Raw genomic sequence first — 230,686 nt, forward strand, 5'->3', positions numbered from 1 at the left:
TTCCGTTATCCGTGAGGTTAGGAATTAAATTGGCCGACGTTAATGAAAGATCTGTAACAATTGGATTGCCTGTAACTAAATAACCAATCGCACATGCAACCAGTACAAAAAATGGCAGGAACACACCCAGGATTACACAGAGAGTTGAAACCCATCCTAGTGTTTTGACACCCCGCATGTTTACAAAAGTACACCCCCAATAAATAATCAAAATTACAGCGAGTATGTACATCTTATTTTCTGCAAGCGCAGGATCTATTGCATAGGCAAAGATTGCACCGATTATCATTAGAATCGATGTCATACCAAATACCATTTGAATCCATTGCATCCAAACAGCAACGAAGCCCATTCGCTCACCAAAGGCTTCTCTAACCCAAATAAAAATCCCCCCATCTTCAGGCCAGGCCGTTGCCAATTCAGCTGATACCAAAGCTGTTGGAATCATGAAACAAATAGCTGCAGCTAATGTAAAAAAGATTGTCATCATACCGGGCTGGGCTGTCATAGGCAGTGTTCGAACACTCATGACAACTGCTGCGGTGATCATGACAAAGCTAAAAACACCAATTTTGGCAGGTGCGGATTTGTTGCTTGTCATAGTAGACCTCAAAATCGATCAGTTTAGATACTCGAGATGAAAATCGATTTTTTAACACCTCAAACTCAAAAATCGATTTTATCGTATAGATCGATTTTGTGATTTACAACCAATAAAAAATCGATTTTATAGATCAAAAACGATAATTATGTTTGCATGACTATGATTGAGTCCCCCTTAAGTAGCGAGAAGCAGAGCATAAGACCCTGATTTAAAATAAAAATCTCAGAAATAGATTAGGAAGGGGAAGTAACAGTGAAGAATTTATGCTGAGACGGAGTAATCAAAAGGTACTACCATCAAAGAAAAATTTGTGCTCAATTCGGCACACATAATTAATAAGATTTTGCTTGGAAGTGGCTGACCAGAAGGCCACAAAATCCCCCAACTAAAGCAAGAAACAATGAAAATGCGGGTGATAAAATATACAAGGCAACATAGTGGGCTCTAGACAGCACCATTACATTAATTGCATAGGAGATATAAAGCGAAGAGATAACGAGGATAAACCAGGCAAAAGCGAGTATCCAAGCTGAGAAAGTGGGTATTCGTGTTAGCGGTTTTGCATTTTCCTGCTCGTATATATTTATAATATACTCTGTAGTAAGCAATGGAGTGTATAGCCAAGCGGTCAAACCCATACCGACAACAACCGAATACTGAGTCCAGTCAAACAGGAACATGCTTGTTACAACAGCTATGCTTAGAATCACTTTTCGCATCATCTAAATCCATTACTTTCATGAATAAATACACTTTCAAGTACTTCAGAAAAGTCTGAATTAAGATAATACATTGATGATATTGATTTTTTCTTATATGCAGATCATAAAATTATACATCCATGATATGTTAAACTATCAGTTAGATTGACAGTAATTCAAATTGTGTAAACACAACGTGGATACCATTAATTCAGGTTGAAAGTGATTCAATTATCACCGTCACCACGCTAGTGGTAGCAAGAAAGAGAACGAAAATGGCTGAGCCAAAAAATAATAAGTTTGCAACTTTGAGCGACAAGGTAATGCACCAGATCCGCCATGATATATTATCCGGTGAACTTGAAGCCGGACAAAAGCTAGTCTTAAGCGAACTCAAGGGCAAATACCAGGTTGGTGGCTCACCTCTGCGCGAGGCCATGGTTCAGCTTAGTTGGCAAAAGTATGTCGTCATGAAACCGCAAAAAGGGTTTTGGGTTGCTGATGTTTCCTTGAATGAGCTGCGCGACATCTTAAAAGTACGTCAAGCCATTAGCAATATGGCTTTAAAAGACGCAATAGAGAATGGTACTGAGGAGTGGGAGCTCGCGATCCTGACGGCATACCACAAACTCAGCCGTATTGATCTTGATGATCCCAACTTTGATTTAGACGACTGGGAAATTCGTCACAAACAGTTTCATTTATCACTTGTAGCCAGCCAAGGCTCATCATTTGTGAGTGACTTATTGGAATATGTTTATGATCAGCAGGAACGTTACCGTCATTTCTTTCTAAATCATGAATTTGCTCCAGAGCAGCAGTACCATGATAACGGTGAGCACGAAGCGATCATGAAAGCCGTCTTAGCCCGAGATACTGAACTTGCTTGCAAGTTAGTTAACCAGCACACTGAGCGCCTCTACCAAATTACAGAAACCTTGCTCGAAAATGAGTAACTCTCATTCGCCCCTATGTTACTGAATCTAAAAAAGGTTCAGTAACAAGGTTACCCTCAAACCAATAAACACTGCCATGGCCTTGGCCTCGGGAGTAATCAGCCTTAAAAGTGCTAGTCCAAGTAAGGGCGGCAAGACATAACTATCGCAGCCTTACCACTACAGCGGCTCTGAGCCCTCTGATTGTAAAGCACCGCAGAAAAATGCGACACTTATCACGCTTGTTAGTGAGCGCTACAAAAATCCAGTAAAGGGTTGTTTTCTCTTCTACCGCCATTGTTTGCCTCTCCATATAGTAATGAATATACCCAAGTGACTGGGTGCTAGAATTCAAACGATTGGAGAAAATGATGAGAGTGGTCGCAATTACAGCTTGCCCAACCGGTATCGCCCATACCTATATGGCCGCCGACAAACTGATGGATACTGCCAAAAAACTTGGTATTACTATCAAGGTCGAAACACAAGGAGCCATGGGGATCGAAAACCGCCTCAGTGAGCAAGATATCGAGCGTGCTGATGTCGTTATTCTCGCTGCCGATATCAATATCGAACATAGCGCCCGCTTCAAAAACCACCGTTGTCTAGAAGTCACTATCCAAGATGCCCTTCAGCGTCCTCGCCGGGTATTTTCCCAATGTCAGCAGCTGTTAGCGCATTAATTACAAGGCAGTAGTATCCATGACCCACCAATTTGCTTTCCGTTGTGTTCTCCCTAACGGTATCCATGCCCGCCCGGCCACTCATCTGGAAAAAGCCTGCGGACAATTCAATTGCACCATCACTTTGGTTAACCACCGCAACAGCAACCAGGGCAATGCCAAAAGCGTTCTGTCATTGGTTGGTACCGATACGCTAGTCGATGATGCCTGTACGCTGATCTTCGATGGCCCGGACAGCGAACAAGCCTGTCTCACGCTTGAAACCTTCATCACCAAGGAGTTCCCTCATTGCGATGAAGCGCTAAGTCCTGTTGCAACCATCGAGGATATTCCTCTGCCCCAGTCACTGATGCGCCACCAGCCAAACCTGGTACACGGCAAGAAACTTGCCGCAGGCCTCGGACAGGGTAAGTTAGTCATGTTTGCCGATACCGACCTTAACAAGTTTGCGACAGATATTCGCGAGCAAGAGGCCGAGCGATTCAAGACCGCCCACCAGCAGGTTGCCGACCAGCTATCCGCCATGGCAGCTACGGCGAGCCATCACGAGAAAGACATTATCACGGCGCATCTGGCAATAGTGAACGACAGTAGCTTCATTGACAGCATTACCAGCCTGCTCAGCAGCCATTCTACTGCCAATGCCATACTGGCAACTGTCGACAAACTCAGTACTCAGCTACAACAGTCTGCCAGTGCTTATTTACGTGAACGGGTTCTGGATATCAGAGATGTCGCAACCCAGCTGCTAACTTGCGCTTACCCTGAAATTCAATGTCAGCGAGAATGTAAACTGACAGAGCCGAGTATCTTACTGGCAAGTGATCTGACACCGAGCCAATTTATCGGTTTGGATAAAAACCACCTACAGGGGCTGGTGCTAACCCATGCGGGCAGTACGTCGCACACTGTAATTTTGGCGCGGGCCTTTGGTATTCCAACACTGTCAGGCATTGAAGTCAGTCAGTGCAGTTCAGCACTCAATACCCAGGCTTATATCGATGGTCAGCTCGGTATCCTTGCCACAGAATGCAGCGAAACTGTCCAGCGCTACTTCCAACGCGCCCTGACTCTGCGTCAACAAGAGCAACAACAGCAAGCGGCTTTTGCCCACCAACCCGCTATCACAGCCGATAGTCACCGAGTTGAAATTGCCGCCAACATTGCCTGCTCAATCGAAGCACCAGCGGCATTTGCCAATGGTGCAGAGGGCATTGGCTTGTTCCGCACCGAAATGCTGTTCATGGACCGCCAGTCGGCGCCGGGAGAAGACGAGCAATTCGAGCACTACTGCGAAGTACTCAAGGCGGCAGACGGCAAGCCAGTGATCATCCGTACCATGGATATTGGCGGTGACAAGCCTATCGATTACCTCAACCTTCCAGAAGAAAACAACCCGTTTCTCGGTTACCGTGCCGTGCGCATCTACCCGAAATTCGAGCAACTGTTCCGCACCCAACTGCGTGCGATCCTACGTGCGTCGGTATACGGCAGCACCAAAATCATGATCCCGATGATCCAGAGCATAGAGGAGATCCGCTGGGTTAAACAGCAGCTTGCCGAGGTCAAAGCCGAACTCGATAGCTGCAACATTGCTAATTCAGGACAGGTACAACTGGGGATCATGGTAGAGGTGCCTGCTGTGGCCTTTATCATCGACCAGTTCTGCCAGGAAGTGGACTTCTTTAGTATCGGCTCCAATGACATGACCCAGTACCTGTTGGCTGTAGACCGGGATAATGGACAAGTCTCGCACCTATACAACAGCCTAGCCCCTGCTTTTTTGCGTATGCTAGGACACGTGGTCAAAACGGCACACGAGCACAACCGTTGGGTCGGTTTATGCGGTGAGCTAGGTGCAGATGCCCAAGTACTGCCTCTGCTCGTTGGTGCCGGGCTTGATGAAATCAGTATGAGCGCCCCAAAAATCACGGCAACAAAAGCAGCATTAAATCACCTAACGTTGGAGCACTGCCAGCAACTGTTCGAACAAGCATGCCAATGCCCGACCATCGAGGATGTCACTACCCTACTGGAGAATGCCTCTGCTACTGGACCGAAGAAGCCGTTGCTGGGCATCGATTGTGTGTTCAAGCACGCTGATTTCGCCAACAAAGAAGAGGCGATACAGGCACTGGTCGGCAACTTGGCCGTGCAAGGGCGAACCGACAATGCCTATGCCCTGGAAGACGATATCTGGGCTCGCGAAGCAGTATTCTCGACCGGGCTTGGACACGGGTTTGCTATCCCACACACCAAGTCAGAAAACATCCGCCATTCAAGTATCAGCATTGCCCAGCTGAAAACGCCTATTAATTGGCAGTCCGACTCGGGTGATGTGGACTTCATCATCATGCTGACACTCAATAAAGAGCAGGGTGATCAGCATATGCGGATCTTCTCAGGACTAGCCCGCAAGCTGATCCACCAGGATTTTCGCGACAAGTTGAGAAACTGCGATGACGAAGCTGCGATGATCCAACTGCTAGAACAAGAACTCGCTCTTTAACTGAGTTTTCCATAATAACAAGCACTAAACCCAAGCTTCCCCCCTGACTTGTTCGGACGGTCAGGGGGTGTTAACTTTTTAAAACATCGCTGCCTCTGAACCGGGGGTTTTTCTCAACACTTCTAAGTACCGAGTGACATAAGGTAATGCCATTGTCTATCCTCCCTATTGCTTAAGATTTGATTTATTGCTCTTTAATTGTTTTAGTTCACTGAGCTTTCCGAGGCTTCCCACATCATCTAGCTTGTCAATGTATAAAATACCGTTTAGATGATCGGTTTCATGTTGAATGATCTGTGCTTTAGAACCCCGTGCGGTACCTTCTACCTTGGTGCCGTCAAGAGTGAAGTAGCTATAATGTATCTCTTTATATCTAGGCACCGACCTACTGTAAAAATGAGGGACGGAAAAGCAGCCTTCAGGCATCAAGACTATCTCATCGCTTGCAGGTTCATAGGTGGCGTTGATAGCCACTTCCCACTCTTCAGGAAAGATAACATCTCCGTTTATTCGTTCTGGAACCCGATAAACAAATACTGACTTACCTATACCAATTTGTGGTGCGGCAAGACCAACAGCATTCTGTCCAGAGTTCGCAGACTGTATTAGTTTATTAGCAATAGAGCTGGTTTCATCGCTCACAGGATCAACAAGTTCTGCATTAGTTCTGAGGGCTTCTCCAACAAAAACGTTATCATTGATGGAGAGGTCACCTGATGTAGTACCGCTTGAGCTACAGCCGATAAGTGAGCCTGAACCTAATAAAATAGAAAAAGATAGTAATAAGAATTTACGCATCATTTAATCACTCTTTCAAGGAATAACGAGAGGCAGTTACCCTCTTTCGTTATATAATATTCACCATTTTGATATATAAAAAATGCACTACAGGCAGCAATAATCAAAGAAGAAATTATTGAAATAGTCAAACGAAGAATTGTTTCTTTCATAGGCGCCCATTAGCTTGACATGACTTCAATCAACTATGTACTTTCTTTTATAACTTGAACACTTATATAAAAACAAAACAATTGGAACATAAGGAAACAATAGTACAGACAATATAATATTTTCCGTTTCCAATAAAACGACACAAATAACAAAATATGAAAGTATAAAAAAGAGCACAAACAAATTATATATTATTTTATATTCACTTGATAAATTAGCAAAAAAACGAACCATAATAACCCTCAATATGACAACTCAGTCCTTGCATACAATAAATAAAAATAAAAACAACGCATAAACCTCATATGAGATAAATAATACTGCCAGCTATACCTCCTTTATAAATAGCATTACCTATACCTGAAGCTTCAAAAAAAAGTCCTTCATCATTAATATTTTCAAAAAGCAACATAGTATTCGTATGATTGCACACGGGTATCACTTGTGTAATTACTTCTTGAACCCTTCGCAAATCAAAACTAAATTTCAAAACCGATATATTATTGTTTTTTATTGAATCAAGATGATTAAACGTGCCAAGATCGAAACACATAACCCCTAACTGAATAGAGGTGCAAGTTGGGTAATAAAAGTCATATGAATATAGTAGGTTTACATTATTTGAAAAATCATTATCGTTGAAAATAAAAACTAGGCTCGAACCTTTACTCTCCAGTAAGTTTTTTAAAACATTTACAAAAACCAAGACCCTAGGCTCCTGTAAATATTCAGATCTCAATGTTATATAAAAAACGATATCGGAGAAGCTTTTTCCTGTCGTCTTAGATTCAACAAAATATGTCAGCCTATCTAGCATATAAATGATAAGATTTAATTTATCATTATAATCTAGTTGTACATCCCTTACCAATAGATCGTTCTTTGGCTTTAATCCAACCTCATATCCAGAAATTACACGTGAAACATTTATTACAGGCTCAAGAGTAACTATAAATTTATGGTATACATTAAGCTCTAACATACCCCTCCCTAAATTTTTAACATCTAGTAGTCATTTACTTAGAGTGTGCCATGATAAAGAAATACTTTAAGTTAAGTACACCAACTTATAGTTAATTTTTATTAACAATCAATAAAACACACATTAAACAAAACATAATATATTTTTATAATTTAAAAATTATATATTATGAAGATGATAATTATAACAATCTGAATTACCACCTTCATAAATACAGTATAGGAAGTTAATAAACACGAACGAGCGCTCATGTTAAAAACACATAAACTCTACTTGACTTGTTGTCCACTGTAACTAATTCTCGACTCTCTTACTATTTTATTATCAACAATCAGTGAAGGAATTTCAGCAACTAATAAGTAGGAATCATCACTAGGGTATATTTTTAACTTTTTCACTGTAAATCGAGAAGATATACTTTTATCACTACGTCTTGAAGCTATAGAAAATGTTATATAATTTGAAAAAAACTTGAGATAATAGCCAGTATAATTAATGTGCATCAATATATCATCAAGTTGTGTAAGGCTATAACTTCCTATAAATTCACCTTTTATGAATTTAAAACTAAATTCTTCATTAAATGAATCTGCTATACTCGAGTTCTGCTTAATCTCACCTTTGAAATTGTAACTAGAGTTATCGAAAAGGCTGTTTAGTATTCCAAACATAACAAATGATATTAGTGACAATAAAAACCCATTATAGATTAGCTTTAATTTATGTAATAAATGCATATGTTCTAATTCTTAAACAGAATGTATATTAAAAAAAAACAAAGATAAAGTAATTGTAGAAAGAACCCATGACATGGAAAGAATAATATAGTCGAAGTTTATATTCACACTATTAATTTTAAGAAGATTGCGGATCAAGCTATCCTGTTCATCATTAGAGTTATTCATTGAATCATTCTCTAGTTCGGCAGATCCAATTCTTTGTTCTACATCTTGGTTTTGATTAAATAGCGGTACAACTTCTAGCTTCTCATCATCAGTTAAGTTTATTTGATAACCAAATCTCGGAACAGTAATAATAGCATCCTCCAAACCTACACTATTGAGCCTCTCTCTTATTTTATTGATGGCAACATTTAATGATGTATTTGTTACAACCCGGCCTCCCCAACAAGTATCAAGTAGATATCGCCTGGAAACTGGTTTACCACCAGACATGACCAACTCTTTTATGATCGAGACTTCTGAGCTTGAAAATACCGCTTCAATACCATTCTTACTATTTGTTATAGACCTCCTTTCTTCGATTAAATAAACTTCATTATTTAAAAAAATCTTCTTACCTGAAAAATCAATTAAATCACACATCACACATAGCGCCTTTAAGTATATAAGTTATTAAAAACATTTTTTATGATAATTTTAATAAAGCGCCTAGCCTAAACACATACGAATGTACATCAAAAAAAACAGGGTAGAAAGGGCATCCACACAATATAATTATTAATTAATATTAATTAACATTAACCATTCAATAATGCAGCAACATTCCTTGCGCAGCCAAAAACCCAGCAAAAAAAACATTTAAATCAATTACTTATAACAAGATCACCATCAATATCGTTAGTGCAAACAAATGAATTATTAATACTATTTAACTGTTTTGTATTCCTCTCAGCAATTATATTAGTTTGTACACAGGCCAGTTAACAACGTTGCAATGATTTTATCAGGTAAGCACATGAACAAGTTTAATATCGATGCATTAAATGCTGCACTGCACGATGACTATAATTTCACTACACATGAGTTAAACCTTATCGAGTATGAGGGTTTCCTATACTGGTCTGGGACTATTGGTAACCAGTTTAAAACACGATGTACCTTTTTGAGCATTAAAGAGAAACACTTGTATTTATTTTTAAACGACCTTAAATACAAACTAAAGGAAAATGAGCTTGATAAAATCACACCAGAACAGATTAAGTACCAGAGCAGAAAGGAAATAGTATATTAATTATATCCTTACCTAATAACCTTTAGATACATCTAGATTTCAAATATATACACCAATAAAAAATCCTCCTAAGCGTAAACTTAGAAGGAATAAATTTATTCTCTTATAGAGTAACTAATCAGAATGAAAACCTAACTCCAAGCTGGTAATAGAGCTCATCAAAGTCTAAGCTCTGATTTATCTTTGAGTTATCGAAAAAAGTCTTTACCAAATCCATCGATTGATACCCAATATTAGCCTCAACGCTTACTCCATCATAAACTTCATAGGCTGAGTCAAGTCGATAATCTACAATAACTTCATCATAGTTCATCACACGTATAGCCGGTCCAATTGTTAGTTTATCTAACACATCCCACTTCATTCCTAACTCAGCAGCAAGTGCACTATTGTTAATAGTTAACCCCAAATTCGCTGAACCTAAAACACCAAGGGCACCATCAGGTATAATATCGTCTGTCAAATCATACGTTAATCGATAATCTACCCCACCAAGTAACGCATAGATGGAAAGTTCAGGATAGATATTGTAGTAATAACCAAGGCCAATCATTGACTCTGATAAGTCAAAGCTATTTTTAGATACCATTTCATGCCTTATCTCGGCAAAAAAGTTATCGTAAAAATTCCACGATCCACTTAGATAATATCCAGAGAAAGAATCTTCTGGTAAAAAGTTATCATTATTACTAACCGATGAATATTGAAAACCTCCTGAAATATAATCATACCCACTCTCTGCATAAACATTGGTTGATAAAGCTGCCACTAAAACACAGGGTAAAATAAACTTTAATTGCGCCATTGCACTAATTCCTTTTTAAACATGAAAGCATCCAGTTTTAAAATGTCATATCATGAATATAAAATAAAAACTGGAGCTATTCATATAACTCTGGATCTAGATATAAATCAAGTCAGCCTCGATTAAAAACAATTAGCAGACATTCAATTAATCCTTAATAACAAATAACATTGACAATATAAGATAAATTAATGTTTTTAATTTCATTTTAATTATCTTTATTCCAGAAACGGTGGATATAATGAAGTCGTATATTACACAGCAACATGTCTAACATGTTTTATTTCTTTTATATTACACAAGAAAAGGTAAGAGTAAGTATGTTTAACAATAAGAATAGTAAAGCAGCTACACATAGCCCAAAAGCAGGAATCGCGACTTCACTAATTTTAGCCGCATTGATTACTAGCGGAACAGCTATTGCCGCTACTGGTGATAAAGTAAATAAAGTCATCAATTTGTCAGCAACAATCCCTTCAGCTACATTTAGCGTCAACCCTGTATTTGGAGTATGGCCTAGCGACATCGAACTTCAGTATGATGAAGATACAAATAAATTCGTCCCATACACTATGCGTATAGAAGCGAAGAGTATGGTTGGCCTTACAGCACAGCTGCAACAAGCAGCCCAACTGACCAAAGGTGGCACCACAGTACCGTTAACAGTAAAGCTGGGAAACAAAGCACTAACCAGTGCACCACAAGGCATCGTTGAAAACGACACAGCAGATCAAGCTCAGACACATCTACTCGACCTATCAATAGAACAGACAACAGCGGGAGCTACATACGAAATTGCCGGTTTATACACAGGCGTAGTTAATATGGTTTTTGAAGATAAATTTTAATCTTAAACAAACTCTCGCTTTTCAAATATGGAGTGCAGAAGCACTCCATATCTTATAGTCTGGAAAAAACCATGGTATACCCAAACTACTTCTCGCGGCTATTACTAGCATTCAGTATTTTTTTTAGCGTACCTTCCATTGCTAATGTCATGCAAGTATCGGTACCCAACAAAGTAACGACTCTAGATTCAAATAGCAAAGATTCATCATCGCTAATTCAGGTATCCAATCCCGATAAGGAGAATCCAAGGTTCGTAAAAGTCGGCGTTTATTATATTTCCCCTGAAAGTATAGGAACCGGAAATGAAAAACTCATAGAGATAAAGGGAAAGCTAAAGAAAGACGACTTAATTGTCCTTCCAGATAAGATAGCCATCCCACCAGGGGGGCGAACTAATGTAAGAGCAATATATACCGGTAAGGCGCTTGATGCGGATAGGAATTATAAGATCCGCTTTTACCCAGTAACAGAAGTCGAATATACCGGAGCTGAAAACAAGGACGAAAAGAAAGCTGCATTGTTCTTTTCTATTTCCTCGACCACATTTGCCACCGTCGTCAAATCGAACCCAACCTACCAACTCGACATCGATGGAAGCAAGGTGACCAACAGCGGTGACAGTATAACCCTGCTGCAGAGCTGCAACATCTGCAGGGGAAATGACTGCAAGGTGTTTACGGAATTCCGCCTGCCACCCAAGCGCCAACTTGATTTTAGTTCAATGATCAACGGGGAAAGCAAATTATCATGGCAATGTGATTTAGTCGAACCACGTGTTGGTAAGAAAGTAATCACGAGTCAGTAAGCTAATAAAGCCTATGACACAAATAATAAGAAAAATAGTAATTGCCTTGGCCACGCTATATTACTACCAGGGTGCAGCCGCACAGACGAACACCTCCGCTCAGCCGAGTGGCTTCAGCTTCATGACCCCAGCAGGTTTCGAAGACCTGCTCGGCCACGAAGCTACACCGACCGAACTGCTGTACCTGGATAAAACTATTGACGAGGGTGAAATTGTTTTATCCGGGTATGGTGCAAAGCTCTACCGCTCTGGCGGGCAGGAGCTAGAGCTGGACAAGCCATACCGCTGCGCTTCAAGCGCTCTCATCCGCGACATCATCGACGACGAAGGCCTCTGCGGGGCGATGAGCTTCACGCTGCGCGAAAAGTACGAAGACAAGGTGCAGCTGGTATACCTGCAGCCGGACGACAGCTCCGTTCCGGCCCTGAACCAGCATTTTGGTATTGAAGCCGATAGCGGCACAGGCTCTCAGGAACGGGAGCACATAGGTCGCAGTACGGTGAATACGGTCAGCGGAAGCATTCGCTACAACGCCAACTTCACGGAAGGTGACAATTCCAACGGCTCCCTATCACTGTTCGGGCAGGTTTCTTATGCTGAATACCTCATTGAAGCCGAACCAATCTTCGACCGTTACAACGGGGACAATTCGCTCAACGTCGGTAAGTTACTGGGCTCAAGAACCTATGCCGGTATAAAACATGAGCTAGGATTCAAGTCCTCTGGTCAGAACAATCTGTATAACTCGAGCATCGGGGTCATCCCCAGCCGCAACATGGTAGGCGGCTGGTACTCGTCAACCAGCGAAACATTCAAGAACAAACAACAAGGGACGGGCTCACCCCTGCAAGTGTTCATGCCATTTAGCGGCATGATCGAGGTATACCGCGGCAACCGCCTGCTCTACGTCACAAGGGCAGAGGCCGGGATGGCACAAATCCCTGTCTCTGATTTTCCGATCGGCGTCTATGACGTGTCAATTGTACGCCGGTCTCTAAGTGGCGAGGAACTAGAGGCCATTACAGATACGGTCAGCAACTCGCTAACCGACAATGGTTTTACACTAGCACTGGGGATGATGGACTCGAAACACCATCAACTTGATGTACTGGATGGAGAATACGATGATCTGGCAGCAGGTTTCGCCTACCAGTCCAAAATCAGTGACTTCACTACCGGTTCGTTCTCGATACTGAACATAGGTACAGCCCAATATTTCCAGTCGACGATGAATTACCAGCCGGCTTTTCCTCTGGGCGTCAAACTAGCAACCGAACTCGATATCCAGTCAAAAGACTGGGGGATAAACTTACAGGCAAACTACACCGGCACACTGCTGGACAAGATGGTAAACAGCAACTTCAGCTACCGCTTCAGCGATCTGCTCGGCACTGATAGCCATTCGTATTTCTTGAACGTATCTCTGATGCCGAACTACCGCTATTCCAAGCTGTTCATGCTCAGTGCCCATACGTCAAAGGTGAGTGCGCCGCAATACAGTAGTGACTACAGTGAGTTGAATATCGAGAACCAGAATGCCGTCAGCGTATTCGGCGTACCAGCGAACTTGAGTACCTCACTGGGGACCTCATCGACCGATGACCTGCTAGCCACGCTGTCAATCAATTTTACCCTCGGTGCCCGACGGGACTACTCACTGAGCACCAACTTCACCTATACCGGGCAGCGCGAGTCTTCCTATGGCGAAGTCATCATGTCAAGGCAGCTGCCGGAGGAAAGCAAGCTGAGCCAGTTGACCTTTTCTGCAGGAGGGGGCGAGGAATTCGCAAGGCTCGGTGCCGATGCTGCATTTAGATTTAATAGTGCCAATGCCTATTTGGGTGGCTTTGTCTACCGAGATTCCCAACAGGGTAACTACAACAACAATCAATATGGAAGGATCAGTGGCAACATGTACTTTTCAGGAACCCAATATGCCTTCGACCGGAACGGGGCCAGTTCTGGAGTTATCGTCAATATGGATACCCAGCCAGGAAGCAATATCGAGGTGCGTGCGGACGTCAGCGGGGGGAACTCCGTCAAGCTTAGGGACAGCAACACTTTGGTGACCGTACCCAGTTTCACAGAAAGCAGTATGTACATCAATTCATCAAATGCCGTCATCGATGACTATAGTCATGAATTCGTGCTTTACAAAGGCAATTTTGCGTTTCTGTCCATCGACCCGAGGCAGACGTTCGAGGCCGCTGGCTACATCGACTTCAGAGACTTAGGCAGCGACAGCGTTACATTGAAGAACCACGAGTCCAAGATCACCGTCAGCAACCACGAATCTACCGTCGATGTACTCGGTACCATCAATGAAGAATATTTCCAGCTGACGGTATCACGCCAGTACCCGGTGATCGAACTACTCGACGGTCAGGGCCGCGCAATCTGTACCGTCAACCTCGACGACAGCCTGATGACCAGTAACAGCCAAGAATTCGTGTATTTGGGCAAAGTCGGGTGCCAAGGAGGGTAAATTAACAATGAAGAAGTTCAAAATACGTCAATTAATTATTAGTTTAGTCGTGGCTAGTGTCCTCTCTGGAGGGGCAACACTTGTGCATGCAGCCAATTATACTGTACCTGTTGGGTTGTTATACTATAACCCCGACTCCTCGGGTAGCTACTTGTTTCCAACAAGCGGGGCCGATATGCCCTATTGTGCGGAGAACATGACTTTGGGTAGGAGATACCGCGTCACAGGTAATATTTCAGGGCGAGCAGACTACTGGTATGATTCCACTGTCAAAGACTCGGCCATTGTTACCCTACACGAGGAAAGTAGTAATCGTACTGTCCAAGTAAAAATTACGCCTTTAGGCACTCAGAAAATATCATCTAGCACTTGGGGGAGAGCCTTCGTTGAAGGCGACTACTGTAGCAGCTCAACTGTAGAGACAAACGTTTACGTAGAGAGAAGCATACAGAGTACAAGTTCTGCAAGATTGGCCGATCATAAGGGGTACGGTCTTACTTTCTACCTAACTCTTGCCTTCGAGTTACTCGATCCAGAATTCGCAACGCCTGGGATATACTCAGCCCAAGGAGGTTACCAATTCCAAAGCAACGAAATCGAGATGAAAACAGATGTAAATGGATCCTATGGCTCGCCTCTTATTCCCAACCTTCGCCTCGTTATTGGCCATATATTTAAGATTGATATGCCTTATACCTCGGTGTCACTGACGCAATCTTATGAGAATGACGATATTTTCACTGGAAAGGTCCGCTTCCGAGCACAGAGCAACGAACGCTATAGCATCAAAATGACATGTAGCAGTTCAAACTCAGCTACCTCTGGAGGGAACTGCAACTTTGCCAGTACCCAGATGGAACTGGCAACTCAGGCACGGTTCCCCGAGCAAGGAAGGACTTTTGACCTGCGACATAATATCCCTAACTATATCGATGGTGCAGAATTTACCAACAGCACTTATGAATACCCAGGGTATATAGACTTCACATTAACAGGGGTCAGGCAATACGGTGAAACGGGCAAGACCTATTTTGATACTGTCAACCTCGCCTTCGAGCCTGATTTTTAAGGCTCCCCCACAGCAAAGAAAAAAGCTCCCCCTGACTTACCCATAGGTTCATAGCGCGACGAGAATGGCAGCTAATTGCAAAAGCAGCAGTGAAAGCAATGTTCTCCCGCGCTTTTCGCTAGCGCCACCACCCTCGCTACAGAATAAAACAGCTCACAAAAAAACAACAAAAAAACAGCATTTCATGGTAATTGAATAATTTAACCTCATAATAAGAGGAGATTTTTCGTTCAATCCGCTGACACCTAACAAAAGGTAGCAACTATGACGTGGCAAGTATCCGAACTGATCCCGCTCCTGAGTGAACACGACGGCTGGGCTGTAGAAGCCAGCGAGCAAACGCTCATTGTGCGCAACGAAGACAACATCGAAGCTTTTCTGGCCGTTTCCGGCGAGCAAATCCTGGTAGAAGTCCTGCTTTTCAGTGCCGATCAGGTGATTGACCCGGTCAGCCTCAACAACGACATCTTGCGGACCCACAAGATGTTCCCGCTATCAACTATCGGCATCAATGAAATTGCCGGCAACGACTACTACGTAGCCTTTGGTTCGCTGTCTTCCCAGTCCAAGGCTGAAAGTATTGTGATTGAGGTCGCCACCTTGTTCCGTAATGTCGAAGCGTTCATCGAGCTGTACCAAGATCACCTCAAGGAGGTTGCGTAATGAGTGTCTGGAAAAAACTGTTCACCGCCATCAAAGGCGGTGTCAACGAAACCGCCGAAGCGGTCGCCGACAACCAAGCACTGCGCATTCTCGATCAGGAGATCAGGGAAGCCAAGCAAGAGCTGCGCCGCTCCGACGAAGCCTTGGTGGGGATTGTCGCCAAGCGCAAGCTATCCCAGCAGAAAGTCGATGGTTTCCAGCTGGGCATCGAAGAGTACGAGGGCCATGCCCGCACTGCGATGGAAAAAGGCCAGCAGGATCTCGCCCTTGAATGCGCGCAGAAAGTTGCCGAGCTTCGCAACGACCAGCAGGCCGAGCAAGCCTACCTCGATCAGTTTGTCGCCTCGGAGCAGAAAATGCGCACCAACATCAGCCAGGCCAAGGACAAGTTGCGTCAGCTAGAGCAGCAGGTGGATGTGGTCAAGGCCAACGAAGCGGTGCAAAAAGCCCAGTCGGCAGTGTCGGCCACCAATGTCGGGGCCAACGCCAAGATGCACACCGCGGTTGAGTCTCTCGAGCGCATCAAGCAGCGCCAGGCCGAAAAGTCCGCCCAGCTTGAAGCCGCCGCCGAAATGGCCGAGGAGCAGTCCGGCAGCAGCCTGGACAAGAAATTGGCCGAAGCCGGGATCACCTCGGGCAAGCAGTCGTCAGCCGAAGATGAGCTCAAGCGTATTCTGGGTAAGTAGTCGCCGTTTGTTCTAGGAGGCAGTATGTCATTATGGATTTTATTCCGCCGCTGGGCGGCTCACCAGTTCCATGCACTAAGTGGCAGAAACCTCCTCCTACTGGTGATCGGCTATACCATTATCAGTTATGTCCTGCTGTCAGCGGTTGGGGAGTCTGCACTAGTCCAGAGCCCAACCGACTTCCTGTACTACTTGGTCGTCAGCGCTTCCACCGTAGGCTACGGCGATATGTCACCGGCAACCGTGGCCGGAAAGTGGGTCGTGATGCTGTTCGTGATCCCCGGCGGGCTTGGGCTGTTTGCCTTAGCCGTCGGCAGGGTCGCCAGCGCCTTTATTGATTATTGGAAACAAGGACTGTTAGGCCGGAGGAGAGTCTCGGTGGAAAACCACATTTTAGTGCTGGGGTGGAACGAGCAGCGTACCCTGCACCTGATCAAAATGCTGCAATACGAAGAGAAAGGCCACCGCGCCATTGTGCTGTGTGTTCGGCCTGATATTGAAAACCCGCTGCCTGGCGAGATTGAATTCGTCCGTACGCCCAGCTTCACCGACAGCCACGCCATGGCAAAAGCCGGGATCGAAACCGCCAGCTGCATTGTGATCGACAACAGCGAAGACGACGTGACCCTGTCCGCCGCCTTGTTCTGCGCCAACCAAAACCCCAACGCCCATATCCTGGCCTACTTCAATGACGAATCGTTGAGTGATCTGCTCAAGATGCATTGCCCCAACGTAGAGTGCATCCCTTCAGTGGCCGTCGAAATGCTGGCCAAAGCGGCTATCGACCCGGGATCCAGCGAGTTGCACCACGAACTGCTCAGTACCCACAAGGGCATGACCCAATATGCGGTCCAGTACCCTGCCAATGCTGCCCCTAGCACCATTTCCCCGCTGTTTAGCGGCTTCAAACAACAGTATGAGGCTATCCTTATCGCTATCGATACCGGCAAGGGCGTTGAGCTTAATCCACCACTGGATCGGGAAGTCCCCCCCGGCGCCAAATTGTTTTATATTGCCGACGAGCGTGTCGAGCAAATCAATTGGTCTAAATGCACCTAACATCGCAGGAATGTTTATGTTCGACTGGTTCAAGAAAAAGCAACCCCAAACGCCCCCGCCCAGCAGCCCTGAAATTCTGGGCTTGCGGCTAGGTGGAGCCTTTGAACTTGATGATTTGAAACTGCGGCTGATAGAGCCGGATCTGATCATTGAGGGCGCTTCCCGTACCCAGCTGATCAAAGCGGTCGGCGAAGTTCGCCTCGACGAGCAAACCCGGCTACTGCGCTATTACACCGATGACGATGGATTCATCCAGGTACTCACCCACGGCACCTCCGAGGCGGATGTCAGCGAAGTCAAACTGTATTACTTCTACGAGTCACGCCCGATCGATACCCAGAGCCAGTGGCAGCACTTGCTGGATCATGAAATCGTCAAACCCAGCTGGGAATTGGAAGGCTTTCAGTTCACCAAGGTGTGGGACAACACCCGTCCTGTCGCCATGACAGAAAAAACCTGGCTCGAAAACGGCTCGGTTAGTGAAACTGATCAGTTCGTGATGATATACGAGCGAGATACCGGCAATGGGCAGTTCGAGTCCCTGCTCGTGGCCGGCGAAGAAAAAATTTATCGTAACCAAGCCGAGCGCTGCATGGCTATTAGCACCGGGTTTGATTTATCGCCGACAGATTTCAAGCTAATAGGCTAAAATTCAACAAATTACATAAGAAATAGGATTAACATGGAAGTACTGACCAACTCACTCGCCGGCCTCGGCGCGTTTCTGCTCTACTTTGCCTTATCACTGGCATTTCTGCTGTTGTTCAAGTTTGTCTACGTCCGCTTCACCCCGCACGATGAGTGGAAGCTGGTCAAGGAAGAGCAAAATATCGCAGCTGCTATTGGCCTGTCGGGTTCTATCATCGGCTACTGCCTTGCCATTGCTGGCGCTGCAAGTAACTCAGTCAACCTGATCGACTTTGCCATTTGGGGCGTGGTGGCCTTGTTTGCCCAGTTAATCGCCTTTGCAATTTTGCGTTTTGGCTTTATGCCGAAGATTGTCGAGCGTATCGAGGCTGGCGAGATCCCCGCCGGTATTGTCATGGCGGCAACCTCTGTATCCGTTGGCCTGCTCAACGCCGCCTGCATGACATACTAAGGGGGACACCATGAAACGCAGTAAGCATGTCGTCCTTGCCAGTATGAAGAAAAACTGGCGGCCGGTATCGATGGCACCGATGACTGCCGTCTTGGCAACGGCTGTACTTTCAGGTTGTAGCGACAGCGCTGAAGATGCCGTTATTTATGAGTCACTGAACGACTGTATCGGTGACAACCCGAACTACGCCGAAGAGTGCCAGGCTGCCTACCAATTTGCCTTACAGGAGGCCTCCCGCACCGCGCCAAAGTATAACTCGCGCTACGATTGCGAGGCCGAATTCGGCACCAACGCCTGTATTCAGCCACAGGGCAACAACTGGTTTATGCCAGCCATGGCCGGATTTATGTTTGCCAGGATGATAGACAGAGATCGCGGTGGTTATTATTCGCAGCCTATGTTCCGCTCCTATTACCCAGGGAGTATTTTCTATGACCGCTGGACCACGGCCGACGGCTATGACTATGGCCGCAGCGGCTACAAGAAAACCAAAGTACGGGTCAGCAAAGATCACATGAAACCCAAACCCACCGTCAGCAGGACGATTTCCCGCGGGGGCTTCGGCTCAACCGTCTCTGCCAAATCGGGCTGGAGTAGCAGCCGATCCTCGGGAGGCAGCAAGGGATGGGGAGGCTAAAACGACCAGTCCCTTTTCAGCAGCAATAATTAAACTCAAACTGATCGACAGGCATGCCTGCTGCGTAACTAACAATGACAAGTTCATATCTCGTCAATTTGTTCCTTTCATAACAACCTGCACATCCTTGATGCAGGTTTTTTTTCGATTACGCTGACTCCACTTATCGGTTACGGCGAGAGAGAATCACCGCCATTAGCCTGTTGTTCACTCTCCCCCTGCTCAGCGGCTTTTTCGAAAGCGGCCTGCAATTGCCCTTCAACAGTATTAGGGAAGAAAGGATCGTGGTAAATCGGATTGTCGAGGAATGCCTCATCCGTCAATGCCTCCAAGAAGGCCACCAGCGCTTCTTTCTCTTCCTGGCTCAGGTTCATCCGGATGGGCGTACCGCCAACTCGGCCATTGCTGGTAAGATCAGGACTCAAGATCCGGTGGCGCTGGATACCGCTATTGTAGAACTCCACCACATCCATCAAGGTTTCAAGCCGCCCATCGTGCATATAGGGTGCACCGACCCCAATATTGCGCAGTGACGGTGACTTGAAGAAGCCATTACCTGCCCCCTGATCGCTGCTGGTATCGGCATCCAAGCCGTTGACATGGGCCTGATCCATCGAATGCGCACTGGTTTGGTGACAAGCGATACAACCAAGTGAATCTCGTTCTGATCCCGGGAAACCTGAAAATAGCTTCAGGCCTAGCATCTCCTGCTCGCTGAAAACCGCAGCGAAATCTGGCTCGTCCCATTCGCCGATAGTGAAAGCTTGATCGTATTTTGATTCATAAGAGACCATGGTACGAATAAACTGTGCCAATGCCCTAGAGATCCTGTCACTGGTGATCGCCTCATCGCCAAAGGCTTGGGTGAACAAATCCGCATAGAAACTCGTTTCGGCCATTTTTACTTCCAGATCAAACAGGTTCATCCCCATTTCGACCGCGTCCTGGATTGGCATCAGCACTTGGTCTTCGAGGGTATCGGCGCGCTCATCCCAAAAGAACTTTCCGTTGCTGTAGTAGGTCGCGTTGGTCAGGCTCATGGAATGACGGCCGGTTTTACCGCCATCGAACCCATCACTGAAGGTCTTCGGATCGGTAAAGCCATGCTTTTGAATATGACAAGATGCACAGGAAACCGTGTTATTGGCCGATAAACGGACATCATAGAAAATCACCCGCCCTAAATTAGCACCGTCATTCGTAACCTTGTTATCAAACGGGGTATTGTTCTGCGAATCCACATTGCCAAATGGCGACGTAATGCGGGTATAGTGCTTAGGTTGCGCCGATAAATATGCTTCATAGTCATGGCTCACCGACAAATCTGGCAGCGGCAATCCATCAATGTCCAACTTCGCCTCGGGGGGAGGCGGTGATGGCTCACTGTCCTGACCATCATCATCACCACCAGACGGCGGAGTTTCAGGGGACTCTTGCGCCGGATCATCATCCGAGGGCGGGGTCTCCGCAGGCTGCTGAACTGTTTCTGCCCCATCAGCCCCAACCGAACCCAAATCCAACGAACCAGCACCGTCGGAGTCCTCTCGACATGCGGAAACTGTCGCAATCAATGCGACAGCCAATAAATAACGGGAGGTATTCATACACTACTCCAAACCTAGCCAAACCAACGTTATTTTTATATGGGCAGTTTATTTTTTATTGTTTACTGCCTGTTATTTGCGGAAAAGGCAATGCCATTCCCAGCTCTTAATTAAAAGCCTAACCGGCTAATTTCTTCTTGTTTCTGACAAGTGAGAAAAATCCAATAGCAGCAGCAAGTTAGGTGTTATTTTTGTTAAGGCAACATCAAATAACGACCATAAACATTTTCAATTTCAGCAAATTTATACAAATTCCACCCGCGCATTTCACTTATAAAATGCGTGTTATCAGCCTGATAGATAAAGCCCGAATAATACAGAAATAGCGTTGAAATATATTTTCGGGATTCGGTATTTTTTAGCGCACCAAGGAAATATACCCCAAAGGCAGGAGACTATCTTTAGACACCCGTCGACATTCCACAAAGCAGGACAAAAAAGGCGAACCCAATAACAATCAAGGAGTGAACATGAAACTATTACCGCCACCCCCGCGTTCGCTGAACCAAACTGACCGAGCCCCAGCTCTATCTCCCCTGCTTCTGATAGGTTGTATACTCACTAATAGACAACCCATTCAAACCATAAATTTTTAAGTATTTAATTAACAATAACTTATATGCCATCACCGTGATCGATCTCATAAAATAAATCAAGTTGTATAGACAACTATACATGCAAAGTTGTTTAATAACCTCGCTCTCGGAAAAGAGCACCATTATTACAACAACGGTAGAAGGAACATCTCATGAAACAGCTTGGAGCCAAGCTTCAAGATCTCGGGAAAGCACTGATGATGCCGATCTCTGTGATCGCCGCCGCCGGTATTTTTCTGGGACTCGCTGCAGCAATGCAAAACCCAGCCATCATGGGCCAGAGCTTTGTCCAGATAGAAGCCCTACAACTCTTCATTGGCTTTATCCGTAAAGTTGCAGGTTCTTTATTTGCCAATCTGCCTCTGTTTTTCGCTGTCGCCGCCGCCATTGGCCTGGCCAAGGAAGAAAAACCGACGGCAGCATTTGCCGCTGTCATTGGTTTTATTGCCATGCATGTGGGTGTGAACTACAGCCTACTCGCGCAAGGGTTAACACCTGCCACAACCTCGGTTGATTACCTTATGTCGCAGGGCATGAGCCAAACAGAAGCTATGATGTATTCGGCAGAATTTGGCAACACGCTGGGTATTTTTTCCTATCACATGAGCGTACTCGGTGGTGTGATAGCCGGCCTAATCACCGTTGCCCTGCACAACCGCTATTACACTATTGTGCTGCCAACTGCGATTAACTTCTTCGGTGGCCGACGCTTCGTCCCAATTATCACTGTTATCGTGCTACCGCTAGTCGGTGTCGGCCTATCACTCATCTGGCCTACTATTGGTGCTGCTATTGTAAAAGTGGGGGAGTTTATCGGTCACTCTGGCGGTTTCGGTACTTTCCTTTATGCCTTTGCAGAGCGACTACTTATCCCTACTGGTTTGCACCACATTCTCAATGAAACCGTTCGATTTACGCCTATAGGTGGGATCACAACAGTCGATGGCGAAAGTATTGTCGGCGCGTTGACCATCTTTAATGCAGCCCTTGCAAATCCTGGCCTGATTGCCGATGAAGTCGTACGTGAAGCAACCCGCTTCCTGGCCCAAGGCAAGATCCCGGTCATGATGTTCGGCCTACCGGGTGCAGCTCTGGCGATGTACCACTGTGCCAAGCCTGAACATAAAAACCGCGTAAAGGCATTGGTCATCGCAGGTGCACTGGCCTCGTTCACCACAGGTATCACCGAGCCATTGGAATTCAGCTTTATTTTTGTATCGCCAATTCTGTTTATCTTCCATGCCGTGATGACAGGTCTGTCATTTGCAATGGCACACATGTTCGGTGTGATGATCGGTAACGTACAGGGTGGTGTGATTGACTTGCTGGTATTCGGCATCCTTGGTGGCAGCCAAACTGCTTGGTGGTACGCCGTCATTATCGGTGCAGCCTACTTCCCGCTTTACTACTTCGTGTTCCGCTTCGTCATTACCCGTATGAATGTAAAAACACCGGGCCGCGAGGACGAGCCTCAAAACGATGAAGCAGCGGCCATGCCTGCTTCAGAGAAAACCGCAAAGATCATCGAAGGCCTTGGCGGCAGCAGCAACATCCAAATTGTCGACTGCTGTTTCACCCGACTTCGCGTCAAGGTGGCTGATATGAATGCCATTCACAAAGACGCTCTGATTGCCTCAGGAGCCAGTGGTATCAAGCAAGCCAGTGATGTCGATATCCAGGTTATTTACGGCCCGCAGGTCGAAAAGATTGCCAATGACGTTAAGCGTGCCCTTACCGCTTAACCCTTTAAAAGAATTTAAGTTTACTGAGTAAAAGAGACACATTATGACTAAAGCATTCAATATCGTACTGGTTGGTGGTGGTTCGACATGGACACCGGGTCTACTTAAAGCACTGTGCAAACGTAAAGAGAGCTTCCCACTAAAACGCCTAGTGATGTTTGATGTGAATGCCCAGCGCCAAGAAGTGATTGGTGAATACGCCAAGCTACTGTTCCAAGAGGAATACCCTGAGCTTGAGTTTGAATACACCACAGACAAAGACGTCGCTTACAAAGACATGGATTTCGTACTGTGTCAGATGCGTACCGGCGGCTACGAAATGCGTGAAAAAGACGAGAAAATTCCTCTGTCTATGGGTGTCATCGGCCAGGAAACCTGTGGTCCAGGTGGCTTTGCCTACGGCATGCGCTCTATCGGCGACATGATCGAAATGGTGGAGGATGTCCGCGAGCGTGCACCACAAGCCTGGATCCTGAACTATACCAACCCGGCAGCTATCGTGGCCGATGCGCTGAAAAAGCGCTTCCCGCACGATGACAAAATCCTGAACATCTGTGATCAACCAGTTAACCTGCTGCGTTCATACGGCCGCCTGCTGGATGTAAACCCAGATGACTTCGATCCGGTTTACTTTGGCCTGAACCACTTCGGTTGGTTTACCCACCTGTATAACCAAGAGGGCGAGGATCTGGCACCAAAACTAAAAGCCTTTATTTCAGAAAATGGCTTCAAGCCGGTGGATGCCGAGCAGCGCGATCAGTCATGGCTAGATACTTACTCGGCGGTAGCAGACATGCTGCGTGACTTCCCGGACTATCTGCCGAACACTTACCTGCAGTACTACCTGTACCCAGAGTATAAACTGTCGAAGCTAGATGCTGACTACACCCGCGCCAACGAGGTTATGGACGGCCGTGAGAAACGCGTATTCGACGAGTGCCGTGAAGCGGTGAAGGCGGGCACCACCCAGAATGCAACAGTAGTGCACAACGACGCCCATGGTGACATGATTGTTGAGGTTGCTGAATCTATCGCTTTCAACCAGCGCCGTAAGTTTGTTGTCATCCTGGAAAACAACGGCCTGGTAGCAAACCTTGATAACGATGTGATGGTTGAGGTAACCGCAGAGCTGGGGATCAACGGCCCACGCCCATACGGTGTCGGCAAGATCCCAACCTTCTACAAAGGCATGATCGAACAGCAGTTTGCGTATGAGCGACTAACAGTTGAGGCATGGTTTGAAGGCTCTTACACCAAGGCGCTACAGGCCCTGACTCTAAACCGTACCGTTGTCGATGCCAAGAAAGCCCGTAAGGTGCTAGATGCGCTTATCGAAGCCAACAAAGATTACTGGCCTGAACTGAAATAAGTCCCCCAGCCATCCAGTAATAACTAGATGCGCTCCACCAAAAAGCTCTGGCAGTGCCAGAGCTTTTTTATATCGAGAGAACGACTTTGAGCCGTAATATCGCTTAACTTAGGTCGATACCAATTTAGCGGTCTGCATCTAAGGTAAAGGTATAGTGCTCTTGGTTGTAGTAGATGTCCGATACTTCAAACGGCGTCTTGTCATCAAGAAAAGCGATCGAGCGAGCAAACAGCACCGGCTCGTCACGGCGCAGCCCCAGCAACTCGCGAACGTCCTGCATGGGTAGCTCGGCACGGATTTCTTTCTTACTGCCGCCAACTGCGTAGCCCCTTTCGGCCAAGTAACCGTATTTGGATTTATTGAGGTCGGCCTCTGTCAAATCAGAGAAAGGGGCTGCCAGCATATAAGTACGCTCAAATACAAATGGTGTATTCCCCACCAGACGCAAACGCTTCATGTACCACACTTCCTCACCAGCTTTAATCCCTAATATCTCGGCGATCTCAGGCTCCACCGCTTGCTTGGATAAATGCAACAGCTGGTTGGTGATCGGGCTGTTGAGAAAGTCTGCAACTTCGCTGGAAGTCAGATGCTTATCGAGCGGCAAGGCAATCTTGAGCTGCTTTTCATGCTCGCAAACAAAGGTCCCTTTACCTCGTATACGTTCAACTACTCCCTGCCTAACCAGGTAGTCAACCGCTTTACGTGCCGTCATACGCGAGACACCGAACTGCTCACACATACTGGGCTCTGACGGGATTGATTCACCCGGCTTGAGAATGCCCTTATCAATCTGATCAGTGAGAATTTGTTCGATTTGCAGGTAAATGGGCACTGACGAGTGCTTGTCTATCATGACTTTCTCCTTAAACGACGCTCAATCTTACCCCGACATAGTTGTATAGACAACACTAGCCATGCTCAAAAACAAAAAGTAGGCCTAACCTTGCTGATGCTTAGCCAAGCCAATATTTACTTAAATGGAATCAGCATTTTAAATTCATTGCCCAGTTTTTCGAAATCTGAAGCAACTAATTATTTCGATAAAATTAGAAATAACTAATTGACACCAACCTGCTGTGAATCTATATTTCGATACATATCGAAATATAGTACCAAGTGAGGCAGTAACCATGAGTCCTGAATTCGTTACCATGTTCAAAGAAGCCGCTGGGATGTTCCTCTTCCTCGCCGCAGAGCTAACCGTTCTCTTTCTCGTCATTAGCTACCTAGTGGGTGTCCTGCAGGAGTTCCTGACACCCGAGAAGATCCAGTCGATCTTGAGCTCGCGCAACGGCAAGGGGTATGTCATTGCTGCGCTACTGGGTTCCATCACGCCGTTCTGCTCGTGCTCGACGATTCCTTTCCTAAAAGGTCTGCTGCGTGCCCGTGCCGGTTTTGGCCCGATGATGGTGTTCTTGTTCGCCAGCCCACTGCTTAACCCAGTGATCATCGGCCTGTTTGTGGTGACCTTCGGGATCCAGGTGGCAGTGTTCTACTTCGCTGTGGCTTTGGCGGTATCGGTCATTGCAGGTTATGTATTGGAAAAACTGGGCTTCGAACGCTATGTCCGTGAAGAGGCATACCAAGTTGCCGACAGCGGCTCTAGCTGTGGTACTTCTTGTGGTGATTCTTCACCAAAAACAGCACCAAAAGCTGTATCGACTTGTGGCGCCAAACCCGAGCCAGCAGCAGCTTCATGCTGTACCGCGGAACCTAAGCCAGAACCTGTTGCCAGCTCATGCTGCGGCAGCAAAGCAGAAGTGGATGTGGAAATCAGCAGCTGTGGTGAAGCCGTACTGACAGTGAAAGAAGAGAGCCGCTGGGTACGCATCTGGCGCTCAACCTGGAAAGACTTCAAGCAAGTACTTCCTTACCTGATGCTGGGCATTTTAATTGGATCTTTCATCTACGGCTTTATTCCGACCGACCTGATTGCCAAGTATGCGGGCGAAGGTATGTGGTATGCGATCCCAGTCGCGGCAGTGATTGGTATCCCGCTCTACATCCGAGCCGAAGCGGTGATCCCATTGAGCGCAGCCCTGGTGAAAAAAGGCATGGCAATGGGCTCGGTAATGGCCTTGATCATCGGCAGTGCAGGGGCGAGTCTGACGGAAGTTATTCTGCTCAAGTCTATCTTCAAGAACCAGATGATCGCCGCCTTCCTAACCGTGATCCTCGGTATGGCCATCGGCGCAGGTTACATGTACACCTACCTGTTTGGCTAAGTAACTGCACAACCAGCCCTGACCATTCAACCAACCAAGCCGGTCTCGAAAGAGGCCGGTTTATTATTAACCTTCACCATAGGTGCCCCCCAATCTGAGCACCTAATGCACAAAGGTTTAGCAAGCAATATTCTGCTAAAACTGCCACTTCTCATCGCAAAACGAAAATTAAAACGCCGTTTCTCGTTCAAATTTTTCGTTTTTTCTCGGCCTCAAACAGCGATTAAAGTCACAAAAAAATGGGCTTTTTCTCAACGCTTGTAGGCACACATCTCATCACTCAATCATTCAAATTTGAACGATATTGATCATATATGAATTTTACTTAAACTAATTTTAAACAAAGGAGTGATAGATGTTTACCAATTACAACAGCAACCCACTGGACGCAAAGCACTACGATACAGCTCGGCTAAGAGACGAGTTTCTGAACGACAAGCTGTTTGAAGAAGACAAAATAACTTTACTTTACAGCCATATAGATCGAGTTGTTGCCTTAGGGGTGTGCCCATCAACAACGTCTCTCGCATTAGATAGTTTCATCGACAACAACGTTTTTGGTACCCAGCATTTCCTCGAGCGCAGAGAAATCGGCATGGTTAACCTTGGCAATTCAAGCATTGAAGTGACAACGGCCAGTAACACCTACACGCTGGGTTATCTCGACGCGCTGTATCTGGGCATGGGTGAGAGTAATGTTTCATTTCGCTCGCTGGACGAAGGGCAACCAGCCACCCTTTATTGCCTAAGTGCCCCAGCGCACTGCCAGTACCCCTCAAGAAAAATTAACCATGAAGAGGCTCGGGTTGTTGAGCTTGGCTCAAGTGAAAATGCCAACCAGCGCGTCATCAACCAATATCTTCATCCTGATGTACTGCCTACCTGCCAACTGTGTATGGGAGTCACACACCTTTGTCCCGGCTCGGTCTGGAACACCATGCCAGCACACACCCATGAGCGGAGGATGGAAGCCTATCTCTACTTCAACATCAAGCCAGAGCAGGTGGTTTTCCACTTTATGGGCGAGCCACAGGAAACACGCCACATCATTGTTCGGGACAAGCAACTCGTTCTCTCACCTAGCTGGTCAATACACTCCGGCTGCGGAACCAGCAACTACAGCTTCGTGTGGGGAATGCTAGGTGAAAACCAAACCTTTGATGACATGGACTTCATTGAAATGTCAGCAATTCGATAACTGCCGTAGATGAATACATACCCTATTTAACAAGGACTCTCACCATGAAAAAAACGCTAAAACTGACAGCTATTACCGCAATGGTCAGCGCCACTCTGGGCCTATCAACCTTTGCCAATGCAGCTATCGAAATTAAAGCAGCATTTAACCAATCCGATAGCCACCCACAGTACGAAGCACTGCAAGCCTTCGGCCAAAAACTCAACGAACAAACCGAAGGCCGCTACAAGCTATCAATCTATCCCAATGAATTGTTGGGCGATCAGCGCGCCGCGCTGGAGCTGGTTCAAAATGGTGCGATCCAAATGGCTGTGGTTGCTAACCCACTTATCGAGAACTACGACGCAACTTACCGCGTTATCGGCATGCCTTATGTGTATTCGGGCCCCGAGCACCAAGAAAAGGTCTTTACCTCCGGTGCACTGGACGAGCTGTTTGCTTCCACCAACCGCTTTGGGTTTGAAGTCTTGACGGCCTACACCGCCGGCGCACGAAGCATGTACACCAAAAGCGCACCGGTTAACACAGTTGCCGACATGCAAGGGAACAAGATCCGTGTCATGCAATCTGAGACAATGATTAAAATGCTTTCCTGCATGGGCGGAACCGGGGTGCCGATGAGCCAAGGCGAAGTCTATACCGCCATTCAGCAAGGGGTGCTTGACGGCGCAGAAAACAACGAAATCACCTATGCCGATCTCAAGCAGTACGAAGTGGCTCCCTACTTCTCAACTACCCGCCACTTGATGGTGCCGGATTTGGTCGTGATCAGCAGTTACTTCGTCAATACCATGTCGAAAGAAGACCAAAAGACTCTCCGTCGTCTGGCCAAAGAAAGCACGCCTGAGCAGTTCAAACTGTGGAATGACCGTATCAGCTCGGCGATGGAAACCGCCAAGGCCCATGGCGCATCATTCAATGAAGTAGACATTACGCCATTCCAGGAAAGCTGCCAGCCTCTTCAGCAGGCGCTAGCCGATTCACCGGCTCAGAAAGCCCTATTCCAAAAAATTGCAGCATTGCGGTAAGTTAATTTTGGGAGCCAGGTTGCCTGGCTCCTTATCGGATCAAAGCTATGCAAAACAACAAACTTATATATTTATTATCAGGAATGACATTTCTCAAAAAGTGGGTCGACAAACTCCTTTCGCTGTTTCTGATCACCATTGTTGGCACCATGACCGTCTTGGTCACCTACCAGGTCGCCTCCAGATATCTGTTCAACAGTCCCAGTGCGGTCAGTGAAGTCCTATCACGATACCTTTTTATCTGGTTGATTCTATTTGGTAGTGCTTATGTGTTCGGCTTAAGGGAGCACATGGCCATCAGCTTTATCAAAGATAAATTCAGTAAAAAGTTCCGCCTGCTCATAGAAATGTTCATCGAGCTGGTCACTGTCAGCTTCGCCTACACCATTATGATCATTGGCGGTTATAACAGTGCAGTCCGGCAGATGTGGCAGCTCGATTCAGCCCTGCAAATTCCCATGGGCGTGATTTACTCTGCCATCCCCATCGCCGGCGGTTTAATGTTTTTTTACTTTATCTACAACGAATTAAATCTCATCAACCAACTGAGAGCCTTAAATCGTCAATCTTCGCACAGTGAGGTCTGATATGGATATTGCACTCACCGCCTCTTTAGTCATGTTTTTCGGCGCCATTTTCCTGCTGATCCTAGGCGCCCCCATCGCCATCAGTGTCGGGGCAGCCTCATTTGCCGCAATGACAGTCATCCTGCCCTTCCCCGGGGCCATGACAACCTCAGCCCAGCGTATGTTTGTTGGCCTGGACTCATTTGCCCTGCTGGCTATCCCATTCTTCATCCTTGCCGGCAACATCATGAACAATGGTGGCATCGCTATCAGGCTCATCAACTTTTCCAAGATTATCAGTGGCTTTTTCCCAGGCTCGCTGGCACAGACCAACGTAGTATCCAACATGCTATTTGGCTCTATCAGTGGCTCGGGGGTGGCTTCTGCCGCTGCCGTTGGGGGCATTATGTCTCCCATCCAAAAGCGGGAAGGTTATGATCCGGCATTCAGCACGGCGGTAAACATTGCTTCAGCACCAACGGGGATGCTGATCCCACCAAGTAATACCCTGATTGTCTATGCCACTGTCGCCGGAAGCGTTTCAGTATCAGCCCTGTTTGTCGGCGGTTACCTACCCGGTATTCTCTGGGGGTTGAGCGTAATGCTCATTGCCGGTTTCATGGCCAAAAAAAGAGGCTATGTCGGCAAGCACTCGATGACACTGAAGCAGTGCATCAGCGTTACCCTGCAAGCCATCCCCAGCTTGACCCTGGTATTGGTTGTTATCGGCGGGATCCTCGGGGGTATCTTTACCGCCACCGAAGCCTCGGCCATTGCGGTGGTTTATGCCCTGTTCCTGACCTTGTGCTATCGCTCGCTAAAATTATCAGCGCTACCGACAATTTTTTTAAACACGGCAAAAATGTCTGCCATTGTCATATTCATGCTGGCAACGTCTTCGATTATGTCGTGGGTGATGGCATTTACCCAAATCCCGGGCATGATCGCCGACTCGCTCCTGGCACTGACCGATAATCCATTCTTGATCCTGCTGATTATCAACCTCGTTCTGCTATTTGTCGGTACCTTTATGGACCCAACCCCGGCAGTATTGATCTTTACCCCGATTTTCCTGCCGATTTGTACGTCGCTAGGCATGGATCCGGTCCAGTTCGGTATCCTGCTGGTGTTTAACCTCTCCTTGGGGACGATAACACCGCCGGTCGGGCCAATTCTATTTACCGGCTGCAAGGTCAGTGGGATAAGCATCGATAGTGTTATCCGCACGCTACTGCCATTCTTCTTTATGATTTTCGCTGTATTGATGCTAGTTACCTATGTCCCGGCTATATCAATGACCATTCCTCAGTGGATGGGGCTAATTCGCTAATTTTTACTCTCTTTCTTTTAAGGCTATACACATGCTGTCATACTGGCGTCATCTGTATGACAGCATTACATCAACATGACAAACGATAAAAAAACAGAATACAGAGCGCCAGCGCTTGAAAAAGGATTGGATATACTCGAACTGCTTGCTGCGACCCCTACCCCATTAACCAAAAAACAAATCGCCGAGAAGCTCGACCGGAGTGTCAGTGAAATTTTCCGCATGCTATCAGTACTGGTAGAGCGAAAATACATCGAATATGACAACGAACAATCGGCCTATTCATTAAGCCTGAGAATGTTCGTACTGTCGAACCAGCATCCCCCAATAGCCCAAATGCTCAAGCGGGCAATACCGTTGATGGAAGAGCTGAGCCTCAAAGTCAACCAGTCTTGTCACCTGAGCCAATACAAGCACGGCGAACTGGTCGTCATTGGCGCGCAGGAAAGTCCCTATAAAATGGGCTTCGGCTTGCGTCTGGGAGCTAGCCTCGATATTTGCTCCTCCGGGTCTGGAATTGTTTTGCTGACCTTCTCCAGCGAAGAAAAACGCCGAGAAATCCTTGAAAAAACAAACGCAACCGAAAATGAAATTGCCCATGCTCTGGGGCAAGTAGACAAGACCCAAAAAGATGGCTTCTACGTTGGACCGAGTCCACAGATCTCAGGCGTCACCAATATCAGCTTCCCTATCTTTGGCGCTTTGGGTGAGCTAATGGCGGTCATTACCATTCCTTTTATGACATTAAACTCCAAAACAGTTCACCACCATATTGAAGATATTGAAGAGACGAAACATGAACTAGGCAACGTTGCCAGCCAGCTAAGCCTTGAAAAAGCTATGTAACGGTCAAGCTAGTCTCGGACCACAATTCGTTAGCAGTCAAAAATTGACAGCCATGTCGCCAATGGAAATACCTGTTGTCAAAATGGCAACTCGTTAGCCAGCCGGATCATCACTACACTTCTCGCGACACAACTAAGAGGTATTTATGATCCGGTTTCTTCTGTGCAGCTTTGCACTCGTTCTGCTCTATCCAACGGCGATTGACTTGTATCTGGTTGGCCTGCCCCAAATTGCCAGTGACCTAGGTGCAACAGAATCGCAGCTCCATATCGCCTTCTCGGTGTATCTCGCGGGCATGGCGACCACCATGTTCTTTGCAGGTAAGCTGTCTGATTCCATCGGCCGCAAGCCAGTTGCCATGACCGGCGCAACCATCTTTATTTTTGCCTCGCTGCTGGGCGGTCAGGCTGACAGCAGCTCCACCTTCTTGATCGCCCGCTTTGCCCAGGGGATCGGCGCGGGCTCGTGCTACGTGGTCGCCTTTGCTATTTTGCGGGATACCCTCGATGACCAGCGCCGGGCCAAGGTGCTATCGATGCTCAACGGCATCACCTGCATTGTGCCTGTCATCGCCCCAGTAGTAGGCCACCTGATCATGCTCAAATTCCCATGGCCGAGCCTGTTCACCACCATGGCGGTCATGGGCGTGGTGGTCTGTATCTTGTCGACCTTTGTACTCAAAGAGAGCAATGCCAACCGCCGTAGCAACGAGAGTGCAGCGGAAACAGGCTCGTCTCACCCCAGCGAGACCACTTTGGCCAAGCGAGCAGCCGAGCCTTTCCTCGGGCGCTTTTTCATCAGCCGAGTCATCATCACCTCTATCGGTGTGACGACTATCCTGACCTATGTGAACGTCTCGCCAATGCTGGTCATGGAGGTGATGGGCTTTGATCGCGGTGGGTATTCGACCATTATGGCCCTTACCGCGCTGGTCAGTATGATCACCTCTTTTTCGGCCCCTTTCCTGCTGAGTATTTTCAGACAACGAAGTCTGATGCTGCTCTCACAAGGACTATTTGCAACAGCGGCAACCGTGCTTGTAGCTTCTGGAGTCAGTACTTTAGATCAGATAGCAAACTTAATCGGCTTTGGCCTCATCTGCGCCGGTTTCTCTATCGGCTTCGGCGTCACCATGAGCCAGGCACTCAGCCCGTTTTCGCTACGGGCGGGTATGGCGAGCTCTATTCTTGGCATCGCCCAGGTTTGTGCATCGGCCTTTTATATTTGGTTGATGGGTCTGCTGGGTGTCTCGGCACTCAATATGCTGATCATCATCTTGGCTTTAGGTGGTGTTATTTCAGCCGCTCTAATATTATTGGTAGCACTGCCCTCGATGCCAACCTCTTGTAAAGCCAATGAAGAAATCACTAGCACGTCTTGATCTCAACTTGCTCTTCACCCTGCAGCTACTGCTGCAGGAGCAAAGCGTGACCAAGGCGGCCAAGAAACTGAATGTTACCCCGCCAACGGTCAGCAAATCCCTCAACAAACTGAGGGAGTGGTTTGACGATCCGCTGTTCGTCAAAACCCCGCAGGGCCTCAAGCCCACGCCGCTGGCACTGAGCATGGCACAGGATCTCTCCGACTGGCTGCAAATCGGCAGCCAGCTATTGGCCAAGCGCGGTGATGAAACGCCCAAGGGCGTGCACTTCAATCTGGCCATGGAGTCACCGCTGCTGCTGATCATGTTCAATGAGCTATCGCAGCGCATCTATCAACGCTATCCGGATGCAAAAGTGAAAGTCAGTAACTGGGATTACGACTCAATAGAGTCCATCACCCGTGGTGAGGCGGACATCGGCTTTACCGGCAGGGAGAGCCATCCCCGCTCGAAAGAGTCGTTGGATTTACTGCCCTATTACATCGATTTCGAGGTGCTGTTTTCCGATCTGCCGCAGATCTACCTGCGAAAAGATCACCCGGCGCTGCAAGAAGAATGGAACATGGAGGCCTTCCTCAAGTACCCGCATATCAATATTGTGTGGGAGAAAAGCGAAAGCTGGGCGCTGGATGAAGTATTGGCCGAGCAAGGACTCACCCGCCATGTCGCCCTGACCATGGCAGGCTTCGAGCAATCGCTGTTCATGGCCGCCCAGCCGGGACACCAGATGATCACCACCGCCCCGCAATACTGCCAACGTTATTGCCAGCAGATGCACCCTGACTTGGTCTCGCTGCCGATCCCTTTAGACAAGCAACAGCTGGACACCTTGCTGATCCCGTTTACGATGATTTGGCACAAGCGCAACGGCCAAAACCCCAAAATCGCCTGGCTGAAAGAGACCATCAAAACGCTTTACAGCCCTAAAGAAAACTAGCGGAGACTGGTAGACAGGTAATTTTGTTGACACTATCAACAAACAGCGGTAGCGTAAGTATATTACAACGCCTAAAGGAAGTGCTCCATGTCTGAACCAATGACAACTATCAGCAATATACGCAGTGAATTACGCTATCTCATCAGGGAGTTGGGGCTGCTCGACAAAAACTGCCTGAACTCAAACCTTTCCCTGTCGCAAGCCCACATATTGACCTATGTGCATCGTAACGGCTGTACTTCTTTTCACGAGCTGGCGACCCAACTGAATGTTCAAAAGGCGTCATTAAGCCGGACATTAACCACGTTGTTCGACAAGGGCTTCCTCTCTGTCGAGCATGATCCGGCTGACAAACGCCAGAAAATCTATCAGCTTCTGCCGGATGGAGAAACAGCACTACAGCATGCCAACCAATCGGCTGATTCGGCGTTCGCCGCATTCCTTGATGGGCTTGGCGGTGACCAGCTCGATAACATAGAAAGTGGCCTGCGGACACTTCGCTTGAATGCGTTCAAGAGCAATTTCCAGCCCAATAGCTTCCGGGTCCAAGTGGAAAGGCTAAACCCCAATTACCAACACGAAGTCGATACCCTGATCAAACACGTCTTCAATGGCGAGCAAGGTATTCCCGAAGATCTGATCCCCCTTGATCCTCACTTACCCTGTGTATGGTGGGTTGCCCGCTGCGGAGAGTACGTCATAGGTGCGGTGGCCTGCTGGGAAATCGATGGGGAGTGGCACTGGGGACGCTATTTTATCGACGCCAACTTCCGCGGCTATGGCATTGGCAAGAAACTGGCTGTCGAGTCGCTCAAAGATCTCTTCACCAATATTACCGACTACATTGTCAGCGATGCCAGGGACGCCACCGTGGCCATACTCAATCAGCTCGGGGCCAAAATGACAGGTGAAGCGATCGATTTTTACGGCTCGCCAGTGACACCGATGCGCTTGGACAAACAGGACTTTGAAGCTATTTGCAGCGAATAGTCCAGCCGGTGCGATAGCCTCCATTCGAGAGAAATCTCGTTAGTCATAGCAAGCCGCTGCCAGTGGAAATAGCTACCGTCAAAATGGCAATTTCCGCGATCTGGATATGGGACGGCGGTTAACCTTGCCTGATAGACTAGGCGATACATACTCAACCCGATGTTTATCCACTCTATCTGGGCGACCAATTCAAGACATGTCTGCAATCGAAGTTAAACGGATCATCGACAACACGTTAGCCATCGTTAACGACGTCGAGGCCGAGCTGTACCAAAACGCCCGGCACTCGTCCAAACTGGGCGAGATTGCCGATTTCAAACAATGGCTAAATTTCGGACATAAACAGGGGGCGTTCCGTTACGCCTGTACTATCGATGGCGACTACAACGCTCGCCAATTGTGTTTTGAGGTATTCGACCATATTGGCTTCTCACCAGAGACAATCGCCGAATATTGCCTCGAAATGATCAGCATGGTTGGCAATGATGGCTACTTCGCCATCAGGTTTAACCCCGACGATGCCACCGAATACGGGCCCGATGATTATTTCGAAGATCAAGACGGCTTCGTCGATTGCAACAAAGACAAGGACGGAGAGCTTATCGTCCCGTATCGGAAGGTGCTCCTTACTGTATGGCGGGAATACCCTGCCCATGTTAGGGTCGAATATCACGTCTTTTTCCATGCACTCAGGCAGTATTTACAAGCACAAAGCTGTGATGGTTCGGTACGGGCAATAGCGCAAAAATTTGGCCTAACCGACGAAAGCGACGCTTATTGTGATCGGTTGGCCATCATCCCTAGTTTTCTCAACGAGTTGACCACCGAGTTGCTGTGGGCTCGACTTGATAGCTGGCACACCATTTCAACCCGGGCGGCAGCGCTTTCCAAGTCGATCAACGGCCGATTTTATTAGATTGTGGTCAGGTAAAATTACTTTACACATCCCCACTTAGCATAAGAGGCGAACGGTGCTAATCTAGCGCCGATTGTGGCGTCATCAGTAGGTTATTTGAATATACAATGAGAAAAGTAGTATTGGCAGGTCTTATCAGCCTGTTGCTCGTCGGCTGTACGACGCCAAGCGAAGAGCTTCTGCCGCAAGCCGGCCAAGTCCGCGTTTTTACCACCAGCTTGCCGAGCCTTGATAGCTGCAGCTGGGTGGGTGAAGTAACCGGCAACGAAGGGCACTGGTACTCCTATCTGTTTTACAGCAACGACCTCCTCATCCAGGGTGCGGTCAACGAGCTGAAAAACAATGCCTACCAGATGGGGGCCGATACCGTGGTCACCATGAGCCCGCACAATTTCACCACCTCGGTCTCACTGCTCGGCACCGCTTACGATTGCCGGCCATAAATAGAAAAAGAGCCTGCTTCTGCAGGCTCTTTTACATCGGGAGTTAACGGTTGGGCAATTGCGCCAGAAACTGCTGGAAGCCATCACTTCTTACATGCCCCAACACCTTTCGCATATCCACTATCAAGCTGTCATCAGACCAATCGACCCGAATATCTACCGGCGCCTGGGTCATACTCTCCACCCTGAGCGATGCCGAGTAGGTGCCCCGCTTATCGCCGCCGGCTTCCAGCGCGGCTTCCAGAGCTAAAATCAGCGCTTCGGGCAGGCTGCTCTCGTAGCCCTCGCAGTAACAAGGGGCCGCACTGCCCGCGAGCACTTGCTCGGCATTGGCACAGGTAGCCAGGACAAAGCTCTCGGCAAAGCGCTGGAGTACCCGCTCGCTCTCCAGCATATTGCCGGCCACGGCGATATGCGGGAATACCACAGCACCAATATAGGGAATATTCTCCCCTCCATTGATAGCATCGGCATTACCATTACGGTCCATCACCAGACACTGGCGCTGCTCAAACCCTGCATCTTCACTTTTCAGCCGCTCGATAACCTCGCGGCAGTTGAGCCCCTCACCCAAGAACTGTTTGGCTTTCTCGGCATACCAAGGGTTGGTAAACAAGCCCTGAGTGGCACAGCCCCCTAGCCCTCGCCAGCTATGGTTAACATACCCCCCGACAGACACGCCGCCGGTTGCCGTGATAGACGCCGCTGTCCCGGTCTCGGGGTTGAAGTGAATAAGTGAAATCGTCATAGGTTCTCAGTCTGTGAAGCCAATTAATAACCAACTAACTGGCCGATGAATAGCGCGACCCAGCACAGTGCGTAAACAAGCACCATGAACGGCAGGATCGCTTTCAACCACTGCTCGTAGGAGACGCGGCCCAGGGCCAGCATTGCCAGCGTACCGCCAGAGGTTGGCACAATAAGGTTGGTCAGGCCGTCACCGACCTGGAACGCGGTGATCATCAACTGGCGGCTCATGCCCACCAAGTCAGCCACCGGTACAAGGATCGGCATGGTCACCATCGCCTGGCCGGAGCCCGACGGAACAAACAGGTTAATCACCCCCTGAACCACACTGGCAACAATGGCCGATACCGCAATCGGCATATCCTGGATCAGCGAGCTCAATGCATTAACAATGGTGTCGATGATCTGGGCTTGGTCCAGAATCACCTGAATAGAGGCCGCCACACCGATAACCAGTGCCCCTGCCGTCACGCCGGACGCCCCTTCCATCATCTGCTTGACGATACCGTTGGCGCCCAAGCCGTTCACCATGCCGATCGCAATTGCCATCAGCAGGAACAGGCCCGCAATTTCGTTGATATACCAACCGTTAGCGAACACGCCGTACAGCATGATGCCAAGGCCAGCCAGGAAAACGCCCAGCGTCGCTTTGTCCTTGCCGCCCAGTTGGTACTCGGAAAGATCTTTCTTCAGCCCTTCAACACCTTCCGGCTCTTTAAAGTCCATTTTTGTCACTTTGGCGCAAATGAAGTACGCCAAGGCAGCTAGGGATGTCAAAACCATCAAGGTACGCAGCCATGCCCCTGAGAACGTAGGCAACTCAGCAATGCCCTGAGCCACACCTACGGTATAAGGGTTGATTGGCGACAGCGCAAAGCCGATACCGATACCACCGACCGCCATGACCGTACCGACCAGAGACGAATAGCCGACCGCCGCCGAAATCAACACGGCAACAGGAACAAGGGCGATATTGTTTTCAAAGCCAACGGCAACGCCGAAGAAGCCGTAGATAAAGGTGCCGACCGTGATAATAACGTTACGGTTTTTCACCCCGACCTTGTTCACTGCCACACCGATGGCATTTTCCAGCGCGCCGGTTTTTTGCAAGATATGGAATAGGCCGCCGGCGATAAACACGATAAACAGGTAAGGCGCTGCGCTGATCAGGCCCTTGGGAATAGCCACGAAGATATCAAAGAAGTGGACCGCCGGGGTGTCGGTCAGATAGGCAAAGGATTCTGGTACCACGGTAGTCCGGCCATCGGCCACCACTCGCGCAAACTCACCCGCTGGCACAATGAATGTCAGCACATAAGTCGCTACCAAAATCATAAAGATCAGCACCATAGGATCGGGCATATTTCTATACCAAGGCTTACTCGCCTCTGAAGCCATCTTATCCGTCATATCCATATTTTTTCTCCGTCGTACCTAATAATTAGCCTGCCACCCATGCCAGCAGTGAGAAAACACCGCTGCCACCCAGGCAGGCCTTGTCCTAAAATCCGCAGCCGTTCCTAGCTACGGGTGCTATCGCCTTTGAGCAATAGACAAAATTGCTGAAGCACATCGAGCGCTGACAGCAGATCAACCTGAGTAATGGCCTCATCCGGATGATGGCTCACGCCATTCTTACAGCGCATGAACAGCATGGCAATATCCGTCAGGTGAGTCACCGCCAGGCCGTCGTGCCCGGCACCACTGAATAGCTGCATGGGCTCAATGCCTGCCGCTGACGTGGCCTGTGCCAGCATCGATGACAAACTCTCCGAGCAGGTCACCGCCGCCTGCTGGTAAATCAGCTGGTGCTCGTAGCCCAGATCATAGTCGGCCATGATCTGGGCAATCTTTGCCAGCAGCGTGCTGCGGGCAGCCAACCGTGAGGCATCATTGGGTGAGCGCAGCTCGATGGTGATATCCGTCTGCTGCGGGATCACATTGACCCCGTTGGGGAAGTTCTCAATCTTGCCGACCACGCCGACCAAGTCGTCCTGCCCTTTGCAGAGCTGATCGAAATAATGGATGACCTGTGCCGCCCCCACCAGGGCGTCCTGGCGCATGTTCATCGGCACCGTGCCGGCATGACCCGCCTTGCCCTTGATACTCAGGGTATGGCGTTCGATGCCGGTGATGGCACTCACTACGCCAACGGGTAAATCGGCTTGTTCCAGCTGTGGGCCCTGCTCGATATGCAACTCGACAAAACCCAATACCTCTTCTGGCTGGTAGGCATCATGGCTGATCAGCTCGGGGCGGCAGCCAAATTGCTCCAGGGCCTGGCGCATGGTCGTACCCTGCGCATCCGCGGCATCGAGCATCGCCGGTTCGAATGTACCGGAAATCGCCTTCGACCCCAGCAAGGTCGACTGGAAGCGGGTGCCCTCTTCATCGCTGAACGCGATGACATCGATATGGTAGGGAAAAGCTATTTGGTTCTGGTTGAAGTAATGAACCAGAGCCAGAGGGGCGATAACACCGAGGATGCCGTCGTATTTGCCGCCGTTGGGCACCGTGTCCTGGTGCGAGCCAAAAATCAGCGTCTTGGCATCCGGCGCAGCGCTCGGATAGCGGCCAATCAGGTTCGCCGCGTTGTCCATTCGTACTTGCATGCCGGCAGCCAGCATCCATTGGCGCAGTTTATCGTTCGCCTGACGGTGCTCGTCAGAGGCACACAATCGGGTAACCCCCTCACGATCCGGATCGGCAGTTTGCGAACAACGTGCTATTTCTTCCAACCATTCCCAAGTCAGGCTGGCAGACTCCTTTAGTCCCGTCATGTCAAAATCGTTCTTTTTTCAATCAAACTTGCAGCTAATTTATCATGATAAATATCAAAATAAAGCTATTTATCATGATAAATTGTTATATTTGTCCGAAAATAATCCACTATAGGCATACTTTTTGATTGGCAAAACGATAAGAAAAAATGATGACAAGAGAAAAATTATTGGTAAGAATCAACCGCTAACAGCAAGTCGATTAAATAAACACACAGCACTTCGAGGTAATTGTGGCAGGCAGCACGAAAGGTAGACGCACTCAACAACTTGCTGAGTCAATCAAGGCATGGATTGTCGAACAAAGCTTAGCGCCTGGCGACCGCCTTCCCAATGAGCAGCAGATCATGGAGCTTTTCGATGCCTCGAAAAGTACCGTCCGTGAAAGCATGCGAATTCTCGAAGCGCAGGGGATCCTGGCCACCAAGACCGGGCCGAAAGGGGGCGCATTCGTTGCCGAAATGGGCGAGAGCAAAGCGCAATCTTTGCTGAGCAATTACCTGTTCTTCAAAGATATTTCCATTTCCGACATTTACCAGATCCGCCAATCGCTGGAGCCAGATGTTGCCGCCTCGCTGGCAGGAAAGCTGTCGGAACAGCAGCTACAACGTCTTGAAGCGCAAATCGAGAAATACGCCACCCCACCCGCCGATATCTACCAAGAGCAGGCGCACCATATCGCTTCGATTGAGTTCCACAGCCTGCTGGCCAGTTACTCAAACAATGAGCTGCTGAAATTCATCGTCCGTTTCACCGCCCAGATGCTGACCGATCTCACCATCTACAAGAAACTCTACGCCCCAGAAAACCACCAGTTGTGGTTAACCGGGGTGCAGAGCCAGAAACAGCTTGTTGCCGCGCTGCGTAACGGCGATGCCGAGCAGGCCAAGCAGGTAATGTCGCAGCATATGCAAACTGCCCACGAACTGATGAAAGTGCAAGAAGTCGAAGTAGCCAAGCAATTTTTGCAGGAATAACCGGACGTCCTGCTTCTCGGCGAGCACGCGCCGAACTCAGAACCCCAACGCTGAGCCAATCAGCCGCAGCGCCAAAAAGGTCAGCATGATCCGAAGAGCCAGCTGGAACTTCTCGTTGGACACCCGCTGAAGCAGGGCCTGGCCGGTCATGGTGCCGAAAAAGCCGGTAAAGATCATCAGCACAATAACACCGGCCCAATCAGCAAAGGCAAAGCCTAGCCCGCCGAAAACCACAGCCTTGATCAAATGCTGGGCCGACATCAGGGCGGCCATGGTGCCAACCAGTTTCTGCTTGTCGGCAATAATGTGGCGCATGGAGGCAATCACGAACGGCCCCGTCGCCCCGACAAACATGGTCAGAAAAGACGTCAGCGCTCCCAGTACCGTCAGACTTTTCTTGCCCTTGAGCGCGGCGGTGATCGGCACCCAGCAGCTAAGCAAGATAAAACCACCCAATATAAGCTGGAGATAGGCAGGCTCTAGCGACACCGCGATATTGCCGCCGATCACCGCCCCTATCACAGTGCCAACAACAAACCACCACACCAGATAGCGATCGACATCCTTTCGCATCAGCAGCAGTCGGCCGCCATTGCTGCCAAGCTGCACCACCGCATGAACCGGAATAATGGCCGCCGCAGGCATAAAGCTAGCCATCACCGCTATCAAGAGCGCGCCCCCACCCGCCCCCATCAAAGCCGTGACCGCCGATGTGACAAAGCTCAGCGAGACCAAGATAGTAAATTGCAGGTCGGTTAATGCGGCGGGTTTAAACCATTCGTACACCAGATCCATCTGCTCTACATCGCTCCTGGGAATATAGGGATCATTTTACGGCGTTGCCTGATGCAAAAGACAACCGGGCCATCACAAAACGCAAAAACACTAAAACACAAGGTCCATACCCAAAGAAGGCGCTACCAAGAGGCCACTTTATTTGACCTAAATCGCCTTCTTGATAAGTAACTAACTTTCAAGTCACTCAAGCATAGTTTTACAGGCATCCATGTGCAAAAATGTGGGCTTTAATGGGTTATGTGACTGAGTTGGTAAGAAATGTGAGCTAAGTCAGGCGTTTAACATAACATCCATGATCTGCACTTGATTGTGGTTGGAGAGACATGGGGCATTACTACGAAAAATATCAAAATGAACAAAATAGAATGAAAACATTTGTAGTACGTTATGAATGTTATAAATTCACTAGTTCATCACATGAAGTATCTTCTAATTATATTTTTTGTGTTTTCAAAATGATCTTCAATGGAAATATTAATATAGGATTGAATAATGAATTACAATAATGCTGCTTTGGTAGCTACAGATACTATTGAATCACCGATAAAGAAGATATACGTTTATGATATAGACGTAGCAAGTGATAAAGTAGTTAGAGTTCAAGATAAAGTAGAAGGCCTCGGTGGTCTTAATCAATTCTTAATTCATATATCCCAAGAAACTATTAATAGTACTAATTCGAAGACATTTCACTTCAACAGTGGTTCTAAGACTAAAAATTTATTGAATAGTTTTATGGCTTCAACACACACACAAAGTGATGAAACTATAAGTACAGAACTAGCTAATAAGTTACTATCAGCAGAGAAAGCTACCACAAAGAAAGTAAAACAATTACATACTGGTTTAAAAAAAGGGACAATGGTTATATGCCATTTTCAATCAAATAACCGAGATTGTTTAATAATATCTAAACTTGATTTTGAGTCGTTTCTAGAACGAGATACATATACAAAAAAATTAGGACTTCCTGAAAAGAATGGAATATTGAAATCATGTGTTATCAATATCGAAAACAATAGCATGTCTGACAATGTTTATCTTTTGGATTCAAATAAGTCTATTTCACACTTTTGGTATGATCTATTTTTAGAAACAAAACCATTAAAAGATGATTTACTTAACACTAAAACTGCTTTTAGAGAAATTTCAAGAACATTTGTAGGCCTATCTCGCACGTCAAAAGTAGACTATCAGCAGCTGAAGAATAATTTGATTAGCTATTTTTCAACCAACTCTAACTTCACTACTTCTGATCTCTTAGATTCTTTAATTGGAGAATATAAGCCTGTATCGGATAAGGTTGATCTTGAGGAAATCAAATCAAAAATACAATCACTTGTGGTTGATGGTAAATTTGATGGCAGTTTTGTTATAGATGATAAAGAAATTAAAGATAAGTTTAAACAAACAATAAAAGCTGATGGCGGCATTATTATTAGTACTAATAAAGGTTTTAACGATCGAATTTTCAGAAAAGTTATAGATGGTGAGAACTATATAATAATTAAGACAAACACTGGCTTAGATGAAGTTCGTGAGTATCCAACTGGTGAGTAACTAGCATGTGTGTAAGTGAAGATTTTGATTTTTACTCTCTAGAGATTCAATTAAACTCTGATGATGCTTTGAGAAATGAGCAACTCAATAGCGCTAAAAGTTTCTTTGCATCTATCATTAGTAAGGGGTTTAATGCTCAGATCACATTTACGCTTAATGATGATATTGAATACAATGGAATTGATATCTCACAATTGCTAGATTCAATCGATAGTATTGGTGATATAAACAGTGACGACTTAGCCATAGTTAAAATATCACATGAGAAAGATTGCTCAAAAACATTATATATTTTTAATTCTAGTGTATTTGTTTCTTTCCTCAATCGATTTTCTATAGAAGATCAAATAAAGCTAATTAATGATAAGTTATTTGATAACTATCAATCTATTAATGTAGATAATAATTACTTTCATATAGGCGCATTTCAACAGTCCTTGTACTATAAGGAAAGCTTATTTTCAGAAATCAATGATATTTATTTAAAGATTTACAGCTCAAAGCTTTCCCCTCTTTATGTATCATATATTTTGGATAATATAACTACTGGCTGTGAGTTTAATCACTATCTTAAAAAATTATTAGTCATTATGTGCCTTTCTTTAATAAGTAATGATTTTGATTTTCAAAAGAATCTCTTTATTTTTGATTCTGACAGAGAGATATCTATTGATGATATAGAAATACAAGATAGCTTTACCTCTAGTGTATATCACGTTTTCTTATGGATATTTAGTGATGATAGATACATAACTAGGAAATCAGTATTTAATAGTGTTATTTCCTTGCAATCGAATATTTTTTATGCTTTTAATGAACGCTTAATTGGAACATTATCTTCAAATTTGAAGATTTTATACAAGAATAATTTCGAAAATTATCTTGAAGCTAGAAATGGAGTTTTGGATTTCATTTTCGAGCTTTCTGTAAAAATGAACGATATGATAAATCAGAAATTATCCTCATCTAAAAATGTTTTTTTCGTGTTGATTTCATATTTTTTCACAACGTTTGTCTTTACTGGTATAGATAAAGGTAAAATAAATAACATGTTTAATGTTGATGTGACAGCTTTGTCTCTAATTTTTATTATTTCCTCTATGATTTTTATTGTCTTCAATCAGTTAGATATTGAAAAAAACATTAATTTTCATCTATCACAAAGAGACGAGTTTAAAAAAAGGTATGAGTCAATTTTTTCTGAAAAGGAACTAGATGATATGTTTAACTCTGATTCTTTAAATCAAGTAGTCGCAAACTCCAGATCTAGAAAGTACTTGTATGTTTATCAAGTTATTCTTTTTGCAATGTTTTCAACAGTAGTATATTTATACAGCCTTAAATAATCGTTCAGGTTCTGTGCCTAACTACCCCGTCTAGTAATACGGGGTGAAAGTTTAAGTGGGTAAGTACAGTATGTTTGCCTACCCACTCTCAACATTAATATTTTTAGTATGGTAAGTTTTCCTCTAGCCAGTTGTTGACATCAGTATGGCCATAGCCACAATAAGGCTTTTTCATAGTAATTACGTATAGACTGTCATTTTTATCAATGTGGCTTTTAAGAATGTTGTAGATTGTTGTTGGGCTATCTACTGTTTTTATTGCATAACTTGACTCAGATAACATAGCCCAAGGGTATTCTTTTATAGCAGACAGTAGCTTTGAATGGTTCTGACCTGGTGAATTCAAATCATATGTAACTAACAAGACAGACATACACATTTCCTTTTTGTAAATAACGCTAGTAACATACTGTTATGTAATAAAAAAATATACAAGTAAGATCACGTTTTTGATTTTTAGAATTATTCGAAAATGACTAGATTACTTAAGCGTCATTTTGATTTATAAGACTGTGGCAATTGATGTAATAGCCTTGCTGTTCGTATAATTGCCGCTTTTAACTCCCTATCACTGTCGGCACTGATTTGTAAAAGCGCATTACCTGTAACAATCCTGTCTGGGGTTAAAGTCCATCCGTTCGGCGTTACCAGCTCCCCTTGTTTGATTTGCCATCCTCTCCAATTGTCATTAATCGCTGCAAGATCTCTACATGAATAGAGCTTCATTAGCCTTCTACACTCCGGTGGTATCTTCTGACCAGAGTCCCACCGTGTGACAGTTCTCACAGATTTGAAACATAGTTCAGCTACCCTTTTTTTACTCAGTCCACAGACAAATTTTCGAAAAATGTAGTTTTCAGTCAACTTACTAGCCATAGCGCTTATTTATTCAATCCATTGTTACGCAACTGATAGAATAATAAATTCTCTAAGATATTGATGTTTCGAGTTAATTAACAAGAATGATACTTTCTACATTTAACATAACGCACCCATAAAGCGTACTAATAAAGCCTTTTCTTCACTCAGTTATAGTTATGAAAATATGGAAAAAAAGCAGCCGAATGAGCGTTATTGAAAATTGCTCAAACGACTCTTAATGAGATAAAACTAAAATATCAATCTTATCAATTGACCTTAATCGCAGATAGTAAGCCTAATCTTCCATTTTTCCTAATTTCGTCTTCTATATCGCTTGGAAGTTTTGCTTCATATAAAGAATAAGCACAGGATAAGCTTTCCGAATCTAAGCCTATTGCTTCAGATAAATCTGCAGTTCTTAGATCTGTACGACAAAATACAGCAAATGATAAATCTGCACCTGTAAAATTAGCTCCTTGTAAATCGGCATCAGAAAAATTAGCACCGATTAAGTTGCTACCTGAAAAGTTGGCATTAAATAAATTTGAATTTTGAAAGTTTGCATTTGAAAGGTCTGATATTCCAGAAAAGTTACCTTTATATAAATAAGAATTATCTAACTCGCTCCGGTAGTGTTTCAGTAAGTTCTTTAATTCTATTTCTGATTCGACATTTAATTCTGTAACCCTTAACAGTGATTTAATGTTAGCGATAGGGTTATAAAAGTCTGGTTTAACTAAAATATGTGAGCCTTGCAAGGCAGTGATTTTGTTCTTTCCTAGTTGTTTCAAATCATCCATTTGTAGCAGAGTATAAACTTGTGAAACTTTCGCATCATATGATCCTTTATTAACTTCATATACAGCTGATGTTAATGAGAACAAAGCAATATATATCGAGAATATCCAGAATACTATAGAGGATGGCTCAGGTTGACCTGTATTCTTTTCTGGCCTGACCTTATTCCAAATATACCTACATCCACTAAAGTCCCACAATAACTGTCGAACTTTTCTAATGTCCATATCGTTACTCCCATATTAGATAAATTTTTACCTCCCCTAAAATACTGTAAGTTTAAACCTTACATCTTAACGTGCTAATTATTTTTAGCTTTTATGTGACAAGGGTGTGATATATATGTTTTTATTCGGCTGTAGATCTGATTCATCTATTATTGTCGTTAAAGTTCACCCGCGATGATGTTAGGTGGGCAAGGAACGGATTATCAGTATCTGATCCCTGTCACTGCACAAACAGTAAGTGGAACAGCTGTTTATATTGAGCCTGAAAGTTAAAGCCGTTTAAAGCCCTCTCCTAGAGGGCTTTACCCCGCTAACGTGCATGCAACATTGCCACCCTCTCCAGTCGTCATTAATCGCGGCAAGATCTCTTTATCTGATAAGCGGCTTTTTCCTTCTTCATTGCTACATTTAATGTGCTGTGTACTGAAAATAGGAAAGTTTTAATGAAGACCCTTCTATCTGTCATCCTGATATCTCTTTGTTTGTCCCGATTTGCTTATGGCGCAGATCAGCCCGAAGATGCGAGCGCGGTTGTTCAAGATGCTAAGGAAGAATGCGCTCGTTTTGAGAATGGCGAATTCCACGCGACTGAGCAGGCCATTTCATTGCATGACTTTACCGGTGATGGCCAACCAGAGGAAATCGTGGACGCGGCGCAGTTCTCCTGCTCAACCTCGGCTTCCATGTGGGGTGGCTCTGGTGGCACATTCCTATGGGTCGTTGTTGATGGAAAATCATACGAATTTCTTGCCAATAAATGGAAAATTGTCGATTTTGATGGGCAATCAGTCCTCTTACTTGCGGTTCATTCTTCTGAATGCAGCGATGACATTGGCCCCTGTTATCGGGCGCTGGTTTGGAGCGATGGTTTCAGGACAACACGCTGAGTTGGTGGTTTTGCAGTACGGGCATCAATCACGGAAAGCTGATAAATAACAAGGTATTATGTATTTTTATCAGCCTATCAATACAAGGAAAGGGATTTGAGTCAGTACTTTGATAACGTGGCTAGCGATTGGGATACATGCCCTGCTAAGGTCGAGCGCGCTGAAATAACAGCAGCAAAAATCAAAGAGATTCATTTTGAATCAAAACATAGCATTGTTGATTTTGGCAGTGGCACGGGTTTATTGGGCTTTCAGCTCAAGGATACGTTTTCTCATGTTCACCTCGCCGATGCATCGGAGAAAATGCTTCAAGTTGCTCAAGCCAAAATAGCTGCAGCGAATATCAATAACATTGAAACCCATCAAATTGACAGGCTGTCTGAATTAACATCAAAACATTCAGCGATAGCGACATTGATGACACTTCATCACATCCCTGATGTAAATGAATTCTTTACTGACGCTTATGGTGCGCTTGAAGATAATGGCATGTTGATCATTGCCGATTTATACGAAGAGGATGGTTCGTTTCATAAGCATAACCCGAGCTTTGATGGCCACAATGGCTTTAATGTTTCAGCGTTATCAGCTATTGCGGAGAACGCAGGTTTTATCGTTCAGCATATAGAGCAGTATTATGAAATTTGGCAGGAAAACTTCGAGGGTGTTGAAATATCGTATCCACTGTTTCTGTTCGTCGTGAAGAAGTCAAAGCAAACAACGGCACAATGAGGCCATTAAGGCCCTCTTTAGTCCAGAGGGCTGTTTATCTACTATCAAATCATTCCAAGGTGTTGGTTATGCTTTGGTTGCCGAGAACAGGGCGACACAGCCAATCACTTCCACCTTCACATTCGAAAAGTACTGATGCAGGGCCTCTTCTAAAGCGCCGAGTTCGTCGTGATCATTACAGAAAATGCCTTTCTTGTTGTAGAGCGACATCAGTTTCTGGGCGAAGGCATTTTTCTCCGTCCCCTGGCCCAGAATCGTACTGCCAAACACCACGCCTCCGGAGCTCATCACCTCTCTAATGTGCGAGAACACGATGCTTTTTTCAGACATGCTTCCCGGCAGGCAGTGCAGCAGGTAGTTAATGCTTACCGAATCGAACGCCTCGCAACCCAGTCCAAACGGCTCGAGCACATTGCGGCAGTAGATCTCCGGCTTTAGATGCTCGATAGCTTTGGCCGTTGACTCCAAGCTGTTTTCATTAAGGTCTACCAAAGCGATTCGTTGGCCCCCGGCCGGCAAGTTTTGCTTGAGGTAATACCCCGTCCCCACCCCGACATCAAGGTGGTTAGCTGTAACTAAATCGGCAAACTGCTTGCTGATTAGACGTGTCGGGCATTTCCATAGGTAGTGATTGGAAAAACCTAATACCCATAGATCATAAATTGAGAGGACTTTCTTCGAGTAGACGGCTTGGCCTGCGACAACATCTTTATTCATCTATTTATCAATACTTTGAATCAAACGAATATGCAAAATATAGCAAACTGCTGTCACAGCAAAACATACCAGTTAAAAAGGTAGAAAATTAAACCACGCAAATTATACCGAACACACTCAAGCGAAGCCGCTGGCTACCAAGCCAAGATTACGTTACGTCATGCTCGCAGCTACCTTTTTTGGCGACCCACATTTGATGTTTGTGGCAATGGGAAAACAAGATCGCAGAGCAGTTTGGGCACAGGTACTTGAACGCATGCCGATGCGTTATCTTCTCTAGCCAGGTTCTGTGTATCTGGTTCAAGAATACATATTGAGAGCAGCTTGGACAGTTAGTATGCATAAAAATCCTCCTATCATTCTATGCCTACAAAGCGTAACCATAACAAACTAAATGCATAGATGCTATTTTTCAGTGATTTCGCTCCCAAATATTACAACAGCAAACAATAGCCACAGGGAATGCTTTTACCTTCACTGTCTAGGAGAGCCGCCTTGTCCGCCTCGTTGTGGTGATGACTGCAGCTTTCGCGCCCGGTACAGGCAGGTTTCCTCCTCTACCCCCTCCCGCCTTGCTAGGTTATGATTTCCTTTTTGAAAGGGACGTTTAATGAAGCACTTACATTTGGTGATTTTTGCACTGTTTCTGTACTTGGGCCTGTTCTGGCCTGATATGGACAAGCAACTGATGTCCCTGCTGCATCACCGCTCTATGATCACCCATAGCCCACTGTTGCCAGTGTTGGTGCTGGTATTGCTGCGCTCAAAGTATGCCAAACCGATTGCCGCCGGGCTGAGTGCGGGGATCAGCATCCACTTGGCGGCGGATGCCCTGTCACCAATGGGCGGGTTTTCGCAAATCTACCTGCCTGCGCCGTTCAAGGCATCGATTGGGGCAACGGAATCATTACTGTGGCTAGGTTTGAATGCGGTGGCGGGGTATTTTCTGGCCTTGAGGCTGCTCAGAGCCCATAGCAAAACCATTCCCTTTATATACCTGCTGGCGGCAGGAGGGTATGCGCTTTACATCAAAGACGATATGCGGCCATGGCTGGCCTGTCTGGCGATTTTCCTTATCCCTTTTTTGTTCGACAAGGCCAAGAGCAAACTGAGGCGAATTGCTTAATCGCGGTGAAGTGCTTAAAGCCTCACGATGAGGCCATGACTTTGATACCGAAAATGGTAAACAACCCACCGGTTATATAATCCATCACACCCGAAATACGGGCATAGACACTTTTCGCAGATTGATGTGAGAAGGCCGTCGCGAGCAGTGAGTGCCAACACAGGGTGATTGAAGACATGGTGAGCATGATGGCTAAGATCATCGTCGTTGTCATTGCTCCGGACACACTGCCAGGCATGCTCTGTGGCATAGCCACACTGAATAAACTGACCACGAAAAAGCCGGTTTTCGGATTGAGGATGCTGGTGATAAACGCCGTGATAAAAACCTTTTTGTTCGATGGCGATATAATCTGTTGGCCTCGAGGTAACTGGCCAAGCCTTTTTGTTTTGCGGGTTTGGTAAATCTGGCGAAGCCCCAGATACAATAAGTAGCTACCGCCCACCACTTTCATCACGCTAAACAGCTGAGGAAACGTCGTCAGCAAGATAACCAGTCCAGAGCCACCTAAAAACGCCCACAGCAATATAGCGGTACTGACCCCAAAGGCAGAGAACATGGCGAGAGTGCGGTTGTATTGCAGTGCGGTATTAATCGTTAGGAGTACATTGGCTCCTGGCGTCGCCACAGCGAGTATCCAAATCAATGCCACATGAGCAAGCACCAATAACACTTCCATTACCAACCATCCCTATCAAGTAAGGCAACCGCCGAATATTCTGTCAGTATCCATGGAATTTTCACAAAGACAAGATATTGATCTACAAAGCAGTATCTCGGTCATAAGCCATCATGACGACTGCCAAATTTCCCCCCTCGATTCTCAGCATGCAAAAACACAACGGCTTGCTGTAACAGGCACCGAACAACTTGTCGCCGCAAGATATTGACCAAGTACTTATCGAGAAATTTCTGTAACGGCTATTTAGCATCCATCTTGTTAACTTAGTGGTATATTGAATCTCATCAATCGGGCTAGTACAGGACAGAGATTTTGCCGGCATCACTCTTTAACCCCAAACCCTATAAATTCGGGCTCACCCTCTCTGGCGGTGGCGCTAAATGCATGGCGCAAATCGGTATGTTGCAGTACCTCGACGAGCAAGGCGTAAAACCGGATGTGATTTCCGGGGCTAGCGGCGGCGCACTTGTCGGGGCGTTGTATGCGGCTGGCCATAGCCCGGAGAATATCCTGTCATTCTTTATCGAAAGCCAGATGTTCAAAGCCAGCAGTTTCTCTTTCAACAAGCTGGGCTTGATCAACGCCGAAAAGCTCAACCGCCATTTCCACGGCTGGATCAAACGGGATAACTTCGATGCGCTCGACATTCCACTCTATGTCGCGGCAACCGATCTCAATAACGCGCAACAAGTGGTGTTCCATGAGGGAGAGCTGATTCAGGCGCTACTGGCCTCGGCGGCTTATCCTGGCATGTTCACGCCGGTAAAAATCGGCGACAAACTGTTTGCCGACGGCGGTATCACCAATAACTACCCGACCGATCTGATCCACGGTTTATGTCGCGCTCATCTCGGGATGTATTTGAGCCCGTTGGAGCATAAAGCCAGCCATGAGTTTACCGATGCCTTTGATGTCATCGACCGGGTATTTGAAATCTACAGCTCGGCGCACCTTCTGAAAAGCATCAAGTTACCCGATATCAACCTTGCTCCGGAAGGGATTGATAAATGGGGGGCATTCAACGTCAACAATGGCAGCCTGACCACACTCTATAACTTGGGCTACGAAACCACACGGGATTACTTCTCGGGCGAAGGGGCCGAATGGCTGGCAGAGCTCAAGAAGTCTTTATCCAAAAAATCATTATTAGACAGCTTTACTCGGTAAAAACCTCTCTATTCACCCCCTCAATAGTGGGCCGATTGTATATTATGGCCCACAGCCCTGCCTATAAATAAAGGCCGCTAAAAAGCGCCTGCAACTCAATAACTTTCACCCGCACCGTAATTCAATTACAGGCTGTATTTTCCTTGCTGAACCTAAGATAAACAGGATATGAAATCCGTTGAAAACGGTGAAATTCAGCCAAAACGCAAACCGATCTAACTCAAACTTTTAAGCTATGCAATTAGCAAAATAAAACCTTAGTCACATTAAGCGAAATTTATTAAATTTCCATCAGTTTGACCAAGCTCTAATTTTAGCTATTGATTTGTCACTCAGATAAAAAATGAAAATTAATTACCTGCCCATTTTGAGAACCAACAAATAAAAACCCGCTTGACACCAAAATTTATTAGATCGCCATCACATTTTCTGCCCATTTGATTCTTTAAATGGGTTGTATTGATAATAACCCCAACAACGAACAACAGGGTTAAAGACATGCTATACGAGTTAATTGATCACGAATTAGTGGATGTCATCAACGACGGTACATACCAATGGCAAGAAGCTGTAAGGAAAACAACTCACTACCTTGAGCAACGTGGCTACGTGTCGAATCAGTATGCCGATGCCATTATCCAATCGACACAAGAGAATGGTCCTTACTACGTATTATGCCCTGGCCTCGCAATGCCTCACGCACGACCTGAAACAGGGGTATTGAAAACTGGGCTTGGTATCCATGTCTTCCCGTCCCCTGTTGATTTTGGCTCTGATCTCGGTCCGGCCAATGTCCTTATTACTTTAGCAGCAAAAGACTCTGATACCCACATAGAAGTGATTCAAGCCTTGAGCGAGATGTTTGTGGATGAAGAGAACATTGAGAAGCTAGCCCAAGCATCTTCCAAAGAACAAGTGCTAGACATAATAAAAGCATACTAAGAGGGAACATAACGTGAAACCAAACATGCGAGCTAATGTGCAAGCCTTTGGCGGTCATTTGACTGCCATGGTATTGCCGAATATCGGGGCCTTTATTGCCTGGGGCTTTATAACCGCACTCTTCATCCCTACCGGTTGGGTACCAAACGAAGCCTTTGGTGAGCTAGTTGGCCCAATGATCACTTACCTACTGCCACTGCTGATCGGTTACACCGGCGGCCAGATTGTCGGCGACAAGCGCGGAGCCGTTGCCGGTGCTATCGGTACCATGGGTGTTATCGTCGGCGCGGATATCCCAATGTTTGTCGGCGCGATGATCATGGGCCCACTGAGTGCCTGGGTGGTGGTGCAAATGGATAAGCGTATCCAGCACCGCATTCCATCAGGCTTCGAGATGGTGGTGAACAACTTCTCGCTGGGTATCGTCGGCATGATCCTGTGCCTGTTCGCCTACGAGATTGTTGGCCCGGCCGTCACAGCCGCGAACCTGTTCGTCAAGTCAGGCATCGAGGCGCTGGTTGCAACCGGCTTCCTGCCGCTGCTGGCGATTATCAACGAACCTGCCAAGGTACTGTTCCTGAACAACGCTATCGACCAAGGGATCTACTACCCACTTGGCCTGCAGGCAGCAGCAGAAACTGGCAAGTCCATCTTCTTCATGGTGGCCTCTAACCCGGGTCCGGGTCTCGGTATGCTGCTGGCTTACGCAAAATTCGGCCAGGGTCTGAGCAAGCGCTCTGCACCAAGTGCCATCATCATCCACTTCTTCGGCGGTATCCACGAGCTTTACTTCCCGTACGTGCTGATGAAACCAATCATGATTGTGGCAATGATTGCCGGTGCAGCAACCGGTATCGCCACCTTCAACCTGCTAGACGCTGGTCTGGTAGCGGGCCCGAGCCCAGGTTCAATCTTCTCTTACTTGGCACTGACACCGAAAGGCAGCTTCATCGCGACGATTGCCGGTGTGGTATCAGCAACAGTCGTATCCTTCCTTGTCGCCAGTGCGATTCTGAAGATGAGCAAGTCAGAAGACAAAGAGAACGAGTTCGAACAGTCGGTCTCTGACATGAAAGACATGAAAGCCGAAGGCGCGGTGAAACCTGCCGCGGCAGCAACCGAAGCGCCAGCAAAACCAATCCAGTTTGTCGCCTTCGCTTGTGATGCAGGTATGGGCTCCAGTGCGATGGGTGCCTCAACCTTCAAGCGCAAGCTGACCAAGGCGGGGATTGATATTGAAGTGAAGAACTTCGCCATCGAGAAAGTCCCAAGTGATGCCGACATTGTGGTCACCCACGAGAGCCTCGAAAACCGAGCGGTTAACGCGACAGGGCTACCGGTCATCACTATCAAAAACTTCCTTAACGACCCTGCTCTTGACGAGCTGATGGTAACAATCGAACAACAAGCTTAAAGCCTAACTGAGCATTATAGGGCGGTTCGCCGCCCTATTTAGGAGAAATCATGGTACAAACAACAGCAGCGGTCATCTGTGGCGAAAAAGATGTTCAACTGAGAACGTTCGAACTGCCGGCCATTTCAGCCGATGAGCTTCTGGTTAAAAACATCTCGAACAGCATCTGTCTTTCGACTTACAAAGCGGCTCTGCTAGGTAGCAAGCACAAACGTGTACCGGAAAACATCGAAGACGTGCCGGTTATGACCGGCCACGAATACGCCGGTGTAATTATTGAGGTGGGTGACAACCTCAAGGACAAATTCACCGCCGGTGATTACTTTGTCCTCCAGCCGGCGATGGGCCTACCATCAGGCTATTCTGCCGGTTACAGCTACGAGACATTCGGCGGCAACGCCACCTACTCGATCATACCAAAAATCGCCATCGACCTAGGCTGTGTACTGCCATACAAGGGCGAGTACTTTGCCGATGCATCGCTGGCCGAGCCGATGTCTTGCATCATCGGCGCTTACCACGCCAGCTACCACACCACGCCGTATGTTTACGAACACCAAATGGGCATCAAAGAAGGCGGCTCGCTGGCCCTGCTGGCCTGTGCCGGCCCGATGGGTATCGGGGCCATTGATTACGCCATCAATGGCCCGGTAAAACCAAAAATCATCGTCGTGACCGACATAGACCAAGCCCGCCTGGATCGCGCAGAAAGCCTGATCCCGGTTACCACGGCCCAAGACAAAGGTATTGCGCTGCACTATGTGAATACCGCGAAAGTGGACTCTCCGGTTGAGTATCTGAAATCGCTCAACGATGGCCAGGGCTACGATGATGTCATGGTCTATGCGGCGGTAGCACAGGTGCTGGAGCAAGCCGACGAACTATTGGGCAACGATGGCTGCCTGAACTTCTTTGCCGGCCCGACCGACAAGAACTTCAAGGTACCGTTCAACTTCTACAACGTGCATTACGAATCAACCCATATTGTGGGCACCTCGGGCGGCTCTACAGGCGATATGATCGAGTCACTGGATCTCTCTTCCGATTATTTGATCAACCCATCGTTTATGATCACCCATGTGGGTGGATTGCAGGCAGCGCCGCATACGATTTTAAATCAATTGGAAATCCCGGGCGGCAAAAAGCTTATTTACCCGCACATTGATCTTCCGCTAACCGCTATTGATGACTTTATGTCGCTTGCTGATCAAGACCCGTTCTTCGCTGAACTAGACGCTATTTTGAAAGCCAACAACTATGTGTGGAACGTAGATGCAGAAAAAGCGTTGCTAGAGTTTTATGACGTGAGCTTGGCGGTTTAGTTACAACGAAATTATGTGGTAGCCTTTGCGCTGCCACATAATGAAGAGGTCACAAACGTTGTCACGTGAACATGAATTACTGAAGAAACTGGAGGAGTGCGATAATGCCACTTCGTTTCTTCAGGTTTCTAACAAAATAATAAACCTCAAGTTAAAAGCATTACTCCCTAAGGTATTCGTCCAGGACGAATTGGTCATGGAGTATGCTGTGGAACCCTTGCTGAGGGAAGATGGCCCGCTGGTTACAACTGATGTCGTCTCTAAGCTGATGTTTGCAATGGGTAAAATCTCACTGGAAACCTATGCGGATATTGGCTTATACAACCAGACATTGGACTATGCCGTGGCCCTGACCGACAAAGTTTCCTATGGTGATGATGTGGTTTACGACTTCATTAAAAGCCAATCGGTACTCTCGTCACAGCAAGATGGCTTTTATCTTGAGTCCATCAACAAATTAAAGTTTTCCTCTTTCGAAGCTTTTTCACAAATGAGATACGAAGCACTGATCAAAACCGTGCTCAACCTGTCCTGTGAACTGTTATTAGAAAACATCGAAAGAGAGATCAAACAATGAGGCCTCACGATGAAAGTGAATTTGAACATCAGTGGATTCGATACCGAAGCGGTATTTCCCGATAAAGATATCAAGACCATTCATAAACCCCTGGTGGAGAAATTTACTCGCCTCTACCAAGAAACCCAGCAGCGCATCGTGATATTTCTCAGCGCGCCTCCAGGTAGCGGAAAATCCACCCTCGCGGCATTTTGGGAATATTTATCCGAACAAGACGACCAGCTGGAGCCTTTGCAAGTACTGCCTTTTGATGGCTTCCACTACCCGAATGACATTCTCGACAACAACACCATTGAGCGCAATGGCGAAACCATTCCCCTGCGCAGTATCAAAGGCTGCTACGAAACCTTCAATTTAACCGAACTCATCGACAAGCTTAAACAGCTCAAAGTGAAAGATCCCAAGTGGCCTTATTACGACAGAAACCTGCACGATCCGGTCGATGATGCCATTGACGTCACGCGTAACATTGTGGTGGTTGAGGGTAACTGGCTGTTGCTTGACGAGCCGGTGTGGCAGGGACTGTACAATCTGGCAGACTTCACGGTCTTTATCGATACCCAACCCGAGTTTCTGCAAGCGCGCTTGGTCAACCGGAAAATCCGGGGCGGCAGTTCGCCGGAGGAGGCCTTGGCTTTTTACCAAAAATCGGATGCCGTGAATGTCGAGAAAGTCCTTAACCACTCCATCAAGGCTGATTTGAATTTGTTTATGAACCGAGACGGTTCATTTGAAATCCAATAAGCTGTCCACCATTGTAGGAGCAGAACAAGGAGATCACTATGGAGATCGTGATTGATAGCCACACCCACACCATAGCCAGTGGACATGCATACAGCACCATTATCGAAAACGCTCAGGCTGCCAAGAACAAGCAGCTGAAGCTGCTTTGCACCACCGACCATGCGCCTGAAATGCCTGGGGCCCCTCACTACTGGCACTTCAACAACCAGCGGATTTTGCCCCGCTTCTTACATGAGGTGGGGATCCTGCGCGGGGTAGAGGCCAATACGCTCAATGTGAAGGGCGAGATCGACCTGCCCGCATCAACAGACCAGCACCTGGACTGGGTTATCGCCAGCTTCCATGAGCCGGTCTTCAAACCGGCGACTGAGGCCGAGCATACTGCCGCCCTCGTCAATGTCATCAAGAGCGGCCGGGTGGATGTGCTAGGCCACCTGGGCAACCCCAACTACCCGTTCGATATCGAGCAGGTACTCAGTTGTGCCAAGGCGCATAACGTGGCCATCGAGGTCAACAACACCTCACTGACCGGCAAAAGCCGCAAAGGCAGCGACGTGCGCTGCAGCAATATCGTCGAGATCGGCAAAGAGATCGGGGTGTATTTCACCACCGGCTCCGATGCCCACTTCTGCGAAGAAATTGCCCGGCTCGATCTCGCCATTGCATTGCTGGAAAAGCACGGTGTCAGTGAAGAGCAAATCCTAACGACATCGACTAGCCGCTTTCTCAACTTCCTGCTGCTGCGCGGCAAACCAGAGATCACCGAATTCGCCGGTTTGTATTAATTAGGATCGACATATTGGGACGTTGAAATGCCGACGCAATGTCGGCATTTATATTTATGCAAACAGCATGTTGACCATTACTTTGCGTCAACTCGTCAGTGCACACTCCTTGTCAAACCTGATCGCCTCGGCAAAGTCCCTATCATGGCTCACTAGAATAAACGCCCCCCGATACTGGCTTAGCGCCTGCGCCAGTTGTTGCTTGGCGTCGATATCCAAATGATTGTCGGGCTCATCAAGCAGTAGCACAGGCTGCTCGGAAAGATGGCTGACCATCAAAATCGCCAGCTTCATCTTTTCCCCGCCACTTAAATACATCACCCGGCGGTAGACACTGTCACGGCGAAAACCTATGCCGGCCAGCAAGGTTCTGGCATCGCTTTCGCTCATGCCATCGCAATAGTCCATCAGACACTCCAGCATGGTGCTGTCGTCGCTGAGCAGGCTGAAGTGCTGATCGAGATACTCTGTTGTTGCATTGACAGTCATTGTTCTCGATGGCATTTCAGCTTGATGGTGAATCGCCTTGAGCAGGGTGGATTTGCCACTGCCATTGCCCCCCGTCAGATAGCAACGCTCTGATTGCACCAGCACCAAGTTTACGGGTTCAGGGGTGCCATAGGGCAACAGATAGCCTTCAACTCTAAGTACGGTTGTCTTTTTTGCCTGGCCGAACTCTGCCAAATACAAATAGCGTGGCTTTATGGCTTCCTGCTGCTGTTGCAACGCAGAAAGCTTTTGCTGGCTGCGTTTAAGCTGGTTCTGATGGTTCGTTGCGGCGGCAGATTGGCTCTGCTCCGCCTTGTCTTTCATCGCATCAAGCAAGATTTTGGGCTGGCTGCCGGTTTTCCTCAGCCGGTTCCCTTGCGCCTGGCGCTGCTGGGCTTTTTCCTTGCTCGCTTGCTGCTGACGCTCGATTTTCTTTTGCTCTGACTTAAGCTGGGTGATCTGCCTATCGAGTGCATTTTCCTTGAGGGTATGCTGGCTAAAGAAGGCATCGTAGTTTCCCTGGTAATACTGCAATCCCAAGCTGGTTAGGTGGTAAATACCCTCAACATGACGGAGCAATTCCCTATCATGGCTGACCACCAGGGCTTTTCCGGAAAACTGCTGGAGTTGGCCGATGAGCCACTGGCGGCCTCGGGCATCAAGGTGGTTGGAGGGCTCATCGAGCAGCAAGATATCAACCTGTGATTGAAACAGCTGGTGCAGCTGCAACAGTGCCAGTTGCCCGCCGCTCAAGTCACGGCACAGGGCCTCTGGCGAAGCCGGTAACCCAAGTTCCGCCAACAACTGCTGGGTTCGCGTCGTAACCTCCCAGTCATCGGCAATGATGTCAAAATAATGGGCATCGCATTGGCCTTGCTCTACCGCTTTGATAGCGGCCAGCTTATTACTAACCCCAATAAATTCACCAACCGTCTGCGTACTTGTCAGTAATTTTGAAGGTTGCTGGGAATAGAGGCCGATCTGCCCCTGGCAAGAAACGCCCCCTGTTGTCGGCGTTAATTTTCCAAGCAGCAATGATAATAACACCGACTTGCCCACGCCGTTGCGGCCGACCAAGCCGGTCAGCTTGTCATTCAAGCTGATGTTGAGGTGTTGAAATAGCCACTCCCCAGTGTCTAACTGAAAAGCTAATTGATGGGCGATTAATGCAGGCATAAATACCTCCCTATTTATCAATCACACTAAATTTCTAATGTGATTGTTATTAAACAAGGGGTTACGTCTTTCTACGCCAATAGAATGACCAGGCAGTTACTTTGATCCCACTGTGCGCTCGGACAAACATTCAGATGTCAGCAAAAAGCCTTAGCAACAAGCGCAAATAGATATTTTAGATAGAGAAGATATGACGAAGTAACGCCCACTAACCCCGAGAGTCCAAGATAATAAAAACTGGCTGTCAGGAAGTTAGTTGTTCATGTCGGCGTTAGCTCCTAGAGAAATGATGGGGGAATTTTATCCAAGACACTCAGTACTAAGCAAGCAAAAGAAGCCTGTTTAGAAGTGTGGGAGCTAAGACTTTGAAGTAGCTTCCATTCGCTCTCTTAGCTCTATAACAAGTGGATTCTCTGTATATTGAAAAATCCTTTCGGGAACCGCAAATACAAGTCGTTTCCCTATAGTGCCGCTTTCCTTTAGCTCAACAATGATTCTTTCCGGTTTTCCTTTCTCGCCGTAAACGTGCTTAATTTCATTGAAATCAACAAGCTGGCTCGAATCGCCTTTCTTAAAGAGCAAATAGTCACCGTAATCTATCACTTCATAAGACACATCACTCAGTTTTCTCTTATACAGAATAAAAGCCACAACACTCATAAATATAGGTATGAGTAACGCGAAGAGGTTTTCTTTATAAACACCAGAGACAAGAACAAAAATCAAAAAACCAACGATAAATACCAAAGACACCAATAACAGTGCCTCTTTTTGAACTAACGTTGAGCCCGTTAACTTTCTCATTGCGATATTCCCCTTCCATTTGGGCATATAAATCCATTTACAGCCTGTCTACTTTAAACCACTTTAGTGCCTAGTTCATATCCCCAAAACGTCATCTTGCCTTCGCTTGCTTACGCGCTTTTTTCTTCACCTATAAATCAGCCAACCAAGCCACTAGTAATATCTTTTAATCTTTGGCACTCTGTAATGCTGCGCTCATTTTACCGCAGTGGCTGCGTCAGCAGTTTCAATAAATTAAATAGGTAAAATATGAAGTTTCCACAAACACTTCCAAGCACTCATCAGCAGCTTCTAGAAAAAATCATTGCGGCTTTCTCGCAGGATCCTCGCATTCTCGGTATTGGTGCCAGCGGCTCGTTTGCTGCTGATTCCATGGACAAGTACAGCGATCTCGATTTGGTTATCGCGGTTGAACCCTCTGAATTCGACGACATCATGAAAGAGCGTTTCGAGATCATTGACCGTGTTGAGGGCAAACTCGCCGCCTTTACCGGAGAACACGTCGGTGAACCACGTCTGGTTATCGCCCTGTTCGAACCAAATACTGTGCACGTCGACCTCAAGTTCGTTGCCCTGCCGGATGCCGCTACCCGTGTTGATGAGACAAAAGTCGTGTGGGAGCGGGAAAGTTACCTATCGGATGTCTACCAACACTCCCAGCACCATTTCCCACAACCGGATCCACAATGGATTGAAGACAGGTTCTGGATCTGGACCCACTACGCGGCAACCAAAATTGCCCGAGGCGAATATTTTGAAACGCTTGAGTTTATTTCCTTTATCCGCCAGGTTGTGCTGTCACCTCTGGCATTGAAACAAGGCGGTTTCACCCCATTCGGCGTGCGCAAGGTCGAAAAGTACCTGCCGGAATTTGCCAAACAACTTGAAGAAACGGTAGCGAAACCTGAACCGGCCTCTTTGACCAAAGCGGTGAAAAAATGCGTAGGGCTTTATCTTGAGCTGCGCGAGAAAGAAACGGTGAACACCAACGCCGAAGCCCAAACGGTTGCGGAGGCCTACCTCAACAAAGAGTGTGGCGAGTAATAACCTCAAGTTAATCCTATAAATGAAATAGAGCCTCAAGTGAGGCTCTATTGGGTATCTTTGCACATTAAACTCACCGCCAAGGTCTGGGCCAGATAGACCGAGCAACTGAGTGAGCGGAAGCCCAAATTATCCCCTTCCTGCACCTCGAAGCAGACATCCATCTTGTTGCCCTGCTCCATCATTTGGTTATCGGTGATGGCAATAATCGGCACCTTCTTTTGGTAAGCAAGGTCGATAACGTCGGTGGTTTCCGGCGCATATGGGCTGAAAGTGAAGGTAACCAATACGTCTCTCTCACCCATCAGGCGGGTCAGCGGCGATAGCATCCCACCGTTATCATCAATCAATACAACATTGTTATTGGATTTCATCAAGGCATACCAAAGGTAGAAAGCCACGGGATACGCCCGCCGCATACCCTGGATGTAAATCGTCTCGGCCCCTTCAAGCAAGCTAACCGCCCTGTCCAGCTTCTGTGGCGACACCGTGATTTGCAGCTGCTCCATGGCCTCAATATTTGCCGCGCCGAAATCATGGAAAATCGCCGCGGCGGAATCCGGGCCAAACTCCGCTTCATTCTTCGCCTTGCGTACCCGCTCTTTGTAATCACGCGGGCGGTTGAAGTAGTGATCCCGAAAAACGGCTTGCATCGAGCTGAACCCAGAAAAGCCCATGGCATTGGAGAAACGGCTAAGGGTGGACAACGGCACACCGGCCTGCTCGGCGATGGTAACCATGGTTTCGACAGCCACCAGCATTGGCTGGGCCATGGCAAAGTCGGCCACCTGCTGTAGACGCGGACTCAAGTCGTCATAGCGCCTGACAATGTGATCTTTGAGGGTATCTAAATCGGTAGGAACAAGCTCGGCTACTTCCATATCTTGATGCTCTCCTGCGCTGAACCAAAAAAGCCCTGCAATCAGCAGGGCAAAGTTTTTATTACGACAGCAGTTTGAAATTACGAATCGCTTCTTCCTTCACCAAAGGCATTGCCTTCTTCATGAAATAAATCCGGTCAAACTTCTCTGGCTCTTCATTCATGAAGTCGCGAAGTCCATGCCCCAGCGCCTGGCGCAAGCAGGTACCGATGTTGAATTTCGATACGCGGGTACGCTTGAGCACTTCCATATCCTCATCGCGGATCCCGCTGGTGCCATGGATAACCAAGGGAATATCCACCATGCTGGCAATCTTGTCCAAGCGGCCAAAATCAATGGTGCAGGTTGGCTCGGTCAAGCGGTGTACATTACCCACCGATACAGCAACACAGTCGGCACCACTTTCCTTGGCGAAGCGGGCGGCTTCTTCTGCTTCGGTATAGATTGATTTGATGTGGTCGCGGCCTTCATCATAAGGCACCGAGCCAATCTCGCCTTCGACCGAAGCGCCCAGCGCGTGGGCAACGTCGGCCACGGCGCGGGTACGGGCGATATTCTCTTCGAGCGGCAGCTGGGAGCCATCGAACATCACCGAGCTAAAGCCGGCTTTCAGCGCGCGGAACACGATCTCTTCCTCATAGGTATGATCGAGGTGCAGACACACCGGCACCGAGCTGTTTTTCGCCAGCGCCAGGAACATCGCCGCTGCGGTTTCTACCCCGTAGAAGTCCGCCACATCCTTGTTGCAGGCCAGGATCACCGGCTTGTTCACTGCCTCAGCCGCTTCGACAACCGCACGGGCATCTTCGTAACCGAATACGTTGAAGCAAGGAACTGCATAGTCGGAAGCCGCGGCTTCAGGCAAAAGATCTTTTAAATTGACGAGCATAGTGGAAAGCCTCCGTGTTATTTGAACTTGGCGATCATGTCCTTGATGCCAGGGATCGTTTCGACTTGGTATTCGTGGTGCGGATCAAAATGCTGGATCAATGACTTCTCGGTTTTACCGACGATGATGGTGAAGTAGTACATCTCGTAACCCGGCGCTGCCACACTTGGATGGTAGCCTTTGTCGATGGCGATCACCGAGCCGGTACGGACGTGGTAAACCGGGCCGAAGTCATCTTCATGCTCGTAGAGGAACTGGGCACCGAAGCCGAAGTCTGGGTTGAAGCGGAACTGGTACACTTCTTCGTACAATGTCTCTTTGCTGCCATCAGGCTTAACTCGATCTTCATCGTGCTTGTGAGGAGGGAAGCCAGACCAACCACCGGCACCAACAGTAAACAGCTCACTGACCAATAGGCGTCCACGGTTGTCGGCATTCGACTGGCCCAGTACGTGTTTGATCTTACGGTGGGTTTTAGTGTCATCCGAGCCGTACTGAACGATATCGACATTCTCTTCGCGGATGCAGAAAGGTTCCAGTGATTGTTCGAACTTACCCCCGGCGATCATCACATCAGCCGTATCGCTGACACAGTCAATGGTTGCGCTGTAGCCAAGCGGCACATAGACCGCTTCAGGGTTGCCATCCCATACCGATTTACGCTTACCGATATTGTCGTACACTTCGGTCTTCTCGCCATTGGTCACAGTGATCGAACAGGTGCCGCCAGCAAGGACGATAACGGACTCGTAACCTTCAACAACATGCTGGTGCTGCTCACCCTGCGCCAAACGGACTTGGTTGAAATAACACAGCGGTGTGACTTCATCGTTCACATCGATGATAGGTTGGTTTTTATTATCAAACGGTGGGATATGCTTACCCATGACTCTCTCCTCACTGCCTGATTAACCTTGGGATGTAATCAGCACAGCCATGTAATAATTGGTTCTGTATAAAGGGAATAAAAAAGCCGGGTCTCGATGGTGTGTGCAGATAGAGGACTGAAAGTAACTACGCTGCACTGACCCGGCTGACCGAAATACCTTTAATCACTTCGTCCGGAGGTGACTGTTAAAGGCTTTGTTCTCTGGTCTCAATAAAGTCGAATAATTGTTCCTTGGTCGGCATCGCTTCGGTACAGCTGTTGCCGCTGACATTGATCGCCGCCGCTGCCGAACCGTGCTTGACGCCGTCTTCCAGCTCGCCGCCGTTAACCAGGGTCCAGATCAGGCCGCCAGCGAATGAGTCACCCGAGCCGAACGGCTTCTGTACCTCAACGCGGAAGATCCCCTGCTGGAACTTGTGGCCGTCGCGGCAGTACACTTTCGAACCGAACTCGCCCGCTTTAATCACTACCACTTGGGTATTGGCGCGCAGGAAGCGCTCGGCGGTGGCATCGTCGTCCTTGTTGCCCGGTGCCAGCACGGTTTCCATCATGTCGAATTCTTCTCGGTTGCCGATCACGATATCGGAAAGGCCCGCGGCAATGCCGTAGTAGATAGACGCATCGACATCGGTACGCCATGAATATGGACGGTAGTCGACATCCAGTACCACTAGCGTATTGCTGCGGCGCGCATGCTCCATCGCAATAAGCGTGGCTTCGCGGCTTGGGCTTTCAGACAGCGCCGTACCGGTGACCACCAACACTTTCGAGCTGGCAATGTAGGCTGGGTCGATCTGCTCTGGCTTGATGGTCAAGTCAGAGGCCTTGTTGCGGTAAATCAGAACCGTACAGTCACTTGGCTTCATCTCGGTAAACGCGACGGAAGTGCGCGAGCCCGAGTTGTCGGTCATCATGCCGTCAAGGTTGATGCCCTGGCCTGACATGTACTGCTTCACGTAGCCGCCGAATGCATCATCAGCGACGCAACCAATAAACCCGACCTTGCCGCCAAGCTTGCTCACAGCCACTGCGATATTGGCTGCCGAGCCGCCGACGAATTTGTTGAAGCCTGAAATATCAGCCATGTCCGTGTTTGATTCACGGGCGTAAAGGTCTACGCCCGCACGTCCCAACACGATGGCATCCAGCTTGCGGTCTTGCTGAAGTGCAATCTTTGTCATGGTCCGTTCCTATTACTCGTAATCAACCCAAGCTGCGTTCTGGTCTGCCGACTCGACGCACTTCTCACACAGGCGCACGCCTTCGATACCGGCATCGATACCCGGGAACCAAATACCCGCAAGGGTGGCTTGGTCGTCGCGGTCTGCCGCGTCGAATGCCAGTGCAAAGCGGTGGTACAGGTTTGCCCAAGACTCGAAGTAACCTTCAGCGTGACCACCGCCAACGCGGTTGGCTGCCACACCTTCGGCATCTTGGTACAGGTAGCCCATACCACGGTCTAGGATGCGAGGTGGCTCGCCCTGGATTTCGTAACGAAGCTGGTTTGGCTGCTCGTCCCACCACTCGATAGACGCTTTAGAGCCGACGATGCGGATCTTCTGCTGGTGCATAGAGCCTGAGTTCACGGCTGATGCCCAAAGCGTACCGACTGCACCGCCTTTGAACTCCAACATCACGTGGGCATTGTCTTCTAGCGGCGCGCGCGACTTGATGAAGCTCTGGCGCATGCAAGACAGGCGGTCGACTTCCAGGCCGGTCATCACTTCGCACAGGTAGAAAGCGTGGGTACCGATATCGCCTAGTACGTAAGTTGGGCCAGAAACCTCTGGGCTTACACGCCACTTCAGGCCCGGATCGTTCAGCTCGTACTCTTCGTTGTGGAATCCGTGTGCGAACTGCATGTTGATAACGCGAATCTCACCCAGGTCGCCACGCTTGACCATTTCACGCGCCTGCTGAACCATTGGGAAACCGCTGTAGCCGTACATCACGCCGATAACACGGTTGTTTTTCGCTGCGATCTCCTTCAGTTCTTCGGCTTCTTCAGTCGTGAAGGTGATTGGTTTTTCACACACCACGTGTAGGTTCGCTTCCAGCGCCGCCTTACAGATTTCGTAGTGGGTCGAGTTCGGAGTAGCGATAGAAACAGCCTGGATACCGTCTTCGCGCTGGGCTTCTTGCTCGAACATCTCTTTGTAGTTGGCGTAGCAACGGTCGCCGTCAAGGCCTAGGTTCTCACCGAAATCACGGCAGCGTGCAGGGTCGAGATCGAAAGCACCCGCTACCAGCTTGAACAAGCCATCGCGCTGCGCGGCATTACGGTGCGAGTAACCGATCTGGCTACCACGGCCGCCGCCTACCATTGCCCAGCGGATTGGTTGGTCAAAATGACGTTCTTCATTAAACATGGTTCACTCCTTGGCAGGCATCACGACTTCATACTGTGATACCTGCGGGTAAATTATTGGAAATATTAAGATTTAAATGTTCGGAATTCGTTTTAGCTTAGGAGCCGCGAGCTTACACATCGCGTCCCTATACACCACGTCTCTGGGTTGCTCGGCCTTCTTCCCAATCCGCGACTTTCTTCGCGGTGTGCTCGTTGCGAGTCACTTCAGGTAGCCCAACTTCCCACCAGCAGTCACACTTAGACCATGCTGCCGGTGATACCGGATCGATATCCACCACAATCACGTAGGTGCGGTCAGCTTCTTTAGCGCGGGCAAAGGCGGCATCGAACTCGTCGATAGAAGTCAGCTTCTCGGAAATCGCCCCTTGTGCTTCGGCGTGCTTGGCGAAATCAACACGGGCCAGCTCGCCATCTGGGCGGCGGCAGTCTGCCAGCAGGTTGTTGAACGACTCGTTACCGGTGTTGTTCTGCAGTTTGTTGATGACCGCGAAACCGCCGTTGTCACACACCACCACAATCATCTTGTGGCCAGTCAGTACCGATGAGTAGATGTCTGAGTTCTGGATCAGGTATGAACCGTCACCCACCAGCACCACGACATCGTTGTCTGGGTTGGCGATTTTCGCGCCCCAGCCACCGGCAATCTCGTAGCCCATGCACGAGTAACCGAAGTCGATATCGAATTTGCCGATCTGGTAGTTCTGCCAGTTCATTGACAGCTCAGCCGGCAGGCCGCCTGCTGCGGTCAGTACGGTGTCGCCTTTTTCCATCGACGTGTTCAGCTTGCCGATCACTTCTGCGTAAGACGACATGCCCGGTAGCAAGTCACCCTCTTGTGGGTGAGTACGGCGGTGCACCAGCTCTTTCCACTCATCGGCTTCCGCTTTGGCTTTTGCCGACCATTCATCGCCTGAACGCCAGTCGCCAAGTAGTGCAGACAACTTGGTCATGGATGTTTTGGCATCGCCCAGTACTGGGTAAGACATGTGCTTGATGGCGTCGAATTTCGCCACGTTGATGCTGATCAGTTTCATCTCTGGGTTCTTGAAGACAGTCCAAGAGCCGGTGGTGAAGTCCTGCAGGCGGGTACCGATAGCCAATACCACGTCAGCTTCATTGGCCATGTGGTTGGCAGAGTCTGAACCGGTTACCCCGATTGGGCCGGCATTCAGCGGGTTGTCCTGCAGCATGGTGGCGCGACCGGCAATGGTCTCGACCACAGGGATATTGTGCTTGCCGGCAAAGTCCGCCAGCTCGTCAGTCGCCAGCGAGTAGTGAACACCGCCACCCGAGATGATGAGCGGCTTCTTCGCTTGCATCAGAATCTCTTTCGCTTCTTCCAGCACGATCATTTCTGGCTCTGGACGGCGAATGCGGTGTACCTTCTCGGCAAAGAACACTTCAGGGAAGTCGTAAGCCACACCCTGGATATCCTGCGGCAAGCCTAGGAATACCGGGCCACAAGTGGCAGGGTCTAGCATGGTATCAAGCGCTTGTGGCAACGTGTGCATTAGCTGAGATGGCGACAGAACGCGGTCCCAGTAGCGGGTTAGCGGCTTGAAGGCATCGTTAGATGTCACAGACGGATCTTCGAAGTTCTCCGGCTGCTGCAAAACTGGATCTGGCAGGCGGCTAACATAGGCGTCACCTGAGATAAGTAGAAGAGGTAGACGGTTAGTGTGCGCGATACCGGCAGCCGTTACCATGTTGGTCGCACCTGGGCCGATAGAGCTGGTTGCAATACCGATTCGGCGACGTTGGTTAGCTTTCGCGTACGCAATGGCCGCTGTTGCCATCGACTGTTCGTTCTGACCGCGCCAGGTTGGGATTTTATCTTCAATATTCTTTAGCTGCTGGCCAAAGCACGTCACGTTACCGTGACCGAAAATCGCAAAGGCGGCACCAAAAAGTTGTTCTTTCTTTCCATCAATTTCAATCATTTGTGCTGCAAGGTACTTAGCAAGCGCTTCAGCAACAGTCAGGCGTACAGTTTTCATTGTCTTCCTCGATATTCAGTACCCGATGGGGCATCCCTACCCCGGCCACACCTCCCAGTTGGTTCGGCCGGGGATTCATTAGGGGGCTAGCACCCCCAGGGGTTCTTTGTTACAGGCCGTACTTGTTCGCGTAGCCAGTGATATTCTCGTAGGCTGTTTTCGCGTAAGTCAGTGGGTGTGCTTTGGCAGGGTCCTGCTCGGCTTCAACCAGTAGCCAGCCTTTGTAGTCACGCTCTTTCAGTGCAGCGAAAACGTCGTCGTAATCAACGTCGCCAGTACCAGGAACGGTGAATACACCATCAAGAACTGCGTTAAGGAATGATTTGTCTGCATCACGAGCGGCCTTCATTACGTCTAGGCGTAGGTCTTTAAAATGCATGTGGCCGATGCGGTGGCCCCAGCGCTTGATCATAGTGACAGGGTTACCGCCACCGTAGGTGATATGGCCAGTGTCCAGTGTTAGGTGAACCGCGTCGCCAGTCAGTTCCATCATTAGGTTGATGTCATCTTCTGTTTCACAGATGGTGCCCACGTGATGGTGGAAAGACAGCTTGATGTCATGCTCGTTTAGTAGGTACTCAGCAACAATAGTGAGTTTTTCACAGTAAGCTTTCCACTCGTCCATCGTCAGGATAACGCGCTGAGATAGTGGGGTATTGATGTCACCGTGAACTGTGTTGCTCACTTCACCGAATACCATCGCTTTACAGCCTGCCGCTTTCAGCAGTTTGATGTGATCCTGCATGGCTGCAATTTCTTCTTCCGCCGTCAGCGTCATCAAGTTACCGCTGTACCAGCCAGATGCCAGAACCAGACCGTGTTTCTCTAGAAGAGGGATAAGTACTTCTGGCTCGCGAGGGTATTTGGTACCTAGCTCAGTACCGGTAAAACCTGCTTCAGCCATTTCGCTCAAACATGTCTCCAATGGGATCTCGCCACCCAGTTCTGGCATATCATCGTTAGTCCAAGTCAGTGGGCTGATTCCGTATTTCACATTGCTCATGTTTGTTCTCCAACAATAACTTAAATAAAAAATTTAACGTGATGAGATGATTCGCGAACGCTCTGGATTATGCTTTTTTCACATCCGGACAAAGGACCTCGTGCCCTTCACCGTTCGCTTAACTTGGAAATCACTATAACCAAAAAACACAAAATGAAAAATATTTTTCGATCACTGAAAAGCATTTCACTTTTTTGAAAAAAACAGAAAAAAACCAGTCCCCATGCGGCTTCAAGCCGTTTCTTGAGCAAGATCACACATTGCAAATATCAATTAAAATCAACAATTTATACAAAACACCAAGTGTGAAAAATATTTTTCTTTATTTGATCCAGATATCATTTACGAATAAAAGGCTCTCTTGGGTGTAGCCGGGAGGTGACTATCTCCATATGATAAAACCATCACCTTATGAAAAAATATTTTCAAAGCACCATATAACTACTACAGATAAAAGGGTGAAATAAAACAGCCGATACTCATACCCTACAGTAATCAGCGTATCGGACCGCTACCCAACTCATGCTTATTCGATGGTTGAGCGAGAGAAGGGGGAATAAATCAAGGAGCAACACATGTCACCCACAACCGCGGCCGAGGCCCGAAAACATAATTTTGCTTACATTATTCGAATCTGTTGTATCGCAGCCCTAGGGGGAATTTTATTAGGTTATGATACCGCTGTTATTTCAGGCGCTATTGGTCCTATCAGAGAGCACTTTGGCTTAACCCCGGCACAAACCGGTTGGGCAGTATCAAGTGTTGTTCTAGGTAGTATTATCGGTGCCGTCAGCGCCGGTTGGTCCGCTTTAAAATACGGACGTCGTAACACCCTCTTCATCGCCGCCATCCTCTTTATGATCTCCGCCATTGGTTCTGCACTGGCAACCACCTTCTCGTTCTACGTCATACTTCGCATCGTTGGTGGTGTCGCAGTAGGCTTGGCCTGTGTGGTGTCACCTATGTACATGTCCGAGGTGGCACCGAAAGACTTCCGTGGCCGCGCCGTGAGTATGTTCCAGCAGTCTGCTGTTGTGGGTCAGACCGGTGTTTTCTATGTTAACTACCTGATTGCAAAAGGAATGAGTGAAGCATGGCTGGTTGATATGGGCTGGCGCTGGATGCTGGGTTCCGAGGTGATCCCTGCTGCGCTGTTTGCCGGCCTTCTGTTCCTGATCCCTGAGTCGCCACGTTGGTTGGTACTTAAAGGCAAGCTCGATCAAGCCAAGGAAACCCTGTCCCGCATCTCCAACCCGAAGCATGCTGACCAGCTGATCGGCGAGATCCAGGCGTCACTGGCTGATTCCAATCAGCCGGGCAAAAAACAAGTTAGCCTGCGCTCGCCACTGCTGTTCGCTATCTTGGTGATCGGTACCTTTGTCGCTGCCGCCCAGCAGCTAACCGGTATCAACGTCATCATGTACTACACACCGGAAATCCTAAGGCCGATTACCGGTAGTACTGAGAATGCCCTGTTCCAGACCACCTTCGTCGGTATTGTCTTCATCCTGGGTAACGCCTTGGGGATGTACCTGATTGACAAAGTCGGCCGCCTGCCACTGATGAAATACGGTACGTTTGGCTGTGCAGTAGGTATGACGGTAGTTGGCTACGTGCTTTACACCGGTACTGAAGGTTACGCGGCATTGTTTGCTCTGTGTCTGTACGTTGTATCGTACGCAACCTCTTGGGGCTGTGCGTGCTGGACCATGATCTCTGAAATCTTCCCGAACAGTATCCGCTCCCGAGCGATGGCTATCGCGGTAGGTGCCCAGTGGTTCACCGGCTTCCTGGTAACCCAGTCGTTCCCAATGCTGAACGAAAATGCCTTCCTAAAAGAACACTTCAACGGCGCCTTCAGCTTCTGGCTATTCGCAGTGCTGTCGATAATCTGTATGTTCGTCGTGGTCAAATATGTACCTGAGACCAAAGGCGTCAGCCTGGAGAAAATGGAAGAAGCAATGGCGAAGAAACTTGGCAAGAAAGTCACTGCGACTACTGGAGCCGAGGCCAACGCCAACGCCTAGTCCACTCGCTCCACCCGATTCCAATTGCTCCACATTTGGATGACAAACAGGCTTACCGAGAGGTAAGCCTGTTTTTTTATTGCGGGAGCTTCAGTTTGCAGGGGGGAGCTTTTCGCAAGGATTTAGCTTTGCAGCATCAGCTGGATATCCGGCGCTTTGTTGAGACACGCTTTGACCAGATCCGACTGCTGAGGCACAAGCCCTTCCCTTTTGTAATACATATAGAGCGGCAAAACCAAGTTCACTTCTTCGACCGGCACACAAACACAGTTATCCTGGGCAATAAATTTGATGCACTTGGGAGCAATGGAGATCCCCAGCCCCGAAGAGACAGAGGTCACTAGGTGGCGCATGTTATCCGGGTGGCAGTTTATATTGGGCGAGAAGCCATGTTCCTGACACAACAGCAAGATATGCTCATACATCTCAGTCCACTCATTGGGCCTAAACAGGATAAACCGCTCGTTACGAAGCTCACTCAGAGTCAACGTCTTGCGCTCGGCCAGCAGGTGGTTGAGCGGCAAAATCGCCATTAGCCGGTCGGAGTAGATCTTCTCTACCATAAACTGCTTACCGTCCAGTTTTGGCTGGCGGCGGGAAAAGGCGATATCAATCTTGTGCTCGGTTAATGCCTGATACTGCTCATCAGCAGTCATTTCAAACAGGTTAGTCTGAATGTTGGGGTTTGAGGCCATAAAGTTGCTCAGCAAGTGCGGCAGGAAAAATGAGCAAGCCGTCGCCAAATAGCCGATATTGATCTGGCACTCCCCTTGTTCGGTGGTCTGTCCCACCAGCGATTTTACCCTCTGGTCATTGGCAATAATATTCAGCGCTTCAGGTAGCAGTGCTTCACCTGCCTTCGTGAGCTCAACCTGATGGGTCGTTCGTTGGAACAGCTTCACACCCAGTTCATTTTCCAGCTCGGACACATGGCGCGACACCGTTGGCTGCACCGTATGCAACTCCCGTGCAGCAGCGGAAAAATTCTTTAATTTCGCAACGGTTATGAAAGTTCTGAGTGTTTTTATATCCATCCAACTGCTCATTCATCATTTGTATTATTGTTATACATTAATATCATTTCCCCAGATTGATAAGGGTCTCTATAGTGAAACGTGTATCAGGTCTCATTACCCGCATGGTTACTAGCACCAGAACAACTTCAAAAGGGATGAGACATCTCAACGTTGCCTTATATCACCTTTGCCCTATCACAATAGGAACCTACAAATATGGATATCGATATTCTTGTCGTACTCGTGTACTTCGTCTTTTTGATGAGCCTCGGCTGGGTCTTCCGCTCCGCAGCCGCCAATACCAGTGAATACTTCCGCGGAGGCGGCCGGATGCTGTGGTGGATGGTCGGCTCCAGTGCGTTCATGATGGCTCTGAGCGCCATGACCTTTACCGGCCTGATGGGTAAAGCGCTAACTAGCGGCATGTCTGTGGGTGTGGTCTTTATTGCCAACGCCCTCGGCTATTTCTGTAACTACCTCTTCTTTGCCGCCAAAGCGCGCCAAATGCGTGTGATCAGCCCACTGCAAGGTGTAAGACTGCGCCTGGGTAAAGTGAACGAGCAGGTTTTCACCTGGGCCAACGTGCCACTCAGCGTCCTGCAGGCGGCTATCTGGCTAAACGGTCTAGCCGTATTTACCAGTGCCGTTGTCGGGGTACCGCTTGAGCAAACCATCATCGGTGCCGGTCTGGTTGTGCTGTTCATGTCACTGGTCGGCGGCAGCTGGGCGGTTATCGCATCAGACTTTATGCAGATGATCATCATTACCGTGATGACATTCGTGGCTGCCATGGTAGCGATTTGGAAATCAGGTGGTGTTGGCAACCTGCTTGAAGTAGGCCTGCCAACCCAGCAGCTGATCGGTGACGGCTACAGCTACACCCACCTGTTCGTTGGCTGGTTTATCTGTATCTTCATCAAGCAGTTCTTCAGCACCAACAACATGGTTGACTCTTACCGCTTCATTGCCTCGAAAGATACCAAGAACGCCCGTAAGGCAGCCCTTCTTGCCTGCTCGCTGATGATCTTAGGCCCAATGATCTGGTTCCTGCCAGCCTGGTTTGTTGCCGGCAACTACCCGGATGTGGCGACTTGGGGCTTGGAAGGTCTGGGCGACAAGGTAGCCGATGCGACTTACTACATCTTTGTCAGCCGTGAAATGCCAGTCGGTATGGTTGGCCTAATGCTGGCGGCCATGTTCGCAGCTACCATGTCTTCAATGGACTCTGCCCTGAACCGTAACGCCGGTATCATCCTGAAAAGTGTTTACGAGCCTTACTTCTGTAAAGACTTCTCTGAAAAGCACCTGATGATGGCCAGTAAGATCCTAACTGCGGTATTTGGAGTTGTGATCATCGTAACCGGTCTATTCCTGACCTCGCTAAAAGAGTTCGGCCTGTTTGACCTGATGATGCTGGTCGGTACATTGGTTGGCTTCCCGGTGCTTATTCCTTCCATCATGTGTTTCTTTATCCGCAAGACACCGGACTGGTCAGGCTGGGGCACAATCCTTGTCGGTATGGGCGTGTCAGCCATCATCGCCTTCGGTATCACACCACAAGCCATTGAAGCGGTTCTGGGCCTAGATGCACCAATAAGCGCCCGTGAGTTTGCCGAAATGAAGTCTGTCACCCTAGGAGTGATCGGCCACATGTCTATTACCCTGCCATTCTTTGTCCTATCGCGCTTCTTCTACAAGGAGCCATCACCAGAGCGTGCAGCGGAAATCAACAAGTTCTTCAACAACATCGATACTGAAGTGGTGGTTGAAGATACAGAAGCGAGCATCCGCATGGATAACAAACAGCACGACATGCTGGGCAAGATGCTGCTAACGGCAGCGGTATTCCTCGCCTCACTGGCCCTTGTGCCTAACCCATTGTGGGGCCGCGCACTGTTCCTATTGGTTGCCTCGATTGTCGGCTTTATCGGCTTCCTGCTACTGCGCTCCAAGCGCAAGCTAGATGAAGCAACCAATGCCAAGCTGGCAACCAACTAAACGGTTTATCAAATTCTTTTGAACAACCAGTTATTTGAACAACTTGAGATAGGAGCACCTTGCTCCTATCTCTTTTCGGGAGACAAACATGTCAGTACAACAACGTTTTGGGGGCGAACTCAGCGAAGAAGAATTCAAAAAATTCACGCTCTACACCACCCAAAGCAACAACTTCGAGGATGACAATACCCGTGCCCAAATCCTCGGCTTCCAAAACGAAGGGGTACGCATTGCCCCGGGCGCTATCGTCCGCATCGGCGACAACCAAATTGCCAAGAACAGTTATATCGGCCTGTATAGCTACATCAACGGCGACGTCTCCATCGGCGAGAACGTGTTGATTGGCCCGCATGTCTCTATCGTGGCATCCAATCACTTATTCGACCCCGCTTCCGGCCACTTCAGCGACCGCAGTTGCCTAGAAAAAGGCAAAGTTATTATCGAAGACGGCGTTTGGCTGACATCCGGTGTGGTGATCACGCCCGGTGTCACCGTTGGCAAATCAGCCTTGGTCTGTGCCAACGCGGTCGTTACCCGCAACGTCGCCCCGCATGCGATTGTGGCAGGCTCGCCTGCCAAGCAGATCGGGGAAATCAACCCGCAAAGCGGCGAATACATCTGGTACAACAAGGAGGTATAATATGCTGTCTCTACGCCGAACCCATGACTTCCAAAAATTTGTGACGCCGGAGCAAAATAAATCTGCGCGTATTAACCCACCGAGTTTCAACTGGCCGCAGTCAGACTACCAAGCCACCTACAGCATCGAACTGGAGCATGTCGAAAAGCAACTGCAATGGCGCTGGGAGAATGCCAACTCACCGTTCCGCCTGCCATTCCTATTATCTTCAGGCCAATACCGCTGGCGGGTACAGGACACCGACAATAACACCTCGCAGTGGATGACGTTTTCCATTGACAGCCAGAGCGAAAAATACCTGCCGCCAAGTGCCATGGAGCTGTTCGAGTTGTGCAGCAAACACCAGCAGTTTTTGATGTATTTTGACCAGGATATCCCGAGCGTTCGTGATTTTTCAGCGCAGTCTTATCAGAAATTCCAAAACACGGCGAAGCTGGTTGATATTGATGCCATCAGATACCCGACGCATTACCGCCGCGGCCAGGAAGAAGGCAAGCGCACAGCCATTGCCAACGTGCGCAAATGGATTGATCGCGATTTGATGGCCCTGACCCTGCTCTACAAAATTTGGGGCGAGCAAGACAGTGGCGAACTCGCGGTACAACTGTTGTTACGACTGGCGGAATGGAGCCCGGAAGGCCCGGCTTCACTATTGCGCCCTTGCACCTGGGGCGACGAGGTCGGCCTCTCTCTGGCCCGCAATTTGTATCTTGCTTATCACTGGCTGGCACCGCTGCTGACCGACAGCGAAAAAGACTTTATCAAACCGATGCTGGTTCGCATTGCCTATCAAATGGAACAGCGGTTAGAGCAAGATCAGTTCAAGCAGTTCCCAGGCCATTCGCACACTTCCCGCTTGCCTGCTTACCTGGGTGTCGCGGCACTGGCACTCCATAAAGAATATGATGAGCAGGTGTGCGAGCGCTGGCTCAACTACGCCCTGATGATCTACCAGAGTGTATTGCCATTTTATGGAGGCGAAGATGGCAGTTGGGCGGAAGGGCCATTCTACTCATCGTCTTACAGCAAGTGGCACCACCCTTTCTTCCTTTCGGTTGAACGGCTAAGCGGGTTCTCTTTCTATGACCACCCGTTTTACAAAAGCTACTGCCAGTTTGCGATGGACTTTGTGGCACCCGAACAAGATATCCACCCGTTCGGTGACGGCTTCTGGTGCAAGCGCGATGGTCGCGAGTGGCCGGGCTTTTTTGCCCAGAACCCGCTGCGGATCTACGCCGAGCGTTTCGGTGACGAGCACGCCCGTGAAACCTGCAAGCAACTAGAAGCCAAAATCGAGGTATTCCACCTGCATTTGCTGGATGTCGTCCCTACGGTTAAGCAATTGGCCTATGCTGAGAATAATACGCCCCATGTAAAGGGCATAGATGAAAAAGGCATAGATAATGCTGACTTGGATAACAAAGAAACGCTATATAGCCAATACTATGCCTTTGCCGGGCTTGGCAAAATGCAGGCGAATGAACTGGCGCTTTACTACCGGGCGAGCCAATTTGGCAACAGCTCACACCGTCATGCCGACCAGGGAAATTTTGCCTTGTTTGATGACGGAGAAAGCATCCTGACCCCAAGCGGCAGCTACGGCTATCGGTTTGGCAGCGGCCACCACAGCCAGTGGACCCGCACCACCCAGGCCCATAACTTGCCACTCTTTGCAGGTAAGGGAGGTGATAAAGGCCAAATCCTTGATAACGAGGCTGCGACTGCCAAAGTACTGCGCCAAGAGCAAGGCATGGGCTGGAGCCTGGTTCAACTCGAGCTGGCGCTTGCCTATGAGGACACCCGCCGTTACAGCCGTACCCTGATTATGGTAGACGGCAAGGGAGTGCTGATCTGCGATCAGATCTCGCTGTACGAGGCGAAGCCAGTCCAGTGGCGGTTGCATTCCCCGCTTGATGTATTTGCTGATGGCCAGCACGTTAACCTCGCAGGACAAGGCTGTAATTATCAGGTTAGCTTGCCAAGCCATGACCAAATCAGCCCACAGCTATCTTTTGGCTATGACAATGACACCTCACACGATGAAGAGGTGATCTCCGATGCCAGTAAGCACATGTACCACCTAGAGTGGACGTTGCCAGAGCAACAAGAGCACCTGATTGTCTCTTGCTGTGAGAAGCAGCCTATCGCCCATCAGCTCGGTAGCAACCAAACGCTGACAATATTCACCAGCGAAGACACCATTATCATCGACTTCAATAACGACAGTGTGGATATCCAACAAGCTGAGGAGAAAGTCGCGGTTGGCTAAGGTTTAGTTTACACAAAGAGAAAACCCCACCAGATTTTCATCCGGTGGGGTTACTTTTATTCAATTACCTAAAAATGATAGTTAACTGTACTTCACTTCGAGATTAGTCTGGATTCTATCCAACTCATCACCGTTTAGAAGATACATCTTGTTGTAGATAAAGTAAGAAACCAAACATAGTAGTGCTGGTGCCAAATAGATGAACTGTAAACCCATCGTTGTTGCTTCGGACTGAATTTGATTCGGCACATAACCGATAAGTGTTAGTGAAATCCCCACCAGGAACCCCGTTAAAGCACCCGAGCATTTACTTACCAGTGTATTGACAGAATACAGCACGCTTTCAGAACGAACGCCATGCTTATCATCACCATAGTCAACAGTATCCGCAACCATAACTAATACAATCAGCCAATATAATGCAGAAGACAAACCATTAAATATGCCAGCCAAGGCAACAAGTGCGGTAGATGTTGGAGCGAAGTTGGCGGTAACGTAAAGGGTAATAGCGGCCATTAAAGGCATCAGTAGTGAGCAGTTAAATAAACGCTTACGCCCAAACTTATTGACTAACGGTTTAAATACCACCAATGATGCTACACCAAATATTCCTCCCCATAGCATTGAAATGGAAAACAACTTTGAGTCACCCAATACATATTGGAAAAAATAAAGGTTGAGGCCATTCATCAAATTCACTGCAACGTTATAGAACAGTGCCATCACAATCAATGCAAGGAATTGGTCATTTTTGAATATGGCGGTACGGGCACTCTTCAAATCAAACCTGCTTGCCGCCTCGGGATCTTCCTCAAAATTCTGCTTCGTCCAGATACAGGTGATCACCGCACTGGCCACAGCCAGGATAGCGGCAATAACGCCGAACATCATATAGCCTAACCCCTGATCGCCGCCACCTAGATGATTAACCGCATAAACACCAGCACCACCGGCCAGGTAACTCGCCCCAGTGGCGAATAATCGAGGGTAAGGCATCAATCCCTCTCGCTCTGACTTATCCAACGTGATAGTAGGTACTAACGACCAAAATGGCGCATCCAACATAGTGTAGGTCATCCCCCACGCAATATAAGTAACAGCTATGAATACTAGTTGAGTCGTACCTTCAAGCGTATGGGCCGAAAACAGTGCGATGATACATACAGCATTTAGGATATTCCCAATCAGGATCCATGGCTTGTATCGGCCCCATCGCGTTTTGGTTTTCGCCACAATGTACCCCATCATAGGGTCATTGACGGTATCCCATATTCTCGCAATCAAAAACACCGTTCCGATAAAAGCCGCGGAGACACCTACGACATCGGTATAATAAAAGAACAGAAAGACATTAATAACATTTAAGCCGAAGTCTTTACCAAAACCGCCCAGACCAAAACTTATCTTTGTACTTAAATTAACTTTATTACTTATAGCATTAATCATAGCGTTACCTATTATAGTTAGATACTAGATGTTGCTTTCGTTAGATATTGGATTTTTCAATCTTTAAATAACCTGATTTGGGAACAGGTATTTCTTTTATCCCTGTTAATTCTACCTCTGGTAAGTCACAAACTTTTTTACCAAGGCAGTTGAATACAGATATATTTGCCAAAACATTTATTGAAGTTTTAATGCAAATACGCTCAACCATTGCACCATTAACTACGGTGATTGACTCTTCCTTGTTTGTGAAGATGTCACATATCATCGCAGCATGAAGTGTGATTACTTTTTCTATACCCAACTGTGATTCAATAATTGGGTAGTGCATTTCTGGATAGCAGGATCTCAACTCTCCTTGTAATAAAACCTGTTTATGTTCCTTCCAGAAGGACAGCCAATGCCGGCACATCTGCAAATGTTCATCAGGTAATGTCCCTAAATTGGGGGATATTTGCGGGACTGAAAATAAAGTATTAATAAACTGCAAACTGGCACTCTCGACTGTATCTGTCTCGGACCAGATAAACATGTCGGAGTGAACAGCTGTATCGCCAGAAAACAGTCTCAAATCCATGATCCCCGCCCTGTTAGTAATAGAATCATGGGGGCAATCATGGACACGAAAGATATTACCGTATTTACGGATCATAGAACCGATATAACGCTGGCGGAACTCAATCAAAATATCCGAATTGATGGCCTGCAGCGACTTCCGGACTGCCATCATCAACCTATCTACAGCCTCGGGCAATGACTCGGTATCGCGATCCTTATCTGGTTCAAGCGCAGTACCGGTTGCAAAGCTCATATCGAACTCATCTATAAAGTCCAATTTCAGCCCATCAAGATTATATTCCTGAACCAGTCGGGTATAAGTCCCAACCAGAAACTCACGTACTTTCGGGTACCTGGGGTCTAGCGTACCGGTCTGGTTCTTCTCACTGTAAAACAATAAGTTAGACTCAAAGTCTTGCCAAACTCGGCAGCCTCGGCCAACAAAAGGTACACTGAGCCAAAGCATGTACTTCATCCCCATTGCCTGCACACGCTTGACATGGGCCGCCATATCAGGGAACCGGTTAGCAGAAACTTCCCAGTCACCGCAATACTTATAGCCGCGGTTACTATCATCGGTCTGCCAGCCATCATCAAGAATAATGGTTTTGCACCCCATCTCAGCGGCTATCTTACACTGCTGCTCAATGCCATCCTGCGAGAGTTGCTGATGAAAGGCATACCAGGTGGAGTAGACCGGTTCCATTGCCGGGGCAGGTACAGGCATTTGGCTACTATCCATTAACGTTTCGTGCCATCGGCTCAGACCTGAAATAGCCTGATGGTAATTCACATCCGCTACATCGAGACGCAGTGTTGCGCGGTATTCCGTCATCGGCTCCGTTGGTGTGGAAAACAAGTGCATGATGATCTTGGCGGCTGTTTCCTCCTCGTATGCACCCGCATGAACACGCACAATGTTTTTGATGTCTGAAAAGGCAAACGCGACTTTGTTCTGGCCTTGCACGTTATAAAAGCAACCAACCGGTGAAACATGACTGATGTGACTGGAAAAGTTGGTCCAGATCTCTGGGATCCCTTTGTTTCTAATCGACTTAGGATGACCATGTAAACAAGGCGTCCACAATGAGTGCATGTCATTCAAATCACATGACACATCAAGCCTGCATGGTGGGAATACAGTTGGCAGCTCCGCTTTTATCAAAAGATCGATAAAAAGAACATCTCCCTCGTTTCGAGTACTGAGCCCATAAAGCAGTGAACCAGGAAGCTCTTCCCCCTCCAGACAAATATTGAACTGACCGACCGATAGCAATTTTTTCATACTCACCCCATCTTGAAAGTGTGCAACCTAAACTTAAGAACAGCTGTTCGCTGGTCAAAATACTAGCACTAACAGCTGTTAGTGATTTGTGATAGGTATAGAAATTTTGAATTTTAATGCGTAGCGTGATTCTGTATTATGGTGACACGGGTTTCTAATTCACTGAAGTTACGATGAAAAATCAGAGGGCGATGAATAGCTCACAAATTGCAAAACTGGCAGGTGTGTCTCGAAGTACCGTATCTAAGGTGATCAATAACTACCCTGATATTCCCGAGGACACTAAAAAGAAAGTGTTGGCTGTTATCAAAAAGCATGACTACAAACCCAACAAGTTCGCCTCTGTCCTTAAGGGGATTCCACAGAAAGTTGTCGCCTTGTATATCCATGCAACGAAAAATGACATGGATGCAGGCAACCTCGACAACCTTGATTCATCGTATGTGATGGGGATCATTTCCCACTTTATCTTTGCCGCCAAACTGCACGATCATTCTTTGATGGTCGAACTTATCCATGAAAACGAAGATCAAACGCAGATCGAGCGCCAAATCAAAGAAAATTTCGACTCCAAAGCAATATGCGCTGCGGTATTTCTTGGGTTAACAGACAATAGCCACTTTATCGATAACTTGGTGAACGCAGGATACAACATAGCCTCTATCGATAGGAAAATCGCCACAGAAGGCGCAGGCGTCAATATTACCACCAATGATGAAGAGAGTGCTTATCTTGCCACTAAGCACTTAATTTCCAATGGTTATACCCAAATCACCTTGATCGCAGGCGATCCTGACAAGCAGTCAGCAAGAAGCCGTGAACATGGATACTTACGTGCCATTGAAGAGCATGGCCTCAGCGCTCATAAACTTGACTGCGGTTACTCAGAGAAACTCGGTGCGCAAGCAGCCGATCAATTACTTGCAGCACAAAAGCAACCGGATGCCATACTTTGCGCCTCAGATATCATTGCTTACGGCCTCATCGGCCGAATGCGAGAAAAGAATGAAGACTACCTGATGTCGTTGGGTATTGCCGGCTTTGATAACATTGCATTTAATTCATACCAAAGGCCAAGCCTGACGTCTGTTGCTGTCGATTACAAAGAAATGGCGGAGACCACTATCGAAGCCCTACTCAGGGATGAAAGTCATTCCGAATTTATCATTTCAACCAAATTATTCGCCCGCGACTCCAGCCAGCCTAAGCCGAGTAAGGAGGTGTGACGGTAAAACAGACGCTATTCCTAACCGCGCTTACCCTGCTTTGCGGCTGCGAAATGAGAAACCAGTTTGAACTGGACGCCGAAGCCGACCCGCAAAAGCTCATTGCCATCACCCACTTTGGCACCACAGCGACAAACCATCAGGGGGAAAACGGTTTTCGGGTTTACCTGCGCAACGCTTCGCCGAGGGAAATCCAATCGATGACTTTTCATGTCAGAGCCTTTAATCAGCAAAGGGCTTTAGTCGGAGGTAATAAACAAAGTGGTGAGCAAGGCGGTTTAAAAGCCCTGCGCTTTAACCAACCTTTGAAGCCGGGAGGTGGGGCACACCCTTTGTGGGACAACGTGTGGACACAAGGAGTTTCTAGTTCAACAAGTATCGTGTGCGCCACCATCGAATCGGCAGAGATTGCCTACAAAGACGGTACGATGGCGATTATTCCCAAACAGGCACTGGATACCATGACCTACAACCCCAAATGCCTAAGCTTGGATGGCGCTGAGTTCGACTACGGCGCAAATTAGTTAGCAAGGCGTTGATACTTTGCTTTTCTGAGATATTGCTTTCAGATAGATGGTTACTTATAGCAAGAGTTATTATCACAACGAAACCTGCGGACAAACAGCTTAGAGATCGCCTGCCGATGCTTGGCAAAGAACAGATAAGCCCTGTCGGCAACGGGCTTAACCCACCACCAACGCAGAAATGCTACTCGCCACTTTTTTCCCACCAAACGCCAGGCATGATAAGTGACATCGAGGCCGTATAACGGCTTGCCATCAAGCTCGCCATGAAGGATTTTCATCGCCATTTCTCTTGCACATAATGGGCACGAACCATCATAAAATACGATTAACATAGTTATCTCTTAAGTTTAGGTATAAGACTATACGCGCGAGTATGACGAACCGATCTCTGCGCGTGAATCGGCTCCCACTACAAACAGCAAACGATTGCCACGCGGCATGTTGATACCTAGAATGCATGAGCCTTTCTCTCAACATTCCGCTAAGTCACAATGAAAACCAGAATATCGATCATTACTTCCGCCCTGCTACTGGCAGGCTGTTCAACCGTTGCCGAACCCCAAGCCGAATCTCAGTATAATGCCAGCCTGATCATTACCAATGGCCAGGTGTTAACCATCAACGATGAAAAAGATGTGATAGAAAATGGTGTTATCGTCATCGAAAACGACACCATCGTCGCTGTCGGTGATGCAAGCTTACTGAGCCGATATCAGGCTCCCAAGGTTATCGATGCCGAAAACGGCATTGTCATGCCGGGGATGATCAACACCCATAACCACCTGCCGATGATCGCGTTCCGCGGCTTGGGTGAAGAAGGGATCGAAAACCGTCTGTTTGCCTATTTCTTCCCACTGGAAAAAGAGAAGCTAAGCCGCGATTTGATTTATCAGGCGACCAAGCTGGGGGCGGTCGATCTGGCCCAGAGCGGTGTAACTACCTATGCCGACATGTACTACCACGTCGATGACATGGCCCGTGCCACCAAAGAAGTCGGCCTCCGTGCGGTACTCGGTGAAACTGTGATTAAATTCCCGGTGGTCGATGCCCCCGAACCATATGGCGGTATTGAGTACGCCACCCAGTTTATCGAGCAATACCAGAACGATCCGCTGATCACCCCGGCTTTCGCGCCGCATGCGGTTTATACCGTTTCTAAAGAGAAGCTGCAGGAGATCAACCGCCTGTCAGCCAAGCTTGATGCACCTGTGCTGATCCACGTTGCCGAATTCGGCAATGAGGCCGAGCGTATCGAAGGTAATGACCAACAACTCAGTCCGGTGGCATGGCTGAAGGAAATCGGCGTACTGGATAACCGCATGGTGCTGGCCCACGGGATCCATCTCGACCAGAATGACATCGACCTGATCAAACAGGCGGGTGCCAGCGTGGCACACAACCCGATGGCCAATGCCAAAGGTGCAACCGGTATTGCCCCGGCATGGGAAATGTACCGCCAGGGATTGCGCTTGGGACTAGGCACCGACGGGCCGATGAGCTCGAACCAGGTCGATCTGTGGCGGACCTTAAGCTACACCGCCAACATGCAGCGTCTCAAGCATAACGACCGCACCATTATGATCCCCGAGCAAGTGATTGAGCTATCCACCATAGGTGGCGCAAGGGCACTTCACATGGAAGATCAAATCGGCTCGCTGGAAGTGGGTAAAAAAGCAGATATCATCATTGTCGAAACCCAATCGCCGAACATGATGCCGAACTACAACCCATACGCGACCTTGGTGTACCAGGCCAACCCAGGCAATGTCAGCACCACCATCGTCAATGGCGACATCGTGATGGAACAGCGGGAAATCAAGAACATCGATATGGCCGAAATGCAGCAGGCAGTGCGAGCGATTGAAGCCGATATTGCTGAGTTTGCCAAAGAACTATCGAAAAAGGCGATCAAGTCAAAAAGCTTGATGCAGTAACACACCTAATTTGTGTGCAATTAGATAACAGAAGGCGGCATGATGTCGCCTTTTTATCATTTATTAGAACTGTTCTTACTCTTCAGCAAACACTTCCTTGGCGATATTCATGCCATTGATAGCGGCAGGAAACCCGGCGTAGACCGACATCTGCAAGATAATCTCGGTGATCTCTGTCTTTGTACAGCCAATATTGAGCGCGCCTTGGATATGGCCCTTGAGCTGTGGCTGGCAGTTCCCCATCGCCGTTAAGGCGGCAATCGTTGCAAGCTCCCGGGTCTTGAAGTCCAGCCCTTCCCGCTGCAAGACATCGCCAAAAGGGTATTCGATGGTGTAGCGGGCGAGATCTGGGCAAACCTCACTAAAGTTTTCAGTCATTGCTTCTACAGCGTTGGGATCAAGCTCATTGAGTTTATCCACGCCACGTAAATATCTATTATCCATATTGTTATATCGAGCTAATGTTATGTTTTGACAACTAAATCAATAAAGCCGCCAAGCTTACATTAGCCCCCCAGCCAACTCAATTTCACTGCTAATGATGTAACAGACAAAAACAGATAACCAAACTGGATGCTTGTAGTCTGCACCGACAATGAATGCCCTGCGTGCTGCAACCTGCATGATGCCAAGAGTTACCGGCAGGATGAAGCCATGCGTTAGTTACCCAGCAGAATATTAACCTCAAAAACTCGCCACTAATTGAAATAAAACGCCACTAATAGACAAAAACCCCTCGCAAACTTAGAGAAAAATATCAAAATTTGTGAGCTAGCACGAATCAATGATGGCGGATCTGTCAAAAGTGGTATCTACATCTCTACCTGCTCTGATCCTGATATGCCATGATGTTTTCAAGTTAAATAGCTTTATGAGCTTGAAAGGAGAAACGTATGGGATTTGTCATTTTTTCACTCGGCACTCTGATCTCAGGAGCGGTTTGCTTCATTCACTACAACTTCGGCGACGAGAACTAATCTAATTTGCGCCATATATAGTTCTGATGGTAGATATCATCCCATCAACCTCAACGAATACAGAAACGCCCCAGCAATCACATTGCCGGGGCGCTTTACTTTGAGCCCATTGACTCAATCGTCCTCCCTAGACAAACATGCTCGCCAGCAAGAAACCAAACGGTACCGCGGCCACAATACCCAGCATACCCGGCAGGAAGAACGGGTGATTGACGATGTAGCAACCGTTCCACTTGCGGCTCAAGAAGGACCCCGTGTCATCGGTGGCAATTGCGAACGCCGTCGTTGGATAGATGTTGGTCATATACAGCGCACTGACTGCAACAAAACTTGCCAAAATAGTGGCAGGGTCGACATTGAGCGATGCTGCAATCGGGATCAGCAGAGCACTGGTTGCCCCTTGGCTAAATAGCAGCGCCGACGTCCCGAAAAAGACCACTGCCAGCAAGGCCGGATACTGCTCAAGCACCCCACCAGCCACTGACTCAATTGCAGGAATATGCACGCCAATAATCGTTGCGCTAAGCCATACGATACCCAGAATAACCACCAAGCTTTCGGCGCCATCGGCAAAGATCGGCGCTTTCTTGATTGAAGTCAGTGGTACCTTACACACCATGGCCGTCACAAAGCTCACCAGCAGCATCACGATAACAATGATATCGCGCGAGCCTAAGTCATGACCCAACAGAGGCTTAAATAGAAGCAAAGCCACAATGAATACAACCCCCGCCAGGAACAGCCATACCGACCGCTTCGCCTCTTCCGACGGAGCCTGCTGCTTTTGCTGCTCTGGGGTAAAGTTAACCAAGCCTTTTTCAACTCGCTCTTGGAAAATCGGATCATCCTTGAGCTCGCAGCCCTGTCGACTGGCAATAAACGACGCCACGATGACACCGAACAAGGCTGCCGGCATAATCACACTCAGTGCGGTACCAAAACTCACCCCCATCTGCTCCACCACCACATACATCGCAGCCGTCGCCGCCGAAATCGGCGAGGCAGTGATCGCTATCTGCGAGGCAACCACCGCCGAGCTCAATGGCTGGCTAGGACGCACTCCGTTTTCCTTGGCAACCTGCTGGATAACGTTCAGTACTGACATCGCGGTATAGCCGGTTCCGGCCAAGGTAGTCAGAATAAACGTGGTGGCAGGCGCCAAAATATTGATATGCCGCGGGTGGTTACGCAGCATACGTTCGGCGACATTGACCATGTAGCTCATCCCGCCAGCCTGCTGCATCACAGACAAGGCGAGGATCACCGACATAATGATCAAAATCACCGACACCGGAATATCCCCTGGCGGCAAGCCCAAACCGAAAACAGCAATCGCCATTCCCAAGCCTCCCGCCAAACCAACCCCGATCCCGCCGAGACGGGCGGCAAGGATAATCGCACCTAATAGTAAACACGCATGGATAATAATCATTGGATACCTCCGCTCCCGTTATTGCTTCAGGAGTTCCTTTATTTCGGCACTGCTGGCCGATTCAAATTGAGCCAGTAGCGCCAGCCACTGGCGGCATTTTCCCTCGCCGACTTGGGGCGCGACACAGGCCGTGAACTTTTTCTCGATATCTTGGGTGGAAAGGGGCTTTTCCGGATTGCCCTTGGCAAGATCATTGGCGATGGCGATGGTTTCTCCTGAGGTCAGCGTCACCCGGATCTTGACCGGTGCGGTGCCGATAAAGCCCAGTTTTTCCAGCTCGGGATCGACCCGCATCTGGATCCTTGCCATTAGCGCCTGAATGCGTTCATCCTGCACTTTCCTATCAGCAAATTCCGCCACGCCTACTGCGCCGTAAACCAAACGGGCAGCCAAGGCATACTGCATCGAGAATTTGGCTTCAATGGCATTTTGCGGCTTGGAACAAACCAGCTCTCTTGGGCCGAGCAAGCTGGCCCCCACCTGGATAAACTCAATGTCTCCTGGAGTGAGTTGGCGCTCATGCAGCAGCTCATCCCAGCAGTCGATGGCAGGATGGCTACCGCTGCAGCATGGGTATTGCTTGAATACCAAGCCGTTTTCCTGCAGATCCCAATACTCACCCAGTGTGACCTTTGCATCAGCAAGGTCCGTACGCAGCGCAAAGCACTGGCCGAAACCATCTGCCGCCTCGATGACATTAGGCTGTCCAGTCACTCCGATTTGCGCCAGCTCAGCCGCGTTGACGCCGTTGAAGGCAGCGAGTCCGGCGTGCATGGCCTTGGTTTGGCTGCCGAAATTACCTCGAACGCCCGATGCCGACGAGGCCGCAATAGCCAAGGCATGAGTCAGGGCGTGTTCGTCCAGTTCCATCAGCAAACCCGATGCCACCGCGGCACCGAACACGCCTATTGTCGGTGTGGTATGCCAGCCCTGCTCAGACAGCGTCGGCATTAGCCAGCGGGCGATCTGGTGCTGGGCTTCGAACCCCGCAATATAAGCCAGCAAAATCGCGTCGCCGCTCAGCTGGCGCTCCTGGGCCATGGCAAATGCCGCGGGGGCGACCGTCACGGTCGGATGGCCAATCGTCGCCCAGCTGACATCATCAAAGTCCAAGGCATGCGAGGCCGCACCGTTGGCATAGCTGGCATAGGCGGCCGAGCTTGTCTGGCCGGTGCCAAAAATATTGCACCGACCCGACGGGACTCTAGACCCAACCAACTTCTGGATATTTTGCGCGACAGGCATCTCACTGCCCGCGATAGTAACCGCGACGTAGTCCGTCAGGGCGGTGCGTGCAACCTCGACTACCGGCCTGGGAATATCCTGCCATTTGAGGTTGACGCACCAGTGGGCGATCTGAGCCAATAACGGCCTATTCATCATGCCATTTCCTCTAGAGAGGTGTTCACTTCCGCTTTCACCTCACGCAGGTAACGCTTCACGGCGGCGGCACTGGCTTTCGGATCGGTCATCACCATAGGATCCAGCAGGTAGTCGGCCTGCTCTGGGGTAAGCAGTCCATCACCCAACACCACATCACGAACGGTACGGTTTTCCTCAAACGCTTTTACTGCGACTTTGCTGCCCACCTTGTAACCAAACAGGGTGGCAATCACTGTCGCCAGAGCCGTACTTTTCTCGGCATATTCACGGCATACCGCTTCATTGGGTATCAAGTCTTTAAGGCATTTTTCAACAAACAGCGGGATGGCATTGGTCAGCAAAGTGCATGACTCGAACAAGGACTTGATAATCACCGGCTCCCAGACATTGAGATCAAGCTCGCCGCCTTCAACGGCCATGGTAATCGCGACATCGTTGCCAATAACCTGGTAGGCGATTTGGTTGATCAGCTCAGGCATCACCGGATTGATCTTGCCCGGCATAATACTTGAACCAGGCTGAACCGCCGGGATCAACAGTTCATTGAAGCCGGCGCGAGGACCACTGCCCTGGATGCGGAAATCTGTCGCCATCTTTGATAAAAACGCAGCCAACTTCTTCAGCTGAGCCGCAACTTCTAGATAGGCATCACCATTTTGCAACCCGTCGAAGAAATTTTCCTCAGCCACGAAAGGCTCATTGGTGATGGCCTGCAGCTCGATATACACCTGCTCAAGATAACCTTCGTGGGTCGACAGGCCGGTACCGACAGCGGTTGCACCGAGTGGTAAATCCAAGTTTTGGTGGTTGGCGGCAATCAGCGCCTGATGCAACCGGCGAACTTGGTGGAGATAGCCACTGAACTGCTGGCCTAGGGTGATAGGCACCGCATCCTGCAGGCAAGTACGGGCTAATTTAACCACATGGTCAAACGCCTGGGTCTTCTCTTCCAGCATGGCTTCAAGCGCCGCCACTTCGGCAATTAGCGCGTGCAGATTCATACGGCAGGTCATCTTCATTGCCGCTGGGATAACGTCGTTGGTCGACTGGCCCATGTTGACGTGGGTGTTAGGGTGAACCACCTCATACCCCTTGCTACCGGTCAGGATTTCATTGGCCCGGTTGGCGATGACTTCATTGGCATTCATGTTGGTTGAGGTGCCGCCGCCGCCCTGAAACACATCAATCGGGAATTGATCATCGAATTGTTTATCCATCACTTCCTGAGCAGCCTGGATGATGGCATCGGCAATGGTTTTGTCCAATGCACCAATCTGGCAATTTGCCTTTGCCGCAGCCTGTTTGAGCGCCGCCACCGACCAAATGTAATGAGGGACCTCTGCTGCCGTACGGCCAGAGACCGCAAAGTTCTCGACCGCCCTTTGGGTCTGGATGCCATAGTAGGCCTCATTAGGTAACATCATTTCACCTAATACATCGACTTCTTTTCTCATTGCTCAATTCCACTGATTTGTTTAACTGGGGCAATTGTATTTCAGATGATGCACTGAAAATTTGAAGTCGGTCGGTACTTGATTAGCAGTCGGGAATATAATTAATACTATTAGTTAAGCTTATAATACGAGCAAGTTATGGATAATATTGCTTTTGATCTGCGCCAGTTACGTACCTTCATTTCCGTGGTTGAATCAGGCTCGTTCAGCCAAGCGGCCAAGCAACTCAACCTAACCCAGTCAGCGGTTTCCCAGCTTGTCCAAAGCCTCGAGCACGCCCTTGACAGCAAACTGCTCGACCGCAGCAAGCGGCCAATCCAGCTGACTATTTCCGGCCGAGAACTCTATGAGCAAGGCAGCAAGCTCCTCATCGAGTCGCGCAAGCTGCAAGACTGGATGCACTCGATAGAAAAAGGGAAATTGCCGCGGCTGCGGCTGGGCATGGTGGATTCAGTGACCCAACTGGCCGGTATTGAGATCCTCAAGTACCTGCAGCCCAAGGTGGCCCATGTCCATCAGGTGACCGGCACGGCGCCAGAGCTGCTGGCTTCGCTACAGGCGGGCAAGAGCGATATCATCATTACTATGGCGAACCAGGATGTCCCGCAGAGCTTGGCTATGGTGCCTTTGCTGAACGAGCAGTATGTCATCGTCACTCCCAAAGACTGGCAACAGCAAGACATCAAAAGCCTGGCTGGCTGCCAACCTTATATCGGCTATGAAAACTGGACGCCGACCGGTACCCAGACCAATAACTGGCTTAAATGGCGCAATATCAATGTCACCAGCCAGTACTCACTGGATCGAGCTGATAATGTCCTGGGCATGGTCGCCGAAGGGCTGGGCTGGTCACTGACAACCCCCACCTTCCTCGCCCGCCAGCTCAACTTGTTGGATCATGTCGACTGCCACCCTCTTCCGCCACCAAGCATGACCCGCCAACTGGTAGTGATTTCCCGCAAAGGCGAATCTGACAGTCTACTGCAGCAGTTTGTCACCGATGTGCGCGATATTATCCTCAACCAGAAAGTCTTTGAGGTGCAAAGCCGGTGGAAATGGATGTCTGTCGGACTAAACCAAAGCCCAAATCAATGATGCAGATTGGGGTATACGTCAAACTTTCTGACAAAAGGCATGCCATAAGATCTTAGTTTTCAGTGCTTTATTTTGATTCTGGCGACCAATGGTAGCAGTATCATGTGCAATTAGTATATATGAAGCTCTGGAGTATCAAGATGACCGACAAGCTCAGAACATTATTCCGCAAACAAACACGTAAATCCCACCTCGCCGTGGCCGCCGTATTACTGGCGACAACATCGCTATCGGTGCCTGCTGCCCCTTCGGGAAAGGATATGTCCATTTGGTTTGATGTCGGGGGGCCTGTCGGTGGCCCATACGCGACGGTGGTGCAGAATGGTGCGGTTCAAGCAGCTGAAGATCTCGGCGTCGACTTGCGAGTTGTCTATTCCGACTGGCAGCCGCAGAAGATGGTCGAAAACTTCAAGCAGGCCCTTGCAGCCAAGCCAACCGGTATCGTTGTGATGGGGCACCCTGGTGACAGCGCCTACCAGCCTTTGATCGACGAAGCCTATAGCAAAGGCATCAAGGTCACCGCAGTTGATACCGCCCTGCCGCAAACCATGGCAGGCAAACAGGCTGAAGGCTTTGGCTATGTCGGTGTCAGCAATGCCGAGCGCGGTGTACAGCTCGCCAATCAAGCGCTTCGCAAAGGGCATTTCAAGGCCGGTGACCGCGCCATGGTATGGGGAATTAAAGATATTGCCGAGCGCAGCGATTCTACCCGAGGGCTGATCTCCACCCTCGAAAAGGCCGGGCTTAACGTTGACTTCATCCAGATTTCACCGGAAGTCGATAAAGATCCATCCCTTGGCACCAGCGCGCTATCGGCCTATCTGGCCCGCACCCCAGACGTGAAATTAATCATGGTCGACCACGGCGCACTAACCTCGCAGATGGGCAACTTCCTACGTAACGCGGGGGTACGTCCCAACGAGCTGTTTGTCGCTGGCTTCAGCCTCTCGCCAGCTACTGCCGATGCCATCAAAACCGGCTATGTCCAACTGGCAGCAGATAGCCAACCCTACCTAATGGGTTACTTATCCGTGGTACAGGTGGTACTGAGCAAGCGCTATGGTTTCTCCGGCCTAGATATCAATACCGGCGCGGGCTTCGTCACTGCCGATAACATCGACTTCATTGCTCCACTAGCGGCCAAAGGCATCCGTTAATGGCTGACAATGTGCTTGAAATCTCGGGGCTGAACAAGTGGTTCGGCCCCGTCCACGCGTTAAAACATATTCACTTTTCCCTCAAGCGCGGTGAAGTCTGTGCCCTGCTCGGCGATAATGGCGCGGGTAAATCAACCCTGATCAAATTAATCAGCGGAGCCGAGACCATTGAACAGGAGGCGTTGCAACAAGGGCGAATCAAGGTTGACGGCCAAGCCGTTGACTTAAAACGCTACAACGTGAAAATGGCCCGCCAGCTGGGCATCGAAACAGTCTATCAATCCGGGTCTTTGGGCGAGCAGCAAAGTGTGTGGCGCAACCTGTTTCTGGGACGTCATCTTCGCAACAGGTTTGGCTTTATCGATCAGAAAAAAGAGCGCCGGCAGGCTGAGGCTCTGCTGAGAAAGCTCGACTTCCGCGGAGTGGGCGCCAACATCGACACACCGGTAAACCTGCTGTCAGGCGGCGAGCGCCAGGGACTGGCAATTGGCCGGGCAATGCTGTTCGATGCCAGCGTGGTGATCTTGGATGAACCAACGACGGCACTGTCAGTCGGCGAAGTCGACAAGGTACTGTGCTTTATTGAAACATTGCGTGAACAAAACCGGGCCTGCCTGCTGATCACCCACAATATGAACGATGCCTTCCGGGTCGCCGACCGTTTTGTGGTGATGGATCGGGGACAAATCGTCGCCGAGTACCACAAGGCCGAAATGACCCAGGAAGCCTTGCACCGGGCATTGCTCGATGCGATTGGGAGGGGCGCATGATGACGTTTCTCTCCCGCCACCGCATCCCGGCACTGACGGCCTTGATCCTGGTATCGCTGTGGTCAATCTTTGCCTACCTCAGTCCGCAGACGTTCTTCAACCTGCGTATCTACACCTCTTTCATGTCGACCATCCCATTCACGGCGATGCTGGCGTTTGCACTGACCCTACTGATCATTGCCCGAGAGATCGACATGAGCTTCCCGTCGGTGGTAGCCCTCGGCGGCTATGTGTTTGCCGCCCTGTTCAAGGCTACCCAGTCGCCGCTTATCGCCTTAGCTGGTGCCCTGATAGCCGGTATTGCCTGCGGGGTACTTAACGGATGTCTCGTCGTGGTATTTCGGATCCCATCGATCATCGCCACCATCGGTACCCAGTTCTTCCTCGGCGGGCTGACGACCGTCCTCGCCGACGGTATCGCAATGAGTATTCCCGAGGTGCGACAAACCCTGCTTCACAGCCTTCTGGTCGGCCGTATTGCCGAGGTTATTCCGGTCCAGGTGCTATGGGCGGGTGCCTTGCTGTTGGTGCTATGGCTGTTGCTGGCTTGGCACGTGTTCGGCGACAACATCAACTTCATCGGCGATAACCCGAGGGCGGCAAGAGTGATGGGCGTGCCCGTTGAGCGCACCCGGATGCTGCTGTTCATGCAGATGGGCGCTATTTCGGCGCTAGTCGGGACATTTGTCAGTTTGGAGATGAGCAGTTGGTGGCCGAACCAAGGGCAGGGTTACATGCTGCTGGTCTTCGCCTCGGTATTCATTGGCGGTACCTCCGTGCTCGGCGGCCGCGGCACCCTGCTCGGCACGCTATTTGGCGCCTGCATCATTGGTATTCTCGAAGCCGGAATCATCAGCGCGGGATTGGCCGGCTTTTGGACCCGTCTGATCTACGGCGTGATCATCCTGCTTTCTTTGGTGGTACACAGCATCCTCCTCAAGCAAAACTCGGGGACTTGGCGCAGGCTAGTGACCAAAACATAGCGGCACGGATCCACCCTGCGGTATTGCGGCCCTCAAGGTAAATGGCTTTCAAAGTAAACGGTTTTCAAACCAAAGGATTCGATATGGCACAAATAACAATTATTGGGGCGGGCAGCGTCATGTTCACCCGCCAGATTTGCTCCGCATTGCTGTCCTACCCATCACTGGCAGGCTCCACCCTGATGCTGATGGATATCCAGCCCGACGTACTTTCCCGTAGCGGACAAGTTGTGGCAAAAATGGTCGAGCAGGCCAATTATCCCGTCACGGTGAAAATGTCCACCGACCAACGGGAGGCCTTGCAAGGCGCTGACTTTGTGATCAACGCCATTCAGGTTGGAGGCCTGGAGCCATGGCGACTTGATATGGATATCCCAGCAAAATACGGCGTTATCCAAGAAGTTGGCGACACCATGGGGCCGGGAGGGATTTTCAGGGCACTGCGCCATATACCACCGATGCTGGCGATACTGCGTGATATGGAGCAGATCTGCCCCGATGCCCTGTTTATCAACTACGCCAACCCGCTGGCCCCGCTCACCTGGGCCGCCAAGGACTTCAGCCCGGTCAGCTCTGTCGGGCTGTGCTACGGCGTACGCTATACCGCCGCACAGCTGGCCGGCTATCTCGGACAGGGACCGTGGGTTGATCACCCCTCAACCCCAGAGAAGTGGCAACGGCTAATGTACCATGAGGTGCCCGAACATATCGATTACGAGTTTGCCGGCATCAACCACATGACCTGGATAACTAAAATGCAGGCAGAGGGTAAGGATCTTCTGGCAAACCTTGGTGATATCACTAAAGACCCGAAGGTCTACCGGGCTGACGGCGTGCGCTGCGAAATGCTCAAATTCTTCGGCTACTGGTGTACTGAAAATCACTGGCATTGCAGCGATTATGTGCCCTATTTCAGGAAAAACGAAGCGATGATCAACCACTTCCTTCCTGAGCGCTGGAACCTGCTGGCACTGGAGGAACAGGTGCATAGTGCAGGCAAAGCCGAAATCGATGCCCAGCTTGCGGGCAAAGCGAAGTTTGTCATCGCACCCAACATGCTCAATGCGCCCAAGCTGATCAATGCGATGCTCAGCGGTGAGCGTACCCGCATCAACGGCAATGTCGCCAACCACCAGCCTGATGGTCTGCTGATCGACAACCTGCCACAGAACTGTGTGGTCGAAGTCCCTATTTGGGTCGATCAAAAAGGTCTCCAACCTCAGCACATGGGCCGCCTGCCGACCCAGTGCGCCAGCCTGATCAAGACCAACACCGCGGTGCAGGAGCTGATTGTCGAAGCCGCCCTCAGCCATAACCTCGAAGCGGCCCGCTACGCGTTGGCATTGGATCCGGTCACGGCTTCCATCTGCACCCTGTCGCAAATAGATGGGATGTTCAGTGAATTAGTTGACGCCCAGCAACCTTGGTTGAAGAGTTACAAGCACTAAACCCTAACCCAAAAAAAACGGCAGGCTTCGCACATAGCGGAGCCTGCCGTTTCACTTTCACATCTCTCCAAGCCCAGCAGGCATGGTTTCAACTTTATCTTTTTTGCAGGATAAACACCTGGTAGCCGAACTGCTCGAACCCCTGGTGATAGATATCCAATTCGGTCTGGATATCCTTGATCGCCTGCGACTCGGCCAAGGTCTCTTTCAGCTCGTTGACCCGTAACTGGAGTGGCACAAAATACGCCTGCCACGCCTCATCACTCAAGGCGAAGCTCCCCAGCACGTGATAACCTGCCGCCTGCGCCTGTTTGAGGCGCTCTTCAACGGTGGTCATGTCCGGGTATTCTTTGTTCCAAAACGCCTGCCTTTGTGCACTTGGGTTGTCGCAATGCCAAACCAGATCGCTCAGCACCAATACGCCTTTCTCTTTCAGCAACGGGCGCCACTGCTTGAAAGCTTTGTTCACTCCCATGATATAGGCACAGCCCTCGGCCCAGATCACATCGAAGCTACTATTGCTAAATGGCAGGTCGGTCATGCTGGCACACTGGGTAATAACTTTATCTTCAACACCAGCCTCAACAGCGCGCTCTCGCAGCCTGCTAAGAGCGTCTTCATGGTTGTCGACCGCAGTGATCACCGCATCGGACTGGTTCGCAAGCACTGTCGTTGCAATGCCCTGACCACACCCGATCTCCAAGATTGTCTGCGGCACTGATGGCAGCAGATTGAAGGCCTTGATCGTTTCGGCCTCCAAGCCCGGTCCCCAGCGATCTAGGCTTTCAAATATCGTGTTGAAGTCCGCCATATATTGTTCGTGTGTATTCATGTCTTTTGATAACCACTTCAGTCTCAGGGCCTGTTTCTCATCAAACCCCTGCTTTATCAACCAATCCAAATGCGCATCCGGGGCAGTCTGCTCCAACGACTGGTGCCACGTCGTCATGTCCGACTCGCCCAGCATCGCGGCGAGCAAATTCCGTGATTGCTGTTTGTGGGCGATCTCTTCATCAAGCTGCTGCATGCGGCTGAGCAGCAATTGGCGGTCGACCTTGGCTTCCAGGCAAGCCTGGCACTCCTTGAGGGTCAACCCGCCAGCCTGCAGCTGCTGCAACAAGCGCAAGCGCTGCAGATCCCGCTCGCTATAGCTGCGGTAACCGTTGTCGAGCCGCTTACCGGCAATCAAGCCTAGCTTCTCGTAGTACAGCAATGTTGAGCGCGACAGGCCCACTTGCTCTGCTAATTCTGAAATCCGATACATGGCCAAGCCCTATGCAATGAAGTCGCTACCTTAAACTATGAAGCTATAGACAGGTCAACAGTCAAACAATCAGCGTTGTTTCTTCAGCATCTCTAATAGCCAAAGCCAAACCCGTTTGCCGAGCTTTCCCGCTCCATCTCTATCACAAAAGCATCATGGCCATACTGGTACTGCTGCCTAAATTCATTGCCATGTGGCAACCCGTCGCAGATACCGAAATAGTTTTGGCCTGACTTGCCCAGTTGCCACGCCTTGTCGACGTCACAGTATTCAGCGCGGCCCATTTCATAACCGACGCTGTATTTTTGTTGCGCTGCCAATAAGTCGCCGTTTGCCAACGAAGAGAGATCCCTCACCCGGTGGCCCTTGAGCGCATCTTGCTCACCCAGCGACTGCCAGTCGTTGGCCGCGACATAGCTATCGACGTAATTGGTACTGCATGCACTCAGAGCCAGCACCATGAAAGGGCCAGCCAGTGCTCGTATCAGATTTTTGTTATGCATTAATGTTTATCCAAACAAGAAATGTCAGCAATGGATAATTATGGCACAGGCCAATAGTGTTTTTATATCAATCAATAAGACGTATTCGAGCAGTACTCTTAGTAACGTTTGTGCCAATGCAGGAAGGGGAAGCAGGAAAGAACAACAATAAACTGCCGGTGGGCTACCGGCAGTGAATGAACAATGTTACTACGCAAAAATCAGCAACGGGGCAATCATCGACAATGACAGGGCCATGGCGAAAATCAGTGCAAACGTCATTTTAAAATTCATTATTATGTACTTCCTTATGAGGCGGGTGATAGCGCACCAAAAACAAAACTTTCAAATACATGTTATAGCAATGCGCCCCATAAAGATACATTTCAAATGATACTTAATGCTATCTTGCAGGCCAAATCTCAGTCGTGCCTAGCTCCGAGCCTTGTCATAACTTAAGATAGTGGTACCTCATTACAACGGACCCCAGAATGAAAATTGATTTGACCAAGATGGTGACTGAAAGCCGCAACAGTGCCAGTGCCGAGATTGATACACTATCAACCATCGATATGCTAAGCGTCATCAATCAGGAAGATCAGAAAGTCGCGCTAGCCGTCGAAGCGGTACTGCCTGATATCGCCCGGGCGGTCGATGCCATTGCCGATGCCTTTATGCAAGGCGGCAGGCTCATCTACAGTGGCGCAGGCACATCTGGGCGCCTCGGTATTCTGGATGCCAGTGAGTGCCCACCCACTTTTGGCAGCAAGCCAGAACAAGTGGTAGGGCTTATTGCCGGTGGCCATAAAGCCATTCTCAAAGCGGTCGAAAATGCCGAGGACAACCGTGAAATGGGGGCTGGCGATCTGCAAGCACTGGATTTCAGCAGCAAAGATGTATTAGTCGGTATTGCCGCCAGTGGCCGGACACCCTATGTACTCGGCGCGATGGACTATGCCAAGTCCGTTGGCGCAACCGTGGCGTGTATCAGCTGCAACCCGCAGAGCCCGATGAGCCAAGCTGCCGATATCGCTATCACCCCGGTTGTTGGGCCTGAAATCGTCACCGGATCATCACGCCTGAAAGCAGGCACAGCACAGAAACTGATCCTCAACATGCTAACCACCGGCGCGATGATCAAAACCGGTAAGGTCTATGGCAACTTGATGGTGGATGTCGAAGCCACCAACGCCAAGCTGGTCGAGCGGCAGAAGAATATTGTCATGGCCGCCACAGAGTGTAGCCGCGAGCAGGCCATTGAAGCACTGGAAGCCTGCAACGGCCACTGCAAAACAGCGATCGTCATGCTGCTAGCCGGTGTTGATGCCAAACAAGCCACTTCGCTACTGGATGAAAGCCAAGGTTTCACCCGCAAGGCAATTTCTAGCCAGTAAAGCAGATTGAAAGCTCAGCTGAAGCAAGACCGCTGCAAAGTGGAAGGGCAGAAATAAAAATGCCCAGCCGAGGCTGAGCGAAATTTGCGAGTGTCCAAATCTAGACACAATTAGCGAGTCAAATTCTAGCAAGTAGATACAGGTAAATAGTGTATCTGTATCCATCATAGCCATAGCATCCTTAACCAAAACTGGCACAACTACATTAATATTAGCTCAACTCTCACTTTTGAGACTGATCTTGCTTCATCACGCAAACAATCTATTTACAGCCCCGATAGAAGATTGCCCCAGGCCATGCAAAACATATAGATACGCCAGTTACCGGCCTCTAGAAACACTGTATGACTTTGTACCGACCCATTGAGCTCCTGCCGCCCCATGGCTACAATCTCCAAAACCAATAAAACAGTGTATTTTATGAGAAAACTTATCCCGGCTATTGTGCTGCTATGCCCAATCTACAGCTATGCTTCAGGCCAAGCCATTAACCACGAAATTGGGGTGCGCTTCGGCGGGGGCACGATAACAAGCAATCACTATAGTAACAGCGATGCCGGCTTGACCTTCGAGCTCGGTTATAACTACCACTTCAACCCGTATTTCTCGCTCGACACCGGCTACTTTGCCAACAGCGGCGGACTGAGCTACATAGGCTCGCTTGGCCTAAGCCAGTCCATCTCCAGCTACAGCGGCGGGTTGTTGGGGCTCAAAGCGGAATACCCGCTGACGCGCTATTCCAATATCTATGCCCGAGGAGGCATCAACTACGCCGCCATCGACATTGATACCCGCAAGAGCAAGGACAACTGGCATACCCGCACCGAGCGTGGATTTTCGCCCTATATTGCCCTAGGCACCGAGCTGGCACTTGGCAAAAATTTCGGCATCAGTGCTGAGTACCAGCGCATCGAACTGCCCAACAGTTTTAGCAGCAATCACTATTTGATGGGGGTTAATTTTAAGTTTTAACAACGACATATCGCTTGCAGTTAAGGGTTTGCCATTTAGTTCGTTCGAATTTTTTGAACAAAAGGCTCAACCTAGCCTGATGTTGTTCTAAAGCAATGCTGCCTATTCTGTACCCAACAGCACAGGACAGTTATCCGGCAAGAAGGATTTGCCGACCTATTCGAGGACAACATAATGAACACATTAATTAGCAAAACACTTTCGTCGCAAGCCAGCTTTGCCCCTCTTGCCCTGCGCGTACCGGCAGGGATCATTTTCATGGCCCACGGCGCGCAGAAGCTATTTGGCTGGTTTGGCGGTTACGGTCTTGAGGGAACTGGTCAATGGATGGCCTCCATCGGCCTCGAACCGGGCTTTGTAATGGCACTGATGGCCGGTGGCGCAGAATTCTTCGGTGGCTTATTTATTCTGCTTGGCCTACTCACTCGCCCAAGTGCCTTGGTACTGGCGGTGACGATGCTGGTTGCCATTGTTACCGTGCATTTGGACAACGGCCTATTCATGTCTAACGGCGGCTACGAATTTGGCTTGGCCCTGTTAGCGATGTCGGTCTCGCTGCTGATTTCGGGCGCCGGTCGCCTCAGCGTTGATCGCTTACTGATGAAAAAAACACATCCCCATCACAAGGCTGAGCCTGCCCGCCAAAGTCTTTAGTTCACAATTGCGGTCAAGGGGTCTGAGCATACAGATCCACTAGGGGGACTGTGATGACAGCGATAATGGAGGGGGCAGAGAGCGTGCTGCAATCATGGTGGTTCTGCGCATGATTGAGAATATATACGCACTTCTTACCCTTATTGGCGACAACAAGGGCAGTCGTTTGGTTTAACCTTGATTCTTTTTCATCCGGTTTTTGACTAAGTACATATGGTAAAACACAAGGGCTATACCAAGGGGTATAGTCCTGTAATTCTGTATTGCGGATATCACTGCTGTAGGGCTCGGCATAAAACACGATGAACTGCTCATAGTCCACGTCGACTTTAACCGTATAAGCTGCCTGCTCGTTGGAATTGCTATCAATATCAAAGGTCTTGCTGGAGCTATATTTCAAGGCCTGACTATTAAGCAGCTCGTCATTTAGTTGTTCTAGTGTTTTACTCCATGCGTAAATTCCATCACTCTTGTCATAGCGAATAACCGCCTTGTCAAGATCACACCGTTTCCTGCTGACGGATTCAACGGGTAAGTTATATAACTTATCACCATAGTCCGAAGCAAAACTGTTAAATTGAGCGGGATTGTAATAAACCTCGCCTTCATAATTTGCCATGGCATCAAACACACTCCAAAGATGATATGAGTCATAACCTAACGCCATAAAACCTTGAGTTATTTTAATTTTGCTCGGCGTTACGGATACTATTTCAGCCAATTGACTACGCCAGTACTCCCCCCCTATTCTCTGTAAATCGTTTTCATTGATACCCGCTCTAGCCGATGCGTATATTGGTAACCACAGAGCCAATATAAAAATAACCAGCTTTGTTTTATCCATAGTTAGGCACCTTTTCAGAAGTAATTCATACCATTTTTACTTCATATCGATATTCTAAAAATATAAAGGCTTCACAAAAGAAGCCTTTAATCATTCAGATATTATGGTGCACATCTATCCTACGAAAAAATAGTTGACATAGGAGATTGCAGAACACCCAGAACCTGAGGGTTGCCCAAAGCAATCTTCGTGGTAATGGTGAAATTACCTTGATCGTTGAATTTCACCTCGGTTGTTGTCCCCCCTTGGCCTGATACGCTAAAGAATGGCCAAATACCCGCTTTTGCCGCCGCTTCAATTTCTGTACGCTCAGAGGTGTCATAACTGGCGTTGGACGTCATAGTAATCGTTACGCCGTCTGCCACAATGAGCGAAGAGGTAAGCCGCTGGAGGAAGCCATCAGAACCGAAGGCTTTATCCCACGTGGTCGAACTTTGGTTGTTCCAAACCGTATTATCTTTGGTGGTGTAGGCCTTTGCCAGCGCGGCACTTTCATACCATGCTTTGAACTCTGCCAATATTGGATCGTTCGGATCATTAACAGCCAATGGCCCGGCTGTAAATGTCGTCACCTTCTGAAAGTCTGCATCAATCTTTACACCGGCAGAAGTGGTTTTGGTCGTAAGCTTGTCATACTTACCGCCGCCACCAAATGAAAAAATATCAAAAAATACGGAGGTATTGCCACCCGCCCAAGTATGCTTAACATCGCTGCTTGTTGTTTGGGAGTCGAGGGTAAAACTCTTCTGTGCCCCACCGGCTAAAGCCGACTTTAGTTGATCAGCCGTTTTATTCCAGGCATATTTCCCACCAGCCGAGGCAAACTTTTTAACCGCGATATCGACCGGATTGATGTAAATATTGGTCAGGCCGGTTACGCAACCTGCTTTCCCCGGAGCATTTCTCATCGCCCATGAGTTAAACAGATCTGAAACACCTTGAGCAGTCCATTCTGCGGGATCATGACTCTCAAAATAGCTATTCCATTTGCCATAATAATCCCCCATACAGTTCTGGAAACTCGAGTTAGAGGCTGGAACAAGTGCCTCGAGGATCAAGTTATAAGCTGATGAAAAGTTATTAGTTTGGTTAGGATTATAATAGTTGTTAATTGATTTTGGCGGTACGGCATTAAACACATTCCACATATCCTGGGATGTGCTCATCATTGAATTAGGACCTTGATATAACTGAAACTGGTTCGGGTCTAATCCTAACCCGGTTACCATGGCGTTATACCACTGCGCCGTTAGTGTATCCATTGCGGAGTTAACAGATGAACCTACACTTTTATCTAACGTCTCTGTTTCCTGTGACATAATATATCCCTCGTAAAAAGTGTTATGACTTCAAATTAAAACTCAAGCAATTTTAAATTTCTAAACGACTTAATTATCAATTAAAATCACCGTTATCGAACATGTAGCTCTGAAAGTTTAATATTGCATTTGTTTACACTGATAGAAAAAAATCATTTTTGTACATAGGATCACACTAGATCGTTTTCTATCCTGCAACTTACTTAGAAAAATATAACTCGAGATAAGTTTTTATCTATTACACACTATTACAAGGTATATCGAGGTGATTGTACTGAGTATTCTATTAGCTTTTCTCATGAAGGCTGACCTCAATCATCCAGCCTTTCACGATTTTGCGCCATCTCTCCAGGCGCTAGATATGACCGGTTTCTTTCAGGCGGTTCAAAAGCTCCGTCACTTGCCGAATCCCCTCCTCCGTGCGACATAAGTAAGCCGGACTCACCAAACCCAGTGCAATATTTTCCGTCTGTAGCCAATCATCCGCTTTTGCCCGGTCACCAAAGTATTCTAGGGCATCATCGTAGAGCGCTTCAGGAATGTGCTGTTTATCCATTTTCCATCTCCTAACCAACCACAAACTCATTATCAATAACCTAGCCTGATTTCATAACAGCGACAGTTAGCGATATCACAATTGACCGACAAAAGTGAAAGCCATACTCTATACCCAAGCCACTTGGGTACATAGCCCATCAAGATAACGACAAAAAACAACAAGCCCAACCAACCGCTGGCTGCTTGCGTTTGCAACAAGGAAACCTGCATGAGCAACACCGTTGATCTAAGCCTGCTCATTGAGCGCATCTCTGCCGCAGATACCGACGAACAGCGTCAAATATTCAATGAACCCGAGATCCAACAACTAGAAGCCGGCGCCTTTGCCACCTTGTTCGAGGCACTGCCCCTTGATCAACGTATGGAGCTCTGGCGCCAGTTACCCCTCAATGATCACGTCGATGTGCTCACCGCCATGCGTGCTGACACGCGTGAGTGGGTGATCCAGTCACTCAGTGATACCGAGCTGGATTTGGTACTCGGCCAGCTCGATAACCTCTCCCTGATTGAATGGGCCGACTCGCTGCCGGAAGAGATCATCGAACGGGCCATCGGAAAACTCAGCAAAGAAGACATCGAGCTATTTGACCGGGCCAACCAGTACGATGACGATCAAATCGGCCGCTACGCCAACCCCAAGGTGCTTTCGCTGCCGCAGGGGATCTCTGCCAAAAGGGCCAAGGTATTACTGGAGCGTTACGGTTACCAGTATCCGGCTTCAATTTATGTGGTCACCCGCGATACCAAGTTTGTCGGTACCATTAACTACCAGCAGCTGAACGAAGCCGAGCCACTGACCAAATTGAGCAATCTGGCCAATACCGACTGCCTGGTACTGGAAGATGACGCCTCGCTCACCGAAGCGGTAGAGGCTGTCGAACACAGCCAGCAATTCAGCCTACCGATTGTTGACGAGAACTTCTCACTGATAGGCGAGATTGATACCCACCTTGCCATGGAGCTGATGCGCGAGAACTACGAGAGCACCTTGATGGCCAATGCCGGTATGAGTGAAGAGGACGATCTGTTCGCCCCGATAACAAAAAGTGCCAAGAAGCGTGCGGTGTGGCTCGGCATCAACCTCCTCACCGCCGTACTGGCGTCGATCACTATTAGCCTGTTTGAAGATGTGATTGCCCAGGTCGTGGCCCTTGCGATCCTGATGCCAATTGTCGCCTCGATGGGCGGCATTGCCGGCAGTCAGACCCTGACCCTGATGATCCGCGGTATGGCGCTTAATCAGGTCACCGCCGGTAACCGCCGCTCGCTGCTACACAATGAGTTGGGCATAGGTTTTCTCAACGGCGTGCTGTGGGCAGTATTGATCGGATTGATGGCGGGGCTGTGGTTCCAGTCACCGATGATCGGCGCGATTATCGCGGTCGGCATCGTGGTCAATATCATCACCGCCGCCCTGTTCGGGGTATTGATCCCTGTCGTGCTCGACAAGCTCAAGCTTGACCCCGCGCTGGCCGGCTCGGTGATCCTCACCACGGTTACCGACGTGGTCGGCTTCTTCGCCTTCCTCGGCACCGCCAAGCTGCTGCTGCTGTAAAAAAGGCTACCAGCCCATACCTTATGAAGAGGAAAGGGCTCAACGAAGCTGTTTGAGTATCACGCCGAGGAAAACGGCTCACCGGAAGTCGAAAAGACAAGCTCGCAACTCATGGATTGAGCCTGCTCAAACAGCTTTATAAGTTGCTGGGTATCAAACAATGGCTTTGTGGAGAATCGTATTATGACTTCCTTTATGTAATACCATTGCACAACGCCCTGCTGGAATAAAACCTGCTTTTACGCCAAAAGGGTTTTCTGGCACTTCTCCGATATGGCTGCCGCAGATATCAAATCGAAATTCTTCTTCTAGCACTTGGCTTGGGTCTCCATAAGGAATACCAAAGGTTTGGCTAGTTTTTATTGGCGAAAGCCCTGTCGATTTTCGCCATTCAATGAACTTAGCTGCCGTTTCAAAAACTCTTTGGGGGTTTCCTCGATGCTCAATAAAAGCGATAGTTGTGACCGTTATGTTCTTTTCAAATGCTAAACGAAATGACGCTCGTTTAAGCCTTGCAAGCAGCACATATTGCGTAGCACTAATCCCCATAAATGCAGAGAACACTCGCTGAAAATGATATTTGGAACAAATAGCAATCTGGCTCAGTTGCTCTAAGGTCAAGGTGGGGATCTATATACTGACAGACAGTTTGAATTTGCTGTTCTCGGCGCTTGTTAGCTCTTGTCATCGAGTAAATTTGTCTCAATTCAGAAGGTGTGAACATAGTATGGTTGGGTTGAATGATTTACATGACCAAAGTTGCGCACTTTCTACCGTACAAATGAGCAGTTAATAGGTTGATACGGTGTTGTTCGGTGTAAATATACCAATGTTGATAGCAGTACGTTTGAGGTTAGGGGGGATGAAAATAGGAAGGCTCGGAGTCAACACATTCTGTCCAGAGGTGTCCTGACGGGCCGTGTAACACAGAAATGCCCCAAGACTTGTTTAGAGCATATGAAACCATCATGAGATTTATTTGGTCAACAAGCTGTTGGCCAAATACAGGAACACATATTCGTATAACAAGCTGCCGTACAATCTTGCAAAAATGAGCTGACAAGTCTCTGCCCCGTTTTGTGTTAACGAGTAACTTATCTGTACGTGAGTGTATAACGAATGTATTGTAATAAAACTAATCGAACGAGATATATTGACAGTGGCGAAGCATGACTGCAATCGACCAAATCCACAATAAAATCAAACGCTCACGCCGTTATGTATTTGAGCGTAAGGACTTTGATAAATACGCAAGCTATGGCCAGGTAGGTCGTGTTTTGAAAAAGCTAGTGGAGAAAGGTGTACTGATGAAAATCGGATATGGCCTATACACCAAGTCAACGATCAATAGTCTAACTAACAAGCCGATGCCTACGAACCCTGGCGGTACTGATGCAATCATGCGTGAGGTGCTAAAAATGCGCGGTGTAGACTTTGAGCTGGACGCTATGTCACAGAAAAGTCTCAATGGACAGTCCACTCAAATACCAGCCAATATCCAACTCAAGTGGGACCCTAAGCACTTCAATCGTTGCATCAAAGTTGGCAACAAAGTGATGAGGAATCAACGGAAAGCTTAAACACGTTTTTGCCCCATTATTAGCTAGCGCTCCTACTCATTTACATTATGTTAACATTAGTTTACCTTACTAAAATTTATCTGAATGCACATGCGGTCGACCACAATGAAATCTTTGACGAAAGTATGGAGCCATTCAGTGCTTACTCTTATCGTTCTTAGGGTAATAACTGGCTCCGATGCAAAGTTTACGAAAAGCCTGATAAATCAGGTGTTTCATACCCTAATCAGTAAACATTTCCTCAATTAGACGCACTTCGGCTAAGGGACCTCGGCCATACAGCGAGGCATCAAATTGCCCTTTGCTAAACATACGCATTACCTCAAATCCTTTGATCGTGGCAAACGTTGTTTTCAGGGGTTCAAACCCTCGAACCGGATTGATAAGTCGCTTCAACTTACCATGTTCGGATTCTATCCGGTTGTTTAGGTATTTGACCTGTCGCTGCATGGTGCTATCAGCACACACCTTCTTTTTCTTTAATGCCGCCAGTGCCGGTGTATACAATCTATCTTTATCCGTGTTGATCGTCTTCGGATGGTGATGAGGTTTGATACTGCGTAAGGCCTTACCCAGAAAGCATTTCGCTGCCTTTTGATTTCGAGTACGAGAGAGATAAAAATTGACAGTATGACCTGCTTTGGTGATGGCGCGATATAAGTACATCTAGCGACCACCTACTCGGATATAGGTCACATCAACCTACCAGCTGCTACTCCAGCCTGGCTTCCAACACCAGCGTAGCCGCCGTTCTACCTCTGATGCATAACGCTGTACCCATCGATATAAAGTAGTGTGACTGACGGTAACTCCTCGCTCTAATAACATTTCAGCCAGCTCTCGGTAGCTGATGCCGTATTTACAGTACCATCGTGCCGCCCAAAGAATGATATCACGAGTGAAGTGGCGACCTTTGAAATCTGACATGCTATGGCTCCGTTAGGTATTTAAGGCTAGCGTGCCTGAATATTCAAACTTTGCAACGGAGCCCCAATGGCGGCAGTGCACAATTTCTCTGTGAAGTCTACTATAAATGGAACCCTGTTGAGCATCTGCTTGTTTCACCGAGTGTGCAATATATTGTCAATCCGGCGCACAACGATGATGTCAGTAGGCTCTGACTAGAGGCCTTAAAAGTGCGTATTACGTTCTAATAAGGGAGGGGTTACTTAGAACCAACTAATGTTTGCATTGTTTAAGTGTATAAACGATGGGCCTTTTATTGGTTTGTTTTATGATGAGGACCAAAAGTATGAAATTGAAAATGCTATCAAAGTTCGTAACTGCAGCTACGTTGTACCTTTGCGTTTCGAGTCTTGTAACTGCAGCGGATTATGATGTGGTGATCCTGAATGGCCGAGTGATGGACCCGGAAACCAAATTAGATGCAGTAAGGAATGTTGGTATTAAAGATGGCATTATCACAGCTATTACCGAACACAGCATAAAAGGTACCAAAACCATTGATGCTACAGGTCAAATTGTGGCGCCTGGGTTTATCGATTTGCATGCTCACGGTCAGAACATAGGTGACTACCGCATGCAAGCCATGCAGGGCGTAACCACCATGCTGGAATTGGAATCTGGTGTTCTGCCAATTAGTGATTGGTATTCAGACCAAGGTGCCAAAGGATTACCGCTTAACTATGGTGCAGCAGCGGGTTGGACCTATGCCCGAATCGCGACTTTCAGTGATACTAAGCCAGAAGCGACAGCTGACTATTTCCAAAATGCACAATCCCGCGATGATTGGAAAATGGACATCGCTTCACCAGAGCAACTCGATGAAATCATAAAGTTCATTGAGCAGGGCCTGGATGAGGGGGGCCTAGGCATTGGTATCAATGCGGGCTATGCGCCTGGACACGGTCAAAAGGAGTTCTATGCCTTGGCAGAACTCGCTGCAGAGCGCAATGTCGCTACATACACTCACGTTAGATATGCCAGCAACGAAGAACCACAAAGCTCATTTGAAGCGGTTAAGGAGTTGATTGGAAACGCGGCTATAACCGGCGCCCACATGCACCTGTGCCATATCAATAGCACTTCTCTAAAAGATATTTATACCATTTTGCCTATGGTTGAGACGGCGAAAGACCAAGGCATTAATGTCACCGTCGGTGCTTATCCTTACGGTGCTGCCAGTACAGTGGTAGGGGCTGCGATGTTCCAGGGTGAAGGTTGGCGCGAGCGCATGGGCTCAACCGCTGAAAACTTCCAGTTAGGTGTCGAGCGCATGACGGAAGAGCAACTTGCCGATTATCAAAAGAACAGTCCGGGAACATTTATTGTTTGGCACTTCCTGGATGAGCAAAACCCAGAAGACTTAGCAAGACTGGACGCTTCAATTTTGAGCCCAGACGTGATGATTGAATCTGACGAAATGTTCTGGATGCACATGGACGAGCAAGGCCACGTCCACAACTATGATGGCGATGAGTGGCCACTGCCAGAAGGTATGTTCTCACACCCTCGTTCAAACGGTACCTTTGCCAAGATACTGCGAAGCTATGTTAGAGAGCGAAAGTTAATGAGCATGCAGGATGCCCTGCGAAAGATGACCTTGATGCCCGCTCAAACTCTGGAAAAGTTTGTACCGCAGATGAAGAAAAAAGGCCGAATTCAGGAAGGCATGGATGCTGACATCGTGGTGTTCAACCCAGATACCATTAGTGATGTGGGCACATACGAAAAACCCAACCAACCAGCGGTGGGTGTTCAGGCTTTGTTAGTCAATGGACAATTGGTCGTCTCCGAAGGTGAACTGATTAAGTCCGCTGCTCCAGGCCTGCCGATTCGTCGTGCAATCAAGAAAAACTAACTCATATCAGCATGACCGACCAAGTATATCTGGCGAGTTTAATGCCAGCTTGGTTGAGTAACATCTGCTACTACAGTTGTTAAACCGATACGGAGAGCACAATGGGTAAGTCAAAAGTAAGTTTACGAACAGCAATAGGAATCGGATTGGTACTATTAATGATTGGTTATACCAATGGTGCCGTAGCAAAAGGCTATGACTTGGTTATCAAAAACGGCCGAGTTATGGATCCCGAAACCGGGTACGATAAGGTCGCAAGCGTTGGTATTAAAGATGGCCGTATAGCCATCATCACTAACAACAACATCGACGGCAACGACGTTATCGATGCGGCTGGGCACGTGGTTGCACCTGGGTTTATTGATACCCACTTCCACTGGCAAGCACCGTTGGGGTACAAAATTGGTCTGAGGGATGGCTTGACCAGCAGTATGGACCTTGAGGAGGGTTGCGCAGGAACGACTCTCGGCGCCTGGTATCAAGAGCGAATCGGTAAGACAGCAGTCAACTTCGGATGTGCATCTAGCCACGAGCTAGCTCGTGCAATTGTTTTGGATGGCCTCCAGGAAAAGGATGTGAGCCAGGGGCCAATGAGCGCATTCGAAACCCGCAAGGGGACGGGCTGGAGTTCGGCCAAACCGTCCCTTGAGCAGGGCAACGAAATCCTGCGGATTATCGACAAAGGCTTGCAGGATGGGGGAGTAGGGATTGGTAGCACCTTGGGGTACATGCGCGAAGGTGTTACAACGCGTGAACTTTACGAAGTACAAAAGGTTGGAGCTCGTTATGGACGTCACACCGCAGTGCACACCCGCTTTACACCCGACAGCGCCACCTTTGAAAACTTAGGCACTCAAGAAGTGATTGCCAATGCTCTTTCACTCGGTGCTCCGGCGATGATTTGCCACTTTAACAATCCTGGTTGGGAGCTAGGACACGAGCTTCTTTTTGGATTGCAACAACGGGGTTTTAACATATGGGGAGAAATCTACCCTTACGCTGCTGGCTCAACAACGCTCAATGCAGTCTTCCTGAAGCCTGAAAATTGGGTAGAAAAACTGGGACACCGCTATGAAGATACCATGGCTGATGCTGCGACTGGTAAGTTCTATACCCTTGAAACCTATGAAGCTGGCTTGAAGGAGAACCCCACACAGGAAATCATCCTGTACAAGATGCCTCCCGAAGACGCGGTCAGTTGGCTCAAACTCAAGGGGGTCACGATGGCTAGTGACGGCATGAATGCCGAACCTTCTTTCGGCCCTTGGGAAACACCTTTGGAAGAATTGGGCAATATGCATCCGCGGGGAGCTGGAGCTCGGGCCAGCAGTGTACGTCTTGCTCGTGAAAATGATATTCCTCTAATGCAGATCATGTCGATTCTCAGTTACAACGCAGCCAAACACCTCGGTGATACAGGCCTCAAGGCGATGCAGGAGCGTGGCCGTATCCAGAAAGGAATGATTGCAGACATTGTCGTTTTTCACCCAGAGAAATTTACTGACAACGCCACATACCAGAACGGCTCGCTTCCTTCAACAGGTATGAAGTCGGTTATTGTAAACGGCACAGTGGTACTTAAAAATGACAAAGTTGTAAATGGTGTTTTCCCAGGTCAACCCATCCGTTTTGAGCCAGAAGACAAGTCTCGCTTTGAGCCGCTTTCATTAGAAGCTTGGAAAGGGGCTTTTATGACAGGTACGCCTCATCTGGAAGCTGGTGAGTTCTCAAAGCCTGAAGAAAAGTAGTAGGTCTACGTACAGAGCAAATGCCAAACAGGTAGTAAGTATCCATATTTCTAACCAACTGTAGCGCCAACTTCGCGGCTTGCTTGTAATACAAGGGTCACCAAGTTGGTGCATTTTTGTGCTTGCATAGAAAGCTTGTTTCTTTTGGTTAGCGTGGGGCATGAATACCGAGTCACAAAACAGAGAGATATCGATGATGTTTATTAGTACTGACCTGTCCCCAAAATCTAATCTGACAACGGCATCACAAAACCCTCGGGTAACTGCTAGATCAGGTCCGATTTAATAAACATTAGAAAAAAAGCCGTTTACTTGTTTTTCCCCAAACCAACTAATCCGACGCAGGTGCGTGTGAGCACAACCGCCAACTCACTAATTAGATGGTACGCCCCATCCCTTCCCTACAATTGGGTTAGGTGACCACTGGGAGAGACCATCATGCAAAGCACTGTGATCATAGGCATTGGTATTGGTAAAAATCTTTTTCATCTCGTCGGCAGAGATAAGGTTGGCAGGGAGATTTTCCGTCATAAGTTTAACCGAACCAAGCTTATTCAGTTTCTTTCGTGTCACGAACCAGTGGTTGTTGCAATGGAGTCTTGTGGTGGCTGCCACTGGTTAGCAAGGAAGTGCGCGAGTTACGGGCATACACCAAAGCTCATTCCTCCTCAGTATGTTAAGCCGTATGTAAAATCACATAAAAATGATTTTATTGATGCAGATGCGATTGGAGAAGCAGCATCACGACCTCATATGAGATTTGTCACGGCCAAGTCAGAAGAAGCACAAGTGCTAACTGTTATTCGGCGTGTCAGAGCGGCTTATATAAAAGATCGCACAGCATGCATGAACCGTATTGGTTCGATGTTGCTTGAATTTGGGATCAGCTTGCCCACAGGGCATCATCAAATGAAAAATGTTTTCCAACGCATTATGGATCATGATGAACTCCTTCCTCCTTTGCTTCTTCTCGAAGTAAAGCAGCACTTTGACCATTACGAGTTGCTCAACTCAAGAATCAAAGAACAAGAAGATAAGCTACAAAGGATTATGCGACAGCAAGAAACAGCCAAGCTTCTGCAGACCATACCAGGTGTTGGTCCAATAACAGCCTGCTGTTGTTTGTCCGCTGTTGCTAACCCTCAAGATTTTAAAAATGGACGCAACTTTGCTGCTTGGATAGGCCTTGTTCCCTATCAATATTCCACGGGCGGTAAATCAAGGCTGCTTGGCATATCAAAGCGCGGGAACAAAGAACTCAGAGAGATGTTTGTTCATGCCGCTAGAGCTGTGATGTGGCGTGATGAATCAGCCGAAAAGTACTTCGGCATTTGGCTCATAGAGCTCAAACGAAGAAAGCCATTTAATGTCGCTGTTGTTGCTTTGGCTAATAAAATTGCACGTATAGCGTGGTCAGTGATGGCTGAACAAAAGCCATTTGAAATTAGAAACTAATACAGAGTTTGCAATGATAATCATTGATGACAAAACGGTTAGACCACCAGATTGAAGACCTGATGGACAGAACAGCAATAGCATGCTTTCTCACTTTTGAGGACAATCTGGCGCGGATCTCATCGTAGAGCTGGGACTAATGAAAGTCTCTAACAGACTCTGAATACATTAGCGCAAACCAACTCCGTTATCGGGTTTATCACTTGCAAAACGGGGCGTACCATACATTTTGTCCAATTGCGTACTGACGGGGTAGATCATCGTAACGCAGATCTGATCTGCACCAACCATACTGGACACATCACTAAGCGACTTTCTAATACTAAAAGTTATCCGCATTTCTCTAATTTAAGTGATTACTCTAAGAAGGTTTTGTCCAAAAATGTGTCACATGGTAAAGCTTATTCGCATAGGTCACACCATTAAGACTTCGATTCATTGGTATAAAAAAGGGACCTAACAAACGTAGATCCCTTTCTCTCATTGGCCTAGGCAAGTCGCCCAGCTTTTACTTTACACTATTCTGCGCCGTCGCGTAGAAGTCACGCGCCCTCGCCCAGACGCCGTTTGGATCTTCACCTTTACACAAGGTCAAAAGGTGCGGCAGCAGCTGGCCGGCGAAATCTTCGCTGCTTTCTTTCGGCAGTACTGTAGGCAGGTGATCGACCGCCTGCACATATAGCCCGCTGACATCCGATTCGATAATAGGCTTGGCCAACTTGGTGCTTTGGTTGTAGATGCGAATTGGGTTATCCGGGTTGTTTGGATCGCAGCTGACATCACTGACCATGCTCAGGCGTGGGCTCTCACCCAGGCTTTCCTTGGTAATGAACGGCGGTGTGCCTTCAGCCAGATAAGCACAGTTAACCAAGATGTCGTAATCATTGATTGCGGTGAACGGGCCGCCTGCTTTGGTTTCTTCGATATCCCAGCCGTCGGCCTCGATACTCAGCTCGGCAAACAAGTCCAGCGCGCCACGGCCACAGCGGCCAAACTGACCGATAACCAGCACCTTAGGCTTCTCTGACAGTGTTGCGACCTGCTCGCTCAGTACTGCTAGGTAATGGTCGCGATCCGGGTAGCTGCCCACCGCGCCGAACACGTCTTTACAGTGTAAATGGTGGATATAACCCGACAGGCCAATCGCTGCGCCAACATAACCTGCCCAGTAGCCGAAGGCACAGACACGCTTGCCCATTTCGTCTTGCAGGAACTCCAGGTCGAGGATTTGGCCGCCACCGGCATTGAAGCGCGACAGGATCTGCACCGCTTCATCCTGCCCCTTGAAGGCATGGGCAAAGTAAATATGCTGGTGCTTGAGCGGGAAGTCGTCTTCAGCCAGCTCTTTCAAACCCAAGATATAAGCGTGCTCCGGAGCGTCAGTCCAGCTATGGCCTGCCGCCAGCTCACAGCCCACATCGACATAGGCCTGATCAGGAAAAATGCGGGTGTCGCTGCGCTCGACGATCACTTGGGCACCCTCATCAATCAGGGCTTTGGCTCCGGCTGGTGTCAATGCGGTTCGGTGCTCACCCACTTTTACTTCATCTCTTAGCCAAAATAGTGTGTTCATTATCAATCCTTTTCAAACGGTAGCTTGTTAAGTCATCTCTACTTATGCAGTAGCGACTTAAGCGGTAACAGGGCTGGCTGCGGCCTGACGGCGCACCATCAAGACAATCAGTGCAACTTGCAATACGGCGGCCAATACAATGGTGTACGGGCTACGGGTGATTTCGGCAACCATGAAGCCGATACTGGCCGTCACGCCAGTCAAAATTGCATACGGGAACTGGGTACGGACGTGGGAAACGTGATCACATCCGGTCGACATCGAGCTGAGGATCGTGGTATCGGAAATCGGTGATGAATGATCCCCCAGCATGCCGCCACTCAGCGCAGCACCGATACAAATCAGCGGGTCAGCACCCAGCGCACTGGCGATCGGAACCGCAATTGGGATCAGGATGGCAAAAGTGCCCCACGACGAACCTGTTGCCACCGAAATAAAGCTGCCGATAATGAAGATCAGCGCGGGCAGCATAAACACCGGCAGGCGGTCATTCATCACCTGGCTGATATAATCCCCAGTCCCCAGAGACTTACAGATATCACCCAAGGTCCATGCCAATAGCAAGATAACCAAAATTAGCATGATCCGCTGCATGCCCGACACAAAAGTGTTGAAGGCTGTCGAGGCGGTCATAGTTTTGGTGTAGGCGTAATAGGCAATTGCCGTCACCGAGGCAATCAGATAGCTGGTACCGAGCGATGCACGGATTACCGGGCCATTAATAGTGCCATGCAGATGGTAATTGTAGGTGAACAAAGCGATCAGCGTGCCGAACAAGACTGCCAGCGGCAACACAATCAGTGAGATACGGCCTGACTTCGCCTGCTGGTTATCAACTGACTGCACACTCACCTCAGCCTGCTGGCGCGCTTGCTGCTCGGCTTCGGCCATTGGCCCCCAGTCTTTTTTCAGCACGGCGTAGACAGGCACACTGAACAGTGCCAGCAAAGCGTAAAGCTGGTAAGGGATCACCTGCAGGAAAGTCGCAAATCCATCGACCGACTGGCCCATGTTATCGAACGCGTTCTCAATCAGGCCCTGCGAGTACACCCCCCAGCTGATAATCGGGATCAGCACACAAATCGGTGATGAGGTGGAATCGATGATAAAAGCCAGTTTCTCCTTGCTCAGCTTGAGCTTGTTGTAGATTGGCGAGAACATCGGGCCGAGGATCAATGAATTGCCCGAGTCGGTAAAAAACACCCCGATCCCGGTTGCCCAGGTCGCAAGCTGGGCTTTCAATGGTGATGACACATAACGGGTGGCCATGGTCGAAAACGCCGCCATGCCACCGCTTTGCTCGACCAGATAGATAAAACCAGAAATGATAGTAATAACAATAATGATCTGTGCGTTGCTGCCCGATGCAAGCTGGGTGAACGGCCCATCCGACAAGAACATCAACGCAGTATCGACCGGATGGCCCTTGGTTAAGATCAGCATACCGCTGATCACTGCAACCCCCAGAGCCAAAACAACATGCCGAGTGGTAAAGGCGAGTATCAGCGCCAGCACCGCGGGTACGATGGACAACAATCCGTAATCAGCCATTCGTAGTCTTCTCCTGAAAAAACAACATCAAGGTATTCGAGTATTCAAAGAGGAGGGGCGTATAGGAACGCGAGCGACAAAGGCTGTACGAAATCGGTAGGTGAACTTACCTGTTCGAAAACAAAAATTGCTGTAGCTCTCCATCCGGGCAGGGCCCAGGATGACAGTGCTGCTCCTATTAAGAACAACCCCAGCAGCTTGGCTGACGACCAGAACCACTTCGGCATTGACTCCTTTCGTTTAGCGTCACCGGCTGTCGACCTTCACTAAACTACTGTTAGGCAATGCGCCTCTACGTTGCAGGCAGTGAATAACCACCCGCTTCATATTGAATAAAACACAAAAACAGATAATCCAAACCCTATTGACGCCACAGCGTGATAGAGATCACACAAAATATCCTTTCAAACAATAATTTAACATCAACAAACACTGTAAATACAACAATGCGTAGATAAAATCACCACAAGGGTTAATTATCAAGCAGAGCAGATAGTTGCAGACAGTCGCCCAGTGAAAGTAGGGTTATTAGTATTTAACTTGAGTTGGGTGACGATGCCGTAAGAGGTGCAATCAAATAAAACAAAATTGCATATTTACCCAACCATCAGAATCTGGAAGTGCTTAGGGAAGTATTGACGTTCAGAAATAACAGATACAAAAAATGCCGGCCTAGGCCAGCATTTTCTTAAAATAAGTTCGATGACTTATAGAGTAACTACGTTTGCAGCTTGTGGACCTTTTTGGCCCTGCTCTACGTCAAAAGATACTTTCTGACCTTCAGAAAGTGTCTTGAAACCTTCAGAAGCGATTGCGCGGAAGTGTACGAATACATCAGCACCACCGTTGTCCTGAGTGATGAAACCGAAACCTTTTTCTTCGTTAAACCACTTAACGATACCAGTAGACTTAGACATATGTTGTCCCTTATTTAAATTCATTTAGACCGCCAACTAAGGCGATATGTAGTAATTGAATTATTAATGTTACGAAAAATATAAGGGAAACAGTTAGATAAAATACAAAGATGTATAAATATCAGATGGTTTAACTTGTACTTGATGTTGCATTAAATAACTCTTCTCAAAATGAGCACGCGCATCATAACAGCAGAGCGGAAAATATGCAGTGAATTTTTGACAAAACTTAATATAAATTTCAGAGATATTAACAATCCGTTCAGCAACTCAAGCACACCACCATAGTATCTCCCCCCTCATCAATGGCTAAAACGAGAAAAAAACCGGCTATCGTCGCGCTCATGAGGTTGGACAGAGTGACGTCAAAAATACCTCGGGCGCAGCATACCCGAGGTGGTTGGAAAGTTAGTGGTTAATCCAGTGTTTTACAGCAAGTTCAGCAACTTGCATTTCGATATCGAAAGGGACCGGTTGGGGAATATTCTGCAGCGAGTCCCGGTTAAGGGCGATACGCTCTAAACTGAGCGACTGCAATGCCAGGCCGAGATCCATAATTTCTATCGGGTTTCCGTCACCCGCCGATAGGTTAACAAGGTTGGCATCCGACAGGACGAACAGCTGCTTTTCTTCAAGTTGGTAAGCCGTTACATGAGGACGGATCTTATCCTGGCTTTGGCTCACCGCAGCCAAATCCGCAAGGTTGATTTCACGCTGGAAATGCCCCGCATTGGCGATAATCGTATTGTCGCGCATCAATTCGAAGTGCTCCTTGCGCAGCACGTTGTCACGGCCAGTAATGGTGACGACCATGTCGGCATCCGGCAAAGCCTCTTTCAAGGTTGAGGTGTAGAAGCCTTCCATATGCGCTTCAAGCAATGTCAGTGGGTTGGACTCAACGACGGTAACATGGGCCCCCATACCTCGCAGGCGCTGCGCCGTACCGGAGCCGCAATAACCATAACCAATCACCACGACCTTCTTGCCGTGCAGCATGACGTTGGTGGCGCGCATGATGCCATCGACAACGGATGAACCAACACCGAAACGGTTTTCGATAATACGTTTGGCTTGGGTATCATTGATGATCAAGGTGCTGAACTTGTCAGCATGGAAGTCTTCACGCAAGCGGTTAGCCCCGGTGGTGGTTTCCTCCGTGGCCCCTAGCAGTGAAGTTTGAAAACCGCTAAATTCTGGCTCGGTAAAAATGAGCTCGTGCAAATCAGCACCGTTGTCGGCAATGATGTCCGGTTGGTGAGATAACACTTTGCGGCAGTAGTTAATATGATCATCAAAGCTTTCGTCACGGCGGGAATAGACACTTACCCCATAGTCTTCGACCAATGCGGAAGCGGTTTCATCTTGGGTTGACCCCGGCGATCCGGTGATCACCACTTTGGCCCCCCCTTTGGTCAAGGCCTCCAGCCACACACCGGTTTTGGCCTCAACGTGCAAGCAAATACCGATTGTCAAACCGGTAAACGGCTTTTCTTTTTCAAAGCGCTCGATAATGCTGCGCATGATTGGCATGTGGTTACGAGCCCATGCGACACGCCTGCGGCCAAGTGGCGCAAGAGATAGATCGGCTACGTCGTGTTCAGGGTAGGTATTCTGTTCCATAGGAGCCTCTGTTGTGAGAACGTTTTGTGGCCCACAAATCTTCCCTCAAATGCCCTGCAAACTTAATCAACTTATCAAGAACTGATAGTTTCCCCTGAGTGCAAAATAACGTGACCCATCACACATCAACCATAAAAATGATAAAAATCCTCCTATCCAGACTATTTATTCGGTATACAAAATCTATAAGTTTCCACATTGGAAACATTAGCAAAACTGAAACGATCAAAAACAGATGCCCTCCCTTCGACACTACGCCACAAGGAGCTAAAGGGTGAAAACCATGAACCTGAATCTATTGGCCACCTTCTACACCGTGGTCATGAACAACTCGTTTTCAATCGCTGCCGACAAGCTGTGCTTGTCAAAATCCGTGATTAGCAAGCATGTGAAACAGCTCGAGCAAGAATTGCGCTGCTCGCTGATCCAACGTACTACCCGGCAGATCAACCTGACAGAAGAAGGGCAATTCCTTTACGAGCGCTGCGCTGAGATCTTCGACAGCGTTGATAAGTGCTATGACTTCATCGACGAGCGCAAAGATATCGTCAGGGGAAAACTGCGGGTAAAAATGCCAGCGGTGCTGGAGTTCGATGATTTCATCACCGACACCTTTGCCCAGCTGCTATCAACCTATCCAGAGCTAGAACTCGACCTGATTTTCGACAACCAGATTGGCGATCTGATCCATGAACAGGTCGATCTGGTGCTTAAGATTGGCGCACTGGAAGACAGCTCGTACAAGTGCAAAAAAATCAAAAATATCGGGACCTATGTTGTCGCCTCACCCACGTACTTGGACAGATATGGCATCCCCGTAAAACCATCAGATTTGATTGGCCACAAATGTATGAACTATACCCACTGCCTCACCAAAGATAAGTGGATGTTCATTGATAATGGCAAAGAAACCAAAATTGAAATCTCACCATTTCTGCAGCTTGAGAGTGAGTCATTACTCACTCGCTATGCTTTAAAGGGCATGGGGGTAACAACCACCCTAGATTTTATTACTGAGTCATATATTCAATCCGGTGAGCTTGTCAGTCTGCTGGATAACTATACCTGGAAAACCGAACTGTATGCCGTGTATCCCAACAATGCCGTCATACCTTTGAAAACTCGCAAATTGATCGATTTACTCGCAAGCACATAAAAGGCCTAAGGATGAAAACAGCGTTTATCTCCGCGCTGCCCAAACACATTTAGAAACACTTCCCCATGGCATTTTTCAGCACCTATTCAATCTGCAAGGCTATGATGGACGCGAAATATCCACAGAGAATGTAATGCTATGAGTGTGTTCGACCTGATCGCCGAAAACCAGATCCAAGACTACAACCGCCGCAAGGCCAATGGTGAAGTGAAGGAATCACGCACAATCCAACCGGAAGAGAGAACCAGCTTCGAGTCCCACCTGTTCAAGTCAATTGTTGGCTGTTATGAAAAAGCGGCTGAAAAACCAGAAGGTGAACGCCTGGCACTCGAAGAGCGTGCCGAAAGCCTGAGGATGCAGCTGTTGATCGGGTTGGAGCAAAAAGGGATGCGCATTACTGCCCAATCCATGGCTAAAGAGCTAATGACAAAACGTCAGGCTATTTTGGGCGGCGCTTAAAAACCTAAATATGTCTTTTTGTAACAACAGGTTACGTCATATTAATCCCTACTGAGGCATTGATCTCAAATATACAAAACTTCATTGCAACGTCACAAGATCAATTGATAAACCTGATGCATATCAAGTTTTTCTCAGCATTGTTCTGGTTAATTTATAACCAGACAGAGCGGTCAGGAGAACGATGTTATGAAAGTACCAATTCGATGCCCCGAATGTGATAACACCTCAGGATTAAACCGAGTTAGACGCAAATGGCATGAAAAATCACTGGTTACCGCAGGGCAGGAAAAACTGCAGTGCCCGAAATGTCTTTCATTTTTCATGCGCGGGCTTGGCCAACAAGAACTACTTTATATCGGCACCCATGATGCGGTGAAGAAGAAAGAGCCTGTGTTTGAGGTCTAACTTCTCTCTTATAAACTTGGCAAGCTCAACCCATATCATAAGCGCCGATCACGTCGGCGCTTTTTCATTTCAGGCTAACTCTCAATTTCCTGCTGCAGCTTTTCGAGCTCTTCGAGTATCCGCAGAAACTTCTCGCCAAACGGAGTGACATGGTACTCCACACGCGGTGGTAGCTCGTTAAACACCACTTTGTCCAAGATACCGAACTCGACATTCTTCCTCAGGCACTCATTGAGAACCTTGGTCGACAGTCCTTCTACCGCGCGAACCATTTCTCCCGGCCGATTGATGCCATTTGCCAGTAACTGATACACCGTCAGTGACCACTTGCACCCGTAAATCGTCTCTACCATCCGCGCTGCACGCTCGGGGGCGGATTTTCGCGAAAAAAAGTTTTCCTGTGTTTTCATAAAGATGTACCAAAAAGTACCTACCCTACCGAATTGTACTGACTATTCAGCAGGTTAGTTGTGAACCTAAGATTAGCTTATCGCACACAGGCAGGAGAAAACAAATGACCTTTTCCCACACAGGCGCAGCACTTATTATCGGCGGCACCAGCGGTATGGGCCTTGAAACCGCCAAACAGCTCAGCAAACAAAGTATTGATGTGATCATTGTCGGCAACAATCGCGACAAACTCGACCAGGCGGTCAGTGCACTCAATGACCAGGGCGGTAAAGCGACCGGCCTGCAGGCCAACCTCTATCAGCCACAGGATGTCGACAAACTGATCGATAATATCAACAGCCATGGTGCCATCAGTTACCTGGTCAACGCTGCCGGATACTTCAACCCTAAAGCATTCATTGACCATTCCATGGCCGATTATGATACTTATATGGAGCTCAACAAGGCGACTTTCCGGATCAGCCAAGCCGTAGCAAAAGGCATGATTGAGCAAGGTGGTGGCAGCATCGTAAACATCGGCTCGATGTGGGCTAAACAGGCAATCAAAGCGACACCATCATCGGCTTACTCGATGGCAAAAGCCGGGCTTCATGCCCTGACCCAACATATGGCAATGGAACTGGCCGAGCACAGTATTCGCGTCAATGCCGTCTCGCCAGCAGTAGTGAAAACGCCGATTTACGGCGCGTTTATCGAACCGGAGCAGATTGATGATGCCTTAACTGGGTTCAACGACTTCCACCCTATCGGTAGGATCGGCACCCCGGAAGACATTGCCAACAGCATCTGTTTCTTGCTATCGGATGAGGCCAGTTGGGTAACCGGCGCTATCTGGGATGTAGATGGCGGCGTGATGGCAGGCCGAAACTGACCTATTAACAAAACCTATTAATAAAAAAGGGGAGGGAGGCAACATGCTCAACATGGATTTTCAGCAACGCTTGGTGATCGAGACCGAGCAAGTAGAGTGGCAGCCCAGCCCTGCACCGGGTGTATGGCGCAAGCCACTGGAGCGCGAAGCCAAAGAGTCGGGACATACCACCAGTGTCGTCCGCTATGGCGAGGGCTCATCATTTAGCTCCCATTTCCACCCCATGGGTGAGGAAATTTTCGTCCTGGATGGAATATTCTCTGACGAAACCGGCAATTTTGGCCCCGGCACCTATATCCGCAACCCGCCGGGCAGTCAGCATGCCCCGTTCAGCAAGGAAGGCTGTACCATCTTCGTCAAACTCAACCAGTTCATGCCTAACGATAGCCAGCAGATCCGTATCAATACCCACCAAACTCCCTGGCAACCGGGGATCGGTGGATTACAGGTCATGCCGCTGCATGAATTCGGTCATCAGCACACCGCTTTGGTGAAATGGCCCGCTGGTGAGCGATTCCAGCCCCACCGCCACTGGGGCGGAGAGGAGATTCTGGTTTTGTCTGGGGAGTTTCAGGATGAGTTCGGACAGTATCCCGCAGGCACCTGGCTGCGAAGCCCGCACCTGAGCGAGCATTTTCCCTTTGTCGAGCAAGAGACCGTCATTTTAGTGAAGACCGGGCACTTGCCGATTTAGCTAAGTAAGGGGGGGCCAACCCGTCGCCCCAATCCGCTCCAACTCGCCATGTATTTATCGAGACGGCGGCCTGAACGATCATCCGTTTTGCAGTGAATAGTAGTCGACTTCTTGCTCGGAATAACTGTATGCAAACCCCAGCTTCTTGAGCACATTGACCGATCCAGTATTCTCTGGCTCAACACCAGCAATGAAACTGGCAGCGTGTTCATGCGCGGACAAATAGGTCACCAAACCCTGCATTGCTTCTGTGGCAAACCCTTTGCCCCACCGGGCTTCGTCAAGCACGTAACCCAAGCGGTAGCAGTCTTCCGGCTCGGGAAAGACAAATAGATACCCCACCGCTTGCTGCTGCAAGGTTAGCCTCAGCACACTACCGGTTCGTGCCATGCCTTCGAGCCAGTGATCGACGTCCTCTGCAGTGTGGAAATTCTGACAGGACGGTGGTAGGTGGCGGCTGACCGGCTCGGTAAACATAGTCATGATTTCGTCCTGGATCCCCCGCATGGTGCGGTCTAGGGTCTTGGCCGACAACCTTTCGGTTGAGAAATTCATCTCGATTTTCATTGCCTTGTTTCCTTTTATTTGCTCACACCATCTTAATCAAAAACACAATTAATAGAGATAAATATTTCTCCATGTTCATCCTGCCACTGAATCGCTATGGTCAAACTTGTTTGCTACTTCACACCAAACTTTCAACTCAACACATATGCTTAGAGGCAACAGCCTCGAACATGAAGGAGAACCTCATGGACGTGCTAATTTTGGCCGGCCTAATTCTGCTTAATGGCGTTTTTGCCATGTCGGAAATTGCCCTGGTCACTGCACGAAAAAGTCGTCTGCAAAAACTGGCAGACAATGGCGACAAGGGTGCGACCACCGCCATCAAGCTCGGCGAGGAGCCGACCCGCTTTCTTTCCACCGTACAGATTGGCATTACCGCCATCGGCATCCTCAACGGGGTGTTCGGTGAAGCAGCCCTCGCAGGGCCACTGGCCGACAACCTCCAGCAACTTGGCCTCGCCGCCAAGACCAGCTCCGTAGCCGCCACCACCATCGTGGTTGTCGGTATCACCTACCTATCCATCGTCATTGGTGAACTGGTACCCAAGCGCCTGGCCCAGCTAAGCCCGGAGAGCATTGCCCGCATGATGGCCCGCCCTCTGACCGTGCTTGCCAGCCTATCCAGACCTTTTGTCTTCTTGCTGGCCACTTCCACCGAGCTGACCCTGCGACTGTTGGGCAAACACGGCAAAGAAAATCAAGGTGACGTTCTCACCGAGGAAGATATAAAAGCCGTACTGGCAGAGGGGTCACAGACGGGGGTTATCGAGAAACAAGAACATGCCATGGTCAAAAATGTCTTTCACTTTGATGATCGCAAGGTGACATCACTGATGACCCCTCGCAATGAGATCGTGGCGCTGGATCTCGATAAGCCAAGCGAAAGTAACCTCAACTTTCTGGTCGCCTCCAGTCACCAGCAATTTCCGGTGATCAGAGGCAATATGGATAATCCCAAGGGCATCATTACCACTAAACAGCTGTTGCAATACCACATCGCACGGCCACGCTGCCCGATAGAGCACTACCTGCTGCCACCGGTATTTATTCCGGAAAACTGGACCGGGATCCAACTGCTTGAGCACTTCCGCCACTCGGGAGATGTCATGGCGTTCGTCGTCGATGAATACGGCGATATCCAGGGTATCGTGACCCCGAAAGATATCCTCGAGGCTTTGGCCGGCGAGTTCAAAACCCGCGCCCCCGAAGATATCTGGTCGGTGGAAAATGAAGATGGCAGTTGGTCGATGGACGGACTGATCCCTATCTTGGTGCTCAAAGACTTGCTCGAGCTCGAAACCCTGCCCGATGAAGATCAAAACGGCTACCACACCCTAAGCGGCATGCTGATGTGGTACTTGAGCGGGCTACCTTCGGTGGGAGACAGCATCGAATGGGAAGGGTGGCAGTTCGAGGTGACCCAAGTCGAAGGCAACCGGGCGGATAAAGTCTCAGTGACCAGAAAAATGCCTGTCGAGGTCGAGGCAGCGGATGACAAGACCATCGATGAAGAAGACCAAACCAATAGACAGGCATAGTGAGCAAAATTTTACACAACCCTGTCTTTAGCAACCAAAGCCGAAGGTATATTCCGCTGCCCTCGCAAAGCACTGAGCACTGAGCACTGAGCACTGAGCATTACGTTCAGGCATACAGGCGGGGCCAGCGACAGGTGGGGAGAATTTCCCACTACCCTATTTAGCTTAACAGTACTGCTGTTATTGAGATTATTGATGAAAACGCATTCCATGTTTTTGGCACTGAGCCTTGGCTTACTCGGTGCTTCCAACCTAGCCCAAGCCGACGACAAAGTCACCCTGGGCAGAACCATCTTGCTGGGCAAAAGCGACCATGGCGCACAGATCCCCTTGCTGGTATGTCGCCGGGTTGACGCGATCCGCGTCAAAGCCGAACGAGATATGCGGCTAGAACGTGTCGTAGTGACCTTCAACAATGACGACACCAAAACCATCCATTTTCACCGCAAGCTAGACAAGCATGACCAAACGGACTGGCGCAAGTTTGCCTATACCCGCTGTGTGAAAAACCTGGAAGTATTCGGCAAGGCCGAGGGCTCATCGGCGGGGGTGAGGGTATACGGACGGCAATAACCATCGCCCCTCCGGCACCATGACAAACAAGGGCAGTCGCTGAGACTGCCCTTGTTTTATCTCTTTCAGCCATTACTCTGCCCGGTAAGCCAACTGAGACATGTCACTGTCCGTTTGCCACGACTCGCTGTCTTGCCACCAATAGGCAGTCTGAACTGGCAGAGACATATCCAAGCTCTGACCGACCAGCGGCGTCACTAATTCCACCCCGTGGCTGTGCGCTTCGGCAATCAGATCATTGACTGGCTCATCCCATTTGTGGAGAAACAGCTCATAGGTCGACCAGTGGACCGGGAACAGCTTGTCGCCGCCCACATCTAGGTGCGCCTGAAGCGTATGGGCAGCCTGCATATGCCCCCAACCTTCAACCGGGTAGCCTTTGCCATCTTTTACGTTGGCAGCCACTTCGATAAAGGTCAGGTCAAATGGTCCCAACCGCTCACCAATTTGCTTGAAGTGTTCTCCATAGGCCGAGTCGCCACTGTAAAACACACTGCCCGCTTCAGCCTGAATCGCCCAGGATGACCAGAGGGTGGTATTGCTGTCAAACAGACCACGGCCTGAATTATGGTTGGCCGGTGCCGAGGTAATCCGGACAGTGCCGATAGCGACACTTTCCCACCAGTCAAACTCTTCGATATTGCCCGGTTTCACGCCCCATTTTTCCAGGTGGCGCCCCACCCCTAGCGGGACAAAGAAGGTAACGTTTTTATCGGCATAAAAACGGGCGGTTTTTTCTTCCAAGTGATCATAGTGGTCATGGGATATCAGAATCACATCCGGCAGGGGCAAGTCTTCGCGGCTGACCGGTGCGTCGACATTGCGTGAAAACATTTTGGCAAATGCCGAAGGGGACGCATGGTCAAACACCGGGTCAATCAGGATGCGCACACCATCCGCCTCCAGAAACAAAGACGAATGCCCCAGCCAAGTCACCCGCAGCGCACTGCTCGGGTTCTCCAGCAACGGGGTATCCATCGCTTGGAACTTAAGACGGTGCTGGGGCCGGTACTGCTCGCGCTGCATGAAAAATTTCCACAGCAGCGACAACATGCCCTCCTCGCTTTCAACCCTCGGCAGCTGGGTGATGACTTTGCCATCTTTGAATTGCGGCGAACGGGCGATACGTGCTTGACGAATTTCTTGGCTGCGCACATAACTGCCGTCTGTGCTGGTACTTCCGCCACTGTATGCCGCCAGGCCAAGGGCCCCCAAGATGGCAACCAAAGATGCTTTCAATGTCGTTTTCATTCGTCGCTAGTCTCAAAAGTAAACGATGGTGTATACTTTAATCATATTGATTACAGCCAAAAAGTAAACACCACCGTTTACATCTTAATTCAACACCATCATATAATTGAGTAATTTTTATGGGTAAAGTCGCTGAAATTAAACAGGAAAATATTGTCTGTGCCGCACTGGAAATTTTTTCAGAAAAAGGGCTGGAGCTAGCCAGTATGGAAGCGATCTCGAAAAAAGCCGAAGTGTCCAAACGAACGCTTTACAAGTATTACCCAACCAAAGAAAGCTTGTTCGAGGTGATCGTTGAGCGGCTAGTATCCAATGTGAAAGTGATCAGCTCTATTCCCTTCCAGCCAGATCAAAGCATCACAGATCAGCTGACCCACATTGCCCAAAAAGAAGTGGAGTTACTATGCAGCCCGAGTTTCATGGCCGTTGCCCGGGTTGTCATGGCGGAATGTATCCGTTCCAAGGAGCTGGCAAGTTTAATGGTAGAGAAGTTCCAGCCACTCGATGCTTGCCATGGCCTCACCCGCTGGATCCTCGACGGGATTGATGCCGGCAAACTCAATGTGGCCCACCCAGAAATTGCCTCCGAGCAATTTGTCTCATGCCTGAAAGCAACCATCTTCTGGCCGCAGATTATGGCCCACCAGCCGGCGCCGGATCCGACAATACTGCAGGCCACCATCGAATCGGCGGTCCAGCAATTTACTGCCGCTTACGAGATCAAATCTGACTAGTCCTTAACACATAGAAGCAAAAGAGCTTCTACACTTGTTGTGATATCAACCACAAGGAATTTGCCATGTACCGAGTTTTTGCCTGCCTACTGACCCTGATGGTTAGTCTGGGAGCCACCGCTGATGTAAAGATATCTGGCGACGGTTTTGAAATCAGCAAAGATTGCCTGAAGCTGGAGTCTGAAAATGTAAAGATCACCTCGGAAGAGTGTGAACAATGGAAAAAGGATCAAGAAAACCGCAGCGTTCATGGTGATGACAACCCGGGCAAAGGTAATAAAAAAGACAAGAAGCCCAAAAAAGAGACCTACTGAGCCAATATACCACCAGGGCGGATACCGCTATCCGCCTCCAACTTTGTCGCTGATGAGTCGTTATCCGCGACCACACCATAGATGATCGCTTGCGCTGTTATCGGCGTTAATGACAAGGCAACAGCACTGTTGCCCTCATTCAGGAGTATGGCTATGACTCAGGAAGCGTTACTTTCTTTGATGAAACGGGGAGTGTTGACACCCACAATTATCAATACCGCAGACTCTACGTGCTATTTGATTGGCGGGGAAGACAACAAAGGCAACTTCTACCACCTCAAAGATACTCATCACCACTCCATTACAGGGCAGTCGCTACACGAAGCTGAAGAGAAACTCAGTCAATTGGGGATCCACCAGGCGGTGTTTGAGATGGTGACACCATATGATGAAATGATAGGCAGCAGCGATAATACTGGCGGAAAAGTCCGTTTCAACATTACTTTCTAACTGCCCACAATGGTTTGAGCGGTTAGGCAGACTGGCGGATCATCAATTCTGTGCCGAGCTCAATCTTATGTTCGGTTTCAAGCTCTTCGATCAAGCTGACCAGCATGGTAGCCGCCTGCGAGCCTAGCTGGAAAATCGGCGTATCAACAGTCGTTAACCCCACAGGCAACATGTCACTGTTGGGGATGTTATCGAATCCTGCCACGGCAATGTCGTCCGGTATCGATAGGCCTTTTTCTAACAAGGCTTTCATAGCACCGATAGCCATCAAATCGGATGCGGCAAATACCGCATCAAATTCAATACCGTCCATTTCTGACACGATTTGATAGGCATCTTCCTGATAGTAGTCCGCCTTAAAGGCCCAGTTTTCTTCAAACTCGATACCATTATCAAGCAGCGCTTGGCGATAGCCCTCGAAGCGATCCCGCGCCGCCTTAATCACATCCAATTTGCCGAGGAACATAATTTTGCGATAGCCTCTATCGATAAGGTATTGGGTCATCCGATAGGCTGACTGGTAATGCTCCACCAATACCGCATTGACGGTATCGTCCTGCAGATCTCTAGCAATGGAAACAATGGGAACGCGGTGGCCAAACAGCGAAAGAAAATGCTCATCTGGCATGCGGGTACCCCAGATCAACACCCCGTCATACAGATTGGAATTCAGCTCGCCCTGGATAAATACCAACTCATTATCAGTCTTGGCCATGCGCAACGTCAGTTCATAACCGTGCTGATTTAATGACGAGCCAATACCATTCACCAGTTTGTAGATATACGGGTTGGTCAAGTATTCATAGTCAGGACCTGAGATAACCAGACAAATATGTTTGGTCGACTTGCTGGCCAGCATTTTTGCTGCGCGGTTCGGCACATAGTTGAGCGATTTCGCCGCTTCCATCACCTTGGCTTTGGTCGCTTCGCTCACCCGGTTTTTATTATTCAGTACATACGACACCGTTACTGCCGAAACACCTGCCACCTTGGCAATATCTTTTAATGTCGCTGCCATTTACTACTCCGCCAATTCGGCCCACATTCTTATTCTGGGACCTCAGCTGTATGCCTCAAAAAATGCTTGCTTCATGACGACCTGCCATTATTCAGCGCATGAACGTCAATGCTGTTGGCATTATACAGAAACATGGTTCAACACACACAGCAACGCATGGCAACTTTAACTAATTCAACGATAACCATGACATTCCTTATGCCCGAGTCTTCAAACTTAAAGTATTCTAATGACGATATAGGAATGAAACGATGAACACCTTAGACGTAATAGTCCTCATAGCCTTCCTGGCCGGTATGGTCGGGATTGGTTACTGGTCTTCCAAGCGAATGACCAACAGTGCCGAAATGTTCTCCGCCGGAGGAAAATCCCCATGGTGGATGTCCGGCATTTCGGCCTACATGACCATGTTCTCAGCCGGTACCTTCGTGGTATGGGGCGGGGTAGCCTACCGCCTTGGGGTGGTCGCCATTACCGTGTGTATGAGTATGGGGGTGGCTGCGCTGATTGCCGGGTACTTGTTTGCCGGTAAATGGAAATCGTCCGGCGCTACATCGGCTGCGGAGTTTGTCGGCGAAAAATACGGCAGTGGCGTACTGCAAATGTACACCTGGCTGGGCATTGTCACCCGCATCATCGGGGTCTCCGTTGCCCTGTACTCGGTGGCCGTGATTGTCAGCTCGCTGATCCCCGTCTCGCCAGACAACTTCTTTGCCGATGACAATGGCTTCTTCAGCGTCAACGGGCTGATCATCATCGTCGGTACGGTGATTATCCTCTATACCTTCCTCGGCGGCCTGTGGGCAGTATTGCTGACCGATTTCACCCAGTTTGTGGTGCTGATGCTGTCGGTCTGCCTGATCTTGCCAATGATTTACAGCTTGGGCGGTGGTAGCGAGAACATCATCGCCAACCTGCCGGAAGGGCATCTGTCGCTCTTCAACAGCAGCTACACCCAGATTTTCATCTTCGGCTGGATCATGGTACATGTGTTCAAGGTCGGTGGTGAGTGGGCATTCGTCCAGCGCCATCTGTGTGTCGAGTCGCCAAAAGAGGCCCGCAAGGCCTCTTACCTGTTCGGCACGCTCTACATCATCACGCCGGTACTGTGGATGCTGCCGCCGATCATCTACAGCACCATCAATCCGGATGCCAACCCAGAGCAAGCTTATATCTTGTCAGCCCAAGCCGTACTGCCTGTAGGCATGCTGGGTCTGGTGGTCTCATCAATGCTGGCTGCCACAGCGAGTATGGCCTCTTCCGAACTCAACGTATTCTCCGGCGCCCTGACCACCGAGTTCTACGGCAAGCGCATCAACCCGCAAGCCAACGATGAGCAAATGATGAGCGTCGGCCGTATCGTGACGATTATACTGGGTATGCTTGTGATCGGTCTTAGTATTTCCATCCCATACTTGGGCGGTGCCGAGAAGCTGATTGTCAGCATTACCAGCCTGTTTGTCGGCCCGATGGTGATGCCAACTCTGTGGGCACTGTTTGTCGGTAAAGTCACTAAACTGCACGCCTACCTGACTGTGGTGGTCACCGCGGGTGCTGGTTTCCTGCTTCAGTTTGTGCTTGCCAAAATTGACTGGTTTGCTGCCAACATGGGTGTGATGAACCAGGCCGTAGGCCTGCTGGTCCCGGTTGCCATGCTGCTGATTGCAGATAACATCATGGAAAGGAAGCCGCTGACTACCACCGATGCCGTTAGCTAATTAGAACAACAATCCTGCACCACATAACAAAAGCCATTCCGGAGGGATGGCTTTTGTTGAACCCGAACGTTAAATCACATTGAGTTCATCCAATAACCTCCTTTTCACGTAGTACTGAAAAAAGGAGATTGGATGTGTCGCAAATCAACCGTGAACTAAAACACTTACCCTATTTGAAATGTACCGAGCATTTGATGCCGATGGGTAACGCCGATATCAGAGGTGCAGGATATTCCTTCACCCATACCATTACCGATGGCTTAAGGGCTGGCGGCCTGTGGCTAGTCATGCAAGATGATGCGGGGCAGGCCGCTGACAGCAACGGAGACATCATCATGTTTGCCGCTATCGAAGATGTTGACTGGCTCAGTGACAGCCAAATCAAACTGAAGCTTGCCGTCCAGTACTGGGGCAGAATCGTTGCATCAGGGCAGCAATCGCAAACATTGAAGGGGCAGGTTTATCCTTTGTGGCATGATAGCACTCTTGCGAGCGACGACATTCTGGTCGTCCGCCTTCATCAGTGCACCAGTACATATTGCCGGACACTCCCCTCTGCAGCAGCACCGCCAGATCGCGTTGCCACCAATTGGGTCTGCTGGCGCTGGCTGGAACTGCTCCCCATCCCGCTGGGAACCAAACAAAGGTTGCTCAAATACCCTACCTCCCAGCTGTGCCTCAGATACCTGAAAAAAATCATCCGCCACAGTGATCGCCTCAATTAGTTTTGGCGTTTATTGCAAACAGACATAAGCTTGCAGATAGGGTTATGATGAGAACACTGGCAGTTATGCACTCCGGAAACAGCAAGGAGCCTATCATTAACGATGAAGCGCCTGCTATTGATGTAGCAATGCTATTGCACAATATTGCCGATGCCCGCTGTCGTCGCAGTTACGAGCAGCTTTTCAATTTGGTCGCGCCAAAATTGATGAATTTTTCCCGCAAGCAGCTCCGCGACGAATCATTGGCAATGGAAATCGTTCAAGAAACCATGCTCAAGGTGTGGCTCAAAGCCCATCTGTATGACGAGTCCAAAGGCGCCGCGCTCACGTGGATCTACTCCGTCGCCAGAAACGTCAAGTTCGATCTACTCCGAAAGTCCAAACACCAGCAAGACTGGGTCCAAGGTGACGACCTCTGGCCGATTCTGCATGAAGAACAAGATGCAGACAAACTGCCGATTGAATTTCATGCCATTGTCAGCCAAGAACTGGAAGCCTTGATTGAAAAACTACCGCCAGCCCAGTCAGAAGTTGTGCGCATGGTCTGCATGCAAGGGGCTTCCCACCAAGACGTAGCCGATGCCCTAGGTGTTCCCCTCGGCACGGTGAAAAGCCGACTACGCCTAGCCCTGCAAAAAATGAAGGAGGCCCTCGATGGCTAACATCCACTTCCATCCCGACCATAACCTCCTCAGCCGCTATGCCTGTGGGGAACTAGAGTCTGCATCGAGCATTATGATCAGCGCCCACCTAGAGTACTGCCCCAGCTGCCGGCAGAAAATCGCGGCTATTGAGGCTGAACAAGCTGGCCAGCTAGAGAAAAGCGAGCCCGCCACCTTGTCACCTGCACTCGAAGCAATGATGCACCAGATCATGGATCAGGAGTTTGTCGATACTGTCGTCGACCAACAACCTGACAGCCAGCTCATGCTGGAAGGCAAAACTTACCCACTACCTTCTGCCCTCCAGCGCCACAACGAAAAAATTGGCCCCTGGTCCCGCCTGCCGGGCAACATCAAGCGTGCTCAAGTGGATGTCTGCGGAACCAGCAAGATGAATTTCATCTATATGGATTCTGACAGTGCCCTGCCAGAGCATACCCATCAGGGGCAGGAAATCACCCTGGTCTTAGCTGGGGAATTCTATGATGAAAGCGGCACCTACCGTGCGGGCGATTTCATTGTCCAAACCAAACAGCATCAACACCTGCCAAGAACCCGGGAAGGTCAAGATTGCCTATGCCTGACCCTGTTGAATGCGCCGTTGCACTTCACCTCAGGTCTGGCAACCTTGCTCAACCCGTTCAGCCAGCTGTTCTTCAGGCGCTAACAATAGCCATCGTTTGATAATGGAAATAAAAAACCCCGCTGTACATCAAGTACAACGGGGTTTGGCTTTCTCAGCTTCTGATTAGTTAAGCTTTTGCTGGCTGCTTAACGTTGTAGAACAGGGCAAACAGCACAGGCACCACAATCAATGTCAGTACCGTCGCAAAGCCCAGGCCTGCCATGATGGTGATAGCCAGAGAGTTGAAGAACGCATCGAACACCAGCGGGATCATACCCAGAATCGTGGTCAGTGCTGCCATACTTACTGGACGTACACGGCTAATGGCACTGTCAACAATGGCATCATAAGGCTGCTTGCCCGACTCCAGCTCAATGTTGATTTGATCTAGCAATACGATACCGTTTTTCAAAATCATCCCGCTTAGACTCAACAGGCCAAGCAAGGCGGTAAAGCTGAATGGAATGTTGGTTGCCAACAGGCCAAATGCCACACCGATAATCGACAGCGGTACCGTCGCCCAAATCACCAACGGCTTCTTCACCGAGTTGAACAGGAAGATAGTGATGACGAACATAAACAGGTAGCCCATCGGCATTGAGCCCATCATGGCTTCCTGCGCATCTTTCGATGATTCATATTCGCCACCCCACTCGATGCTGTAGCCAACCGGCAGCGGCAGGGCTTCAACCTGAGGGCGGATACGGTTAAACAGGGTGGCCGCGGTTTCATCGCCCAGTACATCGTGATCCGCCAAAACGGTCAGGGTCCGCTTCCGGTCTTTGCGCTGGATCAGCGGCTCAGACCACCCGAGATCAACACCGTCAATCACCTGTTCAATCGGTACGTAAGCCTGCTGGACCGGGCTCCAAAGCTGGAGGTTCTGCAGGGTATCGTAATCGACCCGCTCGGACTCCGGCAGGCGCGTGATGATCGGCAACATATGGGTGCCGTCACGCAACAGGCCGATGGTGTTACCGCCGTAGGCCATCTGCAGGGTATGGGACAGATCTTCTTTCGAAATCCCCAAACGGCGTGCCTTGGTTTCATTGAACTGCGGCACCAGCTCCTTGGTACGCTCACGCCAGTCATGACGGACATTGCGCGCCCCCGGATCCTGCAGCAGTACATCCTCAACCTGCACAGCGATATCGCGCAGGACTTGAGGATCTGGGCCAACAATTCGTGCCTCGATCTTCGATGCCGGCGACGGACCGAACTCCATCAACTTGAACTGGAAGGTCGGCTGGTCAAACTTGGCTGGCAGTCCTGCATCCAGCTTGTGCAGCAAATCGAACATGTTGTCGCGGCTGGTTGTGCGCACCTGCAGCTGGGCATAAGACTCGTAGCTTTTCTCCGGCTGGTAGGTCAGCACGAAACGTTGCATCCCCTGGCCGACAGAAGTGGTCACAAACTCGACATCATCCTGGGCAAGGATATACTCCTCGACCTTTGCAGTCTGTGCCATGGTTTCGCGGATATCGGTCCCTTCCGGCATCCACATATCGACATAGAACATCGGGGTGTTGGACGGCGGGAAAAACGACTGCTTCACCTGACCGAAGGCGATCACTGCCGTCACAAGCAGGACAACCATGCTGGCCATGGTCAACCAACGGAAGCGCAGGGCAAATTTCAGCAGGGTACCGAAGACCGTAAACAGCACACCTTTGTACGGGTCTTCATCGGCCTGCTGTGAGCTATCGCTTTCCTTGAGCATCAGATCAGCCAAGAACGGCGTCAGTGTCAGCGCGGTGACCCAGCTCAGGAACAGCGAGTAGCACAACACCCAGAACAGCGAGCCCATAAACTCACCGGTCGCATCCGAAGACAAACCAATAGGGGCAAAGGCCGTGATAGCAATGACCGTCGCACCAAGCAGTGGCCACTGGGTCTGCTTGGCAATGTCTGCCGCGGCTTGCACCTTGGTCCGGCCCTTCTTCAGACCGACCAGGATCCCTTCTACCACCACGATGGCATTATCCACCAGCATACCCAGCGCAATGATCAGGGCACCCAAGGAGATACGGTGCAGCTCAACATCATTGAGCTTCATCATGATAAAGGTGCCAAATACCGTCAGCAGCAGTACCAAACCGATGATCACCCCACTGCGCAGCCCCATGGCAAACAGCAGCACCACAATCACGATCGCCACCGCCTGACCCAGGCTGACCACAAAGTCCTGTACCGACTTGTCCACTTCCTGCGCTTGGTTGTAGAAGTAGTTGAGTGAAACACCGGCTGGCTTGATGCTCTCGAGTTCGGCCAAGCGAGCATCAAGCTGCTTGCCCACCTCAACCACGTTTACCCCAGAGGAAAACGAAATGCCCAGGTTAATCGCTGGCTTACCGTTGTAAGTCACGATATTGCCCGGTTTTTCCTGTACCCCACGGGAAACCGTCGCGACATCTTTCAGGCGGATCAGATTACCGGTGTCCCGGCCATGGATCACCAGGTTTTCCAATGACTCAACACTGTTCATCTCACCGTTAGGACGGATGATCAGGTTCTGGCCGTTGATCATCATCTCGCCCGAGGCGGTCACGCTGTTCTGCTGGTTCAGCAGTCCCACCACGGTATTCATGTCCAGATTCAGCGCCGCCATGCGCTCAACGGAAATCTCGACAAAGATTTGCTCTTGCTGATCCCCGGCCAGACTGACCTTACCCACGCCGCTGACAAGCTCCAGCTCTCGGATCAGGTAATCGGCGTACTGCTTGAGTTCGACGTATGAGTAGCCCTCGCCGGTCAACATCATCATCACGCCGTACACATCACCAAAGTCGTCGATGATCTGTAGCGAACCCACACCTGATGGCAAGGTCGGGCGCAGGTCATTGACCTTACGGCGCATTTCATCCCAGATCTGCGGCAGTTCGTCCGGGCCGTAGATCATGTCCATGCTGACTGTAATCTGAGTCATCCCGGCCGAGGAGGTCGAAGTCACCTTGTCGATATACGGCAGCTGGCGTACTGCCTTCTCCAGCGGATAAGTCAGCTCTTCTTCGACTTCGGTCGAGGTGGCCCCCGGGTAGGTGGCAACAATCATGGCATCTTTGATGGTAAATGCCGGATCTTCCAGCCGGCCCAAATCCAGGAACGAGGTCACGCCCCCAACCGCCAGGATAATCAAGAACAGCCAGCTAATGACCTTATTTTTTATTGAATACTCAGCAATATTCACTGTACTGCTCCCATGGTGGCTACTGCCATAGTCAATCCCCAATCTTCTTCACCAAGCACCCAAAATGTCGTAATAACGGGCGTGGCCTGAATTGATAACTCTAAAAACTGCATGCCCCCGTCAATCAGCTTGCCAGCCATCAGTTGCCCTAATCCGGTGAAGAGGGCGAGGCCAGCCAATGTGATCACAAGCCAAACCACCCAGCGAATGAGGGATTGGACAACGGTGGGCATGTTCAATTTCACAGGGCCTTCGCCTCTGCTTTTACTGCTGGTAGCTGGGTCACTTCCATTCCCTCGCGCATTTTTCGCAAACTGGAGGTCACCAGGCGATCGCCCTCGCTGATGCCGCTGCTTACGATGGCACCGTGATTATTGAGCTGACCAATACCGACTTCCACCTTGTGGACCTGATTGCCCTCTAGCTTCCAGACAAAAAACTGGCCAGCTTCGCGGCCGACCTCTATCGCTGTCATCGGCAGCTGGTAGCCTTGCAAGGTACTCAGGCCCGCTTCCGCCATATCAACACGCAGAGACACGCTGGTGCCCGGCAAAATCGCCGGCTCTCGCTGCGGCATTTCAAACCACATACGGTAGGTTTGGCTTTGTGGCTCTAGCTCGCCGGTATGCTCAAGGTAGGTCACGGGATAGGTTTGCGACTCGGACCCAAAACGCGCCATTGGCTGGTAACTGCGGTTCACCTGCTGCGGGTTGAGCATGGCCAGCACGTGATCGGATACGGCGATATTGATATACAGCAGATCGTCCTGGTACAGGTTAACGACCGTTTCACCCGGAGATACCGCCTCGAACGACTCCTTAGGCACATCCGCCACCACGCCGTCGAACGGCGCAACCAAGCGGGTGTAGCCCAAACGGCGCTCCGCTGCCTTGAAGTTCACTTTTGTCAGCTTGTGATTGGCAGACAGCTCGTCGAGCTCAGCCTTGGAGATCATCTTGCGCTCAAACAATTCCCGACCACGCTGAAGCTGTTTGGTCGCCAGACCAAACTGAACCTGGGCGTCATTGCGTTGCTGCTCGAACTTATCGGCATCCAGTTCGGCAAGGAGCTCGCCTTTCTTGACCTGCTGGCCAGATTTAACCAATACGCGCTGCAGCTCGCCTTCAACCCGAAACGCCAACGGGGTATTTTCTGCCGCTTCCACCTGGCCCTTGAAGGAGCGGAACTGGCTGGTTATCGGCTGATCAACCGTCAGGGAAGACACTGCAAGCGAAGCAGTAGTTTGTTGCTGCGGCGGCTCTTGGCAACCGGCTAATACCATCATGGAAAGAACGGCGAATGACATCTTCTTCAACATCTTAGATACCACCCTCACGTTCCCAGGCACGCACCTGTTGGCCCGGCAACAAATCAGTCGCGCCAGCGATCACCACCATGATCCCCGGAGCCAAACCTGATACCACCTCGCCCTGATCGTTGAGAGCGACTTCCAGAGCATCGACCACGCCGGTTTGGGGATCAAACTGCCACAATGTCCCCTGGCCGTTTTGTTTTTCAACCCAGGCACCTTCCGGCAAACGCACGGCAGTAGACAGCTCAGGCTTGGCAAAATGCACCTGACCTACCATGCCGGAGAGCAAGTTCATCTCCTCCGGACGGGAAAGGGTCACCTTCGCGGTATAGCTGTTGGTATCAGCATCGGGCTTGGTCGACAGCTCTTTGAACTCTGCGTGGATCGGCTGGGCTGGGTGGTTATCCATCTCAACCCACACCGCAGTCTGGCGGATCGCCGACAAGCTGGTCTGCTTCACAAAAGGTACCGGCAGATTGAAGCTCACGTCCATTTCATCCACATTCTGGATGTTCATCACAGGTTGGTTGGCACCAACAAACTGGTTCTGGTTAACAAATTTCAGTGAAACGACACCGTTGAAAGGCGCTTTGATCAAGGTATGTTCAACGTCTGTTTTTGCTTGTTCCAAGTTCGCGGCTGCCGCCTTGTAAGCAGTCTCGCGCTGGTCAAACTGGTCGGTACTGATCAGCTTCTTGCCGTATAGCTGCTTGGCGCGCAGGAACTGGCTTTGCGCCAACTCAAACTCTGCCAGTTTGGCATCGAAAGCCAAGCGGTAATCCTGATCATCCAGTACCGCCAGTACCTGACCTTGCTTGACTCGCTGGCCGACCCTGACCGTCAGCTTGGCAATTTCGCCAGGTACCTGAAAAGAAAGCTGGGCGCGCTGTGTCGCGACTAACTTGCCAGGAAAAGCATTACTCGCCTGATTCGCTGGCATTGGGATTTCCAGCAGTTTCACGGGCTTGACGACCTCTTCGGTTATTTCTGAATTAGCTTGGTTACATCCGGCTAGGATGCTTCCCAGCAATGCTATTGTTGCCACCCTGACAAACGGGGTGAACGAAATGGATGTTCCTTTCACGGGCGTTTCTCTCTGAGATTTATATTACACACCTGTGCAGTATATGTTGAACTTGGTGGAGATCAAGTATATTTTACAGGTGGACAATAAATGTATTTTGTGAGCACACAGATGACGCCCCCGCGGTTTTTTGGTTAAAATAGCGTGGGCTATGAAACAGATAGAACCATGACCGAGAGAAAACAGGGCCGCCGCAGCGCACAGGCCGCCGAAGAAACCAAGCTGCTGATCATCAAAACTGCCGCGGAAATGTTCTGCGAATTGGGGTACGAAAGGGTATCGCTGAGAAATATCAGCGAACGCGCTGGGGTATCTCACAGCTTGATCCGCCACCATTTCGGCAGCAAGGAAAAGATCTGGCAAAGTATCAGTGACAACCTGCACGTCTATTTCTTGAGTTACATGTACAAGTTGCTGGAAGAAATTCCGTCCGAGCTGCCGAGCAATGTCATCCTCTATCGCTTTGTCACCATGCTATTAGCCCAGCAACTTGCCCACCCGATGCCTATCCAGCTGATTGCCGACGGGGTCAGGCAGGGCGATGTATTAATGGATTACTTCTTCGATAACAACGGCGAGCTTGAAAAGTTCGTCAACCAACTGGTCGTTAACTGCAACAGTGATTTCCCGCTGAAGCCGATCAACATTTGGGAAATGAAATGGCAAATGATGATGTATGCCCATGGTGCCGCCAGCATGAAGCCATTTATATTGGACACATGGGAAAACGCCAGTGAAGAACAATGTTTACTGAACCATTGGCAGCTGTTTAACCAAACCATGGCAAACCAGCTCAATATCTCCCCCGAACAAATGCTGCAGCCAGAACAGCTGTCGGACATCCTTATCGAGCTGCCGTGTGAATGGGGCTGCGACAAAGAAGAAAAAGACTCACAAGAAGCAAAATAGCAACGTCCTTCTCGATTGGAAAAGACAATACAAAAAAGGTCAATAACCATCGGTATTGACCTTTTTCTTTTATTTTTAGGGCTTTACATCCAAACCTCTTCGGTTGCTTAGGCTGTTGCAACTACCGGCAATACCGCCTCGGTTCCAGCCTGAGCGATCTTGTCTGCCGGTTCAAGCCATGCCATCAGCAGCTTGTAGCCAAGTGCCAATACCACGGCACCAACGAATAGACCAACAATACCAGACATCATCATGCCGCCCAGCGCGCCCAGCAGTATCACCAACATCGGGATATCAACGCCACGCCCCATCAACATTGGCTTCAATACGGTATCACTGGCGCTAACCAGAACGCCCCACACGCTAAAGATAACGGCAACGGTCGGTGTATCAACCGCAAACAGGTATGCCATCACCGGGCCCAATATCAAAATCGGTGGCAGTTGGATAATGGCCAAAACCAGTACCGCTAGCATCCACAGTCCGGCTGCCGGCACTCCGGCAATGCCCATGCCCAAACCTGCCAGTACCGCCTGGATAACGGCCACACCGATAACGCCCTGAACCACACTGCGTACGGTTGCAATCGACAGCCCGACATAGTCTTCACCTTTATCGCCCAGCAGGCGAACTGCCACTTTGCCAGCCATCGTCTTGCAGCGTGCGGCATTGCTCATCACCACACCTGAAATCAGAATGGCAATAATGAACTGAACCACGCTGCCGCCCAGGCTTCCGATAGCAGATAACCCGCTTGACACCAGCGCTTTAACTTGAGGTGCATAGGTATTCAGCGCACTTGCCAAGTTGATGGCAGCAAGGCTCCACGCTTTGTACAACGGCTCACCCACCACTGGCAGCACGGCCACCGATGCATCTGGCTGTGGGATCACCAAAGTCCCAGCAGAGAGCGCGGTCGCAACATCTTGGCTGGTGCTTACCACCGCCCCAGAGAACCATATCGTTGGTGCCAGCAGTGCCGCAAGGGCGGCCAGGGTAACCAACATACAGCCCTTTCCAAGGGAGAGCGAAAAGCGCCGTTGCAGCGCCTTGGCCAAAGGCATCAGCGCAATGGCGATGATTGCCCCCCAGACGATAGGGAGTAAAAATGGCTGTAGGATCTGATAGCAAAAGTACACAACCAGCAGCAGCAACATGGACTTAATCACAGTATCCAACGTGTTTTTTTCTGGAAGTGTTACTAAGGATTGTTGAGCATTCAAAATCAACCTCACTAATGACTTTCTTACGGCTGAAAGGCCCCAGCCTAATCTGCTCAAATAATAACCACTCGCTTATCAGAAGACTTACCATTTTACGACAGGCGCCCAATTTCCTCCCCCGCACCAGAATTGTTCATTAATCCATCATTTAGATTTTTTACTCTAATCAAACCGCATATAATTTCTCTTGCATTCCTTCGGGATGTTAGTACCCATTACGTGAAATTAGCGTCCGCCCTTGGTACAAAGGTCTCTTTCCCTCCTACCATCACTAACCAACGAATTGAAGAGACCTTTTTTTCCCCAACCCAATACCTCATGTCTCATGTGCTATTGTTTCGACAGCCAATAGACTCAACCCTCTCGCCCTAAGGCGGCTCGGCTGAATAGATTTCGCCCCCCAGTTCACACTTTTTAATCAAAGCTTGATCTTGCCCTCAAATGCAGCAATTTTTTGCCCACACGGCAGTACGGCAATTATTCAACTCTGAATTCTTCTATGCATGCCATTAACCCGTAACTCAGGCGCAGCTATCAATAGTAAGCATAATTTGCCGCAACTTAGTCACCTCGCTTGTATATGCAAATGCTGCATATTGACGCAGGCTATCCGGCTGTGATGGCCATCACAATAGTCCCATTATCAAAACCTTTACCCTCTTAACATCCCACGGGATAACAACAAAACAAGATACGATCACACACCATGAGGGATTACAATGAACACCAACAGACTCCGCCCGATAGCCCTTGCCATCATCACCCTGACAGCCCTTGCTGGCTGCAACGATGAAACCACCTACATAGAACAGCCCAAACAAAACCAAGACCCAGCAAGGCAAATACGCAGCGTCTTTGCCGATTACCAAGACGCTATCAATACCCTAGACAGCACCGAGTTTGGTCAAGTGACCGATCAGATGGCCAGCTCACGCCAAGCGGTCGACCGGATGTACCTAGACAAGCTGGAAAATATCGATCGCAGCGCATTGTCCGATGAAGACAAAATTTACTACGACACTTTCCAGTTTGACCGCAACATCGCTATTCGCGGCGCTTCACTGCCCAACCCGAGATTCGGGAATTTCGATATCCCGATCACCCACTTCTACAACTACATCGATTGGAATGCCTCAGTGGCCGGCGCGAAGCAGGACACGCCTGATGACTACCAGAGCCATATCCAGGTGATCCGTGAATTCACCGCCTGGACGAACAACCTGCATTCACAATACGCGATGGGAATCGTCGACAAGGCACGCTTGCCTAAAGTCCTGACCAACCGGCTAGTTGAAAGTACCGAAAAAGCCCTTGCTGTCGGCACGGCCCCTTATGGGCTGCTGAGCCAGGGACTGGAAGATATTGAACAACACCGCGATCAATACGAGGATGCCTTCGTTACCGAATACCAAAAGGCGGTAGCAGATGCGGCCAATGCGGTCAGCGGCTTGATTGATTTCCTCAAGGTCGATTACCTCGATGGCGCCAGAGGAGCGGGCACAGCTGAAGACACCAATATCGGCTGGGGGGATTTACCGAATGGCCAAGCCTGGTACCAATGGCAGCTAGACCGCAACAGTACCACTGGCAAACCGGCAATGGAGCTAAGCCAGCTTGGGGAAGATCTTGTTGCCGACGCCAAAGCCGAAATGATCCGGGTGGCCGAGCTTATCGTCGACAAACGGGGGGCCACGCCAAAAGCTAATTGGCGTGAGGAAAACGGTACTATCAGCCTCAGAACCTTCAATCTCCTCGATGGCAATGGCGATATCGATCTCAACGAGTTTTTCGATTACCTCAACAGCGAACAGTTCTTCTATGGCAGAGATGGCAGAGATATTTCGGGTACCGATTATGCGACTTTGTGTGAGGCCGCATCGTCCCCAAGCGCCTGCGAAGCTGCCCTGATCGACTACAATACATTCAAAACCGACGCCAATGATGTCGTCGCCAAGTACTTCAAGCCAATAAAAACCGATTACACCATAGTGCCGGTTCCGGCCAACCGCGAGGAATATGACGGGGTGGGCTCATACGGCAACAATGAGTTCAACCTCAACACCAACCCGGATTACAGCCTGCAGAAGTGGAATGTCTCGACCTTATTGCTGCATGAAGCCGCACCGGGCCACCATTTCCAAAATGCCTATTCCATCGAATACCCACCGGCCGACAAACCCGACTACATCCAGAACGTCTGGTACACCGCTTACGCGGAGGGCTGGGCACTCTACACCGAGTGGCTGGGCTTGGAGATGGGCATCTATGGCGAGCTGGACAGCAGCGGCAAGCCCACCTTCGTCAATGCCACCGGGATGTGCAAACTCGACCTTGACTACCAGACGTTCCAGGGTGGGATCTATACCGATGCTGAAGAGTGCAATGCCCTGCAGTACTTCGGCAGCCTGAACGAAGCCCAACTGCGCAACATGCGCCTGGCCGTGGATACCGGTATCCATGCGAAAGGTTGGAGTATCAAACAAGCTCAGGAGTATATGGATGCGAACTCGGCCCTGGGTAACGGTGATATCGAGTCAGAAAGTTACCGCTACGCCGCCTACGTCGGGCAGGCAGTTTCCTACAAATCGGGCTACTTGGTCATCAAAGAGATGCTGGCAAAAGCACAGACGGAACTGGGCGGTCAATTTGAGTGGGCGTCATTCCATGACCAGTTGCTGAAATACGGCGATCAACCGATGGAAGTGGTCGAGACCAGCATCGAAAACTGGATCAAAACTCAGCAATAACAGAAAGCAAACTGTTGCCTGTCCGCTTGCGGGCGGGCAGCAAGAAAAGTAAGAGAGAAAAGAAAAAAATGGGTAAGCACCAAGTTAAAGCAAAAGGTTGGCTGGCCAAGTGGCTTACTCAAGGAACGGTGAACAATAACTATTTACCAGTAACTTACCCGAACGATTATTTGTAGTGATGTTAAACCTTACAGGTACGAAGCATGCAACCTGAATTTAACGAGGGCTACTATACCCCGCGAGACACACAATAATGTGACATATATCAATCTAGACCCGGTAAATTACGCCCGGAGAGAAGAGTGTGTAACAATATGCAAACGGCCGTAAATAAATACGATAAAGCATCAGTTTGTTTATATTTTAACTGGCTCGCCGCCTGTTTGATTCCCACTCCCTACCGATATTGCCCTAACTCTAAAAATTCGTTACCGGTGCCTTAATTTCACTTCACTCCATGCCATACTGGCAGCCATGCCCTTTTGAATCGGCCAGGAATACAGATGTTAAGGATCGACAGCAAAGAACGCCCCCACTGGCGTGAGCTCGCCAAAGAATATGGATTCGGCTTCCACACCATGTACGGCGAGCCCTATTGGGACGAAACCGGCTACTACCAGTTCACCCTCAAGCAGATAGAGCAAGACCTTGAAGCGCCGACCGAGGAAATCCACCAGATGTGCCTGGAGGTTGTCGATGACGTGGTGGCCGACGAATACTGGCTGCAACGATTCCAGATACCGGAAACCATGTGGCAGCCAATCCTCGAGTCGTGGCGCAGCCGAGAGCCTTCGCTCTATTCCCGACTCGATTTTGCCTACGACGGCAACGGCTTTGCCAAGCTGTATGAGAATAATGCCGATACCCCAACCTCGCTCTATGAAACCGGCTTTTGGCAATGGCTGTGGCTGGAAGATATGGTCAACAGCGGGGCGATCCGCCGCGACGCCGATCAGTTCAACCTCCTGCAGGAATTGCTGATCGCCCGCTTCCAAACCCTTGCACGCCAGCAACCCGGGCAGACCCTGCACTTTTCCTGCTGCAAAGATACCGTCGAAGACAGGGGCACGGTGCAGTATTTGCAAGACTGCGCCAAGGAAGCAGGCCTGTCGACCGCCTTCGTCTTTGTCGAAGATATCGGGATCAACGGCAAGAAAGAGTTTACAGACTTAGCCGATAAACCCATCCGCTGGATGTTCAAGCTCTATCCCTGGGAGTTCATGCTAAGAGAAGAATACGCCAAGCACTTGCCATCCAACCCGATCAACTGGCTGGAGCCGATGTGGAAATCAGTGCTCAGCAACAAAGCGCTACTGCCGATGCTTTGGCACAAATACAAAGGACACCCGAACTTGCTGCCGGCCTATTTTGCCGATGATCCAGGACTTAGCGAGCTCAAGGACTATGTCATCAAGCCGATATTTGCCCGCGAAGGCGCCAACATCACGATCGTCGAAAACGGCAGGCAGACCCTGAGGGTGGATGGCCCCTACGGCGATGAGGGAGTGATCTACCAGGCCTACCACCCGCTGCCGAAATTCAACAATGCCTACACCTTGATCGGCAGTTGGCTGGTAGACGACCGGGCAGGAGGTATCTCCATCAGAGAGGATAGCTCACGCATCACCCAGGATATGTCACGCTATCTGCCGCATGTTATTTTGTAGGCCCATGCCGGGCGGGATCGCATTTAGCCCGTCAGCCCCCCGAGAGGGGAGCTATACTGAAGATTCAATATCTTGAAAAGCTTTGCATTTCTTTGTTACATATTCAGCGCAGCGACAGCCTAAATAAGTATAACAACGGGGCAAAGGACAAGATTCAATCTGCATCGGCTCCCCTATGGATAATAACAAGCAACTCTCGGCACTCATTACACTCTCCCTGACAGGCTTGGCTGGGAACGCCCAGGCCGGCACTGAGCAGCGCTATGCCGATTACGGCCCACTGAAAACTTATGCCCAGTCTCCCCTGCAGTCGAATGCTCTGACCCCCTTGGTCAGATCCGGCTTCAGCCAGGCGCCGGATACTGTTGAGCTCTATGCCACCGGTACCATTGCCAGCGTGTGGGCCCACACCGATGAGTACAGCGCCGATTACTACCAAAACGCCCTTTCGATCGGCGGGCTTTGGCAACTCAACGACCAATGGGCCTTGGAGCTCGACTACACCTGGCGCTTTGCCGCCAACAACCACCTCGACACCCTGACCAAAGCCTTCCATGACTGGTTCGGTATTGGGCAGAATGGCCGCGATGAAGTTGATGATCACTCCTTCGACATCTCGGTCCCGCAGTACGGAGTCGAAATCCACGACTTCGAAGGCGAAACCATCAGCAATGCGTTTTCCCTCTACACCAGCTACCAGCTGCTTGAAAACAAGCATCACGGTCTGTCTCTTGGCGGATCGCTTTATTTCAACTACGTTGGCAGCGGGCCGTTCAAAACCAGCAATTTCGAACAGGCGCTGCAACTCAATTACAGCTACCGAACAGGCAAGCACAGCATCTATACCCTGCTGGGTTTATCCTACCGCCATCATGATGAGGTATTGGCACAAATCAAATACAACAAATTCGCCTTTGCCGCCGGGGTCAGTTACCAATACCAAATCAGCCCCAAACACCGCTTCATTACCGAAGTACATGTCTACGAAGGGGCCAGTGATGCGACGTCTGATCTCAGCGAGCCGTCCACCGAGTTTTTACTAGGCTATCGCTACCATACCAAGCGCGGCGCGATCGAGATGTCGATGATCGAGAATGCCTTCAATATGGATAACAGTACCGATATTGCCTTTACCCTCGGCTACCGCCATCGAATGCAGTGATTCATAATTTACATTGTAAATTTTTCAGGCAACCTGCCGCATTATTGTTCCATTAGCATTAAGATACATAAAATAAAAAACACTGTATTGAAGAGAAGCGATTTTGCCCCTACCATAGCGGCCATCTTTCTTTGGCCAGCGAAAAACTAGATCTGTGAAAAAACCAGACCTTCTTATCTGTACAGCCTTGCTCTCAGCCTGTTCGTATAATGCTGCGCCAGTTGTCGGCTCCCATGACAAAACCCAGCTCGAGTACGAGCAAGACTTGGCGGAATGCCGTCAGAAGACCCAGGAAGTCGACAAGGGTGAAGCGGTCCGCACCAGTGCTGCCAATATGGCACTTATCGGCACCGCGGCAGGGGCGCTCGGTGGACTGCTCGCCGATGATGTCGGGATGGGAGAGAGCATGGTATGGGGCCTGGCTCTTGGGGCCGGTACCGGAGCCGCGATAGGCTCGGTGAAAGCAACCCAGACCCAATCACTGGTATTGCGCCGCTGCATGGAGCTCAAGGGGTATGAAATCCTCGACGCCGAAGCAGATGAGCTGGCCAATGTCGATATCGAGCCGAACACCGACTCAACAGACGAAGCGACCGATGAGCAGCAGCTCGTCGCGAACTAGGATCTCACCGATTGAACACATGGATGGGTTCCTTGCACCCCGCTAGCGCGTCTCGGCGCTAATGGGGTGTTTTTTCACCCGCAGAGCAAACTGTTCAACCAAAAAGTCCACCAGTACCCGCAGCCGCTTGGGCATCAGCTTGCGTTGCGGATAGACCAAACTGACCGGTACCAGCGGCATCTCCCACTGCGGTAAAAGTTGCACCAACCTACCCGAAGCAAAATGCTCGCGGCAAATAAACTCGGGCAGTACGGCAATCCCCAGCCCATCCAGGCAGGCCGACAGCGAAGCCGTAATGGTGTTGACCCTCAGGCGGTAGGGCAGATCGATACTCACCGCCCCGCCCTCGTGCATCAGGTGCCAGTTGGGAATTTTCACGGCCTTATTGTGAACTTTGACTTGATGGTGCGGCGGCTTGAGATCTGCCGGGCTTTCAATCATGCCATATTGTTCCAGGTAGTCGGGACTGGCAACCAGCACCCGGCGCGATTCCGTCAGCTTCCGAGATACCAAACTTGAGTCGTCCAGTTCGCCGACCTGGGCATAGAGATCAATCCCCTCGCCGATAATATCCACTTCGCGGTTGGTCATTTCGACATGCAGGGAAACATGCGGGTATTGTTTCAAAAAGGCATTGAGAAAGCCGCCCATCACCTGATGCCCCAACTCGACCGGCATAACCACATACAGCCGGCCACGGATCAGATCTTGGTTGGCACTGACTTCTAATTCGGCCTGCCCCATGATTTCCAGCATCTGCACGCAAGACTGGTAAAAGGCTTCGCCTTCCGGGGTGAGGATCAGGCTGCGGGTCGAACGCGTGATCAACCGCACACCAAGGTGCTCCTCCAGCTCAGCCACTTTGCGGCTTACCGTCGACTTAGTCATATCCAATACGTCAGCAGCTTGAGTAAAGCTTCCACAATCAACCACTTGTGAAAAAATCGCTATCGAATTCAAGTCCATCGCTATCCAGCCTTCAGCCAATTAGTAAGTTTTCTGCAACAGTGTTTCCTCTTTTTCTTATCTTATCAACCAATCGATATCATTTACAATTTGAAATACTTTCCGAAAGCCAAATCTTATAAGTCATAGAGGGTAAAATGGCCGATCATCCCCAAACCACAGCAGCCAGTCCTAGCCATTCACCAGCAGCACCAACCGCGCTCCCCAAGCGCAGCAAGAAAAAAGCACCATTAGTCGCCACCTTGATCATGCTTTCGCTCGGCGCGTTAGGCGGCGGCTACTGGTTCAGCTATGGCCAATACTTCGAGTCGACCGATAACGCCTACCTACAAGGGGATATCACTACTATCAGCCCCAAAGTCGGGGGCTACATTACCGAGTCTTTCGTGTCCGATAACCAACAGGTCAAAGCGGGCGATCTACTGGCGAAAATTGACGACCGGGACTTCGTGGCGGCCTTGGATCAAGCCAAAGCGAATTTAGCCGTCAGCCAAGCGGCTATCGACAACCTCCATGCCCAAGAACAATTGCAGCAGACTCAAATCCGCCAGACGCAAAGCCATGTTACCTCGGCCAGCGCCGAGTTCGAGCGTGCCAAGCAGCAGGTCGACCGCACCCGCAGTCTGCTCAAGCGTAACTACTCGTCGCAGGATGAACTCGATAGCATGACCTCGCAGCAGAAAGTGACAGCCGCCCAGCTCGAGGAAGCCAAGGCCAGCTACCAAGGTGCCAAAGATCAGCTTGTGGTTATCGACAGCCAAATCAAACAGGCCGAGGCCGCGGTGACTGAAGCACAGGCACAACTGGAGCAGGCTGAGCTCAACCTGGCTTACACCAATATCTATGCCCCGGTTGATGGCATCGTGGGCAAACGTAGCTTGCGGGTCGGTCTGTTCGTTCAGCCGGGTATGCCGCTCATGAGCTTGGTGCCAACCTCCGATGTCTGGATCGAAGCCAACTTCAAGGAAACCCAACTGAGCGGGATCCACAAAGGCCAAACCGTCACCGTAGAGCTGGATGCCTTCCCCGACCAGCCATTGCAAGGAGTGGTCGATAGCTTCTCGCCGGCAACCGGCGCGAAGTTCGCACTGTTGCCGCCAGAAAATGCCACCGGCAACTTCACCAAAATTGTCCAGCGGGTCCCGGTGAAAATTACCATTCCTGATCCCAAAGGCCTCGAAGGTCGCTTGATCCCCGGCCTATCGGTGGTAGCGACGGTCGATACTCGGGGCTAAATCATGGGTGCCGATATTACAACCAACCAACAGCGCCATAGTGCTGGAAGCGAAGCGAACCAAGTTCCCCGTCGCCACTGGATCGCCTTGTTTGGCGGCCTGATTGGAGCCTTTATGGCGATTTTGGATATCCAGATCACCAACTCCTCACTCAAAGATATTCAGGGGGCACTGTCTGCCACCCTGGACGAGAGCTCTTGGATTTCCACGTCCTATCTTGTGGCGGAAATGATCGCCATCCCGCTCAGCGGCTGGCTATCGAAAGCTCTGGGCAAGCGCCGCTACCTGACATGGACCACGGCGATTTTCACCCTGTCATCCTTCCTGTGTTCGCTATCGTGGAACATGAGTTCGATGATTGTCTTCCGGGCCATGCAGGGCTTCAGCGGCGGAGCCCTGATCCCGCTGGCCTTCTCGCTGGTGATTCAACTGCTACCGATCCAAAAGCGGGCCATCGGGATGGCATTATTCGGTGTGACCGCTACCTTTGCCCCGTCAATTGGGCCGACATTCGGCGGCTGGCTAACCGAAAACCTGTCGTGGCACTACATTTTCTATATCAACATCCCGCCGGCGATCTTGGTGATATCCATGATCCGCTATGGCTTGGATGACGAGCCGCTCAATCTTGGCACCTTGCTCAAGGCGGATTGGTTCGGGATTGTCACCATGGCCCTTGGGCTTGGCTGTTTGGAAGTGGTGTTGGAAGAGGGCAACCGCGAAGAGTGGTTCAGTTCGAACTTCATTGTCACGCTGGCGATTATCTCGGGCGTTAGCTTGGTGCATTTTGTTATCAACGAACTGCAGCACGACAAACCGTTGGTTAACCTACGATTGCTGCGCGAGCGGCAGTTTGCTATGTCGTGCCTGGCCTATCTGATCCTCGGGATGGCGCTGCTCGGCTCGATATATGTATTGCCGTTGTACCTGACCCAGATCCAACGCTACAACGCGATGGAAATCGGTGAGGTGCTGATGTGGATGGGCTTCCCGCAGCTGCTGCTGTTCCCCATCGTGCCCAAGCTGGTCCAGTTCATCAAACCTAAATATCTGGTGACATTCGGCTTTACCATGTTTGGCCTGAGCTGCTACGTCAACACCCATATGACCGTCGATTTCGGCGGCCAGCAGCTGATCCTCTCCATGGTACTGCGCGCTATCGGCAGCCCGTTTATCATGGTGCCGCTGTCTCTGGTGGCAATGAAGCACATCAGCAAGGCCGACACGCCGGATGCATCGACCCTGACCAACGTGATGCGCAACCTCGGCGGGGCATTCAGTATCGCGATCATCGCCACGTTATTAGATAACAAAACCCGGGAGCACCTAGGACATATCAAGGAGTCATTGCCCAGTGTCAGTACCAATGGCTGGCAGCAGTTGTTGCAACAGAGTGATTTCTTTATCAAGGCAGGTAACGATGCCAGCACCGCGATGCAGCAGGCCCAAGCCACACTGCTGTCGACCATGCAGCGCGATGCGGCAATTATGGCCTATAACGATGTGTTCCTGATGATGACCGCCTTCCTGGCGTTCGCCGCGGTGCTGATCATGTGTATGGATGATTAAGGTCGACAAGGTGGCTCCCAGCAAACCGGAGACGATTTTAAAAACGTGCGAGTACATCCATGTAACTCCAACCCTGGAACGCCAGCCCGGGCCATCCATGGCGGGTAGGTTTTAAAATCATCCCCGGTTAGCTGCGTCAGCTGTATCGAAAAATACCAATTTTACGCCTCGACTATGTCAACAACTGCTCCCCCAACTTATCGACCACCTCCAATATGTGCAGCTGGCTCTCCCGGCTGTACAGCGAAATCCCATCAATCTGCTCTTCCAGATTCACATTGAGATGGCTAATTTGGCTCAGGGTCGAGCCCCGCAGACTTATCGAGAACACCTTCATACCCTTGCGCTTGGCAGTATGGGCCATCTCCACCACCGCGTTGGTTTCGCCCGACTTGCTGATCAGTACCAAGATCCCGGCGCTGGCCATGGTGAGCTGGTGAATATCGGTGATCACCAGATGGGGAATATTGGCCAGCGACAGAAAACGGGACAGGTAATTAACGCTGACTATCGACGCGCCGCGGGAGTAGAGGTACACCACATTAGTCGCTTTGAGACCGGAGGCCAGCTTGGCAATCACCGCTTGATCTAACCCTTCCTCTTCCGATGACGAGCGCTGGCGCGCCAGATCAGCCGCCAGCTTGTAGCGTAGCTCGGTATAACTGGCATAGCCCATCTTCTTACACACCCGGTTGACAGACGTTGTGGTAGTCAGCGCCTTGGCGGCGATCTCCTTGGCCGAGATCTCGCCCAATTGCTTAGCGTGGCTAATAATAAATTCATAGATGATGCGTTCGGTCCCACGGAAGGTATTCATGTAATTTGTTGTCGTCACGTCATTGGATGGGCGTATTTAATCGCGAACAACGGATGAAAATCCGTGAGTAAGCTCTCAAAAGTATCGTCATACGCACCTTGTACCAAGAAACCATAACGCTTGCCGATCGCCGCTTTTTATACTGACCGCAGTGTAGAACAATGGATATGAAACCATGGCGAAGAAAAAACTGGTCGCAGTAACGGCTTGCCCTACAGGTATTGCCCACACCTTTATGGCGGCAAAGAAGATTCAGAGCTGGGCTGAAAAGCAGGGCTATGACGTCAAAGTAGAAACGCAGGGCAGCGACGGGGTCAAAAACAAACTGACCGCTCACGACATTGCCAGCGCAGATGCCGTTGTATTGGCTGTCGATGTGCCAATCATGGATATGGAACGTTTTGACAATGCCAACCCGTTGCAGGTACGCACCCAGGAGCTGATCAAGCATGTCGATGTCCTGCTGCCTGAAGCGATGAAACGCGAAAAAGACAAGTCCACTTCAGGCGCTGTTCTTCCGGTTCAGGAAAAGCGTTCTGCCTACCAGGTCTTCATCGGTCATATCATGACCGGTATCAGCTACATGCTGCCGGTGGTGGTACTCGGTGGCCTGCTGATGGCAGTCGCCAAGATCACCGGTGAATTTGTTGATATCTCCGGTACCCCGGTAGAAACCCTAGACCGCCTTGGTTTCATGACCATCAAGTTCATGTACCCGATCTTCGCTGCCTACCTTGCCTACTCTATAGCCGGCAAGCCCGCGCTGATCCCGGCCTTTATCGGCGGAGTGATGAGCGATGAAGTCTACAAGCGCTTCTTCGGCATCGAGCACTGGGCACCATCGGGCTTCTTCGGTGCCATTGCCATCGGTTTCCTGATTGGTTACCTGGTCCGCTACCTCAACGATACCATCAAGGTAAAATCCGAACTGACCACCCTGAAAACCATGTTGCTGGTGCCGCTGATCAGTGGTGTCGTCATGGTGCTGACCATGGAATACGTGATCAACCCGTTCTTCGGTGCGGTCAACATGGCCATGGTCAAGCTATTCACCGAAGCAGGTGATGCTGGCCGCGGAATCTACTCGATGGTCATTGCTGCCGGTACCGCGTTTGACCTTGGTGGCCCAATCAACAAAGCGGCAGGCTCGGTCGCGCTCGGCCTCAACGGCATGGGGGAAAACTTCGACCTGGTTGCCCGCGAACTCGGTATCGTTATTCCGCCTATCGGGGTCGGTATCGCCGCCCTGCTAGACGGCAAATTCCGCCCGCGCGTCTTTAGCCGCGAAGAGCAAACTGTCGGAAAAACTTCGTTGATGCTCGGCCTTATCGGTATCTCGGAAGGGGCTATCCCGTTCATCCTGAAAAACCCGAAGATGATCCCGGTTATGATCCTCGGCTCGATTATCGGCACCCAACTGGCCGTCGTGCTCAATGTATGGCAGAGCCTGCCACTGCCAGCGGTATGGGGTTGGTTCCTATCCTCAGATCCGGTGAGCTACACCATCTCTGTCATTGCTGGCTCAAGCTTTATTGCTATCGCCCTGCTGCTGTGTACCAAGCCACAGCCTAAAGGTAGCCACTGACCGCAACAGACCATTTGAACCCGATTAGGCCAACCCTAACCCCGGCCAACCCCGAAAAATGAGGGGCAGTCGACACTGCCCCTGTAATACCGAATTTCTACGAGAAGAGAAGTCAGCATGGCTAAAGTGCATGTCATTCCCCACACCCACTGGGACCGTGAGTGGTACTTCACCCAGCAGGACAGCGATGTTCTTGCAACCTACAACTTTACCAAGGTGATCGAGACACTGGAAAGCCAGTCGAGTTATAGCTGCTACCACCTTGACGGCCAGTCGGCCATTGTTGAAGACTACCTCAAGGTCATGCCGCACATGCGCGAGCGCATGGCGAAGCTGGTCAGCGACAAGCGGTTGTTTATCGGCCCTTGGTACACCCAGACCGATACCTTCAACGTTGCCGGCGAATCTATCATCCGTAACCTCAAATACGGCATGCATGTCGCCGAGCAGCTCGGCCACAGCATGACGGTCGGCTACCTGCCGGATACCTTCGGCCACAATGCCCAGATGCCGACTTTGTTCAAGGGCTGCGGTATCGACAACATCATCTTCTGGCGTGGGATTGACTACGACCAGCAGGTCGAGCGTTCCAACTTTTTCTGGCAGTCACCGGGCGGCGACAGCATCATTGCCTACAACCTGGTCCACGGCTATGGCGCGGCGAAAAATATCGTGGCCGAACCTGCCCATCTCGACAACAAAATCTTCCCGATGGTCGAGAAAATCAAGGCCCTTGCCGGCCTCGACGAAGTCTTGATCCCATCCGGTGGCGATCAGGTCAATATCGACCCTAACTTGCCGGAGACCCTCGCCAAGGCCACCGAGCGCAGCAGCGCCGGCGATACCTATGTCATTTCCTCGATGGAAGACTACGTCGACTACCTGCGCCACAACAGCAGCGATTTCGACACCTACCAGGGTGAGTTCAAGATCCCGCGCTATACCCGGATCCACAAAACTATCGGCTCGGTGCGCTACGACATCAAGAAGCTCAACTTCGAGATCGAGCAGTTCCTGCTGAAAAAACTCGAACTGGTCACCGCGATTGCCAAGGCGCACGGTATTACCGTGCATACCGAGCTCATTGATATCGCCTGGAAAAAAATCATCGAATGCCATGCCCACGACAGCATGGGCGGCTGCAACAGCGATGCCACCAACGCCGATATCATGCACCGCCTCAAGCAGGCCGAGGAGATCTGCCACGGCCTGTACAACCTGATTGTCAAAGACATTGCCAGCCAGGTGTGCGATGAGGGTGAAATTATCGTCTTCAACAACCGGATCAAACCGCATTCCGGTATTGCCGATATCGTGGTGTTCAGCACCTTTGCCGATATTGCGCTGACACATAACGGCCAGCCGATAACGGCTGAGCTGGTCAAGCGCGACACGCTTGATGGCGGCAAAGTAATAGAAGTTACCAAAGACGGCGAGAAAGAAGTCCCGGTCCCGCCGTATTACCGTTTCGAGCTCAAAGCCAAACTCGATGATATCCCGGCTCTTGGCTATCTGACACTTCGGGTAGGCGAAGCAAGCACAATGAGCCAGGCACAGCCAGGCACTTCGGCACACATTGAAAATAGCCGCCTGCGGCTAACGCTGGATAACGGTGAGCTGATCCTGACCGACAAGCAGAGCGGCCGGACCATCTCTGACCTCATCCAGTTTGAAAATCAGGCTGACGACGGCGACTCCTATGATTTCTCGCCACTGGAAGGCGATACCCCGCTGTACTCCCAGCCGCTGTCACTGCTTGGCACCCAGCACGGTGAATTGATCCAGCAAATGACCCTGCAAGGCCGGATCTTGGTACCGCAAGATCTAGAAGACCGCCGCCAAGGCGATGCCAACAGCGAAATCGTGTTCAAGCTGACCTTCACCCTGCACCATGGCGAGCGCAATCTGCAGGTCGATATTGATACCGTCAACCACGTGAAGGACCACCGGGTACGTGTATTGATCAACAGTGATATCAATACCGACAGCTCTGTCAGTACCCTGCCGTTTGCCACGATTGAGCGGCCAATTGCGCCGGTGCTGTTCGGCGCAGAGGAAAACTGGCGCGAGCGCTTCCGCGAGTGCCCGGTCGATATCGAAACCACCGAGGGTGCTGTCGCGATAGCAAATGACGCTGACGATAAGCAAACCGACAGGGCATTGATTATCAACGGCCGAGGGATCAAGGAATACCAAATTCTCAAAACCAACCAATACGATCGCATCGCCCTGACCCTGTTCAAGGCGGTCGGCTACCTTGGCAAAGATGAGCTATTGTGGCGTCCGGGCCGCGCATCGGGGATCAACAATACCGTGGTTCATACCCCAGATGCCCAGCTGCAGCAATCCATGCGCTTCAGCTTTGCCATCGCCATGGCCGAAAGTACATCGCACCAGGCGATCCGCGAGCTGGAAACCGAGTACCTCAACCAGCCGTTTAGCTACCAGCGCCAGCGCCTCAACAGCTTTGAAAACCGTCTCGAGCGCTTCCAGGTCCGCTTTGACGCTAAACCAATGAGCAAACAATTTAGCCTGCTCAATATCAAAGAAGAGCTGGAGCTGTCGAGCCTGTCGCACTCTTTCTACGAAAACAACGCGCTAGTCCTGCGCCTGTTCAACCCGACCGAACAAGCCATCACTTTGGATATGACCCAGTTCGACAACTATGCCGATGTCGCTATTGTCAACTACCGCGAGCAACTGATCGCCGGAGCCGAGCCGGTGGTTGCCCCGAACAATACCATCGACCTGCGTTTGCGCTGTACGGCTGCAACACCGTCTGATAAGGAAAATTGCTAATGTTTGCCCAAGCTATTACCCACAAAGTGGCCGATATTTACGGCCAAGAACAGGCGCCGCAGATCACCGAAGCGATTCTGGCGCTCATCGACAAATGGCAGGGCAAGGCACCGGCCTACCCGGCGTGGGTCGACCAGACCACCAGCTACCTGATCACCTATGGCGACAGCATCAGCGAAAACGGCAAGCCGACACTGGCGACCCTGAAAACCTTCGCCGATAAGTACCTCAAAGGGGCGATCAGCAATATCCATATCCTGCCGATGTTCCCGTATACCTCAGACGATGGCTTCAGTGTGGTTGACTACCGCAAGGTCGATCCCAACCTCGGTGACTGGGATGAACTCAATGCCCTGGCTGAGCACTTCAACCTGATGTACGACTGTGTGATCAACCATATCTCCAAGAGCAGTGATTGGTTCCAAGGCTACCTGGCAGGCGACGAGCGCTATCAGGGCTACTTCGTCGAATCAGACCCGAGCTTGGATTACAGCAGTGTCACCCGGCCGCGCGCTTTGCCGCTGCTGACGCCGTTTACCAAGGCCAACGGCGAGACGGCCCACGTCTGGACCACCTTCTCGGACGACCAGATTGATATCAACTTCGCCAACCCGCAGATCTTGCTGGAGAGTATCGATATCCTGCTGATGTATGCGGCCAACGGCGGCCGCTCTATCCGCCTCGATGCAATTGGCTTTATCTGGAAAGTTTTGGGCACCAGCTGTATCCACCTGCCGCAGGCCCACGACATCATCAAGCTGTGGCGCCTGGTACTGGATATTGCCGCCAGCGGTACCTTGCTGATCACCGAGACCAACGTTCCCCACCCGGAAAACGTGGCTTATTTCGGCAATGGCGATGAAGCCCATATGGTCTACCAGTTCCCATTGCCGCCGCTGACCCTGCACGCCTTCCTCGCTGAAGACAGCTCGGTGTTGACCCAGTGGGCCGAAGGGCTGACCCGCGAGGCAATGGAGAACCTCAGCGCCGGACGCCAGACTACCTATTTCAACTTCCTCGCCAGCCACGACGGCATCGGGGTGCGCCCGACCGAGGGGATCCTGGACGATGCCGCTCGCCAGTTCATATGCAGCGAAGTCGAGCGCAAGGGCGGGCGGGTCAGCTACAAGGACAATGGTGACGGCACCCAGTCGCCTTACGAGCTCAATATCAACTACCTCAGCGCAATCACCGAGCCAAGCGATAACAGCCATGACAAAGCACGCAAGTTCCTGGCGGCGCAATCTCTACTGTTGTCTTTTATCGGTGTGCCGGCCATCTATTACCACAGCTTCCTCGGCAGTGAAAATGACATCGCCGGGATGGAAGATTCCGGCATCAACCGCCGCATCAACCGCGAGAAATTCGGTCTTGGTAAGCTGGAAAGTGAAATGGATACTGAGGGCTCGTTGCGCCAGCAGGTTTACAGTGAAATGATCAAGCTATTGAACCTGCGCCAACAACATGCCGCATTTTCGCCACTGTCGGGACAGGCGGTACTGGATCTGGGCAAAGGGTTATTCGGCCTGATCCGGGGCGAAGGAGAAGAACGCATTACCTACATCCTCAACCTGACCAGCCAGCCGCAGCAAGTGTCTTTGGCACAAGGCGGGACGGATTTGATCAGTGGCCAAACCTTCGCACTGCAGTCAACATTAGCGCCATACCAGTTTATCTGGTTAGCGCCAAACTCAAATCAGCAGCATGGACAATAAGGAGTAAGATTATGAAACTGGCCCAATTAACCTCACCGAACTTGATCATGCTCGATGCCGTTTTCGATGACCGTATTACCGCCATCGAAGCCCTGACCGACAAAATCGATCAGGCCGGTAAACTGACCGACCGCCAGGTGTTCCTTGATGCTGTACTCAAACGCGAAGAAGAAGGCCCGACGGCCCTCGGTGAGTACCTCGCCGTACCGCACGGCAAATCCGAAGCGGTCACCGAACCGGTATTTGCCTGCGCCTTTGTCAAGGACGAACTGCAATGGCAAGGCCTTGATGGCGATGAGCCGGTAAACATGATTTTCCTGTTGGCCATCCCGCCAGCCGAAGCCGGTTCGACCCACATGGAGGTGCTAACCACCCTGACCTCATCGCTGGTCGATGATGATTTCAGGGAGCAACTATTGGCCGCACGCAGCCAGGCTGAGGTCATGGCCCTGTTCGGTGCGGACGAGACTGAAAACAAAGAAATAACGTCAACACAATCTCCGTCAAGCGATGCCGAGCCCATTGCCGCCGCTGCAATGCAGGAGGCCCAGCAGGAGGAGCCGCACAACAGCAAGGCCTACCCGTTGGTACTATTGGTTGGCTGCGCCATCGTGTTCTTGTTGTTTGCAATGATGTAGGTTCTCCAGCACCCCCAAGTCCCTACCTATCAGACAGGCTCTTCACCGAGCCTGTTTTTTTACCAACAGTTAAAAGCTTATTATCAGCCCCTCTCGCCTATTGCCGCTTTTGCTGTCGCCCTATAAGCTTTACGGAGAAACCATAAAAAGGACTAGCCCCATGGAAACGCTCACCATCGCCCAGCTCGGCAACCCTATCTTGCGCGAGCATGCCTCGCCGATTTCGGCCGGCCAATACCAATCGCTCGCGCCGTTCTTCAGTGCGCTACAGAAAAAGATGCAGGAACATGATGGTGTCGGTATCGCAGCGCCGCAAGTCAGCGAATCTATCCGCGCGTTTATCGTGGCGTCCCGCCCCAACCCTCGCTATCCCGATGCACCTCTGATGGCACCGACCTTGATGCTCAACCCGGAAATTACCTGGGCCAGCGATAGTATGGAAAAAGACTGGGAAGGGTGCTTGAGTATTCCGGGGATCCGCGCGCTGGTCAACCGCCATTCCCATATCGAAGTGCGGTATGACACCTTGGAGGGCAAGGAAGTCAAAACCCAGCTGGCGGGCTTTATTGCCCGGATTTTCCAGCACGAGCTGGATCACCTCAATGGCTTGGTCTTTCTCGACCGGGCCGACAAAGCCGATTACTACACCGAGGCCGAGTACTTAAAACAGATTGCCCAGGGCTAGACAATGGCTAAGCCCCCAATAAGCGACACCCGAGCGGCTCAATACTGAGCGGCTCGGGTGCAGGAGTGATGAATACCCTATCAGCGCGTGCTGTTAAAAGCTTCCAAAGGCATCGTTTGCCCTATCTTCCAGACCACCGAATGGCCCTGAAGAACCATCATCACCATGCTCCAACCGACTTTCATTGATGATGTGCAAGCGGTAGCGAGCCGGAGCTTGTACCGAACTACCATCACTCAACGTTTTCAGGTACGCCACCAAGTCAGCCTCGTCTTGCGCTGAAAGCCCCAAGCCGCCAACCACACCCGGAGGCGGACGGTTGACACTGAACTCTGGCTCAGGCCAACAATTATTGGCTATCGCCGCTTCGGCGGTCTCAATGTGCGGCGCACAGGTCGATTTCACTCTAGCGGTATTGTAAAAGTGGATCAACTGCTCGAGGCTCTTGAACCAGCCATTGTGGGTATAGGCTTTCACAAAACCGGAGTGCGGACGTTTATCCACATTACGCAAGGTTGGTACTTTGTGCTTACCAAGGTTCAAGCCCAGCGGTAAGCCCAGGTTGGGGGCAATCAGTTCTACCCCAATATCCGGCTCGGGATCATTGGGAATGTCATGGTTCCTCGGCACCCCAATATTAAAGAACTGATCGTTGGTATAGCGCTCGAATGGCCCTACCCCACCGGCATTGACCGGATCACTCTGGTGGCAGAAAACACAGTTGCCTCTCACCGGCCCCACATTGTAGAAAATATCGTGGCCACGGTTCTCTTGCGCGGTAAAGTCGTCTAGCGGGAATTGTCCATCTGCATCATTTCTCAATGCAATATCACGTTTGGAATCAAAGCGGTTATTATCTTTTGACATCTGCCAGGCAGAAAGCGCTATAGCAAAACGCGCGAACGTTTTATCTATCTGCCTTTTACCACACCTCAATTCAGAGCCCCAGGCATATTTGTATAGCTGTTCACCCCAGATAGTCTCATCGCGAACCTGCTTACAAGCATCCTGTTTCGTCTCCAGCGCTTGCTCTACCGGGTTGATAAACGGACTGGCATGGGCCTGATCAGACAACGGACCGATATACTTACGGTACATATCCTCGTATTCACTACCAATACCCGCAAAGGGATCAATATTGTGAAATGCTTCAATCAGGTTACCTTCAGCCCGTCCATTCCAGAATGCGCCACCGCAGGCAACATCACCGAGGAACGGGACCGTGCACACTTTAAAATTGCCCAAACCGACTATATCTCCCGCCTCGGTTCGAAACTGTACATACTGGTTTGTTGGCGGCCTTAAATTACCGACGCCTTCACCGTCGGAGCCAGTTACAGCGACATCCGTATTATTCGTCACCGAATCGCCATTGGTTCCCCCCGCCGAGCCCGCATGGCACGTGGCACATGACATATTTTGGTTCAGCGAAATATTTTCAAAGAATAGCCGTTTACCCAACTCTTCCAGATAAGTTAAATCATTGGCATACACATTACCGGAAAAGACACCGGCACTCATGATGCCGAAGAGAAGCGGGATAGATACCTTATCTACTCCCTTATTTTTAAACCTAGCCGTGTGAATACTCATCAATAAGCTCCAAATACTTATTTTTTTATAATTAAAAGCTACTGACTTTAATATAAAAAGTCAGTTTCCATTCAATTTAAAATGAAAAGTCTTATCTCTGGACATCAATAAGTTTTAATATCTCCTCAAAAAACATAATTAGTTAACCCACAAAAAGTGTAAGTAATTTTTTGCTGGATTTATTTCTCAACAACAATAATTAACGAGTAAAACAACCACGCTAATAAACCATAACCAAGAATGTTCTCAAATTCTCATAGGAACTTTTAAGATTATTAGAATTGATTAACGGCACCTAGCCGAATTGCCAAGAATGAAAACTATAACTATTTCTTCTCTACAGTTAAAAACTAATATTCAAGACATAACAATAATAATTATCGTTAGAATCAAGTTTGGGACATTAATCTTGACAACCCGCCTATACTTATACCCATACGCTAGGTTCTCTAACAAGGAAAGCGGCCTGTGACAGTTTTATTGCACAACAGGGAAGGTTGCCATGAAATACCATATCCATACATTCCGAAATGCCCTCGCTACCATTATCGAAACCCAGTCCTACCGCTACTGCGAACTTCCTCGCTGGCAGGAACTCAATGCTTTTCCCTATGGCTCCTGTGATTTGGCCAACAACATGCTGGCGATGTATTTAAGAGAGCACGGCTATAATCCCAAAATGATCTGGTGCCGGAATGATCTGGCCGACTATCCTGAAATTCTCAGTCATGTCTGGCTCGAGGTAGATAATAAATTTGTTGATATCACCATCAATCAATTTCCCCGGCTTATTCGAGAACGAGTACATATCGTCAATAAATATAATGTTGGTATTTTGAATGAAATTTATTTTCATTGCCGAGATACAGGCCAATTTGAAGAACGAGAAGTTGATCTGCGTAATCATGCAGGATGTGGCGATGCCATCTATCAAGCCGTAGCAACCCTCGCCCGGAAATTGTCACTCATTCACACCAATAATGAATTAAAATAAAATCATCACACAAATATGGAAGCAAGCCAGCACTTTGTGCACCTTCCTGCACAGGGATAAAGAAATTTCATCACTGGATCACAATATTCATTTCAGGGATGCAATATATTGCTGCCCACCTTGTGATGCAGATTAAACAAAAACAATGAAAAAGAACCTTATTGCCCTTGCCCTTAGTGGCCTATTGAGCCTTTCCTCGACGTCTATCCTGGCTGCAGATACAGCCCCACAGCAAAGTATCCAGGCCTCTGCGGAATACAGCCAGTTTATTACCAAGCGCCAGGTTGTCGACCAATTGCTGGCCGATGCAGTTACTGCCTTCAAGTCACCAGCCCGTATTTCCCATGCCGGATTTACCGCCAAAATGCCTAGCAACATGGAAATTGTCACCAACCGCCTGCTAGAAGCATACCAGCTTGAGCCCTACCGTACCGACTTGCTGATCTCCGCCGCCAATGCCCAGATCTACAACAAGAACGTCGACCGGGCGATTGAGCTGTTCGAGCAAGTTTTGGCCGTCGCCCCGCAAGATGTCGATGCCCATGCCTACCTCGCAGTATGGCAGCAGTTCAAAGGCAACAGCCAAGCTTCACTTGAGCACATGAACGCCCTCAAATCGCTCAATGCCGGCCGGGCTAACGATATCCAGCGTATCTTCGACACAGTAAATCGCATAGTGGCAACGCCGCTGAAGGAAAAGCAAGATAAAGCCTACGAGGGCAACACGGCGATCATTACCCTTGGCTATGCCCTGAACCCGGACGGCAGCATGCACGATATTCTGGTCCAGCGCCTCGAAATGACACTGGCGATGGCCAAGGCACAACCGGACTCTCTGATAGTGCTCACCGGCGGCGTGCCGCGTAACCACAAAACCGAAGGCAAGCTCATGGCAGACTGGCTGGTTGAGAAAGGCATTGCCCGCGAACGCATTATCGAAGACAACTACGCCCGCAGCACCGTTGAAAATGCCCTCTACAGTAGCTATGCCCTGGCTCGCCATGACATCGACCACGCGACCATCATCAGCTCGGCAAGCCACGTGCGCCGCGGTCAGACGCTGTTCGAAATTGCCTCATGGCAAACCGGGCCAAAAGGTATCACGTTCGATACCGTATCGGCCGCCGATAAGCCATTGGATGAGCTGAAGGTTCCTTCAGATGGTGAGTTGCTGGGTATCTACCGCGATGCTCTGCGTACCTACGGCATGTGGAGCTACCGCTCATACCCTCTTGAGCAGCGCTAAGCCACTCGCTGAGCCATCATGCAGTAACCAAGGCAGCCGAATGGCTGCCTTTTTGATACGAGAAAAAGCCCACCGATAGGAAGCATGATCAAGGCCTGGCCATCTGCTGCAACGCCTGCATATAAAAACCCAGTGGCCCCGCCATCATATCCACCTTGAGTTCGTCACCAGCCTGGCAGCTCATCGCCAAGGCATAACCATGCAGATAGTCCGCCAGCATAGACAGGGCATTGTTACGCAGTTCTTGTTCAAGCGAGAGTTCCTTGACCGCCAAATCAAAGCGTTCGGTGAAAACCGCTGCCGGGCCATGGGCGGTCATCCCCAGTAAGGTTTCCAACAATCCCGGATATTGCGCCAGCAGGTTGAGGTAGCTCTCGCACAGCTTGGGCAGCTCATGCTGCCAGTCACCGGATGGCTTTGGAGTATAGATCTTTGCCACCAGCGAGACAGTCACCGCTTCCAGTAGCGCCTGCTTGTTGGTGAAATAGTAATAAATCGCCATCGGATCGACTTCTAGGCTGGCAGCCAGCTTGCGGATACTGGGGATCTTGCTGTCTTTTGCCATCAAAGTGTTAGCACATTCGATGATCCGTTCTTTGCTCAAAACCGGCGCCGATGTCGACGGCCGCCCCCGTTTTTTCCCCTTGACAGTCATTCTCAGATCTCTTTAAACTTCACACTATTCTACACTGTAGAATATTATAACCGAAACCCTAACGGCTATCCAGGCCGCATCATTTTCAACCTCATACCAGGAGATCACCATGGCAAACATTGTCTACATCGCAACCAGTCTCGATGGCTACATCGCCGATAAGAACGGCAATTTGGATTGGCTCCACAGTATTCCTAACCCTGAGGGTAATGACTTTGGTTTTCATGATTTTATGAACCGGGTGGATGCGTTGGTGATGGGGCGAAATACCTTCGAGACAGTGTGTGCTTTTGACTGCGAGTGGCCATACAGCAAGCCGGTTTTTGTCATCAGCAACAGCCTAAAGACCATTCCCGAGGGCTACCAAGACAAAGCATTTTTGGTCAGCGGCGAGCTGAACAACATCCTGGCAGATCTCAATGCGAAGGGATTCAACGAACTGTACATCGATGGCGGGATCACCATTCAAAACTTCCTGGCCCAAGATCTGATCGACGAGATGATCATTACGACTTTTCCCATTGTGCTGGGTGGAGGCAGCTCACTGTTTGGCGACTTACCTTCCCCACTCGCGTTTGAGCTTAAGAGCAGCGAGACCCTGCTTAATGCCATGGTCAAAAGCCACTACCTGCGACAGCGTTAAGGCTAGCTTTACAAAACAGTTGGGCGTGGCCATGGATCCACGCTCAGCTACTATTCTTCCCCCTCAAACCCCACTACAAATCAGATCCTTATCGATACTTGCTGGGTTAACCCCAGCATAACTGACATTACATTTAAATAATGGTCGGTAATATCACTCTTAGAAAGGGCTGTTGCTAAGAGTAGCCCAACAGATTAGTTCCTACAGAGTGAAACATAAGAAGGTGAATTCCATGAAACAGCGCCTACTAACCAGCCTTATGACAGCTAGCCTGATTGCCGGGCTAGGTACAGCACATGCCGCCGTAATGGACGGATTTCCAGCTTCAGGCGAGACCCAGGTCACCGCCAGTAACTGGACGCTGCCCACCTACAACCAATGGGCATTTCGCAATGTCGGTATCCACCCGTCAGTCATGGTGCCACGCGATGGCGAGACAGTTACGATCCCTTACAACATGAATGAAACCCTTGAGCAGGCGACCTTTGAATACCAAGGTGAAAAGGTCACTCTATTAGAAGCGCTGGCAGCTGATCACACCGATGGGTATTTAGTGATCAAAGACGGCCAGATTGTCTACGAGCGCTACTTCGGTGAATTCGGGCCGCGAGATCACCACCTGTGGGCATCCAGCACCAAGTCATTAGTCGGGATGGCGGCAGGGATCCTAGTCGAGCAAGGCCAACTGGATACCGAGAAGAAAGTGTCTGCTTACATCCCCGAGCTGAAAAACAGCGCCTTTGCCGAGCGTACCGTTCGCGACGTGCTCAATATGATCACCGCGCTCGATTACAGCGAGGATTACGTCAACATGGAGCCGGGCGCAACCAGCACCGAGTATTTCCGCCGCCTGGGCTTTATTCCCGCTTATGATCTGATGGCACTCAATCCGGCCAAGGACAACACCCCAAGAGGGATCCAGGCATTCCTGCCAAGCCTCGAACAGAACCCGGAGCTATCGCCACGGCATAAGTTCGAGTACCACTCACCGAATGTCGATGTCATCGGCTGGATCATCGAACGCCAGAGCGGCCAGCCGTTGCAGACCTATATTGCAGAGAATATCTGGGGCAAGCTGGGCACCGAGCACGATGCCTTCTTCATCACCGATATCGCCTACACGCCGGTGGCGACAGGCGGATTCAACACCACGTTGCGTGACTTTGCCCGCTTCGGCCTGGCCATGGCCAACAACGGCCAGTACAACGGCGAGCAGCTCTTCCCGGAGAAATGGGTCAAGGACACCTTTATCCTGAGCGAGGAAGAGCGCCAGCATGTCCGCAAAAGTCAGTACAAAGATACCGGACATGTTACTTTCGACGACAAGCTAACCGGTTACAAGAACTTCTGGTGGATCCATGATGAGGAAAAAGGTATCGCCACCGCCCGTGGCGTGTTTGGCCAAACCCTGTACGTCAACCAAGACAAGAACGTGGTGATAGCCACCTTCTCCAGCGCGCCAAGTGCCTCCAACGCCGCACGGGATAGCTACAAGCTGAAACTGGATCTCACCCATCAGCTAGCCGAGCAGCTGTAGCATTACCGAGATGATATAACCACTTCACCGCCTGCCCAGACCCGACCGGGGCCGGCGGTTTTTACGTTCACAACAGGTATATAAATCCGTTTGATCTACAATATAATTTTTTATTCCCGCTGCGCTTTCAGCTGTTTGATATGCTCAGAAAGTTTTAATGTGAAATAACCAATGATAACGAGCAACGAAGCATAAAGCGCTGCAACGCCATCGAATTCAAATAGTCTGACTTTATTCAGGGTAAGCGCTAAGAAAGTACCGCAGAGGACGGTCAATATCCAATAGTTGGCTCGGGCATGTTCAAGTTTATCTTCAAGTTGTTCTGGATTAAGTGTCATTGGATAACCTCTATTACATGCTCAATGTTAACCATCGAACAGACTTTGAATGGGTATGCTTTTGATTGTTTGTTTATTTGAGGGTGGAGAATAATATTACTCTTCTTTGCTTTTGATAGAGCGAGCCGTTGCCTGACAGCCTTGTTCATGCACTCACTGAGCGCAAAACCGTCACTGTCGATGCAGTCGACCTCAACAATCGCAATATCAATAGATTCGAATTCTCCTCTATAAATAAAATCAGGATAATGAAAGCTATCATCGCGTAGGCCAAAGCTGCCGCCCAAAAAATACATCCTGATGTTCGCTTTATTAGCAATTAGATGATGGACTCTGGGGTTATTCGTCAGAATCCTCAAGTCATGATCAGGCAATATACTCACCAGGGTTTCAGCGAGATAAGGACTGTCGATATAAATATTGCAACCTTGGAAAATGGCAGGTAGTACCTGTCTGGCAATGAGCCTTTGATTGCAATCATTCCTTCTTCCCGTTTTCGACGGAGCGCCTGAATTTTTTGCTCCACCGTGATGCCGCCTTAACTTGCGTTGATCGGCCAGCGCATTGAGATCCCGGCGAATAGTATAATTACTGACATTGAAATACTCCGCAAGCTCGGTAGTGCTAATAGCCTCTGATTCATTAAGCAGGGACAATATCTTTTCCCTTCGAATTTGTGATTTGGATGTTTTTACAATTTCTCTCACGTCCCATCCTGCCCAAAAAATCTATTGCACAATGCCATGCATATGAAATAGAAGGTAATTAAAGCGACCAAAGGGGGGATGGGATACCCCCCTTTTTTGTATTGAAGGATTTGCTTGAATTTGTTTATCCGATATTTTTAATTCACAAAGTGAGCATAATCGAATGTGAAGAACGGCACAGCAATCATCAGCAAAGACCATGCAACTAGAATGACGTGCAGAACATCGTTCTCAGAGAACCAAATTTTCTTCTCTTTCCAAAGCACCTCACCAATACCTGCCTTCCAATACTTATCGTAGAAGTAGTATGAAGCATAAATCAGAGCCCAGGAGATCATGCAAAGCAAGTCATAAGTAGCGCCCGTCTTGATATAGCTTACCGTGTTGATGAAGATGAAAGCGATGAAGCTTGGCAGTGATGCCATCATCATAAATTCAAAGGTGATCACCGATTTAGTTGCGGTAAACGCACCCCAGAATGTAATGATAGTGTAGCCAACGGTCATGATCGCAGCATACCAAATGAAGATATCAAACCAAATTGACTCCGGTGGTATTGAGGAATAAGCAATTGCAACCGTCATTGCGTTCATACTCACCTGCTGGAAGATAAGGTAAATAACTTCCCACCATGTAGTCCACGAACACTCTTCACGGTATTTGGCTTTGAGTTCGTAACCGAATGCTTGATAACTGGTACCGGCAATAATCGCGCCGACGCCCCAAAGGATCATCGAAATACCCCACCAAAAGCGCGACATTTGACCATCTTGCATCACAAGGAACTGAACACCTACCAATGTGACGATAACACCCAACAGGTACACCCAAAACGTTGATGAAGGCTGGCTAATATCGAGTTCTTTGCCTAAAAAATTGACACGAACAAGCGGCTGCTCCTCGCCCCAATTCTGCTTAGTCAACGTGGGATGCTTAATCTCATGGACTTTCTCAAAAATTGACATTTTAATTTCCTCTAAAAAGTCGAGGTTCAGCGAACCCCGACCTAACTCAATTAATCTTCGTGGTCAGGAATAAGAACAAGCTTGCCAACATGTTTGCGGCTCACCAGTTCTTTTTGGGCTTCAACGATGTCTGAGAGAGGGAAGGTTTTAGAAAGAGCAGGTTTAATTTCACCTTTTTCGATGGCCTCAATCACACTCGGGAATACCGCTTCATCCCAACCAGTACAACCAACAAGAGTCAGATCTCTTAGGTACATAGTACGGAAATCTAGATCAACGATTGGACCTGCGATTGCACCAGAAGATGCGTACCGACCACCACGCTTAAGCAGTTTTAGGTTGTTTACGAAGTTCTCACCCGCTACGTTATCAATGATGATATCAACCGACATTTCACCCAGAACGTCTAGTGCATTTTTACCAAAGTCGATGACTTCATCAGCACCGTATGAGCGAACACGTTCGATTTTATCTTCACCTTCAGCAGCTGCGATAACGTAAGCCCCACGACGTTTGGCAAGCTGCACAACCGCAGAGCCAACACCGCCAGATGCACCCGCAACATACACGCGATCACCCGCTTTTACGCCTGAGCGTTGAACCATATTTTCAGATGTGCCGTAGGCACATGGAATCGTGCCCAGTTCAGCATCGCTCCAGTCACACTCAACTGGGAATACTTCGCTTGCTGCAATCTTCACATATTGGGCGAAGGCGCCGTCAAAATCAGAAGCCATCCAAATATTCTCACGAGATTCAAAGCCTTCGTGACGAATACAGGCACGGATGAGGACACGTTTACCAACAAGGTGTTGATCAGCTTCATCTTTTGCTTCAACAACTAGACCAGCACAGTCGGTGCCTTGGATGAAAGGGAATGGCGTTGCTTCACTCCAGCCACCATCGCCTTCTTTCGCTGCTGCGCCCTTCTCTTCGTCGTTTTCGGACATATCATTGGTACTTTTCGTTACTTTTGATGAATACCAACCAAGACGAGTATTGATTTCAGTATTATTGACACCAGCTGCAAGTACTTTAATTAATACTTCACCTTCGCTGATAACTGGCATTGGTACATCTTTGTACTCCAGCATTTCATAGCCACCGTTACCCATGGTAACGACCGCCTTCATTGTTTTTTGGCCAGCCTTGATTTCGAAACGGCTTTTGTCATTGTTAATATTCATTTTAAACATAATATTTCTCTACTCTACTTCTTGCATGAGTCGACACTCATACTTTATCTAAACTAATTTTTATATTTTATGCGGGTTAATTTAATCAGCTTTTGCTGACTGCAAATTAATTTCATCAATTTGAGGTTCGGTGGATTTTTTCTGCTCGCGTTTATAGAGCATTGTCACAAGTACACCAACAAGGCCAACCATCATGCTGACAATAAAGTAGGCGTGGTATCCACCTTCATTGCCGTACAAATCCCACAAAATATTGTTCATCTCTGGAATGATGATATCTGGGATATAACCGACCACAGAAATAACGCCGATTGCTGTACCCATTATTGCCGCATCAATTTTTGACTGGCCGAGGAGAGACCAATAAGTTCCCCTAATGATATACGAGAATAGACCCGTAACCATTACAAGAGCGGTAATTAAGTAGGTTGGTAGTGTATTGGGTACCATGACTAAAGCACCTAAACAAATAACCCCTCCTAGAATACCGGCGGCAATAGTATTGGCCTGGCCAAGTTTATCCGCAAGGAAACCGCCTAGTACACCACCAATTGGACGCATCCATAGTAGGCCGACCATCATAGAGCCAACGGTTACAGCATCAAATCCCAATCCTGTTTGCAGGTAACCACCAATATAGTAACTAGTCCAAAAGATGGTGTAGCCAGCAAAGATGATCATACCGTGTAGGTAAACAAATTTGTTTTTAAATACTTTACCGATATCTGAAAGTTTGATTTTGCTTTCTTCACCAGAGCTTGCTGACGCCGCCGCTTCTTTATCTTCTTTTACAAAGATAATAATCAATACAGCAACAACAACCAGTGCAATAGAGTACATGTACACAACAGATTCAAGCGCGAGCTTTTTATCCGTGTATTCTAGACCGCCACCAAGCACTGAAGTGAATATCATTAGCGCGATACTCGCTAATGCCGCTTCAACTAGGCCCCGGCCACCATCAAGAATACCGAAAAAGCGCCCTTCCTCACCGTCTTTCGCCAGCATTTTGGTGATCTTCAAATGTGCGCCCCAGAAGGTAAACACAGAAGAGAATCCCCAAATACCAAAAATCAGTAGGACACTGGTGTAGCTAGGGACTTGTGCAAACCAGAAACCACCGGCTGCTGTACCTAATAAAGAAACCGCTAATAATTTCTTTGCCGAAAATTTGTCACACAGGACACCACTCGGAAAATATCCTATTAAAAATACAAAACCTAATATCGTATATATTGTGTTCATCTGTCCCATTGACATATTAAACACTTCTAAGATGGTTTCTTGGTACTGGGCTTTTAAATACACCAGAGGAAATATAGCGCCACCGGCTAGAATAACCAGTGCAAACTGAAAATACCTTGCTAAGTTATCTTTTTTCATATTATTGACCTTAAGTCTGCACTGGTTTACCAGAAATACAGAACTACTTTATTTCACGAAGGGTCACTCTTAAGGTGCAACCACAGGTAATTGCACCTCAAGGTTTTTACACAAACCGCTATTTTTTATATAAGTGTGTTTGTGCGCTGTCGAGCGGGCTTATTTCGAGAACTTGCTGAATACAGATTCTACCGCGTAAGCACCTGGATCTTTTGTCCCTGATAGGCTGTCGCTGTTCAGGTAAGAAGAACGTCCGGCTTTAGCACTGCTCATGTTTACGGTTGCTTCTGCCCCCGCTTTCGCTGCGTCAATGGCGGCATTAAAGCCTTGGTTGACCCAAGCTTCCAGAGCTGGGTGCAGTGCATCGATCATGGTACGATCACCCGGTTTGGCACCGCCATAAGCCATCATTTGACCTAGGCCTTCCTGCAGAGCTTTTGCTAGAGAGCCGTTTTGTTCAAAGTCGCGGCCTGCTGCGGTTAACATGATTGACAGCAGGACACCTGAAGACCCCCCCATTACTGATGTTAAGCAATCAGCAATCGTCGTTAGCAGCTTCGCATTGTCTTGTAGTGGAAGTTGGTTCGCTTCTAGTTGTGCTAGCACTTTACGCGCACCAGCAGCAAACGTTGAGCCGGTATCGCCATCACCGACAATAGAATCCAGGTGGTTCAGCTCTGCTTCGATATCAATCACAGACTGGCAGACTTTACGGAGCACCAAAGCCACTTCTTCGTCGTGAGATGGCTCGAATACCTTCTTCTTGATGAGGTTTTCACATTTCGTTACTGGAACTTCACGACGCGCAACCATGCCAGGCCATGCGTCTGCTTCCACGTCAGCAATCAACGCATTGACAACCTTATCGTCAAGCTGAATAGCAGAGATAGAGAAGCCTTTCATATCGATAGCAGTGACGAGTGAGCCTGTTACGATTAGCTGAGTGTTTTGACCAAGCTCTGATTCCATCACTTCTTTCGCTACGATGTTCATCTCAATCGGAGATAGACCGCCGAGGTTATTAAGAAGAATCGCATTTTCTTTGATTGGCTTAGCTTCAACGATCTTGCTTACCATAGTCGCAACAAGTGCTTTTGCCTGAGGCAGCTCAATCGTTTCGATACCAGGTTCACCGTGGATGCCTAGACCCAGCTCAGCTTTACCCAAAGCAATACGGTCGTTGCTTTCACCGGGTAGCGAACAACTCGTCAGCGCCACGCCAATCGAAGCGGTTTTTTCACACGCATCAACCGCTGCTTGCTTCACGTCTTCAAGCGTACCGCCATTCTCCGCAACATAACCCGCAACTTTCTGGACAAATAGCGTTCCTGCGATACCGCGTGGCTGTGGGTTGCCAGGAATCGAGATATCATCGCCAACAACAATCAGATCAACCTTACGGCCCATCTCTTTTGCTTTCTCGACGGCCAAGCCGAAGTTCAAGCGATCACCGGTGTAATTTTTGATGATAACCAAACAGCCAGCGTCACCGGTTACATGTAGGATAGCATTGAGTACCGCATCAACACTTGGTGCCGCAAACAGGTCACCGCACACAGCCGCGGTTAGCATGCCTTTCCCAACGAACCCTGCGTGCGCAGGCTCATGACCAGAACCGCCGCCACAAATTAGCGCAACCTTGTCTTTATTCCAGTCATTGCGCGCAACGACTTTAATGTCGTTGTCAAAATCCAAAAGAGTCAGGTTTTCTTTTTTCGCTGCGTACAGTGTTCCATGAATTGAATCGAGAACAAATGAATCTTTGGTATTTAAAATCAGATCAGACATCTTAAACCTTTAATAATATGGATAATCGAGTAAGTTAATTCACGTCACAGCGTGACTTTATTGGCCTAATTGATGTGCTGTCAGAATTGCAGCGTATACAGCGTCCGCGGTTACCGGGAATGGCATATTGTGGATCGTTTCACCTTCCGCGGTTGCACCTTCCGCCACCTCACGCAATTTGTCGTGGTTCAACTCTTTCACCCCCATGGCGAATAGGTTGGTCGGCAGTCCAACCGAGCGGCAGAAATCAAGAACGGTGTTGATTTCTTCCAATGGCGCATTTTCAAGAACAAGTTGAGTCAGCGTACCGAATGCGACTTTCTCACCATGGTACAGGTGGTGGCACTCTTCCAGCTTGGTCAGGCCATTGTGGATAGCATGCGCGGCTGCAAGGCCGCTGCTTTCAAAACCAATACCGCTCAGGTAGGTATTGGCCTCGATAATGTTTTCTAGGGCGGTGGTACTCACACCGTTTTCTGCCGCTACTTTTGCTTTCAGGCCGTCAGCAAGCAGGGTTTCGTAACAAAGCTTAGCCAGCGCTTGAGCCGAACGAGTTGGTGCACCGCCAGCCATTGTTGCCTTGCCAGACGTCATGTTTGCACGGGCTTCAAAATAAGTAGACAAAGCGTCACCCATGCCAGCAACGAGCAAACGCACTGGGGCTTTAGCAATGATCGCAGTGTCCATCACCACCATATTTGGGTTCTGCGGAAAGAGTAGGTACTCACTGAACTCACCTTCCGGCGTGTAAATCACAGCAAGCGCAGAAGTCGGGGCATCGGTTGAGGCAATGGTCGGAACAACAACAACAGGTACCTTCGCGTAGTACGCCACGGCCTTGGCGGTATCGAGAGTCTTACCACCACCAATACCAATGATGACGTCGTTCTGCTGGGAAGCGGCAATATCAATCAGGCGATCGATTTCCTGACGCGAACACTCGCCATTGAAGAGATCCATCGTGAGTGGCATTTGCTCTTTGTGGAAGCTATCTTTGACTGTGCCGCCAACCAAGCCTGTTACAAATTCATCAGCAATCGCAAGTGGGTTTTCACCAAGCGCTTTTACATAGCCAGCAATTGAGCCCAGTACGTTTTCACCTTGAACGTATTTACTTGGGCTAATAATAATTTTATCCATGAGCGTGGGACCTTCATTTGTGTTGTTTCAACGATAGGTGAATCCTAAATAACGAAGATCAGTATTGAGAAGAAATTGTCGCGCATTTTAAATTGAATTTTGATAGCCACATCAAATCTCTCCTCTTGGTACTTCTGCCAACGAGGAAAACAATAACCCAATCACATTTTAAGCTACGGCCTATTAATTTAGTTTCAAAATGAAACAACCACCAATAATTAAATGTTCCAATACGAAACATAAAGATTTAATTGATCCTCGTGTTTGAGATACCTACTATGAGCAAAGCCCTATGAATAAAAGCTGTCGAATCTAATCATGAAAAAGCTGATCAATAACGTTGAAGATATTGTTTTAGAACAAATTGCGGGGCTCGCCGCCTCACGCCCCGAGCTGAACATAAATCGCCACCCTTGCTATGTATGGCACGACCAATCTCCCGATCAAGTCGCCCTGGTATCCGGCGGCGCCTCCGGCCATGAGCCGATGCATGTCGGTTATGTGGGCAAAGGCATGCTGACCGGGGCCTGCCCAGGGGAAATATTTGTCCGTGCAACACCAGACCAGATATACGAATGCGCCAGCCAAGTCAGCAATGACAAAGGCGTGCTGTTCCTTATAAAAAACTACAAAGGTGACGGCAAGAACTTCAAACTTGCCGTTGAATTGCTCCATGCAGACGGCATAAAAGTCGGCTCGGTGCTTATTGATGACGACATTGCGGTACAGGATAGTTTGTACACCACAGGGCGCCGTGGCATTACGGGCACGGTGCTGGTAGAGAAGATCGTTGGTGCCGCCGCAGCGAAAGGCTACTCACTTGAGCAATGCGAAGAGCTGGGCCGTCGAGTAAACAACAACTGCCGCTCCATTAGCGTGGCGATGCGGGCCTGTGAGGTGCCGGCCGCGGGCCAGCCTTCTTTTGAACTGGCGGAGAACGAGGTCGAATTCGGGATCGGGATACATGGAGAGCCGGGCATTGAGCGCTTTGAGTTCACCAGTGCTGACGACTTGGTTGACAAAATGTTTATCGCACTGAAAGAGAACGTGGAATACAGTCGCACGCTGCGCATTTGGAACCGTGAAGAGGGGCTGTGGGAAGAAATTGAGTCCAGCATCGAGCCATTCGACGCAGAGCAGGACTACATCGCCATCGTCAACGGCCTTGGCAGCACTCCTCTTTCTGAATTATACCTTGCATACCGCCGCTTGGCCGAGTGCAGCAAGAAGGCCAATTTTCGCATCGCACGCAACCTAGTCGGCAACTATTGTACGGCTCTGAACATGGAAGGTATATCGATCACCCTACTAAAAGCAGATCAAGAAATGGTTGACCTATTTGATGCCCCTGTCGATACGGCGGCGCTCAAGTGGTAACACCTGCCCCAGCAAGGAGCCGAAGCAATGCAAATTGAAAAGCAGCACATCGTCAATTGGCTAGCACTTTGTGCGAGGACCTTTGACGAAAACCAGCAATTTCTCACCGATCTTGACCGTGATCTCGGTGACTCTGACCACGGTGTTAACCTTAACCGTGGTTTCAAAATCGTTGCCGAAAACCTGCCATTGGTAGAGAAACAGAACATTGCGACGATTTTGAAGAACACCGGAATGACGCTGCACTCCAATGTGGGAGGGGCCAGCGGTCCTCTGTATGGCACGCTGTTTGTCCGTGCGGCGGCAACAGTCGGCACGCGGGAACAACTCTCGTTTGACCAGCTTATCGATTCCCTGAAAAATGGCGTGGATGGTATTGTCTCCCGCGGTAAGGCGGGCGTGGGTGAAAAAACCATGTGCGATGTTTGGCTGCCTGTCCTTGAGGCCGCTAAGGCACAGTTAGCCGCCGGCTCACCGGTTGAAACGGCGCTTGACAAGATGGTGGAGACGGCGGAAAAAGGCGTCGTTGCGACCATCGAAATGCAAGCCCTTAAGGGGCGGGCCAGTTATTTGGGGGAACGCAGTATAGGCCATCAAGACCCGGGGGCGACGTCCTCCCTCATGATGATCAAGACTCTCGCCCAGGTGCTGAAAAGCCATTGATAAACGGTGGGGATTGACTAGGCAGCGTGATTAGGCACTATCTCGCTGCCAATGCAACTACATGCTAGTCAGACTCCATCATGTCGACCAGCTGGTACTTCTTCACCTTGCGCCACAGTGTTGTCCGCCCGATATCAAGTGCTTTTGCCATTTCCTGCATCCGCCCACCATATACCCTCCAGGCCTCAATGATCGCTTGCTTTTCAACATCTTCCAACGTCATAACAGAAATCGTCACCACCGATTCCTGCGGTGAGTAAAGCCTGATTTCATCCGGAATATCCTCAAGCTCGATATAGTTCGAGCTTCGGTTCAACAGGATGCGCTCAATGTGGTTCCTCAATTCAGAATTGTTCCCTGACCAGTGAAAGTTGAGCAACGCCTCCTTGACCTTTTTATCCACCTCGATAGCGACATGGTGCCTCTGCTCGTAGTTGCTGAGCAGTTTCAGGATCATGTGTTCAATGTCCTCTTTACGCTTTCTTATCGGTGGTACGTGCAGTTCATTGGCAGAAATATCGTAATAGAGTTGACGCGAGAATGATCCCTGAGAGACCTGGTCACCGATATTTACCGTCGTACTGGTGATCAGTTGAAACTTCACGCTAATCAACCGCTGGCTGTCACTGCGGCTGACCAAACCGGTCTTAAGCAATTTCAACAGAGCGGCTTGCAGCTCTGGACCTAGGAGCTCTATATTCTCGACATAAAGGGTACCGTTCTGTGCCAGTTCGAACTTGGATAGTTGTCCTTCGCCCTCATCAGAACCCAGCACATCTCGCAGTAGCTGGTGCGGATTGGTTGAGCGGCAGTTTAGGGTGATGAAGGGTCCTTCGCCGTAGGCACTCTCGTTGTGGATTGCCATCGCCAGCCCAGTCTTGCCAACCCCCTCCTCACCGGTGATCAGGATAGGCGCCTGAGTCTTTAGCGCACGGCGTGCCACTTTGATCACATGTTTCATCTGCTGGGAGACAACTGGCAAGCTGTCGAATGTATATTTGGCGCTACCCACGACTTGCTGCTGGATCATTTCGCGAAACTTGTCGAGCGGGTGGATAAAAAGCAAGTGAATCCCGTCAGAGATGCAGCGGTAAGTCACAATGGCTTCGATAAAACGGCCGTCAATCTCGAAGGTGGTCTGCCGGCGGCGCACCATTTCCCCTTGCTTGATACTGCTGAGGATATTGGGGGCAAAACGAATAACGGTAAAGATATCGCGCTCCAGTAGATCATTGCCATGCACACTCAGTAGCTTCTCGGTCTGGTGGCTGATGTAGGAGATCAAGTTCTCGCCATCCCAAGAGATAATACCGTCATCCATATATTCCAGTGCTGCGCTGTGGGCCGACTGAAGGCGGTTCATGTTTTCCTGCTCGTTTTGGATATGAAGCTGCAAGCTGACCTCTTTGGCGCACGAGGACGCGATAGCAAGATTCTCGCGCATGTACTCCCCGGCGTGCCTGACGAGCATAATCGTGCCGCGCAATTTACCAAATGTATCAATTACGGGTGCGGCAGCACTGGCTATGTCATGGAGCTCACGCTTGAAGTGGTCGCCAGCGAACACTTCGCAGGGCATATTGGTATCGATGGCGAAGCTCACCGCATTCGTCCCGATTTTATCCTCGCTCAAAAAGCAACCAACCTTGATCCCAAGCGCTTCCATCTTCGATTCAAGCTCGGGGTGACCGATAGTGAACATCACACAGCCATTATCATCTGTCACCAGCAGCAGTAACTTTTCCTCACGCAGCAGGTCGTATGTATCCTCAACAACAGTCACCGCACAGTTGATGACCCGTTCGGTGCGTCTCTTCAAAGAAGCGAGAGTGAAACCGGAAGCGATATGCGGCCTTGACCAGTCATAGGCATTCATCTGCTTGACACAGCGCTGCCAGGAATGGAATACCGGCGAATCCGAGAACTCTGGTGATACCCATTGGTGCTTTTGGAAAAACTCCCAGCGGGTTTTACTATCTTCGATCGAGAGCATTCAATTATCTTTACGTCATGGCTGCCAAACAGGGGGGAGTGTAATCGCTCAAGCCCTGTTTTTTTATCTGGTTCAATCACAATTATGGGACTGGGGTGGGTTTAATAACCATATTAGTAGAAAAAAGTGAAAGGAATGTCAGACAGCGTTCCATTTTGAAACAAAAAAGCCATCAAATCCGTTTCATATTGAAACACATCAAGATTGAATCAAAAATAAAAGTGATCGAGGTAATACTTTTTCACTTTTCGGTAGACGTTCTCGACGAGATTTGACATAAACCTCAAAGTTCGCCGCCCGATAATTGATAATTTCTTCGTAAACCTAACGTTCATATTTAGGATAGCCCTAACGTTGAAACATATTGAGGGGCACAATAATCATGAACACATTAAATAAACAGATTAACTATATAAAAAATAAAAAGATTTTAACTGCCGTACTGGTTGTGGCTGTCGAAATAACAACCACAAACAACCTTTGAAACCAATAATCGAGTTTAAAACATTATTTTTATTAAACTTATTCGTTTAATGACATTTAAAACCAATACTCCATAACTGGGATTAGCTCACAAATACAATATTGGCATGCCATTACTCACCTGCACACTTATGAAATCTATTTAATATTCAAGGTTTAGCCGGCAGTCAATTAGGTATATGAAATACAAGGTGAGCGTTAAGTGATTGGTTACCCACCAGTAACGGATTAACCCATGAACAACATATTACGCTATAAAATATTTCTTCCGCCACTCTTTGTTTTACTCTTCGCCGTACTAGCGAGTTTTTTTAATTTCCCCGCTTTTTTAACCGTGACAACCATATTAAATGATTGGATTTTAAATACTTTTGATTGGTTATTTTCGGCAGGGGCTTTTGTTATGGTAATAACCTGCGTAGCCGTGTTCTTATCCCCGCTGGGAGGGATGACGATCGGAGGAGATAATGCCAAGCCCATGCTGAGTAAGTGGCGCTGGGGATCGATTACAATCTGTACCACCACGGCAGCCGGCATGTTGTTTTGGGCGACCGCCGAGCCGCTTTATCACCTGCATACTCCCCCCCCGTCGATGGGTTTGACCCCGGGCAGCCCTCAAGCGGCAGAGTTTGCGCTATCAACCATGTATATGCACTGGTCGTTTACGCCCTTCGCCATCTATGCCGTTCCGGCGCTTTCGTTTGCGCTTGCCTTCCATAACCTGAGCAGCCGCTTCTCGATCAGCTCGGCACTACAGCCGGTGCTAGGGAAGCGGTACTCCGGCACAGTGGGAGGAACCGTGGACTCCATTTCAATGTTTGCCCTCGTGGCAGGGATGGCTTCGTCCCTGGGTACCGGCGCCCTGGTACTATCAAGCGGCATTGCCAAAGTGACCGGCTGGGCCAATAACACCATGCTGCTCGGGCTTGTTATCGCACTCATTGTGATCTGTTTTGTCGCCTCTTCGGTGTCAGGACTGCACAAAGGCATAGCACGACTATCGTCAATCAACACCTGCATCTTTGCCACCATCGCCCTCACCGCGTTTATATTCGGCCCGACCCAGGCGATCATCGCCAACGGCTGGCAAGCCCTGACAGACTATGCCTCCGAGTTCGTGACACGCAGCTTCTCGCTGCAACTCGCTGAAGGAGATAACTGGGCCAAGAGCTGGACAGTGTTCTACTGGGCAAACTGGTTAGGCTGGTCACCCATTGTGGCTCTGTTCCTCGGTAAAATCGCCCGTGGCCATACAGTCAGAGCATTCTTGGTCGTCAACCTCATTATCCCCGCCTCTTTCTCTTTGCTCTGGATGGCGATTTTCTCCGGGATGATCCTGGAGTTGGATCTCAGCAGCAACGGCGCTTTCTATGCCCTGCTCAATGAGAGCGGTCCAGGGGCTGTGGTTTACGGCCTGCTTGAGCAACTTCCAGTCTCATCGGTCCTGATCGGGATGTTCATTTTTATCGCTTTCTTGGCCTATGTCACCGCCGCTGATTCAAATACTGAAGCCATCTCTTCGCTGTGTATGGAAGCCAATCATACGGAGCAGAAGGAAGCAGCCGCGATAAAAGCCCGGCTGAAAGTCATGTGGGGCACTATTATCGCACTCGTTGCTTGGTTCATGACGGCATTCTCGGGTATCGACGGCATAAAAATGATGTCCAACCTAGGCGGGCTTCCTGCCTTATTTGTCGTGATCACGATGAATGCAGCCCTACTGGTATGGCTCTATCAAAGCTTTATAGAATGGCTAGCGCCAACCCGGCAGCATAAAATCAGCCTCAGAGGTTGAGCACTGTTTTCACCGCCTGCCCAGACCCGACCGGGGCCGGCGGTTTTTACGTTCACAATCCAATTTCAAAGCAAAACCTAAATCCCATAATCTCTGCTAGGCGCTTGAAAAACATGAGCTCTAGATTTAGCTTCAATAACAAACGCCTTCGCCGGAACTCGCTATGTTTACCCTCGAACAAATATCAGCTTTCACCGCTGTTTACCAACACGGCTCATACAGTGCCGCCGCCAGGGTACTGGACAAGGACCGGACCACCGTCAGGGAGCATGTGATCAGCCTCGAGGATAACCTCGGGCTGCCGCTGTTCACCATTGTCGGGCGCAGCGCCAGACCCACCGAGTTGGCCCACCGGTTATATCCGCGGGCCGAAATTCTCGCCCGCCAGGTACAGGAGTTTACCCTGACCGCACTGGCGGCGTTTGATCAGACACTCACCACCCTCAACATCTATCACGACGTGCTGTTGCCGGCGAGTATGGTGATCCAGATAGAGCGCCAAGCCGCAGAGCATTTCCCGCAGATCCAACTCAACTGGCTCCACCGTAACCGTGATGAGACCCTCAATGACTTGGTGTCGGGCGAGGCCCAGCTGGCCATCATGCCCCACCGCAACAAGCTGATCCCGGAAAAACAAATTGGGTACCGCAGCCTCGGCATGCTGCCGCTGTCGATTTATGTCGGCCAACACCACCCCTTGGCAACACAACCCGAGGTGGCGATAAAAGATCTCCAACTCAATAAGCAATACATCAGTGAAAACCATTTGCGGGCAGGGATCGACATGATGAAAATCTCGCCTCACCAGCACATCATCAGCAACAATGACGTGCTGATTGCACTGCTTAGGCACCAGGGGTGGGCGGTACTGTCGCGGATTTTTGCCGAAGAGTATGTCGAAAAGGGCGACTTGGTAGAACTGACTCTGACCGACGTCGTCAATGCCCACCGCCACGGGCTGACCCTGTATTATCCGACCCAGCTAGAAAGTGATACCACGATAGGCCAGTTCATCGACTGGTTCACCGATTATGCTCGGCAATATATGGGCTGACGCTAGGCTCTGACTTTGAATTCAAAATTATAAAAATCGCTGCGACAGATAGCCGAACCATATTCCAGCACCTGCCCCTTGCTATCCTGGCTTTTCAGGACAATTTTCATCAGCGGGGAACTTGGCGGGATCTCCAGCATCCGGGCCTCTTCAGGGCTCGGCGTGTAAATGCTCAGTGAATAATCCTGATCGTAGGGCTTGATACCCTGATCTCGCCAATGGGCATACAAAGATCCCTCCAGTAAATCTGGGCGGGGCAAGAAGCACTCGGGGATGTACATGGTTTCGATAGAAACCGGCATGCCATCGACCAAACGAACCCGCTTGATCTTCGAAATCATCTCCCCTTCAGTAAGGTTTAACTCGCTGGCGATAGATGATGGTGCTTCCAGCAACTCTCTCGTCAACCAACGGTTGGAAACCTCGCCTTTGCGCTGCAACTGAGAAGAGAAGCCCCCGCCGGACAAATTGTAATGAACCGGCAAATTCACCAAGGTCCCTTTTCCGTGCTTTTTCACTACCACGCCCTGCTCATGCAGCAAAGCCAAGGCTTTAACCACAGTCACCCGGGATACCCCAAGCGCTTGGGACATTTTCCGCTCTGAGGGCAGTGCAGTGCCATGGGTAAGCAATTTATCTGCTATCGCTTTTTCAATGGCCTGTTGAAGCTGCAGGTACAAAGGGGTTGAGACGCTGGCATCCAATGCCTCTTTCATCTGCGCAAGAAGTTGCTGTTCCAAACCATACCGCCTAAATCAAAATGCTGACATAACTAAAATCATTAGGATAGTACCAAAGTGTGAGGTCTAAATCACATTGGCGACCAAAAGGAATTTAACTGGACTTAAAGTGGACTTATCATACTATGCAAAGTCTATTCATTACCGTGATACTCCGGAGAAAACACCATGAGCCACACAGGTCAACCACCAATGGCATCGACTGAAAACCGCATTTTAGGCTGCCTATACGGCCAAGCAATCGGCGACGCAATGGGCATGCCGTCTGAGCTGTGGACCAAGAATAAGGTTGTCGACTACTTTGGCTGGATTGATGACTTCCTGCCTGGCCCTGAAGAAAACATCGCAGCCAACGAGTTCAACGCCGGTGAGTTTACCGATGATACCAGCCAGTGTGTTGCCTTAATGGACGCTGTTATCGAAGCCGACGGCAAGCTGGATCCACTGCTGATTGCCAAGCACATCATGGTCTGGGCGAAACGAATCAATGCCTTTGAAAAAAACATCCTTGGCCCGACGTCAAAAGCTGCGCTTACCGCGATAGACCAAGGCCGCTCCGTTGAAGAGATTGAAGCCAACGGCGTAACCAATGGCTCAGCCATGCGTGTCTCCCCGGTCGGTTGCCTGTTACCAACCGATGACAAACAAGCGTTTATCGAGGGTATCCGGCTGTCGTGCCTCCCTACCCACAAGTCTGATATTGCCATTGCCGGCGCAGCAGTTGTGGGTTGGGCGATCAGCAGGGCGATAGAAGGTGCGCCATGGCACCTAATCAAAGATGAGATCATTTGCCTTGCCAATAACACACAGCGCCAGCATGAGTCCACTTTCAGTCCACTCCTTGGAAAGCGAATAAAATACGCACTCTGTGTAGTTGAAAGCCAACATGACCCCAAACAAGCCCTCAATGATCTTTACGAAATGGTTGGGGCGGGGATGGATATCATCGAGTCGATCCCCAGCGCCATCGCCCTTGTCGAGCTGGCAGGTACAGAGCCAATGCGCTGTGCCGAGCTGGCGGCCAACCTAGGCGGAGACACCGACACTATCGGTGCCATGGCGACAGCCATTTGCGGCGCGCTCAATGGTATTGATGCCTTCGCCCCACAGCATATCGCATTGATTAACAGTGCTAACCAAATTGACTTTGCGCCATATGCCAAAGCCCTGGCCTCTTTCCGCCACGGCCAATAAACCAATTGGAACCATCAAGACTTCACACTAAGGACTGCAGCATGAGTAACAAAGATGTACTAACCGGGCAAGCCCCGAGCCACGCCCCCAGCCAAGATGCCAGTATCGAAGAGCTTGGTATCGCCAAAGTGCCATCCAGCCAACAGACCAAGAAGCCTGCTGAGCTGTTCTTTGTCTGGTGTGCCGCCAACATCGGTATCCTCGGCGTGGTCTATGGCGCGATTATCGTGTCTTTCGGCCTGTCATTTTTCCAGTCACTGTTGGCAGCCATTGCCGGTGTGGCCTCATTTGCATTGGTCGGGATGTCCAGCATTGCGGGTAAAATTGGCCGCACCACCACCCTGACCCTATCTCGCTCTAGCTTTGGTAAAAAAGGGAACATTGCACCCACCTCGTTTTGCTGGATCAACCTTATGGGTTGGGAAGCGGTCAACATTATTACCGGTACCCTAACCCTGGCAGCCCTGTTTGCAGCCCTGGGTTTTGCTGAAACCACCATGACAACCGTGATTTCTTTGATCCTGTTTGGCGGACTGACAGTGCTAGTGAGCATGCTAGGGCAAAACACGGTGCTGATGATGCAAAAGTGGATCACCCGTACTTTCGGGGCCATGACCTTGTTTGTGGTTCTTTACCTGATGGCAACGGCAGATTGGGAAACCATCATGGCCCTACCTTCCGGTAGCTGGATCACCGGCTTCCTGCCAGCTGTCTCTATCATCGCCGCAGGTACGGGGATCAGCTGGGCTATCGCCGGCGCAGACTACAGCCGTGACCAAAGCCCTTCTTCAAGCCATCAGGGTATTTTCAACTCCGTGGTTGGTGGCGCTGCGCTTCCACTCATCATGTTGATGCTGACAGGTATCTTGCTGACCGCCCAAATTCCGGACTTGGCTTCACACGAAAACCCAATTTCAGCGATTGGCCGCCTGCTGCCTTCATGGATGGCAGTCCCTTACCTGGCCGCAGCCGTTGCGGGTATTGTTACCATTGCGGTTTTAAGCCTCTACTCTGCAAGCCTTAACCTGCTAAGCATGGGGATCAAGCTCAAGCAGCGCACAGCTGTTGCTCTGGATGCAGTTCTGGTGCTAGGTGTCGCCCTGTACGTCTTGTTTGTTTCCGGTGATTTCCTGGGGCCGTTTATTTCCTTCTTGGTCTTCTGTGGCGTATTCCTAGCCGCATGGGCAGCCATCTTCATGACGGACTTCTTCACCAAGCACCGCTACTCAGGCTACAGCGACGAAGAATTGTTCGGCGATACCGGCACCAATAAACCGACCCTGGCATGTTGGGTGGTGGGTTCACTGTCCGGCTTGATGGTGTCCAATACCGGCTTCATCGACGGCCCGTTTGCTGTCGGTATTTTTGCCGACTCCAGCCTTGGCTTGTTCATCTCGTTCTTGGTCAGCATGGTGTTGTATCGCCTCACCCTCAAGAAGAACGCATAAGGTAACGCTATGATTGACGTTCAAGCACTATCGCAACAGCGCCCGGCCATCGTGGTCGGCGCAGCCTTCGGCGACGTTATGCTTGGCCTTGATTGCCTTCCAACTAGCGGCGGTGATGTGGTCGCCCAAGAGCAAGGTAGGCAAATTGGTGGCTGCGCCTTTAATGTTGCCAGGGCTTTGAGCCGGTTGGCACTATCGCCAATCAATGCGATCCCGGTTGGCAATGGTTCGTGGGGGCAGTTGGTCGAAACCGAGATGGATAAAGAAGGGCTGCCTGTTATCCTGCGCCACCCTACCCATGATAATGGATGGTGTATCGCCATGGTCGAGCCCAGCAAAGAAAGGACCTTTATTACCGTCGATGGCTGCGAGCAATTCTGGAGTGAGGAATTGTTAGCCCAGATCCCGGCACCAGAGAATGCCATCGTCTATGTCTCCGGGTATGAGCTTGTCAGCCCTCAGAGCGAGCCCTTGCGCCAGTGGCTACTGGGCTTAAGCGACGATAAAACATTGTTTGTCGATTTTGGCCCGCGGTTGGCTGATATTGAACCGGCATTTGTCGAAAAGCTATTGGCCAAGCGCCCGGTACTGACGCTAAACCGTGATGAATTGGCTCTTTTGCAAGGCACAGAAGCCTCAACGGAAGACGCTGTCAGCAACGCACAATCTTTTGCCAAGTGCCATAACCTTGCCGTGATTTGCCGTTTTGACAAAGAAGGGGCGCATGTCTGTGAACCTGAGTTAGAGCCAGTTTACATTCCGGCTTATCAGGTCGATGTCGCTGATACGATTGCGGCCGGTGATAGCCATTGTGCCGGGGTCATTGCCGGCCTCGCCACGGGCTTACCGCTAAGCACAGCAACCCAGCTTGGCAATATGGTCGCCGCCATTGTGGTCAGCAAGCCAGGCTCCGATGGCGCCCCGAACCGGCAGGAGCTTACCGCTTTCCAAGCGAGCAAACGTCATGATAGCCAATAGGTAAGCAAGAAGCGTTTAACCAAAAAATAGGCCAGCAATAATTGCTGGCTTTTTTTGTTCATTGGCTAGCCCCTGGCACGCTCGCGGTATGCCTCGGGTGTTTGTCCAGTCCAATTGGCAGGTTAGCGAACCATCACTCCCTTCACCTCCCCCGTTTTTATCAAGTGATGCTCAAGCTCCTCTAATGAAGAGAATCTACCATTTGCCACGGCAAAACGAGGATCATCAATACTGTCCGGTACAGCAAACGTCGTCATGCCTGCCGCTAAGCCTGCAATCATACCTGTCACGCTGTCTTCAATCACCACACACTGGTTAGCAGCAACATCCAATTTTTGAGCTGCTGTCAGATACACGGATGGATGGGGCTTGCCGTATTCTTCATTGTCGGCACTGCAAACCACCGAAAAATATTTGCGGATATTCAGGGTATCAAGCACCGCCTCAATTATCGGCCTGCTCGATGAGGTTGCCAGCGCAATTTTCACTCTGGCACCCTGCAGCGTTTGTAGTAGTGATACAACCCCTAACTTCGGCTCTCCATGCTGGCGAATAAGTGCAACAACGGCTTGCATGATACTAACCTGCAGTTCTTCCGATGGTATATCCAGGCTAAAGTGCTGACACCATATTTTGGCAATGTCATCCAATCGGCGGCCCATGGTCAGGCGAATACAATCCTCAGCCGTAGCTGTCACCCCGAAGCCGGCCAGTACTTCCACCTGTGCCTGACGCCAATAAGGTTCGGAGTCAATTAGCACTCCATCCATATCAAAGATGACTGCGTTTTTTTGCATGGCACTTACCTACTAAATCATTTGATAAGGCATCCTAGAACGGTATCAAACGGCAATAAAGAGAAGAGTTCATGCCTATGGCTTTCCCCCTTTCTACCATCACAGAGTCTTTTTCCGCACCGCCTGCAAAATGGATTTCACTACCCAACCTTAGCAATTCCCTATATTATCTAGGGATACCTCCAAAAGATAATACAATATGACCACTAAAAACTTCGAACAGGCAGCCACCGAGCTGCTCAGCCGCCGCGTAGCCGGCACCAAAGCGCCTCGCCTTGACGAGCAGCAGCGACCAGCCAACGTCGATGACGCCCTGAAAATCCAATCTTCGATGATTGACCAACACAGCGACAAAGTCGGTGGTTGGAAGTGCTTACTACCGCTTTCAGACGAGCAATTTGTAGTGGCGCCTATCTTTGCCGATACCATTCAAAAAGGAGCAGCTCAGCAAGGTAACAACTGTGCACTGTTCGCCGACAACAATGTCGTTCGCATCGAGCCAGAAATCGCCTTTATCCTGAACAAGGATCTACCAGCGAACCCTGAAGGTTACAGCGAAGCACAAATCAATGATGCAATTGGCCCATGTCATATGGCACTGGAGCTGATGCAGGCACGCTTTGCCGACGACAGCGGCGCCGAGTTCTTCGAGAAACTGGCAGACTGCCTGGTCAACCAAGGAATGTTTATTGGCCCGGAAATCGATCGTGAAAAAGCGTTCGCAGCAGCGAAGATTGATATCAGCGTGAGCCAAGGTGAGCAAGTACAAACGTTCGCGGGCGAGCACCCGAACTCGCTTGCGCAAAACCCAGTCTACTGGCTGATCAACTACATGACCCGCCGTGGCATGCATTTCGCGGCAGGTGAAGCCATTATCACCGGTTCATACTGCGGAATTGTTGAAGTCGAGTTTGATAAACCAACGACCATCAAATACGACGGCATCGGTGAGTACCAAGTGACTTTCAAAGAGAAAGCATAAGACAAAATGCGGGAGCCTAACTCCCGCATGTTTACTATTTCAACACCCACCAAGAAAGTAAGTATTAACTTACCTGAAGCTCAGCCGCTTGTGACTTTACCAAACGGTATTTCTTCAGGGTTACCGTGATCAGGCAGGTCACGACAGCACCGACGATCATACACATTACAGCGATAACCGGCTTGTTCATCGCACCCAACAGCGCCACAATCGGGCCACCGTGGGCAACTGTGTTGGTAATACCGAACAGGAAGGCCATCACACAGGCCACCATACTACCAATGACATTGGCTGGGATAACGGTCAGTGGATCACGGACGGCAAACGGGATAGCTCCCTCACCGATACCGACAAAGCCCATCGCCCCTGCCGCCTTACCCGCTTCGATTTCAGTTTGGTCAAACAGCCCCATCTTGCGGCCGATAACAGTAGACATCCACATCGCCAACGGCGGGACCGGGAAGGCACAGGCCAAGGCACCCATAAATTGGGTCTGGCCGCTGGCAATCATGCCGACACCGAACAAGAAGGCCACCTTGTTGACCGGGCCACCCATGTCAAAGCCGGACATCGCACCGAGGATCATTCCTAAGATAATGATGTTACCGCCACTCATGTTCACCAGCATGGCGTTCATCGAGTCGATCATGCCTGCCACCGGCGCACCGATAAGGGTAATGAAAATCACCGCGATGAAGAATGTCCCGGATAATGGCGCAATAATAATCGGCACCAGCGGCTGCATCACTTTTGGGTAATTCAGGCTAGTTACCCAGCGGATAAAGTAGCCCACCAGCAAGCCGGCAATGATGGCACCGATAAAGCCTGTCCCGACTTCCGAACCATAGAACGAGCCGTTGTTGGCAATCCAGCCGCCGATTAGACCCGGGGCTAAGGCAGGACGATCACCCACGGCATAGGCAATGTAGCCGGCCAAGATTGGGATCATCAAGGTAAAGGCCACGACACCGACATCCAATACCGGTTGCCAGAAACTGCCTTCAGGGATCTGCATGCCTTGTTCGGTTGGCACACCGCCAATGGCCAAGGATAGGGCAATCAGCAAACCACCGGTAACCACGAACGGGATCATGTAGGACACGCCGTTCATCAGGTAGGTGTAGAGCGCCGAAGTCGCCTTGGTTTTCTGTGCCGGGGCCTGATCACCTTCACTGCCAGCCTGGGCTTGGTACGCCGGGGCCTGCAGCGCATTTTCAATCATCTGCTTGCCGCGCTTGATCGGCTCTTTCACACCACTCTTGATCAGTTTTTTACCGGCAAAACGATTCATATCGACTTGCTTGTCACAGGCCACAATGATGGCATCGGCGCGGGCAATCTCTTCGGTACTCGGGCTGTTCCTGACCCCAATCGAGCCATTGGTTTCGACCTTGATTTCATACCCCAACTCAGCCGCCGCTTTTTCCAATGATTCAGCGGCGAGGTAAGTATGGGCCACCCCGGCAGGACAGCCAGTGACACCAATCAAAAAGCCTTTGTTTGCCGTCTCCTCTGCCTGCTCCTGCTGGTCAGGTGCCTGTTTGTCCTCAAGCAGCACAGCGAGCGCTTGCCTTGGTGTCTTGGCTGCCAGCAACGCATCAACAAACCCGTCTTCGATCAGCTTGCTAGATAGCTCGGCCAACACCTCGATATGGTGGTCGGCACCGCCATCAGGGGAGGCAATCATAAAAAACAGCTTGGATGGCAAACCATCTTCCGAACCGTAATCGATGCCCTCGCGGCAGATACCAATCGCAACCGCAGGCTCAACCACCGCCTTACTTTTGGCATGGGGGATCGCAATACCATCTTCAAACCCAGTGCTTCCCTGGGCTTCACGGGCCTGGAGATCAGCAACAAACTGGGCCTTGTCGCTGATTTTTCCCTCGCGTAGCAGGAAGTCGGACAAGGTATCAAACACGTCGTCTTTGCTTGTGACCTTCAAATCGAGGCACATCAAATTCTCATTAATAAGAGATGTGATCATGGCAAACTCTCTTTTGTTGTAATGAGCGGCCCTGCCAGCAGGGCTGCTTAGCTGTAGGAACAGATAGATTCAGGGTTAGTTGCGCACGTAAGCCTTGATGGTGGCAATTTCCTGGCCTTCGCTCTCGCCATACGGACGGATAACGTACTCATCAACCGACGCAGGAATCACGAAGGTTTCCGCGTAGTGCACCACATAAGGTTCGAAGGCACCGGTCGGGCTCTCGACAATCGCCTCTCGGCCTTCAATCAGGTTAAGGACATTGACGTTACCGCCAGTGTGGTGGGTCACAGCCTTGCTGAACCAGTGGCGGCGAGTTTCGATGAACTCTCGCTCATGCAAGCCAGTGCGCTCTTCACGCCAGCCATCGCCCTCGGCAATGAAATCCACACGGTTAACCAAATTCTCCTCGGTCCAGTCGGTATCGCGGTCCCACTGGATCACTTCCTTGCCATGCTCCAGGTGAACCGGGCGTGGCAAGCCGTCCATTCCCAGGCGATCCCAATCCCACAGCTTAAAGGTGAAGATATACGGCGTTGCACTGATTTCCAGTACCATCGCATTGCTGCCAGAACAGTGGATTGTCCCTGCCGGGATCAGGAAGTGGTCGTGTTTCTTGGCTGGGAACTTGTTAATAAAGCGCTCGTCATCAAACGATTTTTCACCGCGCTGCGCGGCCTGGAGATCGGCCATCATCGCATCCGGGGCGACATCGTTCTTCACGCCGAGGTAAACCGTTGCATCATCACCGGCGTCAAGCATGTAGTAGCTCTCGTCCTGGGTGTAGTGCATGCCGAACTCCTGCTGGATGTATTCGGTCAGCGGGTGGACTTGCAAGCTGAGGTTCTGTCCCTGCATGGTATCGAGGAAGTCGAAGCGGATCGGGAATTCGGCACCGAAACGGGCATGAACCTCTTCACCCAGCAGCGCACGGGGCTGCAGCATCACCAAATCCTGGGATGGGATTTCGACGCGGATACCATCTACCATCAAGTAAAGGCTGTTCTCTTCCGGCACACAGTCAAAGCACCATGCGTAGTTAGGCTTATCCGGATCAAGGTCGCACACTTCCTTCATCCATTGGCCCCCCCATACACCTGGGTCAAAAAATGGTACCAGGCGGAAAGGCTGGTTTGTTGCTTGCTCAAGGCCGGCGCGAAACGCCTCGCCGCTGATCAATTTCGGGGTATCAGCCACATTGGTATCAAGCAGAAAGTCAGTACGCTTGAGCAACGGGGTCTTATAGCGGTCAAAGACACGCCATTCGATGAAGAAAGCACGCTTGTAACGGCGCAGGACATCTTCGTCGTTGTTGTCGACACCCCAGTTGCCGATCTCGCCACGGCGGTAGCGCTGCTGGATTTCCCAACGGGCAAGGTCTGCATAAACATGGACATCGCCATCGTGGATCAGCGAGGCACCCGGACCGTAAACCACTACCAGCTCCGACTGGCTCTCATGGACATTGCGCTTGAGAGCATAAATCTGCTTATCATCAAAAAACTCAACCAGCTTGTGCGGGGCAATCACACCAAACACCCGGTCATCAGTCACGTGGCGCTCGATCATGGCGAAAATTTTTTCTTCCGGGTATTTCGCCTGCTCAGAGCATACGAGCAAGGCCTGAGGGAATGCCGCGTTCAGGGCCTGCTCCAAATCGTTTAGGTTAACGCCAGGGTAACAGTCAACAACCAATACGGTTTTGTCTTGGGCCAAAGCGTGGATCTTGCTGCCTACAGCATCAAACAGGTTATCCCAGCCTTGCCAGCTCTGACCGACAAAACCTGCCACATCGATATGGGGGAATTTGTCGTAGTTTGCTTTTTGGTTGTTCAAATAGCTCATGATTGCACCTCATCAATTCGTTGAGGTGAAGATATATCGATTAACCACCAGCCATCAATTTGGTTAATGTGTTTAACCACTCAGTTATGGTTTAAACGATTAACCCTGGCTTTTTGACGTGATAAAAGTCACAAAAAGGTGCCTTTTCAACCATTATGATCAGATTAAACGATTAACCTTAGGTTCAATTCTATCATGGCCACCATTGTTGATGTTGCCAAACACTGTGGCGTCTCCACCGCTACCGTGTCTATGGTATTGAGAGATAAAGGAAGAATTTCCGACAAGACCCGCCAACGCGTGCTCCAGGCTATCGATGAACTGGGCTATGTCTACAACCAAACCGCCGCCAACCTGCGTAACCAGCAAAGTAACCAGATCGGCCTGCTGCTCAATGATATTACCAACCCGTTCTACAGCGAGATGACAGCCGGGCTGAGCCAGGAGATGGAAGACAATGATCTGATGCTGTTTTTGGCCAACAGCGAAGATGCCGTTGCGCGGCAGAAAAAATTCATCGAGTCCCTGCTAAGCCAAAAAGCCGGCGGGCTGGTGCTCTGCCCGGCCAAAGGGACAGACCAGCAGTTCCTGGCGACCCTCAAGCGGCGTCAGCTACCAGTGATTTTGGCGGTGAGAGACATAGAAGGCACCGACTATGACTATGTTGGCACCGATAACTTTTACGGTGGGCAACTGGTGACCCAGCACCTGCTTGACCTCGGCCACCGCCACATCGCCTTTATCGGCGGTGACAAAGCCTCGAAAAACCGTGCCAGCCGAATGGGCGGCTACATGAGCAAGCTGATCGAGCATAACATTACCCCGCAACTTGGTTGGCTGGCCACCTGCCCGGCGACCCGCAACGGCGGCGCTGCAGCGATGGAAACCCTGCTCAAGCAGCACCCGGAAGTGACAGCGGTGGTGTGCTACCACGATATTGTCGCCTTCGGGGCGATCCGTACCCTGCGCCAACACCAGCTCGAACCGGGCAAGGATATTGCTATTACCGGATTTGACGATGTCCCGGAAGCCGCCGACACCTACCCGGCCCTGACCACAATTTCAGTGTCGGCGAGAGAGATCGGCCGCCGTGCCGGTGAAGCGCTAATAGAGCGTATCCGCGGCAATACCGAACCCCAAAAGCGGATCATCATCCCGCCGAAACTAGTGATCCGCCAGTCCTGCGGCACGGCAGTGCCTGATAGTGCAAGTCGCCAATAGGCCCTATTTCACGGAACAATGATCAAGACAGGATCCGTTAATTACCTTGATCATCGTTCCGACAAAACCTTCATTGGATGTCAGCTCCAGCTCGATTTCAGGGTAAGTCGCCTTGAAGGGCTGGCTCAAAGGGACCAATTGATGGAACACAAACGGGCTGGCCGCACCGTCAGGCTTATTCTCGTTCTCGTTTTGCACGCATGAGCCCCATTGAATTGACTTGTTTCCAACCAAAATCACATCCGGCCACCTAGGGCAGCAATCAGCAATTTTACAGCAGGTTTTCACTGGTTTATTCCCTTCCAAACGCCACTATATTGAGTAATCAGAATATATCTGCCGGCGATATATCGAGCTCATCCACATCAACTGAAGGGGAAGATCATGCTTACGGGTTATTGGTCCATTGACGCCTTTGTTATTGCGATGGCGACACTATGCGCCCTAGTCGCAATAATTTTCGGCTACCTCGAGTGGACCGGGGGAGGGCACTTAACCCCGCCGAACTGCAAGCATGACACCAAGGAGTGAAAATGAATACCAAGACGTTAGGATATAGCACCATGATCGTCTCTGCGACGCTGATGGGGTTTGTCGGCTTATTTGCCCGCAACATCAATACCTCCGGTGATGTCATAGCCTTTACTCGCATGACTGTCGGGGCTATCTGTATTTTGGCTATCCTTTTATACCAACGGAAGGTTCCTCTGCTTTCCTCGACCAAACTCACCCCGAGCGTCATCGCCAGCGGCGCCTGTCTGGGGCTCTGCCTTGCCGCCTATGTCTCAGCAACCCAGTATACCACCTTGGCCAATGCCGTATTCCTGATCTACTCCGGCCCGGTTTTTTCTACCATTCTTGCCGCTATCTTTCTCAAAGAACGCATTTCACGGCTCACAGCCATGCTCCTGAGTGCGGTGTTCCTCGGTTGCCTGTTTGTCATTGGCATCATCAGCTACGACAATCAGTCCGGCCTAGTCATTACCTTGTCCTTTTCGAGAGAGACCTTCATTGGTGACATGCTTGGACTTGCCTCTGGCGTCGGCTATGGTCTGTACCTGTTCCTCAGCCGTTATCGCTCGGATGTCAGCTCAGATGTCCGTTCGTTCTTCAACTTCCTATTTGGTGCTGTCGCCATCGGTATCTACTTCATTATCAGCCCGCCATCATTGGCAGAAATGGATACTTCCTCGTGGGTCTGGTTGCTGGCGATGGGGTTCTTTATCGGTTTTGGCGCCCTATCCCTGCTCACCATTGCCGCCAAACACCTGAAAGCGGCAGAACTGGCATGTGTATCCTATTTGGAAACCGTGGTCGGTGCCGGGATCGGAATATTGCTGTTCAGTGAATCACTCACCTTGCTCCAAGCCATCGGGGGGATCCTAGTGATAGGTGGCGGTATGGGAGAAGTGGTTATCGGTATGCGGAAGAAGCATCAGCTACCTAAGCAAGCACAATTTGAACACTAGGAGGCGGACATGAACGCCTGGCTAAACTGGAGTCTTCTGCTGATCACCGTTGTCGTGATGGCCGGGCTCGCACTCTACAGCGATAAAATTGTCCGCAAAGGTAACAGTGAAGGCGGCTTCTTACTAGCCGCCAATACCCTTGGCCCTTTCGTGGGAGCGGCAACAATCGTCGCGACCGGCTTTTCCGGCTGGGGCTTTATGGGATCACCGGGCGTCGCCTACAAATACGGCGCCATCGAGCTACTGGGGAATTTTTTCTTCGCGCCAGCAATGGTATTCGCGGTCTTATTCTGTGCCCGGTTCCTACACCAACGCGCCAGCAAAATAGGTAGCTTGACCATTCCAGAGTACATCGCCTCCAGCCACGATGGTCCAGAGCCCGCCAAACGGCTTACCCAAGCGATCACCGCCATTATCACCGTATTGCTATTACTGGTATTCCTCATTGGGCAAATCAAAGCGCTGGGGCTTCTCGCAGGGCAATGGCTCGGGATTGATGTCACCACTGCGTCGTTGCTGATGGTGGCAATCATTATCCTTTACACCTCGATTGGCGGGCTGGCAGCCGTCGCTTTCACCGATTGTTTTATGGTCATCGGTATGTGCGTTTCGGCCTTGATTATTGTGATCACTATTTTTGCAGACCTGTCACCCAGCCAACTGATTGATGGACTCAATGCCCTCGACCCAGCCTTACTTGCCCCCGCAGATTCCGGCCCCTATGGCGGATCCATTTGGCATGTGTTTTTAGTCTTGCCTTATGCATTCATCTACAGCGCCACCCTACCCTATATGTCAATCAGGTTTATGGCGCTGGCCAAAACGACCAAGCTTCACCATGTCGCGGCTTATATGACCCCCATCGCCTGTTTGCTCAGTCTGGTTCCCATTGCAGGGCTGTATGTCAAGCTCAAGGTGCCCAACTTGGCCACACCGGACGAGGCCATGCCGACCTTCCTGCTGCTGTTCTTGTCACCCACAGTTTCAGCTATCGTCACCTTGTTTATCCTGTTCGCCATGAAATCCACCGCGAACTCGGTGTTGCATGCGATAGCTAGCGCGGTTTCCCATGATTTGCGGCAAGCCCTCTGGCCCAACTGCACCCTCAATCACCGCCAACTGCTGCGGCTCAACCGGCTAGCCGTTATCCTGTTGGGCTTGGCCGGGTTCCTGTTGATGCTCGTTGCACCGCCATTCATGTTATCGATGCTGGCTATCCTTGGGTCGGGTACCTTGATGGCAGCGTTAGTGGCACCGACACTGCTAGCCCAGGTAATCGACACCAATATCTACGCAGCACTCGCCTCCATATTGGTTGGCTTCTGCTCTGGCTGCCTGCTATTTTGGCAATTCCAATTGGGGTGGGTAGAGGCACCGCTGTATGCCTCATTGCTTGCCTGCGGGAGTTACTGGTTTGTGTCACTCGTTTCTCAGCGCCACCACCAGGCTCATTTTCTCCGGCTACGGTAGGTATTCGGCGGAAAACTGGCTGCATTGTTTATAACATGCATCATTAAGCAGAGATCTTGTGGTGGCGAACTTTGTAATAAACCAAACCGTGTGAAGTGCACTAATAACTTATGAGCATAGCCCACAAGACTCAGTCATTGGCTGATAGTTTACTGCTGAGTTCTGCAATTTGATTCGAACAATGAGGGTACTTATCACTTAAAACAAGAAAAAAGTCGGTAAGGTCCAAATTTTCTCTAACCGCAATGTCGGTAATCCTATTCAGATAAATCTCTTCAGTTTCAAAAGTCCGAATCGGGTGTCGTTCCAAAAATAGCATTACTTCGTTTTTCATATCTACACTCCAATTTGATGAAAAGCACCAAAGAAACAAATATAAACACAGATAAATATAGAACTTTTAGACTTCAATGCAACATGCTCTAGCCCATGTTGCTTTCTCTTTTTTCCCCCTAGCCTCAGCTAGCATTGTCATAGAACTGCTTGGTCACCTGGCCTGCGACAGAACGAGATGTGTCTATACCTTTTCTCATGTCAATATGTTTAGCCCGGTATTCCCGAGGCGTTGCCTTGAGCAAGCCTTTAAACTTGGCGTTAAAATTAGACAAAGATGAAAATCCCACCTCTGTACCTATATGGGAAATACTCCAATCTGTCGTCACCAAAAAACGGGCAGCCTGCCTAACACGCTGCTCGATTAAATATTGCCGGAAAGTGGTACCCATATTTGCGTGGAAAAAGCGCGAGAAAGTACTGTCAGCCATATGGAGGTGATCGGCCACCTTAGCAACTGAAATCGGCTCTCCAAGGTGTTGATCAATATACTTAAGTGCCATTTGCACTCTATCTTCTGCCCGCTTAGAGTTGGAGATTTCAACGCAGTTGTTAATTAAGCAACGAAGTGGCTGCTTCGCCGATAAGTGATTCAACAAACCGAGTAAGTTCAATACCTGAATAAAATCGAAGGTATTTTCCATCGGTTCGATATATTGCCGGACAGCCTCACTGTGCGGATCATCAAACAACAATCCACTGCGGGAATCATCCAGCATCTGTTTAATCGCCTTGAACTGGACACTATCCACGAATGTCTGTCCCAACGCATTTAACCGAAAGTGCAATACGTCACAATCAGCCTTGCCCTGCCTGCCCGGTGATAACAATGAGAGTCGGAAAGGGTTGAATGGTGCCAACAAGACCAATTGGCCGACCTTCAGCCGGTAGTGGGTGGATGCGAGGTGCAGAGTGCATCCAGCCGTACGGGGAGCAACCACAATATAGTCGGCGCCAAAAATCATGTGCTCCGTTTCATTGACTTTCTGTAGATCAAACATCAGGAACTTCGGAGTGCTGGCAATAACCCGTGGACACATAACCTTCTCCTCCCTTGGCAGTAGTAGTTATGTTTACCACCGTTTAAATAATTCTCCAAAGCAGGCTTACCAAAGCGTGATATACACCTAGCGAATAGAAGAGCGCGGTCGATTAAGCATGACAATATTCAAAATTCAGATTTAGAGACTAACTTTGCCGATATTTACGGATAATTATCCCATTTCAGTGGATTATTTTTCATAACCAGATTAACTGGCGAAAGCCAGCAGAAAAACACCACTTTCCGGCACTATTTGACTATTAGAAAATAGCTATTCTCGCAAAATAGAACTCATTGGATAGCGGCAATTTGTTATTCAACCCAACAGTTTCAATCCGTTTATTTTGTGGAGTGTTTGTCATGAGTGTTTCCAACGATCTATACCCAAATGCCTCTCAACCCCTTGAGAGGAAAGAATCTGGTGTACCTTATGTCCGAGAAGGTCTACATGTAGAATCCCATAATGATTTTGATCCACTCCGCCATGTCATCGTCGGTATCGCCGATAACCAACACATCCCCGAAGCCTGCCCTGCCAGTAATGAAAAGATCCCTGCAGACTCGCCGATGCGAGGCAGTAAAGCAGGCCGCCGAACCCAGGAAACGATTGATCGGGCCAACGAGTGCCTGAATGGTTTTGCAAAAATCTTGGAAGACCGCGGGATCATTGTTGACCGCCCGGGAGCCGTAGACTGGCACCAGCGTATTACGACCCCTGACTTTACCATCAGCTCGGGGTTCGGGTGCATGCCACCACGCGATTGCCTTCTCACCATGGGCAAAAGCATTTTGATGGCTCCGATGAGCTTTCGAAGCCGCTACTTCGAATACTTGGCCTATGTTGATCTGCTGCGCGAATACTTCGAGTCAGATCCTAATTGCTTGATTGAACAGGCACCACGCCCCCGATTGGCCGATGAAAGTTTCCGCATGGACTACGTCGCTGCTTATGAATATTTATCCGATGAAGAAACCATGGCCCGTTCGCTACGCAAGGAATACAGTACGAATGAGACCGATATTCTGTTCGATGCGGCGGATGTCATGCGCCTGGGCAAAGATATTTTTGTCCAACATGGCCTTACAACCAACTTGGCTGGGATACGCTGGATAAAACGTAAGTATGAGCCGCAGGGATACCGTATTCATACCCTCAGCTTCGAGGATAACCACCCAATCCACATTGATGCGACATTCTGCCCGCTGCGTCCAGGATTGATGTTGCTCAACCCGCACCGTCCTCTATTCAAAGGCCAGCGCGATATCTTCGAGAAGAATGGTTGGGAAATTGTTGAAGCGGTCTCTCCAGCTTGGGATAACCCGCCACCACTTTGTTACTCAAGTACTTGGCTGTCAATGAACACCCTGATCCTTGACCACAAAACAGTATGTGTGGAAGCTTCAGAACACCCTCAAATGGAGCAGTTCGACAAACTAGGGTTCGAGGTTATTCCTGTTGACCTGCGTGACGCGTATGCATTCGGCGGAGGTTTGCACTGTGCAACAGCCGATGTTTGGCGGGAAGGCACCCGCGAAGACTACTTCGGCAACCAGTTCTTCGGCGCTCACAGTGTCGAGTATTGGGAGTACTAAGTACTCTCTGTAAACACAAAAAGGCCTGACGGTGCTGCCGTCAGGCTTTTGTTTGGCTTGATACAAGCTCGGCTACCCATACAAGACGATCAATGCAAAAACGTGCTGCCCTCGCTGGCGCTGGTTGCGGTCAAGTCACCCGCCGGGTTGATCAGGTGCGGCAGGATTTTCGGCAGGTTCAGCTCGATGTCCTGATCTTCAACAGGGTTGATGTTGATGTGGTACCAGCCGAGCAAACCGAGAACGGCATAGCCGATAGCGTCATCGCTGTCGCGGTGCTCAAGGATGATCTGCAACAAGCGCAAGATTGTCTTGTCGTTGGTTTGTGCCTGCTCGAAGGTTTCGTTAAAAATCGCGACTGACTCTTCAACCAGCCCAGCAAACTCAGTTTCAATTGCCACTCGGAACGAGCCGCCATCGACAGAAATTTTCATATCAATATCACCAGATTAAGTCTTGAAGAGATAGTAGCGAAAAGGAGGGAAATTGTCGTATCAGAAGCAGTAATTTCATCATCAATTTACATTTTCATTGATATATCCCCAATTTGCATCAGGACCCGGCGGAATATTCGCCGTGCCAGGCCCACCCTCGCCATCATCAAGAGTCTTTCATCTGCTGGGCCAACTGGCGGGCGATATGCTCAGGACTGCGGGTACGGCGCGCCAGCAAGCGGTACATCACGGGGATCACAAGCAGGGTAAATAGGGTCGCCACCGTGATGCCGCATAACACCACAATACCGATCACAATACGGTTCTCGGCACCGGCGCCAGTGGCCAGGATAAGAGGGATCGCCCCTGCAATGGTCGTGATGGCCGTCATCAGGATGGGACGCAGCCGCTCCGACGCCGCTTCCAGTAGGGCCTCGTCAAACGCCATTCCCTGATCACGGAGCTGGTTGGCAAACTCGACAATCAAGATCCCGTTCTTGGCCGACAAGCCAATGAGCATGATGAGGCCTATCTGCGAGTAGATATTGAGGGTCTGATCGGTAAAGTAAAGCCCGAGCAATGCCCCGAGAGTCGCCAACGGCACGGTCAGCATGATGATAAAGGGATGGATATAACTTTCAAATTGCGCGGCCAACACCAGAAACACCACCACCAGCGCCAAGGCAAAAACAAACAGGATGGACGTGCCGGAATCCTGATAGTCCTTGGATGCGCCTTTGTAGTTGACTACCGCGTCGGCAGGCAGCAACTCATCAACCAGTCCATTGAGGTAATCCAGTGCCTCGCCCAGGGTATACCCCTCGGCAAGGTTGGCCTCGAGGGTGATCGCTCGTACCCGGTTGTAGCGGTTGAGCTGCGGTGCACCGGCATACTCATCCACACGGATGAGGCTCGACAGCGGCACCAAGGCTTCTGCCTGCTCCGCCCTGACATACAGATTCGCCAAATCGGCAGCTGTGTTCTGCCGCTCACGCTGACCTTCGATGATCACATCGTATTCCTCCCCGCGCCAAGTATAGGTAGTAACCTGACGGGAGCCGAGCATGGACTCGAGGGTCTGGCCGATCGCTTTGAGCGATACCCCGAGATCACCGGCCCGATCGCGATCTATCACGATCCTAAGCTGCGGTTTGGTCTCCTTGTAATCGTGATCAAGCCCGACCAAATTGGCATTGCTGGCCGCCGCATCGAGCACGATATCCCGCCACTGGGCCAGCTCTTCATAGCTGCCGCCGCCAAGCACGAACTGGACCGGTTTGCCAACCCCACGGCCAAACGGTTGGCGCATCACCGGAAAGGCGGTGATCCCCGCCAAATCCCCCAGTCGCTTGCGGATATCGCCAATGATAGCCCCTGCCGGGCGGCGCTCGGCCCAGTCCTCCAGCACCACGATGGCAAAGCCGTTGGAAAAATCGGCCACACGTCCCCATCCCCGCGGGGCGCGGATCAACAGCCGTTTGATCTCACCCGCTTCAACCAAGGGCATCAGGCGGTGCTCTACCTCATCCATGTAGGGCCGGATAAAGTCAAAGCTCGCACCCTGCGGGCCGTTAATGATGATAAACATTGCTCCCCGGTCCTCACGCGGGGCAAACTCAGAGGGCAAGCGCTGCTGCAGCCAGCCACAGATCGCCAAGACCACCAACAAGAACCCAATAACGCGCCCAGGCCGCTGTATCGCATGGACTAGCAGACGTCTGTAGCTCGCAGTCAACCGAGCCATGGCAAGGTGGCTGAATGCCACCAGGCCACGTTCCTTGTCAATCGGTTGCATCAACTTCGAAGCCATCATCGGGCTCAGCGTGAGTGCCACCAGCGACGAGAGGATCACCGCCGCGCTGATGGCAATGGAGAACTCGCGGAATAACTTACCCAGATCCCCTTCGAGAAAGCCAATCGGCAGGAAGACCGCCACCAGCACCACGGTAGTGGCAATAATGGCGAAGCTGACTTGTTTGGCCCCGAGATATGCGGCTTTGAGCGGCGGCTCGCCGCTGCTGATCCGGCGGTGGATATTCTCCAGCATCACAATGGCATCGTCGACCACGATACCGATCGCCAAAATCAGCGCCAGCAAAGTCAGCAGGTTAAGTGTAAAGCCGAGGGCATAGAGCACGGTAAAGGCACCAATGAGCGAAACCGGCAAGGTCAATGCCGGGATCAGCATGGCGCGGACGCTGCCGAGGAACAGATAAATCACGACCACCACCAGAGCAAGGGCGATCAGCAGAGTCTTGTAGACCTCGTCAATCGAGGCCTGGATAAATACCGAGGAGTCATAGGAGCGCTTGATTTCCATCCCCGGCGGCAAAGTGGGGTTGAGCTGGTCAACCAAGGCATTGGCCGCCCGAGCCACATCCAGGGTATTGGCCTTCGACTGGCGGGTGATCCCTATCCCTATCATGTCCTGGGTATTGCCACGGAAGGTGATCCGCTCTTCCTCGGCCGCCAATTCGACCTCGGCCACGTCACCGAGCCGGATCAGGTAGCCTTCCTCGCCGCTGCCGACCACCAGGCGGACAAAATCTTCGGGGGCGAGAAAACTGCGTTGGGTTCGTACCGTGAACTGGCGGCTGGCCGACTCCACCGAGCCGGCAGGCAGCTCGATATTGTCATTGCGCAGGGCCTGTTCGATATCCGTGACCGTCAGCCCCCTTGCCGCCAGCTTCTGGCGGTCGATCCAGATCCTCAGGGCATAAGACTTGCCGCCGCCAAGACGGATCCCCGCCACCCCGTCGATCACCGAGAAGCGATCGACCAAATAGCGCCTGGCATAATCGGTCAGCTCAAGCGTATCCATCCGGTCAGAAACCAGGTTGAGCCACATGATCACTTCCGAGCTGGCCGCGGCCTTTTGCACCTCCGGCGGGTCGGCTTCATCGGGCAAATTATTGAGGATCCCCGCAATGCGGTCACGCACATCGTTGGCCGCCGCATCGATATCACGCCCGATGGAAAATTCCAGGGTCACACTGGAGCGGCCATCCCGGCTCCCCGAGCTAATCGAACGGATCCCTTCAAGCCCGGCGATGCTATCTTCCACCAGCTGGGTGATCCTCGTTTCGACAATCGCTGCCGACGCCCCCCGGTAGCTGGTGGAAATATTCACCACCGGCGGATCGATATCCGGGTATTCCCGCAGCGGCAGCCGCTCGAATGCCACCAGGCCGAACACCACCAACAGCAGGCTGATCACCGACCCCAGCACCGGCCGGGTAACCGAAATATCCGACAGCCACATCAGCCAGCCTCCCGATAGGTGAAGCGCTCCTGGGTGCGGATCTCCACTTTTTGCCCCGGCCTCACCCGCTGGATCCCCCGGGTGATCACCCGCTCGCCCTCTGCGAGCCCCACCAGCACTTCCGCCACGCCCCGGCGGCGCAGCCCCAGCTCGACTTCGCGCTGCTCGACAGTGCCCCCCTCACCGACGACAAACAAGAAGTGTTGCTGCTGGCGGGAAATCAGCGCCTCTTCCGGCACCACCAGGCCCTGGTGTTCACCGACAATCAACGACAGGGTCATCAGCATGCCGGGCCGTAGCCGCATGTCGGGATTGGCAATATCAGCCCGCACGACCATCGCCCGGGTCTGGGGATTGATACGGCTATCGATACTGGCCACCTGACCACGGAAGATTTCTCCAGGATAGGCGGCAGCGCTGGCCTCGATCACCGCCCCTGGCGACACCAGGCCGAGGAAGGCCTCGGGGATGGAGAAATCCAGTTTGACTGTGGCAATATCATCAAGGGTGGTGATCACCGCTCCCGGTGTCACCAGCGCGCCGGGGCTGATCTGGCGAAACCCCAGCACGCCGGAGAACGGAGCATGGATATAGCGCGCGGCCAGCTCGGCCTCATTCTGGGCCAATACCGCCCTCGCCACTTCAATATCGGTATAGATGGCATCGAGCTCCGAGCGGGCGATGGTCTTGCGCTTGACCAGCCCCTCGATACGCTTGTATTCGCGCTGCTGCTCCTTGAGATTGGCTTTGGCCGCCCGTACTTTGGCCTGCTGCTCGTCGGCGTGCAAAGTGACCAGCAACTGCCCACGCGCAATCGACTGGCCATCATCAAACAGAACCCTGTCGACTTTTTCGGTCACCTTGGCAGTCAGCACCACCGACTCGCGGGACTTAACCGTGCCGAGCGCCTCGAGCTCACGCCGGACCATCTTTTTCTGTGCTTCGGCCACCACCACGGTCGGCGTGGGCATCGAGCGCCCGGCGGCTCCGTCGGCAGCGAAGTATTCCTTGTAGACGATAGCGGCCGCCAGCAGCAGGAGAAGCAATACACTGATCAGAGTCCCTTTCAATCGCACGCAGTATCCTTCTGAGGGAAATAGGAAAATTACAGCTGATATAGTCAGTATAGGAAGGGAGATTCAGGTAGGCGGTGAAAATGGCCGTCGAAATTCGCCACGATCACCGCTATGGGAGGCAACAGGTCAGGATTGAGTAATAGGGTTAACCGCGTCCCAGGTAGGTCAGTACCGAGCGAAGCTCGGCTACCGTCTTGATTTTGAATTTACTTACTGGCGCGTAGGCAAGCTCAGCGATCTTCTGCAAGTTACTGTTGCGGCCGTAGCGCTCTGCCGACGGTGAGGTCGCCGGATAATCCACCCGACTAAGCCCCGAAATCGGTTCGGCCACGTCGGCGGTCAGCAGCCACAAGTTGGCGGTCTTAGTTTTCTCCACCACCAGCACCCCGCAGGCTACTGGCCCCGAGCTGTCACCCGGTTTGAATCCGAGTGGCTTAAGGTATTTCGTCTCGCGATATGCCGCATGGGGGACCAAACCGTGCTGTTGCAAAACCCCAATCACGTCTTCTGAACTGAGCTTGTCGCTTTCCGCCCTCAGCTGCCATGTATCCCCCACGGTAGCTGGTGGCTTCGGCAGCCGCTTTTCCGGATCTGCCTGCTCGGACAACCTACTGCCCTGCGCCGTAATATCACCACTCTCGCTGACCGCTTTGAAATACCGCCGCCCGGACAGCCAGTCCAGTAACGCCTCATGGCGGCCACCGTCTACCGGTGCGGCATCATAAAGCAGGCTAAATTCTTTGTGTCCAATCAGCCGGGTAGGCTGGATGATATCCTTGGCCGCCAAGCGATTGATGTCTTCGCTCCCAAGCGGATAGTCGATAAAGTCACTGTCATAGAGGGCCACGTAGCTGAGCAGGTTTGCCGTTAATGCCGCGAAGTACTGCAGGGCTTGGTAATGCTCCAGATCCAGCAAGCCTCTATCGCCCCCCAGCCGTTCACACCAGTCATCCATGGCCCGGAGCGTTGATTGCAGCAGGTTCAGCCAGGCAACCGGGCAGAAATCCCCCTGCCAGTCGAGCAAATCACTGGTCCGCAGTGTCCCCCCCTCACAGCGCTCAAGCAATGGCATCAAGGGAGAGAGCCTTACATCCGATATCACGCCGGGATAAATCTGCCCCAGGCACTGCTGCAGCACTTCTAGTCGTTCTTCAAAACGCATAATTCTCGCGAAACCTCAAAATAAATCACAAAAAATTAATTTTCGGTAAAACTTGACCTGACACGCAGGATGCCTTAGCTTATAACCGAAATCAACAAATACACCGATATATTTTTAATTTCGGCAGAAATCACGAGTTTACACCATGACAGCTTTCAATGCATACCAGCACATCATTACATCCCTAGACTTTTCGCAGCCATCGGCATGCCAATCCGAGCCATTGCTTATTGGCCAAAGCGGAGCTCTGTCCGCCTATTACGCCCCGTTCGATTATGTCAACCGCGAAGCCCGCGTCGTGATCTGCGGTATTACTCCGGGTATGCAGCAAGCACGCATTGCCCTTAGCCAAGCTCAGCAAGCGATAGCGGACGGTGCCGATCACCAAGCCGCCCTGCGCCAAGCCAAGGAAACCGCCAGTTTTGCCGGTGCCATGCGCAACAACCTGGTGAATATGCTCGATACCATCGGGTTTCAGCATTACCTCAACGCACAGAGCTGCTCAGTACTGTTCGGTGAGCTCAAGGCGCAGGTTCACTACACCTCGGCCCTGCGCTACCCGGTCTTCAAGGACGGCAAAAACTACAGCGGCTCCCCTTCCATGGTCAGCCATCCTTTCCTGCGCAGCATGCTAGATACAACACTGGCGGAGGAATGCCGTGCCCTGGATGAAAACACCATTTTCATCCCGCTCGGCGGCAAGGTCGAAGAAGCCCTGCGCTATCTGGCCAACCAGGGCGTGATCCGCGACCAGCAAATCCTCGCCGGCCTTCCCCACCCATCAGGAGCCAATGCCGAGCGCATTGCCTATTTCTGCGGCAACAAGCCCCGACACACCCTGTCCAACAAGACCAACCCCGACGAGCTGGATGCACGAAAGGCACGGCTCATCCAATGGGCACAGGCTCTTTGACAGCACAAGGGATAGTTGAGACAAGAAGAGAAAGGAAGATTGCAGGCAAAAAAAAAGCGAGCCGGTCGATGGCTCGCAAAATAACTCATATATTGCATTTCGAGAGGGTGACTAGGAAATCCCAGTATCCTTACCAGTGAAAACCTAACTCATCGAAAGGGACAAAGGTTATATCCGCTAAACATTTTGCCTCAGGCCTGACGACTGTTGTCAGGAAAATGTCAGAAACAACAAAGCAATGTCTGTCATTGCGGTCGCGGTTCCAATTTTGCTGAAACCGCTTGGCCATTCCAAGTGCTGGCGGGAAGCAATGTCAGCTCCCCCTATCCCACTAGTCAAACGTGGTTCCCAACGACAGGTAGAAGGAGTTCTGCCCGCCTTCGGCCATACCATAGGCGAGGTAAACCGGACCAACAGGGGTATCCAGCCCCAGGAACACACTGCCGGCGCTCAGGCTCGAGTCAAAGTCAATGTCTGACTGGTTATCCCAAACCCCACCTTGCTCCAGCGAGGCGCCGACATACACGGGCACCGACACGGCACCGAAATTGTTATCCATCAGCCGGTAGCTGTATACCAAGGCACCAAAGAGTTTGTAGCGTCCGTTAAGCTCATAGCGGTGATAGCCGGACATATTGAACAGCCCCCCCAAATCCTGCACATAAACCGGCAGCACGTCATCACTGTCATAGCCGCCGGCCTGCAGCACACTGACAAGGCTGTGCCTTTCATAGCTGAAGGGCTTGAGCAATTTCAGTTCGGCATAGACACTATCGCTGGAGACCGTCTCTTCATCGTTGATGGAACTTCGACTAGATCCCAGCCCTACCTCGGTCCGGAGCATAAAACCTTCACGCGGGAAGAACAGGCTATCCAAGTCATCATAGACAAATGACACATACGGGCCGTGAACCGTATAGTCCTGTTTGTTATTGATATTGATTTCGCTGACCTCGCCGACCCCGCCGCGGTAACCAACCGACAGCGAACTCCATGGCTGCAAGTTCCAACCCCACTCCGCGTAGCCGCTGTAGACACTGTATTCCGTTTCGACCGAGCTGCCCGGCTCACGGTCAATCAAGTCCGCCTGCTCGCGAGACAAGATGAACTCGCGGACTTCGCGGTTCCAGCTGATACCGAACGAGGTATAGGTGTTTTTCTGGTAATCGAGCGGAAAGTAGAAACTGGTATCGATTTTCTTCCAGCTTCCCAGCAGCCATTCGAACTGCCACTCCCCTCCCATGTCAGTCAGGTTGGTGTAGATATACTGGGTACCGAAAGCAAAGTCCGAGCGGTTGGCAAAGTCATCCTCGAAAGCAAACTTGAGGTTCAGGTAGCCCGGTCCCCAGGACTTCTCCCGCACATCCATCACCAGCACATTTTCTTCGTCCTGCTGCTCGATTTGGTAGGTGATCCGCTCAAAAATATCTTGCCGGTTGAGCCTTTTCACCGCTTCGTCCATCTCCTCGTTGGTGATCACCCGATCCGTCGCGATATCCATGACTTCAAGCAGCGCCTGATCGGAGCGCTGGGTGTAGTTTTTCACCTCGATCCGGTCGATGTAGTAGGCCGGACTGGCTAGCAGCCGGGAGCGGCGGTCAAGCTTGTCATTGAGGTAGGTTTGGTAGTCTTGCTCCGACAGCTGGTAGCGCTGGAGCCGAGGCAGGGCATCGAGCGCCACCTTGCGCCCGGCAACGTAGGCCTGGTCCATTTTGTCGAAGTGGGGCGCCAGCATGAAGGACACATCCGGCTGGAGGTATACGTCCCCCTCCGCCATCAGTGCCATTTGCTGATCGGCACTGGTATTAGTCATGAAGGTGGTGAGCTGGCCGATGATATTGAAGGCGCTATTAAGCTGGGGCTCTTCAAAGAGTGCATCTCGGAGATCCACCGCGATGATCACATCGGCGCCCAGTGCCTGCGCCGCATCGACCGGCATATTGTTGACGATCCCGCCATCGACCAGGATCTGGTTGCCAATTCTTACCGGCTGAAGCGCCCCCGGAACGGTCATCGAAGCCTGCATGGCCGTGGCCAGGTGCCCTCTATCCAGCACTACCGGCTGAACAGTAACGATATCTGTCGCCACGGCCCGGTAGGGCACCGCCAACTCATCGAAACTCTCAAGGGCGGGGAGGTTGTCGGTGAGGTTACCGAGCAAGGTGGCCATGCCCTGGCCCTGGAAGGCTCCGGGTTTAGACTGGTAGTTCCCTTTGAGATCAATGCCGATATCGGTATAGATCTGGTAATTGTCATTTTGCTGCTTGCGGCGCAGCTCGAGATCATTTCGCCCGACGCGATCCTCGTAGCCACTCTGCCAGTCGGCGTCCATCGTCTTGTACCGTACTTCCTCGGCAGACAGGCCCATGGCATACATACCGCCGACATAGGCGCCCATACTGGTCCCGGTGATCACGTCAACCGGGATCCGGTTCTCCTCCAGCACCGAGAGCACCCCGATATGGGCGGCCCCCTTGGCTCCCCCGCCACTGAGTACCAGCCCGATTTGCGGACGGGGCTCAGCCGCCGCCGCGCTAAAGGTTCCCGAGATAACGCCGACGAATGCGAGCACTGCCCCGCCCCGCCAGCGCCGATAAATATTCAGCCACTCCATGACACATCCTACAGCTTGGATTAATAGCAATAATATACCCAAGTTAGCTGAACAGCAGGCATAAAAAAATCCGGTCAGTAGGTTGCTGGCCGGATTTTTTTATTATTTATAATGACAACTTAGCTACCGCGGGCGATATCGTCCAGCGCATTCATCACCTGCTCGTTGATGTGGCCTTCATACACCAATTTACAAACCTTGCGTCTTACCGCAAGGCCTGAAATCAGCCGCTCAATCGACAAATGTCCCTCATCATGCTGGCCGTTATACAGCTCGATGGTCTTGCTCAAGGTCTCATACGGCACCACCTCTCCGTTGACCTTCAGCCAGTCAAGCTTCTCCAGCAAGCCGTGGCACTCTTCACTGATCGAGGCAATAGAATGACCACTCATCGCCGATAACGCCGTTATACTGCGTTGCAGGGCCTCTGAGGAGGTATATTTCGACAATGTAATGGTCAATTCATCAGCATTGATCTCAACCAGGTGCTTGCGCAGCTTCACCCGGCGGCCCAGACGCCCCTTGGGACGGGATTCTTTGCGCTGGATCGGTTCGAACTCACCATCGATGATCTCGGAAAGCTGATCAAGCTCCTGCTTGGGCAAGATCTCGTTCCGCAGCGGGTTCGGCATGGTCGGGGCCATGGTCCGCTTGCCTTCATTGGTGGTTTTCGCCCGTGAGTAACGGATGACCTCATCGACATCGCAACGGATATCAATCTGGTAATCACAATAGCGCTTGCCTTCCTCGTGTGGCGTAATGGTCAAATGATAACCCCACAAGTTTACGGCAAACACGTGCTCGGTGATCTTATCCTCCGCCAGCTTGCGCAGCTCGCGGATCAAATCGGTAGAAAAACGGCGCCACTCGATGTTGCGAGCCAGTTTCTGGTTCAGTTCGCTGAGCATCATCGAGTCATTGAGGCGGCGCGACATCCGGCTACGGAAGAATGAATACAGCTGGAATACCAAAGTATGCTGGCGCAAGATTTCCGGAGGAAACAGGAAGAAGTAGTCCCGGGTCAACAGCTCGTCAAAGAACGACGGCTCCCACACCAGAATATACAAATTCGGCTTGATCCGGATCTCGCCGTCCTCCCCTTCCTTCGGTGCTTCCTCGGACGCGGTAATGGTACGGGCAAGGAAGCGGAAACGGTCACTCTTGAACCCTTCCGGCATATTCTCGCTCATCCACCGACCGGTAAGTTCATGCAGCTGGAAGTCAGTAAATTCAATGCGATCAATACTTTCCCGAATCGAATCACGGGCCGGACCACTGTCTTTCTTGCCCCTCAGAGCCAAGATATCGGTGATGTAAACGGGTGTCTTGTTGCCCATATTGCGCGACTGGATCTCATAATCGGCGATATGGTGATCATGGTACTGTACCGTGAGGGTGAACAAAGCAAACAAGGTCATCAGATCGTCGACGGTCATGATCGACTTCGATGATCGTGTCTCGATGATCGCCTTGGTCCCGCTGATGGCAACCATCGATTTCTGATAACTCTTCTTCGTCCGCGGCGGAGCCAGCGCCTGGTCGATGATCCCCGCCCAGCTCGTCGGGGAGATCACAATTTGATCCGCTTCATCAGGCATGGTTGGGGGAGTCCCCAGACCATGCTCACTCAGCAGCTGACGGTTGACATGGTTTTGTGCCAAGGCTTTGGAGCGCTTTTGCTTTTCTTTGGCTTTTGATTGCTCAGAGTTCAGGCTGCCAGTACCGAGCTGAGAGATCAGCATGGCAGGGTTGATGAAATGATGCAGCATGGTTTTGCCCGCCAGACCTTCCTCAAACCTGACGGGTTGTTGTTTGAACAAACCAATATTGACCGCAGCCCGCAGCCGTTGCTGGATCGCAGCTCGGGTTAATTGGCCTTCAGTGGCCTCAACGAGCTCCGTGGTTGAAACCATGCCATCGTGACTCGATAGGCCACGAAGCGAAATGAGGTTCAATAGTTCAATGATGCTCTTGGTTACCCCTTTGAAATGCTGGTATTGCGGTAGCCAGTCGATCAAGTTCGCCGGGATCGAGAACAAATGCCCGTCTTTGTGGGATCGTGGAGCGGGGATCAATATTTTGTCGATGTTCTTATTGTTTGATGTAAGCGCGGAGTTCATTTGTCATTAGCCGTAGATGCATCATTTTTCCGTGAAAGATTAATAGAAATAGAACAAGAAAGAAAGCTCTTTTGTTGGCTTTTTTTAAACTGATCTTTTTGTTTATTTTGATCTTATTGATTTACTGATCTTATGATCCGGTTGGTGATTTTATCGTAAGGCACTGATAAATATAAATATAAAAAACAGCATGTTCGAAAGAATGATCAAAGAGACTTCGGAAAAATGATCAACAGCATCCTGAAACGATGATCATACACGGTCTGGAAATATGATCATCATCAATCAGCAAGCATGATCAACATGTCCATGAAAGCATGATCATCGCGTCTTCACAGGTTATCCACAGGCCGTTCTGAGCCCGCGGGCGAAAATTTGTACGACCAATGAAAATTGTCACTACTGAAGCTGGCATGAACGGCTTTTTGGGGCCGGAAAAATGATCATGGCAGGGCAAACAGACGCTTGTTCTGGTTCCCTTTTCGCATTTCTCCTTCCTTGTGGTGTAATTTTAAACAAAATTGATTTGACACTTTCCGTATTCTGCCGGTGTTTTATCATGTGTCCGGAGTGGATGCATGATCAAGACTTTGGCCGTGTATTTCAATTGTGCAATCCAGTATGGATTCACAGCGGGTAATGAGGCATTTTTCCATGCATGCTTTGCTGCTTAGCCCTTATCAGGCCTACACTCGCCGTAAATTAGCCGAGGTATTCCATGCTTTCGGCAGGATTGGTGCGAGGATCGATTTACAGCTTCTTTTACTTGATCATTTTTCCGATCTTTTGCTGCCGCCAATGACGATTGTTTGGGCCTTGTTTTTGCCTTGATCATGCTTCGTGATCTGGCGGATTCATCAGGAACGATGATCAAGCGGGTGTTCACTCTATCAGGCCAAGATCATGATTCATGAGGATTTCAGGTTGATCGTCGAAAGCCCTGTTTGGCTGTGTCTGCCCGATCATAATGAAATTATTCAATTTCACTATTGTTTTGGAAAATTTACCGCGCCGGCTGTTGTTATTGAGCCGTGAGGATGAAATTTAGTCAGTGTGGCACCTGCCGTAAATTAGCCAACTATTCTCACGCTTCCGGTGATATAGCCCTAATCGTCAATTTACATTGTAAAATGGTGACGCCGTAACACTTTTGTTTTTTGTCACAAACAGGGGGATTCTGTTAAGTTTGCCAGCAGAAAATATATCGAAAACGTCGGTTTTTTGCTCTCTATTTTGCTTTATGCTGAGATAAATATCACACGGTGCTGTTCAGCTTTTTATTGTTTTGGTGTTTTTTTGCTGTACAATAAAGCAAAATGTTTCAAGGTGAATAAAGACAATGAACAGGGAACAAACCATAGACAACTTGCTCAATATTGCCGAGCAGACGAAACAGGTCCAGGCGGACCGAATTGAAATTGTATTGGAAGAGCGTCGTGAGGAAGCCTTCCCTCCCATGTCGAAAGCTTTGATGGAAAGCCGTTCCGGCCTTACTCGCCGCAAGCTGGACGATGCAATTTCCCGCATGGAAGCGAATGGCCACCAATTTACTAAAAATAATGCCAACCACTACTCCATTAGCCTGGAAGAAGCGCACCAATTGATGGAAGCGACAAAAAAGCCCGCTTTCCATGAGCGTGAAGGTGCTGGACGCAAGCCTTGGATTGTTAATGTCCAGAACCAGAAAGGCGGCACGGGGAAGTCGATGACAGCCGTTCACCTAGCGGCCTGCCTCGCGCTTGATCTGGACAAGCGCTACCGTATTTGTCTGATTGACCTTGATCCGCAGGGGTCATTGCGTTTGTTCCTTAACCCGCAGATCAGCGTGGGCGATCAGGATACGATCTATTCAGCTGTGGATGTGATGCTGGAAAATGTCCCAGAAGGACAGGCGATCGACAAGGAATTCTTGATGGGCAATGTAGTGATGCCTACCCAGTACCCTAACCTGAAGACCATCGCTGCGTTCCCTGAAGATGCCATGTTCAATGCCGATGCCTGGCAGGATCTGGCGGAAAACCAGGACTTGAATATCGTTCGCCTGCTGAAAGAAAAAGTCATCGATCCGATTGCAGATGAGTTCGACATCATCATGATTGACACCGGTCCACACATTGATCCTCTGGTGTGGAATGCCATGTATGCGTCCAACGCCTTGATTATTCCTTGTGCGGCGAAGCGTCTTGACTGGGCGTCAACGGTCAACTTTTTCCAGCATTTACCAACAGTTTACGAGATGTTCCCTGAAGATTGGCACGGTTTGGAGTTTATCCGCCTGATGCCGACAATGTTCGAGGATGATAACAAGAAGCAGGTATCGGTTCTGACCGAAATGAACTATCTGCTCCGTGATCAAGTGATGATGGCGACGGTTCCGCGTAGCCGGGCTTTCGAAACTTGCGCCGATACATACAGCACTGTGTTCGACCTTACGGCAGCAGAATTTGAAGGGGGGAAAAAGACCCTTTCGACAGCACAAGAAGCGATCCAACGTGTTGGCCTCGAGTTAGAGCGTGTGATGCACTCTCACTGGGCCAACCTGAACCGGGAGTAATTAGGGGATGGCGATTAAAACGAAAGATCTCAATGCCCGTTTGTTCGGCAAGGCAGACAAGCGCCGGGCAACAACGCCAACAGAAGCACAGACCGCAGCCCGCGACAAGGCGTCGGTGATCGAACTGGCCGTCGCCGGTGAAGAAACCGTCGCATTTGAACTGGTGAAAATCCAGGCCAATCAGGTTGCTGATAAAACACGTGTATTTGCGGAAAATGCCCGTGAACAAGCTTTCCTCAACGAGCATGCACTTGCTGATATCCTGACGACACTAAAAGAGCGCGGACAGCAATATCCAGCCGTGGGCCGCTGGTTGGATGATGGCAGGATTGAAGTACTGGACGGTAGCCGCCGTCGTATGTCATGTATTCTGGCGGAAAAAGATTTCCTCATCTACGTGGGGAAGGGGATCAACAGCGATCACGCCAAATTCCTTTCTGACGTTGCGAACGCCCACAAGCCATTGTCGCTATTTGAACGTGGCAAGGAAATGCAGGCGCTGCTTGAATCCGGCAAAGTAGCCGATCAGAAAGAGCTTGCTAAGTATTGCCAGTGCAGTGAAGCTTTGGTCAGTGGCGCTTTGAAAGCGGCATCTTTGCCGATGGAGCTGTTGATGGCCTATCCGAGTGTCGGTGAGCTTGGCCGCCCGACGATTGTCAAACTGCACCGTTTGTTCTTTGGTCTTAGCAACGACCAGCAACAACAGTTTGTCAGTGAGATTTCATCCGCTGACGACGCGATGTGGAAGTCGATCAATGCCTCAGGTATCACTCGTATCACCCGTGAAGTGACCAGTAAACTTGAGCAGATCGGCGAGACGCTGCAGCCAAAAATTGAGGTTGAAAAACCAAAGCCGCAAGAATTGGTGAAGGGGAAAATCAGCTACCTGCGCGACGGCGACAAGCTCCAGCTTAAACTGAAGAAGCTCAGTGAGCGCCAGGCCGAAGATATCCTTGCTTACCTAGCCGACTACTTGAAGTAGCCTCGCTACGAAAAACCACACACTGTCACGATAAACCACGCCACTAGGCGTGGTTTTTTTTCGCACCGCTATCGGCATGTTGGTATTATCAAGGTGTTGTTCGTCATTGAGTCATAGCATGTCCCAACTTTCTCAATTTTGCCGTACCCTCTCATCGATTGCGGCCAGTCAAAATATCCGTTATCTCGTCGTTGCCAAGGGAACTGAAGCGTGGGCGATGGAAGTGTTAGCTGCTTTCAATCCGCTCTACCCCGACCGGCTTTTCTGCGGAGAGGCAATTGCTGCGGGTATTGAAAGCATTCCATTCAAGAAGGCCAAACAGTGGCTGGGCCGGGAATGCCAGATGCTCACTGTCAATGGCCATCAAGGCTTGGATGCGCAGGCGCTCGGCGCACTGTCGGGGACGGTTGTCGGTGGCGGGATCTTGCTATTGCTGCTGCCGCATGATTGGTTTGGCGATTCCAAGTCCAACTTCAACAAGCGGTTGCGTCAGTTGTTGCTTCAACCCGAAGTCATTATGTTGGAAGCCGGTGCTGAGCTTCCGGTATTGCCCTGTCCTAGCTCGGCAGCCAACCACGCAGCAGGTGGTGAGATTGCGGATCAGCAATCCGCCAGTGCTTGTGGTGACCCCCTTCCATATGGCGCCCTCACCGCATGCCAGTTTGGTGCGGTTGAAGCAGTCCGCCGGGTTGTCACCGGGCATCGTAAACGGCCTTTGGTGTTGACTGCCGATCGTGGTCGGGGGAAGTCGGCGGCGCTAGGATTGGCTGCCGCTAGCCTATTGGCTGAGCGTGCGATCAATATTGTGGTCACCGCACCTTCCTATCTGGCCTGCCAAACGGTTTTTCGCCATGTCGCCGAGCAATTCGGACTGGCATTTAGTGAGCAGAAAAAGCTCGAGGTCGGTAAAGGATCGATTGCATTTTTTGCCCCCGATGTCCTCTTGGCGGAGCCACCGTCGGCTGACTTTGTGATTGTCGATGAAGCGGCGGCCATTCCTGCCCCTGTCCTTAATTCGCTGCTCCGTGAATTTAACCGTATTGCTTTTTCCAGTACCGTTCATGGTTACGAGGGGACCGGTCGTGGTTTTGCCGTCAAGTTCCGCCAGCAACTCGACAGCGTCATGCCGCAGTGGCGATCGTTCGAGATGCAGCAAGCTATCCGCTGGGCGGATCATGACCCACTGGAAAAATGGATTTTCAATGCCCTGTTGCTCGATGCGGAGGTCTCCTGTGAAGGGCTTGATCCCCAAACGGCACAGTATGAACTGGTTGATAAAGCCCGGTTGCTACACTCTCCCAACCTGCTTTCGTCTTTGTTTGGTTTGCTGGTCAATGCCCATTACCAAACATCGCCGGCTGACTTGGTGAACTTGCTCGACGATGATAGCTTGCATATTTGGGTGTGTCGCAACGGCGACTGGGTCTTGGGGTGCTGCTTGATTGTCGACGAAGGCGGATTTACTGACGAGCTAGCCCGGCAGATCCAACTTGGCACGAGAAGGCCGCGGGGCCATTTAATGGCCCAATCGCTGGCAGCCCATATCGGGATCTTGGATGGCGCGATTCAACATTCCGGCCGTGTTTTACGTATTGCTGTTCACCCAGACTGTCAGCAACAGGGGATTGGCCTGCAACTGTTGTCCTGCGTTCGTCAGTGGGGCCAGACTCGCTACGATTTTCTCGGCACCAGTTTTGGCTATGTCCCCGAACTACTTGGTTTTTGGCAGCAAGCAGGATACCAAGCGGTTCGTTTGGGTTTACAGAAAGACGCCTCGAGCGGTTACCCTTCTCTGCTATGTGTCCAACCGTTTGGCATATCCAGTCAGCGGTGGTTTCCCAAAGCCAGGGTATTCTTCTCAGCGGGTTTGCTGGCCAACGCCTGCGAAGCGTTCAGCGACATGCCCGCCGATGATTTCTTGCCTCTGTTGGTCGATGCGCTATCGTGCCAAGTACTTCCGACATCGTTCGCCCGGGAATGGGAGGAAGAGCAGCTTTCATTATATTGCCAAGGGGGATTGGGGTATGAGCTCGTGCTTCCGTCACTGCAGCAATATTTGCTGCAGCGTCTAGCCAGTGCTGATCGGCTTTCTGAGCTGGCCGCTTTTAGCCTTCCTGTCGCCAAAGTCATTCAGCGAAAGTCGTGGCAAGAAATCGTTCAGCTTTACCAGCTCGCTGGCCGCAAACAAGCCGAGCAACGACTTCGAGCGCTTATCAGTGCTGATATTCAAAATATTTTTATTGCAAGGAGCGAGTCATGAATTTTGTTGTCGACACCCATAGCCACACAGTCTCCAGTGGTCATGCTTATAGCACGGTACTTGAGAACGCCAAGGCTGCTGCGGAAAATGGTTTGCAGTTACTGTGCTTAACCGATCACGCCTCTTCTATGCCCGGAGCACCTCACTTCTGGCATTTTGCTAATCAAAAGGTGATTCCTCGCTTTCTCCATGGGGTAGGTATCCTTCGCGGGGTCGAGGCAAATATCACCAATACTGATGGTCAGATTGATGTTTTGCCCAAAGTGGAGGAGCATCTGGATTGGGTTCTGGCCAGTTTTCATGAACCGGTATTTGCGCCTTCGACATCGGCTGCGCACACTGAAGCTTTGCTTAATGTGATCAAATCGGGGCGCGTCGATGCGCTGGGTCATTTGGGTAACCCTAATTTTGATTTCGATTTTGAACGTGTGCTGGCCGCCGCGGCCGAGGCCAAGGTTTTGGTCGAGATCAATAACTCTTCGCTATCTGGATCTCGCATTGGCAGCCAGCCACGGTGCGAGCGTATTGCCGAAATTGGCAAAGAGGTCGGTGTTAAGTTCACAACCGGGTCGGACGCGCACTTTGCTTATGATGTCGGTAAGTTTGACTCGGTAATGGCGCTATTTGAGAAAACGAAAATCGACGAATCGGCAATTGTTACCACTAGCGCTTCTCGTTTTCTGGGATTTCTTGAGTCTCGAGGCCGGACACCGATTAGTGAATTTCAGTCTTTGTGCTAGGTGAATTTACACTGTAAATTTCTGAGTGAGTTATATGGAAAAGGTGGGGCTACCCACCTTTTTTATTGGCAAAATTTACACTGTAAATTCTCCAGTTATGAGCTTTGCGATTTACATTTGTATTATTTTGCCCTGTTGACTAGGTTTAAAGAATCCCGCTTTTTTTGATGCTTGCGACGTATGCTGAGCGCCCTGCCGTTTTTCGTTGTGGCAGGTATAAAATAATAATAAGGAGAAAGCATGAGTTTGGTTAAAGATTTTCCCCCAGCACTTAAAGAAATGTTTCACCCTGCTGTGTGCCAAGACGCCGACGCTGAAAAATGTTTCTCTGTTGGACGTGGCGGTATAGCTGGCCGCTTATATGGTCATTTGCTTAGTAGTGGTGAAACGATCGATAGCCAGGACTATGGTGTCAGAGTGATTGCTAATCGGTTGAGCCGCCAGTGCATCTATATTGAATCACCGACATCGCTGCCGCTCACTGCCTGCTACCAGCTGTATCTTCAACCGGTCGGTATGCTCGAAGGTTTTCTGCAAAATGACCATGTATCGGTCAACAAAAAGCACCCTTCACATAAAAGCTATATCTTTGTTACCGATAGCTGGTTGAGTGAACAGCAGATTCGCGCTGTTGCTTTGGTCTGAATTGTCTTCAATGTTTATCTATTGTTAATATGCAATTACTTGCATTTTGGCGTGTATAAACATTTTTCAGATAAAAGTGTGACTTAACAGTTACTTGGTAACTGTTTCGTTACTGTACTATTAAGGAGCAACCATAACATTTTTAATGTTCGCTAATAGCAGGCAAAAGGAGTTGATATGGCAGAGCTTTTTCTGCGTATCTCTGAAGATGGACAATCAGTGTTATTCGCGGCGAGTCCTACCCAAGAATCGGCCCCGACCAGGGAATTGTTGCTTGAGCAGCTCCATTCCGTTGGTGCAGAGAGCTTTTACTTATTTGAAAAAGCGATAGATTCTGCACTAGCCATAACAAGCCAGGCTGTTGAGTTACCAACCGGCAGTACCAGTGCTGAAACTGTTGTTATTGCCGAGCGGCGTGATGCCAGCTTGGTGGTGAAAGCTGACCCCGACTTCATGCGCGCCTCAATCACGGTGACAGCGCCATATGGCGGAAAAGCTGCAACCGGTGCTGATATTCTTGAGGCCCTCAAGCAGAACCGGATAGTGAAAGGGATACGCAAATCGCAGCTGCACCAATTACTTGAGCAGGCGTCCAGGCTCACTCCCGGAGAGAAGCTGACGCTGCCGATTGCATTCGGGCGTTTGCCCGAGCATGGTGTCGATTCCCGTTTCGAGCCCCTGGTCGATGATGCCAGCCACCGTATCCTAAAGCCTCAGGTAACTGACGATGGCAAGGTCGATATGCGTGATCTGGGCGATTTGATCACCGTTAAAGCTGGCCAGCCATTGATGAAACGCGTTCCCGCGACGGAGGGGGTTCCCGGGTTCACGGTGCAGGGCAAAGCATTGCCAGCCAAACCCGGTAAAGACAGTGAGTTTCAGCCCGGTGATGGCACGATGATCAGTGAACTTGATACTAATTTGCTGCTGGCCGAACAATCGGGCATTCCGGTACGCAAGCCAAGGGGAATGCAGGTAGACGAGGCACTTACGCTAAAAGGGGTCAATGTCGCAACAGGCCATATTGACTTTGATGGCAGTATTCTGATCACCGGAGATGTCACTCCAGGGATGCGGGTTTCGGCAACCGGCAATATTACGGTTGCTGGGTTTGTTGAGTTGGCAGATTTAAAAGCCGGGGGGGACATCTCCATTATCAAAGGGATCATAGGTCGCAAACACGATGGTTCCAAGCTTGGTTGCTCTATCGAAGCCAAAGGCAATGTGACCAGCAAGTTTGCCCAATTCGCCGAAATCACTTGTGGCCAGAATGCGCAGTTTACGCTCCATGTGCTTCACAGCGTGATACGCGCTGAAGGCGAAGTTATCGTGATGGATCAGTTCAAACGCCAAGGTACCTTGAGTGGTGGGGTCACGGAGGCTGGCTACAGTATCCGCGTGGTCAACCTAGGTGCCCTGGCCGGGATCCCGACGGTGGTGAATGCCTTTACCAAGCATGAGTACCTGCAACATCAGCTTCAAGCTAAGCACCGCGAGTATCAGCTAGAAGCTCAAAACGTCGAAAAGATCAGGGAGGCTCAGCTGAAATTGTTGAAACTACCTGAACACAAGCGACCGGCCGAGCTAGCCGAGCGTATCCACCATGCCGCGGAACAGCATAAATCGCAAATCACCACACTTCAAACAGACTATCAGCAGCTGCGCGATGAATACGAAGAGCTGCGCTCTCGTGTCATGATTACGGCCTACAATCGGGTATACTCCGGGGTACAAAGTCGGTTGGAAAAAGAAAATTTGCTGATCACCCAAGAGCACGGCCCGTCAAAACTCCATATCTTCGAGCAGGTACTTCAGTGTACGCCATTATGATATTGTCATTTTGATTTACAGTGTAAATTGGATTTACACTGTAAATCTCATTCGACGAAACAGCATACGCGCGACATCCTAGTGGCGTGTGGGGACCTGCCCCGTACTTCCCCGCAGTTCCTTCAACTTCTGCTCGGTGTAGAAACCTTGGAATCCACTAACGAAGAGATCCGATAATCTCTCTAGCTGGGTTTCGGTTTCTACCCGGGTCGCAATTGTCAGTATATTGAGGCTGTGTGCCGTCCGGCAGATAGATGAGAGCAGTTGCTTTTTAAGTTCATCATTCAATTGATGGGTATAGGAGTAATCGACCTTGGCATAGTCGGGACGGAATTCCTCGAGGTAAGCCAGTGATTTGAAATAGCGGCCATAGCCGTCCACCCCAAAGCGGAATTTGTGGAACCGGATTAACGAGCATAACAGGCTGCATGCATCAGGGGTACGAATAAAGCAGGCTTCGGGAATGTCGAAATGCAAACGTTCTGACAGGTGCTGGTTCCTCGTCAATGCCTGGCCGAGCCAGCGATTGAAAGCGGGATCGGTAATACTGTTGGTGGTGAGGTTGATGGCATAGGGGCCCCGGGCGGGGTCTGCGTTCAATATATTGATATGGTGGGCGATGACATGTTTGTCGAGCAGCACACCTGCCCCGACATCTTCTATCGCGCCTAAAAACTGATTGGCGTAGTAGCGCGCCTGCTTGGCCTTCAGCGACGAGAACACCTCGTAATGATACGGTTGCTGGCGTTCGTCGATCACCGGCTGATATTGGTAAACCACCGTATTGTTTTCGATAGCTTCGAGCAATAAGGACTTCCACTGCTGCTTGCCGAAACTGGGTACCTGGTGCGGGTTATCGGGCAGCTGGAGTGGCTGGCCGGGATTGCGTGTTGCCTGTGCCAAGATGTTATCCAGCTGGCCGAGGACGTGGCTGGCAGAGCTGGCCTGCTCAATGATCAACAGGCCCAGGAAGACGCTATCGGATGTTTCGCCGTGGTGGGCTTTTTCCTGCCGTTGATGAACCTCCAGCATGGCTTGGCCAATCTGCTTGAGCTTGTCTGTGGAAATATTGGGTAGTAATACCGCAAATTCATCATAGGAGAGCCGGGCAAGGTAAACCTGGGCATGGACAATATTGCTGTTGAGGTCGTCGGCGAACTGGCGGGTAAAACAGTCCCCGGTTTCGAAGCCATGCTGCTGATAGACCTGGTCAAGCAAGGTGGACTTAAGCAGAACTAAACCCGCCTGCTGCGGGTTGTCGAGCCAGGCATCGAGCTGGTTGATAAAGTAATGGCGATTTCCAAGCCCGGAAACCTTGTCCTGATAGGCTTGGGTTTTTAGCTTGTTGGCTTCGAGAGCCTGGCGCCGGAAGATATCCTCTAGCTGCAGGTTAAAATGCGTGATCATGTTGACCCAAGCCTGGGCCTCGAGGCTGTTTGTCCCAAACGGCGGAAGTGTCTGCGTGGCGGAGACTGGATGCCGGGCTAATTGCACCAGGGGACGGAGTTTACGCCTGAGCGCAACGAAAGTGATTAGCATTGCTGCCAAATAGATGGCGCCCCCAAGCAGTGCGCCTGGTAGCAACTGTTGCCAGAACCTCGGTGTGAGGGCGGCGGCTGGCATGGAGACGGTTATGCTAACAGTTTGAGCACTGTTGCCGAGTAGTGTCCGTTGCAGTGATAACGGGGGCCAAAACCCGCTTAGTAATAATGATTGCTGTTGAGGCTCTCGGTCTGGCAGGACCGTTGAATAGTGCTGGTCGTGCGCCAACACATGCAGCCGCGTTTCCCCTCCCGGCGAGAGAGGGGGAAGCTGTTGCAAGAGCGATTGATAATCTGGCTGCTTATCGCTGGACTCGAGTCGGTGCTGCAGCAGTGAGATATGCGAGCGAAATTGCTGTTGGGTCTGGTCGATGAGGTTGGTACGGATCCCCATCGCATACAAGGCGATAAAGCACAGTAACAGTGCCGTGAAGCAACTTGCAAACCAGGCATAGGTATAGCGGAATAAAGTCATAGTCTATCTCAGCAAGCGTGAAGAGAAAGTGGATGAATGGAAGCGTTCAGGCGACTGAGGTTGTCAATTCTTGCTTTGGCTAAGGTACCAAACTTTGCCGCTATCTCTGCGCCAAGGAGCGGGGAACATGTTGTTTTCGGAAGATAGTTCGAAAAAAAGTGCAATGTAGCCACGGTTTACATCTGTCTCTGCCCATGGCTACTGCTGGTGTGCCTATGCTTTAAACTCGTTTTTATCGATGTGGTATTTTTTCATTTTGTCATACAGAGTCTTGCGGGCTAGCCCAAGCTCCTGCTGTACCTCCTTGAGCCTGCCATGGTGACGGTTGAGGGCATCATGGAGCACCTTGCATTCAAAATCGGCTACCCGCTCTGCCAGCGTGCTGGCTTGTTGGGTATGGTTGGGAGCCTGATGATGGGAATCGAGGGCTTTTGCTCCCATTAGTGCATAGCGCTCGGCAAACTGCCGTAGCTCTCTGACATTGCCGGTCCAGTGCTGTTCTGCCAGCCATTGCTCCAGCTGACTGTCGATCTGAGGCGGCTCAATGCCAAACCGGCTGCAGTCCGTGCGCAGGAAATTATGGAATAGCAAAGGAATATCAGCCTGTCGTTGGTTTAGGGGCGGCAAATCCAAGGTGATAAACCCCAGCTTGAAATAGAGGGTATGAAGAAATCCTGACGCACTTTGGTGGTGGCCGTCGACATCAGCACTGACGATCACCCTAACGGTGTGTTCGCCCCGGCAAAGGGGCGTAATGAGATCTTGCAGTGTAGGTTGCAGTTGCTGCGGGGTGCGGTCGATATGCTTGAGGTAAAGGGTGGCAAACGGCGTTGTACCGCCGGCTATTAACTCGTTGAGCTGCATCTCGGCCCCGGAGGCGCTGCAATCAATCGTGACAAATGGCTGATGGGGCTGTAGACCGTGGTCATGGACGAAACGGGCAACCAAGGCCTTGCCGCAACCGCTCGGGCCGTGAATAAACAACGGCGAGTGGGTTTTTGCTTGGTGAGACAAGATGCGCCTGAGCTGTTTAATGGCCGGATCGTTGCCCAAAATCCGTGGGCCCGGTCCGCTTTGTACTTCAAGCTCTCTGCGCAGTTCGCGGTTTTCCAAAACAAGTTCTCGCTTCTCGGCTGCCCGCTTGACCACATCTAGCAGATGCTCGGTGGAAAACGGTTTTTCCAGAAAGTCGTAAGCGCCGAGCCGCATGGCTTCAACTGCCATGGAGATATCCCCATGGCCGGTGAGCATGATAACGGACAGCTCGGCGTCTAGTGTCAGCGCCTGCTTGAGAAAAGTGAGGCCATCAATGCCAGGCATGTTGATATCGGAAATGATCACCCCGCTAAATTGGTTCGTCAGTTGCTCCAGAGCGGGTTTGGCACTGGCAAAGAGCGCGACGTCGTAATCCTCTAGCTCGAGGGTCTGGCCGAGGGCATCGCGAATAGATTTTTCGTCATCGATAAACATGACTGGGGTATTCATGGTCTGATCTCGCTGTCTAAAGGCAAAGAGAGGGTAAATTCAGCGCCGCCGCCGGGGTGGTCGCTGACGCTGAGTGTGCCGCGGTAGGCGTCGATGATTCGTTTGGAGATAGTCATGCCAAGGCCCAACCCGTCATCCTTAGTGGTGTAAAACGGGGTGAAAACCTGTTGCTTCTGCTCTTGGTTCAGGCCGGGGCCGTTATCCCATACCCGGCAGACAACGTGGTTGGAATCGGATTCGAGCCGAATGCCGACCTGTGGCTCCGGCCGGCCTTGGAGCGCGTGAAGGCTGTTTTGCAAAAGATTCACCAGCACCTGCTCGAATTGGACGGCGTCGATGTTGATGATCAGATCCTCGGGAATATCTTCAAGCCGCAGTATGACTCCTTGCTTGATCAGCGCATTGCGCATCAGCGACAAGGCCGAGCGGATTGAGTCCGCCGGGTTGGTGCGAGGTGAGTTTTGCCGGAAGTCACGCTTGCGGGCAAAGACTTTGAACCGGGCGATGATGTCTGCGATCAGCTGGTTAAGCTCGATGATTTCGTCAAGGTTGTGGCCAACAGTGCTATATCGCTGTTTCTCCAATAGCTTACGGCTGTTCTCGGCATAGGTTCGGATCGCGGCGAGGGGCTGGTTGATCTCGTGGTTGATGCTTGCCGAGAGCTCGCCGAGCATGGCGAGCTTGGCTGCCTGCAGCAGCTCGTCTTGGGTTTGTTTAAGCTCCGCCTGGCTGTGCTCGTATTGGCTGAGGGTGATCTTGAGCTGCTGGTTGGTCTCTTGCAGGCGGCGGGTGCGCTGGCTGACCCTTTTTTCCAACCGACTGTTGAGGTTGGTAAGCGCGACTCTGGCCCGGTAGGTCTGCCACCATGAGTGTACGGCGATGCACAGCAGGGTGTAGATCAGGATAAACAGCAATAGTACCTGACCCATATATTCGAAGGCTCTGGCCTGCGGGGTAAAGCCGTATATTAACCACCCGGCCTTATTCATATTGTGCTGGGCGGTAATGTAAGTCATGGCTGCTGTGGCAGGGTTTTGTCGCAGCGGCTGAACTCTGCTCTGATTGAATGCTGCCAGGCTGTCGGCAGCGGTAAGGGCGGTTATTTGGACACTGCCATATTGACGCGACTGCTGGACTTGGGCCAGTACGGTTTCGCTGAGTCTTGCCAGCGAGTGGTAAAGCCAAGCTGGCTCTGAACTGTAGAAGATAATACCAAGTTCATCGGTAATGGCATATTCAATGTCCTCATACTGCCAGATATCAGAAAGCATTGAGAGGTCGATTTTGATAGCCAGTACCCCCACCGCTTGCTGGTTATGGATTACAGGAGCGGAAAAATAATACCCACGCTTGTCAGAGCGGGCACCCAGAGCGAAGTACTGGCCATTTTGGCCTGCGGCAGCCTGCTGAAAGTATGGACGGTAGCTGAAGTTTTGTCCGACAAATGAATCGGGCTGCTGCCAGTTGCTTGAGGCCAGCGTCGTGCCTGCCATGTCAATCAAATACAGGGTGTCGGCCCCCAGGGTCTGGTTCCACTGCGCCAACAATTGGTTGATAGAGAGGAACGACTCGGCCATGGGGGGGACTGAGGAGGTATCGCTCATCGCTTGAAGGGGGGCAAGCAGCCGCGGATCACTGGCAAGGACTGCGGGCAATTGGCTGTAACGCTCGAGCTGAGCGTCGATTTTGGTGCCAAGCTGGGTGACATCGGTGTTGATTTTGTCGCTGAGATGCTGCTGGATCTGCAAGAAGGTCAGCCAGCCGATAAGCATGGCCCCGATAATCCCAGTCAGCAGGGCGAAATAAAAGAATTTTAGTTTGCTCGACATATGAAGGCCTTTTTCTGCCACTGTAGCAAATTCCCGGCAGGGAAACGTCGAGCTTGATTGCAGAGTCGGAGCGGGTTAGCGCTGTTGGCAATTTACTTGTGTTTCAACCAGACAAAGCGCACAATTTTAGCGTTGTTACAAACATCTAGAGAATAAGCGGAGATAACAATGGAATTGTCTGATATTCGTCGCGACTATACACAGGGTGGTTTGCGTCGTCATGACTTGCCGGAACAGCCGGAGCAACTTTTCAGTACCTGGTTGGATCAGGCGATAGAAGCGAAGCTGACCGATCCCACGGCAATGACGGTGGCGACAGTTGATGCGCACGGGCAGCCTTATCAGCGTATTGTGTTATTGAAGCACTTTGATAAAGACGGGTTTGTCTTCTATACCAACCTTGGTAGCCGCAAGGCGATCCAGCTGGCTGACAACAGCAAGATTAGCCTGCATTTTCCTTGGCACCCGCTTGAACGCCAGGTCCATATTACGGGCTGTGCCGAAAAGCTCTCCAAAATGGAAGTGCTGAAGTACTTCTCGTCACGTCCCAAAGAGAGTCAAATTGCCGCGTGGGCGAGTAAGCAAAGTTCCCGCCTTTCGGCAAGGCAAGCGCTGGAAAGCAAATTTTTTGAGCTGAAAGAAAAATTTGCCAAAGGTGAAGTGCCTGTGCCGACGTTCTGGGGTGGCTACCGCGTGAAGATTGATACAATTGAGTTCTGGCAGGGCGGTGCGAACCGTCTGCACGATAGGTTTTTGTATACCCGTAAGCAGGATGAAAGCCAGCAGTGGGAAATTGAACGCCTGGCGCCGTAAAGGCGTGGTACTGAACTGAAAAGAGCAGCGGTGAGCTGCTCTTTTTTTTACGCTGCCATTTTCTGCTGGCTGGTCACGATGCTCACACCTTCCGGGTGGCGGACTTTCAACGCTTTTTCGGCACTGGCGATGGACTCAATCTCGTTCACTGCCTGGATTTGGTACTTGCAAGGAATGTTGAAATGGGGATGGACAACGTAGGTGATAGTAAATTGCTTCATGATATTTCCAGCTGATTGTCGGCTCTACGGCCGGTTAATTTAAAAACTGGGCGGATTATAGAAAATCGGCCCAGTACAAAAATTGATCTGGAAACAGGCTTTGGGTTGCAAAAAGGCAAACTAAGTCTGCGAGTTTTGCTGTTTATTGCCAGTGCGCTTGGGTATACCGGCTTACTCTTTCAAAATTACCGACAGTTGGCGCTTGAGCATGCTTTCTGGGATATGGGAGCCGAAACCGAAATCGAGTGCAATGTCGATGAGTTCGTTTTTCGAGCGTGCATTGAACTTTTCGCGCAGGCGAATAACGTAATTCTCCACCGTTTTGACCGAAACACCGAGTACCTTGGCGATATACTGTGGCTTTTTGCCGTAAAGCAGAAGGAACAGTACCTCCGACTCACGGGTGTTGAGGTTGATGGCACTGTGGTTGAGGTCGAGGTTGAACGAAGCCTGCTCTTTCGGATCAATTCCCGCCGCCCGGCAAATCCAGTGGCCAACCTCAAGTACCGCCGTATCCTTGAGTTCGACACCCGAAAAAATGGTACCGACGATTTCGTTTTCCTCGTTTTTCCACGGTGTTTTAGTGAATAAGTGTGCACGCCAGCTTCCGTCCGAATAAGGGTGAATATCCAGCACCCGCATCCGTTTTCCTGTCGTCACAACTAGGTTGTCTTGCTCTTGGAATGCTTCAGCACACTCAACGGTTGGGCTCGGCATATCAAAATCGGTGCGGCCGATGCAGTCTAAATGATGATCTACACCAATGATGTTCCCGTACTCGGAATTAGCATAAACGAAGACCGAATCCTTATCTTTACATCCCCAACATCCTGGGAGCTGATTAAATATATGTAGTAAAGAGGGTTCTACTTTATTTTTCACTACGTGTGCCTGAGTTAATAGATATAGAGCATTTACAACATTGAAGTTTAATTGAATAGACAGAGGTTACAATATGTCAGTGACGGGTTTTTGGGCACATTTGTAAAAAATGATAAAAAAAAGCCGGCCCAATAGGCCGGCAAAGACAAGAGTTTGACTCCGAAGAGCACAATCCTGTACGACGTGTAGAAGAGGTATCCAATCAGATTCATATCCTCTGGTATGAGGGTGTATACCAAAGTAAACCCGCTTGGCATGTATCCAAAGTTGGATACTGTAAACAGAAAACGGAAAACACCGTCTGCTGTCTACGGAAAATACTATAACAATAGTGATAGAGGTGAGTAAGGGGGGAAATCACCTATTGACATCGAATTTACATTGTGGTCCACAGTTCTGGCGCGGCTTTATGAAGTGCGAAGCATAATAATGCTGCGCGACCGAAGTAGGCCTTTCCGAGGTCAGAAATGGAGCCTTATCAGTCGGAAAAACGACAGGTTATTCAAATGCTTTGCATAGTTTCTTGCGTATAAATTATCCATTTTTTTGGGCGTGCTGTTGGTTTTTCTGTATAGGCATAAAAGTGCATGCCTAGATATGCATGCATCTGCAATCCATGGGTTTTATATTGGCTGAAAATATTGATCCGATGGTATTTTTATTAATAACATTGGTTGAGTTTTTATAATATTTATTTTTTTAAACAAAAATAAAGCGACTAATTACACATGAAATTAGTCGCTCAGTAGCACCTTAATATCCTTCTTGGTTGTAAGGGTAAGATAATTGCATGTACTACTTTGGGGTTAGTTTACTAATTTAAAAGTTCTCAGCAGGGTGATTCCTAGGCTGCTGGTGAATATGGAACCCAGTGTCGTGACTGCTATTATGTTGGCGGCAAGGTAGGCGTTTCCGCCCATACTCCTGGCCATGACATAGCTGGCTGCCGCCGTTGGCGCGGCACTCATGAGGAATATCAGCCCTAGCTCCAACTCACGAAAGCCAAAAGCAATCCCTGCCAGGGTAATAAGTAGTGGCGAGACAAGGAGCTTGCCGACACTGGCAAATTGGGTGTTTGCCGGCTCTTGGCGTAATTGATTGAAGTCGAGGCTGGCTCCAGTACAGAGCAGTGCCAGCGGCAGTGTCATCCCCGCGAAGTAACCTCCGGACTTGGTGATGAGCTCAGGTAGGGGAACGGCGAACAGTGAAAATGGCAATGCGCAGAGGATGCTGATGATCAGCGGGTTTTTGATGATCGAGCGAAGGAGAAACCCCGCATTAAGGCTCGGGAGATTCGGGTTCGAGCGCGACAAGGTGATAACAGCAAGGACATTGTAGGCTACCGTGATGACGGCAACATAGAGCGATCCCAAGGCGAGGCCGGTCTCGCCAAACGCGTTGCTGGCGTAGGCCAAGCCGATGATGCCGGTGTTGGCGCGGAAAGCGCCCTGGACAACTACCCCGCGATCTTTTTTTTGTGTTATCGCCCGGCTGGCCACTAGCTCGAACAAGATATAGGTAAGAATGTTGGCAGCTAGCGCAAACAGTAATAAGTCAGGGTTACCAATTTCTGAGATGTTGGCGCGGGCAACGCTTAAAAACAGCATTGCCGGTAGAGTCAGATTGAAAACCAGCTTGGAGCCGGTTTCGATGAAATCTTCGGTCAGCATGCCGATGCGCTTGAGGTAGATCCCGAGGCCTAGCATCAGAAAGATGGGGCCGGTGATGGAAAATGAATAATGTAATTGTGCAAGCAGCTCTGTCATGGTCGCCTATCCTTGTTAAGAAGGATATTTGTAACACAAATGGCGGTGAGATAGGAAATATGATCAAGGATCACTGTTCCGATCTTGGCCTGCAGGACCTGATACTGAGTCAAGATGCTGAATTTATATGGAACGATGATCAAGAGGTGCGGCTTGACGGCCGATGTATTTCCGACTGGAACGATGATCAAGCGAGATCATGATCTTGGTATTTTTCCCCCGAACAATGATCAAGCGAATGTCCGTTGCCCGCAGGGCAAAATCGCAGCAACCAATCACTCAATGCAGCCATGGTTGATCGGATATACCCTAAATGATTGAAAATCAGGCAATTAAATGGGCTGGGATAACGGGCTGCCGCCCCCGGGAAGGCTCGGTGGGTTTCAGCTCCTGGTTTTTAAATCAGCAAAATAACATCAGAATGACATTGGCCGTAAATTCTCGTCACTTGATCATAGTTCCGGAGTATGGCTCTTTGGGGAAATATGGTATGCTCCTACTACGAATCACCGCCATATCCTTCGATCATTTAGCATGAAAACAAAGCTAAACTCGCCATTGTTCAAACCCTCTGAAATCGTCAAGCTGCCGGAGCAGATGGATCACCACAACCATGGTTACAACCAGGTGGTGATTGGTCTGTCGGGACAGACGGAATTTGATATAGAAGGGTCGGGCAACCTGGTCTGTCCCGGTCAGGGCTGTCTGGTAACGGCGGACTCCGAGCACGCGTTTTCTGGTATCGGCAATAATGAAATATTGGTATTGAATGTAGCCTCAGACCAGTACTTGGCCTCTTACTCTCAAGATCATCTTGCCCAGTTGTTCGAGCACTCGGGCTATTTCCATCTCGATCGCCAAGCACAGAACTTGATCCAGGCGCTAACCGCAGAAATGGCTGCTCACCCCGATGATCTGCTGCTCAGCAGAGCGTGCACCGATACCTTGATGTGTGTACTGCATCGTCACTTCAAACCGCTCAAAGACGATCGCCAAACCTATCGTTTGAACATGGATGTCATTGATCAATATATCCTTCAGCACCTGACCCGGAAAATCTCCGTAGCCCAGTTGGCGGGCTTGGTCTTTCTGGGCGAAAGCCAATTTCATTTTCTGTTCAAAGAGCAAACGGGCGTGACGCCTCACCAGTATGTGCTGAAAAAGCGCCTGGAACTGGCGCGGGATCTGATAGAAGAGTCCCAGCTCAGCGTCGCTCAGGTTGCCCAAAGCACCGGGTTCGCCAGCCAGAGCAGTTTCACCCAGGCGTTTACCCGGTTATACGGCAAACCGCCGGCGCGCTATCGCCGTGAAAATCCGGCTGGCTAGTTTCGCTAAACCAACCCTATCCGTCCCATTCCTTTTGTTGACGTTTTGTTGCTGACTGCACCAATTCAGCCTTATCTGCCTGTTGTTTATTCTGCTAAAGGCTGTTCATGATGGCCATGGGCAGCTTCTTCGTGTCTATGTCTCTTTGATCGTCCCTGATCATTGATCCGTCTGTTCTTGATCATTGTTCCGAAGCTGTGTGTTAAATAGGCAATAATTGGCGTCTGGTTACGGAAAAATGCATGTTTTCTAAAAAATCTCCGTCAATTTTTGTTAAAGGCCGGACTTTTTCTAAAAAGTATCGGAGAATATAGCAAGACTATCGGAGTGGTGGAAAATAAAATCCCCTCAATGGTAACACTGATGTAACATTTTCTTGGGTGGGAGGCAGCGAGTAATGGAAAATGCTGTTTGCCTGATCCGGTACACTATTGAGGGAATCACTATGTTCAATGCGGCAGAAGTACTTCAGCCTGGTTTTATTGAGCGTCCACTGGATGAGCTCTGGTCCTTGATTTCACCCCTATACAGCGTGGATGAATCACAGTGGCTCGCGCAGTTGATGCCGCTGGCTGAGCCAACAGAGCAGGAGAGGCAGTATACTGCCGAGCAGGCGACAAGCTTGATTGAGCGGGTCCGCGCCGATCAGAATGCAGTCCAGATGATCGATGCCCTGTTGCTGGAATACAGTTTGGACACCAAAGAAGGGATCTTGCTGATGTGTCTGGCTGAGGCCTTGATGCGAATCCCCGACGCTGCCACAGCCGATGCCCTGATCCGTGACAAGCTCAGTGTGGCGGATTGGAAGTCTCACCTGAAAAATTCCGACTCGCTGTTTGTGAACGCCTCTACCTGGGGCCTGATGCTGACCGGCAAGGTGGTCAGTCTCGATGCCAAGGAAGATGGTGCCCCGAGCCATGTCATCAACCGCCTCGTTAACAAGATGTCCGAGCCGGTGATCCGCCAGGCCATGAACCAGGCAATGAAGATCATGGGGCACCAATTTGTCTTGGGCCGGACCATTGCCGAAGCCATGAAGAATGGCAAGAGCAAGCGTGATAAAGGCTTTACCTATTCGTTTGATATGCTGGGCGAAGCGGCTTTGACAGCCCAGGATGCCCAGAAGTATTTCAAAGACTATGTCATGGCTGTCGAGGCTGTCGGCCGTGACAGCTATGCCAGCGAAAGTGGCAGCAATACCCGCTCGCCGGATCCGACGGTGTCGATTAAGCTTTCCGCTCTGCACCCGCGTTATGACGTGGCTAACGAAGCCCGTGTGCTGGACGAGATGTACCTGTCGGTGCTGTCTCTGCTCAAGCGCGCCCGCGAGCTCAATGTCGGTATTACCATTGATGCCGAGGAAGCCGATCGTCTAGAGCTCTCGCTGAAGCTGTTTGAAAAGCTCTACCGCGCCGAGGAGGTAAGGGGATGGGGTCGTTTTGGCCTGGTGGTACAGACATATTCGAAACGCGCACTGCCGGTGCTGGCGTGGCTGGCGGCATTGGCCAAGGAGCAGGGCGATGTGATCCCGCTGCGCTTGGTGAAGGGGGCTTATTGGGACAGTGAGCTGAAGTTGTCCCAGCAGAGCGGTTATAGTGCCTATCCCGTCTTTACTCGCAAGGAAGCCACCGATGCTTCCTATTTGGCCTGTGCCCGCTTCTTGCTGGCAACTCACCTCAACGGCCTGTTTTATCCTCAGTTTGCCAGCCATAATGCGCACACGGTGTCGGCGGTGATGGCGATGGCAAAATCGCACCGCAACTTCGAATTCCAGCGTCTGCACGGCATGGGCGATGCGCTCTATAACCATGTCATGGAGATGCACCAGACCAATGTCAGGATTTATGCACCGGTAGGCAGCCACAAGGATCTGTTACCGTACTTGGTTCGCCGCCTGCTGGAAAACGGTGCCAACAGCTCATTTGTGCACCGCCTGGTTGACGCGAACTGCCCGGTGGAAAGCCTGATCCAGCATCCGGTCGACATCCTGAAATCACGCCCTACCTTGCACAACAGCTTGATCCCGTTGCCGCCGCAGATCTTCGGCGAACAGCGCAAGAATTCGGCCGGGGTCAATATTGATATTGCTTCGCAGTGGCAGCCATTCAGTGAGTCCGTGCAGGCGTTTGCCCACCATCAGTGGCAAGCCGGCCCGATTATCAATGGGGCGGCGCTAACTGACAGTGGCAATACTGTGGCCGTGACCACGCCATATGACCGCCGCGAAAGCGTAGGCTGTGTTGCCTTTGCCAGTGCCGAACAGGTCAATGAAGCGATCTCAATCGCCGCACAGAGCTACCCGCAGTGGTCATCACTGCCTGCGACCGAACGTGCGCAGTGCTTGCTGCGTCTGGCTGATTTGCTGGAAGACAATACCGGGGAATTAGTGGCGCTTTGCCATCGCGAAGCCGGCAAGACCATCCAGGACAGTATTGATGAGATCCGTGAAGCGGTAGACTTCTGCCGTTTCTATGCCCATCAAGCTGCAGAAGAGTTCTCTCAGCCCAAGCCGGTGATGGGCTTTGACGGCACTACCCGCCAGCTAAGCTACCAGGGGCGCGGGGTCTTCGCCTGTATCAGTCCGTGGAACTTCCCGCTGGCAATTTTCCTTGGCCAGGTTTCTGCCGCGCTGGTTGCGGGCAATACCGTAGTGGCCAAACCGGCTGAGCAGACTTCGCTCATCGCCTTCCGCGCCATCGAGCTCATGCTAGAAGCGGGTGTGCCTGCCGGTGCGATTCAGTTGCTGCCGGGAACTGGGGCCGAGGTCGGTGCGCCGTTGACGGCCGATGCCCGTATCGCCGGGGTGGCATTTACCGGTTCGACCGAAACCGCCCAGCGGATCAACCGCAGCTTGGCTGGGCGTGATTGCGAGCCGGTACCGCTTATCGCCGAGACCGGTGGCCAGAATGCCATGATTGTTGATAGTACTGCGCTGCCAGAGCAGGTGGTGCGTGATGTGGTGCGCTCGGCCTTTGCGTCGGCGGGCCAGCGCTGTTCGGCACTGCGTGTGCTGTTTATCCAGCAGGACATTGCCGATAGGGTGATTGGCCTTATCAAGGGAGCAATGGCCGAGCTGTCGGTTGGCCGTCCCGAGCTGCACAGCACCGATGTGGGGCCGGTGATTGATCGTGTGGCCCGCGACAAGCTGCAGACCCATATCCAGTCGCTGAAAAACCAGGCCAAGTTAGTGGCGCAGGCAACCGTGCCTGCGAGCTGCCAGCACGGTGATTTTGTCCCGCCGTCGGCGTTTGAAATACCTTCTATCGATATTCTGAAAAATGAACACTTCGGCCCGATCCTGCACATCGTCCGTTTCAAAGCGAGCGAGCTGGATCAGGTGATCGACCATATCAACCAGACCGGTTTTGGCCTGACCATGGGGGTACACAGCCGCAACGAGCGTACCTACAGCCATATCGAGCGCCGTGCCCGTGTCGGTAACTGCTATATCAACCGGGATCAGGTGGGGGCGGTCGTTGGCGTTCAGCCGTTTGGCGGCCAGGGGCTATCCGGCACCGGCCCGAAAGCCGGCGGTCCGCACTACCTGTACCGCTTTACTCAAGACCGTGTTGAAGCCTAATGGCTGTCGAGAAAATTAAGGAGTGATCATGACTATTCAAACATTGGTAAATACAAGCTCGGCGGCATGGGAAGGCTGGAATAACCTTGGCTATCAA

The 230,686-nt window shown here is 50.1% G+C and carries 199 protein-coding genes, 3 pseudogenes and 1 riboswitch (2 of these 203 running past the window's edge); of the genes and pseudogenes, 116 read left to right on the top strand and 86 right to left on the bottom strand.

Annotation, left to right across the window (positions count from 1 at the left end; translation table 11 throughout):
• Nucleotides 1-601: the start of an amino acid permease gene (locus PTW35_RS25935; RefSeq protein ID WP_281028081.1), read on the bottom strand. 833 nt of this gene lie to the left of the window's left edge; 601 of the gene's 1,434 nt are visible here — the first part of the coding sequence; it begins with the start codon at nt 599-601; the stop codon falls past the left edge of the window.
• A 335-nt stretch (nt 602-936) separates the two neighbouring features.
• Nucleotides 937-1,326: a hypothetical protein gene (locus tag PTW35_RS25940; RefSeq protein ID WP_281028082.1), complete on the bottom strand. Its 390-nt coding sequence runs from the start codon at nt 1,324-1,326 to the stop codon at nt 937-939.
• Nucleotides 1,327-1,580: 254 nt separating this feature from the next.
• On the opposite strand from PTW35_RS25940, the gene PTW35_RS25945 reads away from it, so the two are divergent.
• The 3 genes from PTW35_RS25945 to ptsP all read left to right on the top strand — a co-directional run bounded on the left by PTW35_RS25945 (nt 1,581) and on the right by ptsP (nt 5,432).
• Nucleotides 1,581-2,261 (top strand): FCD domain-containing protein, encoded by a 681-nt coding sequence (locus PTW35_RS25945; RefSeq protein WP_281028083.1) that lies wholly within the window; start codon nt 1,581-1,583, stop codon nt 2,259-2,261.
• A gap of 350 nt (nt 2,262-2,611) precedes the next feature.
• Entirely contained in the window at nt 2,612-2,923 is a 312-nt protein-coding gene (locus PTW35_RS25950) for a PTS fructose transporter subunit IIB (protein ID WP_281029153.1), read from the top strand.
• Nucleotides 2,924-2,942: 19 nt separating this feature from the next.
• Nucleotides 2,943-5,432 carry a phosphoenolpyruvate--protein phosphotransferase gene (gene ptsP / locus PTW35_RS25955; protein ID WP_281028084.1) on the top strand — a complete coding sequence of 830 codons (2,490 nt, stop codon included), beginning with the start codon at nt 2,943-2,945 and terminating at the stop codon, nt 5,430-5,432.
• 165 nt (nt 5,433-5,597) lie between these two features.
• On the opposite strand, the gene PTW35_RS25960 is transcribed toward ptsP, so the two are convergent.
• From PTW35_RS25960 to PTW35_RS25975, 4 genes are all read right to left on the bottom strand, one after another.
• Complete coding sequence (locus PTW35_RS25960; RefSeq protein WP_281028085.1) at nt 5,598-6,233, bottom strand: peptide deformylase; 636 nt, start codon at nt 6,231-6,233, stop codon at nt 5,598-5,600.
• Nucleotides 6,234-6,684: 451 nt separating this feature from the next.
• Nucleotides 6,685-7,365: a hypothetical protein gene (locus PTW35_RS25965; protein ID WP_281028086.1), complete on the bottom strand. Its 681-nt coding sequence runs from the start codon at nt 7,363-7,365 to the stop codon at nt 6,685-6,687.
• Between the two features lie 269 nt (nt 7,366-7,634).
• On the bottom strand, nt 7,635-8,102 hold the full coding sequence (locus PTW35_RS25970; protein ID WP_281028087.1) for a hypothetical protein: 468 nt from the start codon (nt 8,100-8,102) through the stop codon (nt 7,635-7,637).
• A gap of 12 nt (nt 8,103-8,114) precedes the next feature.
• The gene (locus PTW35_RS25975; protein WP_281029154.1) at nt 8,115-8,690 is read right to left on the bottom strand and encodes a winged helix-turn-helix domain-containing protein; all 576 of its coding nucleotides are present in this window, start codon (nt 8,688-8,690) and stop codon (nt 8,115-8,117) included.
• Between the two features lie 373 nt (nt 8,691-9,063).
• On the opposite strand from PTW35_RS25975, the gene PTW35_RS25980 reads away from it, so the two are divergent.
• The gene (locus tag PTW35_RS25980; RefSeq protein WP_281028088.1) at nt 9,064-9,339 is read left to right on the top strand and encodes a hypothetical protein; all 276 of its coding nucleotides are present in this window, start codon (nt 9,064-9,066) and stop codon (nt 9,337-9,339) included.
• Nucleotides 9,340-9,457: 118 nt separating this feature from the next.
• Here the strand turns inward: PTW35_RS25980 and PTW35_RS25985 are convergent, their stop codons facing one another.
• Nucleotides 9,458-10,144: a hypothetical protein gene (locus PTW35_RS25985; RefSeq protein WP_281028089.1), complete on the bottom strand. Its 687-nt coding sequence runs from the start codon at nt 10,142-10,144 to the stop codon at nt 9,458-9,460.
• 320 nt (nt 10,145-10,464) lie between these two features.
• Between PTW35_RS25985 and PTW35_RS25990 the strand changes: the two genes are divergently transcribed.
• The 10 genes from PTW35_RS25990 (at nt 10,465) to PTW35_RS26035 (ending at nt 19,496) form a co-directional block, all read left to right on the top strand.
• Entirely contained in the window at nt 10,465-10,992 is a 528-nt protein-coding gene (locus tag PTW35_RS25990; protein ID WP_281028090.1) for a CS1 type fimbrial major subunit, read from the top strand.
• Nucleotides 10,993-11,063: 71 nt separating this feature from the next.
• The gene (locus PTW35_RS25995) at nt 11,064-11,798 is read left to right on the top strand and encodes a hypothetical protein (protein ID WP_281028091.1); all 735 of its coding nucleotides are present in this window, start codon (nt 11,064-11,066) and stop codon (nt 11,796-11,798) included.
• Between the two features lie 13 nt (nt 11,799-11,811).
• Nucleotides 11,812-14,283: a TcfC E-set like domain-containing protein gene (locus PTW35_RS26000; protein ID WP_281028092.1), complete on the top strand. Its 2,472-nt coding sequence runs from the start codon at nt 11,812-11,814 to the stop codon at nt 14,281-14,283.
• A gap of 7 nt (nt 14,284-14,290) precedes the next feature.
• A complete protein-coding gene (locus tag PTW35_RS26005; protein ID WP_281028093.1) occupies nt 14,291-15,352 on the top strand; it encodes a hypothetical protein in 1,062 nt (353 codons plus the stop codon).
• A 264-nt stretch (nt 15,353-15,616) separates the two neighbouring features.
• Nucleotides 15,617-16,015: a DUF2170 family protein gene (locus PTW35_RS26010; RefSeq protein WP_281028094.1), complete on the top strand. Its 399-nt coding sequence runs from the start codon at nt 15,617-15,619 to the stop codon at nt 16,013-16,015.
• Nucleotides 16,015-16,701 (top strand): PspA/IM30 family protein, encoded by a 687-nt coding sequence (locus PTW35_RS26015; RefSeq protein WP_281028095.1) that lies wholly within the window; start codon nt 16,015-16,017, stop codon nt 16,699-16,701. Before PTW35_RS26010 ends, PTW35_RS26015 begins: the two co-directional genes overlap by 1 nt.
• 24 nt (nt 16,702-16,725) lie before the next feature.
• Nucleotides 16,726-17,760: a potassium channel family protein gene (locus tag PTW35_RS26020; RefSeq protein ID WP_281028096.1), complete on the top strand. Its 1,035-nt coding sequence runs from the start codon at nt 16,726-16,728 to the stop codon at nt 17,758-17,760.
• Nucleotides 17,761-17,776: 16 nt separating this feature from the next.
• The gene (locus PTW35_RS26025) at nt 17,777-18,409 is read left to right on the top strand and encodes a YjfK family protein (RefSeq protein WP_281028097.1); all 633 of its coding nucleotides are present in this window, start codon (nt 17,777-17,779) and stop codon (nt 18,407-18,409) included.
• A 33-nt stretch (nt 18,410-18,442) separates the two neighbouring features.
• On the top strand, nt 18,443-18,859 hold the full coding sequence (locus PTW35_RS26030) for a DUF350 domain-containing protein (RefSeq protein WP_039457990.1): 417 nt from the start codon (nt 18,443-18,445) through the stop codon (nt 18,857-18,859).
• A gap of 10 nt (nt 18,860-18,869) precedes the next feature.
• A complete protein-coding gene (locus PTW35_RS26035; protein ID WP_281028098.1) occupies nt 18,870-19,496 on the top strand; it encodes a DUF1190 family protein in 627 nt (208 codons plus the stop codon).
• Nucleotides 19,497-19,666: 170 nt separating this feature from the next.
• Here PTW35_RS26035 and PTW35_RS26040 read toward each other — a convergent pair whose 3' ends face one another.
• Nucleotides 19,667-21,100 carry a cytochrome c peroxidase gene (locus PTW35_RS26040; RefSeq protein WP_281028099.1) on the bottom strand — a complete coding sequence of 478 codons (1,434 nt, stop codon included), beginning with the start codon at nt 21,098-21,100 and terminating at the stop codon, nt 19,667-19,669.
• A 748-nt stretch (nt 21,101-21,848) separates the two neighbouring features.
• On the opposite strand from PTW35_RS26040, the gene PTW35_RS26045 reads away from it, so the two are divergent.
• Both PTW35_RS26045 and PTW35_RS26050 read left to right on the top strand, forming a co-directional pair.
• Nucleotides 21,849-23,438: a PTS transporter subunit EIIC gene (locus tag PTW35_RS26045; RefSeq protein WP_281028100.1), complete on the top strand. Its 1,590-nt coding sequence runs from the start codon at nt 21,849-21,851 to the stop codon at nt 23,436-23,438.
• A 43-nt stretch (nt 23,439-23,481) separates the two neighbouring features.
• Complete coding sequence (locus PTW35_RS26050; RefSeq protein ID WP_281028101.1) at nt 23,482-24,807, top strand: 6-phospho-alpha-glucosidase; 1,326 nt, start codon at nt 23,482-23,484, stop codon at nt 24,805-24,807.
• Nucleotides 24,808-24,931: 124 nt separating this feature from the next.
• Here PTW35_RS26050 and PTW35_RS26055 read toward each other — a convergent pair whose 3' ends face one another.
• Nucleotides 24,932-25,663 carry a GntR family transcriptional regulator gene (locus PTW35_RS26055; protein WP_281028102.1) on the bottom strand — a complete coding sequence of 244 codons (732 nt, stop codon included), beginning with the start codon at nt 25,661-25,663 and terminating at the stop codon, nt 24,932-24,934.
• A 277-nt stretch (nt 25,664-25,940) separates the two neighbouring features.
• Here PTW35_RS26055 and PTW35_RS26060 point away from each other — a divergent pair, with 277 nt between their 5' ends.
• The 11 genes from PTW35_RS26060 (at nt 25,941) to PTW35_RS26110 (ending at nt 36,670) form a co-directional block, all read left to right on the top strand.
• Nucleotides 25,941-27,035, top strand: coding sequence for a permease (locus tag PTW35_RS26060; protein ID WP_281028103.1), 1,095 nt, complete (start codon nt 25,941-25,943; stop codon nt 27,033-27,035).
• A gap of 355 nt (nt 27,036-27,390) precedes the next feature.
• Entirely contained in the window at nt 27,391-28,233 is an 843-nt protein-coding gene (gene kduI, locus PTW35_RS26065) for a 5-dehydro-4-deoxy-D-glucuronate isomerase (RefSeq protein ID WP_039457999.1), read from the top strand.
• A 44-nt stretch (nt 28,234-28,277) separates the two neighbouring features.
• A complete protein-coding gene (locus PTW35_RS26070) occupies nt 28,278-29,261 on the top strand; it encodes a TRAP transporter substrate-binding protein (RefSeq protein WP_281028104.1) in 984 nt (327 codons plus the stop codon).
• A gap of 83 nt (nt 29,262-29,344) precedes the next feature.
• On the top strand, nt 29,345-29,848 hold the full coding sequence (locus tag PTW35_RS26075; protein WP_039458021.1) for a TRAP transporter small permease: 504 nt from the start codon (nt 29,345-29,347) through the stop codon (nt 29,846-29,848).
• A 1-nt stretch (nt 29,849) separates the two neighbouring features.
• A complete protein-coding gene (locus PTW35_RS26080) occupies nt 29,850-31,157 on the top strand; it encodes a TRAP transporter large permease (RefSeq protein WP_281028105.1) in 1,308 nt (435 codons plus the stop codon).
• A 75-nt stretch (nt 31,158-31,232) separates the two neighbouring features.
• The gene (locus tag PTW35_RS26085) at nt 31,233-32,003 is read left to right on the top strand and encodes an IclR family transcriptional regulator (RefSeq protein WP_281028106.1); all 771 of its coding nucleotides are present in this window, start codon (nt 31,233-31,235) and stop codon (nt 32,001-32,003) included.
• 145 nt (nt 32,004-32,148) lie between these two features.
• Nucleotides 32,149-33,384, top strand: a complete 1,236-nt coding sequence (locus PTW35_RS26090; protein WP_281028107.1) for an MFS transporter — start codon at nt 32,149-32,151, stop codon at nt 33,382-33,384.
• Nucleotides 33,359-34,321 (top strand): HTH-type transcriptional regulator YidZ, encoded by a 963-nt coding sequence (gene yidZ / locus PTW35_RS26095; RefSeq protein ID WP_281028108.1) that lies wholly within the window; start codon nt 33,359-33,361, stop codon nt 34,319-34,321. The genes PTW35_RS26090 and yidZ overlap by 26 nt, the downstream gene beginning before the upstream one ends.
• Before the next feature lie 87 nt (nt 34,322-34,408).
• The gene (locus PTW35_RS26100; protein ID WP_281028109.1) at nt 34,409-35,311 is read left to right on the top strand and encodes a GNAT family N-acetyltransferase; all 903 of its coding nucleotides are present in this window, start codon (nt 34,409-34,411) and stop codon (nt 35,309-35,311) included.
• Nucleotides 35,312-35,507: 196 nt separating this feature from the next.
• The gene (locus PTW35_RS26105; RefSeq protein WP_281028110.1) at nt 35,508-36,227 is read left to right on the top strand and encodes a hypothetical protein; all 720 of its coding nucleotides are present in this window, start codon (nt 35,508-35,510) and stop codon (nt 36,225-36,227) included.
• A gap of 107 nt (nt 36,228-36,334) precedes the next feature.
• Nucleotides 36,335-36,670, top strand: a complete 336-nt coding sequence (locus PTW35_RS26110; protein WP_281028111.1) for a DUF4156 domain-containing protein — start codon at nt 36,335-36,337, stop codon at nt 36,668-36,670.
• 43 nt (nt 36,671-36,713) lie between these two features.
• Here PTW35_RS26110 and PTW35_RS26115 read toward each other — a convergent pair whose 3' ends face one another.
• The 3 genes from PTW35_RS26115 to PTW35_RS26125 form a co-directional block, all read right to left on the bottom strand.
• Nucleotides 36,714-37,418 (bottom strand): DUF1028 domain-containing protein, encoded by a 705-nt coding sequence (locus tag PTW35_RS26115; protein WP_281028112.1) that lies wholly within the window; start codon nt 37,416-37,418, stop codon nt 36,714-36,716.
• A 23-nt stretch (nt 37,419-37,441) separates the two neighbouring features.
• Complete coding sequence (locus PTW35_RS26120; protein WP_281028113.1) at nt 37,442-38,833, bottom strand: AbgT family transporter; 1,392 nt, start codon at nt 38,831-38,833, stop codon at nt 37,442-37,444.
• 104 nt (nt 38,834-38,937) lie between these two features.
• Nucleotides 38,938-40,197: an allantoate amidohydrolase gene (locus tag PTW35_RS26125; protein ID WP_281028114.1), complete on the bottom strand. Its 1,260-nt coding sequence runs from the start codon at nt 40,195-40,197 to the stop codon at nt 38,938-38,940.
• Between the two features lie 233 nt (nt 40,198-40,430).
• Between PTW35_RS26125 and PTW35_RS26130 the strand changes: the two genes are divergently transcribed.
• On the top strand, nt 40,431-41,174 hold the full coding sequence (locus PTW35_RS26130; protein WP_281028115.1) for an FCD domain-containing protein: 744 nt from the start codon (nt 40,431-40,433) through the stop codon (nt 41,172-41,174).
• A gap of 36 nt (nt 41,175-41,210) precedes the next feature.
• On the opposite strand, the gene PTW35_RS26135 is transcribed toward PTW35_RS26130, so the two are convergent.
• On the bottom strand, nt 41,211-41,969 hold the full coding sequence (locus PTW35_RS26135) for a sulfite exporter TauE/SafE family protein (protein WP_281028116.1): 759 nt from the start codon (nt 41,967-41,969) through the stop codon (nt 41,211-41,213).
• A 495-nt stretch (nt 41,970-42,464) separates the two neighbouring features.
• On the opposite strand from PTW35_RS26135, the gene PTW35_RS26140 reads away from it, so the two are divergent.
• Together PTW35_RS26140 and PTW35_RS26145 are read left to right on the top strand one after the other, a co-directional pair.
• The gene (locus tag PTW35_RS26140) at nt 42,465-43,532 is read left to right on the top strand and encodes a hypothetical protein (RefSeq protein ID WP_281028117.1); all 1,068 of its coding nucleotides are present in this window, start codon (nt 42,465-42,467) and stop codon (nt 43,530-43,532) included.
• Nucleotides 43,533-43,537: 5 nt separating this feature from the next.
• Nucleotides 43,538-44,878, top strand: a complete 1,341-nt coding sequence (locus PTW35_RS26145; protein WP_281028118.1) for a hypothetical protein — start codon at nt 43,538-43,540, stop codon at nt 44,876-44,878.
• A gap of 103 nt (nt 44,879-44,981) precedes the next feature.
• On the opposite strand, the gene PTW35_RS26150 is transcribed toward PTW35_RS26145, so the two are convergent.
• The 3 genes from PTW35_RS26150 to PTW35_RS26160 all read right to left on the bottom strand — a co-directional run bounded on the left by PTW35_RS26150 (nt 44,982) and on the right by PTW35_RS26160 (nt 46,764).
• Nucleotides 44,982-45,251, bottom strand: coding sequence for a hypothetical protein (locus tag PTW35_RS26150; protein WP_281028119.1), 270 nt, complete (start codon nt 45,249-45,251; stop codon nt 44,982-44,984).
• Between the two features lie 119 nt (nt 45,252-45,370).
• Nucleotides 45,371-45,604, bottom strand: a complete 234-nt coding sequence (locus tag PTW35_RS26155; RefSeq protein WP_281028120.1) for a DUF3653 domain-containing protein — start codon at nt 45,602-45,604, stop codon at nt 45,371-45,373.
• A gap of 401 nt (nt 45,605-46,005) precedes the next feature.
• On the bottom strand, nt 46,006-46,764 hold the full coding sequence (locus PTW35_RS26160) for a pentapeptide repeat-containing protein (protein WP_281028121.1): 759 nt from the start codon (nt 46,762-46,764) through the stop codon (nt 46,006-46,008).
• Nucleotides 46,765-47,207: 443 nt separating this feature from the next.
• On the opposite strand from PTW35_RS26160, the gene PTW35_RS26165 reads away from it, so the two are divergent.
• Together PTW35_RS26165 and PTW35_RS26170 are read left to right on the top strand one after the other, a co-directional pair.
• Nucleotides 47,208-47,651 (top strand): hypothetical protein, encoded by a 444-nt coding sequence (locus tag PTW35_RS26165; protein WP_281028122.1) that lies wholly within the window; start codon nt 47,208-47,210, stop codon nt 47,649-47,651.
• 96 nt (nt 47,652-47,747) lie between these two features.
• Nucleotides 47,748-48,383 (top strand): class I SAM-dependent methyltransferase, encoded by a 636-nt coding sequence (locus PTW35_RS26170; RefSeq protein ID WP_281028123.1) that lies wholly within the window; start codon nt 47,748-47,750, stop codon nt 48,381-48,383.
• 66 nt (nt 48,384-48,449) lie between these two features.
• On the opposite strand, the gene PTW35_RS26175 is transcribed toward PTW35_RS26170, so the two are convergent.
• Nucleotides 48,450-49,100: a class I SAM-dependent methyltransferase gene (locus PTW35_RS26175; protein ID WP_281028124.1), complete on the bottom strand. Its 651-nt coding sequence runs from the start codon at nt 49,098-49,100 to the stop codon at nt 48,450-48,452.
• A gap of 610 nt (nt 49,101-49,710) precedes the next feature.
• Between PTW35_RS26175 and PTW35_RS26180 the strand changes: the two genes are divergently transcribed.
• Nucleotides 49,711-50,226, top strand: a complete 516-nt coding sequence (locus PTW35_RS26180; protein ID WP_281028125.1) for a hypothetical protein — start codon at nt 49,711-49,713, stop codon at nt 50,224-50,226.
• Between the two features lie 22 nt (nt 50,227-50,248).
• On the opposite strand, the gene PTW35_RS26185 is transcribed toward PTW35_RS26180, so the two are convergent.
• Nucleotides 50,249-50,905, bottom strand: a complete 657-nt coding sequence (locus PTW35_RS26185) for a LysE family transporter (protein ID WP_281028126.1) — start codon at nt 50,903-50,905, stop codon at nt 50,249-50,251.
• A 315-nt stretch (nt 50,906-51,220) separates the two neighbouring features.
• On the opposite strand from PTW35_RS26185, the gene PTW35_RS26190 reads away from it, so the two are divergent.
• The 7 genes from PTW35_RS26190 to PTW35_RS26220 all read left to right on the top strand — a co-directional run bounded on the left by PTW35_RS26190 (nt 51,221) and on the right by PTW35_RS26220 (nt 57,859).
• Nucleotides 51,221-52,075, top strand: a complete 855-nt coding sequence (locus tag PTW35_RS26190) for a patatin-like phospholipase family protein (RefSeq protein ID WP_146149084.1) — start codon at nt 51,221-51,223, stop codon at nt 52,073-52,075.
• A 498-nt stretch (nt 52,076-52,573) separates the two neighbouring features.
• Nucleotides 52,574-53,017 (top strand): PTS sugar transporter subunit IIA, encoded by a 444-nt coding sequence (locus PTW35_RS26195; RefSeq protein ID WP_281028127.1) that lies wholly within the window; start codon nt 52,574-52,576, stop codon nt 53,015-53,017.
• Nucleotides 53,018-53,030: 13 nt separating this feature from the next.
• Nucleotides 53,031-54,431: a PTS mannitol transporter subunit IICB gene (locus PTW35_RS26200; RefSeq protein ID WP_281028128.1), complete on the top strand. Its 1,401-nt coding sequence runs from the start codon at nt 53,031-53,033 to the stop codon at nt 54,429-54,431.
• 50 nt (nt 54,432-54,481) lie between these two features.
• A complete protein-coding gene (locus tag PTW35_RS26205) occupies nt 54,482-55,753 on the top strand; it encodes a zinc-binding dehydrogenase (RefSeq protein WP_281028129.1) in 1,272 nt (423 codons plus the stop codon).
• Nucleotides 55,754-55,811: 58 nt separating this feature from the next.
• Nucleotides 55,812-56,330 (top strand): MltR family transcriptional regulator, encoded by a 519-nt coding sequence (locus tag PTW35_RS26210; RefSeq protein WP_039469851.1) that lies wholly within the window; start codon nt 55,812-55,814, stop codon nt 56,328-56,330.
• Nucleotides 56,331-56,339: 9 nt separating this feature from the next.
• Nucleotides 56,340-57,074: a nucleoside/nucleotide kinase family protein gene (locus PTW35_RS26215; RefSeq protein ID WP_281028130.1), complete on the top strand. Its 735-nt coding sequence runs from the start codon at nt 56,340-56,342 to the stop codon at nt 57,072-57,074.
• 38 nt (nt 57,075-57,112) lie between these two features.
• A complete protein-coding gene (locus PTW35_RS26220; protein ID WP_281028131.1) occupies nt 57,113-57,859 on the top strand; it encodes a phosphatase in 747 nt (248 codons plus the stop codon).
• An 87-nt stretch (nt 57,860-57,946) separates the two neighbouring features.
• Here PTW35_RS26220 and PTW35_RS26225 read toward each other — a convergent pair whose 3' ends face one another.
• Nucleotides 57,947-59,524 carry an ATP-binding cassette domain-containing protein gene (locus tag PTW35_RS26225; RefSeq protein ID WP_281028132.1) on the bottom strand — a complete coding sequence of 526 codons (1,578 nt, stop codon included), beginning with the start codon at nt 59,522-59,524 and terminating at the stop codon, nt 57,947-57,949.
• A 357-nt stretch (nt 59,525-59,881) separates the two neighbouring features.
• A complete protein-coding gene (locus PTW35_RS26230; protein ID WP_281028133.1) occupies nt 59,882-60,328 on the bottom strand; it encodes a hypothetical protein in 447 nt (148 codons plus the stop codon).
• 249 nt (nt 60,329-60,577) lie between these two features.
• Between PTW35_RS26230 and PTW35_RS26235 the strand changes: the two genes are divergently transcribed.
• Nucleotides 60,578-61,372: an aminoglycoside 6-adenylyltransferase gene (locus PTW35_RS26235; RefSeq protein ID WP_281028134.1), complete on the top strand. Its 795-nt coding sequence runs from the start codon at nt 60,578-60,580 to the stop codon at nt 61,370-61,372.
• Between the two features lie 47 nt (nt 61,373-61,419).
• Here the strand turns inward: PTW35_RS26235 and PTW35_RS26240 are convergent, their stop codons facing one another.
• From PTW35_RS26240 to iolE, 7 genes are all read right to left on the bottom strand, one after another.
• Entirely contained in the window at nt 61,420-62,253 is an 834-nt protein-coding gene (locus PTW35_RS26240) for a MurR/RpiR family transcriptional regulator (RefSeq protein WP_281028135.1), read from the bottom strand.
• 61 nt (nt 62,254-62,314) lie between these two features.
• A complete protein-coding gene (locus PTW35_RS26245) occupies nt 62,315-63,142 on the bottom strand; it encodes a class II fructose-bisphosphate aldolase (protein ID WP_281028136.1) in 828 nt (275 codons plus the stop codon).
• 17 nt (nt 63,143-63,159) lie between these two features.
• Nucleotides 63,160-64,029: a 5-deoxy-glucuronate isomerase gene (locus PTW35_RS26250; RefSeq protein ID WP_281028137.1), complete on the bottom strand. Its 870-nt coding sequence runs from the start codon at nt 64,027-64,029 to the stop codon at nt 63,160-63,162.
• A 187-nt stretch (nt 64,030-64,216) separates the two neighbouring features.
• Nucleotides 64,217-65,212: a 5-dehydro-2-deoxygluconokinase gene (gene iolC, locus PTW35_RS26255; RefSeq protein ID WP_281028138.1), complete on the bottom strand. Its 996-nt coding sequence runs from the start codon at nt 65,210-65,212 to the stop codon at nt 64,217-64,219.
• A 12-nt stretch (nt 65,213-65,224) separates the two neighbouring features.
• Nucleotides 65,225-66,400 (bottom strand): Gfo/Idh/MocA family oxidoreductase, encoded by a 1,176-nt coding sequence (locus PTW35_RS26260; protein ID WP_281028139.1) that lies wholly within the window; start codon nt 66,398-66,400, stop codon nt 65,225-65,227.
• Between the two features lie 127 nt (nt 66,401-66,527).
• The gene (gene iolD, locus PTW35_RS26265) at nt 66,528-68,399 is read right to left on the bottom strand and encodes a 3D-(3,5/4)-trihydroxycyclohexane-1,2-dione acylhydrolase (decyclizing) (protein WP_281028140.1); all 1,872 of its coding nucleotides are present in this window, start codon (nt 68,397-68,399) and stop codon (nt 66,528-66,530) included.
• Nucleotides 68,400-68,508: 109 nt separating this feature from the next.
• Nucleotides 68,509-69,402 carry a myo-inosose-2 dehydratase gene (gene iolE, locus PTW35_RS26270; RefSeq protein WP_281028141.1) on the bottom strand — a complete coding sequence of 298 codons (894 nt, stop codon included), beginning with the start codon at nt 69,400-69,402 and terminating at the stop codon, nt 68,509-68,511.
• Between the two features lie 575 nt (nt 69,403-69,977).
• Between iolE and PTW35_RS26275 the strand changes: the two genes are divergently transcribed.
• Complete coding sequence (locus PTW35_RS26275; protein WP_281028142.1) at nt 69,978-71,429, top strand: sugar porter family MFS transporter; 1,452 nt, start codon at nt 69,978-69,980, stop codon at nt 71,427-71,429.
• A gap of 122 nt (nt 71,430-71,551) precedes the next feature.
• Here the strand turns inward: PTW35_RS26275 and PTW35_RS26280 are convergent, their stop codons facing one another.
• The gene (locus PTW35_RS26280; protein ID WP_281028143.1) at nt 71,552-72,463 is read right to left on the bottom strand and encodes a LysR family transcriptional regulator; all 912 of its coding nucleotides are present in this window, start codon (nt 72,461-72,463) and stop codon (nt 71,552-71,554) included.
• A 198-nt stretch (nt 72,464-72,661) separates the two neighbouring features.
• On the opposite strand from PTW35_RS26280, the gene PTW35_RS26285 reads away from it, so the two are divergent.
• From PTW35_RS26285 to PTW35_RS26295, 3 genes are all read left to right on the top strand, one after another.
• Entirely contained in the window at nt 72,662-74,443 is a 1,782-nt protein-coding gene (locus PTW35_RS26285) for a transporter (protein WP_281028144.1), read from the top strand.
• Between the two features lie 88 nt (nt 74,444-74,531).
• Nucleotides 74,532-75,083, top strand: a complete 552-nt coding sequence (locus PTW35_RS26290; RefSeq protein ID WP_281028145.1) for an acyltransferase — start codon at nt 74,532-74,534, stop codon at nt 75,081-75,083.
• A 1-nt stretch (nt 75,084) separates the two neighbouring features.
• Nucleotides 75,085-77,352, top strand: a complete 2,268-nt coding sequence (locus PTW35_RS26295) for a heparinase II/III family protein (RefSeq protein ID WP_281028146.1) — start codon at nt 75,085-75,087, stop codon at nt 77,350-77,352.
• Between the two features lie 81 nt (nt 77,353-77,433).
• Here the strand turns inward: PTW35_RS26295 and melB are convergent, their stop codons facing one another.
• On the bottom strand, nt 77,434-78,798 hold the full coding sequence (gene melB / locus PTW35_RS26300) for a melibiose:sodium transporter MelB (protein ID WP_281028147.1): 1,365 nt from the start codon (nt 78,796-78,798) through the stop codon (nt 77,434-77,436).
• 40 nt (nt 78,799-78,838) lie between these two features.
• Nucleotides 78,839-80,641, bottom strand: coding sequence for a glycoside hydrolase family 36 protein (locus PTW35_RS26305; protein ID WP_281028148.1), 1,803 nt, complete (start codon nt 80,639-80,641; stop codon nt 78,839-78,841).
• Between the two features lie 191 nt (nt 80,642-80,832).
• Here PTW35_RS26305 and PTW35_RS26310 point away from each other — a divergent pair, with 191 nt between their 5' ends.
• The gene (locus PTW35_RS26310) at nt 80,833-81,867 is read left to right on the top strand and encodes a LacI family DNA-binding transcriptional regulator (protein ID WP_281028149.1); all 1,035 of its coding nucleotides are present in this window, start codon (nt 80,833-80,835) and stop codon (nt 81,865-81,867) included.
• The gene (locus PTW35_RS26315) at nt 81,864-82,391 is read left to right on the top strand and encodes a hypothetical protein (protein ID WP_281028150.1); all 528 of its coding nucleotides are present in this window, start codon (nt 81,864-81,866) and stop codon (nt 82,389-82,391) included. The genes PTW35_RS26310 and PTW35_RS26315 overlap by 4 nt, the downstream gene beginning before the upstream one ends.
• 53 nt (nt 82,392-82,444) lie before the next feature.
• Here the strand turns inward: PTW35_RS26315 and PTW35_RS26320 are convergent, their stop codons facing one another.
• A complete protein-coding gene (locus PTW35_RS26320; protein ID WP_281029155.1) occupies nt 82,445-82,732 on the bottom strand; it encodes a DUF393 domain-containing protein in 288 nt (95 codons plus the stop codon).
• 153 nt (nt 82,733-82,885) lie between these two features.
• On the opposite strand from PTW35_RS26320, the gene PTW35_RS26325 reads away from it, so the two are divergent.
• Nucleotides 82,886-84,328 carry an amidohydrolase gene (locus PTW35_RS26325; RefSeq protein ID WP_281028151.1) on the top strand — a complete coding sequence of 481 codons (1,443 nt, stop codon included), beginning with the start codon at nt 82,886-82,888 and terminating at the stop codon, nt 84,326-84,328.
• A 75-nt stretch (nt 84,329-84,403) separates the two neighbouring features.
• Here PTW35_RS26325 and PTW35_RS26330 read toward each other — a convergent pair whose 3' ends face one another.
• The 4 genes from PTW35_RS26330 to PTW35_RS26345 form a co-directional block, all read right to left on the bottom strand.
• A complete protein-coding gene (locus tag PTW35_RS26330; RefSeq protein WP_281028152.1) occupies nt 84,404-84,772 on the bottom strand; it encodes a carboxymuconolactone decarboxylase family protein in 369 nt (122 codons plus the stop codon).
• 660 nt (nt 84,773-85,432) lie between these two features.
• Nucleotides 85,433-86,737, bottom strand: coding sequence for an anaerobic C4-dicarboxylate transporter (locus tag PTW35_RS26335; RefSeq protein ID WP_281028153.1), 1,305 nt, complete (start codon nt 86,735-86,737; stop codon nt 85,433-85,435).
• An 18-nt stretch (nt 86,738-86,755) separates the two neighbouring features.
• Complete coding sequence (locus PTW35_RS26340; RefSeq protein WP_281028154.1) at nt 86,756-88,120, bottom strand: MmgE/PrpD family protein; 1,365 nt, start codon at nt 88,118-88,120, stop codon at nt 86,756-86,758.
• Nucleotides 88,117-89,574: an aspartate ammonia-lyase gene (locus PTW35_RS26345; protein WP_281028155.1), complete on the bottom strand. Its 1,458-nt coding sequence runs from the start codon at nt 89,572-89,574 to the stop codon at nt 88,117-88,119. Before PTW35_RS26345 ends, PTW35_RS26340 begins: the two co-directional genes overlap by 4 nt.
• Nucleotides 89,575-89,712: 138 nt before the next feature.
• Between PTW35_RS26345 and PTW35_RS26350 the strand changes: the two genes are divergently transcribed.
• The 5 genes from PTW35_RS26350 (at nt 89,713) to melA (ending at nt 95,027) form a co-directional block, all read left to right on the top strand.
• Nucleotides 89,713-90,669, top strand: a complete 957-nt coding sequence (locus tag PTW35_RS26350; RefSeq protein ID WP_281028156.1) for a LysR family transcriptional regulator — start codon at nt 89,713-89,715, stop codon at nt 90,667-90,669.
• A gap of 260 nt (nt 90,670-90,929) precedes the next feature.
• Entirely contained in the window at nt 90,930-91,826 is an 897-nt protein-coding gene (locus PTW35_RS26355) for a substrate-binding domain-containing protein (RefSeq protein WP_281029156.1), read from the top strand.
• The gene (locus PTW35_RS26360; RefSeq protein ID WP_281028157.1) at nt 91,826-92,596 is read left to right on the top strand and encodes an ATP-binding cassette domain-containing protein; all 771 of its coding nucleotides are present in this window, start codon (nt 91,826-91,828) and stop codon (nt 92,594-92,596) included. The genes PTW35_RS26355 and PTW35_RS26360 overlap by 1 nt, the downstream gene beginning before the upstream one ends.
• Nucleotides 92,593-93,579 carry an ABC transporter permease gene (locus PTW35_RS26365; RefSeq protein ID WP_281028158.1) on the top strand — a complete coding sequence of 329 codons (987 nt, stop codon included), beginning with the start codon at nt 92,593-92,595 and terminating at the stop codon, nt 93,577-93,579. Before PTW35_RS26360 ends, PTW35_RS26365 begins: the two co-directional genes overlap by 4 nt.
• A gap of 83 nt (nt 93,580-93,662) precedes the next feature.
• A complete protein-coding gene (gene melA, locus PTW35_RS26370; protein WP_281028159.1) occupies nt 93,663-95,027 on the top strand; it encodes an alpha-galactosidase in 1,365 nt (454 codons plus the stop codon).
• A gap of 94 nt (nt 95,028-95,121) precedes the next feature.
• On the opposite strand, the gene PTW35_RS26375 is transcribed toward melA, so the two are convergent.
• Nucleotides 95,122-96,291 (bottom strand): MerR family transcriptional regulator, encoded by a 1,170-nt coding sequence (locus PTW35_RS26375; protein WP_281028160.1) that lies wholly within the window; start codon nt 96,289-96,291, stop codon nt 95,122-95,124.
• A 92-nt stretch (nt 96,292-96,383) separates the two neighbouring features.
• Nucleotides 96,384-96,794 carry a DUF2799 domain-containing protein gene (locus tag PTW35_RS26380; protein WP_052829554.1) on the bottom strand — a complete coding sequence of 137 codons (411 nt, stop codon included), beginning with the start codon at nt 96,792-96,794 and terminating at the stop codon, nt 96,384-96,386.
• A 470-nt stretch (nt 96,795-97,264) separates the two neighbouring features.
• Here PTW35_RS26380 and murQ point away from each other — a divergent pair, with 470 nt between their 5' ends.
• The 3 genes from murQ to PTW35_RS26395 all read left to right on the top strand — a co-directional run bounded on the left by murQ (nt 97,265) and on the right by PTW35_RS26395 (nt 99,793).
• Nucleotides 97,265-98,167, top strand: coding sequence for an N-acetylmuramic acid 6-phosphate etherase (gene murQ, locus PTW35_RS26385; protein WP_281028161.1), 903 nt, complete (start codon nt 97,265-97,267; stop codon nt 98,165-98,167).
• Between the two features lie 420 nt (nt 98,168-98,587).
• A complete protein-coding gene (locus tag PTW35_RS26390; RefSeq protein ID WP_281028162.1) occupies nt 98,588-99,139 on the top strand; it encodes a porin family protein in 552 nt (183 codons plus the stop codon).
• 174 nt (nt 99,140-99,313) lie between these two features.
• Nucleotides 99,314-99,793: a DoxX family protein gene (locus PTW35_RS26395; protein WP_281028163.1), complete on the top strand. Its 480-nt coding sequence runs from the start codon at nt 99,314-99,316 to the stop codon at nt 99,791-99,793.
• A gap of 13 nt (nt 99,794-99,806) precedes the next feature.
• Here PTW35_RS26395 and PTW35_RS26400 read toward each other — a convergent pair whose 3' ends face one another.
• The 3 genes from PTW35_RS26400 to PTW35_RS26410 all read right to left on the bottom strand — a co-directional run bounded on the left by PTW35_RS26400 (nt 99,807) and on the right by PTW35_RS26410 (nt 102,512).
• Nucleotides 99,807-100,637 carry a hypothetical protein gene (locus PTW35_RS26400; protein ID WP_281028164.1) on the bottom strand — a complete coding sequence of 277 codons (831 nt, stop codon included), beginning with the start codon at nt 100,635-100,637 and terminating at the stop codon, nt 99,807-99,809.
• Between the two features lie 119 nt (nt 100,638-100,756).
• Nucleotides 100,757-101,956 (bottom strand): hypothetical protein, encoded by a 1,200-nt coding sequence (locus PTW35_RS26405; protein WP_281028165.1) that lies wholly within the window; start codon nt 101,954-101,956, stop codon nt 100,757-100,759.
• 355 nt (nt 101,957-102,311) lie between these two features.
• A complete protein-coding gene (locus PTW35_RS26410) occupies nt 102,312-102,512 on the bottom strand; it encodes an MbcA/ParS/Xre antitoxin family protein (RefSeq protein ID WP_281028166.1) in 201 nt (66 codons plus the stop codon).
• Nucleotides 102,513-102,722: 210 nt separating this feature from the next.
• Between PTW35_RS26410 and PTW35_RS26415 the strand changes: the two genes are divergently transcribed.
• Complete coding sequence (locus tag PTW35_RS26415) at nt 102,723-104,069, top strand: magnesium transporter (protein WP_281028167.1); 1,347 nt, start codon at nt 102,723-102,725, stop codon at nt 104,067-104,069.
• Nucleotides 104,070-104,243: 174 nt separating this feature from the next.
• Here PTW35_RS26415 and PTW35_RS26420 read toward each other — a convergent pair.
• A pseudogene (locus tag PTW35_RS26420) lies at nt 104,244-104,757 on the bottom strand (GyrI-like domain-containing protein); the annotation flags it as partial.
• Between the two features lie 481 nt (nt 104,758-105,238).
• Here PTW35_RS26420 and PTW35_RS26425 point away from each other — a divergent pair.
• The gene (locus PTW35_RS26425) at nt 105,239-105,649 is read left to right on the top strand and encodes a DUF6088 family protein (protein ID WP_281028168.1); all 411 of its coding nucleotides are present in this window, start codon (nt 105,239-105,241) and stop codon (nt 105,647-105,649) included.
• A gap of 222 nt (nt 105,650-105,871) precedes the next feature.
• On the opposite strand, the pseudogene PTW35_RS26430 reads toward PTW35_RS26425, so the two are convergent.
• Nucleotides 105,872-106,576, bottom strand: a pseudogene (locus tag PTW35_RS26430) (IS6 family transposase).
• Nucleotides 106,577-106,901: 325 nt separating this feature from the next.
• On the opposite strand from PTW35_RS26430, the gene PTW35_RS26435 reads away from it, so the two are divergent.
• The 3 genes from PTW35_RS26435 to PTW35_RS26445 all read left to right on the top strand — a co-directional run bounded on the left by PTW35_RS26435 (nt 106,902) and on the right by PTW35_RS26445 (nt 111,673).
• The gene (locus tag PTW35_RS26435) at nt 106,902-108,470 is read left to right on the top strand and encodes an amidohydrolase family protein (protein WP_281028169.1); all 1,569 of its coding nucleotides are present in this window, start codon (nt 106,902-106,904) and stop codon (nt 108,468-108,470) included.
• A gap of 101 nt (nt 108,471-108,571) precedes the next feature.
• Entirely contained in the window at nt 108,572-110,218 is a 1,647-nt protein-coding gene (locus tag PTW35_RS26440; RefSeq protein ID WP_281028170.1) for an aminoacylase, read from the top strand.
• A gap of 438 nt (nt 110,219-110,656) precedes the next feature.
• Nucleotides 110,657-111,673 carry an IS110 family transposase gene (locus PTW35_RS26445; protein ID WP_281028171.1) on the top strand — a complete coding sequence of 339 codons (1,017 nt, stop codon included), beginning with the start codon at nt 110,657-110,659 and terminating at the stop codon, nt 111,671-111,673.
• 508 nt (nt 111,674-112,181) lie between these two features.
• On the opposite strand, the gene PTW35_RS26450 is transcribed toward PTW35_RS26445, so the two are convergent.
• From PTW35_RS26450 to PTW35_RS26465, 4 genes are all read right to left on the bottom strand, one after another.
• Complete coding sequence (locus PTW35_RS26450) at nt 112,182-113,246, bottom strand: saccharopine dehydrogenase (protein WP_281028172.1); 1,065 nt, start codon at nt 113,244-113,246, stop codon at nt 112,182-112,184.
• A 57-nt stretch (nt 113,247-113,303) separates the two neighbouring features.
• A complete protein-coding gene (locus PTW35_RS26455) occupies nt 113,304-114,797 on the bottom strand; it encodes a Na+/H+ antiporter NhaC family protein (RefSeq protein ID WP_281028173.1) in 1,494 nt (497 codons plus the stop codon).
• A 125-nt stretch (nt 114,798-114,922) separates the two neighbouring features.
• Nucleotides 114,923-115,100: riboswitch (Lysine riboswitch) on the bottom strand.
• 404 nt (nt 115,101-115,504) lie between these two features.
• A complete protein-coding gene (locus PTW35_RS26460; protein WP_281028174.1) occupies nt 115,505-115,714 on the bottom strand; it encodes a cold-shock protein in 210 nt (69 codons plus the stop codon).
• 408 nt (nt 115,715-116,122) lie between these two features.
• Nucleotides 116,123-117,334 carry an adenosylhomocysteinase gene (locus tag PTW35_RS26465; protein ID WP_281028175.1) on the bottom strand — a complete coding sequence of 404 codons (1,212 nt, stop codon included), beginning with the start codon at nt 117,332-117,334 and terminating at the stop codon, nt 116,123-116,125.
• Nucleotides 117,335-117,617: 283 nt separating this feature from the next.
• On the opposite strand from PTW35_RS26465, the gene PTW35_RS26470 reads away from it, so the two are divergent.
• From PTW35_RS26470 to PTW35_RS26480, 3 genes are all read left to right on the top strand, one after another.
• Nucleotides 117,618-118,490: a LysR family transcriptional regulator gene (locus PTW35_RS26470; RefSeq protein WP_281028176.1), complete on the top strand. Its 873-nt coding sequence runs from the start codon at nt 117,618-117,620 to the stop codon at nt 118,488-118,490.
• Between the two features lie 138 nt (nt 118,491-118,628).
• Nucleotides 118,629-118,949: a hypothetical protein gene (locus PTW35_RS26475; protein WP_281028177.1), complete on the top strand. Its 321-nt coding sequence runs from the start codon at nt 118,629-118,631 to the stop codon at nt 118,947-118,949.
• Nucleotides 118,950-119,138: 189 nt separating this feature from the next.
• Nucleotides 119,139-119,357, top strand: coding sequence for a hypothetical protein (locus tag PTW35_RS26480; protein ID WP_281028178.1), 219 nt, complete (start codon nt 119,139-119,141; stop codon nt 119,355-119,357).
• Nucleotides 119,358-119,431: 74 nt separating this feature from the next.
• Here PTW35_RS26480 and PTW35_RS26485 read toward each other — a convergent pair whose 3' ends face one another.
• Entirely contained in the window at nt 119,432-119,767 is a 336-nt protein-coding gene (locus PTW35_RS26485) for a helix-turn-helix domain-containing protein (protein ID WP_281028179.1), read from the bottom strand.
• Between the two features lie 104 nt (nt 119,768-119,871).
• On the opposite strand from PTW35_RS26485, the gene PTW35_RS26490 reads away from it, so the two are divergent.
• Together PTW35_RS26490 and PTW35_RS26495 are read left to right on the top strand one after the other, a co-directional pair.
• The gene (locus tag PTW35_RS26490; RefSeq protein ID WP_281028180.1) at nt 119,872-120,639 is read left to right on the top strand and encodes an SDR family oxidoreductase; all 768 of its coding nucleotides are present in this window, start codon (nt 119,872-119,874) and stop codon (nt 120,637-120,639) included.
• A gap of 43 nt (nt 120,640-120,682) precedes the next feature.
• Complete coding sequence (locus PTW35_RS26495) at nt 120,683-121,333, top strand: cupin domain-containing protein (RefSeq protein ID WP_281028181.1); 651 nt, start codon at nt 120,683-120,685, stop codon at nt 121,331-121,333.
• Between the two features lie 78 nt (nt 121,334-121,411).
• On the opposite strand, the gene PTW35_RS26500 is transcribed toward PTW35_RS26495, so the two are convergent.
• A complete protein-coding gene (locus PTW35_RS26500; RefSeq protein ID WP_281028182.1) occupies nt 121,412-121,900 on the bottom strand; it encodes a GNAT family N-acetyltransferase in 489 nt (162 codons plus the stop codon).
• Between the two features lie 185 nt (nt 121,901-122,085).
• Here PTW35_RS26500 and PTW35_RS26505 point away from each other — a divergent pair, with 185 nt between their 5' ends.
• Both PTW35_RS26505 and PTW35_RS26510 read left to right on the top strand, forming a co-directional pair.
• On the top strand, nt 122,086-123,438 hold the full coding sequence (locus PTW35_RS26505; RefSeq protein WP_281028183.1) for a hemolysin family protein: 1,353 nt from the start codon (nt 122,086-122,088) through the stop codon (nt 123,436-123,438).
• Nucleotides 123,439-123,633: 195 nt separating this feature from the next.
• Nucleotides 123,634-124,011, top strand: coding sequence for a DUF2541 family protein (locus tag PTW35_RS26510; protein ID WP_281028184.1), 378 nt, complete (start codon nt 123,634-123,636; stop codon nt 124,009-124,011).
• Between the two features lie 72 nt (nt 124,012-124,083).
• Here the strand turns inward: PTW35_RS26510 and PTW35_RS26515 are convergent, their stop codons facing one another.
• Nucleotides 124,084-125,262 carry an MBL fold metallo-hydrolase gene (locus PTW35_RS26515; protein ID WP_281028185.1) on the bottom strand — a complete coding sequence of 393 codons (1,179 nt, stop codon included), beginning with the start codon at nt 125,260-125,262 and terminating at the stop codon, nt 124,084-124,086.
• 119 nt (nt 125,263-125,381) lie between these two features.
• On the opposite strand from PTW35_RS26515, the gene PTW35_RS26520 reads away from it, so the two are divergent.
• From PTW35_RS26520 to PTW35_RS26530, 3 genes are all read left to right on the top strand, one after another.
• Nucleotides 125,382-125,996, top strand: coding sequence for a TetR/AcrR family transcriptional regulator (locus PTW35_RS26520; RefSeq protein WP_044621784.1), 615 nt, complete (start codon nt 125,382-125,384; stop codon nt 125,994-125,996).
• A 65-nt stretch (nt 125,997-126,061) separates the two neighbouring features.
• Nucleotides 126,062-126,310 carry a hypothetical protein gene (locus PTW35_RS26525; RefSeq protein WP_044621783.1) on the top strand — a complete coding sequence of 83 codons (249 nt, stop codon included), beginning with the start codon at nt 126,062-126,064 and terminating at the stop codon, nt 126,308-126,310.
• Nucleotides 126,311-126,463: 153 nt separating this feature from the next.
• A complete protein-coding gene (locus PTW35_RS26530; RefSeq protein ID WP_281028186.1) occupies nt 126,464-126,760 on the top strand; it encodes a DUF6482 family protein in 297 nt (98 codons plus the stop codon).
• A gap of 22 nt (nt 126,761-126,782) precedes the next feature.
• On the opposite strand, the gene PTW35_RS26535 is transcribed toward PTW35_RS26530, so the two are convergent.
• Nucleotides 126,783-127,778 (bottom strand): LacI family DNA-binding transcriptional regulator, encoded by a 996-nt coding sequence (locus PTW35_RS26535; RefSeq protein WP_281028187.1) that lies wholly within the window; start codon nt 127,776-127,778, stop codon nt 126,783-126,785.
• Nucleotides 127,779-128,029: 251 nt separating this feature from the next.
• On the opposite strand from PTW35_RS26535, the gene PTW35_RS26540 reads away from it, so the two are divergent.
• From PTW35_RS26540 to PTW35_RS26555, 4 genes are all read left to right on the top strand, one after another.
• On the top strand, nt 128,030-129,496 hold the full coding sequence (locus tag PTW35_RS26540; RefSeq protein ID WP_281028188.1) for a hypothetical protein: 1,467 nt from the start codon (nt 128,030-128,032) through the stop codon (nt 129,494-129,496).
• Between the two features lie 134 nt (nt 129,497-129,630).
• On the top strand, nt 129,631-130,221 hold the full coding sequence (locus tag PTW35_RS26545) for a hypothetical protein (RefSeq protein WP_281028189.1): 591 nt from the start codon (nt 129,631-129,633) through the stop codon (nt 130,219-130,221).
• Nucleotides 130,222-130,265: 44 nt separating this feature from the next.
• On the top strand, nt 130,266-130,883 hold the full coding sequence (locus PTW35_RS26550; RefSeq protein WP_281028190.1) for a sigma-70 family RNA polymerase sigma factor: 618 nt from the start codon (nt 130,266-130,268) through the stop codon (nt 130,881-130,883).
• Complete coding sequence (locus tag PTW35_RS26555) at nt 130,876-131,550, top strand: ChrR family anti-sigma-E factor (RefSeq protein WP_281028191.1); 675 nt, start codon at nt 130,876-130,878, stop codon at nt 131,548-131,550. The genes PTW35_RS26550 and PTW35_RS26555 overlap by 8 nt, the downstream gene beginning before the upstream one ends.
• Nucleotides 131,551-131,635: 85 nt before the next feature.
• Here PTW35_RS26555 and PTW35_RS26560 read toward each other — a convergent pair whose 3' ends face one another.
• From PTW35_RS26560 to PTW35_RS26575, 4 genes are read right to left on the bottom strand one after another with little or no spacing between them, the layout of a single operon-like run.
• Nucleotides 131,636-134,695, bottom strand: coding sequence for an efflux RND transporter permease subunit (locus tag PTW35_RS26560; RefSeq protein WP_281028192.1), 3,060 nt, complete (start codon nt 134,693-134,695; stop codon nt 131,636-131,638).
• A complete protein-coding gene (locus PTW35_RS26565) occupies nt 134,692-134,940 on the bottom strand; it encodes a hypothetical protein (RefSeq protein ID WP_281028193.1) in 249 nt (82 codons plus the stop codon). The genes PTW35_RS26560 and PTW35_RS26565 overlap by 4 nt, the downstream gene beginning before the upstream one ends.
• Nucleotides 134,937-136,013 (bottom strand): efflux RND transporter periplasmic adaptor subunit, encoded by a 1,077-nt coding sequence (locus PTW35_RS26570; protein WP_281028194.1) that lies wholly within the window; start codon nt 136,011-136,013, stop codon nt 134,937-134,939. The genes PTW35_RS26565 and PTW35_RS26570 overlap by 4 nt, the downstream gene beginning before the upstream one ends.
• A 1-nt stretch (nt 136,014) precedes the next feature.
• Entirely contained in the window at nt 136,015-137,091 is a 1,077-nt protein-coding gene (locus PTW35_RS26575) for an efflux RND transporter periplasmic adaptor subunit (RefSeq protein WP_281028195.1), read from the bottom strand.
• A 168-nt stretch (nt 137,092-137,259) separates the two neighbouring features.
• Between PTW35_RS26575 and PTW35_RS26580 the strand changes: the two genes are divergently transcribed.
• Entirely contained in the window at nt 137,260-138,000 is a 741-nt protein-coding gene (locus PTW35_RS26580) for a TetR/AcrR family transcriptional regulator (RefSeq protein WP_044621776.1), read from the top strand.
• Between the two features lie 107 nt (nt 138,001-138,107).
• On the opposite strand, the gene PTW35_RS26585 is transcribed toward PTW35_RS26580, so the two are convergent.
• Entirely contained in the window at nt 138,108-139,169 is a 1,062-nt protein-coding gene (locus tag PTW35_RS26585; RefSeq protein WP_281029157.1) for an AI-2E family transporter, read from the bottom strand.
• Nucleotides 139,170-139,942: 773 nt separating this feature from the next.
• Between PTW35_RS26585 and PTW35_RS26590 the strand changes: the two genes are divergently transcribed.
• The 4 genes from PTW35_RS26590 (at nt 139,943) to PTW35_RS26605 (ending at nt 145,421) form a co-directional block, all read left to right on the top strand.
• Nucleotides 139,943-141,970: a DUF885 domain-containing protein gene (locus PTW35_RS26590; RefSeq protein ID WP_281028196.1), complete on the top strand. Its 2,028-nt coding sequence runs from the start codon at nt 139,943-139,945 to the stop codon at nt 141,968-141,970.
• Nucleotides 141,971-142,473: 503 nt separating this feature from the next.
• Nucleotides 142,474-143,637 carry a glutathionylspermidine synthase family protein gene (locus PTW35_RS26595; RefSeq protein WP_281028197.1) on the top strand — a complete coding sequence of 388 codons (1,164 nt, stop codon included), beginning with the start codon at nt 142,474-142,476 and terminating at the stop codon, nt 143,635-143,637.
• A 175-nt stretch (nt 143,638-143,812) separates the two neighbouring features.
• A complete protein-coding gene (locus PTW35_RS26600) occupies nt 143,813-144,799 on the top strand; it encodes a DUF3187 family protein (RefSeq protein ID WP_281028198.1) in 987 nt (328 codons plus the stop codon).
• 154 nt (nt 144,800-144,953) lie between these two features.
• Complete coding sequence (locus PTW35_RS26605) at nt 144,954-145,421, top strand: glycine zipper family protein (protein WP_281028199.1); 468 nt, start codon at nt 144,954-144,956, stop codon at nt 145,419-145,421.
• A 42-nt stretch (nt 145,422-145,463) separates the two neighbouring features.
• On the opposite strand, the gene PTW35_RS26610 is transcribed toward PTW35_RS26605, so the two are convergent.
• Nucleotides 145,464-146,387 (bottom strand): LysR family transcriptional regulator, encoded by a 924-nt coding sequence (locus PTW35_RS26610; RefSeq protein ID WP_281028200.1) that lies wholly within the window; start codon nt 146,385-146,387, stop codon nt 145,464-145,466.
• Between the two features lie 137 nt (nt 146,388-146,524).
• On the opposite strand from PTW35_RS26610, the gene PTW35_RS26615 reads away from it, so the two are divergent.
• Nucleotides 146,525-147,622 carry an HlyD family secretion protein gene (locus PTW35_RS26615; protein WP_281028201.1) on the top strand — a complete coding sequence of 366 codons (1,098 nt, stop codon included), beginning with the start codon at nt 146,525-146,527 and terminating at the stop codon, nt 147,620-147,622.
• 3 nt (nt 147,623-147,625) lie between these two features.
• Nucleotides 147,626-149,191 (top strand): DHA2 family efflux MFS transporter permease subunit, encoded by a 1,566-nt coding sequence (locus tag PTW35_RS26620; protein ID WP_281028202.1) that lies wholly within the window; start codon nt 147,626-147,628, stop codon nt 149,189-149,191.
• A gap of 172 nt (nt 149,192-149,363) precedes the next feature.
• Here the strand turns inward: PTW35_RS26620 and PTW35_RS26625 are convergent, their stop codons facing one another.
• Nucleotides 149,364-150,008, bottom strand: a complete 645-nt coding sequence (locus PTW35_RS26625; RefSeq protein WP_281028203.1) for a MurR/RpiR family transcriptional regulator — start codon at nt 150,006-150,008, stop codon at nt 149,364-149,366.
• Between the two features lie 175 nt (nt 150,009-150,183).
• On the opposite strand from PTW35_RS26625, the gene PTW35_RS26630 reads away from it, so the two are divergent.
• The 5 genes from PTW35_RS26630 (at nt 150,184) to def (ending at nt 157,430) form a co-directional block, all read left to right on the top strand.
• Nucleotides 150,184-151,593: a fructose-specific PTS transporter subunit EIIC gene (locus PTW35_RS26630; RefSeq protein ID WP_281028204.1), complete on the top strand. Its 1,410-nt coding sequence runs from the start codon at nt 150,184-150,186 to the stop codon at nt 151,591-151,593.
• A 117-nt stretch (nt 151,594-151,710) separates the two neighbouring features.
• The gene (locus PTW35_RS26635) at nt 151,711-154,392 is read left to right on the top strand and encodes a glycoside hydrolase family 38 C-terminal domain-containing protein (protein WP_281028205.1); all 2,682 of its coding nucleotides are present in this window, start codon (nt 151,711-151,713) and stop codon (nt 154,390-154,392) included.
• A complete protein-coding gene (locus PTW35_RS26640) occupies nt 154,392-156,107 on the top strand; it encodes an alpha-amylase family glycosyl hydrolase (protein ID WP_281028206.1) in 1,716 nt (571 codons plus the stop codon). Before PTW35_RS26635 ends, PTW35_RS26640 begins: the two co-directional genes overlap by 1 nt.
• A gap of 11 nt (nt 156,108-156,118) precedes the next feature.
• Nucleotides 156,119-156,745 (top strand): fructose PTS transporter subunit IIA, encoded by a 627-nt coding sequence (locus PTW35_RS26645; RefSeq protein ID WP_281028207.1) that lies wholly within the window; start codon nt 156,119-156,121, stop codon nt 156,743-156,745.
• Between the two features lie 160 nt (nt 156,746-156,905).
• Entirely contained in the window at nt 156,906-157,430 is a 525-nt protein-coding gene (def, locus tag PTW35_RS26650) for a peptide deformylase (protein WP_281028208.1), read from the top strand.
• Between the two features lie 93 nt (nt 157,431-157,523).
• On the opposite strand, the gene PTW35_RS26655 is transcribed toward def, so the two are convergent.
• Nucleotides 157,524-159,023, bottom strand: a complete 1,500-nt coding sequence (locus PTW35_RS26655) for a cytochrome c peroxidase (protein ID WP_281028209.1) — start codon at nt 159,021-159,023, stop codon at nt 157,524-157,526.
• 502 nt (nt 159,024-159,525) lie between these two features.
• Here PTW35_RS26655 and PTW35_RS26660 point away from each other — a divergent pair.
• Both PTW35_RS26660 and PTW35_RS26665 read left to right on the top strand, forming a co-directional pair.
• A complete protein-coding gene (locus PTW35_RS26660; RefSeq protein WP_281028210.1) occupies nt 159,526-160,017 on the top strand; it encodes a hypothetical protein in 492 nt (163 codons plus the stop codon).
• 145 nt (nt 160,018-160,162) lie between these two features.
• Entirely contained in the window at nt 160,163-161,263 is a 1,101-nt protein-coding gene (locus PTW35_RS26665; RefSeq protein ID WP_281028211.1) for a YdcF family protein, read from the top strand.
• A gap of 88 nt (nt 161,264-161,351) precedes the next feature.
• Here the strand turns inward: PTW35_RS26665 and PTW35_RS26670 are convergent, their stop codons facing one another.
• Nucleotides 161,352-161,918, bottom strand: coding sequence for a TetR/AcrR family transcriptional regulator (locus PTW35_RS26670; RefSeq protein ID WP_281028212.1), 567 nt, complete (start codon nt 161,916-161,918; stop codon nt 161,352-161,354).
• A gap of 109 nt (nt 161,919-162,027) precedes the next feature.
• On the opposite strand from PTW35_RS26670, the gene PTW35_RS26675 reads away from it, so the two are divergent.
• Together PTW35_RS26675 and PTW35_RS26680 are read left to right on the top strand one after the other, a co-directional pair.
• Nucleotides 162,028-162,561, top strand: coding sequence for a dihydrofolate reductase family protein (locus tag PTW35_RS26675; protein ID WP_281028213.1), 534 nt, complete (start codon nt 162,028-162,030; stop codon nt 162,559-162,561).
• A 232-nt stretch (nt 162,562-162,793) separates the two neighbouring features.
• Nucleotides 162,794-164,098 carry a serine hydrolase gene (locus PTW35_RS26680; protein ID WP_281028214.1) on the top strand — a complete coding sequence of 435 codons (1,305 nt, stop codon included), beginning with the start codon at nt 162,794-162,796 and terminating at the stop codon, nt 164,096-164,098.
• 110 nt (nt 164,099-164,208) lie between these two features.
• Here the strand turns inward: PTW35_RS26680 and PTW35_RS26685 are convergent, their stop codons facing one another.
• From PTW35_RS26685 to PTW35_RS26715, 7 genes are all read right to left on the bottom strand, one after another.
• Complete coding sequence (locus PTW35_RS26685; RefSeq protein ID WP_281028215.1) at nt 164,209-164,436, bottom strand: hypothetical protein; 228 nt, start codon at nt 164,434-164,436, stop codon at nt 164,209-164,211.
• Nucleotides 164,433-165,143, bottom strand: a complete 711-nt coding sequence (locus PTW35_RS26690) for a DeoR/GlpR family DNA-binding transcription regulator (protein ID WP_281028216.1) — start codon at nt 165,141-165,143, stop codon at nt 164,433-164,435. Before PTW35_RS26690 ends, PTW35_RS26685 begins: the two co-directional genes overlap by 4 nt.
• A gap of 137 nt (nt 165,144-165,280) precedes the next feature.
• Nucleotides 165,281-166,108: a hypothetical protein gene (locus PTW35_RS26695; protein WP_281028217.1), complete on the bottom strand. Its 828-nt coding sequence runs from the start codon at nt 166,106-166,108 to the stop codon at nt 165,281-165,283.
• Between the two features lie 50 nt (nt 166,109-166,158).
• A complete protein-coding gene (locus PTW35_RS26700) occupies nt 166,159-167,295 on the bottom strand; it encodes a zinc-binding dehydrogenase (RefSeq protein WP_281029158.1) in 1,137 nt (378 codons plus the stop codon).
• Nucleotides 167,296-167,385: 90 nt separating this feature from the next.
• On the bottom strand, nt 167,386-168,687 hold the full coding sequence (locus PTW35_RS26705; protein ID WP_281028218.1) for an MFS transporter: 1,302 nt from the start codon (nt 168,685-168,687) through the stop codon (nt 167,386-167,388).
• A 159-nt stretch (nt 168,688-168,846) separates the two neighbouring features.
• Nucleotides 168,847-170,475, bottom strand: a complete 1,629-nt coding sequence (locus tag PTW35_RS26710) for a dihydroxyacetone kinase subunit DhaK (RefSeq protein ID WP_281028219.1) — start codon at nt 170,473-170,475, stop codon at nt 168,847-168,849.
• A 57-nt stretch (nt 170,476-170,532) separates the two neighbouring features.
• Nucleotides 170,533-171,615: a glycerol dehydrogenase gene (locus PTW35_RS26715; RefSeq protein ID WP_281028220.1), complete on the bottom strand. Its 1,083-nt coding sequence runs from the start codon at nt 171,613-171,615 to the stop codon at nt 170,533-170,535.
• Nucleotides 171,616-171,933: 318 nt separating this feature from the next.
• Between PTW35_RS26715 and dhaK the strand changes: the two genes are divergently transcribed.
• Both dhaK and dhaL read left to right on the top strand, forming a co-directional pair.
• Nucleotides 171,934-172,992, top strand: coding sequence for a dihydroxyacetone kinase subunit DhaK (gene dhaK, locus PTW35_RS26720; protein WP_281028221.1), 1,059 nt, complete (start codon nt 171,934-171,936; stop codon nt 172,990-172,992).
• Between the two features lie 27 nt (nt 172,993-173,019).
• Nucleotides 173,020-173,655 (top strand): dihydroxyacetone kinase subunit DhaL, encoded by a 636-nt coding sequence (gene dhaL / locus PTW35_RS26725; protein ID WP_281028222.1) that lies wholly within the window; start codon nt 173,020-173,022, stop codon nt 173,653-173,655.
• Nucleotides 173,656-173,719: 64 nt separating this feature from the next.
• Here the strand turns inward: dhaL and dhaR are convergent, their stop codons facing one another.
• A complete protein-coding gene (gene dhaR, locus PTW35_RS26730) occupies nt 173,720-175,648 on the bottom strand; it encodes a dihydroxyacetone kinase operon transcriptional regulator DhaR (RefSeq protein ID WP_281028223.1) in 1,929 nt (642 codons plus the stop codon).
• Between the two features lie 718 nt (nt 175,649-176,366).
• Here dhaR and PTW35_RS26735 point away from each other — a divergent pair.
• Both PTW35_RS26735 and PTW35_RS26740 read left to right on the top strand, forming a co-directional pair.
• Nucleotides 176,367-177,926 carry a BCCT family transporter gene (locus tag PTW35_RS26735; RefSeq protein WP_281028224.1) on the top strand — a complete coding sequence of 520 codons (1,560 nt, stop codon included), beginning with the start codon at nt 176,367-176,369 and terminating at the stop codon, nt 177,924-177,926.
• A 163-nt stretch (nt 177,927-178,089) separates the two neighbouring features.
• The gene (locus PTW35_RS26740) at nt 178,090-178,980 is read left to right on the top strand and encodes a LysR family transcriptional regulator (protein ID WP_281028225.1); all 891 of its coding nucleotides are present in this window, start codon (nt 178,090-178,092) and stop codon (nt 178,978-178,980) included.
• A gap of 2 nt (nt 178,981-178,982) precedes the next feature.
• Here the strand turns inward: PTW35_RS26740 and PTW35_RS26745 are convergent, their stop codons facing one another.
• Nucleotides 178,983-179,720 carry a GntR family transcriptional regulator gene (locus PTW35_RS26745; protein ID WP_281028226.1) on the bottom strand — a complete coding sequence of 246 codons (738 nt, stop codon included), beginning with the start codon at nt 179,718-179,720 and terminating at the stop codon, nt 178,983-178,985.
• 168 nt (nt 179,721-179,888) lie between these two features.
• Between PTW35_RS26745 and PTW35_RS26750 the strand changes: the two genes are divergently transcribed.
• From PTW35_RS26750 to PTW35_RS26760, 3 genes are read left to right on the top strand one after another with little or no spacing between them, the layout of a single operon-like run.
• Nucleotides 179,889-180,914 carry an ADP-ribosylglycohydrolase family protein gene (locus PTW35_RS26750; RefSeq protein WP_281028227.1) on the top strand — a complete coding sequence of 342 codons (1,026 nt, stop codon included), beginning with the start codon at nt 179,889-179,891 and terminating at the stop codon, nt 180,912-180,914.
• A gap of 41 nt (nt 180,915-180,955) precedes the next feature.
• Complete coding sequence (locus tag PTW35_RS26755; protein WP_281028228.1) at nt 180,956-182,362, top strand: cytosine permease; 1,407 nt, start codon at nt 180,956-180,958, stop codon at nt 182,360-182,362.
• 9 nt (nt 182,363-182,371) lie between these two features.
• Entirely contained in the window at nt 182,372-183,340 is a 969-nt protein-coding gene (locus tag PTW35_RS26760) for a PfkB family carbohydrate kinase (RefSeq protein ID WP_281028229.1), read from the top strand.
• 122 nt (nt 183,341-183,462) lie between these two features.
• Here PTW35_RS26760 and hxpB read toward each other — a convergent pair whose 3' ends face one another.
• Nucleotides 183,463-184,137, bottom strand: a complete 675-nt coding sequence (gene hxpB, locus PTW35_RS26765) for a hexitol phosphatase HxpB (protein WP_281028230.1) — start codon at nt 184,135-184,137, stop codon at nt 183,463-183,465.
• 199 nt (nt 184,138-184,336) lie between these two features.
• Here hxpB and PTW35_RS26770 point away from each other — a divergent pair, with 199 nt between their 5' ends.
• Nucleotides 184,337-185,119, top strand: coding sequence for a hydratase (locus tag PTW35_RS26770; RefSeq protein ID WP_281028231.1), 783 nt, complete (start codon nt 184,337-184,339; stop codon nt 185,117-185,119).
• A 64-nt stretch (nt 185,120-185,183) separates the two neighbouring features.
• Here PTW35_RS26770 and PTW35_RS26775 read toward each other — a convergent pair whose 3' ends face one another.
• Both PTW35_RS26775 and PTW35_RS26780 read right to left on the bottom strand, forming a co-directional pair.
• The gene (locus tag PTW35_RS26775; protein WP_281028232.1) at nt 185,184-187,106 is read right to left on the bottom strand and encodes a fructose-specific PTS transporter subunit EIIC; all 1,923 of its coding nucleotides are present in this window, start codon (nt 187,104-187,106) and stop codon (nt 185,184-185,186) included.
• A 75-nt stretch (nt 187,107-187,181) separates the two neighbouring features.
• On the bottom strand, nt 187,182-188,951 hold the full coding sequence (locus PTW35_RS26780) for a class I mannose-6-phosphate isomerase (protein ID WP_281028233.1): 1,770 nt from the start codon (nt 188,949-188,951) through the stop codon (nt 187,182-187,184).
• Nucleotides 188,952-189,146: 195 nt separating this feature from the next.
• Between PTW35_RS26780 and PTW35_RS26785 the strand changes: the two genes are divergently transcribed.
• Complete coding sequence (locus PTW35_RS26785) at nt 189,147-190,172, top strand: LacI family DNA-binding transcriptional regulator (RefSeq protein ID WP_281028234.1); 1,026 nt, start codon at nt 189,147-189,149, stop codon at nt 190,170-190,172.
• Between the two features lie 60 nt (nt 190,173-190,232).
• Here the strand turns inward: PTW35_RS26785 and PTW35_RS26790 are convergent.
• Nucleotides 190,233-190,337: pseudogene (locus tag PTW35_RS26790) on the bottom strand (LysR family transcriptional regulator); the annotation flags it as partial.
• A 219-nt stretch (nt 190,338-190,556) separates the two neighbouring features.
• Between PTW35_RS26790 and PTW35_RS26795 the strand changes: the two are divergent.
• Genes PTW35_RS26795 through PTW35_RS26805 form a run of 3 tightly spaced genes read left to right on the top strand, consistent with a single transcriptional unit; the run spans nt 190,557 to nt 193,111 of the window.
• Nucleotides 190,557-190,703 carry a hypothetical protein gene (locus tag PTW35_RS26795; RefSeq protein ID WP_197068482.1) on the top strand — a complete coding sequence of 49 codons (147 nt, stop codon included), beginning with the start codon at nt 190,557-190,559 and terminating at the stop codon, nt 190,701-190,703.
• Nucleotides 190,704-190,705: 2 nt separating this feature from the next.
• Nucleotides 190,706-191,641: a DMT family transporter gene (locus PTW35_RS26800; protein ID WP_281028235.1), complete on the top strand. Its 936-nt coding sequence runs from the start codon at nt 190,706-190,708 to the stop codon at nt 191,639-191,641.
• 9 nt (nt 191,642-191,650) lie between these two features.
• Nucleotides 191,651-193,111, top strand: a complete 1,461-nt coding sequence (locus PTW35_RS26805) for a sodium:solute symporter family protein (RefSeq protein WP_281028236.1) — start codon at nt 191,651-191,653, stop codon at nt 193,109-193,111.
• A gap of 130 nt (nt 193,112-193,241) precedes the next feature.
• Here the strand turns inward: PTW35_RS26805 and PTW35_RS26810 are convergent, their stop codons facing one another.
• Together PTW35_RS26810 and PTW35_RS26815 are read right to left on the bottom strand one after the other, a co-directional pair.
• Nucleotides 193,242-193,445 carry a hypothetical protein gene (locus PTW35_RS26810; RefSeq protein ID WP_039457594.1) on the bottom strand — a complete coding sequence of 68 codons (204 nt, stop codon included), beginning with the start codon at nt 193,443-193,445 and terminating at the stop codon, nt 193,242-193,244.
• Nucleotides 193,446-193,569: 124 nt separating this feature from the next.
• Nucleotides 193,570-194,484, bottom strand: coding sequence for an AraC family transcriptional regulator (locus PTW35_RS26815; RefSeq protein ID WP_044621750.1), 915 nt, complete (start codon nt 194,482-194,484; stop codon nt 193,570-193,572).
• Nucleotides 194,485-194,846: 362 nt separating this feature from the next.
• Between PTW35_RS26815 and PTW35_RS26820 the strand changes: the two genes are divergently transcribed.
• Nucleotides 194,847-196,079, top strand: a complete 1,233-nt coding sequence (locus PTW35_RS26820; RefSeq protein WP_039457596.1) for a serine/threonine protein kinase — start codon at nt 194,847-194,849, stop codon at nt 196,077-196,079.
• Nucleotides 196,080-196,168: 89 nt separating this feature from the next.
• Here the strand turns inward: PTW35_RS26820 and PTW35_RS26825 are convergent, their stop codons facing one another.
• The 4 genes from PTW35_RS26825 to PTW35_RS26840 form a co-directional block, all read right to left on the bottom strand.
• Nucleotides 196,169-196,513, bottom strand: coding sequence for a hypothetical protein (locus PTW35_RS26825; RefSeq protein WP_281028237.1), 345 nt, complete (start codon nt 196,511-196,513; stop codon nt 196,169-196,171).
• A gap of 166 nt (nt 196,514-196,679) precedes the next feature.
• Nucleotides 196,680-199,775 carry an efflux RND transporter permease subunit gene (locus PTW35_RS26830; protein ID WP_281028238.1) on the bottom strand — a complete coding sequence of 1,032 codons (3,096 nt, stop codon included), beginning with the start codon at nt 199,773-199,775 and terminating at the stop codon, nt 196,680-196,682.
• On the bottom strand, nt 199,775-200,845 hold the full coding sequence (locus PTW35_RS26835; RefSeq protein ID WP_281028239.1) for an efflux RND transporter periplasmic adaptor subunit: 1,071 nt from the start codon (nt 200,843-200,845) through the stop codon (nt 199,775-199,777). Before PTW35_RS26835 ends, PTW35_RS26830 begins: the two co-directional genes overlap by 1 nt.
• Nucleotides 200,846-200,996: 151 nt before the next feature.
• Nucleotides 200,997-202,013 carry a hypothetical protein gene (locus PTW35_RS26840; RefSeq protein ID WP_281028240.1) on the bottom strand — a complete coding sequence of 339 codons (1,017 nt, stop codon included), beginning with the start codon at nt 202,011-202,013 and terminating at the stop codon, nt 200,997-200,999.
• Nucleotides 202,014-202,158: 145 nt separating this feature from the next.
• Here PTW35_RS26840 and PTW35_RS26845 point away from each other — a divergent pair, with 145 nt between their 5' ends.
• Nucleotides 202,159-202,926, top strand: coding sequence for a uracil-DNA glycosylase family protein (locus PTW35_RS26845; RefSeq protein WP_281028241.1), 768 nt, complete (start codon nt 202,159-202,161; stop codon nt 202,924-202,926).
• Nucleotides 202,927-203,257: 331 nt separating this feature from the next.
• On the opposite strand, the gene PTW35_RS26850 is transcribed toward PTW35_RS26845, so the two are convergent.
• Together PTW35_RS26850 and PTW35_RS26855 are read right to left on the bottom strand one after the other, a co-directional pair.
• Nucleotides 203,258-205,540, bottom strand: coding sequence for a patatin-like phospholipase family protein (locus PTW35_RS26850; RefSeq protein ID WP_281028242.1), 2,283 nt, complete (start codon nt 205,538-205,540; stop codon nt 203,258-203,260).
• A gap of 119 nt (nt 205,541-205,659) precedes the next feature.
• Nucleotides 205,660-207,660 carry a replication initiator protein RctB domain-containing protein gene (locus PTW35_RS26855; protein ID WP_281028243.1) on the bottom strand — a complete coding sequence of 667 codons (2,001 nt, stop codon included), beginning with the start codon at nt 207,658-207,660 and terminating at the stop codon, nt 205,660-205,662.
• 621 nt (nt 207,661-208,281) lie between these two features.
• On the opposite strand from PTW35_RS26855, the gene PTW35_RS26860 reads away from it, so the two are divergent.
• The 7 genes from PTW35_RS26860 to PTW35_RS26890 all read left to right on the top strand — a co-directional run bounded on the left by PTW35_RS26860 (nt 208,282) and on the right by PTW35_RS26890 (nt 216,671).
• Nucleotides 208,282-208,491 (top strand): hypothetical protein, encoded by a 210-nt coding sequence (locus PTW35_RS26860; protein WP_281028244.1) that lies wholly within the window; start codon nt 208,282-208,284, stop codon nt 208,489-208,491.
• 508 nt (nt 208,492-208,999) lie between these two features.
• Nucleotides 209,000-210,214 (top strand): AAA family ATPase, encoded by a 1,215-nt coding sequence (locus PTW35_RS26865; protein WP_281028246.1) that lies wholly within the window; start codon nt 209,000-209,002, stop codon nt 210,212-210,214.
• Nucleotides 210,215-210,221: 7 nt separating this feature from the next.
• Nucleotides 210,222-211,196 carry a ParB/RepB/Spo0J family partition protein gene (locus tag PTW35_RS26870; protein ID WP_281028247.1) on the top strand — a complete coding sequence of 325 codons (975 nt, stop codon included), beginning with the start codon at nt 210,222-210,224 and terminating at the stop codon, nt 211,194-211,196.
• 118 nt (nt 211,197-211,314) lie between these two features.
• Complete coding sequence (locus PTW35_RS26875; RefSeq protein ID WP_281028248.1) at nt 211,315-213,456, top strand: GNAT family N-acetyltransferase; 2,142 nt, start codon at nt 211,315-211,317, stop codon at nt 213,454-213,456.
• Nucleotides 213,453-214,196, top strand: coding sequence for a phosphatase (locus tag PTW35_RS26880; protein ID WP_281028249.1), 744 nt, complete (start codon nt 213,453-213,455; stop codon nt 214,194-214,196). The genes PTW35_RS26875 and PTW35_RS26880 overlap by 4 nt, the downstream gene beginning before the upstream one ends.
• Before the next feature lie 240 nt (nt 214,197-214,436).
• On the top strand, nt 214,437-214,841 hold the full coding sequence (locus tag PTW35_RS26885; RefSeq protein ID WP_281028250.1) for a hypothetical protein: 405 nt from the start codon (nt 214,437-214,439) through the stop codon (nt 214,839-214,841).
• 177 nt (nt 214,842-215,018) lie between these two features.
• Nucleotides 215,019-216,671, top strand: a complete 1,653-nt coding sequence (locus PTW35_RS26890; protein WP_281028251.1) for a FapA family protein — start codon at nt 215,019-215,021, stop codon at nt 216,669-216,671.
• A 78-nt stretch (nt 216,672-216,749) separates the two neighbouring features.
• Here the strand turns inward: PTW35_RS26890 and PTW35_RS26895 are convergent, their stop codons facing one another.
• The 3 genes from PTW35_RS26895 to PTW35_RS26905 form a co-directional block, all read right to left on the bottom strand.
• Nucleotides 216,750-218,687, bottom strand: a complete 1,938-nt coding sequence (locus PTW35_RS26895; protein ID WP_281028252.1) for a GGDEF domain-containing protein — start codon at nt 218,685-218,687, stop codon at nt 216,750-216,752.
• Between the two features lie 213 nt (nt 218,688-218,900).
• Nucleotides 218,901-220,172: a sigma-54 dependent transcriptional regulator gene (locus PTW35_RS26900; RefSeq protein ID WP_281028253.1), complete on the bottom strand. Its 1,272-nt coding sequence runs from the start codon at nt 220,170-220,172 to the stop codon at nt 218,901-218,903.
• Entirely contained in the window at nt 220,169-222,001 is a 1,833-nt protein-coding gene (locus tag PTW35_RS26905; protein ID WP_281028254.1) for an ATP-binding protein, read from the bottom strand. Before PTW35_RS26905 ends, PTW35_RS26900 begins: the two co-directional genes overlap by 4 nt.
• 168 nt (nt 222,002-222,169) lie before the next feature.
• Between PTW35_RS26905 and pdxH the strand changes: the two genes are divergently transcribed.
• Nucleotides 222,170-222,814: a pyridoxamine 5'-phosphate oxidase gene (pdxH, locus tag PTW35_RS26910; RefSeq protein ID WP_044621738.1), complete on the top strand. Its 645-nt coding sequence runs from the start codon at nt 222,170-222,172 to the stop codon at nt 222,812-222,814.
• A gap of 47 nt (nt 222,815-222,861) precedes the next feature.
• On the opposite strand, the gene PTW35_RS26915 is transcribed toward pdxH, so the two are convergent.
• From PTW35_RS26915 to PTW35_RS26925, 3 genes are all read right to left on the bottom strand, one after another.
• On the bottom strand, nt 222,862-223,035 hold the full coding sequence (locus tag PTW35_RS26915; RefSeq protein WP_044621737.1) for a hypothetical protein: 174 nt from the start codon (nt 223,033-223,035) through the stop codon (nt 222,862-222,864).
• A 171-nt stretch (nt 223,036-223,206) separates the two neighbouring features.
• Nucleotides 223,207-223,917: a helix-turn-helix transcriptional regulator gene (locus tag PTW35_RS26920; protein ID WP_039457647.1), complete on the bottom strand. Its 711-nt coding sequence runs from the start codon at nt 223,915-223,917 to the stop codon at nt 223,207-223,209.
• An 806-nt stretch (nt 223,918-224,723) separates the two neighbouring features.
• Complete coding sequence (locus PTW35_RS26925) at nt 224,724-225,683, bottom strand: AEC family transporter (protein ID WP_281028255.1); 960 nt, start codon at nt 225,681-225,683, stop codon at nt 224,724-224,726.
• 534 nt (nt 225,684-226,217) lie between these two features.
• Between PTW35_RS26925 and PTW35_RS26930 the strand changes: the two genes are divergently transcribed.
• The 3 genes from PTW35_RS26930 to PTW35_RS26940 all read left to right on the top strand — a co-directional run.
• A complete protein-coding gene (locus PTW35_RS26930; RefSeq protein ID WP_281028256.1) occupies nt 226,218-227,009 on the top strand; it encodes an AraC family transcriptional regulator in 792 nt (263 codons plus the stop codon).
• A 445-nt stretch (nt 227,010-227,454) separates the two neighbouring features.
• Nucleotides 227,455-230,589 carry a bifunctional proline dehydrogenase/L-glutamate gamma-semialdehyde dehydrogenase PutA gene (putA, locus tag PTW35_RS26935; protein ID WP_281029159.1) on the top strand — a complete coding sequence of 1,045 codons (3,135 nt, stop codon included), beginning with the start codon at nt 227,455-227,457 and terminating at the stop codon, nt 230,587-230,589.
• 28 nt (nt 230,590-230,617) lie between these two features.
• Nucleotides 230,618-230,686, top strand: the beginning of a protein-coding gene (locus PTW35_RS26940; protein WP_281028257.1) for an aldehyde dehydrogenase family protein. It continues 624 nt past the right edge of the window; only the first 69 of its 693 coding nucleotides appear in the window; its start codon is at nt 230,618-230,620; its stop codon lies beyond the right edge, outside the window.

This window comes from Photobacterium sp. DA100, from assembly GCF_029223585.1.
GTDB lineage: Bacteria > Pseudomonadota > Gammaproteobacteria > Enterobacterales > Vibrionaceae > Photobacterium.

Bases quoted from the DNA above. Each gene is read 5' to 3' on its own strand.
- PTW35_RS26395 (WP_281028163.1), top strand. From the start codon at position 99,314: ATGAACACATTAATTAGCAAAACACTTTCGTCGCAAGCCAGCTTTGCC.
- PTW35_RS26455 (WP_281028173.1), bottom strand. From the start codon at position 114,797: ATGGCTGATTACGGATTGTTGTCCATCGTACCCGCGGTGCTGGCGCTG.
- PTW35_RS25985 (WP_281028089.1), bottom strand. From the start codon at position 10,144: ATGGCGCAATTAAAGTTTATTTTACCCTGTGTTTTAGTGGCAGCTTTA.
- PTW35_RS25990 (WP_281028090.1), top strand. From the start codon at position 10,465: ATGTTTAACAATAAGAATAGTAAAGCAGCTACACATAGCCCAAAAGCA.
- PTW35_RS26335 (WP_281028153.1), bottom strand. From the start codon at position 86,737: ATGATTATTATCCATGCGTGTTTACTATTAGGTGCGATTATCCTTGCC.
- PTW35_RS25945 (WP_281028083.1), top strand. From the start codon at position 1,581: ATGGCTGAGCCAAAAAATAATAAGTTTGCAACTTTGAGCGACAAGGTA.
- PTW35_RS26900 (WP_281028253.1), bottom strand. From the start codon at position 220,172: ATGAATACCCCAGTCATGTTTATCGATGACGAAAAATCTATTCGCGAT.
- PTW35_RS26040 (WP_281028099.1), bottom strand. From the start codon at position 21,100: ATGAATACCTCCCGTTATTTATTGGCTGTCGCATTGATTGCGACAGTT.
- PTW35_RS26885 (WP_281028250.1), top strand. From the start codon at position 214,437: ATGAGTTTGGTTAAAGATTTTCCCCCAGCACTTAAAGAAATGTTTCAC.
- PTW35_RS26110 (WP_281028111.1), top strand. From the start codon at position 36,335: ATGAGAAAAGTAGTATTGGCAGGTCTTATCAGCCTGTTGCTCGTCGGC.
- PTW35_RS26165 (WP_281028122.1), top strand. From the start codon at position 47,208: ATGAAGACCCTTCTATCTGTCATCCTGATATCTCTTTGTTTGTCCCGA.
- PTW35_RS26700 (WP_281029158.1), bottom strand. From the start codon at position 167,295: ATGAATATTAACAATGACAAAAGCCGTTTCGAAATCAAGGCTGGCCAA.
- PTW35_RS25970 (WP_281028087.1), bottom strand. From the start codon at position 8,102: ATGCATTTATTACATAAATTAAAGCTAATCTATAATGGGTTTTTATTG.
- PTW35_RS26540 (WP_281028188.1), top strand. From the start codon at position 128,030: ATGAACACCTTAGACGTAATAGTCCTCATAGCCTTCCTGGCCGGTATG.
- PTW35_RS26780 (WP_281028233.1), bottom strand. From the start codon at position 188,951: ATGAGCTATTTGAACAACCAAAAAGCAAACTACGACAAATTCCCCCAT.
- dhaL (WP_281028222.1), top strand. From the start codon at position 173,020: ATGCAAATTGAAAAGCAGCACATCGTCAATTGGCTAGCACTTTGTGCG.
- PTW35_RS26425 (WP_281028168.1), top strand. From the start codon at position 105,239: ATGACTGCAATCGACCAAATCCACAATAAAATCAAACGCTCACGCCGT.
- PTW35_RS26045 (WP_281028100.1), top strand. From the start codon at position 21,849: ATGAAACAGCTTGGAGCCAAGCTTCAAGATCTCGGGAAAGCACTGATG.
- PTW35_RS26850 (WP_281028242.1), bottom strand. From the start codon at position 205,540: ATGGAGTGGCTGAATATTTATCGGCGCTGGCGGGGCGGGGCAGTGCTC.
- PTW35_RS26810 (WP_039457594.1), bottom strand. From the start codon at position 193,445: ATGAAAAACGAAGTAATGCTATTTTTGGAACGACACCCGATTCGGACT.
- PTW35_RS26025 (WP_281028097.1), top strand. From the start codon at position 17,777: ATGTTCGACTGGTTCAAGAAAAAGCAACCCCAAACGCCCCCGCCCAGC.
- PTW35_RS26400 (WP_281028164.1), bottom strand. From the start codon at position 100,637: ATGGATAAAACAAAGCTGGTTATTTTTATATTGGCTCTGTGGTTACCA.
- PTW35_RS26630 (WP_281028204.1), top strand. From the start codon at position 150,184: ATGGCGAAGAAAAAACTGGTCGCAGTAACGGCTTGCCCTACAGGTATT.
- dhaK (WP_281028221.1), top strand. From the start codon at position 171,934: ATGAAAAAGCTGATCAATAACGTTGAAGATATTGTTTTAGAACAAATT.
- PTW35_RS26485 (WP_281028179.1), bottom strand. From the start codon at position 119,767: ATGAAAACACAGGAAAACTTTTTTTCGCGAAAATCCGCCCCCGAGCGT.
- PTW35_RS26555 (WP_281028191.1), top strand. From the start codon at position 130,876: ATGGCTAACATCCACTTCCATCCCGACCATAACCTCCTCAGCCGCTAT.
- kduI (WP_039457999.1), top strand. From the start codon at position 27,391: ATGTTTACCAATTACAACAGCAACCCACTGGACGCAAAGCACTACGAT.
- PTW35_RS26355 (WP_281029156.1), top strand. From the start codon at position 90,930: ATGTCCATTTGGTTTGATGTCGGGGGGCCTGTCGGTGGCCCATACGCG.
- PTW35_RS26830 (WP_281028238.1), bottom strand. From the start codon at position 199,775: ATGTGGCTGTCGGATATTTCGGTTACCCGGCCGGTGCTGGGGTCGGTG.
- PTW35_RS26175 (WP_281028124.1), bottom strand. From the start codon at position 49,100: ATGAATAAAGATGTTGTCGCAGGCCAAGCCGTCTACTCGAAGAAAGTC.
- PTW35_RS26865 (WP_281028246.1), top strand. From the start codon at position 209,000: ATGAACAGGGAACAAACCATAGACAACTTGCTCAATATTGCCGAGCAG.
- PTW35_RS26055 (WP_281028102.1), bottom strand. From the start codon at position 25,663: ATGATAGACAAGCACTCGTCAGTGCCCATTTACCTGCAAATCGAACAA.
- PTW35_RS25950 (WP_281029153.1), top strand. From the start codon at position 2,612: ATGAGAGTGGTCGCAATTACAGCTTGCCCAACCGGTATCGCCCATACC.
- PTW35_RS26495 (WP_281028181.1), top strand. From the start codon at position 120,683: ATGCTCAACATGGATTTTCAGCAACGCTTGGTGATCGAGACCGAGCAA.
- PTW35_RS26375 (WP_281028160.1), bottom strand. From the start codon at position 96,291: ATGTATCGGATTTCAGAATTAGCAGAGCAAGTGGGCCTGTCGCGCTCA.
- PTW35_RS26160 (WP_281028121.1), bottom strand. From the start codon at position 46,764: ATGGACATTAGAAAAGTTCGACAGTTATTGTGGGACTTTAGTGGATGT.
- PTW35_RS25995 (WP_281028091.1), top strand. From the start codon at position 11,064: ATGGTATACCCAAACTACTTCTCGCGGCTATTACTAGCATTCAGTATT.
- PTW35_RS25975 (WP_281029154.1), bottom strand. From the start codon at position 8,690: ATGTGTGATTTAATTGATTTTTCAGGTAAGAAGATTTTTTTAAATAAT.
- PTW35_RS26590 (WP_281028196.1), top strand. From the start codon at position 139,943: ATGAACACCAACAGACTCCGCCCGATAGCCCTTGCCATCATCACCCTG.
- PTW35_RS26580 (WP_044621776.1), top strand. From the start codon at position 137,260: ATGACCGAGAGAAAACAGGGCCGCCGCAGCGCACAGGCCGCCGAAGAA.
- PTW35_RS26225 (WP_281028132.1), bottom strand. From the start codon at position 59,524: ATGCCTGCATTAATCGCCCATCAATTAGCTTTTCAGTTAGACACTGGG.
- PTW35_RS26755 (WP_281028228.1), top strand. From the start codon at position 180,956: ATGAGTAACAAAGATGTACTAACCGGGCAAGCCCCGAGCCACGCCCCC.
- ptsP (WP_281028084.1), top strand. From the start codon at position 2,943: ATGACCCACCAATTTGCTTTCCGTTGTGTTCTCCCTAACGGTATCCAT.
- PTW35_RS26470 (WP_281028176.1), top strand. From the start codon at position 117,618: ATGAACCTGAATCTATTGGCCACCTTCTACACCGTGGTCATGAACAAC.
- def (WP_281028208.1), top strand. From the start codon at position 156,906: ATGGAAACGCTCACCATCGCCCAGCTCGGCAACCCTATCTTGCGCGAG.
- PTW35_RS26285 (WP_281028144.1), top strand. From the start codon at position 72,662: ATGGATATCGATATTCTTGTCGTACTCGTGTACTTCGTCTTTTTGATG.
- PTW35_RS26155 (WP_281028120.1), bottom strand. From the start codon at position 45,604: ATGAAGCTCTATTCATGTAGAGATCTTGCAGCGATTAATGACAATTGG.
- PTW35_RS26450 (WP_281028172.1), bottom strand. From the start codon at position 113,246: ATGAACACACTATTTTGGCTAAGAGATGAAGTAAAAGTGGGTGAGCAC.
- PTW35_RS26325 (WP_281028151.1), top strand. From the start codon at position 82,886: ATGAAAACCAGAATATCGATCATTACTTCCGCCCTGCTACTGGCAGGC.
- PTW35_RS26330 (WP_281028152.1), bottom strand. From the start codon at position 84,772: ATGGATAATAGATATTTACGTGGCGTGGATAAACTCAATGAGCTTGAT.
- PTW35_RS26505 (WP_281028183.1), top strand. From the start codon at position 122,086: ATGGACGTGCTAATTTTGGCCGGCCTAATTCTGCTTAATGGCGTTTTT.
- PTW35_RS26845 (WP_281028241.1), top strand. From the start codon at position 202,159: ATGACAGCTTTCAATGCATACCAGCACATCATTACATCCCTAGACTTT.
- PTW35_RS26350 (WP_281028156.1), top strand. From the start codon at position 89,713: ATGGATAATATTGCTTTTGATCTGCGCCAGTTACGTACCTTCATTTCC.
- PTW35_RS26740 (WP_281028225.1), top strand. From the start codon at position 178,090: ATGTTTACCCTCGAACAAATATCAGCTTTCACCGCTGTTTACCAACAC.
- PTW35_RS26770 (WP_281028231.1), top strand. From the start codon at position 184,337: ATGACCACTAAAAACTTCGAACAGGCAGCCACCGAGCTGCTCAGCCGC.
- PTW35_RS26500 (WP_281028182.1), bottom strand. From the start codon at position 121,900: ATGAAAATCGAGATGAATTTCTCAACCGAAAGGTTGTCGGCCAAGACC.
- PTW35_RS26890 (WP_281028251.1), top strand. From the start codon at position 215,019: ATGGCAGAGCTTTTTCTGCGTATCTCTGAAGATGGACAATCAGTGTTA.
- PTW35_RS26880 (WP_281028249.1), top strand. From the start codon at position 213,453: ATGAATTTTGTTGTCGACACCCATAGCCACACAGTCTCCAGTGGTCAT.
- PTW35_RS26475 (WP_281028177.1), top strand. From the start codon at position 118,629: ATGAGTGTGTTCGACCTGATCGCCGAAAACCAGATCCAAGACTACAAC.
- PTW35_RS26595 (WP_281028197.1), top strand. From the start codon at position 142,474: ATGTTAAGGATCGACAGCAAAGAACGCCCCCACTGGCGTGAGCTCGCC.
- PTW35_RS26680 (WP_281028214.1), top strand. From the start codon at position 162,794: ATGAAACAGCGCCTACTAACCAGCCTTATGACAGCTAGCCTGATTGCC.
- PTW35_RS26930 (WP_281028256.1), top strand. From the start codon at position 226,218: ATGAAAACAAAGCTAAACTCGCCATTGTTCAAACCCTCTGAAATCGTC.
- PTW35_RS26410 (WP_281028166.1), bottom strand. From the start codon at position 102,512: ATGGATAAACAGCACATTCCTGAAGCGCTCTACGATGATGCCCTAGAA.
- PTW35_RS26800 (WP_281028235.1), top strand. From the start codon at position 190,706: ATGAATACCAAGACGTTAGGATATAGCACCATGATCGTCTCTGCGACG.
- PTW35_RS26030 (WP_039457990.1), top strand. From the start codon at position 18,443: ATGGAAGTACTGACCAACTCACTCGCCGGCCTCGGCGCGTTTCTGCTC.
- PTW35_RS26510 (WP_281028184.1), top strand. From the start codon at position 123,634: ATGAAAACGCATTCCATGTTTTTGGCACTGAGCCTTGGCTTACTCGGT.
- PTW35_RS26520 (WP_044621784.1), top strand. From the start codon at position 125,382: ATGGGTAAAGTCGCTGAAATTAAACAGGAAAATATTGTCTGTGCCGCA.
- PTW35_RS26150 (WP_281028119.1), bottom strand. From the start codon at position 45,251: ATGTCTGTCTTGTTAGTTACATATGATTTGAATTCACCAGGTCAGAAC.
- PTW35_RS26035 (WP_281028098.1), top strand. From the start codon at position 18,870: ATGAAACGCAGTAAGCATGTCGTCCTTGCCAGTATGAAGAAAAACTGG.
- PTW35_RS26105 (WP_281028110.1), top strand. From the start codon at position 35,508: ATGTCTGCAATCGAAGTTAAACGGATCATCGACAACACGTTAGCCATC.
- PTW35_RS26925 (WP_281028255.1), bottom strand. From the start codon at position 225,683: ATGACAGAGCTGCTTGCACAATTACATTATTCATTTTCCATCACCGGC.
- PTW35_RS26275 (WP_281028142.1), top strand. From the start codon at position 69,978: ATGTCACCCACAACCGCGGCCGAGGCCCGAAAACATAATTTTGCTTAC.
- PTW35_RS26530 (WP_281028186.1), top strand. From the start codon at position 126,464: ATGACTCAGGAAGCGTTACTTTCTTTGATGAAACGGGGAGTGTTGACA.
- PTW35_RS26260 (WP_281028139.1), bottom strand. From the start codon at position 66,400: ATGTTTAATGAAGAACGTCATTTTGACCAACCAATCCGCTGGGCAATG.
- PTW35_RS26120 (WP_281028113.1), bottom strand. From the start codon at position 38,833: ATGGATATGACGGATAAGATGGCTTCAGAGGCGAGTAAGCCTTGGTAT.
- PTW35_RS26295 (WP_281028146.1), top strand. From the start codon at position 75,085: ATGCTGTCTCTACGCCGAACCCATGACTTCCAAAAATTTGTGACGCCG.
- PTW35_RS26625 (WP_281028203.1), bottom strand. From the start codon at position 150,008: ATGAATACCTTCCGTGGGACCGAACGCATCATCTATGAATTTATTATT.
- PTW35_RS26115 (WP_281028112.1), bottom strand. From the start codon at position 37,418: ATGACGATTTCACTTATTCACTTCAACCCCGAGACCGGGACAGCGGCG.
- PTW35_RS26380 (WP_052829554.1), bottom strand. From the start codon at position 96,794: ATGCATAACAAAAATCTGATACGAGCACTGGCTGGCCCTTTCATGGTG.
- melA (WP_281028159.1), top strand. From the start codon at position 93,663: ATGGCACAAATAACAATTATTGGGGCGGGCAGCGTCATGTTCACCCGC.
- murQ (WP_281028161.1), top strand. From the start codon at position 97,265: ATGAAAATTGATTTGACCAAGATGGTGACTGAAAGCCGCAACAGTGCC.
- iolE (WP_281028141.1), bottom strand. From the start codon at position 69,402: ATGAGCAATGTGAAATACGGAATCAGCCCACTGACTTGGACTAACGAT.
- PTW35_RS26775 (WP_281028232.1), bottom strand. From the start codon at position 187,106: ATGATCACATCTCTTATTAATGAGAATTTGATGTGCCTCGATTTGAAG.
- PTW35_RS26245 (WP_281028136.1), bottom strand. From the start codon at position 63,142: ATGCTCGTCAATTTAAAAGATCTTTTGCCTGAAGCCGCGGCTTCCGAC.
- PTW35_RS26440 (WP_281028170.1), top strand. From the start codon at position 108,572: ATGGGTAAGTCAAAAGTAAGTTTACGAACAGCAATAGGAATCGGATTG.
- PTW35_RS26240 (WP_281028135.1), bottom strand. From the start codon at position 62,253: ATGGAAGTAGCCGAGCTTGTTCCTACCGATTTAGATACCCTCAAAGAT.
- PTW35_RS26180 (WP_281028125.1), top strand. From the start codon at position 49,711: ATGAAGCACTTACATTTGGTGATTTTTGCACTGTTTCTGTACTTGGGC.
- PTW35_RS26405 (WP_281028165.1), bottom strand. From the start codon at position 101,956: ATGTCACAGGAAACAGAGACGTTAGATAAAAGTGTAGGTTCATCTGTT.
- PTW35_RS26215 (WP_281028130.1), top strand. From the start codon at position 56,340: ATGAAAGTGAATTTGAACATCAGTGGATTCGATACCGAAGCGGTATTT.
- PTW35_RS26570 (WP_281028194.1), bottom strand. From the start codon at position 136,013: ATGTTGAAGAAGATGTCATTCGCCGTTCTTTCCATGATGGTATTAGCC.
- PTW35_RS25940 (WP_281028082.1), bottom strand. From the start codon at position 1,326: ATGATGCGAAAAGTGATTCTAAGCATAGCTGTTGTAACAAGCATGTTC.
- PTW35_RS26675 (WP_281028213.1), top strand. From the start codon at position 162,028: ATGGCAAACATTGTCTACATCGCAACCAGTCTCGATGGCTACATCGCC.
- PTW35_RS26085 (WP_281028106.1), top strand. From the start codon at position 31,233: ATGACAAACGATAAAAAAACAGAATACAGAGCGCCAGCGCTTGAAAAA.
- PTW35_RS26000 (WP_281028092.1), top strand. From the start codon at position 11,812: ATGACACAAATAATAAGAAAAATAGTAATTGCCTTGGCCACGCTATAT.
- PTW35_RS26685 (WP_281028215.1), bottom strand. From the start codon at position 164,436: ATGACACTTAATCCAGAACAACTTGAAGATAAACTTGAACATGCCCGA.
- PTW35_RS26080 (WP_281028105.1), top strand. From the start codon at position 29,850: ATGGATATTGCACTCACCGCCTCTTTAGTCATGTTTTTCGGCGCCATT.
- melB (WP_281028147.1), bottom strand. From the start codon at position 78,798: ATGATTAATGCTATAAGTAATAAAGTTAATTTAAGTACAAAGATAAGT.
- PTW35_RS26795 (WP_197068482.1), top strand. From the start codon at position 190,557: ATGCTTACGGGTTATTGGTCCATTGACGCCTTTGTTATTGCGATGGCG.
- PTW35_RS26250 (WP_281028137.1), bottom strand. From the start codon at position 64,029: ATGGGTAAGCATATCCCACCGTTTGATAATAAAAACCAACCTATCATC.
- PTW35_RS26480 (WP_281028178.1), top strand. From the start codon at position 119,139: ATGAAAGTACCAATTCGATGCCCCGAATGTGATAACACCTCAGGATTA.
- PTW35_RS26635 (WP_281028205.1), top strand. From the start codon at position 151,711: ATGGCTAAAGTGCATGTCATTCCCCACACCCACTGGGACCGTGAGTGG.
- PTW35_RS26870 (WP_281028247.1), top strand. From the start codon at position 210,222: ATGGCGATTAAAACGAAAGATCTCAATGCCCGTTTGTTCGGCAAGGCA.
- PTW35_RS26145 (WP_281028118.1), top strand. From the start codon at position 43,538: ATGTGTGTAAGTGAAGATTTTGATTTTTACTCTCTAGAGATTCAATTA.
- PTW35_RS26070 (WP_281028104.1), top strand. From the start codon at position 28,278: ATGAAAAAAACGCTAAAACTGACAGCTATTACCGCAATGGTCAGCGCC.
- PTW35_RS26125 (WP_281028114.1), bottom strand. From the start codon at position 40,197: ATGACGGGACTAAAGGAGTCTGCCAGCCTGACTTGGGAATGGTTGGAA.
- putA (WP_281029159.1), top strand. From the start codon at position 227,455: ATGTTCAATGCGGCAGAAGTACTTCAGCCTGGTTTTATTGAGCGTCCA.
- pdxH (WP_044621738.1), top strand. From the start codon at position 222,170: ATGGAATTGTCTGATATTCGTCGCGACTATACACAGGGTGGTTTGCGT.
- PTW35_RS25960 (WP_281028085.1), bottom strand. From the start codon at position 6,233: ATGATGCGTAAATTCTTATTACTATCTTTTTCTATTTTATTAGGTTCA.
- PTW35_RS26735 (WP_281028224.1), top strand. From the start codon at position 176,367: ATGAACAACATATTACGCTATAAAATATTTCTTCCGCCACTCTTTGTT.
- PTW35_RS26875 (WP_281028248.1), top strand. From the start codon at position 211,315: ATGTCCCAACTTTCTCAATTTTGCCGTACCCTCTCATCGATTGCGGCC.
- PTW35_RS26415 (WP_281028167.1), top strand. From the start codon at position 102,723: ATGAGCAACACCGTTGATCTAAGCCTGCTCATTGAGCGCATCTCTGCC.
- PTW35_RS26895 (WP_281028252.1), bottom strand. From the start codon at position 218,687: ATGACTTTATTCCGCTATACCTATGCCTGGTTTGCAAGTTGCTTCACG.
- PTW35_RS26815 (WP_044621750.1), bottom strand. From the start codon at position 194,484: ATGTGTCCACGGGTTATTGCCAGCACTCCGAAGTTCCTGATGTTTGAT.
- PTW35_RS26060 (WP_281028103.1), top strand. From the start codon at position 25,941: ATGAGTCCTGAATTCGTTACCATGTTCAAAGAAGCCGCTGGGATGTTC.
- PTW35_RS26195 (WP_281028127.1), top strand. From the start codon at position 52,574: ATGCTATACGAGTTAATTGATCACGAATTAGTGGATGTCATCAACGAC.
- PTW35_RS26460 (WP_281028174.1), bottom strand. From the start codon at position 115,714: ATGTCTAAGTCTACTGGTATCGTTAAGTGGTTTAACGAAGAAAAAGGT.
- PTW35_RS26515 (WP_281028185.1), bottom strand. From the start codon at position 125,262: ATGAAAACGACATTGAAAGCATCTTTGGTTGCCATCTTGGGGGCCCTT.
- PTW35_RS26825 (WP_281028237.1), bottom strand. From the start codon at position 196,513: ATGAAAATTTCTGTCGATGGCGGCTCGTTCCGAGTGGCAATTGAAACT.
- PTW35_RS26750 (WP_281028227.1), top strand. From the start codon at position 179,889: ATGAGCCACACAGGTCAACCACCAATGGCATCGACTGAAAACCGCATT.
- PTW35_RS26655 (WP_281028209.1), bottom strand. From the start codon at position 159,023: ATGAGTATTCACACGGCTAGGTTTAAAAATAAGGGAGTAGATAAGGTA.
- PTW35_RS26340 (WP_281028154.1), bottom strand. From the start codon at position 88,120: ATGATGAATAGGCCGTTATTGGCTCAGATCGCCCACTGGTGCGTCAAC.
- PTW35_RS26805 (WP_281028236.1), top strand. From the start codon at position 191,651: ATGAACGCCTGGCTAAACTGGAGTCTTCTGCTGATCACCGTTGTCGTG.
- PTW35_RS26840 (WP_281028240.1), bottom strand. From the start codon at position 202,013: ATGCGTTTTGAAGAACGACTAGAAGTGCTGCAGCAGTGCCTGGGGCAG.
- PTW35_RS26100 (WP_281028109.1), top strand. From the start codon at position 34,409: ATGTCTGAACCAATGACAACTATCAGCAATATACGCAGTGAATTACGC.
- PTW35_RS26550 (WP_281028190.1), top strand. From the start codon at position 130,266: ATGATGAGAACACTGGCAGTTATGCACTCCGGAAACAGCAAGGAGCCT.
- PTW35_RS26820 (WP_039457596.1), top strand. From the start codon at position 194,847: ATGAGTGTTTCCAACGATCTATACCCAAATGCCTCTCAACCCCTTGAG.
- PTW35_RS26185 (WP_281028126.1), bottom strand. From the start codon at position 50,905: ATGGAAGTGTTATTGGTGCTTGCTCATGTGGCATTGATTTGGATACTC.
- PTW35_RS26645 (WP_281028207.1), top strand. From the start codon at position 156,119: ATGAAACTGGCCCAATTAACCTCACCGAACTTGATCATGCTCGATGCC.
- PTW35_RS26760 (WP_281028229.1), top strand. From the start codon at position 182,372: ATGATTGACGTTCAAGCACTATCGCAACAGCGCCCGGCCATCGTGGTC.
- PTW35_RS25965 (WP_281028086.1), bottom strand. From the start codon at position 7,365: ATGTTAGAGCTTAATGTATACCATAAATTTATAGTTACTCTTGAGCCT.
- PTW35_RS26610 (WP_281028200.1), bottom strand. From the start codon at position 146,387: ATGGACTTGAATTCGATAGCGATTTTTTCACAAGTGGTTGATTGTGGA.
- PTW35_RS26220 (WP_281028131.1), top strand. From the start codon at position 57,113: ATGGAGATCGTGATTGATAGCCACACCCACACCATAGCCAGTGGACAT.
- PTW35_RS26310 (WP_281028149.1), top strand. From the start codon at position 80,833: ATGAATAGCTCACAAATTGCAAAACTGGCAGGTGTGTCTCGAAGTACC.
- PTW35_RS26235 (WP_281028134.1), top strand. From the start codon at position 60,578: ATGAAGTTTCCACAAACACTTCCAAGCACTCATCAGCAGCTTCTAGAA.
- PTW35_RS26135 (WP_281028116.1), bottom strand. From the start codon at position 41,969: ATGGATCTGGTGTACGAATGGTTTAAACCCGCCGCATTAACCGACCTG.
- PTW35_RS26705 (WP_281028218.1), bottom strand. From the start codon at position 168,687: ATGAAAAAAGATAACTTAGCAAGGTATTTTCAGTTTGCACTGGTTATT.
- PTW35_RS26390 (WP_281028162.1), top strand. From the start codon at position 98,588: ATGAGAAAACTTATCCCGGCTATTGTGCTGCTATGCCCAATCTACAGC.
- PTW35_RS26715 (WP_281028220.1), bottom strand. From the start codon at position 171,615: ATGGATAAAATTATTATTAGCCCAAGTAAATACGTTCAAGGTGAAAAC.
- PTW35_RS26695 (WP_281028217.1), bottom strand. From the start codon at position 166,108: ATGTCAATTTTTGAGAAAGTCCATGAGATTAAGCATCCCACGTTGACT.
- PTW35_RS26345 (WP_281028155.1), bottom strand. From the start codon at position 89,574: ATGAGAAAAGAAGTCGATGTATTAGGTGAAATGATGTTACCTAATGAG.
- PTW35_RS26670 (WP_281028212.1), bottom strand. From the start codon at position 161,918: ATGACTGTCAAGGGGAAAAAACGGGGGCGGCCGTCGACATCGGCGCCG.
- PTW35_RS26205 (WP_281028129.1), top strand. From the start codon at position 54,482: ATGGTACAAACAACAGCAGCGGTCATCTGTGGCGAAAAAGATGTTCAA.
- PTW35_RS26020 (WP_281028096.1), top strand. From the start codon at position 16,726: ATGTCATTATGGATTTTATTCCGCCGCTGGGCGGCTCACCAGTTCCAT.
- PTW35_RS26435 (WP_281028169.1), top strand. From the start codon at position 106,902: ATGAAATTGAAAATGCTATCAAAGTTCGTAACTGCAGCTACGTTGTAC.
- PTW35_RS26360 (WP_281028157.1), top strand. From the start codon at position 91,826: ATGGCTGACAATGTGCTTGAAATCTCGGGGCTGAACAAGTGGTTCGGC.
- iolC (WP_281028138.1), bottom strand. From the start codon at position 65,212: ATGACAAAGATTGCACTTCAGCAAGACCGCAAGCTGGATGCCATCGTG.
- hxpB (WP_281028230.1), bottom strand. From the start codon at position 184,137: ATGCAAAAAAACGCAGTCATCTTTGATATGGATGGAGTGCTAATTGAC.
- PTW35_RS26290 (WP_281028145.1), top strand. From the start codon at position 74,532: ATGTCAGTACAACAACGTTTTGGGGGCGAACTCAGCGAAGAAGAATTC.
- PTW35_RS26305 (WP_281028148.1), bottom strand. From the start codon at position 80,641: ATGAAAAAATTGCTATCGGTCGGTCAGTTCAATATTTGTCTGGAGGGG.
- PTW35_RS26280 (WP_281028143.1), bottom strand. From the start codon at position 72,463: ATGGATATAAAAACACTCAGAACTTTCATAACCGTTGCGAAATTAAAG.
- PTW35_RS26075 (WP_039458021.1), top strand. From the start codon at position 29,345: ATGACATTTCTCAAAAAGTGGGTCGACAAACTCCTTTCGCTGTTTCTG.
- PTW35_RS26465 (WP_281028175.1), bottom strand. From the start codon at position 117,334: ATGGAACAGAATACCTACCCTGAACACGACGTAGCCGATCTATCTCTT.
- dhaR (WP_281028223.1), bottom strand. From the start codon at position 175,648: ATGCTCTCGATCGAAGATAGTAAAACCCGCTGGGAGTTTTTCCAAAAG.
- PTW35_RS26600 (WP_281028198.1), top strand. From the start codon at position 143,813: ATGGATAATAACAAGCAACTCTCGGCACTCATTACACTCTCCCTGACA.
- PTW35_RS26050 (WP_281028101.1), top strand. From the start codon at position 23,482: ATGACTAAAGCATTCAATATCGTACTGGTTGGTGGTGGTTCGACATGG.
- PTW35_RS26230 (WP_281028133.1), bottom strand. From the start codon at position 60,328: ATGAGAAAGTTAACGGGCTCAACGTTAGTTCAAAAAGAGGCACTGTTA.
- PTW35_RS26015 (WP_281028095.1), top strand. From the start codon at position 16,015: ATGAGTGTCTGGAAAAAACTGTTCACCGCCATCAAAGGCGGTGTCAAC.
- PTW35_RS26090 (WP_281028107.1), top strand. From the start codon at position 32,149: ATGATCCGGTTTCTTCTGTGCAGCTTTGCACTCGTTCTGCTCTATCCA.
- PTW35_RS26860 (WP_281028244.1), top strand. From the start codon at position 208,282: ATGGATTCACAGCGGGTAATGAGGCATTTTTCCATGCATGCTTTGCTG.
- PTW35_RS26005 (WP_281028093.1), top strand. From the start codon at position 14,291: ATGAAGAAGTTCAAAATACGTCAATTAATTATTAGTTTAGTCGTGGCT.
- PTW35_RS26490 (WP_281028180.1), top strand. From the start codon at position 119,872: ATGACCTTTTCCCACACAGGCGCAGCACTTATTATCGGCGGCACCAGC.
- PTW35_RS26710 (WP_281028219.1), bottom strand. From the start codon at position 170,475: ATGTCTGATCTGATTTTAAATACCAAAGATTCATTTGTTCTCGATTCA.
- PTW35_RS26525 (WP_044621783.1), top strand. From the start codon at position 126,062: ATGTACCGAGTTTTTGCCTGCCTACTGACCCTGATGGTTAGTCTGGGA.
- iolD (WP_281028140.1), bottom strand. From the start codon at position 68,399: ATGAAAACTGTACGCCTGACTGTTGCTGAAGCGCTTGCTAAGTACCTT.
- PTW35_RS26905 (WP_281028254.1), bottom strand. From the start codon at position 222,001: ATGTCGAGCAAACTAAAATTCTTTTATTTCGCCCTGCTGACTGGGATT.
- PTW35_RS25980 (WP_281028088.1), top strand. From the start codon at position 9,064: ATGAACAAGTTTAATATCGATGCATTAAATGCTGCACTGCACGATGAC.
- PTW35_RS26445 (WP_281028171.1), top strand. From the start codon at position 110,657: ATGCAAAGCACTGTGATCATAGGCATTGGTATTGGTAAAAATCTTTTT.
- PTW35_RS26535 (WP_281028187.1), bottom strand. From the start codon at position 127,778: ATGGCAGCGACATTAAAAGATATTGCCAAGGTGGCAGGTGTTTCGGCA.
- PTW35_RS26665 (WP_281028211.1), top strand. From the start codon at position 160,163: ATGAAAAAGAACCTTATTGCCCTTGCCCTTAGTGGCCTATTGAGCCTT.
- yidZ (WP_281028108.1), top strand. From the start codon at position 33,359: ATGAAGAAATCACTAGCACGTCTTGATCTCAACTTGCTCTTCACCCTG.
- PTW35_RS26915 (WP_044621737.1), bottom strand. From the start codon at position 223,035: ATGAAGCAATTTACTATCACCTACGTTGTCCATCCCCATTTCAACATT.
- PTW35_RS26855 (WP_281028243.1), bottom strand. From the start codon at position 207,660: ATGAACTCCGCGCTTACATCAAACAATAAGAACATCGACAAAATATTG.
- PTW35_RS26785 (WP_281028234.1), top strand. From the start codon at position 189,147: ATGGCCACCATTGTTGATGTTGCCAAACACTGTGGCGTCTCCACCGCT.
- PTW35_RS26365 (WP_281028158.1), top strand. From the start codon at position 92,593: ATGATGACGTTTCTCTCCCGCCACCGCATCCCGGCACTGACGGCCTTG.
- PTW35_RS26640 (WP_281028206.1), top strand. From the start codon at position 154,392: ATGTTTGCCCAAGCTATTACCCACAAAGTGGCCGATATTTACGGCCAA.
- PTW35_RS26620 (WP_281028202.1), top strand. From the start codon at position 147,626: ATGGGTGCCGATATTACAACCAACCAACAGCGCCATAGTGCTGGAAGC.
- PTW35_RS26615 (WP_281028201.1), top strand. From the start codon at position 146,525: ATGGCCGATCATCCCCAAACCACAGCAGCCAGTCCTAGCCATTCACCA.
- PTW35_RS26660 (WP_281028210.1), top strand. From the start codon at position 159,526: ATGAAATACCATATCCATACATTCCGAAATGCCCTCGCTACCATTATC.
- PTW35_RS26010 (WP_281028094.1), top strand. From the start codon at position 15,617: ATGACGTGGCAAGTATCCGAACTGATCCCGCTCCTGAGTGAACACGAC.
- PTW35_RS26140 (WP_281028117.1), top strand. From the start codon at position 42,465: ATGAATTACAATAATGCTGCTTTGGTAGCTACAGATACTATTGAATCA.